This is a genomic window from Luteibacter sp. dw_328, from assembly GCF_018449605.1.
Classification (GTDB): domain Bacteria; phylum Pseudomonadota; class Gammaproteobacteria; order Xanthomonadales; family Rhodanobacteraceae; genus Luteibacter.
The window spans coordinates 115344-345152 of record NZ_JAAVUW010000002.1 but is presented as its reverse complement, the minus strand read 5'-3'; the positions used below and the strand labels follow the sequence as shown (position 1 = coordinate 345152).

Genomic DNA, 229809 nt, shown 5'->3' with positions numbered 1-229809 from the left:
CCAGCTGGCGGTAAAGCACCGCCACGTACCACTGTCTTTCCGCCAACCCGTTTCCACCTGGTACGCCCCGGCGTTGTCCGGTAGCACGCCGGCGCCCGCTGTGAGCGTCACAGTAAACGTCGCGACGATACGCTCGCCACGCGGCTCGATCGTCATCGGACCCATCAAAACGTGGATCGACTGCCCACGTAATGCATAAACACGCACCAGATTGGCGAGCGACCGCTTGTCTAACTGCCCCGTGTTGCCATCGAAGTCGTCCGTGAGGACTTCCGTAGTGTCGCCGGCCTTCCCCGCCTCGGCCCCCGCGACCGTCGCGGCAATGGCCTTGCGCACCTGTTCCTCGTCCGGCGTGTGCCGGCAACCGGCCAGCGCTGCCAGCAGCAGAAATGCCAGTGCTATCCAGGCTTTCGACATCGTGTTATCCCTCATGCAGTCTCGTTGCGTTGCGGCTTGCTGCTATACGCGCGCGTATGCTCCAATGCCGCGATCGTACGACAGGCCGCCGTACGACTGCCCTTTGAAGGAGTTCGTCCGATCCATGAGCATTGAGCGTCCGTGGCTTGACCACTATCCGGCCGGCATTCCCGCCGACATCGACGTCAACGCGTACCGCTCCGTGGCGGCCGTCTTCGAAGAGTCCTTTCAGAAATTTCGTGACCGCCCTGCCTACAAGAACTTCGGCAAGGTACTCACCTATGGGCAGATCGACGAACTGTCGGCGGCCTTTGCCGGCTACCTGTCTGGCGAACTCGGGCTGAAGAAGGGTGATCGCCTCGCGATCATGCTGCCGAACCTGTTGCAGTATCCGATCGTGCTGTTCGGCGCCCTGCGCCTCGGCCTGACGGTAGTCAACACCAATCCGCTTTACACCACGCGCGAATTGCATCACCAACTGGAAGATTCCGGCGCGAAGGTGCTCGTTGTCCTGGACAACTTCGCCGCCACCGCCGAGCAGGCGCTGGACGGCACCCAGGTCAAGAACGTCATCACCACCGGTGTCGGCGACATGATCGGGTTCCCCAAGGGGAACATCATCAACTTCGTCGTGAAGAGTATTCGCAAGGAAGTACCGGCTTATAAACTGCCGATGGCCGTCCGCTTCAAGGACGCCCTCGCCCGCGGTAAGTCGCACCCGATGCCGAAGACCGACGTCGGCCACGACGATATCGCTTTCCTGCAGTACACCGGCGGCACCACCGGCGTCGCCAAGGGCGCGATGCTCACCCATCGCAACATGGTCGCCAACATGCTCCAGGCCGATGCCTGGATCAGTGGCTCGGCCAAGGAAGGTGAGGAGATCATCGTCACGGCGCTGCCGCTGTACCACATCTTCTCATTGACGGCGAACGGACTGGTCTTCACGCGCATGGGCGCGCTCAACCTGCTCATCACCAACCCGCGCGACATGAAAGGCTTCGTCAAGGAGCTCTCGAAGGAGCGTTTCACCGCCATCACCGGCGTCAACACGCTCTTCAACGGCTTGCTCAATACCCCGGGCTTTGCCGACCTCGATTTCTCCGGCCTGCACCTCTCGCTCGGCGGCGGCATGGCCGTGCAGCGGGCCGTGGCGGAGCGCTGGAAGAAGACCACCGGCGTGACGCTCGCCGAAGCCTACGGCCTCACGGAAACCTCGCCGGCCGCCTGCATCAACCCGCTGGACCTGAAGGAATACAACGGCTCGATCGGCCTGCCCATTCCCTCCACCTATGTGCAGATCTGGACCGACGACGGCCAGGTGCTGCCCGTTGGCGAAGTGGGCGAGCTGTGCATCAAGGGTCCGCAGGTGATGAAGGGCTATTGGAATCGCCCCGATGAAACGGCCAAGGTGCTCGACGCGAACGGCTGGCTGCGTACCGGCGACATCGCCCGCATGGATGCCAACGGTTACATCTACATCGTCGACCGCAAGAAGGACATGATCCTGGTCTCGGGTTTCAACGTGTACCCGAACGAGATCGAAGACATCGTCATGGCGCATCCGGGCGTGGCCGAAGTGGCGGCGGTCGGCGTCGACGACGAGCACTCGGGCGAAGTGGTGAAGATCTTCGTGGTTCGCAAGGATCCGTCGCTCACCGAGGAGGCCCTGCGCGAGTACTGCCGCGAGAACCTCACCGGCTACAAGCGTCCGAAGCAGATCGAGTTCCGCGATGCGTTGCCGAAGACGAACGTCGGCAAGATTCTTCGTCGCGAGCTGCGTGATGAGGATCGGGCCAAACGGAAAGCGGCGCAGGCCTGATTCGAATAAAAACGCCGCCTCGAGCGGGGTTTTTCGTAAGAGCATCGCCAGCGATCAGTCGTCCTTCCACTCTTCGAGCGTATCCGCATACCCGCCCAGCAACTCCCACAACGGCGCCTGCTTATCCTCGGGAATAAGCGTATAAGCCATGCCGATCTGCCGCGCCGACACACGCGCAACCATAGCTTCCATATGAATATGCAGGTCGTGACCGAACACCATGTCGAGAATCCAGGTCTGGCCGGGCTCCCCGCGCCAGCCAAGCGGGCGGCGCAACATGGCCCCTGTCGCCGAGATGTCGACCAGGTCGGTCGGGTGCGCTTCGCCGCCGCGGCTCATCAGAACAGCGGTCTGCACCTTCATCCGCGCGTGGCGATAGCGCATGTTCGAACTATCCTTGTCAGACATCTGCGTACTCATCCATTCCGGTTCCTGCTGCACCTTATACGTCGAGTTCGGCATGACCGCACCCCGCACGACTTACCTTGCGTGTCACAAACGGACACATTAGCGCAGTCGTAGCGTTCGCTCGCAACCATGGGCGTTCACTCGCTCCCGCGCGTCTTCAGTACACCCGCGCGAACCAGGGCACCGGCGCCAAAGCGCTCGTTGATCCGGTCCTGCACGCTATCGGAGCGTTTTTCCGAGACCGTGGCGGCAAACATGTCCTGTTGTTCATCGCCGTACCGGGCATCGAACCCCGAAAGCGTCACGCCGAGCAGTCGGAGCCTCGGTCGCGGGTGCTGATTCCACCACAGGTGAAGCAAGCGACGTGCCACAGCATAGATTTCCGGCGTAGCGTTGCCGGGAACGGGCAACTGTGCCTGCCGGCTATGGGTGACGAAGGGCGGCTCACGCAGCTTCACCGACACCGTACGGGCGTCGACACCACGCGATCGCGCCCTTGCCCCCACCCGTTCGCACTGACGTAACAGCCAGGCCTCCGCGATCGGCAACGCTTCCACGTCGATGTCGAAGGTCCATTCGGAACCGATCGACACCTCGGGAGCATCCGTCACCACCGGCCGCCTGTCCTCGCCCAGACACAACTGACGCAACTGGGCCGCATGGCGCTCGCCGACGGCTTTGTTCAGCCGCCAGGCATCGGCGCGGATCAGGTCGCCGATGGTGCGAATGCCGACCTTGTGCAGGGACTCCTCGGCCACCTTGCCGACGGTCCACATGCGCCCGATCGGCAGGGGATCGAGGTAGCCCTGCACTTCCTCGGGATGGATGTGCAGGAACCCATCCGGCTTGGACAGCTCACTGGCCAGCTTGGCCAACAGCTTGTTGTGCGCCATGCCGACCGAGGCGTTCAGGCCCGTGCGCTCACGGATGGCCTGCTTGACCCGACGGCCAATGGCCTCGATCGAGGCGAACAATCGCAGGCTGGCAGTGACGTCGAGGAAAGCCTCGTCCAGCGAGAGGCCCTCGATCATCGGCGTGACCTCACCGAACACCGAGAAGACGATCTCAGAAATTTCGGCGTAACGGGCGTGACGGGGAAAGATATAGATGCCGTCGGGGCAGCGGCGACGCGCTTCGGAGGTGGGCATGGCCGACCGGACCCCATACGTGCGGGCCACGTAGTTACAGGTAGAAACCACCCCGCGACGCCCCAGGCCGGCCACGATCACCGGCTTGCCGACCAGGCTGGGGTCGTCCAGTTCCTCCACGGACGCATAGAAAGCGTCCATGTCGACATGGATGATCGCGCGGGGGGCCTGCTGCATGAGCGATATTGTGCCGGAACCGTGGGGCACCCGGCAGGCAGCCCGCTGGACTTGGGCGGGCGCAGGCGATACCCTGTCGTCAATCGGGTGAACTTATTCGGGCGTCATGCCCTCACCGGTCCGTGGTTCTGGACCGTGAGCGGACCGCTCCCGACGATCTTTCACAGGCGGTGACCCTCCTGGGGTGTCCAGCGGCAATGCCCTTCGCTCGTCAGCGACGATGCGTGGCATGCCGGGCGAGGTGGCGGTATAGCCGCCGGACGGCATCGATTGTTACGTTCCTGGTCGCAGTCGCGACCCTTCTGACGTGTGCCGATGACTAACGAGACAACCGAAGTTCAGGTGGTCGAAAAAACCCAGGGTGCCTTTGCAGGTGTCCCGCAGCAGCAGGAAATGCCCCTCGCGCTCGTGCGCGGGCAGGCAGTGATGCAAATGCCGCAGGACCTGTACATTCCGCCGGACGCGCTCGAGGTCATCCTCGAATCGTTCGAAGGGCCACTCGACCTGCTGCTTTACCTGATCCGCCGGCAGAATCTGGACATCCTCGACATCCCTGTCGCCGAAATCACCCGGCAGTACATGGACTACATCGACATGATGCGCGAGGTGATGCGACTGGAGCTCGCGGCGGAATACCTGCTGATGGCCGCGATCCTTGCGGAGATCAAGTCCAGGTTGCTGCTGCCCCGGCCGCCGGCCGAGGAAGGCCTGGAAGACGACCCGCGAGCGGAGCTGGTTCGCCGCCTGCAGGAATACGAACGCTTCAAGCGGGCTGCGGCCGATATCGAAGAGATGCCGCGCCTGGAACGCGATACCACCGTGGTGCATGCCTTCGTCGGCGAACACAACGTGGTGCGGGTACCACCCCCGCTGGACCTCAAGGAGATGTTGCTCGCGCTCAAGGACGTGCTCGGTCGGGCCGATCTGTTCACGCACCATGCGATCCAGCGCGAACCGCTCAGCGTGCGCCAGCGCATGGGCGACCTGCTCGAGTCGCTGGGTCGCGGCGGGTTCCACCGTTTTGAAACGCTGTTCGACGTGACGGAAGGTCGACTCGGGGTCGTTGTCACCTTCCTCGCCATGCTCGAACTGGCCAAGGAAATGCTCGTCGAGATCGTCCAGGAAGAAGCCCTCGGGCCGATTTACCTGAAGACGAAGGTACTGAGTGATGCCGAGCCCGAAGAGGCGCTCGCCTGAAGGCCCATGAGGGCCACGAACATCGAACCGATCCGCGCCATACGCGCGGTAAACCCGAAGGCCTATGCAACCCGAACAACTGAAACCCATCGTGGAAGCGGCGCTGCTGGCGTCGACCCAGCCGATGACGATCGCGCAGTTGAAGGCGATCTTCGGCGACGAGGACGAAGTGACCACGGACGATATCGTGGTCGCGCTCGCCTCCCTCACGCACGACTGCGACGGTCGCGGCGTCGAGTTGATCGAAGTCGCGTCGGGCTGGCGTTACCAGGTCCGTCGGGATGTTCATGGCTGGGTGTCGCGAATGTGGTCCGAAAAACCCAGTCGCTATTCCCGCGCACTGCTCGAAACGCTGGCCCTGATCGCTTACCGCCAGCCGATTACCCGCCCGGAAATCGAACAGATCCGTGGCGTGGTGGTCTCCTCGAACATCATCAAGACGCTCGAGGAACGCGAATGGATCCGCGTCGTCGGCCATCGCGATGTTCCCGGCAAGCCGGCCCTGTTCGGAACCACCCGGGGATTTCTCGATTACTTCAGCCTGAAGTCGCTGGATGCCCTGCCCCCGCTTTCGGAGATTCGCGACCTCGAAGACATCAACCCGCAATTGCGGTTCGAAGGTGATGGTATTCCCGCGCACGCACGCGTCGGTGCCACCCTGTCGATCGATCCGGACAACGAAAGCCCCACGAATACCGAAGACACCGATGATGTCGTGGCCGAGGCCATGACGATCGAAGAAACACCCGCCATCGAGGCCCCGTCCGCACAGGACGATGAGGTCGAGATCGCGAACCAGCTGCCTGCCGGCGACGACGTCGCCGCGGCTTCCGCCACTGCCGAAGAGGCAGAGAACCCCGAAGGCGACGTCGCCAAAGACGATGCCGAAGAAGATACTGAGGAGTCACGCGCATGAGTGCGCCGCAACGTTCCGTTCTATCCCTTAAGCGCGGCGAAAGCCGTCCCGACGATGGCACCGTGCTCGAAGAGCGCCTGCACAAAGTCCTGGCCAACGCCGGCCTCGGCTCGCGCCGCATGCTCGAACAGCGCATCCAGGCGGGCGAAGTCGAAGTCAACGGCACCGCCGCCACCATCGGCTCGAGCGTCCATGCCGGTGATCGCGTAGTCGTCGACGGCAAGCAGTTCGTCGTCGCCACCGACAGCCGTAACGACGCCGAAGTGATCGTCTATCACAAGCCGGAAGGCGTGGTAACGACTCGCGAAGACACCGAAGGCCGTCCCACCGTGTTCGAACAGCTGCCGCGCCTGAAGGGTGCGCGCTGGGTCGCCGTGGGTCGCCTCGACATAAACACCACCGGCCTGCTCCTGCTCACCACCGACGGCGAACTTGCCAACGCGCTGATGCATCCCAAGAGCGGCCTCGAGCGCGAGTACCTTTGCCGTGTCCATGGCGAGGTGCCCGACGAGACCATCGAACGCCTGAAGGCGGGTGTCGAACTCGAAGACGGCCCCGCCCGCTTCGACGAGATCGCCACGATCAGCCGCGGCGGTAGCCACAGCTGGTTCCGCGTCACCATTCGCGAAGGTCGCAACCGCGAAGTCCGTCGCCTGTGGGATTCGCAGGGTTTCCTGGTAAGCCGCCTCAAGCGCATCCGCTACGGCACCGTGGAGCTTCCGCGCGCCCTCCGTCGCGGCGACAGCGACAATCTCGACGAAGCCGCGATCAAGGAACTGCGCACGCGCGCAGGCCTCGGCGCCCCGGGCGCCGTGCTCACCCTGAGCGCCGTCGTGCATCAGCGTCGCGCCCCGCGTCATGTGACCGAGTACAAGCCGGACGGTCGTCCGGCAGGTGCCTGGAGCTCGGGTCGTCACGACGAAGCCCGTGAGCTCACCGCTTTCGATCGCCTGCGCGATGACAATCCGCGTGGCGGCCGGGGTGGCGCTGGCGGTGGTCGTGGTCGCCCGGGTGGCGGCGGTGGCCAGGGCGGCGCACCGCGCCGCGAAGTAAACGGCAATGTCGCTCGTCCCGAGCGGGGCGGTGGTGCGGCCGGTGGCCAGCGCTCGCGTCGCGTCGCGCCGGGCCAGGAACTGCCGTCGCCTCGCACCTGGTTTGCCGGCGACAGCCGCACCGGTGGCGGAAATGCAGCAGGCGGCGCACCGGGCAACCGTGGTCCGCGTCCGGCCGGCCGTGCTGGCGGCCCGGGTGCAGGCGGCGGCAATCGCGCGCCGGGCCAGGGCGGTCCGGGTCGTGCCGACGGCAATCGTACCGGCGGCGGCGCACGCTTCGACGGCGGTGGCGGCGGTAATCGTGGCCCGCGTACGGGCGGCGCACCGGGCGGTGGCGGCAATCGCGCCCCGGGTGGCGGTGGCGGCTTCGGCGGCAACCGCGCGGCCGGTGGCGGCGGTGGCAATCGCGCCAGCGGCGGCGGCGCCAACGGCAACCGTAGCGGCGGCGGTGGCAATCGTGCCCCGGGCGGCGGCGGTGGCGCACGTCCGGGCGGTCGTCCCGGTGGCGGTGGCCGTCCCGGCGGCGGTGGCGGTGGCGGCAATCGCAGCGGCGGCGGTGGAAACCGCGGCGGCAACCGTTAATCAGGACCTGTAGGAGCCGATTCATCGGCGAAAACCAGGTCGCGATGACCTGGCCCGCTGCCGCGGGATCGCCGATGAATCGGCTCCTACAATTAGCTGCCTGCGTGTCGGGCAGCTAGCTTTTCCGCCACGGCATCGAAACCGATGCCGCGCGCGCGCAACACCACCATCAGATGAAAGACCAGATCGGCGGCCTCGCCGATCAGGGCGTCGTCGCCTTCGGCGACCGCGGCAAGCGCCGTCTCGACACCCTCCTCCCCCACTTTCTGCGCCATGCGGCGAATACCGCCATCGAACAGCGTCGTCGTGTAGCTGCTGTCGGGCCGTTCGGCGTGCCGCGATGCGACCAGCGCGTCGAGTTCGGCGAGAAAGCCGAGCGTCGGCTTCACGTCATCGCCGAAACAACTCGACGTACCGGTGTGACAGGTAGGGCCCGCCGGCAGGGCGCGCACGAGAAACGTGTCGGCGTCGCAGTCCAGGCGGATATCGACCAGGGCCAGCGAGTCGCCCGAGGTCTCGCCCTTCGTCCATAAACGCTGCTTGCTACGACTGAAGAAAGTCACCAATCCGCTCGCGCGCGTCTTCGCCAGTGCGGCTTCATCCATATAGCCGAGCATCAGCACTTCGCCCGACTGCGCGTGCTGGACGATCGCCGGGAGCAGGCCATCGCCCTTGGCGAAATCGGGAGTCACGTCGTTCATAGCCTTACCTCGATACCCTGCGTGCGCAGTTCGCGCTTGAGCGCGGGAATGCCGATGTCACCGGTGTGGAAAACGCTTGCGGCAAGCGCGGCGTCCACGTCGGCTTGCTTGAATACGTCGGCGAAGTGCATGGGCGTACCCGCTCCACCGGAGGCGACAAGCGGCACGTGGCTGATCGCCCGCGCCGCCTTCAGTTGCTCGATGTCGTAACCGCGACGCACGCCATCGGTGCCCATGCAATTCAGGACGATTTCACCAGCGCCGAGCGCCTGCACTTCCTCGATCCATTCGAGCGTACCTTTGCGCAGGGCCCGCGTTCGCGACGGATCCCCCGTGTACTGGCGTACGCGCCATTCGCCGTCCTCGTCGCGCAAGCTGTCGACACCCACGACGACACACTGCACACCGAAGGCATCGGCGATCTCGCTCACAAGCGCCGGGCGCTCCAGGGCGGGTGAATTGATCGAGATCTTGTCGGCACCGGCGTGCAGCACGTCGCGCGCATCGTTCACGGAGCGAATGCCGCCGGCGACACAGAACGGAATGTCGATTTCGCGCGCCACGCGCTCCACCCAGTCGCGGTCCACACGGCGCCCTTCCGGACTGGCCGTGATGTCGTAAAACACGAGTTCGTCGGCACCCTCGTCGCGATAACGCAGGGCCAGTTCGACGATCTCGCCGACGACGACGTGATCGCGGAAGCGCACGCCCTTGACGACCTGTCCGTCGCGAACGTCGAGGCAGGGAACGATACGGCGGCTCAGCATGTCGCGTTTGCCTTTTCTGCCGTCGCGATCGCTTCAGGCAAGGCGAAAGCGCCTTCGAGCAGCGAGCGGCCAAGGATGATGCCGGCCACGCCTTGCAATGCAAGATCGGTGACGTCGGTGAGTGACTTCACGCCACCCGAGGCCTGTACATCGAGGCCCGGCGCCAGCGAGGCAAGATGGCGATAGAGGGCGAGGTTCGGGCCGCTCATGGTGCCGTCGCGGTCGATGTCGGTGCACAGGAGGTGGCGCGCGCCGGCGGCTTCGTACCAGGGCACGAGATCGTCGAGCGTGTGCACCTCGTCCGCGGTCCAGCCAGCGCTGGGCAGCTTCCAAAGGCCATCGCGAAAACGCGTGTCCAGGGCGAGCACGATGCGCTCGGCGCCGTAGCGACCTATCCAGGCGGCCACCGCTTCAGGATCGCGGATGGCGACGCTGCCGACGACGACACGCTCCACGCCCGCATCCAGGAGACGGCGTACGCCCTCCTCGTCACGAATACCACCACCCGCCTGCACCCGGAGGCGACCGCTCGAAGCGACCCCGGCGATCGTGGACAGGTTCTCGAAATGGCCCGAACGCGCGCCATCGAGATCGACGACATGCAGCCACGTCGCCCCTTCGTCGGCATACCGAGCCGCCAGTGCTTCGGGCTCGAAGGCGAAGGTGGTCTGCTGGGCATAGTCACCCTTGAACAGACGAACAACCTTGCCTTCGCGCAGGTCGATGGCTGGAATCGGTAAAGTCATAGGGCGAGGAAGTTCCGCAGGAGCTGGGCACCCACACCGGCCGAACGCTCGGGGTGGAATTGCATACCCATGAAGTTGCCGGAAGCGACCACAGCCGAGAACGGCGTACCGTGCTCGCTTGCGGCCAGTGTGTAGTCGCCTGTCGGGACGGCGAAGCTGTGAACGAAGTACGCGGTATCGCCCTCGCGCAGCCCTGCGGTGAGGCAATGAGGCACGGTCACCTGCAGCGTATTCCAACCCATGTGCGGCACGCGCAGACCAGGTGCTCCGGCGAAACGCGTCACCGTCGCCGGGATCACACCGAGGCATTCCGTGTCACTTTCTTCCGAGCGCTCGCAGAGCAGTTGCATGCCCAGGCAGACGCCGAGCACGGGTTGTTTCAATCCGCGCAATACCTCGACCAGGCCTGCCTCGCGCAGCATGCGCATGCCCGGTGCCGCGGCGCCCACGCCAGGAAGGATCACGTGGCTGGCCGCGCGGATGCGTGCCGCGTCCGAGGTGAGTTCGGCATCGGTACCGAGGCGCTGCAAGGCATAGCGCACGGAGCCGATGTTGGTGCCGCCCGCATCGACGAGAACCACGCTCATCAGAGGCTTCCCTTGGTGCTCGGCAGCTCGGCGCCTTCGCGGCGGATCGCCTGTCGAAGCGTGCGCGCGACGACCTTGAAACAGCCTTCGACCATGTGGTGAGCGTTCTCCCCGTGCACGGTGAGGTGCAGGTTCGCGCCCAGGGTTTCGCAAAGCGAACGGAAGAAGTGAGGCACCAGTTCGGTCGGCACATCACCGACGCGATCGCGCGGGAAATGGCCCTCGAAGACGAAGTACGGCCGCCCCGACAGGTCCAGCTCGGCGCGCGCCGCGCTCTCGTCCATCGGCAGCGCGAAGCCATAGCGACCGATGCCACGCTTGTCGCCTAACGCCTGGCGCAAGGCCTGGCCGAGGGCGAGCGCGGAGTCCTCGATGGTGTGGTGTTCATCGATATGGGTATCCCCGTCGCAGGTCAGGCTCAGGGCGAATCCGCCGTGCTTGCCGATCTGCTCCAGCATGTGGTCGAAGAAACCCAGGCCGGTGCGCACGTTCGGTTCGGCGATACGGTCCAGATCCACATGCACGCGTATCGAGGTTTCCTTGGTCTTGCGAAGCACCTCGGCGGTGCGTGGTGCATCGAGCAGCGCGTGCGCCACCTCGGCCCAGCTCGCGCCCTCAGCGCCCACACGGAAACCGCGTACACCGAGGTTGGCGGCGAAGGCCAGGTCGGTCTCGCGATCGCCGATCATGGCGGACTGCGAGCGGCTCCAGCTATCGTCCGCCAGCCAGTGCCGCGCCAGGCCCGTGCCTGGTTTGCGCGTGTCGCGATGTTCATGCGGCAGACTGCGATCGATCAGCTGCTCGCGGAAAGTGATGCCCTGCGAGGCGAAGATGTTCAACAGCAAGGCGTGCGGCCCATCGAACGACGCTTGCGGAAACGAAGGCGTGCCGAGGCCGTCCTGATTGGTCACCATCACCAGCTCATAGCCCGCGGCCACACAGCGCTGCAAGGCGGCAATCACCCCGGGCATCAGGGCCAGCTTCTCATAGCTGTCGATCTGCTGGTCGGCCGGCTCCTCGATGAGGCAACCGTCGCGATCGACGAAGAGGATCTTGCGGCTCATGCAGGCGCTCCCGCGCGCAACACCGCGAGCACGCGGTCGTTCTCGTTGCCGGTACCAATAGTGATGCGCAGGGCGTCTTCCAGTCCCGCGTATTTCGACACGTCGCGGACGACCACGCCCGCGGCGAGCAGGCGACGATAGGTTCCTGCCGCATCGTCGAAACGCACAGCCAGGAAGTTAGCGTACGAAGGCATCACCTCCCGCACGCCGGGCATCTGACGCAAGGTAACGAGCATGCGAGCGCGCTCGTTGAGAATTTCGTGCAGATGGTGACGCTGCAAGCGACGCCCTTCGTACGACAGCGCACCCATGGCGGCATCCACGCACGGCGACGGCAAGGGATACGGGGGAATGATCCGACGAAGCAGTCCGATCACTTCGGGCCGCGCGATACAGGCACCCACACGAGCGCCAGCCAACGACCAGGCCTTGGACAGCGTGCGCAACACCGCCACGTTGTCGTAAGTGTCGATCAGCGAGGCTGCGCTGGCGAGGCCGCTGTATTCCGCATAGGCCTCGTCGATGACCAGGAGCGCGCGGCCTTCGAGCGCCTTCGCGATGCGTTCCAGATCGCCGCGATCGATGAGGTTGCCGGTGGGGTTGTTCGGCGTGCAGACGAAGACGATACGCGTGGCGGGCGTCACCGCGTCGAGAAGCGCGTCGATGTCGAGCACGCCGTTGCGGCTGAGCGGCGACTCGATCACGGCCGCCCCCTGGATACGCGCGCACACCGCATACATGCCGAACGTCGGCGGCGATATGAGCACGGCGTCTTCGCCTGCGCGACAGAAGGCGCGTACGAGCAGGTCGATCGATTCGTCGCTTCCACGGGTAACGAGCACGCGATCGTCCGTCGTTCCATAGAGGTCGGCGAGCGTCGCCACGAGTCCGCGCGGTTGCGGATCGGGGTAGCGATTGAGCCCTTCCCCGCCGGGAATATTCGGTGGCCGCGAGGATTCGTTCGCGTTGAGCAACACCGTGCCCCCTTGGGCTTCCATCCGGGCACTGGAGTACGGTGCGAGCGCGCGGATATCGGCACGTGCGAGATCGAGAATGCTCATGCGGCGGCGTCCATGGCGGCGAGTCGCAGGGTGACGGCCCGGCGGTGGGCTTCGAGTTGCTCAGCTTCGGCAAGGATCGCCGCGCAGGGACCGATGTTACGCAGGCCTTGGGCGGAGAGTTCCTGCACCGTCACCTGTTTCTGGAAGCTGGCGACCGAAACGCCGCTGTAGCTGCGCGCATAGCCGTACGTTGGCAGCACATGGTTGCTGCCGCTGCAGTAATCGCCGACCGACTCCGGCGTCCATTCACCGAGGAAGACCGAGCCGGCCGATTCCACGCCCTCGAGCAAGGCGCGCGGGTTGACGGTCTGGATGATGAGATGTTCCGGGGCATAGCGGTTGCTGACTTCGATCGCCTCGTCGAGGTCGTCGACGAGGATCAGCCGGCTCTCGCTCAACGCCGTGGCCGCCACGTCGGCGCGCGGAAGTTCGCGGCGCTGTCGTTCGACCTCGATGGCCACGGTATCGAGTTGCACCGTCGACGGGCTGACCAGGAGCACCTGCGAGTCCGGGCCGTGCTCGGCCTGCGAGAGAAGATCGGCAGCGATGAACCGGGGATCTGCATCGGCGTCGGCAATGACGAGAACCTCGGACGGCCCCGCCGGCATGTCGATCGCGGCGCCGGCCGGGTCGCCGGCCACCTGCAGCTTGGCTTCGGTGACCCAGGCGTTACCGGGGCCAAAGATCTTGTCGCAACGAGGCACGGAAGCGGTGCCGTAGGCCATCGCGGCGATCGCCTGCGCGCCGCCGAGCTTGAAAACACGGTGCACGCCGGTAGCTTTCGCTGCGAACAGGACGGCATCGTCACAGCGACCGTTGGCCTGCACCGGCGTGCAGAGCACCACCTCACGGCAGCCGGCGATGGCGGCCGGCACGCCGAGCATGATCGCGGTCGACGGCAACGGCGCACCGCCGGCGGGCACGTAGAGCCCGACCCGGCGAATCGGCCGCAACACGCGCTCCACCGTGACGCCGGGCGCTGTCTCGACGCTCACCGGCGTCGGCGCGGCGGCACGATGAAAGTGCTCGATACGAGCGGCCGCTTCGAGCACCGCCGCTTTCAGCTCATCGGGCAAGCGTGCTTCCGCCGCCGCGAATTCCGCCTCGGTCACGGCCAGTGTGTCGAGCGTGCTGCCGTCGTAGCGTGCCGTCAACTCGATGAGCGCAGTGTCGCCGCGAGTGCGTACGTCCGCGATGATCGACTCGACGCCCTCGCGCAGGCTGCTCGCCCGCGCTTGCATCGGCCGTGCGAGCGCCGCGTTGCGTCCGGCCTCGTCGAGGCCCTTCCAGACGATTCGTTTCATGCCAGCATCTTCTCCACCGGCAGCACGAGCATGTCGCGGGCGCCGGCTCGCTTCATATCTTCCAACTGGCGCCAGCTCACCGAGCCGGCACACAAGGCCTGCAGCACCACCTGGTCGGGCGCGCCATCCACCGGCGTGAGCGTGGGGATGGGCAGGCCCGGCAGGAGGCGCGTGATGGCCGCCAATGCGTCGCGCGGCGCCTGCATCAGGATCAACCGCGAGTCACGTACCTGGATAACGCCATCGAGGCGGCGCAGGAGCAGTTCGGCGATCTCGCCACGCTCGTCCAACGGGAGTTCGCGACGGCCGGCCAGCACCGCTTCGCTCTCCACCACGACGACGGCTTCGCGCAACTGGTTGGCGACCAGGGTCGCGCCGCTGGAGACCAGGTCGCAGATCGCATCGGCCGTGCCGAGGCGCGGCGCGATTTCCACCGAACCGGCGAGCATGACGACCTTCGCGTCGACGCCGTTGCTTCGCAGCCATTCACCCAGGAGGCCCGGGTAGGAGGTGGCGATGCGCTGCCCGTGAAGCTGGGCGGGACCGTCGTAGGCATCCTCCTGGGGCACGGCGATGGACAGGCGGCAGTGCCCGAAGCCGAGCGGCCGCAGCTCGTCCATGCCGATACCCGTCTCCGGGTTGGTCAGCTGGAATTCGCGAAGTACGTTGCGGCCGACGATGCCGAGGTCACAAACACCTTCGGCGATCAGGCCCGGGATATCGTCATCACGAACGAGCAGGAGATCCACCGGCTCGCCCTCGCCGAAGCAGAACAGCTTGTCGCGACTCTGCCGAAACTTCAGGCCGCAGCGCGCGAGCAATTCCTGCGCGGGATCGGTCAACCGGCCGGACTTCTGCATGGCGATGCGCAGGCGATCGCGCGGCTTCATGCGACACCTGCAAGGTTGCGACGCGCGGCGGCGGCCATGTAGCCCCCACTGCCCTGGTTGAGATAGCGCGCCACACGGCCGATGGTCGTGATGCTCACCGACGTGCGCTCGTGAATTTCACGGTACGACCGCCCTTCCAGGAGGAAAGGAACCACCCGCCAGCGGTCGACCATCACCTCGATTTCGGCGGGGGTACAGAGATCGTGGAGGAACGCGCGCATCTCATCCACGCCTGAGAGCCCAAGCAGGGCCTCGCAGAGGCTGGTCTCGGCCGAGTTGGCCGGCATTTCGGGGTTGATCGAGCGTCGCTTCATAGTGTACTAACGCGTTAATACGATAACTCATCGTAACGCGACAACTCCGACGTGGCAAGCGCCGACATGCAATTGCGCTTTTCTTCCATATACCGCGCCAAGGCTGCTCGACAAGATGGCGGCATTTCCACCCTCGCGAGCCCCCGCCATGCAGAGCACCGTGATCATTGCCGACGATCATCCGGTCGTTGTCGCGGGTGTCGAGACCATCCTGAAGTCGCACCGCTACCAGGTGGTTGCGCGCGCCCACGATACCGATGCCCTCTTCGACGCCCTCACCGACCACCCTTGCGACGTCGTCGTCACCGACTTCTCCATGCCCGAGGGCAGCCAGCCCGACGGCATGCCGATGATCCGCCGCATCCGCGCCCTTCGACCGGATACCGGCATCGTCGTGCTCACCATGCTGTCCAATCCCGCCATCCTGCGCACCCTGCTGGACGTGGGCGTGGCTGCCATCTTCGACAAACGGACCAGCCTCCGCGATGTCCCGGTGGCAGTGCACGCGGCGGAGGTCGGACGCTCATACCTGAGCCCGGCCGTTCGGCGCCTGTTCCACGAAGCGGATTGCGCAGACAACGCCGACGACCTCGCCACGCGGCTGTCGCCACGCGAGGTAGAGGTGTTACGCGCCTATGCTCAGGGTTACGGACTGGTGGACATCGCCGCCTCGATGGGACGCAGCCTGAAGACCATCAGTCGACAGAAACGCTCGGCCATGGCCAAGCTGGGCCTCATCAACGACGCCCAGCTCTACCAATACCTGGCCGGCATCCGCGCCGGCATGCTCGAGGACTGGTCGCCGGCGATCGAGGCGGCGGCCAGTCTGCGATTCTTCGCGCTGTAGCGCCTGCTCAGGCGACCAGGCGGCCGGAGGCCACCAGTTCGCACATCAGGCGCACGTCGCCGTCCATCGCGCGGTCGCGCTGCATAAAGGCGATGTGCTCGCGCAGGGTGGACAGGGCGGCACGCACCGCGACGCCACCGTGGAAATCCTCGGCGCGCGCCAGCGCATCCATGAGCGCCCGCACTTCGCTCTCGAAACGTGCGTAGTGCGGCGAATCGCTGCGCGGCGCGCCGTTGATCTTCGCCGCCAGGGCTTCCCAGTCGCCACGATGGGCCAGGGTCCGCGCGGCGTTGAGCATGTCCTGGCGGTATTCCAACGCCTGCGCGGCCGTGTACAACTCCATCGCAAGCACGTGGCCGAGGTCTTCGGTCATTTCGAGAACGTGGCGTGCCTCGTTGGCACCCATGGACACGTGGTCCTCCGCGTTGGCACTGGTCGGCACGGAGTAAACCGAGGCCGGGTGCGCGCGCGTCGCGAGGTCGTTGACCAGGGCCGCCGCGGTGTACTGCACGATCATGAAGCCGGAATCGGTCGCGTCCTCGTTGCCGATGAGGAACGCCGGCAGGCCATCGTTATTGGCCGGGTCGACCAGCTTCGCGGTGCGGCGTTCGGAAATCGAGGCGAGCACGGGAATCGCTGCCTTCACGTAACTCATCGCCAGGGCGAGCGGCATGCCGTGGAAATGGCCGGCCGAGATCACCTGGTCTTCGATCACCTGGGCATTCTCGGCGTCCGGGAAGACCAGCGGGTTGTCGGTGACCGCATTCAGTTCGATGTCGAACACGCGGCAGGCCTGCTCCCAGGCATCGCGAACGGCGCCGTGCACCTGCGGTGCGCAACGCAGGCAGTACGCATCCTGCGGCTGGTGCTTCTTGCCGCCCTTGAACGGAAGGAAGCGCGAGTAGAACGCTTCCTTGCCATGGCGCTGGGTGGCAGGGACCCAGTCCCAGCTGATATCGAAGCGATAGGCCTGGTCGGAAGGCTCGGACCAGGAATCGGCCAGCCACGGCTTGAACCGCGGAACCATGTGATAGGCAATATCCGCCAGGGTGGAGCCTTCGAGCAGGCGGCTGATCTGCTTTGCCGTCTCGACCTGCCCCGGATGCGGACGCAGGGCATGGACCTGTTCAGCGTAGGCACCCGTGCGGCCGGCGAAGGCATCCAGCGTCATCGCGGCAGCCAGGTCGGCCGTGCGGATCAGCATGTCCATGGTGTCCAGCGCGAGCACGCCCGTGGCGAGCATCTGCGTGGTGCCGTTGTTCAGGGCCAGGCCTTCCTTGAACGACAGGCGCACCGGCTCGAGACCAGCCTTGGCCAGCGCCTGGGCGCCGGGCATGCGCACGCCCTCATAGAAGGCTTCGCCGCCGCCGAGCAGCACGATGGCCAGGTGCGAGAGCGGCGCGAGATCGCCGCTGGCGCCGACCGAGCCTTTCTCCGGAATGACCGGGATGACATTGCGGTTGAGAAGCTCGGCCAGAGCGCGCAGGGTTTCCACGCGGATACCCGAATGCCCCTTCATCAGCGTGTTCACGCGAATGGCGAGCATGGCGCGCACGACGTCCTCGCCGAACGGCTTACCCACGCACACGGCGTGGGTAATGATCAGGTTGTGCTGCAGTTCTTCCAGCAACGTGCCTTCGCGCGGCTCCGGGTTGCCGCCCGGCAGCTCATCGCGCACGCGGTGCGCGCCGAGCAGCTTGTCGGCATTGCTGCCGAAGCCCGTGGTCACGCCGTAAATCGGCTCACCACCACCGACTTTCTCGGCGAGGAAGTCCGCAGCGCGCTTCACCTTGACGAGCTGCGCGTCATCCAGACGGATGGTGAAGCCCTTACGAGCAATGGCGGCGACCTGGCCGCGTGTGAGGCTACGCCCGTCGAGAAGAATGCTGCTGATCATGGGGACTTAGGCCGTGCAAAAGGGAGGTGGGGGATGGAGCGGCTCAGCGACCGATGTCGGCCTGGGCCAGTTCGACGCGCAGGGTCTTGACCAGCTCCGTGCGGGCGACTTCAAACTGGTCTTCGCGGCGAAGGTCTTTCACCGTGACGACGCCCTTGGCGATCTCGTCTTCGCCCAGGACGATGACGAAGCGGATACCCGCGCGGTCGGCGTACTTGAACTGCTTGCCCAACTTGCTGCCTTCGAGGACGACCTCGGTGGCAATGCCGGCGTTGCGCAGTTCCGTGGCGAGCGTCAGGTAGGCCGGCAACTGGGCGGCGTCCATCTGGGTGACCAGCACGTCCACCGTGCTCTGCGCGGTCGAAATCAGCCCGGCGTCGCGCAACTGCCAATACAGGCGCGTCAATCCGATCGAGATGCCCACGCCCGGCAGGTGCGACTTGGTGTACTGACCGGCGAGATTCTCATAACGACCGCCCGAACAGATCGAGCCAATGCCCGGGTGATCGTTGAGCGTCGTCTCGTAGACCGTACCGGTGTAGTAATCCAGGCCGCGGGCAATGGAAAGGTTCAGCGCAAAATGCGTTTCCGGAACGTCGAAGTCGCGGATCATCGCCAGGACTTCCTTCAGCTCGGCGCGGCCCTGCTCGAAGGTTTCCGAACCGGTGCCCAAGGCATCGAGCTTGGCGAAGGCATCGTCCACGGACGTCGAACGCACCTGGACGAAAGCGAGGATCTTGTCCGCCACCTCCGCGGACAGGCCAAAGGCCTCGCCGGTGAGCGTCTCGCGCACGTAGTCGGCGCCGCGCTTGTCGAGCTTGTCCACTTCGCGCAGCACCAGCATCTGCTGCTCGGCGTCGCTGACACCGAGGTTCTCGAAATAGCCACGCATGAGCTTGCGGTTATTGAGCTGGATGGTGAACGCGCCGATGTTGAGCTCGCGGAACACGCTGTAGATCACCGCCGGAATTTCAGCGTCGTAACGCACCGACAGCGAATCCTTGCCGATCACATCGATGTCGCACTGATAGAACTCACGGAAGCGACCGCGCTGCGCACGCTCGCCGCGGTAGACGCGCTGCATCTGGTAACGGCGGAACGGGAAGCTGAGATCGTGCTCGTGCTCGGCGACATAACGCGCCAGCGGCACGGTCAGGTCGAAACGCAGGGCCAGTTCGGGCACACCACCCTTCTCCGCCGCGCCGAGGGCGCCCGTCGACTGGACGAAATACACCTGGCGCTCCGTCTCACCGCCGCTCTTGGTCAGCAGCACATCGCTATGCTCGATCACCGGCGTCTCGATCGGCAGGAAGCCGAATCGCTCGTAGTTACGGCGAATCGTGTCCAGCATGCGCTGGAAGGCGATCTGGTCGAGCGGAAGAAGCTCGAGGACACCAGGCATGGTGCGGGCCGGGGTGAGTGCCATGCAATTCCTCTTCGGACAGGCTATACGGAGGCCGCCACGCGGCAGCCGCATAGATTAGCAGATGGCCGCCGGCCGCCCCGCGCTCATGGCGCCCTGTCAGGCATTTGTAAAAAAGATGCGACGACCTGTTGCGAATCGGCAGGGTCATGGCTAATATACGCGGCTCCCGTCGGGGTGTAGCTCAGCCTGGTAGAGCGCTACGTTCGGGACGTAGAAGTCGCAGGTTCGAATCCTGTCTCCCCGACCAATATTCGAAGAAATCAGGCCCTGAAAACCGCGTCAAGCGAGCTTTCAGGGCCTTTTTCTTTGGGCCACTCGCCCATGTGCCGAAAGTACGGAGGCCCACCGGCACGTACGCCGTCCTTACTACCCTCCTACGATGCATTCCGTCATTCATCGGAGGGGGGCGCCATGGTCAGGAACTTCATAGGCATGTTGATGACCTTCGCGCTCTGGCATGCGCAGGCGGCGCACGCGGGCACCTCCATGGCGATGCAGGTCGATGACGTTGTGGCGAAGGACATGGCCGCCCGCCACACGCCTGGCGCCTCCGTCGCCGTGATCAAGGACGGCAAGGTGGTGCTTGAGAAGAGCTACGGCGTTGCCAGCGTCGAACTGAACGTACCCGCCACGAACGCGACCCTGTATCCGCTTGCGTCCACGACCAAGGAGTTCACTGGCGTAGCGATCATGACGCTGGTGGAGCAGGGAAAAATCTCGCTGGACGACTCGGTCAGGAAGTATCTTCCCGAGCTCCCCGCCTCATGGGCTCCCGTAACGATCCGCCATTGCCTTTCCCACACATCGGGCCTTCCGGACAATGTCGCGGACGACACCGTCAACGTACTTCCACTGGCCGGGACCCGTGCTGATCTGATGGCATTGCTTGCGACCAGGCCGGTCAAAGCGCCAGGCGCATCCATGGTCTACAACCAGACGGGATTCATGCTGCTCGGGGAGATCATTGCGCGTGTCAGTGGCATGCCTTATGAGAGCTATATCAACGACCGTCTTCTGAAACCGCTAGGCATCACCGGCCTGCAGTGGGGCGATACGTGGACGCTTATTCCGGGTCGCGCCTCCCTGTACACCGCGCTGCAGCCTACGGCCGACCACTCGAAACTTCAGCTCGATGCGAAGGGCGCACCGGTCATGTCGACCGACGGTATCCATCCCTTCGGCTCGAAGATCGCCACGGAGTGGTTGATGCCCGCAGCAGGGCTGAGCGGCAACATTGAGGCCATGTCCACTTGGGAGAACGCGCTCTGGACCGGAAAGGTGATCAAGCCCGCAAGCCTCGCCCTGATGGCGAAGCCGTACGTGATGAGCGACGGTAAAACGGGCGACTTCGGCCTTGCCCTCATGCACGACAGCCAGCAGGGTCACGTCACGATGCACACCGGTGGGGGCGCCGCCGTCTGGATCACCACGATTCCCGACGAACACCTGACCGTGATCGTGCTGACGAACCTGCAAGCCTCCCAGCCTTATAAGCTGGTTGCCGGCATTCTGGACGTATACCTGGCCACTCCTCTCAAACTTAAGAACGATTCATAAACCCGGTAGTATAGTAATTCCCATGGCAGCCGTGAGGCGCCTGGTCCCAAGCATCACCGGCGGTTCCCCTGCTGCCTTTGCATCGACGGATATTCCCTGAAAAGCCCGCGGATCCCCTCCGTGGGCTTTTTCTTTTGCGGCCATGCCGAACGGCGCGCTACGTTTCTTGCAGGCACAAAAAAGCCCTGTAAAAACAGGGCTTTTTGCAAACTGGCGGAGAGTGAGGGATTCGAACCCTCGATAAGGCTTTTGACCCTATACTCCCTTAGCAGGGGAGCCCCTTCGGCCACTCGGGCAACTCTCCGTGAACGTTCGTCGTTGAGGAACGTGCCTTAACGAGCGGGCAAGGATACTGTTCCTTGCATCAGCCGTAAAGAGCTTTACTGGTCCTGGTCGTCCCCGGTGTGGCCGGCAGGATCGTTCTCGTTCTTGATGCGCTGGTAAATCTCTTCGCGGTGAACCGCGACGTTTTTCGGTGCATTGATACCGATGCGCACCTGGTTACCTTTGACACCCAGAACAGTGACGGTCACCTCGTCGCCGATCATTAGGGTTTCACCGACCCGGCGGGTCAGAATCAGCATGATTGATACTCCATAAAATCAGGTATTGGCTTCCCCACCAACGACAACTCACCCCGAGTGCTTGCCGTCAATGGTTGACGTTTCGACCATCGAAGGCCGAGCTGCCTTCCCCGGCTCTAGTTGTGTGTGTCGCTGACCAGCTGTCCTGCCATTTCGATCCAGCGGATCGATGCCGAAGAATGCATTCGGCATTCGGATCATACTAGCCGAGCCAAACCAGCGGGCGCAACGCACGGAGCCATAAAACGCATGGCGGAGAGCCTTTACGGCACGCCGCCGTTCACGCTGGCCGGTTTCGTTCAGTGCAACCGGGCCTCGATCCAGCCTGGGATGCCCGCAAGGATCTGCGGAAGCGCCGGCGAGTCCACGCCGCCGCCCTGCGCCATGTCCGGACGTCCGCCGCCCTTGCCGTCGATTCGTGAGGCCACTTCGGCCACCAGATCACCCGCCTTTACGCGACCAAGCGCCGCACCGCCTACGCCCGCGACCAGCGAAACGCGACCGTCCAGCGCGCCTGCGAGGATGATGGCGCAATCGCCGAGCTGTTGCTTGAGGACGTCTACGCTGTCGCGCAGCGACTTGGCATCGAGACCTTCAAGACGCGCAGCCACGACTCTGATACCGGCAACATCGACGGCTGAGGTCGCAAGATCCGCCGATGCTGAACTGGCGGCCTTCGCCTTGAACGATTCGATCTCGCGCTCGAGCTTTTTCTGCTTGTCGAACATCTGGCGAAGCTTCTCGACGACATCGTCGCCGGTCGCTGCGAGTAGGCCGGACACTTCGCCCAGGACGCGCTCTTCCTCAGCGACCCGCGCGAGCGCACCCGCACCCGTGACCGCCTCGATACGGCGCACGCCGGCGGCGACGCCGGACTCCGAGACGATCTTGAACAGGCCGATATCACCCGTGCGCGACACATGCGTGCCGCCGCACAGTTCGGTGGAGAAATCACCCATCTTCAGCACGCGAACCTCGGCGCCGTACTTCTCGCCAAAGAGTGCCATCGCACCGAACTCGATCGCTTCGTCGTAGCCCATGCTATGGACTTCGGCCTGGTCGTTATGACGGACCTCGTCGTTGACCATGCGCTCGATCAGTGCGAGCTCTTCCGCCGTGACCGGCTTGAAGTGCGAGAAGTCGAAGCGCAGGCGCTCAGGCGCCACCAGCGAGCCCTTCTGCGACACGTGGTCGCCCAGCACCGTGCGCAGCGCGGCGTGCAGCAGATGCGTCGCGGAGTGATTGAGAACCGTGGCCTGGCGCTGCGATGCATCCACCGATGCACCCACCACATCGCCCTTGGCGAGCGGCGCCGAACCCTGCCAGCTGCCGAAGTGCGCGAAGAATGCACCGCCGACCTTCTGGGTGTCCTGCACCGCGAGGGCGCCCGACGGATTGCGAATCATGCCGGTGTCACCCACCTGGCCACCGGACTCCGCGTAGAACGGCGTGCGGTCGAGCAGGAGGAAGGCCTCCTCGCCATCGGCGAGCCGATCGACAGCCTTGCCATCACGCACGATGGCGACCACCTTCGCGTCGGTCAGTTCGAGCGAGTCGTAACCGGTGAAGAGGGTCGGCGACACGGCGCTTGCGACATCAGCCGGCAACTGGGCCTTGCTGCCGAAGTTGCTGGCTGCACGGGCACGCGCGCGCTGCTCGCTCATGGACTGCTCGAAGCCGTCCATATCCACACTCATGCCGCGTTCGCGGGCGATGTCGGCCGTGAGGTCGACCGGGAAACCATAGGTGTCGTACAGACGGAACGCATCGGCACCCGGAATGATCTGGCCCGACTTCGCCGCGACGTCGTCGAACAGGCGCATGCCGTGCTCGAGCGTCTCGCCGAAACGCTCTTCCTCGGTTTTCAGCGCCTGCTCCACGAAGGCTTGCTTCTTCGCGATTTCCGGATAGGCATCGCCCATCTCGGCGACCAGCGGCGCGACCATCTTCCAGAAGAAGTCGCCGCGCACGCCGAGCATCCAGCCATGGCGCAGCGCGCGACGGATGATGCGACGGAGCACATACCCACGCCCCTCGTTCGACGGCAGCACGCCATCGACGATGAGAAACGAACAGGCACGAATGTGATCGGCGATGACGCGCAGCGACTTGTTCGCCATATCCGCCGTGCCGGTCAGGCGCGAGGCCTCGGCAATGAGGTGGGCGAACAGGTCGATCTCGTAGTTGGAATGCACGTGCTGGAGCACGGCAGCCAGGCGCTCAAGGCCCATGCCGGTGTCGACGCAAGGCGCCGGAAGCGGCGACAGCGTGCCGTCCGGAGCGCGGTCGAACTGCATGAACACCAGGTTCCAGATCTCGATGTAGCGATCACCATCTTCGTCGGGCGAACCCGGCGGACCGCCCGCCACGTCGGGACCATGATCGAAGAAGATCTCCGTGCACGGGCCGCAGGGGCCGGTATCGGCCATCTGCCAGAAGTTGTCGGAAGCGAAGGGCGCGCCCTTGTTGTCGCCGATGCGGACGATACGGTCCGCCGGGACGCCGACCTCCTTGTTCCAGATGTCGAAGGCTTCGTCGTCCGTGTGATACACGGTCACCCACAGGCGCTCGGCCGGCAGTTTGTAAACCCCGGTGAGCAGTTCCCAGGCGTAACGGATGGCATCGCGCTTGAAATAGTCGCCGAACGACCAGTTACCGAGCATCTCGAAGAAGGTGTGATGGCGGGCGGTGTAGCCCACGGCATCCAGGTCGTTGTGCTTGCCGCCCGCGCGCAGGCAGCGCTGGACGTCGGCCGCACGAACGTAACCCGGCTTTTCGCTGCCAAGGAAGACGTTCTTGAAGGGAACCATGCCCGAGTTGGTAAACAACAGGGTGGGATCGTTCGACGGCACCAGCGATGCCGACGGCACGATGGTGTGGTCCTTGGAACGGAAGAAGTCGAGGAAGGTCGAACGGATTTCGGCGGTTTTCATGAGCTATCGTGGCTTGGGAGCTGCGAGACATGTCGCGGAGACGCTCCGTCCAGAATCAAGGCTCGCTGCCTTCAATCGTCGTCGGTGTCTTCCGCATCGGCGTGGGTTAGAACACGTACTGTGGCGGCGGCGAAGCCTCGACGCAAGAGGAATTGCGCCCGTCGTACCCGTTCCGCCGGGTCCGCGGAGGGCCCACCGTAACGACGACGAAGCTGGGTGGAGGCCAGATCCTGCCAATCCACGTCGGCGGACTCGATCAGCTGGCGGATCACGGCGTCGGCAATGCCCTGGCTGCGCAGTTCCGCGCGGATGCGGGCGGGACCGTAACCCTGGCCTATCCGGCTACGCATGAGCGACGCGGCGAAGCGGTCGTCATCCTGGTAGCCCTGGTCGCCGAGCCGGGCAACCGCGTCCGTGGTCTCCTCACGAGCAAAACCGCCGCGATCAAGCTTTTGCTTGAGTTCGCGGCGGGAGTGCTCGCGCCGGGCCAGCAGGCCGAGCGCCTTGTCGTAGGCGGTGCGGGTGGGGCGATCGGCCGTGCCGTCGCCCTGCCCCGTGCCTTTATCAGACTTCCTCAAGCTCGTCGGCCTCGGTCGAGGCTTCGGCCTTCGGACCCGCCTTCACCAGCAGACGCGAACGCAATTCGGCGTCCACCTCGTTGGCCATGGCCGGGTTGTCGCGCAGGAACTGACGGACATTTTCCTTGCCCTGGCCAATGCGCTCGCCCTTGTAGCTGTACCAGGCGCCGGACTTGTCGATCAGATTCTCGCGCACGCCCAGCTCGATGATCTCGCCTTCACGCGAGGTGCCTTCGCCGTAGAGGATCTCGAACTCGGCCTGGCGGAACGGCGGCGCTACCTTGTTCTTCACGACCTTGACGCGGGTCTCGGAACCGATGACTTCGTCACCCTTCTTGACCGCGCCAATACGGCGGATGTCGAGACGGACCGAGGCGTAGAACTTCAGCGCGTTACCACCAGTGGTGGTTTCCGGGCTGCCGAACATCACGCCGATCTTCATGCGGATCTGGTTGATGAAGATGACCAGGCAGTTGGTCTTCTTGATGTTGGCGGTGAGCTTGCGCAGCGCCTGGCTCATCAGACGGGCGTGCAAGCCGACGTGGGAGTCGCCCATTTCGCCTTCGATTTCCGCCTTGGGGGTGAGCGCGGCGACCGAGTCGATCACGACCATGTCAACGGCGCCGGAGCGCACGAGCATGTCGGCGATCTCGAGGGCCTGCTCACCCGTGTCCGGCTGGCTGACCAGCAGGTCGGCCACGTTCACGCCGAGCTTTTCGGCGTAGCTCGGGTCCAGCGCGTGCTCGGCGTCGACGAAGGCCGCCGTGCCGCCGGCGCGCTGGCAGGATGCGATGGCCTGCAGGGTCAGCGTGGTCTTACCCGAGGATTCCGGACCGTAGATTTCGACAACGCGACCGCGCGGCAGGCCGCCGATACCGAGAGCGATATCCAGGCCGAGCGAACCGGTCGAGACCGTGTCGATCGTATCGTCGGCGCGATCGCCAAGACGCATGACCGCACCCTTGCCGAACTGCTTTTCAATCTGGCCGAGGGCACTCGCCAGCGCCTTGCGCTTATTGTCGTCCATCGTCATATCCGGGTCTCGTGTGTAGATAAGTATCTTGCCCGACCGTGGTCTCAGGGACTGCGATCCGCAATCGCCAAGTGTGCCACAGGCGGCCCGGCTCAGCCCCTGAGCTCGGAGGTCATTCCAGCAAGTGCGCGAGCCACCGTCTGTCGGCGGACGGCCTCGCGATCGCCCGAAAAGTGGAAGAGTTCGGCGCGGGCGTACCCGCCCCGGCGCTTCCAGCCAATCCATACCGTGCCTACCGGCTTATCAGGTGTCCCACCGGACGGTCCCGCGATACCGGTGACCGCCACGGCGACGCCCGCGCCGTACCGGGCCAGCGCGCCGGAAACCATCTCCAGCACCGTCTCCTCGCTGACCGCGCCGGTCCGCTCGAGGGTTCGCGGGTTCACCCCGAGCAGGGACTCCTTTGCGCTGTAGCTATACGTGACGACCCCCGCCTCGAACCACGCCGAGCTTCCGGCCAGGTCGGTAAGCGTCTTGGCGATCCAGCCTCCGGTACACGACTCGGCCGTCGCAACCATCACCCGCCGTTCCTGGGCGGCGGTGGCGACGTCCTGGGCCAACGCCATGAGGTCAGCATCGGAGGGGATGGTGGGCGAATCCATGGGCGGGTCCTGTGGGGAAAGGGAGAGGTTCTACTCCCGGGGCTTTGCGATGTCGATCCGACGACAGAGACGGTTGAGGAATTTTTGAGAAAACTTCTATGACTTCCTGCGTTGTTGCGACGGTGTCATGGCGCTACCATGACAACCATAAGGTGACGTTTTTTCGCTTCAATAAGTTGCCATTACCCGCCCAAAGATCGCTCCCTAAGGTTCGCATCGAAAGGACGCGGGCGAGACCGTGCGTCTCAGGGGAAACGCACCTACAGCGCGCGATGGGCGAGAGCCACTCATCGGTCGTGGTTCGTTCAGTCACCATTTGATCGCTCGAGATTTCCCCGCTCGCAGCGACGCTCGACCGCGGCTCGTAACACACTGAAAACATCGACGTGTCGCACGCCTGACACGAAAAAACGACAACTTATGGAAAGCGGATGTCCGGGACAAATGGTTACAACGGCAACATTCACGAGCCTTACACATTTCCGGCAATTCGGTGCGCCAATGCACACTTGTGCAGTGACGCGCGTCGCGCCAGAAGGCGTTTCACGCATGTTACATGCCAGAAATGTGTGACAAAGGCCTCAAAAACACACACATAGGCCACTGGTCAGAAATTTCTTGTTGCGTTATGTTTACGTCGCGGACAGGGATCCGCCAAAAGGGGTGGGGATACACGGTCGGTAAGACGCAACTATAAGTGGGCGATGCTCTTATCGCTCATGAGGCGCGCGACCATTCTTCGCTGGCACGTTATGCAAGGGCGCAAATGCGCTCGTACAGGATGTTGTATGGATGATTTGCATGTCGCTCGGGGCCGGTTGGCCCGCCGTTCCAGTCAGTTCCAGGGGTATCGCTCAAGCCGCGCGTTTCGCGTGGTGGCACGTCGACAGGCCGCAGCCGATCCGTTCCCCCGGCTCAGCGTCCTTGCCCATTTCGTAGCGCCGTAAACGCTATCCGGCTTCGCCTTCGGCGATGAGCCGCGACGTCTGCTGCCTACGTTTTCACTTTGCCTTTCGATGACTTACGAGCCAAGCGTGAATAGAACCCTGAATCCCATCGCCCTCGGCCTTGTTTCCGCACTTGCCATGCTCCTTTCCGCCTGCGGTACGCCCGCGGCGAAGGACTTCGGCGGCCGCTGGAAGCCGGTCAACAAATACGACGACAAAGTGGTCGAGATCCCGCTCGCCCTGCCTTACACGTACTACGCGGCGCCGATGGACGGCACCCTGAAGACGATGCTGACGCGGTGGACGAAAGACACCGGCCTGAAGCTCGCCTATCGCCTCCGTTCCGACTTCAGTCTCACGCGCGCCGCGTCGGGCATTCACACCACGGAGCTGCGTGACGCCGCGGCGCAGCTGAGCACGATCTATGGCGCGCAAGGTGTCGCCGTGACCGTCAGTGGGTCGGAACTGGTCGTCGAGGAAGTGAGCGCCAGCACCACGCCCGTGCCGGTCGCGGCACCTGCCGCGCCGGGCGCCAAGGTCTCCGCCGCCCAGGCTCCCGTTACCAGCGAACCCACACCTGCCGCCGCTCCCGCGAACGACGAACACGTCGCCGCGAATGCGGACGCCAAGTAAGCGACGACAGGACAGGCCGACCCCATGCTCAACAAGAAAAGTTCGCCGAAGATCGACCAGGCCGTCGCTCACAGCGTCAGCTTTGAAGTCACCCTCGCCGATATAGCCAAGCGAAACGAAAAGCGCGCCTGGATCGTCGCGATTTGCGCACTCGCCGTCTCGGTGATGCTCGGTGCGTGCATTTTGTACATGATGCCGCTGAAGGAAAAAGTTCCGTATCTCATCCTCGCCGATGCGTACTCGGGAACGAGTTCCTTGTCCCGCGTCACCGACGATGTCGTGAATCGCCAGATCACCTCGAGCGAGGCCGTCAACCGCAGCAACGTCGCTCACTTCGTGCTCGCTCGCGAAGCCTATGACCTTGCTCTGACAAATCTACGCGACTGGCCGACGGTCCTGACGATGGCTGCGCCCGATGTCGCGCAGGCCTACATGAATCTGCACGCCGCCAACAACGAGCAGAGCCCGTACAAGGTCTACGGTAAGAGCCGGGCGATCCGGGTGAAGATTCTCAGCATCTCGTTGATCGGTGGTGAGAACGGCCAGACACCCAAAGGCGCGACGGTACGTTTCCAGCGCAACGTGTTCGACAAGGTGAATGGGTCGACGTATCCGCTGGACAACAAGATCGCCACGATCTCGTTCACCTACAAACCCAACCTGCGCATGGACGACCAGAACCGGATCGAGAATCCGCTGGGCTTCCAGGTGACCGGTTACCGCGTCGACAACGACTACGGCTCACTCCCGCCTGCAGAATCGACCGATCCGAACGCCCCGGCGAATCCTGCAGGGCAAGCTCCGGGCGCTGTGCCGGGAGCCCCCGCCGCTGGAGCGCCCGCAGCAGTTTCGCCCGACGGTGCACCCGCGCAGCAGATGGCAGTCCCTAGTGCATACGGCCCGCAGGCACCGGCTCCGGTACCTGGCCAGGCCCCGCAGGCCCAGGCTATCCCGCTTCAGCAGGCCGTCGGCATTCCGCCCTCGCCTATTCCGTCAGAGGCGGCTTATGCCACGCAGCCGCAAGCTGCTGGTCCGACCGCTCCGTATCCGCAGGCCGCCGCGCCCGCGGCTCGTCCCGTGACCCGCGCCGCCAATGGAGGGCGCCGTTAAATGAATCGTTCCAGCAAGCTGAGTCTGGCCTGCAGTCTGGGCTTCGCCCTATCGGGTGTCCTGACCGTGGCCGATGCGGAGACCACTCCGACCACCACCCCCGCGCCGTCCTCCACGGGAACCGCGATCGCGGTGCAGCCGTATGAATACCAGCCCGACCGTATCTACACCGTACGGACAGGCCTCGGCATCACCACGCAGATCGAACTGAGCCCCAACGAAAAGATTCTCGACTACAGCACCGGCTTCAGCAGTGGCTGGGACCTGACCCGTCGCGACAACGTCTTCTACATCAAGCCGAAGAACGTCGATGTCGACACCAACATGATGATCCGCACGGCCACGCACTCCTACATCCTGGAGCTGAAGGTCGTCGCCACGGATTGGAAGACGCTCGACCAGGCCCGTCGCGCGGGGGTGCAGTACAAGGTGACCTTCACCTACCCCGCCGACACGAGTTTCATGAGCGAGTCGAAGAAAGTCGAAGAAACACCTGAACTCGACACGGACCTCGTGAAAGGTCGTGACTACAACTTCGATTACGACTTCTCCAAGTCGCGCAAAGTGGCTCCCTGGCTCGTACCGATCAACGTCTATGACGATGGCCGATTCACGTACATCAAGATGCCGGACCTCAAGCAGTTTCCGACGGGAAACTTCCCGACGATCTACATGCGTGAGAAGGAACATGGAGAAGACTCGGTAGTGAACACCACCGTGGAAGGCAACACCATCGTGGTCCACGGCACGTACAACTACCTGGTTATTCGTCACGACGACAATGTCGTGGGCCTGCGAAGGAACACAAAGAAGTGAGCCCGAACAATCCCTATCAGCCGGACGACGAGTCCAACGGCAGCAACCATGTTCCGCCGTCGAGTGAGCATCACGCCGGCGAGCGTGATCCGCTGGCCGGCAATCCGTATTCGAACCAGCAGCGGCAGGCACCACAGCCGGATCTGGATGGTGCAGCGCCGCATCTGACCACGAACGACATGCGACGCATGAATCGCAGCGCGCTCGGCCTGCTCGGCGGCATCGTGCTGCTGCTCGTGGTCGTTGCGTTCTGGTTGTTCCATACCTCCGGATCGAGGGACAAGCCAGCGAATAAACCGCACGAAGAGACAGTTGTGGTGCCGGATGCACCCATCGCACCGGGCGCTTCCTTCGGCAACCAGCCTGCCAAGGAACCGGATTCGGTCGCACTCTCTCCGTTCCTTCCTCCGGTACAAAACACCCCACCGCCGGTGCCGGTGCAAGTCATGCCGGAGGCTCCTCATCAGCCGACGCTGCTTGAACGTCGCATTGCTGCAGCCAACAACGGCGCTGGCTTCCAGGCAGTGGCCGAAGGGGCGGCCGCACCCGCTCCTGACGCTGGCGCAGCAGGGGGCGCGGGCGGCTTCGGCCTCCCAGGCATGCCCGGGGCCGGCGGACCTCCGCGGATGAGCGCCACCAACAACCTTGCCTATACGGCAAAAGACCTGCCGGATGTTTCTAGCGCAACGCCGCTCCAGCATCCCGACACGCTCATGCTACGCGGCACGTTTATCCGGTGCGTCCTCGAAACACGCATCATCACGGATATCCCCGGCTTCACCTCGTGCGTCGTGACCGAACCCGTCTACTCCTTCACCGGCAAGCGCCTGTTGCTGCCGAAGGGCTCGAAGGTCATGGGCAAGTACGAAATGGAACCGAACGGCCCGCGCGTCGCCGTCATCTGGGACCGAATCGTCACGCCTACTGGTATCGACGTGAACATGGCCAGCCCGGGCATCGACACCTTGGGCGGTGCGGGCCACCCCGGCCTTTATAACGCCCACTGGGGCAGTCGTATCGGCTCAGCGTTGCTTATCAGCTTGCTCAGCGACGCTTTCAAGTACGAAGCAGCCGAGCATGGTCCCCGCCAAACGACGATCAGCAACGGCGTCGTCACGCAGAGTCCGTTCGAAAGCAACACGGCCGACACGATCCAGCAGCTTGCCAACTCTGCCGTGCAACGTCAGGCCAACCGCCCCGCCACCGTCACGATCAACCAGGGCACCGTGCTGGCGATCTATGTAGCCAAGGACGTCGACTTCACCGGCGTGGTTACGAGGTACTGAGACGACTATGGACGACGGCGCACTGGCATCCATCGGCAATGACTTCCTCGAGTACCAGTACGAGGTACTGGGAGTGAAGGATTTCCTTGCCTCATCGGATGTCACCGAAATCTGTATCAACCGCCCCGGCGAGCTCTATCTCGAGCGCCGGGGTGGCTGGCAGCGTGTTGAGGTGCCGTCACTGACGTTCGAACGTGCACGCCAGTTCTGCACCGCCGTCGTCAACGAGAGCAATACCGGTCAGCGAATCACGGATACGGACCCCGTGGTGTCGCTGACCTTTCCCACCGGCCAGCGCGCGCAGTTCGTCATCCCGCCTGCCTGCGAGGCCGGGCGTGTATCGATCACCATTCGCCTCCCGTCGAAGGAGACACGCACCCTCGCGCAGTACAACGAGGACGGATTCTTCAACGAGATCCTCGAAGGCGCGAACACGATCAGCCAGGCTGACAAGGAACTTCTCGATCTACGTGCTGAACGTCGCTACGCGGACTTCTTCCGCCATGCGGTGCTCAACAAGAAGAACATCGTCGTCTCGGGTGCCACCGGAAGTGGCAAAACCACCTTCATGAAGTCGCTCGTGCACCATATCCCCGATGACGAGCGACTGGTCACGATCGAGGATGCGCGCGAGCTGTTCATCGATCAGCCGAACGTCGTGCACCTGATCTATTCCAAGGGTGGCCAAAGCGCCGCCAACGTCACGGCGAAGAGCTGCATGGAAGCCTGCCTGCGCATGAAACCGGACAGGATCATCCTGGCCGAGCTGCGCGGCGATGAGTCGTTTTACTTCATCCGAAATTGCGCATCCGGTCACCCAGGGTCAATCACAAGCTGCCATGCAGGCAGCGTCGAGCAGACCTGGGACCAGCTGGCACTGATGGTAAAGGCGTCCACGGAAGGAGCGGGACTGGAATTCGCGACGATCAAACGACTGCTGATGCTGACGATCGACATCGTGGTTCACATCAAGGCACATGCGGGCCGGCGCTATATCACCGGCATCGATTTCAACCCGGCTCGCGCCCTGGGTGCGAACGGGGGGTAACGCTCACACACACATCGGTCATCAAACAGGAGTTTCAAAGGTGGTACCAGGAATGGAAATGATGGGCTGTCAAAACCTTGCCGTACCGGCCGAGGTGATGCAGCACGTCGTCAACGTGGAGTCGAGCCACAACCCCTACGCCATCGGCGTCGTGGGCGGCAAGCTCGTGCGCCAACCACAGAACCTTCCTGAAGCCGTCGCCACCGTTCGCATGCTGGAAAAGAACGGCTACAACTACTCGCTGGGCGTCGCTCAGGTGAATCGCGCGAACCTCGGCAAGTACGGTCTGGATAGCTATGAAAAGGCTTTCGAATATTGCCCCAACCTGAGCGCCGGCTCGCAGATTCTCGCCCAGTGCTATGCCAGCGCGGGCAAGGATTGGGGCAAGGCCTTCAGTTGCTATTACTCAGGCAACTTCACGACCGGGTACCAGGACGGTTACGTCCAGCGCATTTTCAATTCGATGGCGAAGAGCGGAATGGTCGCCGGTGCCCAGGCGATCCCGCTCGAAGCGACCAAGATCCCCGTGCGGGTCGTCAGCGTTGGCAATGGTGTCACCGGCATCACCACCGACGGCCCCGCTTACCGCGTCGCCATGCGCCGCGTCGTCGACGCCGCCGCCGCATCGGTCATCGGACCAACCGTTGCGTCGGCAACCGGCACGGGGGCGCCAGAGACGACGTCGCTAGCGCGGTCCCAGATGCTCGCGCAGGCGCAGAGCGTGCCCGTGCAGACGTTGCCTGCCGGCGTCGTCCCGGTCACGAACCCGGTATTGACGCCCACGCCTGACGCGCCGCTCGGACCGATTCCGACCGACCCGGCCACGGCGGCCGCGCTGTCCCAGGTTGGCGCTCGGTTACCTCAGGTCGACCTGAGCAAACAGCCAGGCCGAATCCGTACCGACCCCACCACGGCCGCCGTCATGTCCCAGATCGGCGTGTCGGCCAATGCGACAGGAAGCGCTCCGGCGCAAGCGCCGCCACAGGCGGGTGATCCCACTATCTTCGTACCCCAGGTCCGCGGCCCACATGACGCCGCGCCCACCCAGGGAACCGTCACACCGGTTGTGCAACCTGGCCCACGCCAGGACCCGGCCGATCTACGCAACGGAGGCAGCGATGGCGCCTTCGTGTTCTGACCTCATGCCACCCCTACACGTGACGGAGTCCCTGCCTCGTCACGTCGGCCTTCGGGCCACCGCAACCCGGGTCCGCGCCGCGGCCCCGTCCTTCGTCCGGCGGCATCTGCCGTCTCTATCTGAACTGTAAAGAGGAACCTCGTGATGGCCCTGCCCTCCCTGTCCAAGGCGTTTGCCACGTCCAAGAAGCCGCTGATGAACGCCATCGGCACGTTCGCCCTTGTGGCCGCCCTGATGATCCCGAGCCTTGCGCTCGCGCAGGTCGGCGAGACCGGCACCAAGGTGTGCGGCTTCTTCCAGGACATCAACTCACTGCTCAACGCTGCATCCATCGTCGTCGTGACGATCGCGGTGATCTTCTCCGGCTATGGCATCGCCTTCGCGCACAAGCGCATCGCTGACGTGGCTCCGGCCCTGATCGGTGGCGTGATGATCGGCGCAGCGGCTCAGGTCGCCAAGATGGTCGTGGGCGGCAACGGCAGTGGCAGTGGTGCCTCGGCATGCACCCAGAGCAGCGGCGGCAGCAGCACTGCCGGCTTGCTGATCGATGCCATGAATGTAGCGATGCACTTCATCCATATCCATGCATAAGAACGCGCTGTTTCGCGGCTGCACCCGACCGCCCATGTTCATGGGCGTGCCTTATATCCCTTTCTTCATGGGTACGGGCACGGGTCTGTTGTTGGCGATGTACTTCAACTTCTGGTTCCTGCTGCTCATTCCCGTATCGGTCTTCGTGATGCGCCAGATGGCGCGTCGCGATGAAATGATCTTCCGGCTGCTCGCGCTACGCCTGAGGTTCAAGACACTGGTACGGAATGTGCCCGAGCACGACGGAATGTGGGTATTCACGCCGAACAACTACCGCGACGCGTCCAAGGAAAAGAAGCGCAAGTAAGGACAGCCGCCCTGGCACACCGTGCCAGGGCCTTCCCGTTCACCCGGTACCGACGACCATGTTCACTCCAGACGCTCCCATCTCGACGCACATCACCCTATCCACCCACGTCTCGCCTTCGGTGGTGAAGACGAGGGGTGGCGACTTCCTGTTGACCTGGCGTCTCGGGGGACTGCCCTTCGTCGGTCGCGAGGAGTGGGAGCTGGAGCACCGTCACAACAGCTTCAATCGCATGCTGCAAACACTGCGCGCACCCGACTACACGAACGTGGCGTTCTGGGTCCACGATATCCGTCGGCGCCGTGGTATCCGTAACAAGTCGAAGTTTGGCGAGGCGTTCAACCAGACGCTGTCGGACGCGTACTACGAGGCGCTGTCCACGCAGAAGCTGATGCAGAACGAGCTCTACCTGACGATGATTTATCGTCCGGTCGTGAGCGGCAAGGCATTTGCGGAGAAGAGCGCCGATGTGAGCCGCCTCGAGTCCGAGCAGGCCCAGGCGATCACCCAAATACTCGAGCTCGCCGGCAATATCGAGGCCGTGCTCAAGGACTATGCACCGACGCGCCTTGGCATGTACGAGGCACCCAACGGCATCGTGTTTTCGGAGGTGCTCGAGCTATTCGGGTTCATCCTTAACCGCATTGACGAGCCCGTGCCGGTGCTCAAGGCGCCTGTCTACGACTACCTTCCCGTCAGCCGCCAGCGCTTCTCGGCGAAGACTGGCGACTTCGTGCTGACGACGCCTAACGGCGCCAATCATTTCGGGGCGATCCTCAACCTGAAGGAATATGTGGATGCCACGTATCCGGGCATCCTCAACGGCCTGAAGTTCCTCGATTTCGAGTACGTCATCACCCACTCGTTCACGCCCATGGGTCGCCAGGACGCGCTCAAGGCGCTCGATCGCACCAAGGGCATGATGGTGTCCTCGGGCGACAAAGCCGTGAGCCAGATCATCGAGCTTGACCACGCCATGGACCAACTGGCGTCCGGCAACTTCGTCCTGGGTGAGTATCATTTCACCATCGCGATCTATGCGCCAAGCCAGGAAGCGCTTTCGCAGCAGATCGCCACGACCCGCGCCGAACTGTCCAACGCAGGCTTCGTGACGGTGAAGGAAGATCTCGCGGTCACATCAGCCTTCTATGCCCAGTTCCCCGGGAACTGGAAGTACCGCACGCGCCTGGCCAACGTCAGCTCGCTCAACTTCCTCGGCCTGTCGCCGCTGCATAACTTCGCGACCGGCAAGAAGGACCAGAATCCCTGGGGCGACTGTGTCACTACGTTGCAGACGACGAACGGCCAGCCGTACTACTTTAACTTCCACGCCACCCACCCCGCCGAGAACTCGCTGGGTGAGAAGGCCATCGCCAACACCATGGTCATCGGTAAGTCCGGTACCGGTAAGACGGCGCTGATCAACTTCCTGCTCAGCCAGGTACAGAAGCTCGACCCGGCACCGACGATCTTCTTCTTCGATAAGGACCGCGGTGCCGAGATCTTCGTGCGCGCGTGCGGCGGCAACTACCTCGCCCTGGAAAACGGCAAGCCCACCGGCTTCAACCCGTTCCAGTGCGAGCGCACTGAAGAGAACGTGCAGTTCCTTGGCAACCTGATCAAGGTATTGGCCGGCAAAAGCATCTACAGCTCGCGCGAGGAAGAAGACATCTTCCGCGCCGTCGAAAGCATGCTCGACACGCCGATGCACCTGCGCAACATGACCAACTTTCAGAAGAGCCTGCCGAATCTTGGCGACGATGGCATCTTTATCCGTATGCGCAAGTGGACCGCGGGCAACGCGCTGGGCTGGGTCTTCGATAATCCTCGTGACACCGTCGATCTCAGCAAAGCCAACATCATCGGCTTCGACTACACGGACATCATCGACAACCCGGAGGTCCGCGCCCCGGTCATCAACTACCTCCTGCACCGCCTGGAAGAGTTGATCGACGGTCGTCGCCTGATCTACGTCATGGACGAATTCTGGAAGATTCTCGACGGCAAGGGTGGCCTGAAGGAATTCGCCAAGAACAAGCAGAAGACCATTCGTAAGCAGAACGGTATGGGCATTTTCGCCACCCAGAGTCCCGAGGACGCGTTGGCCAGCGATATCGCCTCCGCCCTCGTGGAGCAGACCGCGACCATGATCCTCCTGCCCAACCCCAACGCCAGCCGCGAAGACTATGTCGAAGGCCTGAAGCTGACTGATGCCGAGTACAACGTGGTCGTCAGCCTCGACGAACGGTCGCGCTGCTTCCTGGTCAAGCAGGGTCACGGATCCGCCGTCTGCCAGCTCAACCTGCGCGGCATGGACGATGCCCTGGCGGTGATCTCTGCATCGACAGACAACATCGAAATCATGCACGAAGTGCTGCAGGTGCGCGCGGAAGCCGAAGGTGTCTCCACCGACGCGCTGCGCCCCGAACAGTGGCTCGAAACGTTCTACGAAAGCCGCAAGGGAAGCGGCAAGGGACCCTCGCGGCCGTCGCCGGGTTCTTCAAGGCGTGCAGCCTGATCATCCCTGCGAATACATTGAATACGGAATACACACCATGAGCCCGACGACATCCCTGCGCAGATCCCTGGCCCGACGCCTGCCGCAGATCTTGCTTAGCGCTTCCCTCACGCTGGCCGTGGGCGCATACACCCAACAAGCTCATGCGCAGTGGCTCGTCGAGGATGTCACGGCCGTGACGAACGCGGCCACTGAATACGGTCTACAGGCGGGTCGCTGGGCCGATACGGTCAAACAGTATTCCGACACGATTGCGCATTACCAGTCGGAGGTTGCCTACTGGCAGAGCGTCTATTCAAAGCTTTCGACATTCAACCTCCAACTGTTTGCCGCGACCAACCAATTCAAGCGCATCCCCGACGATTACGGGGTAAAGGACGAGTGTCCGGGCGTCAGTGGCGGTCTGGCCGGTGACATCACGAGTGCGCTGTCGTCGTTCCTGCCAGACATGGGCGGTGATGTGATCAAACAGCAGACACAGCTTTGCCAGATGATCGCCATGACCAAGAACCGAAAGTACAACACCTCGGTGGATTACCTGCTTTACGTCGCCTCGCAGAGCCAGAACCTGCTCGATATCCAGAAGCAGCGCATCACAGAGGTGGGGTCATCGCCCGGAAACCTTGCCTCCAACGACGCCGAAGTGAACCGTTACGGAACCAATCTCGCCACGGCTCGCGAGCACTGGGAGTCGGACATGAAGCAGTCCGACTTGCAGATCGAAATGCTGATGAAGATGCAATCCACGCTTTCGCGCCGCGCCATGAACGGCGAGCCGAGCGCGTTGGGAACGTTGGTCAACGTGGCCGCCCTCAAAGCGGCGTTCACACCGAAGTAAGAATGGATCATGGAGTGGCTCCCGACGGGAGCCACGCTTCGCGGCAAGGTCAACCTGCCCGGCACTGGAAATAGGCAAAAATGCCAAATATTGCGGATTACGTTTACTACCGTCTCGTCTACGATTATCTCAACGACCAGATTGCCGAGTTCGGCATGGATCTCATGAAGCGGATGATGACCTGGGCCAGCGCCATAGCGCTGACCTTGGTCACGCTATGGATCATCGTGCAAGGCTTTCGTATCGCCACCGGCCGCTCTCGCGAATCGCTGATGGAAGTGGTGATCAACATGGGTCGCATCGTGGTCGTCGTCGCTGCTGCCACCACCATGGCGCTGGCGGGGCGTGACCTCCACACATTCCTGACGACTGACCTTGATATGGAGATCCACCAGCTCTTTACGGGGAACGCAAACCAGACGACGGCGGATGCGATCGACGAAAACCTGGCGTATACGCAGCTCGCGCTCAGCACGATCAATGCCGTGCAGGTGATACCTGGCGATGTCGAAATGCAGACCGCCAAGGATCGTTCCAACTGGATCGCCACCTTCGGCACTGCCAGCCCGCCGATGACCGCTGGCGCCATGTTGTTGCTCTATCAGTTCGCTATTGCTCTGTTCATCGGCCTCGGGCCACTCTTCATCCTGTGCTTGATCTTCGACCAGACGAAGGACCTGTTCAAACGATGGCTGATGTACGGCATAGGCACGATCTTCTCGATGGCCCTGCTCAGCGTAGTGGCCAGCATGGTGCTCGGGCTCACTGTCCGCGTCAGCGCGGCTCTCTGGGGCGCGAAGATCATCAATTCGATCATGGGTAACAGCACCGAAGGCCTGACCAGCGTCGCCATGCAGCAAGGCGGTATCGGTCTGCTGCTTTCGATCCTGATTGTTTCCGTGCCACCGATGGCGGCGATGTTCTTCCAGGGCACGCTGGGTAGCGCGCTTACTTATTCGGTGTTCCAGGGTGCTGGTAGCAAGCCAGGGCCGCAGGGGCAGCCGGCTGGATCGTGGGCGGACAGGAAAGCGACGCCGTCGATGCAAACGAATAGCAGCCCTGAACTTCGTCACGATGCTGGCGGTTTCGCTACACGCGTCTCCGGCTCCCAGGCACCTCTTCATCACGATACCGTCAAGCAAGCAACTCAAAGACCAGCACCATGACTAAAACAATCATTGCACTAGTTCTTCTTGCCGCATCGATTCTCTTGAATGTAGCGAACGCGGAGGGTGGATGTCCTCCCGGTCAATATCCGCAGCAGGGGCAAGGATGGCAAACATGCGTCCCGATACCCAACGCAAGCAGCAACAACGGCGCAAGCCAGATTACGCATGTGCCGTCAACCTGGCGCGATCAATGGCAAGCTGTCGCAACGGATACGCCGCACGGCGTCCTTGGTAAGTCGATCGACAAGATTTCCGGCCCCGAAGCTGAGGCGGCGGCAATGTCCGACTGCCGGACCAAGGGCGGTGTCGATTGCCGTATAGAGATCTCAATTTCTAACGGCTGCGTCGCGATGGTGGTCGGAAGCAAGTTCATGAACGTAAAAGCTTCCGAAAATCAGAACGAGGCAAAGAAGCTGGCCATGTCACAGTGCCAGTCAGATGACACAAACTGCCGCGTGTACTACTCGGAATGCAGCCTTCCGATCGAGGTCCCCCTGTGAAGAGTGGCGCGTCACGGAAGCGCTCATGACAATAGTTACGACGAGGGATCAAATGGAAGCTAAAGAGTCCATAGAGTGCCGGGTAAAATAAGCCGATGAAAAGAAGGGTCTTCGTACATCTCGTCGTCCTGTTCGTCACTTGCATGATCTTCGACCAGACGAAGGATCTGTTCAAACGATGGCTTATGTACGGCATAGGCACGATCTTCTCGATGGCCCTGCTCAGCGTAGTGGCCAGCATGGTGCTCGGACTCACTATCCGCGTCAGCGCGGCCCTTTGGGGCGCAAAGATCATCAATTCGATCATGGGTAACAGCACCGAAGGTCTGACCAGTGTCGCCATGCAGCAAGGCGGTATCGGTCTGCTGCTTTCGATCCTGATTGTTTCCGTGCCACCGATGGCGGCGATGTTCTTCCAGGGCACGCTGGGTAGCGCGCTTACTTACTCGGTGTTCCAGGGTGCTGGTAGCAAGCCTGGGCCGCAGGGGCAGCCGGCTGGATCTTGGTCACAACGCTCTCTGCCGCCTCCGGAACAGCAGCACACCGGTCAGCAGCCGCACAGCGCCCTGGGTGGCTTTGCCACTCGCGTAGCCGCGCCACAGGGTCCTGCACAACAAGAAGCCGTTAAGCAAGATGCATCTAGGTACACGCCATGAAAAAAAACATCTTGTTCCTCCTCGTTCTACTGATGCTCAGTTGCATGAACGTTGTCCACGCAGAGGGCGGTTGCCCACCCGGACAGTATCCGCAGCAAGGGCAGGGCTGGCAGACCTGCGTGCCAATTCCGAATTCGGAAGCAGCGCCGCGCGGGGCCCAACCCGTCCACGTCCCGTCCAAGTGGCTTGATCAGTGGCAAGCAATCGCGACTGACACGACGAAAGGAATAATGGGCACCTCGGCCGACAAAGTAAGCTGGGAAACCGCTGAAGCCGCGGCTATTTCTGACTGCCGGTCCAAAGGCGGCGACAGTTGCAAGGTGGACATCTCATACGCAAATGGTTGCGTCGCAATGGTATTTGGCAACGCCTATAAGAACGCGAAAGGTGGCCCAAACGAAACGGAGGCCAAGAAACGTGCGATGGCACAGTGCAACACGGACGATACAAACTGCCACGTGTACTACTCGGCGTGCAGCTTGCCAATTGAAGTTCCTCAGTAGTTACGACAATGGGTCAAGTAGCGGCTAAAGAGTCCAGGGATTGCTAATTAAAATGAGCCGGATGAAAAGAAGGGGCTTCGTACATTTCGTCGCCCTGTCCGTCACCTGCATGATCTTTGACCAAACGAAGAACCTGTTCAAACGATGGCTTATGTACGGCATAGGCACGATCTTCTCGATGGCCCTGCTCAGTGTGGTGGCCAGCATGGTGCTCGGACTCACCATCCGCGTCAGCGCGGCCCTTTGGGGCGCAAAGATCATCAATTCGATCATGGGTAACAGCACCGAAGGTCTGACCAGCGTCGCCATGCAGCAAGGCGGTATCGGTCTGCTGCTTTCGATCCTGATTGTCTCCGTGCCACCGATGGCGATGTTCTTCCAGGGCACGCTGGGTAGCGCGCTTACTTACTCGGTGTTCCAGGGTGCTGGTAGCAAGCCTGGGCCGCAGGGGCAGCCGGCTGGGTCTTGGGGCCAACGCCCGAACACTCCGAGCACTCAGCAGTATGTAGGTCAGGAGGGCAACCACTCTTTGGGTTCATTCACGACGAGGGTTTCTTCCGGCACCCAGGCCCCGACGCAACAAGAGACTGTCAAGCAAGGCACATCTAGGCGCACATCATGACGCGAAACTTTGTCGCGACAATTTTCCTTCTCATCTGTTGCGTGGGCTTGGCTCACGCAGAGGGAGGCTGCCCTCCGGGACAGTACCCTCAGCAAGGTCAAGGCTGGCAGACGTGCGTGCCTATACCTAGCGGGAACGCTGAGGATCAGGCCTCGCTACCAATTCATGTGCCTTCGGGCTGGCGTTCACAGTGGCAGGCAATCGCGACCGACACGTCAAAAGGGATAATGGGAACGTCGATAGACATTTCTACTCCCGAAGGATCGGTGAACGCTGCGTTGGCAGATTGCAGGAAAAAGGGAGGCGTCAACTGCCAAACTGAGATCGCCTACGGCAATGGATGCGTGGCACTGGTATTCGGCAACAAGTTGATGAATTCGAAAGGGGACGTCAACCTCAAACAGGCTGAGCGACGTGCCATGGATAAGTGCAACGAGGAAGACACGAATTGCCATGTCTATTACTCGGCCTGCAGCTTGCCTATCGAGGTGCCGCTGTAATTGAAGTGTTGCCAAGTTCCCAGAAAGTGGAGCTCTTCAATCGAAATGCAAAGGACTGTAGACGGTTAACCGACAGCGGTCCTGCGCCAGGTTGCCGATCGCGTTCCTCGGTAGTTAAGACAATGGGTCAAGTAGCAGCTAAAGAGTCTAGGGATTGCTAGTTAAAATGAGCCGATGAAAAGAAGGGTCTTCGTACATCTCGTCGTCCTGTTCGTCACTTGCATGAGCTTCGACCAGACGAAGGATCTGTTCAAACGATGGCTGATTTACGGCATAGGCACGATGTTTTCGATGGCACTGCTGCTTTCGATCCTGATTGTTTCCGTGCCACCGATGGCGGCGATGTTCTTCCAGGGCACGCTGGGTAGCGCGCTTACTTACTCGGTGTTCCAGGGTGCTGGTAGCAAGCCAAGGCCGCAGGGGCAGCCGGATGGGTCTTGGGGCCAGCGCTCGAACACTCCGAGCACTCAGCAGTATGGAGGTCGGTGGAAAGTAGCAATGAAAGCTGAATCGTTCCTCTGCGCAGTCAGCTACCTTGCGTTGTTAGTGGGATGTGCGTGGCTGGGATCGGAAACCAGGCGCTGCCGCCGTGCCCTCGGATGGCAGCAATGAGAAGGCCGCGATTTCGGAAGGACTGGCCAGGTGCGACCGAGATGGGGTTTCCGGTTGCTGGGTGTTTTACTCCGGCTGCAGTCTTCCCATCGAACTTCCGCGGTAATCAGGTTGCTGCCGTCACGCCGAGCACCGCGCTGCTCTACATCGAACAGTGAACTTTCAAGTAAAAACAAGGATGCCAAGATGACAAAGTGGATGTTCCTCGCGATGGCTATGTTCGCAGGCCCTGCCAGCGCTCAGCTACTCACCTATCGCGCGGGCGATCCGTTCGTGTTCTGCACTTACGGTCAGATCAATCCTTTACGCTGCTGGATCCCCATATCAGCGGCCGCCGCAACTGTTTGGACCGATCCGACGTGTGATCCGCCCAATGCACCCTATGGTCGCCCATGGACACCTGACGATTACGCGTCGCTCAAGGAGTGGTACTTAATCTGCCCGGGCGTTGGCCAGGGCGTCTGGAAGGGACCGGGGACGGGACAGGAAGCACCCATGTTCCACTAGGAGTTAGCGCGAACACATCCTCAGCGTAGGGGCGGCGGTCGATGACAAACCCACGAAGTTCCACCCTGTAGGAAGAAACGGCACATCCATGAAGATTCAAAGCACACTTCGATTGCTCCTGCTGACCGGTTTTGGCATCGTCACGACGGTCAGTGCGCAAAGCGCCAATCCATACGCGCGGCCTCAGTCCACTCCGAATGTTTCGACGCCAGCAAAAGGAAACGCTATGAACGACCTGACAGCGTTCGCGACCGGTGGCGCGAAGGTTTTCGAGTCTGTCAGGGGCGATCTAACCGGTGAGGGCCGGTCCGACGTGCTGCTGGTGCTGGATCCGCCACAGACAAGCACGGAGAAGCTAGGCCAAGGCCCCTCTCGCCACGTCGTTCTCCTTTTACGCGATGAGGCAGGTCAGCTTCATAGGGCATCCGCGAACATCCTCATCGTCCCCTGCTCCCTTTGCGGCGGCGTGGCTGGAGATCCCTATGCGTATTCGCGCATAGGTAAAGGTCAGTTCACGATCGTGATCGGTGGCGGTAGCCGCGAACGCTGGACGGATGAGTACACCTTCACATACGTAGGTGCTAAGAAGGACTGGTTTATCTCCTCAGCGGTTCGCAAGGTGTTCGATACGGACACCGACAAGGAAAAGCACGTCGACCTGACCGCGAAGGAGCTCGGCACAGTGTCCTTCGCCGATTTCGATCCCGGCAAGCTCCCGGAAGTAGCACTGCCCTAACGCACAGAATGCAACACCCCGCCCGGATGGCGGGATCGGCCAGCAGGAAGCAAAGCCACCCCGAAAATCAAACAGGAGTTACACATGACGATTGACCGTTCTAACCCGACGCATGCCGGCGACGCGCCCCTGCGCGCATCTCGCCGAATGAGCAAGCTCCTGCTCGCGGGTGCCCTGGCTGCTCAGCTGGCTGTCCTTCCCCTTCTCGCACACGCGTCCGAGGCCTTGCCTCTTGCGACCAAGCTGCCGGCCGCGGCGAAGCTACCGAAGGATTTCACCGCATACGGCTCCGCGCCGATCGAGGGCGGCGAATGTGTTGCCGGAGACGCCACCAAGGAAGGCCTTGACGGTCGCGCCGTCGTCTACTTCAAGGATGCCAAGACACAGCAGCCGCGCTGGATCACGGCCATTCCGCTGCCCTCGGACTGGTATCAGAATCGCGCCACGCACTGTTTCGCGATGGGTGGCTCGCTATTCGTTCTGGTGCAGAGCGATACCAGCCAGCGATCATCGATCTCGCAGACGCTGCTGAACGTGGTTGAGCTTTCCCCCACGACCGGCAAGATCGTCGCGAACCAGGATGCGGACGTTCCCGGCGTGGACGCTGGTTACTCGTCGTGGGTCGACAAGGGTAACGAGGGTTTTCATGAGGAAAAAGGTCAGATCAAGATCTCCGGCCAGTACTTCCTCATGAGCGATCCCAATAAGCGGATTCCGTTCACGGCGACCCTCCCCGCTCATGCGTCGAAGTAACCACAAGGACCGTAGCCATGACGACACCACAACAGCAATTCATTGCCGACATCTACCCTTCCGTACGTAAGGTCGCTGACGAAACCGGCGTCTCGGCGGAACTGCTTCTCGCGCAGGCTGCAGCAGAGACGGGTTGGGGGCAGAAGGTTCTGCACGGCACGAATAATCTCTACAACATCAAGGCTGACCCCAGCTGGCATGGCGAGTCGAAGACATTCGAAGTGCCGGAATTCAGGAACCGGCACAAGGTCATGGAAGACGCGAAATTCCGCGTCTACGACTCGTACGAGGCCTCGATCAAGGATCGGATCAAGTTTGTCCAGGAGAACCCTACGTACGCCAAGCACGGGCTTCTCAATCCCGGCGTGAAGGGTAACCTTGTAAAGGAAGCTCAGGCTCTGCAGGCCGCCGGCTATGCCACCGACCCGGACTACGCCAAGAATCTAATCGACATCGCTAACGGGCCGACCATGCGCAAGGGCATCGCCCTGGCAGAAGGTCGCGCGGAGCCCGAACACGTCCAGGGTCCAGGCAAGGCGCATGGGCCGACTCATGGACAGCCACAGCTGCAGGGCGACCATCTCCGCAAGGGTGGCGAAGGCACCCACGTGACTGAACTCCAGACGTCACTGCAGAAGCTAGGCTACACCAGCCCTGACGGTACGCCCTTGGGCACCGACGGCAAGTTCGGCGGGAACACCGAACTAGCGCTGAGAGCCTTCCAGCGCGACCACCAACTCAAGGACGATGGCGTCGCCGGCCCGAAGACGCTGGACGCCCTGAAGGAAGCCCAACAGAGGCCAACGGCTACCACCCTCGCCGATCCAAAACACCAGGCACACGGCATGTACTCGCAGGCGGAGGCTGGCGTGCACCGTATCGATCGCGAGCACGGCCGTGAGCCGACACTTCAGAGCGGACAGCTGGCGGGATCTTTGACGGCATCCGCCGTGACGGCGCAGATGAACCGCATCGATCACGTGGTGCTCAACGACGACGCCAGCAAACTCTATGCGGTGCAGGGCGATCTGAACTCTCCGTTCAAGTCGTTCGCCGAGGTCGATGTGCTACGTGGATTGAATACCCCGTTGGCGCAGAGCACGCAGGTCGCCGATGAGCAGCTTTCCCGCACCGCTTTACAGGAACAGGCGCCGCAAGTGGCGCAGCCCGCGCAACAGCAGCCACAGCCCCTCGCGCCGCACGTTTCAGGACCAAGCCACTGATCCATCTTTAACGGCTTCCGCCACGGACGGCGGATTTGCCAAGCCAGGGGATGCTTCAAGGCAAGTGAGTCAACCAGGAGCTACACATGGCGATTGATCGTGAAACCCAGGTTTTAACCGACGCTACAGCGGCGGGCATCACCAACCCGAGGGAGCTGGCCAACTTCATGGCCCAGGTCACTCATGAATCCAACGGGCTCAACCGGCTCGAGGAGAGCTTTCGCTATACGCGAAATATCTCGCAGATTCCCGTGCAGTCGGCGTGGCGCGAAGGCCCCGACACGCTGGATGTGGCGCGCAAGCAGGCCCTGATGGGCAAGCCCGAACAGCTGGCTGAGCTGATGTACGGCGGCCGCAACGGCAACGACGAACCGGGTGACGGCTGGAAATACCACGGCCGCGGCTATATTCAACTTACCGGCAAGGATAACTATCGCGCCGCTGGCGAGGCTCTCGACCTCGACCTGGTCAAGCATCCGGAGCTGGCAGCCGACCCGCAGCACGCATCGAAGATCGCCGTCTGGTACTGGGAGAACCGTGTACCGGAAAGCGCCAGGGAGGACGTCCGTGCGGCGACCAAAGCCGTCAACGGCAAGTACAACGGCCTGGAAGATCGCGAGCACCGTTTCGAGGACTGGAAGCAGCGCCTCACACCCGAGGTGATGCATCGCCTCGCCGAGGGCCACGTCGGCCAGCCGCAGCCCGTGCATCCGACACCCGACGCGGACAAGGCCGCCCTGCTCAAGGAGGGCGCTAGCGGTGAAGACGTGCGTCTGCTTCAGGGCAGCCTGGCCCGACTTGGCTATACCGATGCGCATCATGGCGAACTTCACACCCACGGCAAGTTCGGTCCGGGCACGCGTGCCGCGGTCGAAGCGTTCCAGCGCGATCATCACCTGCCAGCCGACGGCGTGGCGGGCCCGCGCACAATGGAAGCCATCGCTCAGGCCAAGCACCAGGACGCCATCCAGCGTGCTGCGCAGTCGGGGCGGCTGGACAGTCCCATGCACCCAGACCACGCGATGTACGAACAGGCGCGTGCCGCTGTGCACGCGCTGGATGCGCAGGTCGGGCGCACACCCGACAAGCAGAGCGACCAGCTCGCCGGGGCCGTCACCGCCGAAGCGAAACGCCAGGGCCTGACGAGGATCGATCACGTCCTGCTGAGTGACGACGGGAGTCGGGCGTACGCCGTGCAAGGCGACCTCACCTCCCCTCTCAAACGCACGGCCGAAGTCGATACGGCGAAGGCCGTCAATACGCCGATCGAACAGAGCGGGGCCGCGATCGCGATAACGCCACCGCCCGCCGCTGCCCCCGCCGAAGAAAGCCGACGACAGACCCAGGATGCCGCTCCGCCACCGCACGCGCCTGACACACCGGCGCAGGGTCGCTAAGCGCATGGACGCCGTGACATCTCGCTATACGCCGCGCCACCTGGCGCTCCTCGATGGAGACACCGTATGAGCCGCGACATCTACACCGAAGCCAACGAACATTTCCTCAAGTCCGGCCGCCAGTATGAGTACGGCCGCCCGGACATGTCGCTGCGCAACCATGGCGGCGATGGCCATACCGATAGCAGCCGTACCGAGCAGGACAACGACCACGACGGCCGTCTCGGGGTCGACTGTTCGTCCTTCGTCTGGCGCGGCATGCATGACGCAGGCTATGGCGTTCCCGCCGCGCCGTTCGGCACGCACGACCTGTTCCAGGGCAACACGCCGACGGATTACGCGCGCAAACACTTCGACGTCATTCCGGGTACCGACGCCCACCAGAAGAACGGGTCGCTGCAACCCGGTGATGTCCTGATGTTCCGCGACAAGCACGGCTCAGGCCAGCATGTCGCCATCTTCAAGGGCTACGACGCCGAGGGCCATATCCATTTCATCGGCTCGCAGGTTGGCTCGGGACCCGCCGAAGTGAACGTCACCCCCGGCGGTTACTGGGATGGCAAGAACATGGAGATCGTCGGCGCCCTGCGTGCGAAGCCGGAGTTTCGTGTGCGCGAACCGCTGCATGGTCAGGGGTCGGATACTCCGACCACCTCGGCCCCTGCCGTGGCGCATTCCGGTGCGACGCACGCGACACCCTCGACACACACGCCCAACCACTCGACGCCGACGCGTGCCGCACCTACCCATGCCACGCCCGCTCACGAAGCCACATTCCGCCAAGGCGACAAGGGTGACGCTGTCCGCAACCTGCAGACCTCGCTGCAGCACCTCGGCTATCAGGACGAAAAGGGCCATAAGATCCAGCCAGACGGTGACTTCGGTGCGCACACCAGGGCAGCAGTCGAGCGCTTCCAGCGCGCCCATGGCTTGCAGCCAGACGGCATCGTAGGCCCTGCGACCAAGGAAGCCTTGCACGCGGCCACGCCTCGGCTCGACGGCACCGGCCATCCACACAACGCGCTCTACCAGCAAAGCCGCGACGCCGTGCATCGCCTGGACGCAGAGCACCAGCGTACCCCGGACCTGCGGAGTGACCAGATCGCCGGCGTCCTCACCACGAAAGCGGTTGGCGAGGGTATGACTCGCGTCGATCACGCTGTGCTGAACGACGACGCCAGCAAGGTCTACGCGGTACAAGGCGAGCTCAACTCGCCTTTCAAGAAGGTCGCGGAAGCCTCCACACAGGAGGCCGCAAACACGTCACTGGAAGAAAGCGGTCGACAATCCCTGCAGGTCGCGGCACCACAGGCACCGCAGCCTGTAGCGACCGCGCCGACGCAGGTACCGCCGTCGCAGGCTGCGAGTCCGACCGTCTGATGCTCTCCCCGAAGCTGAAAGTGGATCAACCGATGACCATCACCAAAAACCGCTCCTTCTGCTGGCCGGCCGCCGTACAAGGCCTGATCGCTGCGCTGCTCGTCGCCTCGGCCCCCGCCCTCGCGGCGACGCCGGATGCCCGCATCTACCAGTCCCTGCTGCAGACCTCGTCACCGGGCTCGAAGGTGACGTGCGGAAAGGACAAGTACGGCAATGTCGCCTGCACCATCGACAACACCGCCGTGGACGTCAACGACGACTGCACCTCGAACATGGCCTTCGGCGGCGTCACCGCTGCCCGGGGTGCAACGCTCGAGGACAATTTCCAGGCGACCTCGGCCAAGCCCGTTGCCCATGTCGGCGAGCACCAGTTGCTCTGCATCCAGGCGACTCAGCGCAAGGAAGGCGTGCTGGTTCGCGCCCTGGTCAAGGCGGTTCCCACGAAAACGGTGAAGGGATGCAAGGCTAACGAAATCTGCAAAGGCGCCGACACGCCCGTCGAGTGGAAGCGCCCTGCCACGGGTGCCGCCTGCACGCTCAAGCCCGATGGCCACTACAGCGGCGACTGCGCCACCGGCTGGGTCGACGGCAAGGAGATCGAGGAATACTCGATGGGCTTGAATCCCGAGGACACCGGCGCCTGACGCGCCTCCGCCTCGATGAACACCAATCGCTTCAAACCTACCGCGCGATTCGTCCCTAGCGCCTCTATTCGGAACGCCGGCTCGGCTGGCATCCGAAAGATCGTGCAGGTCGCCGTCCCCGGCCTGTGTCTCTTACTGACTGCATGTGGTGGAAACATGGAAGACCCAAAGATCGAACTCAATCCGCATCCGAAGATGCGTTATGCGATTACCGTGGCCATGGAGAATGCTCCGGGTCCATTCGACTCTCTGACAGCCCAAGGGCAATTCGAGATAGAGAACAAGGAGTGTGCACCGAAGCAGGCCACTTCCGGTCTTCACGTAACTCCTTTTGGGCGTTTGCCAATACAGCTCACGCGCTCGGCTGATGGTCGCTATCAGGGTGAGTTCTACATGGATGGCCTGAAAGACGAAAACTATTTCGGCCGCGACGTCTGCCACTGGACGTTGGTCGCAATCTCGGTGAGAGCCGTGGAGAAGACGACAACATTTGATGCCCCCCTATACAAGGAGCGCCTGCTCCAGGACGGTTGGGACCGTCGCTTCTTCTCCAATACCACCTATCAAAACACGCCAAAGGGGATGATCGACACAGGCAGCAAGACAAAGGAAGGCCTGCCTGACCCTGGGGCGTCATTCTCCATCTACATCAGCGCGAAGGATCGCAGCCATGACTGAACGAACGCAGGAATACGCAGTCTTGGCGGCCGGCACCTATCAGGATCTCCTGATTGGCGACGCCGTGCAGGGCGAGGCGAACTCGCCGTTCAAGAAGTTCGCCGAGGTCCCCACAGAGGTCGGCATCGCGACATCCCTCGAACAGAGCAGCCGGGATTGGCAGCAGGCCGCAGCGCAGAACACGGCACAGCAGCCTGACGTCAGCCACGCAATAGCCTCTCCGTCGCAGACAGAGGCGTCACCCGCACACTCTCCACATTCCCTGAGCCGCTAGGAGCACATGCGACCCATGATCTCCCTTCGCACCAAGGCCGCTCTCGCGGCGCTCTCCTTCACTGCCTGCTCCGCTTACGGTGCTGCCATGAACAATCCCGAGATCAAGCTCAACCCGAATCCTCGCATGCGGTACGAAGTAACCGTACGTATCGAGGACGCCCCGGGTCCGTTCGACACGGTAAATGGCACCGTCGACTACCGGGTAAGCAACGAGGACTGCGTCCCCATGACGCCGGTCACGGGCGCCACCATCCCGCCGTCGAAACGCGTCCCGCTCAAGCTGGTATCGATCGGAAACGACACCTACCGAGGCGAGCTTTTTGCCGACTTGCTTCAGGACGAAGACTATTTCGGAAAGGGCGTCTGCCATTGGTCCATAGTCGCCGCCGGCGTGGAAGCCCGGGTCAAGAAGATGGATTTCGCCGCATCGTTGCCTAAAGACCAGATCTTCGCCCACAAGCCTGTGACGCAGTATTACTCGAACCGCGCGTATGCAGAGAGCGATACCGAGCTCCTCAACACGGGCAATCTGAACAGGGCCGACTTCAAGGATCCTACGCACACCTTTTCGATCGGCCTGAGCGCTGAAGAGAAGGTCAAATGACGCCGCAGCCCAACAAACACTATGCCGGCGACTGGGCCAGCGGCTGGGTCGACGGGAAAGACATCGAAGAATATTTGATGGCTTGAATCCTGAACACACCGGGGCCTGAGAGATAGGTTCAGTGAAGACGACACACCCGAATGAGTCTCACCATATGAATGTCACAAAAAGAACGCGACTACTGCGAATCCTCGCTCTTACATCCCTGCTTTCCCTGACCTTTTCTGCTTACGGTGCGTCCATGAAGAATCCCGACATCAAGCTCAACCCGAATCCTCGCATGCGGTACGAAATCACAGCTACGGTGAAAGGTGCGCCGGGAGCCTTCGAGGCCATCGGAGGTCACGTCGACTACAAAGTCATGAATCCGGCCTGTGTTCCACTGACGCCTTACAACGGTGCCACCGTCGAACCCAAGAAGGCGCTTCCCGTGGTCTATGAGCGGACCGGCGATGGCGTCTACAAAGGCGTTGTCTACGTCGATCACGTGCAGGACGAAGATTATTTCGGCCTCGGCGTATGTCACTGGTCCATCGTAGGAGCCACAGCTGACTTCCACCACGGCCAGGTGAACTTCAGCCCGGCCATCTACCTCAAGGACATCCTTGCCGGAACAGAGGTCGTCCGGTACTTCTCCCTGCATTCGTACGAGAACGTCAGCCACGACAGTATTGATGTGGGCGCCCCCAGCAAGTCGGCATACAACGAGCCTGAGCGCACCTTTACCATCACGCTGAAAGCCGCGGAGAAGCTCCAATGAGCCCGCGCTCGACCGACTACGCCCTACTGTCTCAGGATGTTTATCACGATACCGCCAAGAACGAGACGGTAACCCTGGACGGCATCACCTACCGGGTATTGGACACCGCGAACAACGCCAACACCGGGTTCCAGGCGCAGGCCTACGTGCGCGAGGACGTGCAGCCCCAGCAGGTCATCATTGCGTATCGGGGTACCGAGTTCGATCGGGAGCCCGTTCACGATGGCGGCGTTGACGCGACGATGGTGATCGCCGGGGTAAACCTCCAAACCGCGGACGCCACCGCATTCACCGAAAAGGTCATCGCCGAGACCAACCAACTCGCCAAAGACCAGGGGCGAGCGCCCCCGGATATCACCGTAACCGGCCATTCCCTCGGCGGAACGCTCGCCGAAATCAACGCTTCGAAGTACGGCCTCAGGGGAGAGACCTTCAACGCTTACGGTGCTGCCGGGCTCCGTGAGGGTGTGCCTGAAGGTGGCTCTCAGGTCATCGATCACGTGCGCGCTGGCGATGTCGTCAGCGCGGCGAGTCCGCACTTTGGTGAAGTTCGCGTCTATGCGGCGCAGAAGGACGTCGACACCCTGACCCATGCGGGCTACCGCGATGACAGCACCATCCTCAGTCCCCGTAACCCAATCAAGGCGATCGACTTCGACTCCCACGCCATCGATAACTTCGTACCAAACAGCAAACTGCTTGGTGAGTCCATCATCAATCCGGAGAACCAGGCGCGGTACAAAGCGCACGAAGGCATGATCGACCGTTATCGCAACGACGTTGCGGACATCCGCATGGGTCTCTCTGCTGCGTGGGAGATTCCCAAAGCGATCGGCGACCTGAAGGATGCCGTCGAACATCGTGCCGCCGAGGCGCTAGGTGCGGGTGTTGTCGCGGTCGAGCACGGCGTGCAGTACGCGGTCCACGAGGCGAAGGAGGGGTTCGACCACCTCAAGGCGGGCGTCCAGCATGTCGGCCACGACATTGCCGACGGGGTCCACGCGGTAGAAGCGAAAGCCCAGGGCGCCTGGAACACCCTGACCCACCCCGGCACCTGGTTCGAACACGACAAGCCCGGCGTATCGCTCGATCACACCGCACACCCCGACCATCCGCTCTTCAAGCAGGCGCGGGAGGCGGTCCATGAGCTGGACCGCGCCCACGGCCGCCACCCCGATGTCGCCAGCGAGAACGTCGCCGGCAGCCTGGTGGTCAAAGCAAGACAGGAGGGTCTCGAACGGATCGACAAGGCCGTGCTCAGCGACGATGCCTCACGTATCTATGCCGTGCAGGGAACAGCCGACTCGCCGTTGAAGCGCATGGCCGAGATGCCGACCGAACAGGCCGCCAGTACGTCGGTCGCCGAAAGCAGCGTGCAGTGGCAGCAAGCCGCCCAACAGGCCCAGCAGCAGGCCCAGGTGGCCAGCCAGCAAATGCCAACCCACCAGGAAAGGACACAGCCCTCGCACGGCTTGTGATTCCCAGAAGCAAAGGAAAGGTAGACAGCGCATGAGTAAGACAAGGGGATATTGGGCGATCGGCCTTTTCGTGGTCGCTCTCGTCGCGGGTGAGTTGCTTTCGGGCTATCTCACCCTGCTGTTCCTCCGCCTCGGACAGATTCCGTTGCGGCTGGCGACGTATTACGAATATGTACGGGCACTCAACCTGCCCCAGGTCCGGCCCTTCGCGTGGAAAATAGAGACGGCCGGCGTGCTTGGTTTCGCCATCCCGCTCATCCTTTGGTTCGTGGTGCTGTACTTCCTCACCAGGAAGAAGAAACAGGCCATTCACGGCGATGCCCGTTTCGCCCATGGCGGCGACCTTCGCAAGCAGAAGATGCTCTCGCCCGCGCCCAACGGCATCCTCGTCGGCAAGTACAAAGGCGACCTCGTTCGCCTGCCCGGCCAGCAGTTCGTCATCCTCGCCGCCCCCACCCGTTCGGGCAAGGGCGTCGGCGTGGTGATCCCCAACCTGCTCGATTATCAGGAATCTATCGTCGTACTCGACATCAAGCAGGAGAACTTCGACCTCACCAGTGGCTGGCGTAAGTCGCAGGGTCAGGAAATTTACCTGTTCAATCCGTTCGCCGAAGATCGCCGGACACACCGCTGGAATCCGTTGAGCTACGTCTCGAGGGATCCTGCCTTCCGCGTCTCCGATCTCATGAGCATCGCCTCGATGCTCTACCCGGATGGTTCGGACGAGCAGAAGTTCTGGGTCAGCCAGGCGCGTAACGCCTTCATGGCCTTTTCGCTTTACCTCTGCGAGAAGTGGGAAGACGACGAGCGAAAGAATCGACCCATGGCCGTCCGCAGCAAGCCGACACTGGGCATGATCTACCGTCTCTCGTCCGGTGACGGCACCGACTTGCGCGAGCTGTACACCGCCCTGTCGAAGGAATCGTTCCTGAGCGCGAACGCGCAGTCCGCCTTCGCCAATATGCTGTCACAGGCCAACGAGACCTTCGCATCGATCCTTGGCACCTTCAAGGAACCGCTGAACGCCTGGATCAACCCGGTGCTGGATGCCGCGACCAGCGAGGACGACTTCCTCCTGACCGATGTGCGCAAGAAGCGCATGACGATCTACATCGGCATCCAGCCGAACAAATTGGCGGAAAGCCGCCTCATCGTGAACCTGTTCTTCAGCCAGCTGATCAACCTCAATACCAAGGAACTGCCGCAGAACAATCCGGAGCTGAAGCACCAGTGCCTGCTGCTCATGGACGAGTTCACGTCCATCGGCAAGGTGGAGATCATCGCTTCGGCGGTGTCGTACATGGCTGGCTACAATATCCGCTTGCTCCCGATCATCCAGAGCATGGCGCAGCTGGATGCCACCTATGGCAGGGACGTATCGCGCACGGTGATCACCAACCACGCGCTGCAGATCGTCTTCGCACCGCGCGAGCAGCAGGACGCCAACGACTACTCCGACATGCTCGGCTACACCACGGTACGCCGCGAGAACATCACCAAGAACAAGAACGGTGACGTATCCAGGAGCCACTCGGAAGAGAAGCGCGCGCTGATGCTCCCGCAGGAACTGAAGTCGATGGGCACGGACAAGGAAGTGTTCCTGTACGAAGGCATTCCACATCCGGTGATGTGCGAGAAGATCCGGTATTACGAAGACAAGTATTTCACTTCACGGTTGATGCCAAAAGCGACCGTGACACCACTTACCATATGAGTTGCAACACGTCGCCCCGATGGACGACATCTTCTTCAGGGAACAAGGAAAGCACGATGTCTGATTCACGTCACCCTGGGCGCGCTCGCGCCGCCCGCCTTCTGGCCGTAAGCCTGACCCTCGCACTGGCGCCCTGCGCTGCCGTGCACGCCGCCGATGCCTGTGAGGCTTCGTTTCAGGCCGGCGGCGACGAGGCCACCGGCCTGGTCTTCGATACCCGCATCAAGATTCCGCAATTGCGCGTTAGCGATGCGCTTATGAAAATGCGAGACATCGCGACGGCGGATGGCTTTGAGGTCGGCAAGGACGTCATCGGCAATGGGAAAGGCATGCTCATGCTGGTGCAAAGGCCCGGCAAGAAGACCCGCCCGTTCGGCATCGAAGTAAATGCAAACGACCAGGGCACCGTCTCGATGACTGCTCACATGCCTCCGGGCATGCAAGCGACGTCCGAAAACATCCGCCCGGCGATGTGCGGCATGCTGGCCCGACTGCAGTCGTCGGGTGGTGAGACGGGTGGTGGCACGTCGCTCGGATCGCTTGCAACACGCAGTGACACGTCCGCGCCGGCCGCGGCTGGTGGGACGATGCCGGCCCCGGTCACGCCTGAAGAGTCTTCGCGCATCTGCACGGCGAACGTCGAGGGTCTGACTGGCGAGGTGGACGACACGCGTCCGGTTTTCGCAACGTGGACGCTCGGCCCCGGTGGCGACGACGCGCGTGCCGCTCTTGAACGCGTGAAGAAGGGCGCCGGCGGCATGTCCGATCTAAGGGTCGGAAACGATAGCTACGCTGGCAAGATCGGCCGCCTCGACGTTGATGTCGTCTTGACGTCGTCGTACGTCGACTCAAGCTCCAGTAGCAAGGACGGTGAAACGCCGCCCTTCCCTGTCCACATCGAATACGACGCTGGCATGGCGGCTATTTCACTCACTGCTCAACCGAGGGCGGGTCGCAAGATGAACGCGGGGCGCATCGGCTATCTCATGTGCACGCTAGCGGCCATGGCCAATCAGGCGGCCAAGCCAGAGAAGCCCAGAGGCTACCTCAGCCGGGCCCTCATTCCTTCATTCAACCGCGATCGGAGGGAAGCCGAGGGCAAGACCTCGCTACAGAGTCAGTCGCATGAAGCGCTCTATAAGCGCGCCATCTATGCTGGCAAGGCTTTCGTGATCACGCCCGCAGTGGACCTGAAAGACAAGTACGGTTCCATGACACAGAGCCAGAAGCGCGAAAAGGCCCTGATCGACTATTGGGTAGATGCGACGGCCGTCACCATGTGGCAGGACCGTGCACATCCGGACAACCAGTTGACAACCGGCTATGGCGCGAACGAGTTCGCCGAAGGCTTCAGGGGCTGGACTGCCGCCATCCCCTGGCACGATAGCTTGTACACCGTCTATTTCGTGGACCCCGGCACGTATGACTTGAAGAAGGCCTCACTCGAGCTGCGGCGCGCCTCCCTCCCGACGACAACCGAGAGCCACGCGACCACTTCACCTAAGATCGGCACGGTGACGCTTGCCGCGACACTGGACACCGAGTATTACCGCACGCAGGAATGGAAGAGTGCCGATTACCGAACGACCATGGTCGACCAGCCCTATTGTGTGACGCAGCCCAATGGCAGTGGTTGCGCATATGTCGCCCACGAGCAGGTGGCGAATACTGAGATGGTCTCCCCCGCCCATTACGAGGACGTCTCTCACAAGCGCGCCGCTGGAGGCCTGGCGGTGAGCGCGACACTGACGCGGCCGTTCGCCAGCTTCACCGTGACACCCGGTGACGTCGCGCTTATCGACGGTTTCTGGGCAGACGCCGATAGTGCCGCTATCGATACGAATGCGTGCAAGAAGGACGACTCGGACACGATTACCTGTGCCATCACGCGGTTCAGTCTCTGGCGCGTACCCGCCATGGCTAACGCGGCTGCCATGGGTCGCCAGGCCACGGCGGACGTCGCGCCCGTAAAGTCAGGCATCTTCGCAGACGCCCATCCCGTGCCAGTACAGGTCACCGCCAAACCGACGGATGCAAATCCGAGCGCCATCGAAGCGCCGGGGGCCAAACGGTACGTGATCGACGCGAAATAGGTCTGACTACTTGTACTCATGTATAGCGGAGGCGGCGCCGACGATGGCCCCGACTATTGCATGCGCCCCGGGAAGGCTGAGGTCATGGACGTCAACAGTTCAAAGATCCTTTACTTTGCGACCGCGAATGCCACCGACATCTCCGACGTACCCGCCTATGGATACACCCAGGCGCAAACGGGCCTCATGGGCGTCTGCAAGATCCGCCTGGGTGGTAAGCAGGGCTGGGCGTTCATCGCCATGGAGCCAGCCATGACGTTCGGCTCCGCCGGCGAATGCGGTTGCCGTGATGCGCCCATTGAGAAGCTCAGTAAAAAAGACGAACGACTTCGGCGAATAAATGCGGACTGAATAAATCAGGTGACCCGAAAACGTCTTCCGACAAAACCGTCGCAACTGGCTGACGAAATGGGAGTTTCTTCGAGCGTCTTCCGACAAAAGCGAACGTGCTGCCTGAAGAAATATCTCAGGCATGAGCACTCGAACTTACGTCGATCAGCGGGGCAAAGACGGCAATATCTGCTACCGATTGCAGCCCCTACAGACAACCCAAACTTGTTTTGCTAGGGTCACATCGTTGCTCGCGTCATCGACAAGAACACGTCGCGGGCAACCATCGCTCGATGCGGTGAGAAGCGCGGGCCAAGGGTGCCTTAGGAACACCCCTGACCCACTAACCAAACCAACTACTATCGGAGTTGATCATGGCTGCCCACCATTCTACGGCACTCGCCCGCCCGCCAGATCCCCAAGGCGGCACCCCCAGCGGAAACCGGGCCGTCTGCATCTAGCGCAGACACGGTTGAAGAACCGCGGCGTTCGTCGTTTGCATCAGAATTTTCTTGGCCGTGGCACCCGGCACGTTGCCGGCTGGCCGAAGAAAACGCGCTAACGCCGCTTACCACTTCATTCAATCAGCCGCCCGGCGTCCGGTCACGGACAGCCGGTGAAACCGCGGGTCCGATGGGCCGCGGCACGTCGCGCTCTTGCCCGGCGTGCCGCGTTTGGAAACGCGCGGCGGACACACAAGGAGCAGGCAATGCTTATGGAAACCGATGCCAACGCGCATGAGCTGTTGAACGAGGCCACCGAGTGGTTGCAGTACTCTCGTGGCGTGACTCAGTTGTTGGCTGAGCTGGTGCACGAATCCGAGGATCTGGATTGCGCACAGATGTCGTTGGCGCTGGATGCGATCGGAGCGATGACGCAGAGGGGACTTTGGTGTTTGGCTGAGGGGCGTGCGGGGTTGCATGTGGCTGCGGCGGTGGGGTGAACCCGGATCGCCGATGAATCGGCTCCTACAAGGGGCGGCGGGCTGTTTGAACAACCACCTTGTCGCGCCTGATCACTTCCCGGAACACGCCACTCGTCGAGGCCCAGTCCACCACATCAACCTTCCACGGGAGGTCGGATTCCGAGAACTGTTCGACCAGTGCCGCATGCAGCTCCAGGGCGAGCGGCTCGGTGGTAATAATGGCGAGGTCAAGATCGGAGAATGGCTTCGCGGTGCGTTTGGCACGCGAGCCAAAGGCCCAGACGTCGTAGTGCGGCACGTATTCCCGCAGGATGTCAGCGACAAGAGCCCACTGTTCGGGGCGAATGTCGATCTCGGGAACAGCCATGCCCTCGCCGCTCATGTGTTGGCGGCGCTCAATCGTTGCCACAGGTCCGCCGCTTCCTCAATGAAATCCGGAATGCCGCCCACGACCTGAAGCGCTACGTCCTCGGAATAGGTGTGACTAGTCCTGGCACGCATGTCCCGATATTTCCGCCATGCCGGCCAATCGCCGCGCAGCAGACCGCGTTCGTTGCCACTACGAATCAGTTCCTGGAATGGCATGGCGTCCACTTCGGCAGGGTTGGCGGATGTCACTTCGAGAAAGCGCTTGAGCATTTTGTGGCTGATTTCATACGTGAATTCGAAGCGCTGAATCAGACCATCGCGAATCTGGGTATCGGTAATGTCCTCCTGATAGCGGACCCAGCCCTCGCGCAGCCGAGCCACCGCGCGCTCCAACGGCGTCAGATCCAACACATGGCTACTCATTCCTGCACTCCTTCGTCCACCGACCGCGCGACGCCATAGTGTCAGGCATCCGTCGAAGGAAGTGGTAGAGGCGGAGAGGTAAGCCCGGATCGCCGATGAATCGGCTCCTACGGGGGAGCGGGGGCCTGCGAGGCCCGGTATCATGGGCGATCTGCGCGCCAGAGTGGCGCGCCCTCGGCATTGAACCTCGGAAAATCATGGCTTTAGCAGAAGACACCTCGATTGGCGCCGGGCATACGCCCTTCATGCGCCAGTACCTGGCGGCCAAGGCCGAGCACCCGGACATCCTGCTGTTTTTCCGGATGGGCGACTTCTACGAGCTCTTCTACGACGACGCCCGCAAGGCGGCCCGTCTGCTCGATATCACCCTGACCCAGCGCGGCCAGTCGGCCGGCGCGCCGATCCCCATGGCGGGCGTGCCCTACCACGCCGTCGAGAACTACCTTGCGCGCCTGGTGAAGCTGGGCGAGTCGGTGGCGCTGTGCGAGCAGATCGGCGATCCCGCGCTGTCGAAGGGCCCGGTCAAGCGCGAGGTCGTGCGCATCGTCACCCCGGGTACGGTGACCGACGCCGCGCTGATGGAAGAGCGCCGCGACAACCTGCTGCTCTCCATCGCCGCCGGCCAGACAGGCTACGGTCTCGCCTGGGTGGACCTTTCGACCGGCCGCTTCCTGCTCACCGAAGTGGGCAGCGCCGAAGGCCTCGCGGCCGAACTCGCACGCCTGCAACCAGCGGAGACCCTCGTCGGCGAAGATGTCGCGTGGCCCAAGCTCGTCTCCACGTTGCCCGGCCTGCGTAAGCGCCAGCCCTGGCATTTCGACGGCGACGCCGCGCGACGCGAGCTGTGCCGTTTCTTCAAGACGCGTGATCTGCTCGGCTTCGGCGTGGACGGCATGCCGTTGGCCGTTGCCGCAGCCGGCTGCCTGCTCGGCTATGTCGAGGAAACCCAGAAGGCCGCCCTGCCCCATCTCACCGGCATGGCCGTGGAAAACGCGGGTGAGACGATCGCGATGGACGCCGCCACGCGGCGCAACCTCGAGATCGATACGCACCAGAGCGGTCGCGTGGAGAACACCCTGCTCGGCGTACTCGACGAAACGGTCACGCCGATGGGCGCGCGGCTGATGCGTCGCTGGCTCAACCGCCCGCTGCGCGACCGTCAGGTGCTGCGTGGTCGGCACCAGGCCATCGGCAGCCTGATTGATGCGCGCCGTCATGCCACGCTGCGCGAACGCCTGCGCGGCATCGGCGATCTCGAACGCATTCTCGCGCGCGTCGCCCTGCGCTCGGCGCGCCCGCGTGACTTGTCCACCCTGCGCGACGGCCTCGCTGCGGCACCGTCGCTGCGCGAGGATATCGCTGGCCTCGATAGCCCGCTGCTGCACAGCCTCGTCGAACGCATCGGCGATCACGCCGACACCGCCGCCCTGCTCGCTCGCGCCGTGATCGCGCAGCCGCCCGCGCTGCTGCGCGATGGTGGTGTACTGGCCGAAGGCTACGATGACGAACTCGATGAACTGCGCCAGCTCTCCACCAACGCCGATCAGTTCCTGGTCGACATGGAAGAGCGTGAAAAGGCGGCCAGCGGTATCTCGTCGCTGAAGGTCGGCTACAACCGCGTGCACGGCTATTACATCGAGATCACCAAGGCGCATTCCGAAAAGGCGCCGCAGCACTACACGCGGCGGCAGACCACGAAGAACGCGGAGCGCTACATCACGGAAGAGCTCAAGCAGTTCGAAGACAAGGTGCTCTCGGCGAAGGAGCGCTCGCTGATGCGCGAGCGCGCGCTCTACGAATTGCTGCTGGACAAGCTCACCGATCGCCTTGCCGAACTGAAGATCGCGGCGACCGCCATGGCCGAACTCGACGTGCTCGCGAATCTCGCCGAGCGCGCCGAAACGCTGGACTGGGCAGCGCCCGCACTTACCGACGAACAAGGCATCCACATCGAGCGCGGCCGCCACCCGGTGGTCGAGAAGGTGCGCGACGAACCGTTCGAGCCGAACGACCTCGTGCTGGACCGGAGCCGTCGCATGCTGGTCATCACCGGCCCGAACATGGGCGGTAAATCCACCTATATGCGGCAGAATGCGCTCATCGTGCTGCTGGCCCATGTCGGCAGCTACGTACCGGCGTCCGCCGCAACCATCGGCCCGATCGATCGCATCTTCACCCGCATCGGTGCGGGCGACGATCTCTCCCGCGGCCAGTCCACCTTTATGGTCGAGATGAGCGAGACAGCGAACATCCTGCACAACGCCACCGAATGCAGCCTCGTACTGATGGACGAGGTCGGTCGCGGTACCAGCACCTACGACGGGCTTTCGCTCGCGCGTGCGGCGGCCGTCCATCTGGCCGCCACGAGCTGCGCGTTCACGCTGTTCGCCACGCACTACTTCGAGCTGACCGAACTGGCACAGGACTTCCGGACCATCGCCAATGTGCATCTGGATGCCGTCGAGTACGGCGACCAGCTGGTCTTCATGCACACCGTGAAGGATGGCCCGGCCAACCGCAGCTTCGGCTTGCAGGTGGCCGCGCTGGCCGGCTTGCCCAAGGCGGTGATCGCCGATGCACGCCGTTATCTGGCGGCGCTCGAGCAAGGTCACGAGGTGACCGTCGCCGTCGCGACGCCGCCTGCCGCGACGCCGCAGATGGGTCTGTTCGCGCCATCCCTGCCGTCGCCGGTCGAGGAGGCGCTTCGCGCCATGGATCCGGACGGACTCTCGCCGCGCGACGCGCTGGACCGCCTCTACAAGCTCAAGAAAATGCTGCAGTGAACCATTGAGACACCCTATCGGGTCGATCTGAACAATCGAATTCCCCTCTGGGTGGCAGCTTCCTATAGTGAACTCGCGGTCTGAGCCATCGGCTCACCCGCAACGGGGCTTACGACTCTCCATCTTCCCGCCCCGTCACGTCCCCCGCCTCATCCCGCGTCAGCAGCCCGGGATGAGTTTCGGGGGGCGGTTCTTTTACTTGCTCTTTAGCGAGTAGCGCGTGCCCCAGCCCGCCTCGAACGTGCCGGGTTTTTCCGGAAGCGCGGAGGTGCCAGATGCCACGGTTATCGCTGCCGGCTTTGCCCTGGCGAACAATGCGGCTAATGACGGAACGCCGATCCGGTCGCCCTGCCACTCTGCGATGTTCTCGGCCTTGATCGGCACCCGAATCAGATTGAACGTCTTCATGCTACAGCTAGCCACATCCTCGCTCGTCTGCTTGCAGGCGTCATGATCGACGGCAACGCTGGCACCGTCGAGGATGAATCCGTCCGCGAAAACGACGTCGCCCTTGCCCACCTTGAACGTCGCAAACGGACGAGAGAGTTCAGTCGTTACGACCAGGCCGCCCACCTGCTTATCGAGCTCCACTTCCTTGTAGCCAGCAGAATCCACTTGTTCCGCGTACTTGCGGGTCGCCACGTCGAAGCCCATGCACCCCCCCGTCGTTGCGCTCATGAGCGCGCAATACGTCTCGGTATAGGTTTTGGTCTGGTATTTGGCGTCCTGCCACACTTGCGTCTTGTAGTACTCAGTATCCTTTGTCGCCTTGAATGAGGCGGTGCCGATAGACGGCCTGTCGGACCACGCCTTTGCGCTCATGTCCGGCATCGGCGCGCGACGGACTTCGGTACTCGTCCCTTTTAGTTCATAGGCGCCAGGATCGACGATAAAGATCGTGTAGTCGGATTTGCCGTTTCTGGATAACGCGTAAACATAGCCATCCAGGCCACGCTCGATCATGCTCCAGGTAGCGCCGACACGAATCATTGCGGCGGGATCATCCGCACGCCGCCACTCAACCATCGCTGTGTGATCCAGCCAGAAATTGACCAGTTGTTCCTCGCGGAGCTGGTCGACGCTCATGTCAGGGTACTTCTTGAGAAATCGCAATACGGGCATGACGACGAACGCCTTGCCCGCGTGCTCCGCGCGCTGGAAGAGTGCGTCCTTGCCCTGACGGCTGCGCTCGCCCTCGTCGCCAAACTGTGGATCCACGTTCTTCTTGAACGGATTGTTGAACATGGGTGTCTTTTTGAGCTGTTCCGGTAGCGCGGGCATCTTGCCTGTCGCGGCGGCAGCGAGCATGGAGCAAGCTGCGTATTTGAGTATGTCCCGCGTGCCTTGTTGCTTTCGCCAAGGGCGGATCACCAGCGATGTCGCGCCCATTTCCCCATCGAACTCGACACGCATCTCAAGTGGAGCGTAACGCGGCACCGTCACTTTCGACGGTTCGGCAAACATGGGGCCAAGCGCGATGATATCCACAATGCCCTTCGAACCGCGGTATTCCTCGTGCGCGATCCTGGTGTCGGGTATCTTGCCAAGGAACGCCTTGAGGCGAGCTATGGCGCCGTGCGTGTCTTCGCCGGACGATGTGAGTGTCCAGGTACCGTATACGGGCAGCGTCCCACCGATGAAATCGGGCACTTCTGTGAAGTTGGCTTCGCAAAGCTGGGTCGATTCTTCGGGGGTGTACGGAACCGGCAGAGCGCCGCCGCCTGCTGGGGCGGTGCTCTCGGGTACCGCCGGTGTGCCCGATGATTCGCCGGCGTATGCGTGAGCGGCCGGCGCCAGGCACAGGAATGCGACTCCCAAGCCAAAGTAGAGCAAGGAGCGCATACGAGCGCTCGCATTACGAGGAGCGTAAAACATCATACTGTCCTTGTTCCCTGATGATTGGATCGCCATGCCGGCGTCCGTCGATTGAACACCACAACCGTCGAGCAGACAAGTAAAGGCCAATTCTCGGTAGGCATACCGTGATGCAGGCCCCACTAGCCGGACCGTCGCCGACGCTCAGGGCGCCGGACCTGGCCTTTTTTGTGTGATGCCATATTGGTGCGCTTCGATCATCGTGCGCATCAGCACAACAAAAAGATCCGCACTGAACAGCGACAGCGTGTGCACGCTCCACAGCGTGTGGCCGTAAGCGTCCAACAGTCGCAACGAACCGTCCGGACCACCTTCGTCGAGCTTCGCGATGTCCGCGATGGAAAAGTGCTGCCCGTCGATATCGACACCCACGCTGCTCAATCGAACGACGGCGTGCGTGACGGCGTGGAACGTCAGCACCTCGCCGGCTTCCAGCGTGCGCAACGCCAGGGGGCCGCGCTCACGCAACTGGCCGCCGATGATTTCGCCGCGCAGATGGAATGCGTCGCCATGGTCGTCGAGCACGTCGACCCACGGATCGTCCGGACCACGGCGAAATGCGAGCGCATCGGCCGGCCCGGACAGTCGCCGACCCGTGCGATAGAGGTGGAGATCGGCCATCGCCATGAACGGCACGAAGACGATTCTTCGCTGCGCGGCACGGCGCACGACGATGCCGTACTGGTGCAGGTCGAGCGCCGTGCCGGATCGCATCGCGAACGACGGAAACAGCCTGCCGATCGCTTGCAGGAGACGATGGCCACGCGTGCGTCCATGACGACTGAGCAGCCGTCCCGGCACGATGTCGGTGGGAACGAGCATGGTCAGAGCGTCTTCTTCAGGTCCTGGATCAAACGGCGTGCGTGCTTGTCCGGCTTACCGTGGGGGCGAAGCAAGGCGCCGCCAGTGAGCCGGCGATCCTCGCGCTGACGCTCGCGTTCGGCGATGCTCTCTTCGGTTTCGGTGTAGAGCTTGCGCGCCTCTGGCGCCGGACCACGCTTTTCGGACAGCGCGGCGACGACCGCCACGAAGCGCTCGTCGCCCCTCGTGATCTTCAGGTGGTCGCCGATCTGCACCGTCTTCGCCGGCTTGCACGCGGCATCGTTGAGCTCGATTTTGCCGCCGACAATCGCTTCCTTGGCCAACGCGCGGGTCTTGAAGAAGCGGGCGGCCCAGAGCCACACATCGGCACGCACGCCAGGGATCGTCGGGGTTTCGGTCATGGGGAAAGTGTGAGGTCGCAGCGGCGCAAAGCCAAGCCTCAGCCCGCAGGCAGCAATAGGTTGCCCAATGGCACCGTGATCAGGCAGAGCAGGATGCCGGCGCCAAGGACGGTGTTCGCCAGACGGGGCTCGAGGTCGTACTGGTCGGCCAGGATCGCCGCGGAGATCATCGGCGCCACGGCAGCCTGCAGGACGCCGACCGTAAGGGTCAGGCCACTGATGCCCGCGGCGATACCGATGCCAAACACCACCAGCGGCGCCAACACCAGCTTCCAACCCAGCCCGGTGACGAGCGCACCCAGCTGATCGCGCTGGAGGTGCAGACGGAACTGAAGGCCGACCGAGAACAGCGCCAGCGGTGTCAATGTCGAGCCGATCTGCAGCATCACTTTCTCGATGCCCGCGGGCCACCCGCCCAGCAGCCCGACGACCACGCCGATCACCAGGCAGACGAAGGCTGGGAAAGTCAGCACACGGCGCACGATGGCAGCCACGCTCGCACCCCGGCCCGAGTACAACGACGCCACCACGATGCCGCCTGCTGCCAGCATCGGAAAGCAACCGAGCTGGTCGGCGATGACCGCTACGGAAAGCCCCGCCTTGCCATGCAGGGCTTCCATCATCGGATAGCCCATGAACGAGGTATTGCCGAGGCCGCAGACCAGGGTCAGGCAGCCGACCCGCGCAGGCGACCACGCGAAAATCCGGCCGAGCGTGGCAAACAGTGCCCATGCCCCGAAGAACGTGACGTACATGCCGACGACCGGGAACCAGAGCCGCGCATCGATCGTGACGTGCGGCACCAGCGCCAGCACGAGCGCCGGCAACGCGATGTTGAGCACCCACCAGTTGATACCGGGGACGATCCCTTCGGGCAACGTGGCGAAGCGCCGGCAGAGGATGCCGAGGGCGAGGCAGGCGAAGAGAATTAGCAAGGCTGACATGGGAGACGACGATAGCAGGCTCTGTGTGGGAGCCGCTTCAGCGGCGATGGTGCAAGCGCAGCCGTTAAAGGTTGACGCGAGCACCCAATCGCCGATGAATCGGCTCCTACATAGAGCATCGCCGCTGAAGCGGCTCCCACATTTAGCCGAGGAGGACGCGGTTCATGCGCTGGACGAAGGCGGCGGGATCGGCGAGCTGTGCGCCGGCGGTGATCTCGGCCTGTTCCAGGAGCAGTCCGGCGATGTCACCGGCCTTGGCATCGTCGGTCTCGGCGGCGAGGCGCTTGACCAGCGGATGCTCGGGGTTCAACTCGAGCACGGCCTTCGACTCTGGCACATCCTGCCCGGCTTCACGCAACAGGCGGGCAAGGTGCGGCGCGAGGTCGAAGTCGGCCAGCGCTAGGCACGACGGCGAATCGGTGAGACGCGCGGAGACGCGAACGTCGCCGACGCGATCGCCGAGCAGGGCCTTCGTGCGCTCGATCAGCGGGGCGGCTTCAGCGGACGCCGCTTCCTGCTTCGCTTTGTCAGCTTCGTCGAGCGGGAACTCGCCCTTGGACACGTTACGCAGGCGCTTGCCTTCGTACTCGGTGAGGTAGCCGAGCATCCATTCGTCGACGCGATCGGACATCAGCAGCACTTCGATGCCCTTGGCCTTCAGCGCTTCCAGCTGCGGGCTGCCGGCAGCGGCGGCGTAGCTGTCCGCGGTGACGTACCAGATGGTGTCCTGGCCTTCGCCCATGCGAGCGATGTAGTCGTCGAACGACACCGTCTTTGCCGCGCCTTCGCCCTTGGTCGAAGCGAAACGCAGCAGCTTGGCGATGCGGTCGCGGTTGGCGGTGTCTTCGACAATGCCTTCCTTCAGCGTATTGCCGAAGCCGGCGAGGAACGTCGCGAACTTCTCCGGCTCATCGCGCGAGACCTTCTCGAGCAGGTCCAGTACGCGCTTGGTGCAGGCGGCCTTGATGCGCTCGAGCTGGCGGTTCTGCTGGAGGATTTCGCGGCTCACGTTGAGCGGCAGGTCGTCGGCGTCGACCACGCCACGCACGAAGCGCAGGTAGTTCGGCAGCAGTTCTTCCGCGGCATCCATGATGAAGACGCGCTTGATGTAGAGCTTGAGGCCCTTGCGCTCTTCACGGCCGCCCATCATCAGGTCGAACGGCGGCTGTTCCGGCACGTAGAGCAGCGTGGTGAAACTCTGGCTGCCTTCGACGCGGTTATGCGTCCAGGCCAGCGCGTCGTTGAAGTCGTGACCGAGCGCCTTGTAGAAGTTCTGGTATTCCTCGTCCGTGATCTCGCTCTTGGGACGACTCCACAGGGCCGACGCCGAGTTGATCGTCTGCCACTCGGTCGGATCGGGCTTGCCATCCTTCTCGGCCGGCATGCGGATCGGGAAAGCCACGTGGTCGGAGTACTTGGTCACGGCCGCGCGCAGCGTCCAGAACTTCAGGAACTCGTCTTCGTCGGCCTTAAGGTGCAGCACGACGGTCGTACCGCGCTCGGTGACATTCATGTCTTCGAGCGTGTATTCGCCCTTGCCATCGCTTTCCCAGCGCACGCCAGCCTCGGTCGGCTCGCCGGCGCGGCGGGTGATGACCGTGACCTTGTCGGCCACGACGAACGCGGAATAGAAGCCGACGCCGAACTGGCCGATCAGGCGCGCGTCGGCCTTCTGCTCGCCGGAAAGGGCTTCGAGGTAACGACGGGTGCCCGAGCTGGCGATCGTGCCGATGTTGGCGACGACTTCGTCCTTACTCATGCCGATGCCGTTGTCGCGCACGCTCACGGTGCGCGCCTCCGGATCCCAGGAAATCTGGATACGGAGTTCCGGGTCGTCGGAGGTCAGGTCGGGGTTGCCGACCGCCTCGAAGCGCAGCTTGTCGCAGGCGTCGGAGGCGTTGGAAATGAGCTCGCGAAGGAAGATTTCCTTGTGCGAGTAGAGGGAATGGGTGACCAGGTGCAGGACCTGGGCGACCTCGGCTTCGAACTTACGTGTTTCCTGGCTCACGGTGCCGTTCCTTCAGGGTGGATAGCCCCCGATTATGGGGGCGGCACGACCCTGAAAAAAGACCGGCGGCTCCCACATTGTTTTACTTGGCGGCCTGCAGGGCGGCGATGCGCTGCTCAATGGGCGGGTGGCTCATGAACAGGCGCTTGAACCCGCTGGCCAGGTGGCCGGAGATGCCGAAGGCCTGGATGGTCTGCGGCAGGCTGGTGTCGCCGTGATTGGCCGACAGGCGCTGCAGGGCCGAGATCATGGAGGCACGGCCAGCCAGGTTGGCGCCGGCCGCATCGGCGCGGAACTCGCGCCAGCGGGAGAACCACGAAACGATGATCGACGCGAACAGGCCGAAGACGATCTGCAGGACCATGACCACGACGAAATAACCGATGCCGCCCTCGCCGTCGCGCTCGCGACCGCCGCTCATCCAGCTGTCGACCACGCGGCCGACCACACGGGCCAGCACGATCACCAGCGTGTTGAGCACGCCCTGGATCAGGGTCAGGGTCACCATGTCGCCGTTGGCGACGTGGCCGATCTCATGGCCGAGGACCGCCGAGACCTGTTCCCGGTCCATCTGCTGGAGCAGGCCGCTGCTGACCGCCACGAGCGCGTTGTTGCGCGTCATGCCAGTGGCGAAGGCGTTCATCTCCGGGGCGTCGTAGACAGCCACCTCGGGCATGCCGATGCCTGCCTTCTCGGCATGGCGGCGCACGGTGTCGACCAGCCAGCGTTCGGTTTCGTTGGCCGGCTGCGTGATCACCTTGGCACCGGTGGTCATCTTCGCCATCCACTTGGAGATGGCCAGTGAGATGAAGGCACCGCCCATGCCGAAGACCGAGGCGAAGACGATCAATCCGGTCAGGCCCATGCCCTTCTGGGCGGCCCACTGATCGATACCCAGCACGCGGCAAACGATGCTGAGAAGAAGGATGACCGCGAGATTGGTCGCGATGAAAAGCCCGATACGTTTGAACATGTCTGTCTCTCTTGGCGGATGGCGTATGGCACCGCCTCAAGCGAAGTTTTCGGGGCGAACGCCGAATGATTCAATCCCCGCAGCCCGCGCCGTTCATGGGATGGCGCCCCAGCGCGGTTCGTCGACTGACGGCATCGCCTACACTGTCGCCCTCGCGTCATGCACGCTGTGAGAAACGTCTCAACTCGTGTTCGGTTACACCCTATGAACTACCGCGGCCGGTTCGCCCCCTCACCCACCGGTGCCCTCCACTTCGGCTCACTGGTCGCCGCGGTCGGCAGCTGGCTGGTCGCACGCCACCACGGCGGTGCCTGGGTGGTTCGCATCGAGGACATCGACCCACCACGTGAGGTGCCCGGATCGGCTGCCGCCATCCTGACCACGCTGGACGCCTTCGGCCTCTCATCCGACGGCCCGGTGATGTATCAGTCCACGCGCGGCGAGGCGTATGAGGCCGCCTTTGCACGACTCAGGGCGGAAGGTTATGTTTTCCCTTGCTGGTGCAGCCGGGCCGATCTGGCGGTCCACGGCGGCATGCACCGTCATGGCCAGTGTGTCGCCGCCCCGGACCCCGACCGGCCGCCGGCGTGGCGCTTGCGCACGCCCGACGACACCATCCACTGGCACGACGACCTTCAAGGCCCCCTGGCCGAGAACCTGCTGGAAGTAGCTGGCGACTTCGTAGTCCGCCGTGTGGAAGGCCTCTGGGCCTACCAGCTCGCCTGCGTCGTCGACGACGGCGAGCAGGGCATCACGCATGTGGTCCGCGGCGCGGACCTGCTCGATTCGACGGCCCGGCAGATCTACCTGCAGCGGCTACTCGGGCTGGCGACGCCCGGCTACCTGCACCTCCCCCTGGTCCTGGACGCTGACGGCAGGAAGCTCTCGAAGTCGGCCGCCGCCTTGCCCGTCGACCCGGCGGATCCCCTGCCCGCCCTGCGGCTCGCGCTCGAACGGCTGGGTGCGAAAGCCCCCGCGGGCCCCGATTCACCCCGTGATCTGCTTCACGCCGCGCTGAACGAGTTCAAGCCTGCGTCGCTCCGCCGCAGTAGTCTTGGGGTCGGTGGAGCGTTATAAGAATCGTTTGCCCGCGCGGCGGGCCTCTATGGGAAACGGGCGAGGATGAAGCAAGGCATTACGCAACGCACGGCACTGGTGACCGGCGGCACAGGCGGCATTGGTACGGCGATCGTGCGCTACCTTGCGCGCCAGGGTCATCGGGTAGCTACCAACTACCGCGACAAGGCCAAGGCCGACGCCTGGCATGAAGACATGATCCGCGACGGTATCGACGTGGTGATGGTCCAGGGCGACGTGGCCGATCCGGTCTCCGCCGCGGCGATGGTTCGCGGCATCGAGGACCTCGCCGGACCGATCGAAATCCTCATCAACAACGCCGGCATCACCCGCGACACCACGTTCCACAAGATGGACTTCCAGCAATGGACGGACGTGGTGAACACCAACCTCAATGCCGTGTTCAATGTCACCCGCCCGGTCATCGAGGGCATGCGCTCGCGCCAGTGGGGCCGTATCGTCCAGATCAGCTCGATCAACGGCCAGAAAGGCCAGTACGGGCAGGCAAACTATGCGGCAGCCAAGGCCGGCATGCACGGCTTCACCATCTCGCTGGCCCAGGAAAACGCGCGCTTCGGCATCACCGTCAACACGGTCTCGCCGGGCTACGTCGGGACCGACCTTGTCATGGCGGTGCCCGAAGACATCCGCTCGAAGATCATCGCGCAGATCCCGGTGGGCCGACTCGGCCGTCCGGACGAGATCGCCCACGCGGTGGCCTTCCTGACCAGCGAGGAATCGAGCTGGATCACCGGCTCGAACCTCGCCATCAACGGCGGCCATTACATGGGTTGGTAAGGCCCACGGGGATCGGGTGACTCAGAGCCGGAGGTCGTCGACCGACGCCGGCTCGTGGATCGCCACCTTGTTGTGATGTGCACGGAACTTCGCCATCACCTTGTACGCCAGCCGGCGCGCGCGCATCACCGAGCCCAACGGCCGATGGGCGACGACACCGTGCCAGGGACTGAAAGCCAGACCGTCGTCGATAGCCGCGCGCCGCGCCTCGTTCCAGGCCGGCTGCGGCGGTACGACGATGCGCGCCACGTCAATATAGGGACTCTTCTCTTCCGGCCACGGCACGGATGCGTCCTCGATCGGCATGGACTCGATATCCGTGCAGAACTGCACGCGCACATCCCACTCGCCACCCTCGGTCGCGAAGTGCTCGATCATCGCGTCGCGCAGGCCGTTCGGTTTACCGTTGACGTTGAGCTCGGCATCCGTGAGCGCGGTGAGGTTGGGTGAGCGCGGCGCGATCGACACCTTGACGACGTATTCGCCGAAGCGCAGCGGCGCCTGGCTGAAGTAGCTATCGCCCAACGGATTCGTCTCGGGCTGTCCGCCGAGTGCGAGCAAGGTGGAGCTCTTGCCACCGAAGGCTTCGACCAGGCGTTCGGTGCCACGGAGCACAGCCGAAAGGGCCTTCTTCGCACCTTCGGCGCGATCGGTGGTCGCCGCGACCAGCTTCAACGTGCCTGCGAACTTTTTCGCTGTCGGTGCGGAAAAGGCCGGGCCATTGACCAGGACGAAATCCTGGGTCACGTCGCCCTCGCTGCCAGGCAGCCTGTCGCCTTCGACGCCGATGACTTTCACCGCCATGCCACGGGGCGTGGAGACGCTGTCGTCGAGAATGTCGCCCGGTACCGTCGACAGCCGCATGACCACGCCATAATGCCCTGCCCTGGCAAAAATCCCCTGGGCGAGTTCGCGCGGCAGATCGTCCGGAACCACTAGCTCACCGGTGAGTAGTGCGTGGCTCTTGGCGTGCACGGAGCGATACGCGTGCTTTTCGTGCTCGAGGGTGGTCTGGTTGATGCCGGTAAGGGTTTCGATCAGCTGTTCGGCCGTCTCGGCCTCATCAGGCTCGACGTGCTCGAGGGAGTCGTCGAAACGAATCGGCGGCGGACTCAGGGAGAGGGGCATGGCGATCTCGAGCGGCGGGGTAGCGTTTTATCCTGCGGCCGCTCTCGTGAAGGCAATGTGGCTCACATCAGCTTGTAACTGAACGTGAGATTCCAGCGCACATCCCGATTCTGTTTCTCCGGCGGCTTGTCGCCTGTCGGCTCCGCCAGCGCGAAATCCACGGTGTAGTGCTTGTTGTCCGACAGCCGCACGCCGATCGCCGCTGAATCGAGCTTGTTGATCAGGGGCCGTCCACCGTTCAGATAGACGCGCGCGGACTGGTACGCCACGTACGGCACGATCGACTTGATCCAGTGCGTTCCCGAGACGAAGGCGCGGTTCACCTCCAGCGACGCTGCCCAGCCGCTGTCGCCCGCGGCGTCACCCGGGTCGTAAGCGTAAGCAAAGCTTGGACCACCGAAGTTGATCTGTTCGGTCGAGGGCAACGCGTCGTTGCTGTACTGTCCGGTGGCGCGAACGACGGTGCCGATCTTGTGCGCCCATTCCTGCGAGAAGGCCAGATTCATCGTGTAGCGCGTGAAGTTGATGTCAGGCATGGCCACGGCAAGCGGTCCGGCCAGGTTGGTCGTTGCACGCGAACTCGCTCCGAAGCCGTCGAAGCCGTGCGCGACCGCAAAGCTGAACTGCTCGGAATGCTTTGCGGCCGTCTTCAGCCATGACAGTTCCGCGTCGAGCACACGTACGCTCGAGCGCAGCGAGATCATCGCGCCCGTATCGGTGTTGCGGTAGCGGTCATCCTGTGTGGACGCATACGCACTCACCGTCAGGTTCAGGCGCTTGCTGTTGGTGAGCACGAGGGGATAGATCGCGGTGAGTGCGAGGCGTTCCTGCGATAGGCGATGATCGAGATACGAGGGCAACTCGTCATCGGTATCCGGGCTGCCCCAGTAGTGACTGCCATCGATGCGGCCTTGCCAACCCTGGGAACCGATCGGTTCGACCCAGGCGGCGGAATAAAGTCGCTGACCGCCACCGTTCGGAAACAAGGTCGATACGCTGAGCTGTTCGCCCAGTGGCGTTGCACCGTTCTCCAGCGCGGTGAAGACACCTTGCGCACCGGGATGGTTGAGATCCATGCCGTAGCTGGCGTCGTAGCGCTGCCGCGTAATAGTCAGGTCGAGCGTGGTCGCTCCATCGGTCGTGGTCGGTGGCGGCACGTTCGCGGCGACCTTGGTGCCCGGCAATTGGCCGAGCAGCTGTGTATAGCGCTCGAACGTATCCTGCCGCAGCGGGCGTTCGTCCACGATGTGCGCCGCCATCGCGCGAATGCGACCTTCGAGATTGCCTGCATCGCCGTGCACGGCCAGGCTCGACACATAGCCTTCGACGACGGTCACCTGGACCACGCCGCCGGAAAACGTCTGGCTGGGCACGAAGGCGAACGAGAGCGCGTAGCCGCGCTTCTTGTACATCGCCGTGACACTGTCGGCAGCCGCGACGAGCTGACGCACGCTCGTGTCCTTGCCGCGCAGGGGCGCGAAGACGGCGGCGACATCGGCGAAGGGAATGGAGCGCACACCGACAACATCGAAACGCGTCGGGGTGAGATGACTGGCGAGAAGCGCTTCCAGTGCCGGGTTAGGCCCCTGCACGTTCACCGTGACCGAAGGCGCCTCCTTGGGCGTTTCCGTTCGCGGCAGGGTCTGGAGTGGATTGGCCGGCGCGCGGACCTGCGCCTGGGTGGAACACACGACGGACATGCCTAGCAGGCAGCCGAGCCATCGATTCATGCAAAGCTCCCTACGAACGATGACCTACACGAGGATCAACGAAGCGCGGGCGGTGTTGACCACCGCCCGCGCCAATCGCCTTACAGGCCGTGATTGCCCTTACCCAGATCCTTCAGCCTTCCAAGGAGGCTGCTCACCGGGTCCGCACCTGCACCGCTGTTGCCAGCGCCCGTGCCGGTGGTCGACGACAGCCCCGTCGCGGAGGCGACGTTGTTGACCACCGTGTTCAGGGTGGTCGTCACCGGCGCGATGGCCGGGCTGCTGACCACGGTACTCACGCCCGTTCCGACGTTGGCGACCGTGGTTGCGACGGGGTTCGTCAGGGGGGCGAGGCCACTCAGGCCACCGGTACCCAGGGCACTGACCGGCGCCGACACGCTGCCGACAAGCGCACCGGCGCCGACGAGCACCGCCGAAGCGGGCGTCGAGCCGGGCGAGCCTGCTGTGCCGGGACCTTGACCGAGCGTGTTGCTCGCCACATGCAGCGTGTCCGCTGCACCGTTCAGCGCGCCACTGAGCGGTTGCGACAGCCCACCCAGGGCACCGGGTGCCTGGATGCCGCCGACGTCGGCCGCAATCGAATGCACGCCGGTGCTCAGGCCACCCGAGATGCCGCTCGCCGCCATGCCCGTCGCCGCGACCAGATTGGTGGACTGCGTCGGCGACGCACTGCTTCCCAGGGACACCGCTACCGGGGTCACGAGGTCACTGACGCCCTGCGTCAGCGCGTTTGCCTGGGATGAGCCGAGCAGGCCGCCGAGTTGCCCACCGATCTGCTCGACACCCGTGCCGGCCTTCGACACCACGTCGCCCACGCCTGAGGTGATTGGCGCAATCGGCGTGTTGGCACCGATACTACTGACGCCGGGGCCGAGGTCATGGACCGCGTCACCCGCGTTCTTGACGACATCTTCCAGGCTACCCGTCGTGACGCCCACCGGGTTGGGAATATTGCCGATCTGGCCGAGGCCACCGGAGGTGCCATTGCCGAGGGCCGTGACGGCTTTACCGAGGTCACCCACGGTGCTGCCCAGCGAAGTGGAAAGCCCGCTGGTGCCGCCGAGCAGAGTGACCGACGGCAGCTGCGCGCCAATTCCGGTCACCGTTCCGCCGAGGGAAGAGACGATGTTTCCAGTGCCAGTGGCGATCGCGCCGACCGCGTTGGAGGGCGCTGCCGCGCCGGTACCGCCGGTGCCGCCGCCGGTACCGCCACCACCCGTGCCACCGCCACCGGTACCACCGCCGCCCGTGCCACCACCGTCGCCGCCACCGGTACCGCCTGTGCCACCGCCCGTACCGCCGGTGCCGCCGCCGGTGCCACCCGTGCCGCCACCTGTGCCGCCCGTACCACCGCCGGTGCCGCCGGTGCCACCGCTATCCCCGCCGCCGCCCGTGCCCGAGCCGCCACCGCCCGCGTCGCCGGAGCCGCCCGCGCCACCCGGATTCACCGTGCCCGAGGAGCCACCGCCCGATCGCGTCGAGCCGTGTCCGCTACACGCTGTAATGGAAACCGATGCGGCCAGGATGCAACTGGCCAGAAGGGTACGCGTCAAAACCTTGCCGAAATTCAGTTCGCTCACGACTCACTCCTCGAACGCATGGCGTTCTGGGTAGTGCCCCCTGCCTGTGGGAGCGATACATCGAATGTGACCCACGTCACAACCGTGGATCCATAAAACGCCTGCGCTCGATGCAGCGCTACGCAAAAGTGGCAACTAGGTAAGAATACGTAGAGCGTTTTCGGCCACCTGTTCAGCCGCGTCGTGAGCCCGTGAAGTTGGATCGAACTAAGTGCGAAATCTGCGTGGAGAGCGCGTATTTGCGCGAGATTGTTCAGTGCGCGGAACCGCGCCAGAACGACCGCAGAACGGTAGGAGCCGATTCATCGGCGATCCCGCGGCAGCGGGCCAGTCAGTAGCAAGGAGTGATGGTCCACGAGCACCCATCGCCGATGAATCGGCTCCCACAACGGCGGCAAAAAAAACGCCCCGGTGTGCCGGGGCGTTTTTTGACACTCGTGACCGGAGTCGCTCAGTGCACGGTGAACAGCTTGTCGAAACCGGCGATCCGCAAGGTGTTACGCAGGTCGGCGCTGGCGTTGACGATGCGGATTTCCGCGCGGTCGCCGCCGGCGTGTTCGCGCAGGAGCATCAGCATGCCCAGCGCAGAGCTGTCCATGCCGATGACCTGCTCCAGGTCCAGCACGTAGCTGCGCGCCGCGGCGACGTCACCCAGGCAGGCATCGTGAAAGGCACGGTGGATGGAGAAATCGAAGCGCTCGCCCAGATGGAGGGTGAGGCAACCGTGCTCGGTGTCGTTGTGGACGTTGATGGCCATGGTGGCTTCCCTTAAAACAGGTCGATGTCGCCAGCAGCCATGGACTGCTGGAGGGCGGGGCCACGCGAACGCAGGCGGGCACGCTCGCGCTGCTCGGCCAGGCGCGAACGGACGCGCTGGGCGCGGGCGCCGAGTTCGGCCGGGTTGGCCGGGGCGCAGGCGAGCTCTTCGATGTCGCGCGTGCAGTCGGCCGTGATCTCCTGCAGTTCGACCAGGCGCGAACGCGTCTGGTGCAGCAGCTGGCTGAGGATGTCTTCGAACTGCAGCGAACGGATGGTGGTCGAGACGTCGTTGCCGAGGCCGCGGTTGATCGAGGCGGCTTCGTCCGCAGCGGCGCTGGTACGGGCGTTGGACTCGGTGATAGTCGACATCATGCGATCGATGTCGCCCTTGGCCGAGAGCGCCACGTTCATGTCCTGCGAGGCCATGTGGCCAACCAGTTCACGCAGCTGCTCCATCGCCGTGCGCGAGCGCTCGACGTGGGTGCCGATTTTTTCGTTGAACTGGTTGCTGTGCTGTGCGAGGTTGCGGATTTCACCGGCGACCACGGCGAAGCCGCGGCCGGATTCACCGGCGCGTGCCGCTTCGATCGCCGCATTCAGGGCCAGCAAGTTGGTTTCTTCGGCAATCGTGTTGACGTTTTTCAGCAGCGCGAAGACCGCGTCCATTTCCTTGGCCATGCCATCGATGCGGTAAACGATACGCAGGCTTTCGCGCGACAGCTGCACGATGAGGCCAACGAAGTGCTCGAGCAGGCCGGCGGTGCGGGAGGCGAAGTCCTGCACCGAGATGCCGTTGCCACCGCTCTCGATGATCTCGCTGAGCAGCTTCTGCTGCTTGCCGGTCTTGTGCGACAGGCCGTTGAAGCCGCCGCCAAGTTCGGCCACGGCATCACGCAGCAGATCCAGCGCCTGGTGCAATTCGCGACTGGCGTGGCCAAGTTCGTCGACGATGGCACTGCGGACATCTTCCATCGCCTCGCGGACCGATGCCTCGTCCGAGGACGGCGAATGCAGCACCACTTCCACGTCCGGCAGCGCGGCCGGGCGCAGGCTGATCGCGATCCAGGTCGCGGTCAGGAGGGCCACGACGACCGGGGCGACCCAGGCGGAATGGAACACCAGCACGAGGACCAGGGCGATGGCACTGGCGGCAAAGCCGATGCTTCGTTCGTTCTTGGGGATAAGCATGATGACGTCTCGCTATCAGGTGCCGACGCGCGAGGCGGCGGCGGAAACAGGTGTATGGGCGAGCGCTAGCAGGCGCGCGGCGATCGCATCGAGCGGAAGCATTTCGTTGGCGGCACCGGCTTTCCAGGCGGCGCCGGGCATACCCCAGACCACCGAGCTGGCTTCGTCCTGGACCAGGGTCGGTGCACCGATTTCCCTCAGCTCACCCAGGCCACGCGCGCCGTCGTCACCCATGCCGGTAAGCAGCACGCCGATCGTGGCGGCGCCGACACTGGCCACCATCGAACGGAACAGCACGTCGACGGCCGGTTTGTGGCGATTGACCGGCGGGCCGTCGTGCAGGCGGCAGACATGCTTCGCACCGTCCCACATCACCAGCAGGTGCTGGCTACCGGGGGCAATGTAGGCATGGCCGGCCTGGATGGGCTGGCCATCACGGGCTTCCATCACGCGCATGGCGGAGCAGGAATCCATCCGCGCTGCAAAGGGACCGCTGAAGGCCGCGGGAATGTGCTGGGTGATGACGATCGGCGGCGCGGTGGGCGGCATCGCCTCGAGCACGACGCGGATCGCTTCGGTGCCGCCGGTGGATGCGCCGATGGCGATGATGCGCGTGCCACCCCGCGTTCCGGCGGTCTGTGCGCGCGGTAGCACGGCGTCGGCGGAGAGGCGCGGGGCAACCTCCAGCTTGCTGACCGAGGCGCGCTCACGCGGCTTGGCGCCGGCGGCGAGGCGCACCTTCGCGCAGATTTCCGGCGCGTGATCCATGAACGTGTTGGCGAGGTCGGCGGGCGGCTTGGTGAAGAAATCCACCGCACCCAGTTCGAGTGCACGCAGGGTCACGTCCGCGCCGCGCTCGGTCAGCGTCGACACCATCACCACCGGCATCGGACGCAGGCGCATCAGGTTGTCGAGGAAGGTCAGGCCGTCCATGCGCGGCATCTCGACATCCAGCGTGAGGACATCGGGATTGAGCAGCTTGATCTTCTCGCGGGCGATCAGCGGATCCGCCGCCGTGCCGACCACCTCGATACCCGGATCGGACTCGAGCATGGTCGTCAGCACCTTTCGGACCAGGGCCGAATCGTCGACGATGAGGACGCGTACTTTCTGCATGGGTGCTTGCGACTCGGGTAGCTGAACGTCCCTGTCGGCGGACCGACGGAGGCTGAAATTGTGAAGCGGTACCGCTGACCGCGATGGTCAGAACAGTTCCACCTCTCCCTTTATCGGATCGTCGGCCAATCGCTTGAGGTATCGTTTCTCGCGATCAGCCAGATTGTTGTCGTGCGTGGCGCGCAACTGGCGCACGCGCACCTTGCCGCTGACCGGGAAGAACTGCACCTGGCGCGGGTAGATATCGCCCACGTCGGCCGCGCAGAGCTTCAGGTTCTCGGTCGCGATGTAGCGCTGCACGAAGGTGATGTTGCGCTGGCCGATGTCGGTCATCGTCGCGAGCACGCGCCCACCTCCGAAAATCTTCACTTCGAGATCGTCGCGACGGCCACCGGCCTTGAGGATCGCGTTGATCAGCTGTTCCATCGCATCGTTGCCATAGCGCGCCGCACGGCCGACCGTCGAGGTCCAGCTGTCGCGGTCGCCGGCCGGCTCCGGCAGCATGAAGTGGTTCATGCCACCGATACGACGACGGGCATCGCGTACGCAGGCGGATACACAGGAGCCCAGCACGGTCGAGATCATCTCTTCCTGCGTGCTCACGTAGTACTCGCCCGGCAGAATCTTTACCGTGACCACTTCCTGGGCGGGATCCCAGAAGCGGCGGACGTGCTCGAACCCGGGCAGCACGCTTTTCGGATCGAAGCCGATAAAGGTTCTCGGCTGCGCGACGAACGTGTCGCTCATGTGCGTTTCCGGTAGACCGTTCGGCCGATCAGATCGAAGTCCTCGGACAATCCGTACATGGACTCCGAGTGCCCCAGGAACAGGTAGCCGTGGCTTTCCAGCATGCCGGCATAACGGGAAAACAGTCGCTGCTTGGTCGGCTTGTCGAAATAGATGACGACGTTGCGGCAGAAGATGGCGTCGAACTTGCCATGCATCGGCCACTCGTGGAGCAGGTTCAATGGCTGGATGGCCACCAGCTCGCGCAGGCGCGGATGCACCTGGACGTAGCCATCGAACGAACCTTCGCCACGCAGGAACCAACGCTTGCGACGCGCGTCGCTCACCCCGCCCAGGCGATCCACCGGGTACACGCCCTTGCGTGCAACTTCCAGCGCCTGCGGCGACAGATCGGTGGCGAGGATCTTCGCGTCGATCTGGATACCCGTGCGCTCGATGGCCTCGGCCAGCACCATCGCGATGGCGTACGGTTCTTCGCCGGTGGAACAGCCTGCCGACCAGATGCGCAGCCGACCGCTGCCCTTCTTCTCCGCCAGCCAGCGAGGAAGGAGCTCGTCGATGAGCATGTCGTAGTGGTGCATCTCGCGGAAGAACGAGGTGACGTTCGTGCTGATGCAGCTGGCCAGTTCGCCGAGTTCCGACTCCGGATCACGGCGCAAAAGGTCGCAGTAGGCCTCGAAGCCGGAGAGGTTCAGCGCGCGCAGCCGGCGAAGCAGACGCCCCTGGACCAGCTGCCGCTTGTGATCGCCCAGCGAGATGCCGCAGTGCTGCAGCACGAACTCACGCAGGAAGCCGAATTCCTTCTCGCCGAGATTCGGTCCTGTCGCGCCCGCCAGCCCGGCGGCGTCGCCGTTGTTGACGAGCGCATTCATCGATCAGAACTCCTTCCACACACCGGCGTCGGCCGCGGACTCGACCGGACGCTGCGCACGCGGAGCCGGCGTACTGCGCACGGCGGCGAACACGGTTTCCATCTCTTCGCGAGCGGCGTCCTTGCGCTGCGCCTTGGCGGCCGGAGCGCTGGACGCCTGGCCGGTGATCTGGAAGAACGACACCTGGCGGCTGAGCTCGTTGGCCTGCTCGTGCATGGCACGGGCGGCAGCGGCCGATTCTTCCACCAGCGCGGCGTTCTGCTGGGTCATCTCGTCCATCTGCAGCACGGCGTGGTTGACCTGGTCGATGCCGGCCGACTGCTCCGAACTGGCGGCAGCGATCTCGGCGACGATGTCGGTCACTTTCTTCACGCTGTCGACGATCTCGGCGAGCGCTTTACCCGACTGGTCGACCAGCTCGGAACCGGCCTTGACCTTGTTCGCGCTGTCGTTGATCAGGCCCTTGATCTCCTTCGCCGCGCCGGCCGAACGCTGGGCCAGGTTGCGCACTTCGGTGGCGACCACGGCGAAGCCGCGACCCTGCTCGCCGGCACGCGCTGCTTCCACCGCCGCGTTGAGCGCGAGCAGGTTGGTCTGGAACGCGATTTCGTCGATGAGGCTGACGATGTCGGAGATCTTTTTGCTGGAGCTGTTGATATCGCGCATGGCGACAACGGTCTGCGCGACGACTTCGCCACCGCGCTCGGCCTGCTCGCGTGCACCGCGGGCCAGCTGGTTGGCGTGGCTCGCGTTCTCGGCGTTCTGCTTCACGGTGGAGGTCATTTCCTCCATCGACGAGGCGGTCTCTTCCAGGCTGGAGGCCTGTTCCTGCGTACGCTGCGAGAGGTCGTCGTTGCCGCGCGAAATCTGCTGAGCCGCCGTGCTGACCGAACCCGAACCATGGCGCACTTCGCCGACGATGGCGCTGAGGCGCTCGTCCATGGCGCGGAAGGCTTCCTGTAGCTGGCCCAGTTCGTCCGAACGCGTGACCTGGATGTCGTGGCCGAGCTTGCCCTCGGCGATCTGGTGCGCGACCGACACGGTGTGCGACAGCGTACGGATGATGGAGCGGACGACGAGGACGCCGATCAGCAGGCAGATGAACAGGCCGACGGCCAGCGAGCCGATGCTGAGCGCGCGGACCATCTGGTACTGCGCAGTCTCCTTCGCATAGATCGCCGCGGCTTCATCGCGCTTGGCTTCGATGAGCTTGCCGAGCTGGGTCTGGCGATCCATCAACAGCGGACGAACCTGCAGTTCGAGCACGTCGCTCGAGCCTTCGTCAGCCTGGTTGAGGGCGTCGACCATGTCCGACTTCGCCTGGTCGTAGTCGGCGGTTGTCGACTGCCACTTGTCGTAAAGCTTCTTGACCTCAGCCGACATCGGGACCTTGAGGAACTCGGCCTTCAGCTTGGTCATCTCGTCTTCGTACTTCTGGAACTCGGCGACCTTCTGCTTCACCTGGTCCTTGTTGCTGACCTTGGCTGCCGCTTCGCCCAACACGACGAAGGAGAGCAGCGAATCCGTATTGAGACGGCTCAGCGTCTCCGAGGGAGCGAGCTCTTCCTCGTAGATCTGGCGCATGCCTTCGTTCTGGAAGTGCATCGCGCCGAGACCGACGGCCGCACCACCAAGAAGCATGAGCGTGAGCAGGCCGAGCACGCCGTAGAGGCGACCGCGAACGGTCAGGGCGGGGACTTTGAACTTCAACTTCTTCATCACGGTTCCAATCGGCAAAGTGCGGCAAGGACTAACCAGGCGTTACGCTCAGGCGACGGCTTTGACATCCGAGGAGGCCAGGGCGGCCTCCAGCATCTGTGCGTCCTGCGGCTGAAGCAGGCGATCGACGTCGAGCAGGAGGACCATGCGCTCGGCGACGGACGTGAGTCCTTTCAGGTATTCGGTATCGACGGTCGTGCCCATGTCGGGCACCGGGCGAACGTCGCCGGGAGCAACCTCGACCACGTCGGAAACGGCATCGACCACGACGCCGAACTGGCGGCCGTTGACCATCACGATGACCGTGACGGTGGTGGCCGTGTATTCCTCGCGGGCCAGGCCGAAGCGCAGGCGGAGGTCCAGCACCGGCACGATGGCGCCGCGCAGGTTCAGCACGCCGAGCACGTAGCCGGGCGCCTGCGGAATGCGGGTGACCGGCGTCCAGCCGCGAATCTCGCGGACGGCGAGGATGTCGACACCGTATTCCTCGTTGCCGAGGTTCACGGTGAGGTACTGCGCGGCCTCTTCAGGCGCGGCGGTGGCGGAATTGGCTTGCTGGTTCATGTCGTTCCCACGGCGGATCGGTTCGGCGGTTCGGGACCCCTTCCCTTGGGGTATCGGCCGTCGCGGTGGGTTCTTGAGGGGCAAATGCGCGCTTTGTAGGAGCCGATTCATCGGCGATGGGTGCTCGCGGCACCCTAGCCCGCTGCCGCGGGATCGCCGATGAATCGGCTCCTACAAGAACTGGGTCGCGCGATCAGGCGGCCTTGCGGCGGGCCTGCATGCGGACCAGGCCGGTCACGTCGGCAATGAGCGCCACGGAGCCGTCAGCCAGGATGGTCGCGCCGGAGATGCCGGTCACGCGCCGGTAGTTAGCCTCGAGCGACTTCACGACCGCCTGCTGCTGGCCGATCAGTTCGTCGACGAACAGGCCGATACGGGTGCCCTCGCCTTCCACGACGATCACGATGCCCTCGTCGACCGCACGACGCTGCCCCGCACAGCCGAACACGTCGAACAGGCGAACGATCGGCATCCAGTTGTCCCGGAAGCGGAACAGCTCGCCACCGCCGGCCACGCTGCGCACGGTATCCGGCTTGACCTGCACCGACTCGATGATCGACACGAGCGGCACGATGTAGATTTCGTCGCCCACCGCGGCGGTGAGGCCGTCGATGATGGCGAGGGTCAGCGGCAGGGTGATGGTGAAGGTCGTGCCACTGCCTTGCACGCTGCGGATGGCGACGGTGCCGCCGAGATCCATGACGTTGCGACGGACCACGTCCATGCCGACGCCACGGCCGGAAAGGTCGGTGGTCGCGGCGGCGGTGGAGAAGCCCGCCTCGAAGATCAGGTCGGACACGGCCTCGTCGGACATGCCCTCGCCCGTGGTGATGATGCCGCGCTGGATGGCCTTGGCCACGATGGCTTCGCGGTTGAGCCCCGCGCCGTTGTCGGCCACTTCGACGACGATGCTGCCGCCACGATGGAAAGCCTCGAGGCGCAGGGTGCCGGTGTCGCCCTTGCCTGCGGCGACGCGCTTATCCGGCATTTCCAGGCCATGGTCGATCGCGTTGCGGACCAGATGGACCAGCGGATCGCCGATCTTCTCGAGCACGGTCTTGTCCAGCTCAGTGGTCTCGCCGCGCATGTCGAGCACGACCTTCTTGTCGAGCTTCTGCGCCAGGTCGCGGACCAGGCGCGGGAAGCGGTTGAACACCGTGCTGATCGGCAGCATGCGGATGCTCATGACGCTTTCCTGCAGTTCGCGCGTATGCCGCCCCAACTGGGCCAGGCCATGGCGCAGCATTTCCAGCTGCGACGCATCGACGCCGTCGTTGAACTGGCTGAGCATCGACTGGGTGATGACCAGTTCGCCGACGAGGTTGATCAGGGTGTCGATCTTTTCGATGCCGACGCGGACGGAACTGGATTCGCTGTTCGCAGCGGGATCGCGCACGGCGCGCGGGGCGGCTGCGGCCACGGGAGCGGCGGCCGCGGCGGCGACCTCGGCGACCGGTGCGGGCGCAGCGATGCGCGGCGTCACGGTCAGGTCGCAGTCGCCATCGACCCAGTCGAACACGCCTTCGACGGCGGCGCGCTTGGCACCGGCGTCGAGGCTGAGCGTCCAGCCAAGGTAGGACGACTCGGCGTCCATGTCGGCCAGCGCGGGAAGCTTGCTGGCATCGCAGGTGACCGCGAGCGGGCCCAGGGCCTCGAGTTCGCGGAACATGCGTGCCGGGTCGTTACCGGATTTGAGCAGATAGTCAAACGGACGGAAGGCGATGTCCCAGCCTTCGATCGCTTCGGCAGCCGCAGCAGCCTTGGCGACAGCCACCACCGGTGCGGCCGCATGACCGGAGACCATCGCCGACAACTCGGCCAGCAAGGCCTGGCTTTCCGCCGTGGCGGCCGGCTGCCCGGCCATCGACAGGGAGAGCATGTCGCGCACGGTATCGCCCGAGCGCAGCAGCAGCTCCACCACGGCCTTGGCCATCGGACGGCGGCCACTGCGGACCTCGTCCATCAGGTTCTCGGCCACGTGGGTGAAGGCGGCGACGTCCGTGAAACCGAACGTGGCCGCACCGCCCTTGATCGAGTGGGCGGCACGGAACACGACGTTGATCAGTTCCGGATCCTCGGCGCCCTCGTCCAGGGCGAGCAGGGCTTGCTCCATGGCGTCGAGGCCATCGAGGCTCTCCTCGTAAAACGCCTTGTGGAATTGCGCCAGATCGACTTTGGACATGGGGAGACCCTGGAATTACCGGAACACTAAAGTGGAAACAGACGCGGCTGGGATCAGCCGAGGACGCGGTTGACCGTAGCCAGCAGCTGGTCCGGATCGAACGGCTTGACCAGCCAGCCGGTCGCGCCGGCTGCCTTGCCTTCCATCTTCTTTTCCGGGTTCGACTCGGTGGTGAGCATGAGGATGGGAATACCGCGGTAATCCGCGCGGGTGCGGATCTCGCGCACCATCGTGATGCCGTCCATCACCGGCATGTTCACGTCGGCCAGGATCAGGTCGAACTTGTGCACCGCTGCCGAATCGAGTGCCGCCTGGCCGTTGTCGGCCTCTTCGACATCGTGGCCAGCGCCGCGAAGGGTGAAGGCCACCATGCTGCGCATGGAAGCCGAGTCGTCTACCGCAAGAATCTTAGCCATCGGAGCACCTTCAGTTCACGCCGGCGCGAGCCGGCAGTTCAATCAAAGAGTTAAGGCCGAGCACGGCCACGCCGCGCTGCAGGCTGTCGCTGGCGCCGGTCCAGGTCACGGAAAGCCCGGCCGCACGCGCATCGCGCGAGAACGCGGCGAGCAGCTGCAGGGCCGCCGTATCCACCTGGGCCACCGTCGTGCCGTCGAGTTCGACGGCTTCGCCGGCGGCGAGCGCCTTGAGCAGGGTATCGCGCAGGGCCGGGGCCGCGGCGATGCGCAGGTCCGCGTCGAGCGCCAGGGGCGCCCGCGTTGCGTCTTTGGAGGATTTCTTCGCCATCGTCCGATACCGGTTCGGCCCTGGGCGCGTGTCGCCCGGGGGTTCGTTCGATGGTCTTATCGGCCTTGGGGGGAAAAGCTTTAGGGGGTGGCCTTCGCCGGAATGATCAACATCGCGTCGCCATACGAGAAGAATCGATACCGCTGCAACACCGCGTAGCGATACGACTCGAGGATCGCCTCCTTGCCGGCGAGCGCCGAGACCAGCATCAGCAGGGTCGACTGCGGCAGGTGGAAGTTGGTGATCAGGGCATCGACGCTGGTGATCTTGTAGCCGGGGAAGATGAAGATCTGGGTCTCGCCGGCAAACGGGCGCAGTACGCCCTCGACGGTCGCACTTTCCAGCGCCCTGACCACGGTCGTGCCCACGGCCACGACACGGCCGCCGGCCGCACGCGTCTCACGAATCTTTTCCACCAGTCCGGCGCCGACGTTCAGCCATTCCCGGTGCATCACATGGTCGCGGACTTCTTCCGCCCGCATCGGCTGGAAGGTGCCTGCGCCGACGTGCAAGGTAACGTAGCCCATCTCGACGCCACGAGCGCGAAGCTTGGCGAGCAGTTCTTCGTCGAAGTGGAGGCCAGCGGTCGGCGCGGCCACCGCGCCGGGCTCACGTGCGAAGACCGTCTGGTAGCGCTCCTTGTCGGCGGCTTCGGCACCGCGCTCGATATACGGCGGCAACGGCATTTCGCCCAGGCGCGAAAGCAGGCGCTCGAGCGGCTCCTGGCTTTCGAAACGCAGCAGGAAGAACTCGCCCTCACGACCCAGCACGGTGATCATGCTGCCGTCGGCCAGCTCGATGCGGCCGCCTTCCTTGGGCTTCTTGCTCACACCCAGCTGGGCGCGGGCCTCGTGCGGGCCGGTGACCCGCTCGATCAGGATTTCGACCGCGCCACCCGATTCCTTGCGGCCATAAAGGCGCGCAGGAAGAACCCGGGTGTCGTTGAAGATGAGCAGGTCGCCGGGCTGGAGCATCTCCGGCAGCTCGTAGAACTTCCGGTCCTTCTTCGTATGCGCACCGACATCGACCACGAGCAGCCGGCTTCCCGAGCGCCGGGCCAGCGGGGCCTGGGCGATCAGGTCGGGGGGCAGATCAAAGTCGAAATCGGATTTCTTCACGAGAGGGGTGTTCAGGAGGCGGGTTGGGCATTATCGCCCATCCCGGCGCATAGGGCTTGGTAGGAGCCGATTCATCGGCGATGGGTGCTGGCGGAAGCGTGGCCCGCTGGCGCGGGATCGCCGATAAATCAGCTCCTACGGGGCGACCGTGCGCCTGCGGCGTCGGCGTATGACGAGGAACACCAGGCCTGCCACGGCCAGCACGAATACCGCGATTTCCACGGCGAGGTACTTGCGCACGAAGTGCTTGACCGCCCTCACCTGCTCCGCGCGCTTGAGCTTGCGGGCACTGGCGAAGTCGGGCTCTTCACAGTTCCAGCCGAAGCTGTCGGCCCATTCCACGTAGGGCCCCTGCTTCACGTAGCGGGCGTAATAGGCCTGGGCGCGGCGCTGCCGTTCATTGATGGGCTTGGAGGCATCACCATCGGCCGCCTCGTTGTAATCCGGTGGCCCCTGCAACATCCAGTTCGTCGCCATGCACAAGGTAGCGGCAAAAGCCTGCGACCGCGGCGGCAGCAGGTCGGCCGCCGAGACGGCCCGGTCCGCGGCGAGATAGCGGTAGTGGAAGCGACGGTCCGGCTGGGCCGCACTGTCGTTGAAACGCTGGTGCTCGCCAGCGGTGACCAGATCGCCCTTCAGCGTATCGGCACTCTGCCCGCTGCCACCCTGATACCCACCGCCGTTGTCACTGTAATCGGGTCCCTGCTCGAAACCGAGCAGCTCCATGCCGTTCTCGCGTGCGATCTTCGCCGCCGCATAGCGCGCTTCCGCCTTGCCGATATCGGTCCATGCGTGGTCACCGTCGTGAAGGTCGCTGGCGTACTCCTTTGCCTTCGCACGCAGATCGACGTCGCCAAAGCGCGGATCCAGACCCGGGGCGAAGTACGCGTACGCGTCCTCGAAGCGACCAGCGCGCATCAACCGACGTGCGAGCAGCCAGCGCAGACGATCCTTGAGCGACAGCGGTTCGGCCGGGTGATCCTTGTCCGGCTTCACAGTCGGCGTGGGCGATGCGGGTACCTGAGCGTCGATGAACGTCTTCAGCTCGTCGACGGCCAGCACGCGCTCGGCGATGTAGTTCATGTCGTTGCCGTAACCGGCGCCTGACTCTTCCAGCTCGCCGTCGTAGACGTTGCCATCGCCGCCCACTGCCGTCGAAGCCTCGTACATGCGCGTCATCGCGTCGACGTATTCGCCGCGGGCGAGCGCCAGCACGCCACGCTCGCCCATCAGGCGGTGCACGCTGTCCGGCTCGAGCGCGGCCTTGGGATCGTCAGCGCGAGGAAAGGCCTTTGCGGCCTCGGCGTAGGCACGGGCAGCGCCCTCGCGGTCGCCCTTGCGCAAGGCAAGCTTCGCACGGACCCAACTGGCCAGCGGGCCATCCGCTTTCGCGACGAGCTTCTCGGCATCGTCGTAGCGGCCGAGTTCATAGGCAAGCGAAGCAAGGCGGTCCGCCGCACTGACTTTATCCGGACCCTTTGCCTGAATCGCATCGACCAGAGCGGTCAGCGCGGGCTGCGGCTTGCCATCCGTCGTCTGTGGCGTGACCGAGCTCAACGCATAAGTGACCAGCAAGCGTTGCGATACCGGGCCGTCGATCAGGGCGTCAACCTGGTCCTGGTTAGCGAGTACCGAACTGGCGATGGACGCGAGAGACTGCACCGCATTGCCTGAGCCATGGCCCGCCTGCGCGGCATAGAGGGCGATGGCGTGCTTCAGGTCGGCCGACGAAAGCGACGACGCACAGTCTTCGCCGTTATAGAGGTTCACCCACACGCAGGGCTTCGCATCCGCATACAGGCTAAGCCGCGCTTCTTCACCAAAGCTCGCCACGGCCAGCCCCTGCGCGTCGGACGCGCCGGCGAGCACGCGGGCGCGGACCTGCTGGAACGATTTCGCCGCAGCGTCACGCTGCGTCGCAAACGCCGGGGTGCCGGCCGCCTTTGCGGCGCGTAAGGCATGCACCTCGCCAAGCATATAAGCCGCCCAGGCGCCGCGATGCGTCGCCTGATCCGGTGGCATGGCAAGCACCTGTTCGAAGCTCGCCTGTGCCTTGTCGAGCGCGTCGGCGTCGAAGACGGCGCACGGCGGCTTGCTCAGGGCTTCACCGTACTGACTGTCGGGTGGTCCCGGGCATTCCTGCGTCGCACGCGTCCAGTCCACCGCACCGGCCACGTACGCACGCACGTCGGCAGGAAGATCGGCGCCACCCTCGAACGCTTGCGCGCCGGTCGCCGAGGCGCGGAGCACTTTCACACGCTCGGCCTGTTCGGGCGTCAGGTCGGGCTTCGCCTTGGGATCCTCACCGTAACGCCCCGACTCCATCGCTTCCAGGCCGTCGCTGGCCGGTAGTAGCTGCTGGGCTTCGAAGGCGAACGTGTTCTGTGGCACGGCCTTCAGGGTGGCGTCGCGATCGTCCAGCATCTGCGTCGGGAAATCCGGGCCACAGGCCCAGGCGACCGCGCCGACGACGGCGACCGCGAAACCGAAACCGAAACCGATCGCGAGCGTCTTCTGCTTCCTCATGAAACGGGCGTTCCTTGTGCGGGTGTCGGTGAAAGAGTAAGCGGCGTGCCCGGCTTGCAGCGGGCCCAGCCGATCGATCGGCGGGTATGCGCGGGAATCTGGCGCGCGCCTTCGGCGATGAGTTCGAACGAAGCACCGGCCCGCTGCAGGCGATAGCCATCGATACCGTCGGCCAGTTCGCATGAGGCCGGCAGCGCGACACGTGGCGGTGGCGCCGCATCGGTCGCGCCACGATTTTCAAGCATGACATCCGACGGAGCGTCGGCCGCCCTGCCCGGCTGCAACGTGATCAGAAGGGGAAGCGTGTCGAGTTGCCCCCTGACGACGCCGCGCCAGGTCGCAAGGCTCCAGGCGCGCGTATCGTCGGCCGTGGGGAGGCGAAACCACACGACCCCGGCGAGACCGCGTGGGCGGTCCTTCGACAGGTGCTCCACGAAAGCCATCAAGGTGTTCGGCGCCGCATACAGTTCGGAAGACGTCGCACCTGCCGCCAGGGCGCTCTGTTCGCTTTCGACAGCGAGCAGGCTACCGTCTTCATTCCAGCTCACGCGCGAACCGTACGTCGGCAACGCCACACGAAACGGCTTGCGCGTATGCGCGGCGAACTCATCGATCCAGCGGTTCGCGACCAGGGGATCGAACAAGCCGGCCTGGGGCGCCTGCACGGCATGCACCTGCAGCACGGACTCGTCGGGCACGACCAGCAACGCGTCGAGATCGCGCGAGCCCAGCCACGTCGGCAAGGCCGTGATCGAGAGGGGCAGTGAACCCAGGCGCGACCGCAATGACGTGAGGAAGGCGGTATACGCCGGCAAGCGCGCGGTCGGGCAGTCGTAGTCGATTTCGATGCCTGCGATAAGGGCGGCAGGCCACGCCGCCCTGAGTGCCGCGATGCGGTCGGCGAGCACGGCCGCATCGAAGGCCGCCAGCCTCCCGTCGATCCGCACCACCAGGACGACAGGCCGACCGCTCCGGGCCAGCGCTTCCCTGTCCGGTGCGAACGTGTGAAAGGCCCCGTTGCGATCGGCCTGGGCAACCAGCACCCGCCAGTCGCGGACGAGGTCCGACGAACTCGCCATTGCGTCGCGCAGAGCGGGCGTCCACTGCCGCTGCCATACATAGGCATCGTGGGCCAGCGGTGCGGACGTGCGATCGCACGCGGCAACGAGCATCGCCGCGATCGTAACGATTGCCAGAGTCCGCAGCATGTACGCCAAATCCGATGGCTCCCCGACGCGCACCGGAAGCGGTGCGCTACCGGTCCATTGTAGCGGTCAGAGCCAGCCCTTCTGGCGTGCGAGTCGATACGCTTCGATGCGGTTGGCGGCGCCGAGTTTGCCGATGGCCTCGGAAAGATAGTTGCGCACCGTGCCATGGGAGAGATTCAGCTGCGTGCCGATGTCACTGGCCGACTGCCCTTCCCCGGCCAGCCGCAAGACCTGCCGCTCACGGTCGTTCAGGGGATCCGCTTCGGACCACGCCTCCAGCGCCAGTTGCGGATCGATGGCGCGCCCGCCGCGGTGGACCATGCGCAGGGCCTCAGCGAGGTTCTCGGCCGGGGCATCCTTGAGCAGGTAGCCGCTGACACCGGCATCCAGCGCGCGACGAAGAAAGCCCGGCCGGGCGAACGTCGTCACGATGATCACCTTCATCGGCAACTCGTGGCGATGGATGCGCTGGGCGATTTCCAGACCGGTCAGGCCGGGCATCTCGATATCGGTCACGAGCACGTCGGGTTTGAGCCGCTGCAGCTCGCGCCATGCGCTCTCCCCATCGGCCGCCGAACCGAGGACCTCGATGTCCGATTCGAGACTGAGCAGGGCCGTCAGGGCACCGCGCACCATGGCCTGATCTTCGGCGAGGAAGACGCGGATCATGCCGGGCTCCCCTGCAGCGCCGGCGGCACCGCCAGGCCGATCTCGAGCACGGTGCCCTGCTTCGCCGGGGAGTCGATAGCCAGCCGGCCGCCGACCTGCCGCACGCGCTCGCGCATGCCGGAAACCCCATTGCCGTGCGCGGCGAGTCCGCCACAACCGTTGTCCGTGATGCGCATGGAAAAATCCTGTCCGTTACGGGTAATGACCACGCGCGCTTCGGTCGCGCGCGAGTGTCGATGAATGTTGGTGATCGCTTCACGTAGAACGAGCGAGAGTGCCGCTTCGGCGGGTTCGGGCAAAGCCAGACGCTCTGGCATGGTCACGTGCAGCGCGATGCCCGAGGCCTCGAGCATCAGGCGTGCCGAAACCAGCTCACTGCCGAGATCGCCGGCACGCATGCCGGTCACGGCACTGCGGACTTCGGTCAACGTGTGACGGGCAACGCGCTCGACTTCTTCCATTTCCTGCTGCGCACGGGCGGGATCGACCAGCGCCAGGCGCTTGGCCAGCTCGGACTTCAGGGTGATAAGCGAGAGCGTGTGGCCGAGCAGATCGTGCAGGTCGCGACCGATGCGTTCGCGCTCGGCCAGTGTGGCCAGCCGACGAACTTCGACCTGCGACAGACGCAGCTCGGCGTCACGACGTGCGCCACGCACGTAGAGAAAGTTGCTGAAGCCGGCTGCCAGGCCCGCACCGAAGACGATCGCTACATGGATAAACGGCACGCCGAAGGCATACACCCAGGCCAGCGTGACCAGCGTTGCCAGCCCTACACCCATGAGCCAGTAACGCGCTTGCGGCGCATACGCCAGGAGGGTGACGCCGATGATCACATAGCCCAGCGATATGGGATTGACCGGCCAGAGGATAAAGCCCATCACGACGATCGTGACGGCGTGGAACGGCAAACGCCGCAGCGGCGCAATGTAGACGCCGATGTAGCAGACCAGGTAGACGAGGATCGAAAGTAGTGTCGGTCCGAACCAGCCCCAGTCGAACGCCTTCAGCGCGAGCGGCCCCTGGATCAACGCGACCAGCCAGAACACCTGCAGCCCGGCCTGCCAGCGCAGGTAGGTCGGCGAGCGCAGCGTGCCGAGCAGGGAATCCGGGTGGACGGTGGGAAGTCGCATCACGACGTCGGCCGCGGCTCGAGACCGAGGTTATCGGGTTCCGTCGTCGGCGCGAGACGCCGATCCGCTGCGGTCAGCGGCACGGCGATCCGCACCCGGGTTCCTTTGCCGCGCTCGGATTCGAAGGCCAGGGTGCCGCCCAGCGCTCGAACACGCTCACGCATGCCGCATATGCCATTGCCCTCTTCGCTCACGCCGCCACTGCCGTTATCGGCGACACACAAAGTAAGGACACCCCCGGTAACGTCGACGCGCGCTTCCGCGAACGAGGCGCGCGCATGGCGGTGAATGTTGGTGACCGCTTCACGCAGAACCAGCGCAAGGCCGGCCTCCAGCCGTTCGGGAAGCTGGGGCAATTCGCTGACGTAGTCGAAGTGCACCATCGAGGCATTGAGCAGCAGGCGAGCGGAAGCGAGCTCGGCGGCAAGACCCGTCGCACGAATGCCGGTAACCGCCGAACGGACTTCGGCGAGCGCATGACGGGCGACTGCCTCGGCTTCTTCCATCTCGCGACGTGCGGCGTCCGTGTCGCGGTCGATCAGGCGCCGCGACAGTTCCAGCTTGAGTGTGATCAAGGACAGTGTGTGGCCCAACAGATCATGCAGGTCGCGCCCGATGCGCTCACGTTCGGCCATCGCGGCGAGGCGCCGAACCTCGTCGTGGGAGAGCTTGAGTTCGGCGTCACGTTGCGCGTTGACCCGGTAGATGATGTTGATCGAACCGACGGAAATCGCAATGAAGCTCAGCGTCGCCAGGATACTCAGCGGCCAGCTGTAGATGTACGTGCCGACCAGTGCGAAACCGCCGATGATGCCGGCCATTCCGAGATAGGAACGTTTGGGCGAGCCCTCGAAGCCCATCATCGCGCATGCGTAGATCACCAGGCACCCGCCGCCGCTGGCGTTGATGCCCATCAAGGCGTACGCGAGCAGGGCGACCGCGACAGCGAACCAGGAGGCCTGACGCAAGGGCCGGATGTAACTGAGCGCATACAGCCCGAGGAAGGCCGGAAAGGCGATGAGCGTGGCCAGCCACCAGTGGGGGTTGAGCTTCTCGGCGAAGACCAGATCGCCGAAGACATAGACGGTCCAGACCAGATGAAACATGCTCGCGGCGCGCAACCGCGGCTTCCCCTGGAAGCGGTTCCACAGCGAATCCGGTGTCGGCTGAAACCACGAGCGGGCCATACGTGCATCCGAGGAAAGTCGTGCGTTCATGCTACTTCAACCGTAGCGGCGCAGGCGGCGCGCGGCGATCAGGAGGAACGCACCCGTGAAGCCGAGCAGGACGAGCACGTGGAGCAGGACGTTGCCCTGGCCGAGCCCGACGACCGACAACGCCAGCTGATCGAGGTGGTACGCAGGCCAGATCGGGGCGATCGACTGAATGAAGGACGGCATGATCGACAACGGAAACCACAGCCCGGACAGGAAGGCCATCGGCAGGTAGACCAGGTTGACCACGCCGGGAGCGCCCTGCCCCTTCACCAGGGTGCCAATCAGCAGGCCAAGCGCACTGAATGGCAGCACGCCGAGCACTTCCAGTACGAAGAATGCTGTCAGTCGCGATGCCGGCAGCGAGACGCCCGCCAGGAACACCGCCATGCACAGCAGGATGATCGACACGACCGCGGCGACGAGCATGGCCATGCACATCTTGCCGAGGAGGTACGCGCCCGGCGGCATCGGCATCGCTCGTTTGAGCGTGAGCAGACCGGTATCGCGCTCCAGCGCCAGCGATACGCCAAAACCGAACAGGCCAGGCGCCATGACACCGAAGGTGCCGTACGACGCCAACAGATAACGCGGTGCGTCCGCGCTATTCGAATGCGCGAGGAAGATCCCGAACATGAGGTAGAAGACGGACGGGAACAGCAGCGTCGGCAGGAGGAAGCCAGGATTGCGCAGGTAGCGCAGACATTCCGACTTCGCTTCCTGTAGATAGGCGTTGATCACCCGCCCCGTGGTCATCACCGGTGTGGCGATGCTGTCGATGGTGTTCATGCGGCCTCCTGGGAACGATCGGTCGTCTCGGATTCGCGGGTGATTTCGGTGAAGGCCTCGGCCAGGCCGGCGCGCTGCACTTCGAGTTCGGTCAGGTTGGCGTCGCTGTCGAGCAGGCGACGGACCACGGTCTCTGCTTCGGCGGTGGCGATGGCCAGACGGTCGTGCACGTGTTCGGCGGAGATCACTTCCGGCCACGCCGCGACCGTAGCGGCAGCGATCGAGGTGATGCAACGAATGCGGCGCACCGCGACATGCGCACGCAACGCATCCACCGTGCCTTCGGAGACGACACGCCCCTTGGCGATCACGCAGACGCGATCGGCCAGGGCTTCGGCTTCTTCGAGGTAGTGCGTGGTGAGCACGACGGCACAACCCTCGGAGACCGCCTTGCGGATTGCCGCCCACAGGGCCTGACGCGCGACGATGTCCATGCCGACCGTGGGTTCGTCGAGAAAGAGAATCTCCGGCCGCCCCGCGAGCGCCATGGCGAACTGCACGCGGCGCTGCTGGCCGCCGGACAGGGCGGCATACCGGCGCCCCAGGAGATCGTCGACACCAGCCAGGGCGGCGCACTCGGCCACCGACCGGGGTGCGGGGTAGTAACTGGCCGTGAGACTGATCAGTTCGCCGACCTTCAGGGTTGGCGGCAAGGCAGCGGACTGCAGCATGACGCCGATGCGCCGACGCGCTTCGATGTCCTGCGGATCGCGCCCGAACAGGCTGACGCTGCCGGTGTCCGCCCTGTGCAAACCGAGCAGCAGGCCGATACTGGTGCTCTTGCCAGCGCCGTTGGGGCCCAACAGGGCAAGCAGCTCACCGCGGTGAATTTCCAGGTTGATACCGTCCAGTGCGACGATGGCGCCGTAGCGCTTGCCGACCCGGTCCAGACGCGCAATGCAGGTGTCGTTGATCATGGTGTCCTCCCTTGCGTCGCAACATATTCGGTCGCAACCCCTTGGCGGCAGTCGCTTGCGTCATTGTGCGGATGTGACAAGCGTCACCCGGGGGTTACGCCGCCAAAATCCGCGTGATATGCTGAGGAAATAATCCCTTTACATATAGACACTTAGCGGCGTCTTAAGGGATCGATTCGAACCAGTGCCGCGTCATTCGAAGTGAGGAGTGGGTTATGGACGTCATCGGTCTTCTGCGCGAGATGCGCAACTTTGGCGGTACGCCGCGTACGCAAGGCCTGGCTGACGCCACGGTGGAGCGCTTCGCAGGCATCGACCCCTCGCTGGTGCAGGCCATCGAAGAAGCCGCCGCTTATCACCAGGCGCTCCGCGCCGAGATGGGCGACTTCCTGCGCATGGACGAGGCCGCGCAGATCGACCACCTGCAGTGCGGCCTGGTGAACTTCTACCCGGACGACGGCGTGAACCCGTACGTTCCGGCCGCCGCGCGCGGTCCGTGGGTCGTCACGCTGAAGGGCGCCGTGATCCACGACAACGGCGGCTACGGCATGCTCGGTTTCGGTCACAACCCCCAGCACATCATCGATGCGATGGCGCGCCCGCAGGTCATGGCGAACGTCATGACAGCGAACGTCTCGCAGCTACGCCTGTGCGACGCGCTGAACAAGGAGCTCGGTCGCAACCGTGGCGGTAGCCCCTACTCGCACTTCCTTTGCCTGAATTCGGGCTCGGAATCGGTGACGCTTGCCGGCCGCATTGCGGACGTCAACGCGCGTGTGATGACCGACCCGGGTGCGCGGCATGCTGGCCGTACCATCAAGCGCCTTGCGGTGAAGGGTGCGTTCCATGGCCGCACCGAACGTCCGGCGATCTACTCCGATTCGTCGCGTCGCAATTATCAGCAGCACCTGGCCAGCTTCCGCAACGAAGACACGCTGATCACCGTCGAGCCTTACAACGTGGCCTCGCTGAAGGCCGCGTTCGCCGAGGCCGACCGCCAGGGCTGGTTCATCGAGGCGATGTTCCTCGAGCCGGTCATGGGCGAAGGCGATCCGGGCCGTGCGCTCACGCCGGAGTTCTACGCCGCCGCGCGCGAACTGACGCGCGAGCACGGCACCCTGCTCCTGGTCGATTCGATCCAGGCCGGCCTGCGTGCGCACGGCGTGCTGTCCATCATCGACTACCCGGGCTTCGAATCCCTGGAAGCGCCGGACATGGAGACCTTCTCCAAGGCGCTCAACGCCGGCCAGTACCCGCTCTCCGTGCTTGCGGTGACCGACCGCGTCGCCGGCCTGTATCGCAAGGGCATCTACGGCAACACGATGACCGCGAACCCGCGCGCCCTCGATGTCGCCGTCGCGACGCTTGCGGAGCTGACCGACGAGGTCCGCGCGAACATCCGCGACCGCGGCCAGGAATTCCTGCAGAAGCTGGAAGGCCTCAAGAGCGAGCTCGGCGGCATGATCACCAAGGTCCAGGGCACCGGCCTGCTGTTCTCCTGCGAGCTGGCGGCGGACTACAAGTGCTACGGCGAAGGCTCGACCGAGGAATACATGCGTGAGCGCGGCGTCGGCGTGATCCATGGTGGTGCCAACTCGCTGCGCTTCACGCCGCACTTCCGGGTGACCAGTGCCGAGGTGGACCTCATCGTCGAGGAAATTCGTCATGCGCTGAAGGAAGGCCCGCGTCGGTCGGCGTCGTCGACCAAGGCGGCCTGAGGCCGACGCACTGCTCTATCTGGATCGCTCCATGTGGGAGCCGCTTCAGCGGCGAAGGGTGCTCGCGAAAGCATCGCCGATGAATCGGCTCCCACAAAGAGCCTGCCCCACCCGCCAGGCCTGCTGAATCCCCTTTTGTAAGGGATGACCGTGAGGGGTAAGCTCAGGCACGCCGGATTCGCCCGGCGTCACGTAGGGGTTTGCCATGTGTATGCAGCTTCGTGTCCTTGCCGTTGCTTCCCTGCTCGCCTTTTCCGCCGGTGCGATGGCCGCCCCACAGGCAGCCGCCAAGAAAGAACTGACGCCGCAGCAACAACGCATGTCGACATGCAACACACAGGCGACAGGCAAGAAGGGCGATGACCGCAAGACCTTCATGAGCAGCTGCCTGAAGGGCGACGCCCCGGCACCGGCCAAGATGACCCAGCAGCAGAAGATGACGTCCTGCAACAAGGACGCTTCGGCCAAGAGCCTGAAGGGCGACGAGCGCAAGACCTTCATGAGCACCTGCCTGAAGGGCTAAAAAATCTGTAGGAGCCGATTCATCGGCGATGGGGACTCGCGTCAACCTTGCCGCCGCAACCTTGCCCGCTGCCGCGGGATCGCCGATGAATCGGCTCCTACAAGTGTCCCTGCCCTGACCCCAGGGGTTCCGGCCATCTGGCTGGAAGGCTCTCGCATGCGACAATCGCGGCATCCTTGCCATCGACCGCATGCCCATGAAAATCGTCGAAGTCCGCCACCCCCTCATCCAGCACAAACTCGGCCTGATGCGCCGTGCCGGCATCAGCACGAAGGAGTTCCGCGAACTCGCTTCGGAAGTCGCAGCGCTGCTCACGTACGAGGCGACGGCCGACATGGAAACCGAGTGCAAGATGATCGAGGGCTGGGCGGGCCCGGTCGAAGTCACGCACATCAAGGGCAAGAAGGTCACCATCGTGCCGATTCTGCGTGCCGGTCTGGGCATGCTCAGCGGCGTGCTGGAAATGATTCCCGCCGCCAAGGTGAGCGTCGTCGGCCTGCAGCGTGACGAAGAGACGCTCGAGCCGGTCGCCTATTACGAGAAGCTCAGTGGCGGCATGGACGAGCGCACGGCGATCATCGTCGATCCCATGCTGGCCACCGCGGGTACCCTGGTCGCCACCGTCGACATGCTCAAGGCGGCCGGCGCGAAGAAGATCAAGGGCCTTTTCCTGGTGGCCGCGCCCGAGGGTCTGAAGCGCATCGAAGCCGCCCACCCGGATATCGAGATCTACGTCGCCTGTATCGACGATCATCTCAACGAGCTCGGCTACATCCTCCCCGGCCTGGGCGACGCCGGCGACAAGATCTTCGGGACCAAGCAGAAACCTTCCTGAGTCGTCGGGTGCGTCACATCCCCCTGTCATAAATTCGCGGCACACTTCGCCGGCGGATCCGCAGGGGGAACGCCACGCAGGGGTTGCGGGGTGCTTCGGGTCGCGTACATCTCAACGACTCGAGGGGATATTCGAATGCGTTTGACCACGACACGGCGCGCCACATGGGCGGCGCTGGCAGGCCTTATGGCCGTTCTTCCGCTGCAAGCCGCGGACCTTACGATCACCCAGTTCCGCGTTCGCGGACCCGCCGGGGGCAACGACGAGTTCGTCGAGGTGCAGAACACCGGCACCGCGGCACTGGACGTTTCCGGCTACAAACTCAACGCGTCCAACTCGGCCGGGACGACCGGCACACGCTTCACGTTCCCGGCGGGCACGTCGGTCGCCCCGGGCTGTTTCCTGCTGCTCGCGAACACGGCAGCTTCCGGTTACTCCGGCAGCGTCACGCCCGACCTGAAGTATTCGACAGGCGTCACGGACGATGGCGGCCTCGCCCTGCTCAATGGCTCGGGCACGGTGATCGACCAGGTGGGCCTGAGCTCCGGGTCGGCCTACAAGCTGGGCACGCCGCTTGCCACGCTCGGCAGCAGCAATACGGACCAGGGTTATGGCCGCAAGACGAACCCTGCCGGCTTCCCGCAGTCCAGTGGCGACAACTCGGCGGACTGGGTCAAGGTCGCACCGACGGCGCCGCGCGCCAGCACGTCGCCCTGCGTCGCTCAGGGGCCGAGCCTTTCCGTCGCCGATGCCACGGTGAGCCTGCGCAATGGCGACGACGTCACGCTGCCGTTCGCCGTGACGCTCAGCCAGCCGGTGACCACCGACGTGAGCGTGCACGCTGCAACGGCGGACGACACCGCTACGGTAGCCGCCGGTGACTACGACGCCGTCGATACCACACTGACGATTCCGACCGGCAGCAACAGCGCCACACTCAACGTCACGGTGCACGGCGCAAAGGCCGCCGGTCCCGACAAGGCGTTCCGCGTCAACCTGAGCGACGCGACAGGCGATGTCACCATTGCGAAAAGCGCAGCGGTGGGCGCGATCCTCAATGAAATCCCTGTCGCCGCGGAAATCTGGCAGGTCACCGGCACGGGCCAGGTCTCGCCGCTGGTCGGCAAACGTGTCGCCACGCACGCGAACATCGTCACGGCGGTCGGCCCCGCCGGCTTCACCATCCAGACGCCGGACAATCGCGCCGATGCCGACCCGCTCACCTCGAATGGCATCTACGTGTTCACCAGCACGGCGCCGACAGTGAAGTCGGGCGACGTGGTCGATGTCGAAGCCACGGTGGACAACTACTTCAACCTGCCCGAGCTGAAAAACGCCACGATCACCACGAGCATGCACGGCGCGCACCTGCCGAGGGCTGTGGCGTTCGGTAACAGCATTCCGTCGACGGATCCGAATGCGCTTTCCTGCGGCACGACGAACTACCAGTGCTACGTCGGCATGCGCGTCGTGATCGACAATGGCATGATCACGACCGGTAACCTGCGTTTCAGCAACGAGCCCTTTGCCGAGGTGTACATCACCGCGAACGGCACACGCTCGCTGCGCAAGCCGGGCGTGCGTTACACCGTGCCGGTGCCTGCGGGTGTGAACCTGCCCAACTGGTCGGGTAACCCCGAAGTGTTCAAGATGAACACGGCCGACTTCGGTGCAGTGGCGGCAAACACCCCGTTCAACGCAGGCACGACCTTCAAGGCCGAAGGCGTGATGTCCTACGCCTTCGGCATGTACACCTTCATCCCAACGAAGATCACGATCAAGAAGGCCGCTACGCTGCCGCGCGCGGTCGATTCGCGTCCCTTCTATGCAACACGCGTGGGTGCGTTCAACATGGAGCGCTTCTGCGACTCGGACTTCAATACGACCTTCACCTGCAGCGGCGGCGACACCGAGCCGACGCCGGCCCAGGTCGCGTTGAAGACGCAGCGACTCTCGGCGTACATCGGTAGCGTACTCAAGCTGCCGGACATCCTCTCGGTCGAGGAAGTGAAGAGCCTGGCCGTCCTGCAGGGTCTGGCAAAGCAGCTGGGTGACGACTACCCGGCGCAGTACGAAGCCATCCTCCAGCCGGGCCACGATCCGAGTGGCATCAACGTCGGCTTCCTCGTCCGTACGGACCGGGTGCGTGTGCTCGACGTGCGTCAGCTGGGTGCGGACGAAACCTGGGACGACGAAGGTTCCGTCTCGTTCCTGCACGACCATCCGCCGCTGCTGCTGACCGCCGAGGTGCCGTCGATCATCGGCCGCATGCGTGTCAACGTGATCGCCGTCCATCCGAAGGCTCGCCAGAACGTGGACAAGACCGGCGACGCCGCCGATCGCGACCGCGAGAAGCGCTTCCTACAGGCCAAATCCCTCGCCACCCAGGTGCAGGCGATCCAGACGGACCGGAAGAACCTGCTTGCACCGCTGCTGGTGGTGGGCGACTTCAACTCCTACCAGTTCAGTGACGGCTTCACCGACGTGGTTGGCCTGATTGCGGGCCGTTACGACGACAGCCAGAACCTGCTGAAGCTGGGCAAGAACCTGGTGAAACCGACGCTGTGGAATGCCGTGGATTCGGTGCCGGAACAGGATCGCTACTCGTTCCTGTTCACCGAGAACTTCGGCAACATCCAGGGCCAGGCTCCGCGCCAGGTACCGACCCACCAGGTACTCGACAACGCGCTGCTGAATACCGTGGCGCGCGGCCTGTTCCTGAAGATGCAGTACGGCCGCGGCAACCTCGACGCACCGGTGCAGACGCTGGACGATTCGGCCACGGCTACCGATGCAAAGAAGGCGATGGGTTCGTCCGACCACGATGGTTTCGTGGTGGATATGCTGACGCTGCCGCTGGGGTTGTTCTGAGGTGAGAGGGGTTGCCCGGCTTGCGCCGGGCAACCGTCGCCGCTGAAGCGGCTCCCACACCAAGCCGGCCGTAGCCACGAAGCGGCTGCCTGTGGGAACCGCTTCAGCGGCGATGCTTTACCGCGTAAACCGATCCGTCGCCTGCACCAACTCCCGCACGATCCCCGGCTCGAACGCCGAATGCCCCGCGTCCTGCACGATCCTCAGATCGGCCTCCGGGAACGCGCGATGCAAGTCCCATGCGCTACGTACGGGGCACACCACGTCATATCGCCCCTGCACGATCACCGTGGGAATGTGGCGAATCTTGCCGACGTCGCGGAGGAGCTGTCCGTCGACTTCGAAGAAACCCGCGTTGACGAAGTAGTGGCACTCGATGCGCGCGAACGCCAGCGCAAACTCGTCTTCGCCGCTGGAAGCGATGTGGCCTTCGTCCTGGTAGAGGTAACTGGTCGCACCTTCCCACACCGACCACGCACGTGCGGCGGCCACACGAACGGCGGGATCGCTGCTGGTAAGCCGGCGATGGTAGGCGCTGATCAGGTCACCGTGTTCGGCCTGCGGAATCGCCGAAAGAAAGGTTTCCCACGCGTCCGGGTAGAGCATGTCGCAGCCGCCCTGGTAGAACCACTCCAGCTCCGAACGCCGCAGCATGAAGATGCCGCGCAGCACGAGCTCGCTCACATGCGCCGGATGCGTTTCCGCATACGCGAGCGCCAGCGTCGAACCCCATGAACCACCGAATACCTGCCACGTGTTGATGCCCAGGTGCTCACGCAGGGTCTCGATGTCCGCGACCAGGTCCCAGGTCGTGTTGTCGGTCAGTTCGGCGTGCGGCGTGGATTTGCCGCAGCCGCGCTGATCGAACAGCACGATGCGGTACTCCTTGGGGTCGAAGAAACGGCGGCAGCGCGGGTTGGTGCCGCCGCCCGGGCCACCATGCAGGAACACCACCGGCTTACCGTGCGGGTTGCCGCTTTCCTCGAAGTAGAGCGTGTGCAGCGGGGAGACCTTGAGCGTGCCGCTGTTGTAGGGCTCGATCGGGGGGTAGAGGTCGGGGGAGTCCTGGGCCATGGGGGCGGTCTTTTGATGTCGGGGAGATGACAAGGCTAATGGGGCGCCCCGCCAGACGCCACACCCTGTAGGAGCCGATTTATCGGCGATCCCGCGGCAGCGGGCCAGTCTGAGGCAAGCACCCATCGCCGATGAATCGGCTCCTACAAGGCAACGCGCGCCCCCCGCTCGGTAGGAGCCGCTTCAGCGGCGATCCCGCGGCAGCGGACCGGTTACAGCAGCTTCCCGGGATTCATGACACCGTTCGGATCCCAAACCGCCTTGATGCCCCGCATCAGCGCGATCTCCGCCTCACTGCGTACGCTGCCCAGCCATGCTTTTTTCACCAGCCCGATGCCGTGCTCGGCGGAGATGCTGCCGCCATGCCGTTGAAGCGTGTCGACGAGCAATGAGGTGACGTGCTCGCACTGTTCGACAAACGCCGCGTTGTCCAGGTCGGCCGGCTTAAGCACGTTGATGTGCAGGTTGCCATCGCCGATGTGGCCGAACCAGACCACCTCGAAGTGCGGGTACTCCGCCGCGAGCAGGGCCTGCATGTCGGCCATGAAGGCCGGTACGGCAGAAATCCGCACGGAGACGTCGTTCTTGTAGGGCTTATGGGGCGCGAGGCTCTCCGTAATACCCTCACGCAGACGCCACAGGGCGGCGGCTTGCGCCTCGCTCGAACTGATCGCGCCGTCTACCACCCAGCCTTCGTCGAGGCAGAACTCGAAAAAGGCCAGCGCCGCCGCCTCGACCTTCTCATCCGCCGCGTCGAACTCGGTGACGACGTAGAACGGATACGTTTCCTCGAAGGGTCGCTGCGCACCGTGGGCCAGCACATGATGCAAGGCGCGATCGGTGAAGAACTCGAAGGCACCCAGCGTCAGGCGGTGCTGCGCCTCGGCGAACACCTTCATCAACGCGTCCATCGCCGGCACCGCCAGGAGCATCACCTGGGAAGGCGGCGGCGGGGAGGTAAGGCTCAGCGTGGCCTCGACGACGAGTCCGAGCGTGCCTTCGGAACCGATCACCAGGTGGCGCAGGTCGTAGCCGGACGCGTTCTTGACCAGGCCACGGTTGAGATCGAGGAGTTCACCGGTGCCCGTCACGACCTTGAGCCCGGCGATCCACTGGCGCGTATTGCCATAACGGATGACCCGGATGCCGCCTGCGTTGGTCGCGATGTTGCCACCGATCTGACAGGACCCGCGGGCGGCGAAATCCACGGGATAGAGCAGACCGCGCTCCCGGGCCGCGTTGTGCACCGCCTCGAGGGCGATGCCCGGCTGGACGGTCAGCGTCCGGTCGATCGGGTCGAAGTCGAGTACCCGGTTCATCCGGTCCAGGCTGACCACGATCTCACCGTGCGCCGCGACGGCACCGCCCGACAAGCCCGTCCGGCCGCCCGAGGGGACCACGCCCACGCCCGCGTCGTTGGCCCAACGGACGATGCCCTGTACTTCCTCGATCGAGGCGGGATAGGCGATTGCCAAAGGAGCGGGCGCCCAGCGCCGCGTCCAGTCGCGACCGTGGTGTTCAAGGTCGCCGGGGTCGGTGGACAACTTGAGCTCGGGCAGCAGGCGGGCAAGCTCGGACAGGCGCGGATCGGTCATGGGGCTCTCGCTCGGGGTTCCCCGGCAGGGTGCCAGCGCGACGGCCATGCGTCCACTGCGCTGCAACATGAACGGCACTCTCTGGCATAGTGAGTCTCTCGTCCACGGATCTGAAGCCCGGCCATGAAGCGCACGTCGTACCCGAAAGAAGACATCAAGGTCCTGCTGCTCGAAGGCGTCAGCCGCAGCGCGCTGGATACCTTCCGTCAGGCCGGCTACTCGCAGATCGAGTTCCACGAGAAGTCGCTCTCCGAGGACGACCTCAAGGAGCGCATTGCCGACGCGCACATCGTGGGCATCCGCTCGCGCACCCACCTTACGGCCGAGGTCCTGGCCGAAGCGCGACGCCTCATTGCCGTCGGCTGCTTCTGCATCGGCACCAACCAGGTGGATACCGCGGAAGCCGAGCGCCTGGGCGTGCCGGTGTTCAACGCGCCCTACTCCAACACCCGCAGCGTGGCCGAGCTGGTCATCGCCGAGACGATCATGCTGGTACGCCGCATTCCCGAAAAGAATGCCGAGTGCCACCGTGGCGGCTGGTCGAAATCGGCGGCCGGCAGCTTTGAGGTTCGCGACAAGGTCCTCGGCATCGTCGGCTACGGCCACATCGGCACCCAGGTTGGCGTGCTCGCCGAATCGCTGGGCATGCGGGTGATCTTCCACGACGTGGAAGCCAAGCTTTCGCTCGGCAACGCCCGGCCGGCCTCGAGCCTCGAAGACCTCCTCGAGCGTGCCGACGTGGTGACCCTGCACGTGCCGGAAACGGCACAGACGAAAAACATGATCGGTGCCGCCGAGATCGCCCGCATGCGCCCCGGCTCGATGCTGGTGAACGCGTCGCGCGGTACCGTCGTCGACATCGATGCGCTCGCTGCCGCGCTGCGCTCGAAGCACCTGGCCGGCGCGGCCATCGATGTCTTCCCCGTGGAGCCGAAGGGCAATACCGACCCCTTTATCTCGCCACTGGTGGGCATGGACAACGTCATCCTCACCCCGCACGTCGGCGGCAGCACCGCCGAGGCTCAGGAGAACATCGGCATCGAGGTGGCGTCGAAGCTGGTGCGTTACAGCGACAACGGCAGCACACTCTCCGCGGTGAATTTCCCCGAGGTATCCCTGCCCGGTCACCCGACCAGCCGACGCCTGCTGCACATCCACCGGAACATTCCCGGCGTGCTGTCGCGGGTAAACGACGTGTTCTCGCGCGCCGCGGTGAACATCGACGGCCAGTACCTGCAAACGTCCGGCCAGGTGGGCTACGTGGTGATCGACGTGACCACCACAGAAGAACACGCCGCCTCGTTGCGTAACGAACTGGCGGCGATCGAAGGCACCCTCAAGGCACGCGCGCTCTACTGAGGCCGACGGGACTCGATCATCTTCCATCCGTTGCCCGAGGGATCACGGAAGTTGGCGTCGACATTGCCGTAGCGTTCTTCGGGCGCCTGTGTGAATTCCACACCACGGGCGCGCATGCGTTCGTAGGCGCCACGGCAGTCGTCGACGTTCAGTACCAGCGGCGGCATGGCGCCTTTCGCCACCACCTCGCTCATCGTTTGCGCGGTCGCCTCGTCGAGCACCGGTGCCTGCGGCTTGAACAGACCCAACTGCAGCGAGGGTTGCTCCGGGTGCTGCACGGTCAGCCAGCGGAAGTCGCCGTTTTGCGCGTCGGTGTGGACACGAAATCCGAGCTTTTCGACATAGAACTCGAGGGCTTCGTCCTGGTCGCGAACGTACAGCCCTACTACTCCGATACCCTGGCTCATGAGAACTCCGGTTTGTTGGGAGCCCCTTTTTTACCAGCCTGCACGATCCGTCGCTTCTCCGAAACTGCGGTCGTGATGTCGGGCCTGTAGGCGGCGCTGACGAAACAGTGCGGCACCTCGGCCAGTTTATGCCGGGCAGCCTGCTCAAAAGCGCGCCACGCGCTGGGACTCTTTCCATTCACATCGTGAAACACGCGGCCGAACGTACCCAGGCTGTTCCAGCCTGTCTGCAGTGCGATGTCGAGGATAGGCAACGCTGTGTCCCGCAGTAAGGCCTTTGCCCGCTCGAGGCGGCGAGTGAGCAGGTAGCGGTGCGGAGGAAGACCAAAGGCCTGCTTGAACGAGCGCGCGAAATGCGCTTCGGAAACGTGGCTTACGCGCGCGAGACGGTGCACCGGCCAGGCCTCGTTCGAGGCGGCATCCATCCGGTCCTTTGCGCGTAGCAGGCGGCGCAGTATCTCCGGGTCCACCGTCTCACCCTCGATGTGGGAGCCGCTTCAGCGGCGATTTCTGACCGTGGCGCAAGTACCCATCGCCGATGAATCGGCTCCTTTCGAGCCGGTAGTCATCGATGTAGTCGCCTGCATGGAGCGACCTGGTTAGTCGCCGCCTTCGGCGACGACGCGGGCGCGTCCGCGCTGCTTGGCCAGGTAGAGACGACGGTCTGCCACGGCAATCGCCGGCAGGATCTCGTCGCCTTCCTTGGGCACCAGGGTATGCACACCCGCACTAAGGGTAAGCCGCTTGCCTGCGCCCAGACCCCCATGCGGAATCATGGCCTTTTCCACCAGGTCGAGGCAGCGCCAGGCCAGCGCGAGGGCGGTTGCCTCGTCGGTATTCTGCATCAGGAGCACGAATTCCTCGCCACCGAAGCGGCAAAGCAGGTCGTCGGGGTTCCGCACGATGTTCGACAGTGCCGACGCGACGCGCTTGAGGCACTCGTCGCCTTCCAGATGGCCGTAGTGATCGTTGTACTGCTTGAAGAAGTCGATATCGAGGACGACCAGCGACAAGGTCTGGCGGCTCTGCCGCGCGTCCCGCCAGGCCATTTCCATGACCATGTCGAAGCGACGACGGTTGGCGACGCCAGTGAGCCCGTCCTTGAAGGACAACTCCTCCAGTTCGCGTTGCATGTCGAGCAACTTCTCTTCGGTGCGCTTGCGCTCGCTGATGTCAAACATGAAGCCGATGAGTGCATTCGGCGAGCCGTCCGGATTGCGCACGACGTGGACCACATCGCGAATCCAGACGTATTCACCGGTCTTGGTCAGCGCCCGATAATCGGCTTCATGGTCGACGCCGGCCATGGACTGCGAGACGCAGAAGTCGAAGACCCAGGCGCGATCTTCCGGATGCATGCGATCCGCCCAGTCCTGCACCGTCGCCCAGGATTGCGGCGCCCAGCCCAACAGCTCTTCGATCTGCGGGCCGATGTAGGCGAAGCTCAGCGTCGCCCATTCGATTTTCCAGGGAATGGCACGCGTGGATTCGAGCAGGGTCTTGTAAACCCCGACGTCTTCTTCGCGGATGATGTCTTCGATGCTCATGACCTGCCTTGTCCCCCACCGACGGCCCCGACAGTGTACCGGCGGAAACGGCAAAAACTTAGTCCCACGGCCCCGGAGACTACGCCGGCTCCCCGGAGGAGATGGACACGAGCTGTGCCAGGGCCGCCAGCGCGCGGGCGTACAGGGCCATGACCTGCTCCGGCTCGTCGTAATCGATACGCAGGCCGCGACGGAGTTCCCGGCGCATCAGACGAATCATCATGGTGATCACCTCGTCCGCATAGTCCTCCGGCGGCTTGCCACTCACCTCGGCAAGCCGGCCACGCACCGCTTCCACGTCGCTCACCACCGGGCAGATGCGATACCGATACTCGCCGCCGATGCGGTCCGGCGGCAGGTCCATGAAGCGATCGGGGCGCTGGCGGAACGCACCCAGCGACAGCCGATAGGCGTTGTGTCCAAAGATGGGCAGGTCGTCAGGCACCGGGCCGGCCTCGTCGAGCACCTGCAGATCCGTGGACAACGGCAGGAGTTCGTCCATGCGGTAGGTGTTCGTGACCTTGCTGTTGCCCGTCCTGACGAGGTTGGCCAGCAACTCGCCGAGGGAAGCGTGGCCGATGACCGCCGCACGCTTCGGCAAGCCGCCCCAGGCACCGTCGGCACCATTGAGCAAAGCCTCGATCATGGAGGCATTCTCGAAGCCCGCGCCAGAGTGGATGTGCATCAACAGCTTCATCGACGGCGGCAGGATCGCTCGCGCGGCGGCGACATAGGCGCCGACCTGGAAGGGCATGTAGGTGCCACGGTCGTCCTCCATCGTGACGCCCTCGATCGGCAACCCTGCAAGCAGCTCCATGATCTCGAACGTCGCGTCGCTTGCCTCGGCGAACGCATCGCAACCGTCGACGATGTTGATAAAGATGCGCGGTGCCCCGCCATCCTCGCCGACGATATTCTCCCTGAGCCACTGGACGCTCGCTGGCAGGCTCCGCTTGAGCGTGGGAAGGTCGTACATGCCTTCCATGCCGAACGAACTGAGGTAGATCTCGCTCACCGTATTCGGCACGCGATAGTCACGAAGTTTCAGCTGCGACGGATCGGGCGTAAACGTGCCGTCGGGCGATGCGATACCCATCGCGGTGAAGGCGAAGCAACCAGTCATGTCCGTACCGGTATCACGCAGGCGGATCATGAAGTCATCGTCGACTTCCAGTTCGTCGGGAATCGCGTAATCCAGCGTGCCCAACGAAATATTGCGAAAACCAAACGTGCGTAGCTGAGGCAGGATCGCGAGCTTTTCGTCCAGGGTCTGGCCGACGCGCGAACCCACGGGGTTCTCGCGCAGGGAGAGGTCGATCATGAAAGGGTCGATATCGGCGAGGCGGGCGGCCTTGGCCCGAGCGTCGTTCAAGGCAGCGCTTGCGCGCTCGCGAGCTTCCAGCGTCATCGTCATCCCCTTTGATCGCCGTGACCGGCGGACACGATGGCTTTCGGCGGACCGCGGGAAATCTTGAGCCGGGTCAACGTAACTTTCTGGCTCACGTTGGACAGTCCATAACCCCAAGCCTGGACCCTATCGATGCACCGTTCCCACCCTGCCCTGCGTGGCCTGACGATCGCCTGCATCGTCGCTCTCGCTGGCTGCGCCAGTAACGGCATCCGGTTGGCCGCCTCTCCCGACCATCCGCACTCCTTCGACGGCCACTGGGTGGTCGACGTATCCCACAGCGAGGACCCCGACGCCGCGCCTGCGGCCGGCGGGTCCGGTCACGGCGGCGGCATGGGTGGCGGCCACGGTCACGGAGGTGGCGGTGGCATGGGAGGTGGTGGCATGGGCGGTGGCAGCCGGCACGGCGGCGGTGCGGGTGGTGGCGCAGGTGCAGGCGGTGGCGCCGGCAACGCCGTCAGCGGAAGCGGCGACATGCTTCGTCGCGCCCTGCTGCTTCCCGACACACTGGACATCGCGATACGGCCGGGCAACCTCGTGATCTCGTCCAACGGCCGTGCGAGCAACGTGCCGATGGTGACGGGCAAGGACAACGCGGGTGACGTCACGCGGGCGGGCTGGGACGGCGACGATCTGGTGATAGTCATCCACATCGACGACAAGCGCGGGGACATCGTGCAGCACTATGCGGTTGCGGCTAATCATTCGAGGCTGGTGGTCACGACGGAGTTCAAGAGGAAGTCGAAGACCGCGTCGGTGGTGCGGGAATTCACGGCGGCCGGGCCGGCGGTTGCGACCCCGGCGACGATGGCACCCTCTACCTGACCTTGTCGCTATCGCCGGCGAAGCCGGCTCCCGCGCAGGGCTTTCGCATCATCGCTTCGTTGGTTTTTCGCCGATGAATCGGCTCCCACATGGTTCAAAAAAAAACGGCGCCCCGCGAGGGACGCCGCTTTTTTGAATAATGGTCGGGGTGGCGAGATTCGAACTCGCGACCACTACACCCCCAGCGTAGTGCGCTACCAGGCTGCGCTACACCCCGACGAGCAAACGATTGTAGCAGCAACGCCGTGACCTGCGGAAGCGGGTCAGCGACGAAGGAGGGTCAGTACTTCTTCCAGTTCGAGACGCACCTGACGGACGATCTGGTGCGACATGCTCGCTTCCATACGAGCCTGCGGGCCTTCCAGGCGAGCGCGGGCGCCCGTGATGGTGAAGCCCTCGTCGTAAAGCAACGAGCGGATCTGGCGAATCATGAGCACGTCGTGGCGCTGGTAGTAGCGGCGATTGCCGCGGCGCTTGACGGGCTTGAGGGCCGGGAACTCCTGCTCCCAGTAGCGAAGGACGTGCGGCTTGACGCCGCAAAGCTCACTGACTTCACCAATGGTGAAGTAGCGCTTCGCCGGGATCGCCGGAAGTTCGGTGTTATTCCCTGGATCCAGCATAACCCTCGACTCTTACCTTGAGTTTCTGACCAGGACGGAAGGTGACAACCCGCCGGGCCGAGATGGGAATTTCTTCGCCGGTCTTGGGATTGCGACCGGGCCGCTGATTCTTCTGCCGCAGGTCGAAATTGCCGAAGCCGGACAACTTGACCTGCTCACCTCGTTCCAGTGCCTCGCGTACGACCTCGAAATACGCGTCCACGAATTCCTTGGCCTCACGCTTGTTGAGACCCACGTCGAGGAAAAGCCGCTCGGCCATTTCCGCCTTGGTCAGCGCCATCTTATCCTCGCAGTCTTGCCTTGCATGTCTTCTCCAATGCCCCCACCGCTTCTGCCACGCGAGCGTCGGCATCTTCGTCGGTAAGGGTGCGTGAAGCGTCCTGTAAAATCAAGCCCATAGCGAGACTCTTTCGTCCTTCGTCGATCCCCTTCCCGGCGTACCGATCGAACAGGCGGATCTCCCTGAGAACCTCGCCGATGGCCCCGCGGACGGCTGCCTCGACGGCCGACCAGGACACCTCTTCCGGCAATTCCACGGCGATATCGCGGCGAACGGCAGGGAAACGGGCCACGGGTCCCGCGCTGGGGAGACGACGGGTGAGGATCCACTCAAGGGCCAGTTCCATCACGTGGACGTCCGGACCCAGGTCCAGCGCCTTGGCCAGCGCCGGATGCAGTGCACCCAGGAAGCCGGCGGACTGGCCGTCGCGAAGGACACGTGCACCGCGGCCGGGATGCAGCCAGGACGGAAGATCCTGGGTGTCGACCGACCAGCGCTGCGGCTCGCCGGTGTGGGCGATCAACGCATCGAGATCGCCCTTGAGATCGAAGAAATCGACCGGACGGGTCGGCTCGCCCCACTGCTCGGCGCGCGCGGCGCCACTGGCGACCACCGCGACACGGCCGACTTCGTCGGGTGCGCCACCCGTGGCATGAAAGCTACGGGCCACTTCGAACAGGCGCACACGCTCTTGCTGACGTGCGCGGTTATGACGCAGTGCTTCGATCAGGCCCGGCAGCAACGAGGTGCGCATGACGGCCAGATCTGCCGAAAGCGGGTTGGCCAAGGGCACCCAGTCCTTATCGACACCCCAGGTGGTAAGCAGGTCGGCATTGACGAAGGACAGCGTCACTGCTTCGAAGTAACCGCGCGCGGCAATCTGGTCGCGCAAGGCCATCTCGCTCAGGCGCGCTTCCGGCTCGGACTGCAAGGCAATCTGCCCGGCCGGGATGTGCGTCGGAATGCGGTCGTAGCCATGAATGCGCGCGACCTCCTCGATGAGGTCCTCCTCGCGTTCGATATCGAAACGGCTGCTCGGCGGCGTGACTTCCCAGCCGTCCGCGAGTTCGACCACATGCATGCCGAGGGCGGTAAAGATGCGGGTGACCTCACTGCCTGCCACGTCGATGCCAAGCAGGCGGCGGAGACGGGCATGGCGCAGCATCACCGGCGGATGGCTGGGCAGGTCTTCGAGGCGCTCGGCCACGGTGACCGGGCCCGCGCTGCCGCCGGCGATCTGCAGCAGCAGTTCGGTCGCGCGCTCGATCGCACGCCTGGGCAGCGCTGGATCGACGCCACGCTCGTAGCGATGCGAGGCATCCGTATGCATGCCGAGCTTGCGCGCGCGACCCATGATCGCCGCCGGCGCGAAGTGCGCGGCCTCGAGAAAGACGGTGCGCGTGGTGTCGGTCACGCGAGAGTCGAAGCCGCCCATGATGCCGCCGAGGGCCAGTGCGTTCGCCTCGTCCGCGATGACCACGAAGGAGGGATCGAGCTTCACGTCGCGCCCATCGAGCAACTTGAGGCTTTCACCCTGCCCCGCATGGCGCACGATGATGGCGCCGGAGAGCTTATCGTTGTCGAACGCGTGCAACGGATGGCCAAGCTCCAGCATCACGTACTGCGTGATGTCGACGATGGCGCTGATCGGACGGATACCGGCGCGACGCAGGCGCTCAGCCATCCACAGCGGGGACGACACGCTGGCGTCGACACCTTCGATGATGCGACCGAGGTAACGTGGCGCATCGGCTCCCGCTTCCAGGCGGACGTCGCGAGCGGCACTGGCGGTGACGGGCGCCGCGGCGCTGCCAATGGTCTTGACGCGGCTACCGAACAGCGCGGCGACGTCGTGCGCCAGGCCGTTGAGGCCGAGCACGTCCGGGCGGTTCGGTGTGATCTTCAGTTCGATGCTGGCATCGGGCAGACCAAGGTACTCGGCGAGCGGCTGACCGATCACGGCGTCCGCCGGCAGTTCCAGCAGGCCCGATGCATCGGCGTCGATGAGGAGCTCCTTCGCCGAACAGAGCATGCCGAAGGAATCGACACCGCGCAGTTTCGCTGCCTTGATGTCGATGTTGCCCGGAAGCTTTGCGCCCACTTTCGCCAGCGGCACGCGGATGCCCACGCGCGCATTCGGCGCACCGCAGACGATCTGCAGGAACTCGCCCTGCCCCGCGTCCACCTTGCACACCTGCAGGCGATCGGCTTCGGGATGCTTCACCGCCTCGACGATCTCGGCGACGACGACGCCGTCGAGGTGCTCACCCAGCGGGGTGACCTCTTCGACTTCAAGGCCAGCCATCGTCAGTGCGTGGACCAGCGTCGCGCGATCCGCGTCGATGGCAACCAGTTCACGCAGCCAGTTTTCAGAGAATTTCATGGGAGCGACTCGTTAACGTGGGGTCGACGGCTATCAGGCGAACTGGCGCAGGAAGCGCAGGTCGTTCTCGAAGAAGGCGCGCAGGTCGCCGACACCGTAACGCAGCATGGCGAAGCGCTCTACGCCGAGGCCGAAAGCGAAGCCCGTATAACGTTCCGGATCGATGCCGCAATTCTTCAGCACAGTCGGATGGACCATGCCGCAGCCGAGCACTTCGAGCCAGCGCTCGCTACCGTCTTCGGCATCCCAGCGGATGTCCACTTCGGCCGAGGGCTCGGTGAAGGGGAAGTAGCTCGGACGGAAACGCATCTCGAAATCGCGCTCGAAGAACGCGCGGATGAATTCGGCCAGCGTGCCCTTCAGGTCGGCGAAACTCGAAGTCTCGTCGACCAGCAGGCCTTCGATCTGGTGGAACATCGGCGAATGCGTCTGATCCGAATCGCTGCGATAGACCTTGCCCGGCGCGATGATGCGGATCGGCGGCTGCCGGCCCTGCATGCTGCGGATCTGCACCGGCGAGGTGTGGGTACGCAGAAGGCGCCCGTCACCGAAATAGAAGGTGTCGTGCATCGCGCGCGCAGGGTGATGCGGCGGGAAGTTGAGCGCCTCGAAGTTGTGCCAGTCGTCCTCGATCTCGGGACCGTCGGCACGCTGGTAGCCGAGGCGGCCGAAAATATCGGCGATGCGCTCGAGGGCGCGGGTAATCGGGTGGATGCCGCCGTACTCACCGTCGCGGCCCGGCAGGGTCACGTCGATGCGCTCGGAGGCGAGGCGACGATCCAGCTCGGCCTGCTCCAGGGACTGCTTGCGAGCGGCAATGGCGTCGGTCAGGCGTTCCTTGACCCGGTTCACCTCCGCGCCGCGCGCCTTGCGCTCGTCGCCGGACAGCTGGCCCAGCGCCTTCAGCGCCGCGGTGACCGCACCATTCTTGCCCAGCAGGCCGACGCGAACGGCGTCGAGTGCCTCGAGCGAGGATGCGGCTTCGATGTCGCGCAGGGACGCGTCGATATGCTCGATCGATTCCATCGGTGTTCCTGACGGGGAAAAAAAATGGGGAGAAGGCCAGGCCTTCTCCCCACGTTATCCATCATCGCGCCGTATCGCTACGACGCGTGGTAAAGCGGATTACGCAGCCAGATGGGCCTTGGCCTTCTCTGCGATCACGCCAAATGCCTTGATGTCGTGCACGGCGAGGTCAGCGAGGACCTTGCGGTCGACGGCGATCTCAGCCTTGGCCAGGCCATTGATCAGGCGGCTGTACGACAGGCCGAACTGACGAGCGGCGGCATTGATACGGACGATCCACAGAGCGCGGAACTGACGCTTGCGCTGCTTACGGCCGATGTAGGCGTACTGACCAGCCTTGATGACGGCCTGGTTGGCTACGCGGAAGACCTTGCGACGGGCGTTGTAATAGCCCTTTGCACGACCGATGACTTTCTTATGACGACGACGGGCGGTAACGCCACGCTTAACACGAGCCATGGTTCAACCCTCCCTTAAAGATACGGCAGCATGCGAGCCACACTCTTGGTGTCGCAGGCTTTCACGTGGTTGGGAGCGCGCAGGCCGCGCTTACGCTTGGTCGACTTCTTCGTCAGGATATGCGACTTGAAGGCGTGACCAGCCTTGAACTTGCCAGATGCGGTCTTGCGAAAACGCTTCGCTGCCGCCCGGTTGGTCTTGATCTTGGGCATCGGAATGCTCCGTATTCGGGTTGCTGACTGTTCCGGCGGCGTGCCCAGGGGCAACGCACTTTCCTTCCTGCCGGGTACGGTGGTTCGGCCTATCCATACGGGCCGAGCCGGCGATGATACCGAAACGTGAAGGGCTGCGCCAGTGGTGCCTATGGCCCCTATCGCGCCTGAATAGGCCCGATGGCTCTTTGTGGGAGCCGATTCATCGGCGAATGGGTGCTCGCCGTGGTTGTGGCCCGCTGCCGCGGGATCGCCGCTGAAGCGGCTCCCACAAGGGGCGCCGCTTCCGGGGGGGGGGATCAGATCTTCTTCTTCGGGCCGATCATCATGACCATCTGGCGGCCTTCGAGACGGGGGAAGGACTCCACCACGCCGTCTTCGCCGATATCGCCCTGGACCCGACGGGCCAGGTTCTGGCCGAGGTCCTGATGGGACATTTCGCGGCCGCGGAAGCGGATCGTGACCTTGACCTTGTCGCCTTCTACAAGGAACTCACGCATCTTGCGCAGCTTGATCAGGTAGTCGCCTTCGTCGGTGACGGGGCGGAACTTCACTTCCTTGATCTCGACCTGCTTCTGCTTTTTCTTGGCAGCCGAGGCCTTCTTCTGGGCTTCGAACTTGAACTTGCCGTAATCCATGATCTTGCAGACCGGCGGATCGCCGTTCGGCTGGATTTCGACCAGGTCCATGCCCAGCTCTTCAGCGGCCTTGATGGCGTCATCCGTCCGCATGATTCCGAGCTGCTCGCCTTCCGCGCCAAGCACGCGGACCTGCGGGACACGGATGTCTTTGTTCTTGCGATTACCCTTGTTATCGGTCGTAGCGATACCGCTATCCTCCAGAAGATTGAACCAGGTGCCGGACGCGAGCGATCAGCGCTGCGTCTCGGCCTTCAGCTTTTCGACGAACTGGGCCACCGGCATGCTGCCGAGGTCCTCTCCGCCACGGGTACGTACGGAAATGGTGCCCGTTTCCTTCTCGCGGTCGCCGACCACGATGAGATAAGGGACCTTCTGCAACGTATGCTCCCTGATTTTATATCCGACTTTCTCGTTGCGCAAATCGGCCTCAACCCTGAAGCCTTGTCCGACAAGGGTTTGGGTGACTTCGCGCACATAGTCGGCCTGTGCATCGGTGATGCTGAACACTACTGCCTGAATGGGGGCAAGCCAGGGCGGAAGCAAGCCCGCGTGGTGTTCGATCAGGATACCAATGAAACGCTCCATCGAACCGACGATGGCCCGGTGCAGCATGACAGGATGCTGGCGCTGTGAGTTCTCGTCCACGTATTCGGCGCCAAGGCGCTCGGGCATCATGAAATCGACCTGCATGGTGCCGACCTGCCAGGCGCGGCCGATCGAGTCCTTCATGTGGTACTCGATCTTCGGGCCGTAGAAGGCGCCCTCACCCGGCAGCTCCTCCCATGCCACGCCGGCTGCCGAGAGGGCGGCACGCAGGGCGTGCTCGGCCTTGTCCCAGACCTCGTCCGCACCGATGCGCTTTTCCGGACGCAGGGCGATCTTCATGGCGATGTCGTCAAATCCGAAGTCGGCATAGACCTTCATCGCCTGGGCGTGGAACGCCGCGACCTCGTCTTCGATCTGGGCCGGGGTGCAGAAGATGTGGCCGTCGTCCTGGGTGAACGCGCGCACCCGCATGATGCCGTGAAGCGCGCCCGAAGGCTCGTTACGGTGGCAGCCGCCGAACTCGCCGTAGCGGATCGGCAGGTCGCGGTAGCTGTGCAGGTGGGTGTTGAATATCTGGATGTGGCCCGGGCAGTTCATCGGCTTGAGCGCATAAGTGCGCTTCTCCGACTCGGTGAAGAACATGTTCTCCTGGTAGTTGTCCCAGTGACCTGACTTCTTCCACAGGCTGACGTCCATGATCTGCGGACCACGGACCTCCTTATAGCCGCTGCTGCGGTAAACACCGCGCACGTACTGCTCCACAGCCTGCCAGATGGCCCAGCCCTTCGGGTGCCAGAACACCATGCCCGGCGCTTCTTCCTGCATGTGGAACAGGTCGAGTTGCTTGCCGATGCGGCGGTGATCACGCTTTTCGGCTTCTTCCAGCTGAAGCAGATGGGCCTTGAGGTCCTTGTCGTTCAGCCACGAGGTGCCGTAGATGCGGGTCAGCATCTCGTTGTTGGAATCGCCGCGCCAGTAGGCGCCGGCGACCTTCATCAGCTTGAACGCGCGCAGCTTGCCCGTGTTGGACACGTGCGGGCCACGGCAGAGATCCGTGAACTCACCCTGGGTGTAGAGGGAGAGCTCCTCGTTCGCCGGGATACCTTCGATGATCTGTGCCTTGTACTCCTCGCCAAGCCCACGAAAGAACGTGATGGCGTCGTCGCGGCTCTTCACCGAACGGGTGACCGGGATCTGCTCCTTGACGATCTTCTCCATCTCGGCCTCGATGACGACGAGGTCGTCCGGCGTAAACGGCCGTTCGTAGGCGAAGTCGTAGAAGAAGCCGTTATCGATCACCGGACCGATGGTCACCTGCGCGCCCGGGAAAAGGCGCTGCACGGCCTGACCAAGCAGATGGGCCGTGGAATGGCGGAGGATATCCAGCGCCTCGGGGCTCTTCTCGGTGACGATCTCGAGGGCGGCGTCGTGGTCGATCGTGTAGCTGGCGTCGACCAGCTTGCCGTCGACCTTGCCGGCCAGGGTGGCTTTGGCGAGGCCGGCGCCGATCGAGGCGGCAACGTCCTGCACGGAAACGGGATGCTCGAACGGGCGCTGGCTGCCGTCGGGTAGCGTGATCTGGATCATGGTTGCAAATTCCGGACAAACAAAAAGGGCGCCATACGCCCTTCGGTGACGACGAAGACGTGGCGTGGGATCAGGTTGGGAGGCGCGTAGTCCGCATGTCGCACTCTCGGCCAGCGTTACCGCAGGCCACCTTGGTCGCGTGGTTATCGGGCAAAAGCTAGATCAGCCGTGCTGCCGTGTCAAATCGGCCGTCCGTTAGACTAGGTGGATCGCTCCCTGGCAGGTCCTTCCATGCGCATCCTGGTTACCGGCAGCGCCGGCTTCGTCGGCTCCCACCTCACCGAGCGGCTGCTCGCCCGCGGCGACACCGTACTGGGCTTCGACAACCACAACGACTACTACGACCCGGCATTGAAAGAGGCTCGCGTGGCCCGCTTCATGCACCACCCCCACTACACGCACGTGCGGGCCGACCTTGCCGAACAGGCCGCCGTCGACCGCGCTTTCGCCGACTTCCAGCCCGAGCGCGTCGCCCACCTCGCCGCCCAGGCCGGCGTGCGTTATTCGCTCACCCATCCGCATGCTTACGTGCAGAGCAACCTGGTGGGCTTCGTGAATATCCTCGAGGCCTGCCGCCGACATGCCGTGGGGCACCTGGTCTACGCCTCGTCGAGCTCGGTCTACGGGGCCAACCGCAAGATGCCGTTCGCCGTGGAGGACGCCGTGGACCACCCGGTGAGCCTGTACGCCGCGACGAAGAAGTCCAACGAGCTGATGGCCCACACATACAGCCACCTGTTCGGCCTGCCGACCACGGGGCTGCGCTTTTTTACGGTTTATGGCCCCTGGGGCCGCCCGGACATGTCGCCGATCCTCTTCGCCAGCCGCATCGTCAAGGGCGAGCCTATCGACGTGTACAACCATGGCGACCACAGCCGTGACTTCACCTACGTCGACGACGTGGTCGAAGGGGTGATTCGCACGCTCGATCGTCCGGCCACGCCGGATCCCTCGTACGATCCGGTCGCGCCAAACCCCGGCAGCTCGGCAGCGCCGTACCGCGTCTACAACATTGGCAACGATGAGCCGGTGCTGCTGCTGGATTTCATCGGCCTGCTGGAGAAGCACCTCGGCCGTACGGTGGAGAAGCGGCTGCTGCCGATGCAGCCGGGCGATGTGCCGGATACATGGGCGGATGTGTCGGCGCTGCGGCGTGATGTGGGGTATGCGCCTTCGACGTCGATCGATGTGGGGCTGGGGAAGTTTGCTGCCTGGTTCAAGGACTATTACGGGGTCGATTGAATGGGTGGTGGCGTCAAATCAACCGACGAAGCAACCCCGAGGCCCGCAGCGTCTTTCGCGAGACCGCATAGCCGAGGATGTCCGGCGCGGCCAGTAGCGTGAAGTGAGTCCGCGCGCGCGTCACTCCTGTATAGACCAGCTCGCGCGTCAGCACCGGTGACGGTTCTGGCGGCAACGCCAGGGCCGTGTGCTCGAACTCCGACCCCTGTGACTTATGCACGGTCATGGCATAGACCGTATCGACGGCGGACAACCGACTGGGCACGACGAAGCGCATGCGCTCGCCACCCTGGTCGTCCATCACGGCGAAGGCGACCCGCAATGCCATGCCGCCCTGCCCGTCCGGTACCCATAGCGTCACGCCGACGTCGCCGTTCATCAGGCCCAGCGCGTAGTCGTTGCGCGTGACCATGACCGGGCGCCCTTCGTACCACCCTGCCACCGCGTCGATCAGCCCACGGTCGAGCAGACCCTGCGCGATGAGCTCGTTCTGCCGGTCCACACCGGCATCGCCGTGTCGCGTGGCGCAAAGGAGCTGGAACCGGGCGTAGGCCGTGAGCGCTCCCGCACCCCATCGCTGGAATGCCTCGAAGGAAGCGTCGATGGCGGGACGCTCCCGTTCGATCCAGTCCAGATAATGGCGATGACCGGGCGCCCCCGCACGGCCGTCGACGGCCAGCGCGGCAATCGATGTGGCCGACGGCGCGACGAAAGCGATGTCGCCGCGCGTGCTGGCGAAGGCGCGCGTCACCGCCATGGCGTCGCCGGCGTTGATGGCCTGCGCCAGCGCGCCGATGCCGCTGTCTTCACCGAAGCGCCTGCTTCGACGCAACATGACGACACGCTGGTCGAGCGACTGCGCATCGCCAGGATCCGTCCATTCGCTCACGTCGACGCCGCAGACCGCCGTAAGCCAGTCGCGCGTGGCGACATCGTAGTGACCGGCATCCGCGCGCGCGCAAAGGTCGCCGAGTACCGCACCGGCTTCGACCGACGACAGCTGATCCTTATCGCCGAGCAGGATCAATCGCGCATCGCGCGGCAGCGCATCGAGCGTGGCGGCCATCATCTCCAGATCGATCATCGACGCTTCGTCGATGACGAGTACATCCAGATGCAACGGGTTGTCGCGGTCGTGCCTGAAGGAACGCGTATCCGGGCGACTGCCCAGCAGACGATGCAGGGTAGTCACTTCGGCGGGAATCGCCTGTTTCACCGCGACATCCACATCCAGCCGCTCGATCTGCCCGGCGATCGAAGCGTTCAGCCGGGCCGCGGCCTTACCAGTCGGTGCCGCGAGCCGGATACGCAGGCGCGGTTCGTTGCGGCGGTGCGCGAGCGTTTGCAGCAGGCCGAGCAAACGCACCACCGTGGTGGTCTTGCCTGTGCCCGGACCGCCCGTGACGACGGCGAACGACCCGCGTGCCGCCACGGCGCAAGCCACCTTCTGCCAGTTGAGCGCACCGGCTTCGGCGGGGAAGAGACGATCCAGTTCCTGCGCAAGATCGGCGGGTACGTCGGACGGTGCGAGCCGCGACAGGATGGCATCGGCGACCCGCGCCTCGTCGCGCCAGAAGCGGCGCAGGTAGAGCAGGCCACCGTCGAGCACGAGCGGCGTGTTCGGCTGGCCCTCCGACGAACCAACCAGGGGCGATACCGACAGCCATGCCGCCGCATCGGCCAGCACCGGCTCGACGACGGCAAGTGCCTCGATATCGACACAGATATGGCCTTCCCCCAGTTCACGGCTGGCCAGCGCCGCCGCCATCAGGACGCGCCCGTCGCCATGCTCGTCCAGGGTCGACAGAAATCTGGCGAACGCACGATCCACCGAGCGAAGTTTCGCCTCCTGCACGCCGCGATCGAGCCATGCCATCAGCTGCGCATTCATGCGGACGCTCCTTCGAAGAGTGCGTCAAGCGCATCGATCATGGCGCGCGCGGGGCGTTCCACATGTACGCCATGACCGTTTCCGTCAGCGCCCCGCAGGTAGATGTAGATGGCCCCGCCCACGTGCGTGTCGTAGTCGTACGCACTGCCCAGCCGCGAGCGCAACAGTCGATGCAGGGCAAGCAGGTACAGGGCGTACTGAAGTTCGTAACGGGAATCGAGGATCGAGTGCCGCATGGCTGCTGGCGTATACGCCAGCTCGTCCACGCCGAGCCAGTTCGATTTGTAATCGGCCACGTACCAGCGACCGTCGTGCTCGACGATGAGATCGATGAAACCCTTGAGCATGCCGTTGACGCGATCGGCCGTGAGCGACGGACGCGGCGCCCCGTCGAGCGTGTGCTCGCGAACGATACGGTCGAGCGCCAGCGTGTCCACCCGGCGCGCTTCGAACAGAAATTCCAGCTCGGCGCGATAGCGCGAAGGGTCACCCAGCGAGCCCAGGGAGAACGAACCGCCCTCGGGAACCGGCAGCGGCGTGCGTAGCAGCACCAGCAGCCAGTCGGTGAGCAGGTCGATGGAAGCCTCCCAGCCGCGACGTTCGCAACGCCGGGCTACGGTGTCGCGGAGGCGCTCCGGATCCGACGCGATCTGGGCGAAGCCTTCCTCGGCCATCCATTCCAGCAGGTCGTGGAGGAAGGTGCCCGCCTCCGCGCCCCGCTCGAAAGCGTGGATCGTCGCCGCCTCGACGGAGGCGGCCGCCACTTCGCCTGCGTACTCGACAATGACGTCATCGGTCGCCGTCTCGGGTGCGACGGCTTCGCTATCCGCATAACGCAGGGCGCTGTAGCTCGCGATCCACCACGGCTCCGCTTTCGCCAGCCGGGCCGTGCGCGCGGGCAGCGGCCGTTCGTCGCGTACCGGCGCCTCGTAGCTGCGCTCGTCCGGCGCCGGCATGTAGTCGATGCTGATCGCGGGTTCGTCCCGGGCCATGGCGCGCAGAAGGCCCTCGATGGCGCCGTTGTCGATGTCCTGGCCGCCGCTGAGCAGGTGACCGAAAGCCGACCGATGCACCTGGGGCTTCTTTGCGGCGTTGTAGCAGACCGGCGCCACGCCCAGCCAGCTGGCGTGGCGCGCACGTGTCATCGCCACGTAGAGCAGGCGCAGATCCTCCTGCAGGGCGGCACGCTCGGCGGCGTCCTTCGCCTGCCGCACCGACTCGCCTGCCGCTTCGTGCCCTGACGAAAGCAGCTCGAGCTGCGAACCGGTGCCGTCATGGTATCGATAGCCCTGCCCCGGCCGCGTACCGCCGCTGGCGCAGACGAAAGGAAGGAACACCAGCGGGTATTCCAGGCCCTTGGATTTGTGGATGGTCACGACCTTGACCAGATCGTCGTCGCTTTCCAGGCGAACGACCTGGTCTTCGCCGGTATGGCTGGCCGTGTCCTCGATACGCTCGGCAAGATGACGAATCAACGCCTGCTCGCCCTCGATCGTCGAGGCGGCCTGCTGGAGAAGTTCGGCAAGATGCAGGAGGTTGGTCAGCGCGCGCTCGCCGCCGGCCTGACCGAGCAGACGCGCCGGCAGGTCGAAAACATGCAGAAAACGATGCAGCATCGCCAGCACACCGGCACGGCGCCAGGTCTCGCGCAACTCGAAGAGCTGCTGGCCGCGACGCTCCCAGTGGCGTTCGTCGACATTCAGTTGCTCGAGCTCGCCGTAACCCAGGAACAGGGTGCGCGTGGCAAGCGCCGCTCGCATGGCGGTGTCCGACGATGGCTCGGCGACGGCACGCAACCAGAGCAGCGTGTCGTGCGCCTCGATACTCTCCAGCACGGAGTCGCGATCGGACAGGAAAACGCTGCGCACGCGGCGCGCGGAAAGCGCGGATCGAATCTCCGACGCCTCGTTGTGGCTGCGCACGAGCACGGCGATATCCGCGGGCTTCAGCGGCGTGACAGACCCCTCGCGAGCGAAGCCCGTGCCACCCTGCTTTGTCCCTTCCAGCAGGCGAACGATCTCGGTCGCACACGCTTCGGCCATCTGCTCGCGGTACATCCGCACACCGACCGGCACCTCGTCGTCGAGCAGCCAGACGTGCAGGGCTGGCTGGTCCGTTCCATCGACGACGAAGCGTTCGGCCCGTCCACGCGCCTGCACCCGGTTGAATGGCAATCCGCGGTTAGCGAAGTGGAAGGCACCGGTCGGGTGATCTTCCGCCCGGGCGAACAGCGCGTTGACGGCGGCGACCATACCCTCGCTCGACCGATGATTGGTGTCGAGGCTGTAGTGCGGCGCCTCAGCTTCGCTTCGCGCGGAAAGATACGTGTGGATATCGGCGCCGCGGAAGGCATAGATCGCCTGCTTCGGATCACCGATGAGCAACAGGCCCACGTCCGGGTTGAGCGCGTACACCGCCCGAAAGATACGGTACTGCAGTGGATCGGTGTCCTGAAACTCGTCGATCAGCGCGATCGGGTACTGCCGACGGATCGTCTCGGCGAGTTCGGCACCCGAGGCCGACGCCAGCGCGCGATCGAGCCGCGCAAGCAGGTCGTCGAAGCCGATCTGGGCACGCCGGCGCTTCTGCTCGGCGAAGCGCTCGCGAACACGCTCCACGGCATCGGCCAGGATTGCAAAACGAATCGCAGGCTTGCCCGTTTGCCACTCGCTCCAGTGCTCGACGGCACCAAAAGCGGGATGCTCCGGCCGGACGTTGCCCTTGCTGACGGCACCGTCCAGCCGGGACGATCCGTAGCGGGCGACATCGACCGCGCCAGCCTCACCGGTCTCGAGCCAATGGCGCACGCCGGCCAGGTTGCGTTCGAGTGAGGCGGGCTGGTGGATATTGTTTTTCAGTACCTTGGTCCGCACGGCATCGCGCAGCAAGGCCTCGATGCGCTCGACATCGCCCATCCACGCGTCGCGAGCGACGGCGAGCCGGCGGGCGTCCTCGTCTTCCCATGCGCGCAGCGCCGCAAACAAAGCGGCGACATCCGTCGCATCCAGAGCCTCACCGTTGACCCGCAACGTGGTCTCACCGCCGAAGAGGAGGGGCCGTAACGTCTGGATCAGCGCATCGGGCGTCTTCCATTCCGCCAGCACCGCAGCCACCTGCCGCGTGTCCAGTGGATAGAAGGCCTGGCGCCAGTAGTCGCGCACGCAATCGGCCAGGAGCTCGCTCTCGTCAGGCTCGAGTGTCTGCACGAAGGCGTGACCGCTTCCGAACGCGTGCTGGGTCAGCATGCGCTGGCTCCAGCCGTGGATAGTGAAGATGGCGGCTTCGTCCATCCATTGCGCGGCCAGCTCGACACGGCGCGCACACGCCGCATGCGCGGTCGACGGGTAGGCGGCGAGCAAGTCGGCGAGGAACGCGTCGTCCGACTCACCAGCGCGAAACGCACGAGCCGCATCGACCAGACGTGCGCGAATCCGCTCACGCAGCTCCTGCGTTGCCGCCTCGGTAAAGGTCACCACGAGGATGTTCGGCGGCAGCAAGGGCTGGGCGATGCCATGACCGAGCACCGCGCGTACATACAGTGCGGCGATGGTCCAGGTCTTGCCCGTGCCGGCGCTCGCTTCGATCAGGCGAATGCCCGACAACGGCATGACCAGTGGCCGCAGCGGTTCCATCGCGACGCTCATGACACCTCCACGCGCAAGGTGCCGAGGAAGTCGCGATAAGGGTCAAGGCAATCGGCAAAGCCAGCCTGCATCAACGAAGCAAAATCAGGGTAGGCACGAAGCAGGTACGGATCGCCGTCGAGTTCGCCGTACGTCCGTTCGTGAGTGGCTTCATACGTGGCGCGCGCAGCCTGCGGCGCCTCCTCCGGTGAGCGCGCGTTGAGCCACGCCAGCGCCGTCTTCACCGCGACCGGCCGAGGCCTGGCCATGCCCTCGCGCCAGGCGCGCACCAGCGTGACCAACATCGCCATGGCGTCGTCAGCCGCAAGCGGTTCGAGAACGATCGTGGCATCCGGCCCGATGTAGCGCGTGACGACGGCAAGACCGGCGGCCTGCGCCACGAGATGATCGACCCAGGGCATGACGAGGCGATGAGCGCGGGGCCCACCGTCGGCATCCAGCACGTTGGACGGCGACAGCAGAAAGGCCGCCAGTTGGCCCTGGTCGTTGCCGCGAAGGTCTGCCAGCCAGTCTTCGATGGCCGTGCCATCGACCTCGATTCTGATCTCGCGCTTGCCCGCCTCGTGCGGCCACGCACGCCGCTCCACCACGAAGCGTCCGTAAACCGCGCCTGCGATCGCTTCGAGATCGGCGCGCACCGGTGCCGCGAATCCACCCATCGGCAGGGCGCCGCTGCGTTGCAGCTTCGCCGCCGCGTCGTCGATCGCTGCGACGGCGCTGCCTTCACTACGCAGGGCAGCTCGAAGGAGTGTATCCGCCATGGCGAACCGGCCCAGGCTGTCCACCGCGAAGGGCTCGCGCTCGTCGCCGCCGGTGTCGGCCGTTTCGAAGCGGACACCCAGGCGCGCCTGGAAGAATTCGCGCACCGGATGACGCAGGAAACGGCGCAGCACGCCCAGCCCGATCGGGCGATCCACGAGGACGGGGGCCAGGTCCGCATCGACAGCACGTTGAATGTCGTCGTGGGCCTGGCGCCACTCGCTCGCATAGGTGAACAGCCGGGCGTCGTCCGCGCGAAAATAGGCCCTGCTAAAGGGTTGCAGGGGATGCTCGACCGTGACCGCGTGCAGGAGGTCGGCGCCGCCCTGCCCTTGCCAGGCAGCGCCCAGATAGTCGCGCAACTGACCCACCAGCACCGACGGCGCACGCTCGGCGTTGTCGCGCGCACTGCGCCCGACCCAGCCTATGTGCAGCGCGTCGCGCGCCGAAAGCAGCGCTTCGAGAAACAGGTAGCGATCGTCTTCGCGACGGGAGCGATCGCCCGGACGCCATGCGCCCTGCCTCGACATCAGGTCGAAATCCATCGGTGGGCGCGCGCGTGGGTAATCCCCGTCATTCATGCCGAGCAGACAGACCAGGCGGAACGGAATCGCGCGCATCGGCATCAGCGTGCCGAAGCTCACCGCACCAGCGAGGAACCGCTTGGAGAGCCCACCCTGGTCGAACTGGCCGAGCCACGCCTCCCGCACCACCTGGATCGGGAGGGCATCATCGAACGCGGCCTCCACGCACGCACGTTCCCAGGCGTCGAGCGCGTCCAGCAGGCGCTCGATGCGCATGCCGTCGTCGGGCTCCGCTGGCTCGAAGAAGTCACGCAACAGGCGGCGCAGCCGCACGCCCCACTCCGTGGCGGGAGCCGGCTCGCGCAGCGCCAGCCAGTGATCGCCGAGGCGCTCCAGCACGTCGGCCAACGGCCCGACCAGACGGGCGTCCAGTCCACCCACCTCCGGGTAAGGCTCGATCTCGCCCCAGGCCTCGCCCGCCCCGACGGCGTAGCCGAGAAGCATGCGGCGCAGCCCGAAGGCCCAGGTGTTCTGTTCGAGGGCCGGCAGATCGAGCGAGGCACGCTGTGCGGCGTCGAGACCCCAGCGAATGCCCGCCCCTTCCACCCATCGATGCAGCAAAGGCAGATCGTCTTCGGCGAGCCCGAAACGCTCGCGCACCGCCGGGACATCCAGCAGGTCGGCCATCTCGCCCGCGCCGAAACGCGACTCCGTCATGCCGAGCAGGACATCGAGTGCCATGACGACAGGCACCGTGCCGCGAGCCGCGCGGTCGGCCACGCTGTAAGGAATGAATCGTGGATCGTCACGCGGCACGCGACCGAAAACGGCGTCGATATGCGGGCCATAGGTTTCGATGTCCGGCACCATCACGATGACATCGCGCGGCAGGATGGGATCGCCCGCCTGCGCGGACGCCTCAAATCGGGAAAGTAACTGATCGTGCAGGATCTCGACTTCTCGCTGCGGCCCATGCGCTACATGGAAGGCGATCGACGTATCGCCGTCATCGATCGGCCTGGGCGTGGCGGGTAACGGCTCGAGATCGAGAATGGCCGACTGGACCTGTCCGAGCAGGTGGGTCGATGCAGGCTCGGCAAACAGGTCGATGCGTTGATCCCACGCGTTGAATCGCTCGCGATAGCTCTCGGGATGGTCGAACTCGTCGAGAAGCCGGATGTAGTCGCGCCCCTGTTTACCCCAGGCGGCGAGCAGCGGATTGGCGTGCAGATGCATGTCGTCGTCCGACAGCTCCACGGGCATGCCCGGCTTCGCCGCCTGTCGGCGACGCTCCGCGCGCAGCAGCTCGCGATCGTCGACGATATCCGCCCAGTAGTGCCGGCAAGGATTCATCACGACCAGCAGCACCTGGGACCATCGCGCCAGCGCGGACAGTGCCTCAAGCGTCTGCCTGGGCAGCGACGACATGCCGAAGACCACGATGCGGCGTGGCAACGCTTTCGGACGCTCGGTGGCCTCCGTCACCGCGCGCAGGAAGCGCGCGTGCACGGCAGCGCGGTGGCCGTCCGCTTCATCGGCACCGACGTCGTCCAGCAGTCGCCGCCATAACGCCGCCTGCCAACGATCGGGCGCAGCCATGGCGGGAGCCCCGCCGCGGGCGTCGCGCAGCACGTCGCGGCCGTCGGCCCAGTCATCGAGCCAGTCCGCGCGGTACACCTGGTACTGGTCGTAGAGATCCGCGAGGCGCTCCGCCAACTGATGGCATTTACGGGCGTCGCCGTCCGTACCGAGGAAAGCAGCCAGCGGCTCGAAAGCCGGCTCGCGCGCCACCGAAGGCAGGAGGCGCATCAGGCGCCACACCAGGCGGGATTTATCGAAAGGCGATTCGGGAGGCACGGCATCGCGACCGAGGACCGCGCGATAGGCCACCCACAGGAAGCGGCCCGGCAACTCGACGTTGACGGCAGCGGCTATGCCCAGCCCACCGTCCTCGACGGCGCGCGCCAGGGCCAGCCGGAACCACTGCGCAATGCCGTTGGACTGGACCAGAACCCATTCGTCCTCGAGCGGCTTCAGCGGGGCCCGGCGCAACCAGGCGACGAGGACATCGCGCAGCTCCTCCAGCCGGTTGCCGTGCAGCACCATGAGGCCTGGCGCGATGTCGTTCCCGTCGCTCAACCGGCGATTCCTGCATTTGTTGGGTCAGCGCCGATCATGACCGATCCGGGTCGCACCGGGCGAGACCTCAGAATGGCTTGGCGACGACGAGGTAAACGATGGCCAGCAGCACCAGCACGGGTAACTCGTTGCCGATACGCAGCGCCTTCGACGAAGGCAGTGCGCCGCCCGCCATGCTGCGCTTGAGCGCCCTTCCCGACCAGATGAAATAGGCGAGCATGACCGCGACCAGGGCCAGCTTCGCGTGCAACCAGCCGCCACTGATGTGAAAGACGAACCAGAGGATCAGCCCGAGCACGAGGGCCACACCGAACATGCTGTGGCCGAACTTGTATAGCCGACGGCCCATCAGCTCGAGCCGTGCCTTCACCGCCGGCTCGTTGCCCGCTTCAGCGATATTCACCAGGATGCGCGGCAGATAGAACACCGTCGCCATCCAGGCGATAACGAACACGATGTGCAGGGATTTGATCAGTAGATAGGCCACGCACGCCACTCCGTCGGGGATTGGCGTGAGTGTAGCCCGTCGAGCGACACGGGGCGTGCGGCCAGATGCCTCGGCGGCGGCCCGCTCAGGGCGACTTGAGTTCCAGCATCTTGATGATGTTGATGGCGAAGGCCAGCATCGCGGCGACGGCGCCGCAGGTGATGATGACGCCAAAGACGCGTTCCTTCCACACGGTCAGAACATGCACATCTGCCCTGATTTCCTTTAGGGAAAGGTCGATGCCATCGAGCCGACCTTCGATCCGGACGAAGCGTTCGTCGATCCGGACGAAGCGCTCGTCCATCCTGTCGAAACGCTCGTCGATCCGAACGAAGCGCTCGTCCATCCGGTCGAAACGCTCGTCCATCCTGTCGAACCGCTCATCCACCCGGTTAAGCCGACCGTCGATGCGCGTCAGCTGAACCTGCATGCCGATCAGGGTCGTCGCGATGGCGTCCCCCACCGCCTGGCTTGCGACGGTCCCTGGCGACTGGACCGCTCGGCGTGGACGATAAGGAGGAATACCGCTGCGTTTGCTCATTGCCTGCTCCATGAAGTCGATTCCTGCCGGATGTAAGAAACGCCGGCGGGATGACAGCCAGCGTGCAGCACATCGACCTAGGGAGTCATGAGAATCCTGACCAGTTTCGGCGACGCATACAGACAGCTTGCCGACGCGCGCGAATACCCGGCATCCGCCCAGGGAGTCTCTTCAGGTAAGCACAGTCCGAGTATCGAAAAATCCGACGTAGGCCGTCCACGACCCCTACGATCCCACTGAACCGATAGACTGATTTACCATTGAAGGAAGCCGACTATGGCGCTTCAGGGTACGGGGAGACAGGGATCGTGCACTCGCTTGCGCAAAGCCGCCACCTTTTCCTATTCGGGATGTCTCTGGCGCTGCTCGGCGGCGCATCCCCTGGCTACGCTTCCCCGACCGAAGCAGCCTTCGAACACGCCGTAGACGCACAGCGCGCCGCCATCGCCAAAGAAAATTCGGCGACTCCGGGAACTCCGTGGGCTGGCGACTATTATTCCGGCGATGGCCTTGGCGCAAACGTATCCGTATCTCTCGCGCCCCGTTCTGGCGTTGCTGCCACATGGCAGGGATGCCTTGGTACCTACGCAGCGAACAAGGGAAGGGTGGTTCCCCAAGCGGACGGCAGTCTGCTTCTGAAATACGAGCAACCCAACGATCCGAGTGGTATCGGCTTTGCCGACCATGTCATGCCTGTCGTCTGGGGCGAGCGCATGTACATGGTTTCCGAGAAGGAACTCCCGGCATTCGCCAGCGCGATAAACCTCGGCGATGAGCCGCGGGAAGGCGCATACGGCTCGTTTCTCATGCGCAACGGAGACGAACATCGCAAGGTATACGGGCTGCCTGCCCTGCCATCTGCACAGCGGTCGCTGATTCGCGAAGCGCCGCTGGACGTCGGCGTGGTCTCAGCGAGTCGGCTGCACGATAACCGTGCCGATCAGTTCGAATGCCGGTATCGGCTGGTACTGGATCACGGTGCTAACGACAGGCTGGCGGTAGGGATGGACCTTCGAGCGACCGGGGTCTATGCAGGAAATCGCATCACCCTGGAACAAACGACATCAACCCGCGCCGTTGGCACATTGAGCTTATACGGCGATGAATGCACCAAGCCAGATCAGCAGCCCTCGACCAGGACTCGTTTTACAACCGGCGCTTATCGCGGGATGGCGTCAAACGAGAAACCCTGAGTGAATACACGGACGGGTTGCGTGCCTAGCTGCTTGAGCGCAAGGCAAGAAAAAAGGAGCCGTGAGAGGCTCCCTTTATCGTTGTCTTCAAGCCACTTCTCGCTTTATGGAAAAGTGGTGGGCGGTACAAGGATCGAACTTGTGACCCCTACCATGTCAAGGTAGTGCTCTACCGCTGAGCTAACCGCCCGAAGAGCTGCGCAGTTTACCGGCGCCCGGCGGGGTCCGCAAGAGGTCGCGGCAGATTTTTTTCAGTCACGGCCCGCCATGGGGCTGGCCAGGGACGCTCTTGTCACATGGCTGACCGGTTCCCGGCAACCTCTCGTAGTAATATACGGCCCGCTCAGGTCGCCGCCGTTAGCACGCGCGATACCAGGAGCTCACAGGGACTGCAGGAGCATCGGTTTGGCCAACGCTTTCGACTTGAACCGGACAACGGTTGGATCCCCTCTGCCTGTCTGCGTCGATCTGGACGGGACGTTGATCCATTCGGATCTGCTCATCGAGTCGGCGCTGAGCCTGATCGCCAGCAAGCCGTGGATGGTCTTCGCCATGCTCGCCTGGCTTCTGCGTGGCAAGGCGCATCTGAAGCATGAGATCGCCCGGCGGGTCACCCTGGACGCCTCGTCCCTCCCCTATAACGAACCATTGATCGCATGGCTGCGGGAACAGGGCGCCGACCGGAAGATCATCCTGTGCACGGCATCGGACCGCGTCCTTGCCGAGCGAGTGGCGGAGCATGTCGGCGTCTTCGACGAGGTGCTCGCGAGTGACGGCGAGCGAAATCTGGCAGGAACGCGAAAGGGCGCCGTCCTCGTGGAGCGCTTTGGCGAGCGCGGTTTCGATTACGTGGGTAACGCCACCGTCGATCTTCAGGTGTGGAAACACGCCCACGCAGCCATCGTCGTGGAGAGCGGCACGACCCTATCCAGACGGGCGGCGGCTCACACGAACGTCGAGCGCCGCTTCGTAACCGCTCGGGCCGGTCTGCGCACCTGGATGAAGGCGCTTCGCATTCACCAGTGGATCAAGAACATCCTCGTCTTCCTGCCCGTGCTGGTGGCGCACCGGATTTTCGAAGTCGATGCTGTCGTCCGGTCACTGCTGGCGTTCCTGTGTTTCGGCCTCTGCGCCTCCAGCGTCTACCTGACCAACGACCTCCTCGACCTTCCGGCCGATCGCCACCACCATCGAAAACGCCACCGGCCGTTCGCCTCCGGCACGCTTCCGCTGCTGGCAGGTCCGGTCGTGGCAGCGATAACGCTGATGGCCGGTCTCGCACTGGCCTGGTTAGTCTCGCCGACGTTCATGGCGGTGATGGTCGGCTACTACGTCCTGACCACCGCATATTCCATCCGGCTCAAGCGGGTCATGATGCTGGATGTAGTCGTGCTTGCGACGCTGTACACAACGCGAATCATCGCCGGCGCCGCCGCCATCCAGAGCAAGCCATCATTCTGGCTGCTCGCCTTCTCCATGTTCATCTTTCTGAGCCTGGCCATGGTGAAGCGATACACCGAACTGCTGACCATGCAGCGCATCGGGAAGGTGAAGGCGAACGGACGGGGCTACGATGTCGAAGACATTCCGCTTATCCAGTCACTGGGTGGATCGAGTGGTTACCTCGCGGTCCTCGTGCTTGCGCTTTATGTCGACAGCACGGCCAGCCAGTCGCTCTATCACCACCCGCACCGCTTGTGGCTGCTGTGCCCTCCCCTGCTCTACTGGATCAGCCGCACCTGGGCGCTGGCCCATCGCGGGGTGATGCATGACGACCCGGTCGTGTTCGCAGTGATGGACAAGGTGAGCCGCTTCATTCTCCTCGCGGCAGGCGGCATCGTGGCATCGGCGATCTGATGGACAGCCCCGCCGACTCCTGGGGGCGGTATCCGCGTACCACGGCGCGCGTGGTGCGGGTCACCGACCGCCACCAACCGCTCCCGCCGGGCGACGCATCCTACCTGCCTTATGGCAACGGCCGCAGTTACGGCGATAGCTGCCTCAATGACGGCGGCGTGCTGTTGCATACACGCGGGCTCGATCGCTTTATTGCGTTCGATCCGGCAACCGGCGAACTCACCTGTGAAGCAGGCACCCTGCTTGCGGACATCCTCGACCTCGCCGTGCCGCAGGGCTGGTTCCTGCCGGTGACCCCGGGGACGCGATTTGTCACCGTGGGCGGTGCCATCGCCAACGACGTGCACGGCAAGAATCACCACCGCTCGGGAACCTTCGGCCACCATGTCCGGGCATTCGAGCTCCTCCGCAGCGACGGCAGCCGGATGCGCTGCACTGCGGACGAGAACGCGGACTGGTTTGCCGCCACCATCGGCGGCCTCGGCCTGACGGGCCTCGTTACGCACGCCACCCTCCAGCTTCGCCGGATCGCGGGCCCGTGGATGGTTACCGAGAGCCATCGCTTTGGCGAGCTTTCCGAGTTTTTCGCGCTCTCTGCGGGATCCGAAGCAGACTACGAATACACGGTGGCCTGGATCGATTGTGCGGCCACCGGCGCGTCGCTGGGACGTGGCCTGTTCAGCCGTGCGAATCACGCGCCATCGCGCCCTTCAGCGCGACCCACTCCCGCCACGCGGCGATTGAGCGTCCCCCTCACGCCGCCCGTGTCGATGATCGGCCCGCTTACCCTGCGCGCATTCAACCAGTTCTACTACCACCGCCAACACGGCAAAGTCGCCCACGCAGTCACCCACTACGAGCCGTTCTTCTACCCACTGGATGCCATCGGGGGATGGAACCGACTGTACGGGCCGCGCGGCTTCCTGCAGTACCAGTGTGTCGTCCCTCCCGGCGCGGCCATGGACGCCATGGCGACCCTGGTACGGATCATTGCAGCCGCGGGCGGCGGATCGTTTCTGGCCGTGCTCAAACAGTTCGGCGAGCAGCTGTCCCCAGGCATGCTTTCGTTTCCCCGCCCCGGCACCACGCTGGCGCTCGATTTCCCCTTCCGGGGCCCCACCACACTCGATCTGCTGAATCGACTGGACGACGTTGTCGCGGAGGCCGGCGGCGCCGTCTATCCCGCAAAGGATGCCCGGATGTCCGGCACTCGCTTTCGCCAGTACTTCCCCCAGTGGGAAGCATTCAGCCGATACATCGACCCACGCTTTTCGTCCAGCTTCTGGCGACGAGTGGAGAGCTGACCATGCAAAAAATCCTCATTGCCGGCGCAACCTCGGCGATCGCCGAGGCGACCGCACGGCTGTACGCCGCAAGCGGTTCGCGTCTGCACCTGCTCGGCCGGAACGTGGCAAGGCTGAAGGACATCGCCGATGACCTGCGCGTGCGCGGCGCGGCCGATGTCACCACTGGCGTTCTCGACATGAACGATGTCGACGCGCACGCCAGCGCTATCGAGCAGGCCATCACCGCGCTTGGCGAGATCGACATTGTCCTGGTGGCACACGGGACGCTTCCCGACCAACCGGCGTGCGAAGCCTCGGTCCAGGTGACCCTACGCGAGTTCGCCACCAACGGCACCTCGACGATCGCCTTCGTAACGGCCGTCGTGCCCCACCTGTTGTCGCGTCGTGCGGGAACCATCGCCGTCATCTCGTCCGTTGCCGGCGACCGTGGCAGGCAGAGCAACTACGTCTACGGCGCAGCGAAAGCGGCCGTGACGACGTTCCTCAGCGGGCTCCGCCAACGCCTGGGACGGGATGGCGTCAATGTGCTCACGATCAAGCCGGGCTTCGTCGATACCCCCATGACGGCCGCCTTCAAGAAAGGTGCGCTGTGGGCGACGCCGGACGCCATCGCCGCAGGCATCGAGCGGGCGATCGACCGGCGCGCGGGCGAGGCATACCTGCCCCGCTTCTGGTGGGCGATCATGTTCGTGATCCGCCACATCCCGGAATTCATCTTTCGCCGGCTGAAGCTGTGACCACGTTGCCAGCCAAACACCCCATCGCGAAGGATGCCCGCATCGTCATCACCGGCGCCGCGGGCCTGGTCGGGCAGAACCTGATTGTCGAACTGAAGAGCCAGGGCTATTCGAACCTGGTCGCCATCGACAAGCACCCCTACAACCTCGGCATCCTGCGCGAGCTTCACCCGGACGTGACCGCCATCGAGGCGGACCTCGCTGTATCCGGCGACTGGACCGGCGCATTTGCAGGCGCCCAGTGCGTTGTTCAGCTCCACGCTCAGATCACCAGCAAGTTTCGCGACGAATTCGTCCGGAATAACGTGGAAGCCACGCGACTGGTACTGGCGGCGATCCGGGCAAACGAGGTGCCTTATCTCGTGCACGTCAGCTCCTCGGTCGTGGTCTCGGTGGCGAACGACGACTACACCAACACCAAGAAGGACCAGGAGGCGCTTGTCGTCGCCGGCGACACGCCTCACTGCGTGCTGCGGCCGACCCTGATGTTCGGCTGGTTCGATCCCAAGCACTTCGGCTGGCTCTCGCGGTTCATGGCGAAAACCCCGGTTTTTCCGATCCCGGGCGACGGCAAGTACATGCGCCAGCCGCTCTACGAGCGTGACTTCTGCCGATGCATCGTTCGTTGCATCGAAAACCAGCCACAAGGGACGATCTACGACGTGGTCGGCGATACGCGTATCGACTATATCGACATCATCCGGACGATCAAACGCGCCAAGGGACTGCACACGCTGATCCTGCGCATTCCCTACGGGCTGTTTCATGCATTGCTGCGCCTGTACGGGGCATTCAGTGGCAAGCCACCGTTCACCGCCGCCCAGCTCGCCGCCCTGACGGCGGGTGACGATTTCAAGGGTATCGACACCTTTGAAACGTTCGGTGTCCGCCAGACGCCGTTCGAGGAAGCCGTTCGTGAAAGCTATTGCGACCCGCGCTACAGCCACATTGTTCTTAAACGTTGATTGTTGGAGTTGGTGATGTCTTCCAAGCGTTACGCCGTCCTCGGTGCCGGCCCGATGGGTCTTATGGCCGCCATGGAGCTCCTCAAGCGCGGCCATGAGGTCGACATTTACGAGCGCGACGATCGCATCGGCGGCATGTCGGCTGCGTTCGACTTCGACGGGCTCGCCATCGAGCGCTACTACCATTTCATCTGCAAGACGGACTTTCCGTTGTTCGCGCTCCTGGACGAGCTGAAGCTGTCGCACACGCTCCGCTGGACCGACACGAAAATGGGCTTCTACTACAACGGCCGCCTGTACAAGTGGGGCACGCCGTTCGCCTTGCTTGCATTCGATGGATTGGGCATCGTCAGCAAGGCACGCTACGCGCTCCACGTCATGGTCACCAAGGGAATCAAGGACTGGCGCCCGCTGGACAAGGTCAGCGCGACCACCTGGATTCGTAAATGGGTGGGCAAGCGTGCCTACGATGTCCTCTGGAAAAGCCTCTTCGAGCTAAAGTTCTTCGAGTACACCGAACAGCTCTCCGCCGCATGGATCGGCACGCGCATCAAACGCGTCGGGCTGTCGCGCAAGAGCCTCATGCAGGAAACCATGGGCTACCTCGAAGGCGGTTCGGAGACCGTACTCCGCGCGATGGAGAAGGTCATTCTCGATCGTGGCGGCAGGATCCACCTGAGTTCGGGCATCGACCGGGTCGTCACCGAGAACGGCCGCGTAAAGGGTATCGTTGTTGACGGGGCGGAGCTGCCTGCCGACGTGGTCGTCTCGACTGCGCCCATTCAGTATGTCCCCCGTCTTGTACCCGACCTGCCGAAAGCATTCGCCGAACGCATCGACGCGATCACGAACATTCCGGTGGCCTGCGTCATCGTCAAGATGAGCCAGCCGCTCACCGAAAACTTCTGGATGAACATCAACGATCCAGGCATCGCGATCCCTGGTGTCATCGAGTACTCCAACCTCAACGACACGGGCGCATCCATCCTTTATGCACCGTTCTACATGCCCAAGACGCACCCCAAGTGGAAGCTGGGCAACGATGAGCTGATCGAGGAAGTGCTCGGCTACCTTTCACGGCTCAACCCCGCCTTCACCCGCGACCGCGTCCTGGCCACCCATTGCCATCGGTACGAGTTCGCCCAGACGGTGTGCCCTCCCGGGTTCTACGACATGCTGCCTTCGATGGCGACGCCGATCGCCGGTTTCTTCATGGCCGACACGTCGTACTACTACCCCGAGGATCGGTCGATCAACGAGAGCATCGTGGTCGGCACGCGCCTTGCCGCGCTGGCTTCGGAGAGTGCAGCGTGACGTTGCCGGTAAATACCGCGGCGACGGGGAACGGCCCGACATGGCTTTTTCGTGCCACCCGGATCATCGTGCTGGTCGCGCTCGCGATCAGCGTGCTGGTTTGTGTGCTTCACGAGAAACCCGCCAGGGCCTTGATCGCAGCGAACGGCTGGGAGACCACGACCGGCTTCTTCCAGAACGTGCGTCCACAGGCCGACGAGCTGCGCGAAAGCGTCCTCCAGTCGAAGGACGTGACCTACTGGCGGTCCTGGACCTCTGAAAACCTCGCCGCGCCGGGAGAAATTCGTTCGGCCGCGTTCAAGGCGCCCCGGTTTCTCCTGGTGCCCCATAGCGGTTTTGCCGGCGATTCCGGTATATCGCTGAACCTGGAGTGCGTCGCTTCCCGTCGACAGTTGGCCGTTGCCACCGCCCGCGTCGGCAATCAGTGGAGCGAAGCGCTTCTCTACGTACCCAAACGCTGGTGCAAGGGTCCGGTGCAGCTGGTCGGCACCTCCACGAGCCACACCCAATTCCTCTCGGTGGGAACGCCTTTCTCCGTCTCCGCCACGTCGTACCTGAAGGCGGGCATCCTGGGGCTGCTCGCTCCCTTCGCGCTGGCGTTCGCGATCGTCGCGGGCGTCATGCTGGCAGGCGGTGCACTCCTGCGCCGGATCAGCCCCACGAGCGATCCGGTCGCGGGTGGCTTCCTCGGCTTCGGCATCCTGGGAATGGGATTGTTCTTCCTGTTCTTCTTTTCCGCTCCCTACGGCGCGCTGGTATCCGGCGTCGTCAGCATCGCCGCCTTGCTCAGCCTGCGTCATGTACATCGCCGCGCGCGCCATGAGGGTCGGGCGCCGGGAGCGCTGGTACAGAGTTGGGATGCGTGGAAACTCCCCCTGGCTCTGTGGTTGCTGGCGGCAACCTTCCTGCTGTTCCTCGCCGCTACGGTGCAAAACGGCGCCGGACCATGGGCCATGAATGCGCGTTTCACACCGGTACGCTGGTCCACGGATAACCAGCTTCCGATGATCGTCGCTGAGTACCTGTTCAATGGAAAGGACCTGAATCCTTCACCATTCGGCGCGTGGAAGGTATCGGACCGCCCGCCCTTGAGCTACGGCCTCCTGGCCATGCTGCGTACGTCGGCGCAGATCTTCTTCTTCCGCGAAGATGGCCTGTACATGACGGCTGCGCTCCAGCAGATGTTCGGGATGATCCTCAACACCGTCTGGATCCCCGCCGTGGTCGTCGCAGGCCGCAAACTTCGGCTGACGACCAAACAGATCGTCACGCTGGTGGCGCTCGTGACGCTCACGTCGTTCGCGATCTTCAACTCGCTCTACACCTGGCCCAAGCTTCTCGGTGGGGCCTTCGGCCTGCTGGCCCTGCTCACGGTGATGCAAACCGACGCGCAGCTTTCGCTCGTGCGCAGCCGACCCTCGGCGGCGGCCATCGCCATCTGCGCGGCGCTGTCGGCCTTTGCCCTGCTTTCGCATGGAGGCACCGCCTTCGGCGTCATCGCCATGCTGCTCTGGCTGGTCTGCGTGCGTGGCATCCCGCGCATTCCTGGCCTCATCGCGGGTGCTGTCGTCGGCATCGGCATCCTGGCGCCCTGGAGTCTCTGGCAGCAGATGGTCCAGCCCCCCGGCAATGCGCTGGTGAAGTTCGCCTTTGCCGGAACCTTCGGTTTTGGTGAGGACGACATCGGCCTGCTCGACACCATCATGCGCACCTACTCGAAGCTCGACCTGGCCAGCTGGTGGCACATCAAGTGGGTCGGATTCGAGACGCTGATGTTCGGACGGATGAGCATGTGTGGGTTCGGCGAAATGGCCACGCCCGTGCTGTCGGGATACGGAGCGTTGCGGATCACCGATTTCCTGTACCTGCTCCCGTCGTTTCGTTTCGCTCTCGCGGGCGCGCTGCCGTTACTCGGGGCGGTCTTCGTACCGAGGCTGCTTGGAGCGGCGGACAGGGCGATCCGCCAGTGGCGGGTGGCAGCCGGGCTATTCGCCATCGGCGCGATGGCCGTCGCGATCGACCTGGCGCTGACGCTGGACTGCTTCATCATCCATCACCAGGCCTATCAATCCATCCTGGAAATGTACATCGGCCTGTTCACGGCCCTGTTGCTGTGGCGCCACTGGCTGGCGAAGGTCGCCTTGGTCGGTTCGGCGGTCTACGGCTGCGTCGTCTGGATCATCGAACCCGTCGTCCGGGCGACGCACGTGAGCACCCTGGCCCTGGCTGGATTGTTCGTCATGGCCGCGCTCTGCTGGAGCCTGCGTACTCGCCTCGATGCGATGGACGAGCCCCCGCCGGTTGGCGGCACACGATGATCAGCGCCCGCTTCGCGAAGTTCGTCATCGCCGGCGGTATCGCGGCGGCAGCCAACGTGGGCTCTCGCCTGGTTTTCAGTCACTGGCTACCGTACGTCGCTGCGATCGTATTCGCCTACTGCGTCGGCATGGCGACGGCGTTTGCGCTCAATCGCCTGTTCGTCTTCGAGCCGGGCGTGCTCACCTGGCGCGTGCAGGCGTTCCGCTTCCTGCTCGTCAACCTGGCGGCCGTCGTCCAGACGGTCGCGGTAAGCCTGGTCTTCGCCCGTTTCGTCTTGCCCGGCCTGGGCATTCGCGAGCACGACGAACTGATAGCGCATGGCATCGGTGTCGTCGTGCCGATCTTCACGAGCTATCTCGGGCATCGGCACTTCACCTTCAGGTAGCCAGGTGCGCGCCCTAGCGCAGGGCGCGCTCCCGGAGCCGGTGAATCTCGTCGCGGATCTTGCCCGCCTCTTCGAATTCGAGGTTCTGAGCATGCTTGTACATGCGCGTTTCGAGTTTCTTGATGGCCGAGCCGGCCTGCTCCGCCGTGAGTGAGCCGTAGTCGGCGGCTTCTTCAGCCACCTTTTTCGCCTCTTTCCCGCGCTTGCCCTTGCCACGCGAACCGAAGTCGGAACGCGCGCCTTCCATGATGTCGGCGATGCGCCGCACCACGGTCGTCGGCGTGATGCCATGGGCCGCGTTGTACTCGATCTGTTTTTCGCGGCGACGGGCCGTCTCCTCCATCGCGATCTTCATCGATCCGGTGATCTCGTCGGCGTAGAGAATGGCCTTGCCACGCACGTTACGCGCGGCGCGGCCAATGGTCTGGATCAACGAGCGGTGCGAACGCAGGAAGCCTTCCTTGTCGGCATCCAGGATCGCGACGAGCGAGACCTCCGGCATATCCAGACCTTCGCGCAGCAGGTTGATACCCACGAGCACATCGAATTCGCCCAGGCGAAGATCGCGAATGATCTCGGTGCGCTCGACCGTATCGATGTCCGAATGAAGATAGCGCACCTTCACATCGTGCTCGGAAAGGTAGTCCGTGAGGTTCTCCGACATGCGTTTTGTCAGCGTCGTCACGAGTACGCGATCGCCCATCCCCACGCGCAGGCGAATCTCGCCAAGCAGATCATCCACTTGGGTGCGGACGGGGCGCACTTCGACTTCCGGATCGATCAGGCCGGTGGGTCGCACGACCAGCTCCACCGGGTTGTCGTCCGCGCGCTCGAGTTCGTACTTGGCAGGTGTGGCCGACACGTAAATCGCACGCGGTGCACGGCGCTCCCATTCTTCGAAACGCAGCGGCCGGTTATCCATCGCCGAGGGCAGACGGAAACCGAACTCCACCAGCGTCTCCTTGCGCGAGCGATCGCCTTTGTACATCGCGCCAAGCTGCGGCACGGTCACGTGTGATTCGTCCACCACCATCAAGGCATCGGGTGGCAGGTAGTCGAACAAGGTCGGCGGCGGCTCGCCGGGACCGCGTCGCGTCATATGCCGCGAGTAGTTCTCGATACCCTGGCAGAAACCCACCTCGGCCATCATCTCGAGATCGAAGCGCGTGCGTTGCTCGAGGCGCTGCGCCTCCACGAGCTTGTTGTCCCGATACAGCTGCTCGAGTCGTTCGGAGAGCTCGACCTTGATCGTCTCCATCGCATTAAGCACGCTTTGACGCGTGCTGGCGTAGTGCGTCTTCGGGTACACCGTATAGCGAGGTACCTTGCGCAGGACCTCGCCGGTGAGCGGATCGAAGATGGAAAGGTTTTCCACATCACCGTCGAAGAGCTCGATGCGCAACGCCTCGGCTTCCGACTCCGCCGGGAACACATCCACGATCTCGCCGCGCACGCGGTAGGTACCACGGCGCAACTCCATCTCATTGCGCACGTATTGCAGTTCGGTGAGCTGCTTGATCAGGGCGCGCTGCTCGATGTGCTCGCCGCGCGAGAGGATCAGGCGGAGGCTCATATAGTCTTCCGGATCACCCAGGCCGTAGATCGCCGAGACCGTCGCCACGATGAGCGAATCGCGCCGCGACAACAGGGCCTTGGTCGCGGCCAGGCGCATCTGTTCGATGTGATCGTTGATGCTCGAATCCTTCTCGATGAAGGTGTCCGAGGCAACCACGTAGGCTTCCGGCTGGTAGTAGTCGTAGTAGCTGACGAAATACTCCACCGCGTTGTTCGGGAAGAATTCCTTGAACTCGCCGTAGAGCTGCGCGGCCAGCGTCTTGTTCGGTGCCAGCACGATGGTCGGCTTCTGGATCTTCTCGATCACGTTGGCGATCGTGAAGGTCTTACCGGAACCGGTCACGCCAAGCAGGGTCTGCGCCGCCAGACCGGACTCAAAACCCTCGGTAAGGCGACGGATGGCCTCGGGCTGGTCGCCTGAGGGCTGGAACGGAGAGACGAGCTGGAAGCGATCTGTCATGGCTGACGATATGCTGGTTCGGACCCCGAGTTTAAAGCGCCAATGCCTACACGGTGTGAGGCCATGACCGACAGACGGCTGTCCGCGGCCGAAGGCACGATTCGGGCCTCCCCTTTCACGGCACCGCCATGCCCCGCCCGCCTTGCCGCGGTTTCACGTGGCTCGAACTCCTCATGGTCCTGACCATCGCAGCCGTCATGGCGGCCGTCGCCGCACCGCCGCTTTCCGAGGCGATCGCGCGCCATCGGCTCCGGGCGGCCATGAACGCCCTGATGGACACCCTTCAACACACCCGTACGGCGGCGCTGTATCGAGAGAGGGGCACGCTGGTCTGCCCCAGCGAAAACGGGCGGACATGCAGCGGACGCACCGACTGGGGGGTGGGCTGGATCAGTCGGGACCGGGCAACGGGCGATGTCCTCGCCGTCGAAGACGCGCTGGACTCACGATTGACCGCCATCTCCATCGGCCTCCGCACCGACATCGCGTTCCTGCGGCCAGGCAAGGAGGCTCCTCCCGGCAACCAGACGCTGGCGCTGTGCCTGCGCGGCAAGGCCTCCACGACGTTGACCGTCGTTATCGCCAAAGACGGCCATAGCCACGCCGAACCAGCCTCAGCCGATGTCGCACGCGCCTGCGGCGCACGTCATTCACGAAATCGCTGAGACCCGCTTGACAGCCCCACCTCACATAAAGACAATACGCAGCTCCCCGCCCGAATAGCTCAGCCGGTTAGAGCACTTGACTGTTAATCAGGGGGTCGTTGGTTCGAGTCCAACTTCGGGCGCCAGGTTTTGAAAGGGTCTGCAGCGATGCAGGCCCTTTTTCTTTGTGTACCATGATCGTCTCGATCATCATGGAAAGCGGGCAAATGACGGAACGAAGCGCCTATTTTCGTAATGCCGACGGCATACGCGGCCTGGCCTGCCTCGTTGTACTGCTGGTTCACTCCGTCAATGGCATTTTTATTGGTGCTCGTCCTTATCTTCCGGGAACGGGAAAAGTCGGCGTCTGGCTGTTTTTCGTCCTGAGTGCCTTCCTGCTCACCAATCATCTGTTCCTGCGGGGCACGACCATGAGGTCGCTCGCTGACTACGTACTGGCCCGCTGCCTGCGTATCGTCCCGCTGTTCGTCATCGCGGTCGTCTTCTATTTCTTCTTCGGCACGACGACCATTACGACTTGGGCGGACGTCACGAATGCCTTGACGCTTACCAAGGGGTACGCCCATCTCTGGACCGTTCCCGTCGAGCTGAAGTTCTACGTCCTGCTCTTCCCCCTGGCCGTCCCTACGATCGCGATTTACAACCGGTTCGGACCGATGTGGTCGGCGACGTTCGTGCTTGCATGCGGGGTCGTGTCGTCCGTCCTGTTTCCCTTCACGGGAACGACGGAAAACTCGCCGGAACTGCGTTGGTACATTCCCTGTTTCCTGATCGGCATGCTGTGTGCGGTTATCTATCCTTCGATCAAGGCGCGTGCCGTCCGCATGCCCTCCGTCGCCATCAGCGTTCTGGTCATCGCCGCTATCGTCGCGATGACCGACTACTTCCGGGCGATGTACTACCCCGACGCACCGCACTATTGGCTGGGCAACAAATTCGTTCCACTGGGCGCGCTCTGGGCTGTTTTCATGCTCGTGAACCTGGATGACACGGGGCCGATGGGCCGCCTGCTGGCGTCACGCGCGATGACGAACGTCGGACGCTGGAGCTATCCGATCTATCTGTTCCACTGGTATTTCGTGACCAGGGCAGCCGAGCTCCGCCCCAATAGCCTTGTCAGCGTCCTGGTGGCGATCATTCTCGCGATAACGATCGGTGCCGTGGCCCACCGGTACGTCGAGCGCCCCATCATGAGTGCCCGTGGGATGCTGGGACGGTCGATCCTTCGGCGGCCTGCCGCTGCCTGACTCAGAACGGCACGAGCACCCAGCCACCAGATACGCGCTCGCGCAGCACCTCGACAGCGCGACCCTTGCCCTTCATGGCCGACGCGCGCGTCAGTGCGAACTCCACCGCCGTGCCCTCGGTCTGGAACACGTGCTTCGTCGCGCCAGGCAACAGCACCGTCCACGTATGAAGATTCATCGACGGATAGAAAACAAACACGCGCAACGGGCGAACGACACCGTCCATCAGCGACGACGTCGCAGTTCGGCGCGCACGTCGGACGACTGGCCACCCACGCGAAGCACGGCATTGCGCAGGGAGGTCTCGGATACGCCAAGCACGCGCGTCCAGTAGTTCATATCGGTTCGCAGCTCAAGGTCGATCTTGGTGGCGTCGGCCGGGCCGACGACCTGTTTCTGTGTTTCCATGACGTGCCCTCGCTGTCAGACCACGTTTGCCACGTGGTGGGTTACGTCGGTGTTACGGCTGTCGCACTGCCGGGCCCACCACGTTACACCCAACTAACAACTGAAAGCGCATGTTGGATGACCCGGGCTTCGTTTGGCCGGATTCACCCCCGGCTTTCGCAGCCGGGCTCGTCCTGCCCAACTCAGACGATGGTCATGCCACCCAAGAAACCAGTCACCCAGTCCGTGGACACGCCGCCGCCGGATCGTTCATCCGCCGCGTTCATCTCCTACGTGTACTCGCACAAGCGCACCGCGCCTCTCCCGGAGACGCCGCGCAGCACGCCCTTGAAGGGCCCCAAGAAAACCGCGGGCTGATGCCCCACGGGTGGTGATCCCGGCTCGGGATCACCACTCGACGATAGCGCTCAGCTGTCGATCTGCGTGATCGAGCGAACACGTCCGTTGACTATCTCGACCTGGACCGATTTGCCCTTCTGGAAGTACTCCAGGCGATAACCCTGCAGGCCACCGCCCCGGGCTTCGATCGGCGTCTCGCGATCGGGCTTGCCGGCAACCTCGCGAAGACGCCCCTCGCTATCTCCCGTGCTGACCACCTGCGAACCCACGCGGAAGGTATCCGCGGCGGCGGCGCCGCAGGACAAGGCGGTGGCAAAAATGGCGGCAACGATGCGCTTCATGAGGAACTCCCTGTCGATGTATCCATGCAGGCTAGCTCCCGCCATTAGCGAAGCCAAGGGCCGGACAGCACTATCTTGCGGACTCATTCAGGGTCTGGAGACGTGGGGATTCCCTGCCACCAGCCAGCGCCAGAGCAGGTCCGTTCCCTGCCGAATGCCGATCCGGGCCGAGCCGGGTATGTTCTCCGGAGACGGCGTCCCGTCATCGACGATGGTGTAACACTCCCGCGCGCGCACCAGGTCGATGCCGTTCTGCTCCCCGGTGATGCCCATGGCCTGGGCCAGCCGTGCGGGACCGCTGCCTAGTTCGCGATCGCGCTTCACCTTCGGTCGCGCTTGGCGCATCCGCTCGATGCCGGCCACCGGTTCCAGCGCCCTGATCAACACACCCGAGCCCTCGCCCACGTCGCCGCAGACGGTATTTGCGCACCAGTGCATCCCATAGGTGAAGTAGACATACATGTGCCCGGCCGGGCCGAACATCACGGCGTTGCGCGGCGTCTTCCCGCGGAAGGTGTGCGCCGCAGGGTCGATGGCACCGATATACGCCTCGACTTCGACGATGCGCCCTGCCCGCCCGTCCGCACAGGCCAGGACTTTGTTGAGCAGTGCCTGGGCGACGACACGCGCGTCTCGCTGATAGAAGGAGCGCGGCAGGATGTCTCCCGGCCAGCGCGGGCGACGGTGCGCCATCACGTGTCCAGGGGCTCACCGTCGGTGTCCGGATCGGGACCGGGGCGCTCGACCGGCTCATGGTCGAAGGGCGGCGGCGAGGTTCCGGGAGGCGTCTTGTCCGTGTCAGGCACGGGACGATGGGGTCGAGCCATGACTTCCTCCAGCGGGCGTCGGGACGTGGCCGCCCCGACGCCGGGGATCAGAAGACGCCGAGCAGCCAGCAGACCAGGATGATCGCGAGGATAACGCCGATGCCGCCGCTCGGACCATAGCCCCAGGACCGCGAATAACCCCACGTGGGGAGGCCGCCGACAAGGGCAAGAATGAGGATGACGAGCAGGATGGTGACGAGCATGGGTAACTCCGGCAGTGGACTCGGAGTGCATCGTCGCGCAGAGGGTCGTCTAGGACATGTGATGCACGGGGCGCCCTTTCGGCGTCCCGTTCAGGAACTCGAAGAACGGCGCCGCGCGAGGGCGACGCCGTTACGTAGTTTTACGTACGTACCACGTAGCAAGGCTCGTAGGCCGTACCACCGGGAAGCTTCATGCGGTGCTGTTCGACGAACGCCTTCAGCAGGTCGTCCAGCGCGCGCATGATTTCCGGCTCGCCGTCGATGACGAACGGACCGAACTGCTCGATGGCGCGCACGCCCTCTTCCTTGACGTTGCCGGCCACGATGCCCGAGAACGCACGGCGCAGGTCGGCCGCGAGCTCGTGACGCGGACGGTCGCGATGCAGGGCCAGGCCAGCCATCGCCTCGTGGTTGGGACGGAACGGCTGCTGGAACGGCAGCGGGATATCCAGCGCCCAGTTGAAGAAGAAGGCGTCCTTGTTGTCCAGGCGGTGATTACGCACCTTGTCGATACCCGTGACCATGGCGTGGGCGACGGCCGCCGGATCGTCGATGATGATCTTGTAGTGCGTCGCGATCTCGTCACCGAGCGCCAGCCGCAGGAAGCGGTCGATCTGCTCGAAGTACGACGCCGAGTTCTTCGGACCGGTGAAGATCAACGGGAACGGAATGCCCTTGTTCTTCGGCAGCAGGAGAATGCCGAGCATGTAGAGGATTTCTTCCGCCGTGCCGACGCCACCGGGGAACACGATGATGCCGTGGCCGAGACGGACGAAGGCCTCGAGGCGTTTCTCGATGTCCGGCATGATCACCAGGTTGTTGACGATCGGATTCGGCGACTCGGCGGCAATGATGCCCGGCTCGGTCACACCGATGTACCGGTTGCCCTTGCGACGCTGCTTGGCATGCGCGATGGTCGCTCCCTTCATCGGGCCCTTCATCGCACCCGGGCCGCAGCCTGTGCAGATATCCATGGCGCGCAGGCCGAGCTGGTAGCCGACCCGCTTGGTGTACTCGTATTCGTCGCGCGAGATCGAGTGACCGCCCCAGCAGACGACAAGATTCGGATCGATCTGCGGACGCAGGATGCGCGAATTGCGCAGGATCTCGAACACGGCATGCGTGATACCCACGCTGTCATCCAGGTCGAAGGCGCCCGCTTCCAGCTGCGTCGACACGTAGACGATGTCGCGCACGACGGCGACCAGCAGCTCGTTGATGCCTCGGATGATGCGGCCATCGACGAAGGCCTGTTCCGGCGCATTCTTCAGCTCGATCTTGATGCCGCGGTCTTCCTGCAGCACCTGGATATCGAAGTCCGGATACTTTCCGAACATCGTGCCCGGATCGTCCGAAAGGTTGCCCGACGTCAGTACCGCCAGTGCGCAGCCGCGCAGCAGCTGGTGCAACCCGGACCCGCTGGCGTCGCGCAGGCGCGCGACCTCGTTGCGGGAAAGGATATCGAGGCCGCCGGCCGGCGAAACGCGGGCACTGACCGTCTTGCCGGATACCGGCTCCCCGAACTGATTGGCATTCATGGTGTGACTCGTCCTTCTGACCGCGAATTAGCGGCGAACCCCGCTCCGGATCGGGAGCGGACCGCCTAGGATCACGCGTGGCGGGCGTAGGGGTCAAGACCGCGACCGCCACCAATGAGAAAGGCCGACCCCCTTCCGGGGACCGGCCTTGTTTTTCCCGCGAAACCGGGCGCTTGCTTAGAACGTGTAGCGAACCGTCAGCATCGCCGACCAACGCGAGACCGGATTGACCTTGGTCGCGCTGTTGTCCGTCGGGGCGTCGTAGTAGCCCTTCAGGCCCGGCTGGTAGTTGCCGTTCGCATCGGTGGGCAGCTGGTAGATGTACTTGCCCGTGGTCGGATCCACGCCACCGAAGGCGGCGAAGTTGCGCGTGTACGGGAAGCCCACGTAGTACTGCTCACCCCACGACTTCTTCAGGACATTCAGGAAGTTGTAGACGTCCAGGCGAATCTCACCCTTGTTGCCCTTGAAGATGCCCGGGATTTCCTGGCTCAGGCTCAGGTCGATCTGGTTGACCCAGGCCGACTGCGCGCCATTGCGCTTGGCGATCTTGCCCTGGTTCTTACGCAGGTAGTCGTCGCTCTGGATGAAGTCGTAGAACTGGTCCTGCAGCGCCTGCGATGCGACACCGCCGGTGGCATTGCGAAGGATCACGTCGCCCTTGTTCGGGATGAACGCGAGGTCCTTCGAGTAGCTGTCGCCATTGGCGTCGTTCGAGAAGATCCAGCTGTACGGGACGCCGTCATGGCCGTCATAGAACGCGCTGACGGTCGTGGCGTAGTCGCCGAAGAAGTTGTGCTGCCACGTCAGCGACGCGTTGAGGCGCTTGCCGATATTGGTGTTGGACGTGGATGCCTTGTCTTCGTTCGGGTTGGTCCAGGCGCTGTTCGAGAAGTTCGACGTCGCCTGGCTCGAGGTGCCCGGATTGACTTCGGTCGAGTGACCGCCGGTCGCCGCGATGCTCCACGACCAGCCGTTCGCCATGGGCTTGCTGAACGACAGCGTCACCGAATCGGCACCGCCCTTGCTGGTGTTGGTCAGGTACGTCACGCCCTGGGCGAAGCGGCCGTCAGCACGAGCACGCGTGTTCGCCGTCGCGTTGTTGTTACCGGTCGGATTGGCGCCACAGGCGAAGCCCGTCGAGCCACCCAGCGGCGTGGCACCGCCAATGCAACCCGAGTAGGTATAGCGGCCGTCGGGCAGGAGACCGGTGGGAGCACCGATGTTCAGGTTCTGGTAGAGGATGCCGTCACGCACATCGAGATGCTGGTACTCGATGCTGGCGACGATGCCGTCCCACGGCAGCTCGCGGTCGAACGCGATGGAGGACTTCCAGACGCTCGGCAGCTGGAAGTTCTTGTCGACCGTGTCGACCGCCATCTGCGGCACGGTGCCCGGGCCGCTGGTGTTCTGAGCGAGGGGGTTCGGGCTGAAGGCGGGGCACGGAATGCCCTTCTGGCCGCCCAGGTTGCAAAGGTTGCCGGTGGCGGTCGTGCGATCGTAGGAATACGTGACCGTGTTGATACCGTTGTTCTGGTACGGGTTGGTCATCCACACGGTCGGCGGATCGGACTGGAACAGGCCAACGCCGCCGCGCAGCTGGGTCTTGTACTCGCTGTCGAAGGTGTAGTTGAACGACATGCGCGGCTCGACCAGCTGGCTGCCGTTGATCGTGTTGGCATTGCTGAAACCGAACTTCTGCTGGAACGTCGCGTTGTACAGCGGCTTGTCGTCGGTCAGGTACTTGTTCACGCGGAAACCGGCCTGCACCGACAGGTTGTCCGAGACCTGCCAGGTATCCTGCAGGAAGAAGGTTTGACGACGCAGCTCCCACTGGGCAGCGATATCGTTGAGGCTGTAGCCCGGCGCCGGCTGGTACAACGCGTAGTTCGTGTACAGGCCCTTCTGGAAGTTGTCGATACCGTTGAAGGTATACGCACCGAATTCCGTACGACCGAACAGGTTGTAGATGCGGTTACGCTCCCACTCGACACCGCCCTTGATGGTGTGGTCGCCGAGGTACAGCGTGCCGACCCAAAGCGCGTTGAGCGACTTCACCGAGGCCGAGTTGTAATGGCTGAACTGGTCTTCGCCGAGGTTGATCACCGGGCCGGTGGTCACCAGGCCGTTGTTCACGCGCAGGGTGACCTGCGGCTGCTGGTTCGACACCGAACGGTCGAGCTGGTAGTCGCTGTAGCCGACCTTGGTTTCCGACGAGAACACGTCGCTCCAGTCATCGAAGCCCTGCAGCGTGTAGTTCTTGATGTTGGTGTTGACGTTGTACCAGTAGCTGGACAAGCCGATCGACGACGTGCCGTTACCCTGCGGGTTCGGCTTGCCTTCCTTGGTCTGCGAGTAGGCGAAGTTGGCGCGGTGACCGTCGGTGATGTTCCAGTCGATCTTGCCGATGTAACGCTTGTCTTCCAGCGTGCCGGCGTTGGCACCCGTCGTACCCGGCACAAGGCCGAGACCGTTCGCGGCGGCAATCGCGCGATTCAGGTCGTTGGCCGACACCTTGTTCGTTGTCGAGTTGACCAGCGAGGCGTCGAGGCCGTTGACGGCACCGGAGCTGAGGCCCGTGACGTCTTCTTTTTCGTAACCGACGAAGAAGAACAGCTTGTCCTTGATGATCGGGCCACCGAAGGTCGCGCCGGCCGTCCAGTTGCGATCGAACTCGGTGTAGTCGCGGTCCTGGTTGAGCCAGCCCGCCTTGCCGACCATGTCGTTCGCGTTCTTGTACGCGTAGTAGACCGAGCCGTGGAAATCGTTCGTGCCCGACTTGGTGACCGCGTTGATTTCCGCACCGATGGTGTCGGAGGTGACGTCGTAGTTAGCGGTCGAGATGCTGAACTGGTCGATCGTGTCGAGCGAGACCGGCGAGCCGACCGTCGGCATGCCCGTCGAGTTCAGGCCGAACGGGTCGCCCACGCCCAGGCCGTCGACCTTGATGCTGTTCGCGCGGGTGTTCTGGCCGTTGGCCGAGATCGCACCGGTGCCGTGGTCGACATTCACGCGCGGATCGCGGCGCGCGATGTCACCGATATTGCGGCTCGGCGTCGGAACGGTCTTCAGCTCACGCTGCGAAATGTTGGTGGCGAGACCCTTGTTCTCGGAGTTGAACTGGCCGGCGACGGCGGACACGGTGACGCCGGTCAGCGCGGTCGCGTCGGCGACGTTAGCGCCACCCACGGTCAGGTTGACGGCAGTATCGGCGCCGAGGGAGAGATAAACGTTGTCCTGCTTGGCCGACGGCGTGCCGTCCTTGCTCGCGGTCACGTCGAACGGACCGCCGACGCGCAGACCCTGCGCCGAGTAACGGCCGCTGGCATCGGTCGTAGCGACCTTCGTCGTGCCTGAAGGCTCATGCACGATCTGCACGGTGGCATTGGCCACCGGCTGGCCGGCGGCGTCGAGAACGCGGCCGCTGATCGTGGAGGACGTTTCCTGCGCAAAGGCAGGTGCCGCGAGCAGCGATGCGATCGCGAACGGCAGAAGTTTGGCGCGGATACGGCTATTCATCTAATGGTCTGCCCTGTGACTTACAACGAAAATTTGGCCGCACGAAAGGGTCCCTGGCCGCGAGGCCGGGGTGACACAGTCGTAGAGCTATCCCCAATTTTTGAAAGACTCGGCCGGTGTGATCCCGGTCACGCAACTGATCCGGGCGGCGACTCTTGTTAAACGAACTTTAACGCGATTCTATGACACATTCGTAACATTTTCACGCCAACTAGATAAATACCACTTTTTCTTAGAGGTGCGCCAGAAAGGCACACCTCTTTGAAATTTAAGCAGATTTACCGAGATAGCGGGATCGCTTCGCAGGTTTCAACGAAGCCAGATCCAACATGACGAGGCCATCGACGCATCCTGAGAAGTCAGGATCTTCGCCAAACGCAAGAAATTGGACGCCCGAGGGCTCAACCAGATCGACGTATTGGCGGTACAGCACCGGCAGGGAGACGCCAAGGGCGTCGAGGCGGTGTTTGAGCTTGCCCAGGCCGGCGGCCGGGTCGAGGCCTTCCAGCTCGGCGCGGATCGCGACGTTGGTGGCGTCGGGGACGACAAAGGGCTGGCGAGCGGCAGCAAGTCCTTCAACACCAAAGAAATGCTGATGCGCCACCGTGATCCACTCTCGGGCTTCACGGGGCATGCTGACCGACATGCTCACCGGCCCGAACACGTAGCGAAGGTCACGGTGGCGCTGCAGGTAGAGGCCGATACCCTGCCACAGATGGTCGAGCGCCCGCGAACGCCAGTAAGCCGGGGCGACGAAGCTGCGCCCGGCCTCAAGACCTTGCGCCAGGCGCGATTCGAGTGCGGGCGAGTAATCGAAAAGACTTGAGGTATAGAGCGCCGAAATACCGCGTTCCGCGATGAGCCGGCCGCCATGGCCGAAGCGATACGAACCGACGATGCGCAGCGCCTTCGGATCCCACAGCACCAGGTGCTCGTAGTACGGATCGTAGGCGTCGAGATCGCGGCGCTTGCCCGTGCCCTCGCCGACGCGACGGAACGTGAGTTCGCGCAGGCGACCGATCTCGCGCAGCGCGGCACTATCCTGCGAACCCTGCAGGAGCAGGATGCGCTTGCCATCGGGAAGGTCCGCAAGAAACTCCGCCTTCTCCAGTTCGGCAACCACTCGCTCGATCGGTTCCGGGTGCGCCAGCGGCGTCTGTCCGCCGAACACCAGGTCGCGGCCGCGGCCCACGCGATACACGTGGCGACGCATGAGCTTGGCGGCCTGCTCAGGCGAACCGCCGCTGAGTTTCTTGATCTCCTCGGCGTCGATCAACTTCCCGATGCGGAAGCCGACGCGCTGCTTGCCCGAGGTCGCTTCGCGAGGAAGCATCGCGGTGCTCAGCGGCTTGGCCAGCATGGAAAGGCCGTAGAACATGGCCGAGTTGCGCGCAGCGATGTGCACGGGCAACACGGGCACGCCGGTGCGCATGGCGATGCGCGCGAAACCGTCCGACCATTTGCCGTCGCGCACGCCGCTGGCGCCCATGCGGGATACTTCGCCCGCCGGGAAGATCACCAGCACTTCGCCGGCTTCGATGCTGCGGAAGATGCCGCGCATCTTCGAGGCGCCGCCCTTGCCGAACACGTCCACGGGCAGCAGCAAGGGGCCGAGTTGCGGCACGGCCGCGAGCACGTCGTTACCCAGGATGCGCACGTCGCGACGCACGGTGCCGATCATCTGCAGCAAGGCGATCGCGTCGACCATACCCAGTGGATGATTGGCGACGACGAGCAGCGGCCCCTCGACGGGAATGTTCTCGCGCTCACGCTCGGTGATGCGGCAGCTGACCCCGAGGTACTCGAGCGTGCGTTCGCAGAAGTCGAAGCCCAGCGCCGTACCGGCGTGGTCGAGTGTCTGGTTGAAGCGGCTCTCGTGGGCAAGCTTTTCCAGCATGCCAACAAGGGGCTTACGAATGAGAGGGTGCTGGGCCAGCCAGGGCAGACGCTCGGCCAGGGTCTGATCGATGCTCAGCATGACTTGGGCTCCCTATGACGTCGGACGGGGCAAACCGTGCGGGACTGGAGCGGAGTCGTGATTTTCATACCTTCGAACGTCCTCAGTGCCCCTTGGGGGGGCTGCGACCCATGCCCGGAGGTAGACGGCGCCTACCCCCGGACATGCTCGCGGGGAATTATGACAGCAACCCTACTGCCTCGTAGGTTCATACGGCAATGTGCAGGTAGGCCGACAACCCGGTCAGGAACATCTGCACCGACAGCGCGATCAGCAGCATGCCCATCAGGCGCTCAAGCGCGGTGAGAACGCTCTCACCCAGCCATTTGAACAGGAAGGTGGAGCTCAGCAGGATGATCGCGGTGGCCAGCCAGGCCAGGAACAGGGCGATACCCCACTCCGCCGTGCGGCCGGGCTGGGAATTGGTCAGCAGCAGCAGTGCCGCCATGGCCGACGGGCCTGCCACGCCGGGGATGGCCATGGGCACGATGAAGGGCTCGCCCTCTCCCTGCTTGCCGAACACACCGCCCTCAACGGGCGGGAACACCATGCGGATGCCGATCAGGAACAGCACGATGCCGCCGCCGATGCTGACCGACTCCTGGCGCAGCTGGAGCACCTTGAGGATGTACTGCCCACCGAGCAGGAAGCCGATGAGCACGGCGAGGGCGATCAGCAGCTCGCGCACCATCACCTTGCGGCGGCGCTGCGGGGGCACGTCCTTGAGCAGGGCGAGGAACAACGGGATGTTGCCCAGCGGGTCCATGATCAGGAACAGCAGGATGCCCGCGGACAACGTCGTCATCTGCGCTTCCATTTAAAACTCCTTTACGGCTGCCCCTTAGGGACGGGCAGCGCGGTACGTCAGTGTGTGTTGCGAATATCGAGAACGGCACCGCGCGCATCCGCGCCGGCACCCGAGAGCAGATAAACGATCGCTTCGGCTGAGGCCGTCGGCAGCGGTCGTTCGAGGGTGTTTTCACCGTAATACGCAGCGCGACGCAGGGCCGTGCGCATCGGTGCGGGGAGCAAGGCATGCACGCGCATGCTGCCCTTGCCGTTTTCAGCGTGGAGCACGGCGGCCATGCGTTCCACGGCCGCCTTGGACACGCCGTAACCACCCCAGTGCGCGCGCGACACGAGTTCGGCGTCGTCGAAAACGAAGACGACGGCGCTGTCGTCAGCCTGCGTAAGCAGCGGCATGCACGCCTGGGTAAGCGCAAAAGGCGCGGAGACATTCACCTGCATCGCGCGCAGCCAGTCGTCCGGCTTGTGCATGGCGATGGGCGTGAGTTCGTTGAAATGCGCGGCGGCGTGGACCACGCCATCAAGCCGGCCGAATTCCTTTTCGAGGCCTTCCGCGAGCGCCGCGTAGTCACTCGGCGTTGCGCTTTCGAGGTCCAGCGGATGAATGACCGGTTCGGCACCGCCGAGCGCGACCAGCTCGTCGTAGAGCTTCTCCAGTGCACGCACCTTGCGTCCCGTGATCACCACGGTCGCACCGGCGCGGACAACGGCCTTCGCAGTTTCGCTACCGAGTCCACCCGTGGCGCCGGTGACGACGATGACGCGGCCAGCGAGCGAGCCTCCGGCCGGCGCCCAGTCATCGGGCAGCCCCACGGACGACCATGCGCTCACGATTCGGCCCCGGCGACTTCCACCGCCATGCGCTTGAGTTCACCCGCGGCGTGGAGATCCTCGACGATGTCGCATCCGCCGATGAATTCACCTAACAGGAACAATTGGGGAAACGTCGGCCAGTTCGAATAATGCGGCAGGCCCGCGCGCACGCGCGGATCCGCCAGGACGTTGACCGAGAAGAAGTTCGCCCCAGCGGCTTCCAGCGCCTTGACGGCGCGATCGGAGAACCCACAGGTAGGGAACTCCGGCGTGCCTTTCATGAAAAGCACGATGGGGTGCGCCGCTACGGTGGCCTTGATCTCGTCTACGACGTCCATAGGTCGGGTTTCATCATTAGAATGCTGATAGTTGCGTAGTGTAGCAGTGCCGCGCCTGGCGCCCTGCTTCGTCTTTCTTTCCCCCAGCCAACGCTAAGGAGTCCCGCACATGGCGATCGAACTTCCCCCGCTTCCCTACGAGAAGAACGCCCTGGAGCCGCACATCTCCGCTGAAACCCTCGAGTTTCATTACGGTAAGCACCACCAGACCTACGTCACGAATCTCAATAACCTGATCAAGGGTACGGAGTTCGAGGGCAAGGATCTGGTCGAGATCGTGAAGTCCTCCTCGGGCGGCATCTTCAACAACGCCGCCCAGGTCTGGAACCACACCTTCTACTGGAACTCGATGCGCGCCCCCGGCGGCGCCGAGCCGCCGGCCAAGCTTGCCGACGCCCTGACCAAGGCCTTTGGCGGCGTGGACAAGTTCAAGGAAGAGTTTGCCAAGAGCGCCGCCGGCAACTTCGGCTCGGGCTGGACCTGGCTGGTGCAGCGTCCGGACGGCTCCCTGGCCATCGTCAACACCTCCAACGCCGCCACGCCGATCACCGGCAGCGATAAGCCGCTGTTCACGGCGGACGTGTGGGAGCACGCCTACTACATCGACTACCGCAACGCCCGTCCGAAGTACCTGGAAGCGTTCTGGAACCTGGTCAACTGGGACTTCGCGGCGAAGAATCTCGCCTGATTTTCCCGCTGTAGAACGCAAAAAGGCCGGGTCGCGAGACCCGGCCTTTTTATTGGTTCTTCGTCGATTCCCCCGTGGAGCCATTGCACCGCCATTTGCGTGGAGGGATGCGGCGCAGAGCCTTCGGTGCCCACCCTCGCTGCTCAGACACGTCCTCCGCGTTTCGTACCGGAAAGGCCGCTGCGCGGCCGTGTACTTATTTGGCCTACGGCCGCTCCACTTGTGCGGAACTCGCCTCGAGGGTGGGCACCGAAGGCTCTTCCCATCCTTGAGGTTCGTGCGGGCCGAGCCGACGAAGCAACGCCGCTTCGGCTGCCGGCTCGTCGCCATCGTCAAGCGGCAACCCCCACGCGCCGGTCGCGATCGTCCGCGCGAGGCGGAGCAGCCGCGAGGAAGGCGCTCGGCGAGCCGGAATGGCCGTACCAGCACGACGGCCGTAACGGTCCGCTTGGGCGGCCACACCCACGCCAACGGCTCTCCTTCTGAGCCGCGAGAGTGGGCACCAAGGTCTCCCCGCGAGACGCCCAAGTGTAGAGAGCGACGGCAAAGCCGAGCCCGCGAAGCCGAAGGCGAGCCATACGCGAGGTGCGAGGTGCTTAGCCGAGGAGGTCGACGGCCGGGGCGACCTGTTCTTCGCGGCCCAGCGCGACGCCGACCTCGGCCAGCTTCGCCCGCAGGCTGCCGGCATCCGGAGCGCAGAGCGTGGCGTGACCGACCTTGCGGCCCGGTCTCGCTTCCTTGCCGTAGTCATGCCAGTGGCCATCAGCGACCGAGAGGATCGGCGTCGGGTCGGGCATGTCGCCGATCCAGTTGAGCATGGCGCTGGCACCACGCACGCCGGTGTCGCCCAGCGGCAGGCCGAGGACGGCGCGCACGTGGTTCTCGAACTGGCTGGTATGGGCGCCCTCGATGGTCCAATGCCCCGAGTTGTGGACGCGAGGCGCCATTTCGTTACCCAGCAGCTCGCCACCGCAGACGAACAGCTCCAGGGCGAAGACACCCACGTAGTCCAGCGTCTCGGCGATCGTGCGGGCATGGCCGATGGCGGCCTGTTCCAGCGCATCCGAGGTGCCGGGAGCCGGCGCCAGGCTGAGCGACAGGACACCGTCGACATGCCAGTTGCGGGTCAGCGGCCAGGTGCGGAACCCCCCGTCGCGACCACGAACCGCCACGACCGACAGCTCGCGGTCGAAGGGCACGAAGGCTTCGAGGATCAAGCCCACCGAGGCGGCAGCCTCACCCAGGGCAGCCCAGGCGGCATCGATGTCATCCGGTGTCTTCAGGCGAAACTGGCCCTTGCCGTCGTAACCCAGGCGGCGGGTCTTGAGAATGGCGGGTGCGCCGATCCGAGCCACGGCGCGAACCAGGTCGTCGCGACTGTCCACGGGGTCGAAATCCGGGGTGTTCAGCCCCGAGGCCCGGAACAAGGTCTTCTCGGCGAGGCGATCCTGGGCGACGGACAGCGCACCCGGATTGGGAAACACATGGGTGAGGCCCGCCAGGCGCTCGGCCGTGGCGGCGGGCACGTTCTCGAAATCGAAGGTGACCACGTCCACGCGGGCGGCGAACGCTTCCAGCGCCTCGTCGTCGTTCCAGTCGGCTACGACCAGTTCGGTGACCTGGCCGGCGCAGGCCTCGGCCGAGCCGTCGACCACGAGGGTGCGCACGCCCAGCGGCGCGGCGGCGAGGGAAAGCATGCGGGCAAGCTGGCCGCCACCCAGGATGCCGACCGTAGGAAGCTTACGGGTCACGTGCGCGGATCCGGATGATCGAGGACGTTGCGGGTCTGTTCGGCGCGGAAGGCGTCCAGCGCGGCGGCGACGGCGGTGTCGTGCAGGGCCAGCACCGAGGCGGCGAGCAGGGCCGCATTGGTCGCGCCGGCACGGCCGATGGCCAGGGTGCCCACGGGAATGCCGGCCGGCATCTGTGCAATCGAGAGCAGCGAGTCCATGCCATTGAGGGCCTTGGACTGCACCGGCACGCCGAAGACCGGCAGCGCGGTCTTCGCGGCGATCATGCCCGGGAGGTGGGCAGCGCCACCGGCGCCCGCGATGATGACCTGGATGCCACGGCCACGGGCCGCATCGGCGTAGTCGAACAGGAGGTCCGGCGTACGGTGAGCGGAGACCACGCGGACCTCGTGCACAATGCCCATGCGGGTCAGCGTGGTCGAGGCGTGCTCCATCGTTTCCCAGTCCGAACGCGAGCCCATCACCACGCCAACGCGCGGTGCGTTCGCCTCGTTCACCTCGTTGGAAGTCATGGCCGGAGCACCCAAAAGTCGCTATTGTAAGGGCATTCCCGATCTACATACAGGTTGGCCCTTCGCGGCCGCTCCCATGGACAAGCGTCTTATCGACATCCTCTGCTGCCCCGTCAGCAAGCGACCGCTGCGCCCGCTCACCGCGACCGAGCGCGACAACCTCAATGGCGCCATCCGCGCCGGCAGCCTCGACACCGTCGCCGGTGAGAAGGTGACCGACGCGATCACCGAAGGGCTCATCACCACGGACGGCAAGCTGGTCTATCGGGTGGAAGACGGTATCCCCGTCATGCTGCCCGAAGCGGGTATCGGCACGACCCAGTTGCAAGGCTTTACGGCAGAATCCGGCCTCGCGCAAAATCCGTGATGCGAGTCACACTTTAAAGCATCCGTTCCCGCACAATGGCCCCTCGGGCGGGGGCCAGTAAGAATCCAGAGAAGCGTGATGACCAACGCGAGTGAGCCGTCCAACGTCGTTGACCTGAGCCAGCGCCTCGACCCGCGCAGCGAGCGTGTGGGCGCCCTTCTGGTCACCGTGCGGGGGCTCGCGACCAAGCGCCTCCATGCGCTTGCGACCAACATGTTCGAGAACATCGACGACGCCCTGTTCGACCTCGCCGAAAAGGCCGAGAACAACGCGGCACAGACCCAGTTCTTCGACGGCATGCGCGAAGTCCGCAAGAAGCGCGCGATCGTCGAGCGGACCTTCCTCGGCCAGGTCGCCCGCGACCTGGCCGATTTTTCAGCCGGCCGCACCCGTGCGCCGAATGCCGACGGCGCCGCCCGTCCGCTCGCCAACATCGAGCTGAGCCTGGTCGGCGAGAACGAGCTGGAAGAGTCGCTCGCCATCACCAGCATGATCGGCAAGAACGAGCAGCGCCTCGCGCGCGCCCTGTTCGCCGTCAACCAGCGCCTCTCCGTGATCTGCGGTGGCACCAAGATGGACGACGCGTCCAACCCGGTCGGCCCCGCCGCCCTGGCTGCCGCGTTCCGCCAGGCCATGCGCGAGCTGATGGTCGAGGTCCGCGTCAAGCTCATCATCTACAAGTTGTTCGACCGCTACGTGCTCGCGGGCATCGACGAGCTGTACGACGACATCAACAACGAACTGGCCGCGGCGGGCGTGCTTCCGCAGTTGCGCCACGAAATCTCCACCCGTCGCAGCGATGCGCCGGCGCCCGTCGGCCCCGCGACCACAGCTGTCGCTCCGCCCCAGGCGGCCGGCAGCGCGCCGGTAACGGATGTCGCCGCTGCCGAGTTCATGCAGTCGCTGCACGCCCTCTTTTCGGCACGGCGCGACAGCGCCTCCGTCGTCATGGGCGCGGCTACCTCGCCGCCCATGCAGACCGGCCCGCTGCCCAGCGCCGCCGAATTGCTCGGCGCGTTGACCCTGCTGCAAAGCCAGATCGCCAGCCTGCCCTCGCAGGCGACGCCGCTTGCCACCCAGGCCGACGTCACGCGCGACGTCGCTCACCTGAAGGAGCAGCTGCTCGCACAGATCGGCCAGCTCCGTGGCCAGCAGACCTCGCACGTGTCCGGCGTGGATGAAGACACCATCGACCTGGTCGGCATGCTCTTCGAGTTCATCCTCGAAGATCACAACCTTCCGGCCGAAATGCAGGTGCTGCTTGCACGCCTGCAGATTCCGTACCTCAAGGTGGCCCTGCTCGACCGCCGCATGTTCGCGCACAAGTCGCACCCTGCGCGCCAGCTGCTCGACGCCCTCGCCGACGCTGCCAAGGGCTGGTCAGCCGATGCCGATCGCGATGGCCGTCTGTTCGAGAAGGTCAAGTCGATCGTGGAGCGCCTGCTCCATGACTTCGACGACGACGTGGTGATCTTCACGCGCCTGGCTAGCGAACTGCAGGAATTCCTCGACGTCAGCCGCAAGCGCGCCGAGCTGGCCGAACAGCGCGTCGCCGAGTCCACCCGCGGCCGCGAGAAGCTGGAACAGGCGCGTCGCCGCGCGGCGTCGGAAATCGTCACCCGTATCGGCGGGGCCGCGTTGCCGCCACTCATCTACGGTGTGCTCACGCGCGCCTGGGCGAACTACATCGTGCTCACCCTGCTTCGCCAGGGTGACGAGTCCCCCGAGTTCCGCGAGTCGCTGCGTTTCATCGACGACTTCATCGCCAGCGCGCGGCCGGTGTACGACCTCAACGGTCGTCGCGACCTGCGCTCGCTGTTACCCGGTATCGAACGTTCGCTGCGTCGCGGCCTTGCCTCGGTGGCGTTCCAGGAAGGCGACACCGAACAGCTGCTCGGCCAGTTGCATGCCTTCTATCGTCAGCAGCTCGGCGAGTCCACGCCGGAAACGGAGTCGGGCACCCTGGTCTCCAGCGTCATGCCGCTGCCGGAATCCATCCAGGCTATCGAGGAGCCGATGCTCGAGCCGGAGCCGGACGACGAAAACGAAGCCCTGATGGACGAAGCCTTCGACGAGCGAAACCTCGCCCAGGCACGCGACCTCAAGGTGGGCCAGTGGCTCGAGTTCACGGCTGAAGACGGCACGACGGATCGCGCCAAGCTGTCCTGGGTCAGTCCGATCAGCGGGCGCTTCCTGTTCGTCAATCGTCGCGGCCTCAAGGTTGCCGACCACAGTCTTGCCGGTCTCGCCCAGGCCTTCGCCAACGGCACGGCGCGCCTGCTCGACTCCTCGCTCCTGTTCGACCGCGCCATGGATGCCATCGTCGAGCGCCTGCGTCAGCCCGAGGCGACCACACCGGCGGCGTGATCTCCCCAGCGAAGGAAGGCCGCGCTAAGGTAGCGGCCTTCCTCCACGGACAGCACGACACGATGAGCTCTCCCGACCCGAAACACCTGGCCGACGCCCTGCCGCCAGCCAGCGAGATCCTTGCGGACGTGCAGCGCGCCTTCGCCGAAGACATCGGCCCTGGTGACGCCACTGCCGATCTGCTCGACGCCAGCGCCACTGCGACCGCCGTGCTCACCTGCCGCGAAGAAGCCGTGCTCTGCGGCGCCGCCTGGTTCGAGGCCTGCTTTCGCCAGCTCGACCCGGACGTGCGCATCGAATGGCTGGTGCACGACGGCGACCGCGTTCCCGCCGGTTCGATCATCTGCCGACTTGCCGGCAAGGCGCGCGCACTGGTGACAGCCGAGCGCTCGGCGCTCAACTTCCTGCAATTACTCTCGGCCACGGCGACGGTGACCTCGCGCTATGCCGATGCCATCGCGGGTACGCGCACGCGCGTACTGGATACGCGCAAGACCCTGCCCGGCCTGCGTCGCGCGCAGAAGTACGCCGTGCTCTGCGGCGGCGGCACCAATCACCGCATCGGCCTGTTCGACGCGATGATGCTGAAGGAAAACCACATCATCGCCGCGGGTGGCATTCCGGCCGCGGTCGAGGCCGCCCGCCGCATCCACCCGGCACTGCCGCTCATCGTCGAAGTGGAAACGCTGGACGAACTGGCCCAGGCGCTCGATGCCGGCGCCGATCGCGCCCTGCTCGATAACTTCACCCCGGCGATGCTTACCGAGGCCGTGACGTTCACCGCGGGACGTATGCCGCTCGAGGTTTCGGGCAACGTCGAGATCGATACGATCCGGGCGATTGCGGAGACCGGGGTGGATTTCATCTCGAGCGGGGCGTTGACCAAGAACGTGAGGGCGATTGATCTGTCCCTTCGGTTGGATGTGAAGCACGGGGGTTTGTAGGAATCGCCGCTGAAGCGGGTCCCACATTCCGGCTTCTTGTGGGAGCCGATTCATCGGCGATGCCCTTATAGGGGCTTGTGGTCGCGCCGCAGCGGCCACACACTGACACCATGGCTTCCTTCACCGATCTGTTCTGGCTCATGGCCCTGGCGGCTGGCATTGCCAGCTGGTACCGGCTCACTCGCGCCCGCGAGGTCGCCGTGCGCGCCGCGGCCTCGCTGTGCAAGCGCCATGGCCTCCAGCTGCTGGATCAGAGTGTCGGGCTTCGCTCGATCCGCCTGCAGGGCGTCGACGGTGTACGCCGCCTGGAGCGCTGCTACGTGTTCGAAGTCAGCGAAGACGGCCAGTCACGCGAAATGGCGCGCTTGTGGATGGCCGGACACGACGTGGTGAGCTTTTCGCTGCCGATGAGCGGATCGCCGGCCCTGGAGACTGTCGTGGCGACGGATTCGATCGTGCATGGAGCGAATGTGATTTCGCTGGCCGACCGGCGGCGGCTTCATTAGAAAACTGGCGACAACAGGAAACTGGCGACAACCGCTTGGTAGGAGCCGATTTATCGGCGATGGGGTTTACGACACGTTAGGATCGCCGATGAATCGGCTCCTACAAAAGCCAGAACGCCAGAACGCCAAAACGCCAAAACGCCAAACAGCCATAACGAAAAATCCGCCTTTCGGCGGGTTTCGTTTATTTGACGACGCGAAGGTGCGGAGCGCCCCGCTTGGGCCGGTCGTCATCGCCACCAGCGGACGGTGCCGGTGCCTCGGCCTCGTCGGCGGCTTCGATGCCGTCGGTAGGCAGGGTTTCGTTTTCGTCGGCCGGGAACATCATGCCCTGCCCGTTCTCCTGCGCGTAAAGCGCCAGCACGGCCTGCATCGGGATGACGATGGACTGGCTCACGCCCGAGAAGCGCGCCTGGAAGGCGATGCGGTCGTTACCGAGGTCGAGGTGCGCGACGGCACGCATGGCGAGATTGAGAACGACCTGGCCGTTCTTCACGACGTGCGCCGGCACCTTCACGCCCGGCTGCGCCGCGTCCACGAGTACGTACGGGGTCAAGCCGTTGTCGCTGATCCAGTCGTAGATGGCGCGCAGCAGATAGGGCCGATTGGAGGTCATGCCCGAGGTTTCGTTCGTATCCATGTGCACAGTTTACGGGATACGCGGTAACGAGGCTAACCGGGCGCGAAATTGAAGTCCGGACGCATGTTGCGCTCTTCCGGCGTGAGACTGCGGGCAAAGCCCTGGCTGTGGAACAGGCGCTCGCCGTAGTCGACGATCGGCTTGCCCTCCTTGCCCAGGTCCACGCCCAGATGCGGCAGGCGCCAGACAACCGGGGCGACCAGACAGTCGATCAGGCTCATTTCCGGGTTCAGGAAGAATCGCGAGGCCCGGAACAGCGGCACCGACAGGAGCAGGTGCTCGCGCAACCGGCGGCGACCGCCTTCGGCAGCCTTGCCACCCTCGCCGATCGTCTCGATCTCGGGCAGCCAGTCGTTCTCGATACGCCAGGTCGCCAGGCGCAGGCGGGCCCGGGACAGCGGGTCGATCGGCATGAGGGGAGGATGCGGATATCGCTCGTCAAGATACTCGACGACGATCATCGGGTCGTAGACGGTCAGGTCACGGTCGACCAGGGTCGGCAGAGTGCCGTAGGGATTCAGCTCCAGCAGGTCGGGGGTAGGCTCGTCGGCCTTCAGGATGATCCGGTCGTATGCCACGCCCTTGGCCGCCAGCACCAGCCGGGTACGGTGGCAGTGGATATCGTCGGCGCTGGTGTACAGCGTCAAAGCCGTTCGCGAACGAGCATTCTGGACCATGCGTGCGAGCCCTCTCCCTGCCGCAAATAAAACGGGGCGACCGGTCAGGCCGCCCCGAGGGACATCATTCAGTGGTTCTCGTGAACGTCCTTCCAGTACTCATGCTTCACCAGGTACAGCAGGAAGGTGAGCAAGGCGAGGAACAGGACCACCCACACGCCGACCGACTGGCGTTGGAGGACGGCCGGTTCGGCCGTGTACTCGAGGAAGGTAGCGAGATCGCGCGTCGCGCCCTTGAACTCCTCCGGTGTCATGCGGCCCGGCTGGGAGAGTTCGAGCTTCTCCACCACCGAATCGTGACCTGGCGTGGCTTCGGAATGGACGGCCACCTGCAAGCCCTGCAGTTCCCACAACGGGTTCGGCATGGAGGCGTTCGGGAAGACCGTGTTGTTCCAGCCGACCGGACGGCTCGGGTCGAGGTAGAACGAGTTCAGGTAATTGAAGATGAAGTCCACGCCCTTGGCGCGCGCTTCGAGCGAGAGATCCGGCGGCTCCTTGCCGAACCAGGTCTTCGCCGAATCGGCCGGCATGTGCGAGATCACCGGTTCACCGAACTTCGCGCCGGTGAAGTTGAGGTTGGACATCACCTCGTCTTCGCTCAGGCCGAGGTCGCTGGCCACGCGCGAGTAACGCACGTACTTCAGCGAGTGGCAGCCGACGCAGTAGTTGAAGAACAGTTTGGCGCCACGCTGCAGCGACGCACGGTCGTTCACGTTCGTCCCGGCCGAGGGCAGACCCTCACCGCCTTCCTGTGCGAAGGCGGGAACGGTGACGACGAAGAGGCCCAGCGCCAGGGCCATGGCGGATAGATAGCGCTTAATCATGCGTCGTCACCCGTTCCGGAACCGGCTTGGTCTTCTCGAGGCCAAAGTGCGTGTACACCCAGATGAAGATGAAGAACCCGAAGTAGGCCACCGTCATGACGCGGCCGAAGGCGTTCTCCAACGTGGTCGCGTCAGCGCCCGGGAACCACTCGGGAATCAGCTCGGCAGTGACGCCGGCGCCGACCGCACCCAGGGACAGGAACGAAATCACCAGCACGGCGAGCGCGATGCGGTAACCCATGCCACGGAAGCGTACCGAGCGGACTTCGCCACGATCCAGCCATGGCAGCAAGGCCAGCATCAGGATCGAGCCGAACATGCCGATCACGCCCCAGATGGCCGTGCCGAAGAACGACGGGATCATGCGCAGGATCGCGTAGAACGGCGTGAAGTACCACGACGGCTTGATGTGCGTCGGCGTCACCAGGTTGTTGGCCGGGGTGAAGTTGTCGTGCTCGAGGAACCAGCCGCCGAACGTGGGCGCGAAGAAGATGATGAACGCCGCGATCAGCAGGAAGAAGCCCACGCCGACCAGATCCTTCACCGTGTAGTACGGGTGGAACGGAATGGCGTCGATGGGCTTGCTGGCATCCCAGCGATTGCCCTTCGGACCATGCTTCACGTCCACGCCGTCCGGGTTGTTCGAACCCACTTCATGCAGCGCGGCCAGATGCAGCACCACCAGCAGCAGGAGAACCAGCGGCAGCGCGATCACGTGCAGCGCGAAGAAGCGGTTGAGCGTGGCGTCGGCGGGCAGGAAGTCGCCCATGATCCACTCCACCAGGCCGGGGCCGATGTAGGGAATGGTGCCGAACAGCGAAATGATGACCTTCGCGCCCCAGAAGGACATGTTGCCCCACGGCAACACGTAGCCCATGAAGGCTTCGGCCATGAGGACCAGGAAGATCAGCATGCCGAGGATCCACACCAGCTCGCGCGGACGCTTGAACGAGCCGTACATGATCCCGCGGAACATGTGCAGGAACACGACCACGAAGAACAGCGAGGCACCCGTGGAGTGCATGTAGCGGATCAGCCAGCCCCACTCCACGTCACGCATGATGTACTCGACCGAGTTGAACGCTTCCAGCGCACTCGTCTTGTAGTTCATGGTGAGGAAGATGCCGGTCACGATCTGGTTGACCAGCACCAGGATCGCCAGCGAGCCGAAGTAGTACCAAAGATTGAAGTTCTTCGGCGCGTAGTACTCGGTCATGTGCTTGCGGAACGTGGGCGCCAGGTTCGGCGCACGTTCGTTGACCCAGTCAAATAGGTTAGCCATCAGCCGGCCTCCTTCGGATCGACACCGATCTGGATGTGCGTGTCGTCCACGAAGTGGTACGGCGGCACGGGGAGGTTCTTCGGTGCGGGCACGCCACTGAACACGCGGCCTGAGAGGTCGTAGCGCGACTTATGGCAGGGGCAGTAGAAGCCGCCCTTCCAGTTCGCGTCGAACGGCTCGGGCTTGATGTCCGGGACGAAATCGGGAACGCAGCCCAGATGGGTGCACAGGCCAATGACGACCAGCCACTCAGGCTTGATGGAACGGGTTTCGTTCGTCGCGTACTTGGGCTGCTGTTCCGTGTTGGACGACTGGGGATCCAGCAAGCGAGGCTCGAGGCCCTTCAGCTGGGCCAGCTGGTCCTTGGTGCGGTTGACCACGAAAACGGGAAGGCTACGCCATGCGAAAGTGACCTTCTGGCCCGCATCGATGGCGCTGATATCGACCGTGACAGGCGCACCTGCCGCCTTAGCCCTTGCACTTGGTTCCCACGACTTAATGAAGGGCACGACCGCCGCGACCACTCCCACACCACCTACGACTGCTGTCGTAACGGTAAGGAAGCGACGGCGCCCGTGATCGACGACTTCGTTCGCCATCAGGCTCTCCGGAACTTTGCCATTGAGGTTGCGGACCCCTATCGCCGGTTCGTTCGGAAATCGGCTTCCGCAAATCGCGTCAGTGTAACGTCAGCACTAGCGACGTACAATAAACTGGACGCCACCCTATCCCATAAGGGGCAAGGGGTGCCATGGGCACGGCGATGCGACGACGACAGGATCCCTCAGTTCTTAGATGAAACACGCCGCCCGCACGCTCGCCTTCATTGCCCGCTTCGTCGTGCTCGGCCTTGCCGTGGCCTTCATCATCGGCCTGTTCTGGCCCGGTAGCGGCGCCTTTCTCCGCCAGCGCTTCACCGCTCCCACCGGCATCACGGCGACGACCACAGGCGATTCACCCGCCTCCGGGCCGGCCTCGTATGCGGACGCCGTGGCCAAGGCAGCGCCCTCCGTGGTCAACATCTACGCCAACAAGATGGTCACCGAGCAGCCGCGCCAGCTTTACTCCGACCCCGTGCTGCAGCGCATTTTCAGCGTGCCCACGGGGCCGGCGCGTACACGGCGCCAGCAGAACCTGGGCTCGGGGGTGATCGTCAGCGACGATGGTTACGTATTGACCAACAACCACGTCATTGCCAACGCCGACGACATCCAGCTGTTGCTCTACGACGGGCGCGTGGCCAAGGCCCGCGTGGTCGGCTCCGACGACGAGACCGACCTCGCCGTGCTCAAGGTGGACGCCGGCAACCTGCCCGCCATCCACATGACCGATCCGGATCGCCGTCCGCGCGTGGGTGATGTGGTGCTCGCCATCGGCAATCCCTTCGGCATTGGTCAAACCGTGACCATGGGCATCGTCAGCGCCATCGGGCGCCAGCTCAACCTGTCCAGCCTGGAGAACTTCATCCAGACGGACGCGGCGATCAATTTCGGCAACTCCGGCGGCGCCCTGGTCAACGCCCATGGCGACCTGGTGGGCATCAACACCTCGCTGATCGGCCAGGCCGTGGGCGCCGAAGGCATCGGCTTCGCCATTCCCGTGTCCAGTGCGCGTGAGGTCCTCGACCAGATCGTGCAGACCGGCCATGTCGTGCGCGGCTGGATCGGCGCGGACTACGGCGCCGTCCCGATCTCTGCCGACAGCGGCCTGCCCTCCGCGGCTCGCGGCGTCGTGGTGAATGATGTCTCTCCCGGCGGCCCCGCGGCCATGGCGGGCATCCAGCAGCGCGATGTGATCCTGAAGATCGGCGGCGAAGACATCCTCGACGCCTCCGACCTGCGCCGCCATGAAGCCGCGTTCAAGCCCGGCGTGGCGATCGCGATTTCCGGTCTTCGCAACGGCGCACCGTTCGCCAGCACGATCACCCCCACCCAGCGGCCGCCCACGGCACCCATGCAGGCCCTGCAAGGCGCCGCCCGGTAAGACCGATTCATCGGCGATCCCCCTGCCTGGCGATACATCCTGCCTGGCGACACCCACGCTTGGTAGGAGCCGATTCATCGGCGATGGCAGGTCGCGACTACGTCAGGAATCGCCGATGAATCGGCTCCTACCGAGCGGGGGTATGGGGCCGTCAGGTGCGGCGGGAAGCCAACGGGACGTTGGTGCTGGGGCGCTGCTTTAGCGACTCGCCATAGCGCTTGCGAAGCACCCCGACGCGCTCGACATACACCTGCGTTTCGTCATACGGCGGCACGCCGTTGTACTTCTGCACGGCACCGGGGCCCGCGTTATACGCGGCCGCCGCGAGGCGTTCGTTGCCGTTGAAGTTCCGCAGCAGCAGCGCGAGATACCGCGCGCCACCACGAATATTCTGGTTCGCATCGAAAGCGTCCAGCACGCCCATGTCGCGCGCCGTGGAGGGAATCAGCTGCATCAGGCCCTGCGCGCCCGCGACTGACAACGCACGCGGGTTGAACGCGCTTTCCGCGTGGATGATCGCTCGCAACAGCGCTTCGTCCACACCGAACTCGTGACTGGCCGACGAGATGGCATCGCCATACGCAACGATGTTGAGCCCCACGCTGTTCCAGTCGATCTTCGAATGCACGTCGCAGGCGGCGCAGGTGGCGATATAGGTGAAGAGCATCTTGATGCTCTGCCCCTTCGCACCACCGCCCCCCTGGGGAATATTGGTGTACTCGACGCCGCCGTCCGCGCGGGTGATCCGGTAGACAGCACCACGGAGCACGCGCGAACCCCTGGGCTGCTCCGGGGCGGGCATCGACGCCAGGTCGGTCGAGGCGGACTCGTGGTAATCCCACGTCCCCTTCGGCGCCTTGATCGCGGGTGATGCCGCGACCGCGGCGAGGCCAGCGGATACGCGGTCGTCATTCCGCCCCGGGGCCAGGACGACGCTGCCGATCACGCCCTTCAACGAGGGCGCGGCCTCGACGGCCTGAAAGACGGCACTCGTGGGAGCAGGCGGAGCGACCGGCCGGGCTGGACGTGCCGGGGCCATATTGGCCAGCCGCTTGCAGTCCTTGTAGCCGGAGGTGCTACCCGAGAACACGGTCTCGCCCGTGCTGCCGACACATCTATATAGGGCAGCCGCCGACGCCGGCCCCGCCAGCAGGCCCAGAAGCAGCACGCAGGCGCCCGCGGCCCTTCGCAGGGCCATTCGGGGGAGCAGAAAACGGCGGGCGGGATGGCCGGCGCTTTCCCCTCGCGTCGCGTCGTGAACCATGGGCGCGAGTGTGCCCGAGCACCTATGCCCTGCCAAGGGCCAATAACGTGATCTTCCTCACGCAAGTCATTGATCCGCCGAACCCTGTGGCAACGTGGGTGGTGGCGGCGTAAACTGCGCGGTTCGGTAACCCCCCACGAATCACGGTATCCCGGCCCATGAGCGGCAAGCTTTTCATCAAGACCCACGGCTGCCAGATGAACGAGTACGACTCGGCCAAGATGGCCGACGTCCTGTTCGCATCGCACGGTCTCGAGCTGACCCAGGACGAAGCGGAAGCTGACGTCATCCTGGTCAACACCTGTTCGATCCGCGAAAAGGCCCAGGAAAAAGTCTTCAGCCAGCTCGGCCGCTGGAAGGCCCACAAGGCGGGCGGCAAGCCGGTGCTCATCGGTGTGGGTGGTTGCGTCGCCTCGCAGGAAGGCGATGCCATCCTCAAGCGCGCACCCTATGTGGACCTCGTCTTCGGCCCGCAGACCCTGCACCGCCTGCCGGAAATGATCGAAGCCCAGCGCGCCAGCGGCAAGTCGCAGGTGGACATCAGCTTCCCGGAGATCGAGAAGTTCGACAGCCTGCCCGAGCCGCGCGCCGAAGGCCCCACCGCCTTCGTCTCGATCATGGAAGGATGCTCGAAGTACTGCTCCTACTGCGTGGTGCCTTACACGCGCGGCGAGGAAATCAGCCGTCCGTTCGACGACGTCATCGTCGAGGTGGCCCAGCTCGCCGAGCAAGGCGTGCGCGAGGTCAACCTGCTCGGCCAGAACGTCAACGCCTACCGTGGCCCCATGCACGATGGCGACATGGCCGATCTCTCCGTGCTGATCCACGCTATCGCGCAGATCGAAGGCATCGGCCGCATCCGCTTCACCACCTCGCATCCGCTGGAGTTTTCCGACTCGCTGATCGAGGCCTACGCCAACGTGCCGCAGCTGGCCAACTACCTGCACCTGCCCGTGCAGGCGGGGTCGGACCGCATTCTCTCGGCCATGAAGCGTGGCTACACGGCGATCGAGTTCAAGCAGAAAATCCGCAAGCTGCGCGCCGTGCGTCCGGACATCTGCGTGTCCTCGGACTTCATCGTCGGCTTCCCCGGCGAGACGGACGACGACTTCGAAAAGACCATGAAGCTGATCGACGACATCGGCTTCGACCAGAGCTTTTCCTTCATCTTCTCGTCCCGCCCCGGCACGCCGGCGGCGAACCTTCCGGACGAGACACCGAGCGTGGTGAAGCAAGCGCGACTGTCGCGCCTGCAGGCCGCGATCAACGAGAACGCCCGCAAGATCAACGAAGCCATGGTCGGCAGCGTGCAGCGCGTGCTGGTCGAAAAGCCCAGCCGCAGGGACCCTAACGAACTGTCGGGTCGCACCGAGAACATGCGCTTCGTGAACTTCCCGGGCCACGCCCGGATGATCGGCCAGTTCGTCGACGTGGTGATCACCGAGGCGATGTCCAACTCCCTCCGCGGTCGCATCCGCCTTGACGAAGAGGTCGCGCTCGCCTCGTGAATGCCATGAGCCAGCTTATCCAGCGCGACTTCTCGCTCGAACCCGAAGACAACGTCCGGCTAGCCAATCTGTGTGGACCGCTCGACGAGCACATCCGCCAGATCGAGCTGCGCCTGGGCGTGGAAATCGACCATCGCGGCGCCACCTTCCGTGTCATTGGCGACGAGCTCACCGCCCGCGCCGGCGAGAAGGTGCTGCGTGCGTTGTACGCGGCGGCCGAGCACGAAACGCTCAACGGCGCGGTCATCAACCTGCACCTGGCCGAGTCCGGTATCGACGCGCTTGCCGACCAGGCCGCCGAATCGGCGCAGGAAGTGGTGATCAAGGTGAAGCGCGGCGTGATCAAGGGCCGCGGTCCCAACCAGGCCCGTTACCTGCACGCCATCACCAGCCACGACATCAACTTCGGCGTCGGCCCGGCCGGTACCGGCAAGACCTACCTCGCCGTGGCCAGCGCCATCGAGGCGCTCGAGAACAACCGCGTGCAGCGCGTGCTGCTGGTGCGTCCGGCGGTGGAAGCCGGCGAGAAACTCGGCTTCCTGCCCGGCGACCTCAGCCAGAAGATCGACCCCTACCTGCGCCCGCTGTACGACGCGCTGTACGAGATGGTCGGCTTCGAGAAGGTGGCCAAGCTGATCGAGCGCAACGTGATCGAGATCGCGCCGCTCGCCTACATGCGCGGCCGCACCCTCAACGATTCGTACGTGATCCTCGACGAAGCGCAGAACACCACGGTCGAGCAGATGAAGATGTTCCTGACCCGCATCGGCTTCGGCTCGGTCGCGGTCATCACGGGCGACGTCTCCCAGGTGGATCTGCCGCGCAACATCCGCTCCGGCCTGCGCCATGCGATCGAAGTGCTGCGTGGTGTCGACGGCATCAGCTTCACCTTCTTCACCTCGCGCGACGTGGTGCGCCATCCGCTCGTGGCCAAGATCGTCCGTGCCTACGAGGCCTTCGAACAGAAGGACGAAGCGCGTTGAGCAAGCTCGATGTCGCCGTGGGCTATGCCGCGCCGCGCAAGGGCGTGCCGGCCTCGGCCAGCTTCCGTCGCTGGATCGAAGCCGCTTTGAAGGGAGCGCGCCGCCGCAAGGCCAGCGAGGTGTCGATCCGCATCGTGGATATCGAGGAAGGCCAGGCGCTGAACCTGCAGTACCGCGGCCGTGACTACGCCACCAACGTGCTCTCCTTCCCGGTGGAGCTCCCGCCGGGCGTGGATCTGCCGCTCATCGGCGACCTGGTCATCTGCGCGCCCGTCGTGGCCCGCGAGGCCGCGGAACAGGGCAAGAAGCCCGCCGACCACTGGGCCCACCTGACCATCCACGGCACGCTGCACCTGCTGGGCTACGACCACATCGACGAGGCCGAAGCCGAGGCGATGGAGGCTTTGGAGACCAGGATTCTGGCTGGTTTGGGCATCGCAGATCCGTATATCGAAGCCTCCCCCGCGCCCTCCCCCGCTCGGTAGGAGCCGATTCATCGGCGAACGGGTGCTGGCCGAAACCTGGCCCGCTGGCGCGGGATCGCCGATGAATCGGCTCCTACCAAGCCGCCTTCCCCTGAACCGTCACGGAAATTCCGTTAGACTCCTCATTCCGCCCATTCGGGCCGAATATCAAAGAGTAATGAACGAGGACCCTGGCAGTACCAACGGCCCAACTCACCGATCCTGGTGGGACCGTCTGGGCCACATGTTTTCCGGCGAGCCCCGCAACCGCGACGAACTGATCGCAGAACTGCGTACCGCCCAGGCCAATGGCCTGCTATCCAACGACACCCTGACCATGGTCGAGGGTGCGATCAAAGTCACCGAACTCAGCGTCGACGATGTCATGGTCCCCCGGGCCCAGATCGTCAGCCTGCCCGTCGATGCGCCGCTGCCGGACATCCTGGCCGCCGTCGTCGAATCCGGTCACTCCCGCTTCCCCGTGCACGGCGAAGACAAGGACGAAGTCCTTGGCATCCTGCTGGCCAAAGACCTGCTGAAGTACTTCGGCCAGAGCGAGTGTGGCGATGTACGCGCCCTGCTCCGCCCCGCGGTGCTCATCCCCGAATCCATGCGGCTCAACGTGCTGCTGGCGGAATTCCGCCTCACGCGTAACCACATGGCCCTGGTGGTGGACGAATACGGCGGCGTCGCTGGCCTCATCACCATCGAGGACGTGCTCGAGCAGATCGTCGGCGAGATCGACGACGAGCACGATGACGAAGAAGATCCGATCCTCGCCACCCAGCTCGACGACGGCGTGTTCGCGGTAAGCGCGCTCACCCCCATCGCCGACTTCAACGAGGTGGCCGGTGCGCACTTCTCCGACGAAGAGTTCGACACCATCGGCGGCATGATCACCTCCGAGTTCGGCCACCTGCCGAGCGTGGGCGAGGAAATCACCATGGGCGACTTCGTTTTCCGCGTCACCGAAGCCGACGATCGCCGCGTGCTGCACTTTCACGTTACCCGTGTCAGCGGTAACGGCAACGGAAATAACGGGGCCTGATGCGTTACGTCCTTTGGCTGTTGGCAGCCCTGTGTTTCGTTCCGGCCGCCCACGCGGGCATCGTGGACGCCCCGGCTGCCAACCTCGAAATCTCGTTGATGACCTACGGGCCCGGCGATATCTACTGGGAACGCTTCGGCCACGATGCGCTGGAAGTGCGTGACACCGTGAGCGGCGAAGCCATCGCCTTCAACTACGGCGTGTTCGACTTCGACCAGAAGGGATTCATCCTCAACTTCGCGCGCGGCATCATGGCGTACCGCATGGATGCGGAGACCACGCAGTCCGACGTCGAGTTCTATGCGGGCGAAGGTCGCTACGTGCGTCGCCAGCGCCTCGCGCTGGACGACGAGCAGAAAGACAGCCTGCGCCGCTTCATGCTGTGGAACGTGCAGCCGGCCAACGCCGGCTACAACTACGACTATTACGCCGACAACTGCACCACGCGCGTACGTGATGCGCTGGACGGCGCACTCGGTGGTGCACTCCACCGCCAGCTGCGCGAGCAGCCGGGTGGCATGACGTTCCGCGAGCAGACGGCACGCCTCATGAGCAACCAGGCCTGGCTGATGCTGGGCATGGACCTCGGCCTCGGCCCCTATGCCGACCAGCCGATGACCGCGTGGAAGGAAGCCTTCCTGCCGATGGTGCTCGAAGAGGAACTGCGCCACGTGCACGTCGGCGAGGGTGCCGACGCGCGACCGCTGGTCGCCCAGGAAGACACGCTCGCGCAGAACAAACTAGATCCCCCGCCGGAGCAGGCGCCCGACCTGCGCTGGCCACTGCTGATCGCCGGCCTGCTATGGGCCATTCCGCTGGCCCTGCCCGCCTTTACCCGGCATCGCGTGGCCCGCGGCATCTTCGTTGCCGCGGGCACGCTTTTCACCGTGTTTGCCGGCGTGGCAGGCCTGTTCATGCTCGGCCTGTGGACGCTGACCCTGCATCGTTCCGCCTGGGGCAACTTCAACCTGCTGGCCTTCCAGCCGTTTGCGTTGCTGCTGCTCCCGGGCATCTGGCGCCTGCGCGTGGCCGGTCGACAGATCGGCCGCCTCGCATCGCGGGTCACCGCGCTGTCGTTCGCGGCCTGCGTCATCGCCCTGCTGCTGCACCTGTGGCCCGAGTTTCCGCAGCGGAACATGCCGTGGTTACTGCTCGCCCTGCCGTGCTGGGCCGCGTTGTTCGCCACGTTCTGCCGTCGCCACGACTGAGCTTGCCGGTGCCTCGCTATTTTCGAGGTACCAGTTTCTTCAACGCGGTCCACAGCCGGGTGCGCAGTTTTTCGTTTGCCGGCACCGCTGCCGACTTGACCAGTTCGGCGATGACCGCGTCCCCGCTTTCGAAGACGTAACCCACGTCGCGCAGGTAGCCCGCGCCCCAGGTTTTCAGCTGGTCGATATAAGCCACGCCGGCGTCGAACTTCGCCTGCGTGATCAGCTCGCCTTCGAGACCGAACATCCGAAGCAGGTGGGCCTTGTCGCCGCAGAGACCGCTATTGAGGGTGAGCACCGGGATCACCGGCACGCGCATGGCGACATTCCGGTACCAGAGGTTGAACTCGTACGGCCGCCGATGCAGGGCGTCGGGACGGTTGCGGTCCGCCCAGTGCGCCTTCGCCTCATGGAAGAATTGACGCATGTAGTAAAAGTCGTGCGCCCGCCGAACGAACGAGGCCAACGCATCGATGGCCGAGAACACGATGCGACCGATGGCGCTCGAAGCGCCCGCCGTCACGCCCTCCGCCACCAGTTGAGCTCCGCCCTTCAGGGACGCATAGACATTGCCGGCCAGCGTGAGGTCCATGGCGCGCTTGATGCCGTCGATGGTGGTGGTCGGCGTGCCGGGAAGGACGTTCACCTGCTTGCCACGCGCGTGGACGAGATAACGCTGGCACCCCGTTTCCAGAGCATCGATCACACCCGACGCCGTGGTCAGGCCGCTGAGTACGAAGGGCTGGGCCTGCGCAGCCGCGGCTTCGGCGATGGTCCGGGTCACCTCTTTCATCAGCGCCGGGCGTGACGCCCAGATACCCGCGGCGGCAGCGGCGAGCGGCACCGCGGCACCCGTGCCACCGGCGAGCTGCTCCTGGGTGGCCCCGGCGATGAGGGTAGCCATGCGTTCCAGCTCGGTAGCAAGCTCATCGCGCAACGCGCCCTCTTCCGGCGCCACGTTGGCAGTCTCGGAGCGCGATGACAAACGCGCGGCGTCGATGTCGCGGACGGCTTCATTGGCGCGGATGGCACGGTCGAGTGTCTCGGCCAACCTGGCGGGGTCGTTCTTTCCAGGCGGCACGACGGGTTTCACCGGCGTGCTGCCGAGCAGGTCGAGGACACCGTCGGTGCTGAAGGTGAAACGGTCTTCGTCGCAGGTGACGTTGGCGAAGAGATAGACGATGCCGAGGCGGGCATGGACCATTTCCTCGGTCATGAACGCCGGGATGTCGTTGGCCTCATCGGTGTCATGCGGTGGTTTCTGGGGGGTCAAAGTCACGATACGCTCCTTGTGATCATGGGTTTTCCTGGGTACGGAGCTGCCAGGGAGAATCGCAAGATGTGGCGATCCGGCCGCTTCGACTCCGCCCCACTACCCTAGGGACCCGGCTCGGCTAGCGAAATCCGGCCGCGACTGAATACCCATCCGGCCCCGCCCGATCTGCCTTTGCGATTTTTCTGAATCCGCGATTGCCCCGTCACACAGGGGGCGGCATCATGCCCGCCATGGCCTCCGTCTCGATTCTCCCCGAACCCGTCGCTCCGCCCGTTTCCAACGGCGGCATGGTCGTCAATTGCGTCGCCTACCGTAACGATGGCCGTCGCATTGGCGACATCACCATCGACGCGATCAGCGAGGTGCTGAAGGAGCCCGACACCTTCGTCTGGGTCGGTCTCCACGAGCCCGACGAAGCGCTGCTGCTGAAGCTGCAGGACGAATTCAACCTGCACGACCTCGCCATCGAGGACGCCCAGCTCGCGCACCAGCGCACCAAGATCGAAACCTACGGCGATTCCCTCTTCATCGTCGCGCAGACCGCCCAGCTCGTCGGCGGCAACATCGCCTTCGGCGAAACGCAGATCTTCGTCGGTCAGCGCTACTTCGTCACCGTGCGCCACGGCGCGTCGCTGTCGTATGCACCGGCACGCCGTAACTGTGAGCAATCGCCCGAACTACTCGGCATGGGACCGAGCTACGCGCTCTACGCCGTGCTCGACTTCATCGTCGACAACTTCCTGCCGATCGTCCGCGACTTCCGGGAAGAGCTGCACGAGCTCGAGAACGACATCTTCGCCGAGACGTACAACCGGCAGACCATCAAGCGGCTGTACGACATGCAGCGCGAGCTGATGACGCTGCGCCTGGCGGTCGTGCCGTTGCAGGACATCGTGGCGCAGCTGACGCGCTTGCATCCGCACCTGATTCACGATGAACTGCGGGCGTATTTTCGCGATATTTACGATCACGTGTTTCGTGTGAACGAGTCGATTTCCGCGATGCGCGAGATGCTCGGAGCGGCGATCAGTGTGAACCTTGCTCTCGTTACCTTTGGACAGAACGAGGTGATGAAGAAGCTTGCCGGCTGGGCGGCTATGTTGGCGGCGCCTACCTTGATCACGAGCTGGTACGGCATGAACTTCGCGCACATGCCCGAGCTGCAACAACCTTGGGCCTACCCCGCCATCACCTGCCTGGTCGCCTGCGTCGTCGGCATCATCTTCATAGCCCTAAAACGCAACAAGTGGTTCTAGCCAAAGCGCGCTTTTGTAGGAGCCGATTCATCGGCGAATGGGTACTAGCGACCACCCCCCACCTTACCCTTCAAAACCTCAGTCGCCTCCCCAAGCGAATCCACAGAGATCGAAATCGTTCTCCTGGCCGTCTTGATGATCAGGTGGGGCCCACCCTTCCCCCCACGAATCAGCCTGAAGGAAACGATGTCCTTGTAGTCGAGCCTCGCCGTCCTGAAAGCACCGTAGGTCAAATGGTCGTCGAAATACTTCAGGGCGAACCGGTCTGTCCACACGCAGCCGGCAAATCCAAGACCCGCCGCGCCTCCAGCGAACAGCAAGCTTGATGCCGTTACCGGGAAGCACCCATCACCCGACATCACCGCCGTAAGGCCTACGAGGGCGGCGGACGTGAATATCCATATGAAAGTCCGGCTGCTCGTGGAAAAACGGAACTCGGAATGTTCCTTGCGACGAGGCTCTCTCAGCCGCGCGGACACGAGACAGAAAGCTGCCGACACGAGCGCAGTCAAGATCGAAAGAAGGATGGTTCTTAGCATTGCGAGGCTCGATGACTTACGGCTAATAAGATGGGCTCCCGTCCCGCTCGACATATTATCCCGCACTGATCACGATCGCTTGTTCTGAGACGCGGCACCGCTAAAATGTGCCACCTGCGCCCGTCTGCAGATGCACAGGGGGCTACTAGCAAAAAGGAAGCTACGTATGAGCTCACTGGACGCCGAGCACTACCTGCTCGACGTAAAACTCCGCCGGGACCGGGTGCCCTCGTTCGACGTGTATCCGTTCTGCCTGCCCGCCGTTAAAAACCTCGGCACCCTGAAGCTCCACCCAAAGGTGACCTTCATCGTCGGCGAAAACGGCAGCGGGAAATCCACACTCCTCGAAGCTATCGCCACGTCCTGGGGATTCAATCCCGAGGGCGGCACTAAGAACTTTAACTTCGGAACGCGCCGTTCGCACTCGGAGTTGCATGAGGCTTTGACGCTGGTCAAAGGGATCAAGCGCGCCAAGGATGGATTCTTCCTTCGGGCCGAAAGCTTCTTCAACGTGGCGACGGAGATCGAGAACCTCGGCGTCGGCGACTCATACGGCGGCCGATCGCTGCACGAGCAGTCGCATGGCGAATCGTTCTTCGCGGTCATGACGAACCGGTTTGGCGGCAACGGGCTTTACATCCTGGACGAGCCCGAGGCTGCGCTCTCGCCTTCGCGGCAGCTGGCGATGCTGGTGCGTATGCATGAGCTGATCGCAAAGAACTCGCAGTTCATCATTGCGACGCATTCGCCAATCTTGATGGCTTATCCGGATGCGGATATTTATCAGATTGGCGAGTCGGGGTTGGTGAGGACGGCTTATGAGGAGACGGAGCACTTCCTGGTGACGAAGGCGTTTCTCGGAAACCCAAAGCGGCAGCTCGCCTTGTTACTGGAGTGACCCAGACGACGCGTCGGACACGCGAACCGACGTATGCAGAGAAGGGAGCGGAGACTGATGAAGTCACCCTGCACCCAGCGGCCAGATCATTTTTTAACTGCGTCCGCCGGAAGGTTCTCATGGATGAACTTCGCCGTCGCCTGAAGAACATAAAAACACCCCAGGTACACTTGAACCTTAAGGCTCTTCGCAAACATCGTATATGCAAGATTCTTATATGAACCGTCTCGATAGATGCCCTCAAGCCTCACCTTTGACAAGAAATGCCCCTTGGAGAAGAGGACGATCTGCTCGATACCACCGACGTCCCCCCGCCATCAGTAGCGGTCCGTTCTTGAGTTCAGGATTAATGTAACTGTTTCGCGTAGGCAGCGGGAGTCAGTCCGCCGAGTGCCTTCTTCGGTCGCTCCTCGTTATATTCCCGTCGCCAGTTTTCGATCTCGGTTCGGGCATGCAGAAGGCTGGGAAACCAGTGTTCGTTGAGGCACTCATCGCGAAGCCTTCCGTTGAACGATTCGATGTACGCGTTCTGATTCGGCTTGCCTGGCTCGATCAGGCGCAGCTGTACGCCGCGTTCGTGTGCCCATGCGACCATGGCCTTGCCGCAAAACTCCCTTCCGTTATCGCTGCGAATGATCTTCGGCAGACCCCGGGTGACGGCCAGGCGGTCCATGACGCGCGTTACGCCGACACCTGAGATCGCCCGCTCGATCTCGATGGCGACTGCCTCGTGCGTGGCGTCATCGACGATCGTCAGGCACTTCAGGACGCGCCCTTCGGCGGTCCGGTCGAAGACGAAATCGATGGACCAGACCTCGTTCGCAGCTGCGGGCCGGAGCAGCGGCTGCCTTTCGGCCGGAGGCACCTTTTTCCTTTTGCGCCGGCGTACCTGCAGATTCGCCTCCTGGTACAGGCGCTCAACTCGCTTGTAATTGACCATCTGTCCGGCCTGGCGGAGCTTGAGGTAGATCATGCCGACGCCGTAGCGTTTATGGCGATTCGCCAGCGCGCAGATCATCTCGCGCAGCTCGACATTGGGGTCGGGCCGCGGCTCGTATCGGTAAGCGCTTGCGCTCATGCCGGCGATCGCCAGCGACCGGCGCTCACTCAGTTCTTGGCCGATCAGATAGCGCACCAGCTCGCGCCGGTCCGGTGCGCTCACCATTTTTTTCGCAGGGCTTCCTTGATGACCTCATTTTCCAGAAGCTGCTCGGCCAGCAGCTTTTTCAGGCGACCGTTCTCCGACTCCAGGTCCTTCAGTCGCTTAGCCTCGGGCACGCTCATGCCGCCGAACTTGCTTCGCCACAAATAGTAGGAGGCTTCGCTGAAGCCGTGCTTGCGGCACAGGTCCTTGACCGGCATACCCGCCTCAACCTCACGTAGGAAGCCAATGATCTGCTCTTCGGAAAAACGCTTCTTCACGTCCAATCTCCTTCTTGTGGGGGATTGAACTCGAAACCGGGCCGCTACTCAAATCTGGGGGGACGTCGCCACCATCGTAGAACCGAGTGGAGGTGACACGAAGCATAGATGGAATCCGACAGGGGTTCCTTTGGATCTCGAAAGGCTACAGCTTAACGATGATCGCGTCCCGCACGAGAACAATTATCCTACGTGCTGCGCTTATTCTCGACCCAACCGTTGCTCTCTCTGCTTCAGGAATCCCGCAGGAAGTCCAAAGGCGAATAAACCGTAGAACAGCGCGTCATATATAAGCCACTCTCGCTCCGTCCCGTAAACCCACGCGCCGTGAATGTTCCTAGGAATGATGTTGCCCGAACTTTCAATCGGGCGGCGAGGAAGTGACCTTTGGAGATAGGCTGACCCGCCAACAAAACAGAAGCCAGACAGGAACATCAGGAGGATGAGAAGACGAATAAGATATTTCACTTTCACCAAAGACGTGTCCTATCGGCATCACCGTCGTAACGGACAGTGACGAACCACGCGAGCGCTCCCGATTTCCAGACGGACGTCGACTAGAGGAGACGTCGACACTCACTCACTTCCTAACAACGTCCTCAGGAAGGCTCGCATGAATGAACTTGGCCGTTGCCTGGTAGTCGTAAAAGCAACTGAGGGACACGTGAATCTTCACACCTTTTCCAAACATCGTATACGCGAGATTCCGAAATGAAACCGTCTCGACAGATATCCAGTCAAGCCTCACTTTCGAAAAGAAAATTCCGCTAGAAGCAATCACGAACTGCTCTACACCTCCATCGTAAAACCTTGTAGAAGCGGCCCGCACTAGGCCTGGAATCAGTGCCAACCCCCCGAAGAGCAGACCCGCGGCAGTCACCGACATCAAGTAACGCCCCTCTTCATTTTGATTAGACATAACGCAGAGCAGCCATATCGCGACGGCGACTGGGATGACCGTCACGGTGGCAGTTAGACATTTTCCGAAGGCCGTTATTCTTGGAACACTGTCCATTGGCACGGTCTCCAGGCTCATTTGGAACACTCGCAGACAGAACCCGGCCCACCCGAGGGGCCGGGCACACTCGATGCGGCGCCACCACCAAAACCTCTAGCCAAAGAGCCGGCACCGGCGTTGGCGCGACTTGTTGCCGCGGCATTACGAAATTTTGCAACAGCGCCTATCTTCGGAACACTACCCACGGCTTTCGTCTCCACGCCTATTTGAAACACCCGACGGTGGACCACCTGCTCGACGTAACGATTCTACTGAAGCTATCACCAGTCCGCCTCCGCCAACGCGGCGGTGACGGAACGCCCTCTGGTCTCAAACGCCAAATTGAATCTAAAGCGACTTTGCAACCTTAACTTGCCCGTTCGACACGATCTCGATGCGTATGTCGTGCTTGCTCATAAAGGCATTCATCGCACGCAAGAGGCCTGTCAAATCCGTAGTTTGACTACTGAAATAGATCTTGCGCTTTCGCTCCAACGCCCCGCTTGATGTCAACGGAACGACGTTGTAACCCGTAATACTACGGCGTGCACCGGAAGGGCTCAGGGTAAACACAGTTACGAGACCAATGTCGCACCAAGCGATAAAATTGATTCGTCGTCCAAGAAAGACTCGAGAAATACCGCTCTCTTCAACGACGATGTCTGAGCTACCCTTTACGTACGCCCACCCCAGCGCAGACATGACTGCCGCGCAACCTAAACAAAAAAGAGCCCCGCGTACTCCGCCGCCTTCGCTCGTTAGTACGAGAATAGCTAAGGTGATAAAAAACACGTCCAGAAACGCCAGCGAAGCAAGAACAGCTTTGAAGCCTTTGAATTTAAAAGTCTGAGGAAGCGTAGTGTTCGTCACTCATTGCCGCCTTCGCACCAGCAGACACCAACATCACCTGAAGGTCCAAGCCCGTGTTCTGCCGCCGAACCAATACCAGTTCCCAGCACGCCACTCCCCCGTAATCCAGCGCCCTCGAATGCTGGCGACCCTACTCCAGGATTCACTTGGGACGCAAGGCGCCGCGGAAGCAGGGTCGTGCCTCAGATCAGATCGTCGAGTTCCGGGTGGTCCACATACAGCGGATCCATGAGTTCGGTCTGTATCGTGCCGATGGTTAGTCCAACGCCTCTCTTGATCTTCTGAAAATCCTCGTCCGAACAGGATGCCTGCACCGTGCGAAGAAGGGTAGATAGCCCGACAATCGCACTCAGCGAAGCCGCGTGAACTTGTGCCGCCGTCTCTCTGGTCATTGTGAGCACCCCTTTGGCGCCATTCTAGTTGCATTCGCCAAGCTATCCATCCCGTCCATGATCTACCTGCGTAAAGTGCAATCACAGGTTCTGAGACCCGTCACCGCCAAGATTGGGTAGTCTGCCCTATGTGGGAGCCGATTCATCGGCGAAGGGTGCTAGCAACAAGGAAGCTATCGCATGAGTTCACTCACCGCCGAACACTACCTCCTCGACATAAAGCTCCGCCGAGAGAGGGTCCCATCCTTCGACACCTACCCCTTCTCGCTCCCCGCCGTGAAGGAACTCGGCACGCTGAAGCTCCACCCCAAAGTCACCTTCGTCATTGGCGAGAACGGCAGCGGCAAGTCAACGTTGCTGGAGGCAATCGCTACTGCATGGGGATTTAATCCCGAGGGCGGAACGAAGAACTTCAACTTCGGGACGCGCCGGTCGCATTCGGAGTTGCACGCCTTTCTTACACTTGGGAAGAGCGTGAAGCGGGCGAAGGATGGCTTTTTCCTTCGGGCCGAGAGCTTCTTTAACGTCGCCACGGAGATCGAGAAGCTCGACGCAGAGCCGGCCAACGCGCCGCCCATCATCGCTTCTTATGGCATGCGATCGCTCCACGAGCAATCGCACGGCGAGTCGTTCTTCGCGTTGATCATGAAGCGATTCGGCGGGAACGGCCTTTATATCCTCGACGAGCCTGAGGCAGCACTTTCGCCTTCGCGGCAGCTGGCGATGCTCGCGCGGATCCATCAGCTCGTGGGGATGAAGTCGCAGTTCATCATCGCGACGCACTCGCCGATTCTGATGGCTTATCCAGAGGCGGATCTTTACCAGATCGGCGAGTCGGGGTTGGTGAGGACGTCGTATGAGGAGACGGAGCACTTCCTGGTGACGAAGGCATTTCTGGGCAATCCCGCGCGACAGTTGGCGTTGCTCTTCGAGTGGGATGTGCGCTGACACCTACTGACACATACCCCAGTCAACAGCGGCGTCTAGACACCACACCGACGCCTCATCGCTCCACGCAAAACCGCGGCGGCCGCTCTAGCATCCTCATCCGATCGCATACCGATCTGTGCAGGGGGACAGGAAAACAAAGTTCTAGCGTACCAACAGCCGAAGGTGCCGGCCTTATCACTTATTGAGCGTATAGTCGGTGCTAGTCATCAGTGTCCAATAGTCTTCTATAGGGTGCAGTGACCAATTTCAGGCGAGCGTCGAATTCCCGAGCAAGCGCGTAGTTGGCATCGAGCCCGGGACAGCCGTGGCCGTAGCAGTCTGCCAATTTTGATAAAGCGCTCTCCCATCCCTGCCCGGCTGCTGATTGCAGATACTTCAGGCCGGCATGAACTTGCACCGGATGTTGGCTGTCCAAGAGTGCCGTTCCCAGCCTAGTCATACTTTCAGGTTCGCCGGCGTCTGCTGCCGCTTGAAGAAGTATTGCAGCGCGCGGCAGATCTCCTGGAAAGCGATCGCCATGTGAGAGCCAGAACGAAAGTTTATACAGCGCCTTCGGATACCCGAGTGCCACAGCTCGTTCCAATGGTTCGAGCGCTTGTTCGGCGCTGATCAAACCGCGCTCAAGGTCATCGAAAGCAAAGCCGAAGGAGAGCAGTAGCGCAGGGGGGAAGTCCTGCGCTGCGGACTCCGACGCAAGGTCCCTTGCCTCATCCGCATGGCGCGGTTGAATGGCTCCGAGACCAATGCAAATGGCTAACGCGTGCTGTGCTTGAGCGACGCCACTCTCTACCATGGTCCGGAGCCACTCCTCCGTGATTCCGATGTCGTCCCAAAGATCGATGCCATAGGACATGCCGAAGCTTTCGGCAACAGCGACGCCGCTGTTGCCGGTTAGCGTCATCACCGCTGCAATATCCCGCAGTGAACTCATCGTTGAGGACCGAACAGATTCATAAGAGGAACCATATTCCCTGGGCATCGGATATTGTGATCGGTGGCGCTAACGGCGTTAACGGAGAGCCGGACACCGACGGACGACGCGCCCGGTCCGCTCAGCGCAGCAGGGAACGGAAGGCGACGCAGGCCGTTGATGAACACGCTGCCGGCCAGACAACAAGAAATATCCAGCTAACGAGGGCAGAGCCGACCGCTATGACCACACTCAATCCCGCAAAGAACCCGACGCGCCCCAGAGGTGTAGCTGGCAGGCGGCTCCTGTCGAAATCGCGTTCGGCACGCAAGAATCCCAGCACGAATGTGAATATGAAGACGAACGCAACAGCCAGATAAAGCCGATGCGCGTGAATCTGTGGAGCGAGGAACGCCAGGAATGCGATCAGGACGGCGACGGTGTTGAACCACTCTCCTTCGCGAGGGATTCGGGGCATTTGTTGGGTCCTGTAAAGCGTGAATAGATGCGCCGGGAAGTCGGAGGGAAGGAGCAGCACAGCCCGCTGACCGCTCACTCAATGAGTTTAGTCTGTCCGAGACTTTCGTCGGAAGGCAGCTTGAACACGCCCTGCCTTCTCCAGGAGTAAGCGCCTTTCCTATCCTCGGCCACACGACGCCGTCGCGCCACCTACGTCGGGCATCCCGCAAGAGCAGCTCCGTTCGGTATCAGGCCTGGAACACTACTGGCATCTACGCCAAGCTTGCTCATTTTCTGAAAGAGCTCCGCCGCGCGAACTTTTTGCGCCGCCGTCAGACTCTCGCATTGCATTTGCAACCCCATAGCGTCAGTGACGATCCTGGCGCGCAATTGGCTAGATATCTTGTCGTAGTCGCCCTGCTGAAGTGCGCTGTACATCACCTCCGTCGAGTATCGAAGATTCAGGCCTGCGTCCATGAACCCCGTAAAAAAGCGGTACATCAGCGCTGCCGACAAAAGCGCTCCAAGACACGCAGCGGCCACTACGCTTAGCACATATCGAATTGACATTGGCCAGCACCTCACCAGATTTGTCCTTCTTTGAGAAATTGTAGGGTCAGTGTGAACCTGGCTCTCGTTACCTTCGGACCTATGCCCTCAATTTTTGCCACCGTCCTTGGGCGGAAGCGGAATCCGATCAATCGTGACGAGTCGGTTGCCCCTCCAACCTTTAATAGGAATGCCGCGCTTCGTGACTTCATCATCGAGGAGCGAGAGCAACTCCTGCGCGCCGTCGATGGTTGGCAAGATCATGATGAACGAAAATGGCCATAGGCGTCTGCTCGCCTGGAACGAGCAGGCTGGGACTTTACCGGTCGGCGAGTCCACGACACCGCACCGAACGGCGACGATATTCTCCCAACGTAGAGTTCGGCCCCGGAATCCAAAGAACGATCTCGCAATGCCGGCGTCACTCACCACGACGTCACGAAAAACGAGGCTCGCGAAGAGCATCATGAAGAGAGCGGCGACGATGACACTACCGACGTATATCCCATCACCAGGCCGGTATCGCACGATTACCATTCGAAGGACATATGCTACGGCCATCGCGAAGACGATCGATAGAATAAGTCCCAGGCTCTGCTTGTTACCGTACCGAAATCTCCGTTCCATTAGATGCTTATCACCACGCCATGGTTGGCCACGGGAAATGTTGATCCTCCGGCGGCTGCGACTTCGCGCAGTCACCAAGCGGGTCAATGGCGCCGCCGAGCGCATTCATGCCACCAGACATTAAGCCACCGTAAGCGTCACCCATAACCGCGAGGCCTATCTCGCCATCGCCTGCCACCAACGCTTCGCCTGAGATAAGGGGCACAATTGCACCTACGCCGGCCGCGTATCGAGCGCGTTCGTTCCCGACGACAATTGCCCGCAGTCCGCGTAGCTGTGTCGCATAGTGGTAGCGTCGTTCATCACACATTTTGTATTAGTTGGACCACCGCAGGATGCTAACGTAAGGACATACACGCATTCGCAAAGCTGACTACAATCACCCTCATACCGTTTGTTGCATTGCTCGAGTGCGCGCTCGGTCACCTCATCCTTGATCTTGCCTCTGGCCTTGTCGCGAAGCCATCCCGGCCACTTTGAGCCACCACACATGCAGCCACCAGGGGCCAATCCAAGGCGGCGTGGAAAATGTCGGCACTGACTTCCATCAACTTGGGGTAGCCGAGCACTGCGGACCGTCGTCGCGTCGCGGGAGCGCATCCGACTCAATATCCTCGAGGATACTTTTGGCGGTATCCCTCCATCCAGCATCACGCATAGCAGAGATTCGCCCTCTCAAAGCGCCCAAGAAGTGCGAATCTGCGCGGACATCGTAAGTGCCCATCGCCTGGATCGCTAATACAAGCTGCGCTATGTCTCGAGTATCCAGGTCCGACCCCGGAACCCTCAATCTTGATCGAAGCACTTCGACGGCGTCTCGCCCCCCAAGTGCGAAGCAATCCGCAAGATAAAGGGCCGGCGGGTGAATCACCTGGCTCCCGTAGAAAAATATATCCACCTGTTCATCAAGAGGATAGTTTCGAAAAGTACGCATGCGATTGCTCGCTGAGTGATCTAAGAAGAACGCTTTCGCATCTCCCGCCGATGTTGTGAACCCAGATGCGCTGAAGGTCATGCAGAAAACCACAAGAAAGTTGAAAGTGAGCGCTCGCATCAACTATCTCCCTCGGCGCATATACATGGATGCTCGCGATTTCAATTCGGTAACCGCGTAGATTTTCAGCTCATCCGCAGCGATCCGCTCGATCCGCTCGATCCGCTCGATTCGGATCATGTTGCACATGACGTCGTAGACGTAACGGGCACTCTCCCCGGCATCGTTGGTGACCGTGACCAGACCCCCGTTGGCGCCATAGACGTAGGTGGTGGCGTCGACGGCGGCGGAAGCGAAGAGAAGACAGGCGGCAAAGGCCAGCCACGAAGAGAGCATCCTGCACGCGCGGCGAGCACGCGTCCGTTGCAAAGTCATGCGCAGGTCCCCTGAGGCCGACGCCTGCCGGCCTGCTGTTCCAGTCGTCGATAGCCCCCTGAAGCCCGGCCCCTCTGCGGAAGGTACTGTAGGAGACGGTGACTTCGCAAGTTGATACGCATGTCACGAAATCCCGCGTCAGAAGCCCGTCAGATCACGAGACCTTGTTCTCTCAGCCTGTGACGACGTACAAAGCAATCTGAAGATCTCGCGCAGATGACTAGCAGGGCCTCTAACGCCTCTAAGGCGCCTTACCAGACAGAATCGTTACCAAAAGTTTCGCCGACTCTTCGGAGTCCGCACCAATATCAAGGGATGTTCCTTGGAACGGGCCCGAAATATACGAGCTGACAACGATCTTTCCATCGAGAAGAACGAGGTTCTGCCGGGACTGGCCCTTAGGCACACTTCTCAACGCATCGTTGAAGAGCTTTTCTATAGAACTGCCATCTGCGGCATTTATTTCTAGGGCGACGAAACTCGATTCGGCGAACTTGTCGAACTCAACGATAGCGTTGAGTGGGACGATCGCGACGCTCGCACTACTATCCGTGCATCGCTCGTCGACGCGCCCCGCCGAGAATCGCGGATCCCAACCGTGCGACGTCTTGTGCGACTGCGGGGTTGTCGCATCGCAAACAAGAGCGATCTCTAGCCTTTGCGACCGCTCATGTGCAGGCTGAGGGGAAGATGTGCCCGCCTGCAACGCTGATGCAAAAGCCACGGCCGCCATCATTGCCACACCCACAAGCCCAAAATCTCTAATCTTTGATGTCACGTTGATATGTCTCCTGAATTTGGCGCTGCACGCGCCTGGCGTTTATGGCTTGAGTGGCAGCGTCCATAGCATCGAACTGATCTGCTGATGCAACATCGCTTGGGGCACCGGGATCAATATCCCGAGAGGGGCGACATGCGTGGCCATATCGTAAGCGCGACATCGTCATCAGCTAGGCTGCCGAAGTAGCTCCTTGACGACTTTGTGGCCTACCTCGCTGCTGTATAGCTGCAATGTCTTCGCCAGAATCTGACCCGCACCCCGGGCCACGACTCTGCGCTTTTTATACATATGTCCACGAACGCGTTTCGACACTTCGTCAAACTCGATAATGTCAATATCGGATCGCGAAACACGCGACAACGAAATCTTCCATGGCCCCAATCTGGACGTCACCAGGAGTTCCTCCGCGTCGGCGATGATTTCTTGGCGTACCAGGAACACCCAAACGTTGTAGCCCAAGAGTGCGCACATAGGCAGCAACCACATTTCAACTGCTGCCGCATCAGCCTTTCGGTCCAGCGTGTCGAAAGACAACAGACGGAACAAATGCCACAGCCACACCGACGCGAAGGCAACCAGCGCCAACGTTGGCAGAAGTCGCTCATTCCCAGGGCGGACCACGATCCGTACGGAACCGTCATCCCAGACAAATGAAACGTGTGATCTCGAAACGGACACAGTCAGAATCTCTGCCCGAAGCCGAACCCGATCGCTCCGTGCTCTCCGATAAGGCTGCCGCCCCCGTGAATGTTGAAGCCAACCTCATCGCACGATTTAAACGAACCACCGCCAAATTCGAGCCCACCCATATAGGGAATCTCCGGCCCTAGGCTTGCCTCAACCGCGCTAGTCGGCTTGAAGTGCGGGTCGCTGCTCAAGATCTCCGTGCCATAGATATACCTAGCGTTGTTCGACGCGCCGCCGACGCTGCCCATTAAGACGCCCATCGTCCCGGAATAGACGCCGTCCGAGGGGTTATACCCGAGAAGACCGACCGCCTCGGCGCCTCCATGGGCCACGGGAGACGCGCTTCCGTCGCAGGCCAGACCGATAACCACGAAACGGCGCCCTCGTGCCGCATCCGGCCTAGTGGGCGCTCGGCCGTCACGCGCGGCCACCGGTAACACAAGGATAACCAGGAGCAGCGCGGCGGGGGCACGCGCAGGCCGAGCGATGGTAGAACCCGAGTCACGAGCACGCTTCCGATGCGAAGTCATGTAAAACCCCTGTGGCCGATCCCTACCGGCGCCCCTGAATGCTGGCGACCCTACTCCATGGCTCACTTGGGACGCAAGGCTGCAGAGGTAGGCGCGCCTCAGATCAGGTCGTCGAGTTCCGGGTGGTCCTCATACAGCGGATCCATGAGTTCGGTCTGTATCGCGCCGATGGCTAGTCCAACGCCTCTCTCGATTTCCTGAAAATCCTCGTCCGAACAGGATGCCTGCACTGTGCGAAGGAGAGTAGATAGCCCGATAATCGCACTCAGCGAAGCCGCGTGAACTCGTGCTGCCGTTTCTCTGGCCATTTTGAGCACCCCCTTCGCGGCATTTCTAGTTGCATGCGCAGAGCCATCTGCCCCGTCCAAGACCTACCGGCGTAAAGTGCAATCACAGGTTCTGAGATCCGTTGCCGCCAAGATTGAGCAATCTGCCCTATGTAGGAACCGATTCATCGGCGAAGGGTGCTAGCAACAAGGAAGCTATCGCATGAGTTCACTCTCCGCAGAACACTACCTCCTCGACATAAAGCTCCGCCGAGACCGGGTCCCATCCTTCGACACCTACCCCTTCTCGCTCCCCGCCGTAAAGGAACTCGGCACGCTGAAGCTCCACCCCAAAGTCACCTTCATCGTTGGCGAGAACGGCAGCGGCAAGTCAACGTTGCTGGAGGGAATCGCTACCGCCTGGGGATTCAATCCCGAGGGCGGAACGAAGAACTTCAACTTCGGGACGCGCCGGTCGCATTCGGAGTTGCACGCGCTTCTTACACTTGGGAGGAGCGTGAAGCGGGCGAAGGATGGCTTTTTCCTTCGGGCCGAGAGCTTCTTTAACGTCGCCACAGAGATTGAGGAGCTTGATAAAGGCCCAGGCGGTCCACCGATCATCAACTCCTATGGATTTAAATCCCTCCACGAACAGTCACATGGCGAGTCGTTTTTCGCCTTGATCATGAAGCGATTCGGCGGGAACGGCCTTTATATCCTCGACGAGCCTGAGGCAGCGCTTTCGCCTTCGCGGCAGCTGGCCATGCTCGCGCGAATCCATCAGCTCGTGGGGATGAAGTCGCAGTTCATCATTGCAACGCATTCGCCAATATTGATGGCGTATCCGGATGCGGACCTCTACCAGATCGATGATTCGGGTTTGATCCAGACGGCCTATGAGGAGACTGAGCACTTCCTGGTGACGAAGGACTTTCTAGGGAATCCGGCGCGGCATTTGGCGCTGCTACTAGAATGAGTCGACACCGGACACGGCTATTCGCCGCGTCCGATAAGCAACGAGAATACAGCGGCCATAACCGAAAAAAAGCCAACGAGCACCGCCATCGCTGCGAAGAACCAGAACACCACCACCAGGAAATGCCATTCGGCGCCCAAGGAGATGAAAAGCAAAAGCCCGGAAATGACTCCGAAGAAGAAGGCATAAAGCGCGGTACGCGCCAGTCGTTTACGCGAGATCATTTCCACTCCATCCAGTTGCTCGCCACATCAGAAAGACCCACCTTCCGACGTGCGCCTCCTGAGAAGCTCCACGTAAGCGTCGTTCTGCGAGTCGCTATAACCGAGTAGGCTCCCCTGCATCCGTTCCATCTCCTCCGACCAGCCGTCCCGATGAAGGGCTTCCATTAACAGGAGGTATGCTTCTATCCGCCACGCCTCGGAAGGAAGTGAATACAATACGTCGCGACATGCGTGACCAGATCGTAAGGACGCACTCTCCCGCTTTACCAAACGACCCGAAGATACGTAAGGGGCGAAGATTTCTTCCGGAACGACGCCGTTATCCGGCACATCCGGCATGTCATCGACGAATGCTGCCAGCGGCTTCACGCCAGCGAGCATGAGTCGTAGCTCCCTACGGGTATGAACCGTATAAGGCAACTGGTCCAGATACGACCAGGGTCTGAGCCAGCCATCGAGAAGTATCTTGGGGGCACTCAGATCGAATCGAGCGACGATGCTCTCGATGTCGCCAGAAGACAGCGGAATCGGATCACCCGCGAACAACCGGTCGCCAACCACCATCGCAAGTAGCTCATCGCTTCTTTCGGCTTCAACGAACAGAATTTCGGCGATCTCTCCGGTGGTTCCGTCCGTGAGCTCGATTACGTACTTCGCCACTGCGTTCTCCGTCCCAGTCACGGCCTTACCTTCAAAGCAGCAGCGACTCGGCATCAAGACATTCGACAAATTCTCGTTCCGGTCTTCCGATTGGGAACAGAGTAAGCAAAACGTCAACCGGCCTCAGCGAGAGACGAGAGACCTTCCTTGCTCCGTGGAGTGGCCCTCGAGCCGCGACACATCGTCGCTGCAACCTTATTGATCGTTAACTGATGTCCCTGCCCCCGACCCCGCTTCAGTGAGTTCCGAGATCGTCAGATTCGCGACCGACGCTTCCAGGGTTCCCGAGGGCGAGAATGCGATCTTCAGCATTTTCTTTTGCGCTACGGTCGACAGACTGGCTTCATACACTTTGAGCGTGTCATCCGCCTTTTGGATGTCGAGAGCGAAGTCGTCGATACCCGACATCTCAATGATGCATGGAACGAGACCGGCGTACTCCGGCAGCCCAAGGAAGTTGGCATTCACGTCTGTAATTCTGATTTCGACGTGCCTCCGCATGGGTTTCCACACCAGGGAATCGATCATGCAGTCATGAAGGTCGCCTTTCCGATCAAGGTACGTGACCAGATCATCATCTTGTGTCAACTCCAGACCGAACTGTGCCCATTCGCGGACTTCGCTATTGGGATCTGAAAGGAGTTTGTCGAGCGTTTCGACGACTTCCGGTAAAGGACCCAGGTGACCCAGCGAAAAGGCGGCCATAGCTCGAACGTCAGCCTCCGAATCATTGGCTGACTCAAGAAGAACCTGCATGCTCTCCTCAGCGTGCAGGTGCCCCAGGCTCGCAATGGCAGTGGCGCGAACTTCGAACGAGGGATCATGGACGGCTAAGTCCACGAGCTTTGGTATGGATTCCAAGCGAAATGGATACGTAGGCGTTCCGAACTGCCCCAGCGTAAACGCAGCGATTTCACGAACGAACTCGCGCAAGTCGTCGCACCTGAGAAGAACGTGGTCAAACGCCTTTCGCTCTCCTCGCACGTGTAACTCACGCGCGACGGCCGTTCTCACGACAGTGTCCTCGTCTTCGAGCATGAGCAGCAATGCGTCGGACGGGTACGACCGCAGAGCTTCGAACACCAGCAATCTCACCGTCGAGCTCGAAACATCATCATCGATCATCTGGATCCTCCATCATCGCCCGAATGCTGGTCTCCGTACGTCGTCACGGCGCTGGAACCGAGTGGCCGGACACGTGATAACTCCTTGATACACACATCTTCATCCTTAAAAGCGCCACTGACGGCGAACCGCCGGCGCGTGATCATGACAGTCGCTCAACCACAGCTGTCCGTCCCTTCGAATCCCTTGGGGTTCGCCATCCAACCCTCTAGACCCCGCGCATTCCTTACCCGGACCCACCAAACAAACGTCGGTCGCGACTCAACCTTAAGGAAGCCGGTAAACGATGCGTTGCCGAAACTGTCCTCCGGCATATCAATCTCATCGTCGTAAAACTTTCCGTGGTACCAGAAGCGGTCGTAGGCCTCGCCCATGGGATACAGGGTGAGCAGGGCGTCGCCCGGCTTTAGCGACAACTCCGGTTCCGTACCTCCATCGCGATAGCCCAGTGTGACGGCCTGGATGACCCTCGTCACGCCGGGCTTAATGGTGATGACAATGCCGCGCTGCGCTTGGACCGTGTCACCGGGCTTCACCGAAAAGACGACCTTCGCCCCAGGAGTGGTCGATGCCACGGCCGCTGTAGCTCGGGTGGCCCGCCATGGTCCATAGTGACAGCACTCAAAGGTGCATGCGTTCTGAGCTACATAGGGCATCGGGAGAGAATCGGGCGCGCTTACGTGCGGCACCGGAGAGGGGCCTGCGGATTGCGTCGACGTTGCCAAAAGCATATGAAGCAGGACAATCATTTCCCTTGATCCCCGGAGGCGGCTGTCTGCCGCGCCACATCGTCCCTAGAAGCTCCGCCATCGTCAACCGGCCGTCCCAAGGGCCGGCCATCGGCATCAGCAGAGAGTCCAACGCGAGTCGATTTGATTCCCTGTCGGCCGCCGGCGAATCCCGAGCTGTCGGCTCAAGCCGAATCGTCTTTATCGAGGTCATAAAGTTCGCGACGTAACGAAGGTATCAGCAGGAAAACTGACTCCCCGAACCACTGCGCGGCGTGCTCCTTGCCCTTACCGAGCAAGGAATCCATGCGCAATCGAATCGGCACATCCGCCCTGATGCCGTTGTGTACGGTGTAAACGCAGAGGTGTCTTCGACCTTCGTCATACTCGACAAAGAAGCTATTGGTCAGAATATCATTCTCATTCAATATGTTGGCCTTAGATCTTAGTAACGACGCCGGTGGTGGGGGATGAACTTTTAGGTCGGAGCATATTCGGCCGAATCGACCATTCCGACAGCTGTAGCCGCCCCATCGCTGCCATCTACGATGTCGAGAAGGTGGGCCGTCGATCCCTGCGAACAATTCATCGACAGCTCTCTCCGCGCTTTGCCTCCACATTCAGGGAACAACGTAGAAGCCCTGTGGCATCCAGTCACCTCACCGAAGGCGTTCACCCTACCGGAGCCCCCAAATCTTGCATGCGACCAAACCGACCACAAACGCTCCGACCAGAATTAGTGGGTTGAAAGCAGCGTCGACGAGCCGCGGCCACTCCGCAATGAGACCGATGGTAAAAAGAAGGCCGCCTATTACGACTGTAAATTTTGCAGCGGCCCACATCAAACGTACGTTCGTCGCTTGCCCTCACACCTATTTCAACTGGAAGAAGAAATACGGAGTCCTTGGCTACGTCAGCCGCGGCGCCTCCGTCAAGATGAACTATGGGTGCGTGAGGCCACTACCGCTCGATAGCCTGACTCAGAAGATCAACAGTATCGAAAGCTCTTGCCAGGACTAAATCATCGTCCCAGGCGCCATCTGTCGAAGCCATAAAGATCAGCCATGCTTTGATCGCTTCATACTCCTCACTAGTCATACCAACCCAAAGAAGCTTGAACCGATCGCTCCAATACGTTTCGTCAGGACCGGCGTCCAACATCTGGAATATCGGCGAGACAAATAAGGGAGTGACACGACTCCTGTGCATGGCAAGAACCATAAACTGAGGTATGTAGTACCGGAACGACCCTGGTGTCATCGCGTACAGCGCGTCCGCATGCTCCTGGAGAAACGCCCAGTCAAGATCCTGCCGCAAACGGCGACCGACTTGTTCAGCATCCTGCCTGTCGCTAATCAGCGGACGAGAAACGTCGCAGATCACACTCGGTCGATTTCTGCATTTGAAGGCTGCGTAGATCTGATCGACGATGCTCATCATTGATCCAATTCAGGTCATCGAGTTACAGGCGATCCACACGCGGCGACGATCATTTCCCTTGATCCCTTGGAAGCGGCACTCCGCCGCGACAGATCGTCGCCGCAAGCCTCGCCATCGTCAACTCAGGTGCTTTTCGTTCTTTGGACCGACTGCCAGCTGAGCCAAACAACGAACACGACGACTTCAGTATTCACGCATTGGCGTGCTAGGACCGAATAACCGCCGCAACCCGATGACTCCGAGTCCCGTAGCACAACCGCCCATGGCGAAGGGAAGCCAGCCGAGCATCAGAAGGTCGGCTAACCGCCTGCCGATCGGCACGCCCAGTACTTCTTCTCCGTCCATAGACCAAAGCATGCTGAGGCCTATGGCAAGCATGAGGAGGCTACCGAGCCCGAACTTGAGTTCGAAGCTGGCAGTGCGCCCCACCCGGAATATGTTGTTGGGAGTCCACAAGCGAGTAGCGAATGCGGCGACTGACGCTGGAAATACTGGACAAACCCAGAAGAAGTAGATCGCCGTGAGATCGGGGAAATCGGAGCCTAGAGCCCAATGGCGCGCAGGAATGATGGAGACGTCGTCCACGACTGCGTTCAGGCTCTCCCATGCCGAGTCGTTGCACGAGGCGAGATACGTTGCCATCGCTGCAACAACGCTGGTAAGAATGATCACGCCGACGAGCAGGCGATACACCACACGTTCTCTATCCGTCATAGTAGCCACTCAATCGTATGATCCCCTGGAGACGGCACTCGGCCGCGGCACAGCGTCGTCGCAACACTCGCCATCGTCAACTCAGGCGCTGTCCGTTCTTTGGACCTCCTCCCAACTGAGTCCTGCATGCGCCTCAGCCGTGCTGTGGGCTGGGGCACATCGTCACCGTAGCCAGAGCTTCCGAATCCATACTCATCGGCGAACCTCCGCCTCGTTACCACATGCTACGGGGATCATCACCGGGCAGCGGAACATGGTCGGCAGGGATGACCCACCCCATCTTGCGTACGAGAACAGGAATGGCACGCTTGGCGACCTCTACCCTCACGACCGCAATGATGTCCTCCACGTCGTCGTAGTCGCTGCGGAAGGTCAGCCTGGGCAACTTGTCGCCTTCACCCGTAAACAGCTTGTAGTGGCGGACGACCGCGCCTTTGTAGTCGACGTCCTTGCAACGCACGCTTGTGATCTCGTCCCACCTAACCCGGCCAGAGCGGAAGCCAAACAACGATCGCGCCATACCGTCCGGCGTGAGGACGATATCCTGAGTGATGGCAAGCGCGGGTAAAACGAGGACGGACACAAGTCCCAGTGCCACCGAAAACTTCCCAAGGACGTGCAACCAGTCGTCGGTCCGCCTGACCTCGCCCCTTGCCATAGCCAAAGCGAGAATCAGCGCCACGAAGACTATGCCTCGAATCATGACCTTGCATTCGCACTCGAAAACGCGCTCCTGTGTCGTCATGCAGATGCAATCGTCCTGAAGGTGACTTCGCGGCGCGTAATCGTCACCCCTGACATATCAGCGCAGAGGGCAATCAGCGCGTCGAACTTACTCAAGTATCCGGGAAGGCTACTCGTTCCTCGCGGAACTGCGGGAACGCATATCCACTCTATGTCCGAATAGTTCACCGGGCCCGAACCGAAGCCCGGATCTCGCAGCCCATAATCCGTGAACGCATCGGGTCGATTTGGCGTCCATTGCTCATAGACTGACCTGTCGTTCCGGTATTTGACACAGACATCAAGGCGCACACCCGGCGCATCGTCCGCATCCATGAGTGCCTGCAAGAACGACTGGATGGCCTCGACGTTAGGTGTAAACACGTCTGGGCTCTCGCCCCTTTCCGGGTCCGACCTGGATATTTCGAACACCACGTCGAGCCCGAGGTCTTCGAGATCATTCAGTAGCGCGGAGGGAACCGTGCCAGCGACGCTCGCCCCGATCGGATGGCAAATGTGAAGCTCTGCGGTGCCGCCCGCCCCTCTCACCCGGGCGAACACGTCCCGCAAATAGCCCAGGCCCGTCGCGCACGCTTCCAGAGCATCCTCCAACGCGAGGCCCCTGCCCTCGAACAAGTCAAACTGCGAGTGCGAGTTCGACTGAAATCTACCCAGGTGCCGTCCTTCCAGACTGAAGGCGTGGTCGCCCTTTCCCCAATGAAAGTCAGCGCGCGGCCCGACTGCGCGCTCGAAGTCGTCGACCTTCAGGAGTGTGCTCGTCAAATGCAGGCTGCTTGTCACTGTCATTCATGTATCCCAGCAGGACGATCTCATCGCCGCAAAACTTTCCGTGGTACCAAAAGCGGTCGTAGGCCTCTCCCATGGGGAACTCACTTCTAGCTACTCGCGGCCTAGACGACGCTCTCTAACCTGCAAGAGGGCACCTACAAGCCCAACGACCATTCCACCACCGAAGAGACCCCCTGACGTCCGCATCTCACCATCGGTGTAGTAAACGACTACACCGTGATTATTCCTGGGATTGACATGCCCACTCTTCTCATCAGGCTTTCGAGGAAGCGTTTGCTGAAATTCATACTCGGCCACCATAAAGCCCGCGCCACCGAGAAAGGCGCAGATGAAACACAGACGAATGACGTACTTCATGGCGGTCCTAAGCGTTACGCAGGATGGAGGCTGCACGGGTTTCGCGATCAGTTACTGTGGATCCCGCCATTAGTTCGAACCACCCGTACGACCATGAGAAGACGCCGAAGAATCGCCAAGCACGCGAACATCCGTCGGTCTAAGCGCAATGTGATGCTCATGCTCAAAGTCTAGATTGGTAATGATTTCCCCAGATACGCCGACATCGCCAGGACCCTTATCCGAGGTCACGCGGAGCATCTTGTTCAACGAAGCCAGGTCGATAGCGGCAGCGCCGACAAAAATGCTCCCGCTGACATGAGCAATCCACGAAGGTTGGTTATCACATCGATATCCCAGCCGTTCGGGATAGTCCGCATGTTCGAAACGTAAGACGACGTAGCCGTCATGTCGAACCCGACAATGCGTTCGCCCACCGGAAGCCTGACGCCGCTGAAGTCCAGAGAGTACTCGGCCACCGAGAAGTCGGTTGCCTCGCCGAGCGGAGTCCATCCGTCATTTCGCGACAGGTATTTTTCGCGTGGACCGCCCGCTACGCCGATCCAGAAGCGATACGTATGGTTTGGACCTCCCTCGTCCACCTCCTCGATAACTCGGGCGCGATCCTCGTCAGTCTCCTCTTCCTCCGAAACGCGGAAGTAATTGCTCAAGATGACGGGAACGCCGAGATCCTTCAGTTGTTCGACCAGATCGTGTGGCATATAGATCGTCGATGACGGTGCTCGATGAAAGCAACCGATCCACCAGTACACCTGGTCGGACTCGACGTAGCTTCCGAGACGTTCCCGGGCAGGTAACATGCGCTCCACGGTGAAGCGGAGCGCGTCCTCCAGTGACGACCACGTCCGGCAGCTCCCGTCCTCAGGTTCCGGAAACTCCCAGCGTTGCAGGTCGACCGCCGGCCTCCAACGGGTCGCACGCCAGGTCATGTGTCTACGTTCGCCGCGCACGCCCAATGCTGAGTCAATGGCATCGAAGTCGAGCACACTGCCGTCAATACGTAGCACGCATGAATAATCGGCATCCGCGACCACCACGCGTCCTCCGTCGGGTAGACCCGACGGCGAGGGCGATTCACCCGAACTCATTCGCCCCCCGGAATAACTTCGGTCTGCGACGACATAGCCAAACTGGCGTAAAACAGGACAATCATTTCCCTTGATCCCGGAAGCGGCCGTGGACCGCGAGATATCCTCGCCGCAAGGCTATCCATCGTCAACTGCTCAGCCCTCCCCCTCCTGGGCCTCCTCCCAGCAAAGCCGCGCATGTGCCTCTGTGGCGCACCTTACGCCTGCCTGGGTAAGTGCTCCGATTGCCTCAAGCCCCAATGCCATTCGAAGGCAGTTTACCGACTCGGCTTGATGAAGCAGATCAGCGAGCAACTCCGTGATGCCGCGCGAGGATTGCAACCACTCGGTGGCATCGTTCAACAGGTCGTGCACTGAGGCATCGGCATCGATCGAGTAGCTGGGACGATGACCTGCCGACCTATCAGTCGATACAGACATCGGATCCTCATTGAGTAAGGCACGCCACTCCCGGGTTGCGGCATGCCGTGCAAGCACGACATGCCGCGAATCATCCTGACTCACAGGTTCATCGACCGCCCGTTAGACGAAACGCGCTGAGGCGTTCCCTTAGCGTGGCCAGAGCTTCAGAATCCACATTCCCCGACGCGCCCTCGCCTCGTCACCACGTGCTACGAGGATAGCGCCATGTCACGATGACTGAATTCTGTCTACTCGACTACCGGCTCAGGAAGGCGCCGAAGATACCGTACGCGGAGATCGAGGAATGGCGCCTCGATAGCGGCATACGTCAGTCGCGATAGCAGGATAGTGACAGGGAGAATAACGACTAGGCCGATCGTCAAAGCCAACAGATGCGGATCGTTTCCTACCGCCATCCGGCTACCGACGAAGGCCACGACGATGGACACGATAATGAAGTGCACCAGATACATTGAAAAGCTGATGGTTCCAAGAGCGGAAAGCAGTCGCGAAACCGGCGCCGGCATGTACCGACACACGGACAAATAGATCGCGATAAAGGCGGCCCACATGAGTCCCTCGACGGTTGGCCAGATCAGCTTCCATGGCGCGTTAGATACGTAGCCATGCCCTTGATTGTATGCAAAGAGAACACCTACGCACACGGCCAGCATGGGGATCATCAGCCAGGGCGACAGCGACCGTCGGGATGCCACGAAGTGCGCGGCCAGGATGCCAAGCAGGAACTCATCGATTCGACCGATGATTGTGAAGTACGGAACATAACGCATGTCACCGCCCGACCCGAAAACGAGTGCCCGAAGCGCGATGGCCGCGAGAATGATAAGCCACAACTGACGGGGTCCTCGGCGAGCGAGGAACACCATCAGGAAAGGAAAAAGAAGGTAGAACTGAAACTCGACCGAAACCGCCCAAAGCGAGTTCGCGAACGGACCGAGGTTGGCCATGGCATGCACCGACCCGAGTGGAATCAGTGTCATGAGCAATGCATCCAGCGAAACGGTACCGCCCGTCAACGCCACGCCCGCGAAAACGATCGCGATGAACATCGGATAGATGCGCAGCAAACGATTCTTGATGAACTTCCAGTAGTCCACCTCCGAGCCAATCGCGGCGCGCGCGAGAACGAAGCCACTCAACACCATAAAGAGGCCGACAGCGGTATGCCCCTCGGTGATCAACGCGGAAAGCGGATTCGGGCTGATCACCCAGTCCTGGTAGGGGTCGAACGGAGCATCATGGATCAGCTTCGCGGATATCAACTGAAACGCGTGATACACAACGATCCACGATGCCGCAAAGGCACGGATATGGTCGAGCCCTGGCTCGTACCTTTGATTCTTGCTTTCCAAGACAGCCCCTAAGTATTCGATACGTACCGCAAGAAAAAAGACGGCACCCTATGGGCGCCGTCTTCACGCAGCCTTACTTGGCCTGAGGAGCCGTCCACTCCTTCAACCACGCATTCACCGTCTCATGCCACTGCACGCTGTTCTGCGGCTTGAGTACCCAATGGTTCTCATCCGGGAAGTGCAACAGCTTGCTCGGGATGCCACGACGCTGCAGCGCGGTGAACGCGCCCAAACCCTGCGTTTCCGGAATGCGGAAGTCCTTGCCGCTGTGGATGACGAGCATCGGTACGCGCCAGTCCTTCACGTGGTTTATCGGATTGAAGCGCTCGTAGTTTTCCGGATGGTCGTACTGCGTACCACCGTTTTCTTTCTCTTCGAACCAGAGCTCTTCCGTGTCGTAGTACATGGCGCGTGCGTCGAAGACACCATCGTGGTCGACGAGGCACTTCCACGGCTGGTTCCATACACCGGCGATCCAATAAACCATGTAGCCGCCGTAGCTTGCACCAAGGGCGCACGCGCGATCGCCATCGAGGAAGTTGTACTTGGAAAGCGCAGCACTCCAGCCGAGCTTGAGGTCTTCAAGCGGCTTGCCGCCCCAGTCACCCGAGATGGCGTCGGTGAACTTCTGACCATAACCGGTGGAACCGTGGAAGTTCACCGTGACCACAGCGAAGCCCTGCCCTGCGTACGTCTGGGCGTTCCAGCGATAGCTCCAGCTGTTGGTCATCGCACCTTGCGGACCACCGTGGATGACGAAGGCGACCGGATAGGTCTTACCCTTCTTGTAGCCCACCGGTTTGACCACATAGCCCTGCACGGTGTCGCCGTTCGCACCCTTGAACGTGTAGAACTCGAAGTCGCCGGTCTGTGCGCTCTTGATGCGCTTGGCGTTGAAATGGGAGACCTGCTTCAGGCTCTTGCCGTTCGTACCGGCCGTATACAGATCGGCCGGGTGCTTCAGGTCGTCGCGCGTCAGAAGCATCTTGTTGCCGCTGATCGAGTACCCGCTGACCGAGCCGTCGGTTACCAGCGTGGTCGCCTTGCCCGTCGCCACGTCGATGGCGAACAGCGGATGCTGGCCGTTGTCGTCCGTGGTCGTGTAGAGGGTCTTGCCATCTGCCGACACCGTGAGGGTTCCGGCGGAGCGGTCCCACGAAGGATCGATTTCGTGCTTCGAGCCCGAGGCGATGTCCAGCGCCCAGATGCCGAAACGGTCAGCTTCCGAGCCGGGATCTTTCATGGCCGTATAGAAGAGGGTCTTGCCGTCCGGCGACACCACGGGGTTCGCATCCCATGCCAGGTTGTCGGCCGTGAGATTCGTCGGAGCCGAGGACCCATCGGCAGGCACGCTATAGACATCGAAGTTGGTCGACCACGGTTCGGTCTTGCCGGCAATGCGTGCATCGAAGTACACGGTCTTGCCGTCCGGCGAGAAGGTGAACTCGTCTTCCCCGCCGAAAGGCTTGCTCGGCACGTCGCCGTCGATACCCTTGCTCAGCAGCACCGGCTGCGAGGCGTTATTGGCGTCAGCAATGTAGAGCTGGTTACGACGGCCGTCGGCCCAGGTATCCCAGTGGCGGGCGAAGAGCTTGTCGTAGACGGTGCCTGTCGACTTGTCCTTCTCGCGACCGTCGAGGCGCTCCTTGGTGCAGGCCAGGTCGGCGCAGTCGGTAAAGACCTCGTAGCTCAGGAGCAGCTTCGAGCCGTCCGGCGAAAGCTTGAACGAGCCGACATCGAGCGGGGCCGTGGTTACGGCATCGCCCGTACGGACGGTCAGGGCCAGGCCCTTGGCGTTATCGGCGTCGAAAGCGCGATGCCAGACCTGGGCCACCCCATCCTTCGGCGCCGAATAGAAGATGGACTTACCATCCGGCGCCCAGCGCGGCGACGAACCCTTTTCAACTACCTTGACCGGCTGGGGCGGCTTATTGAGGTCCATCACATAGATGGAGGTCACGCCCTTGTTGGCGGCGTAATCCGTGGCGCGCACGGTAAAGAGCGCATAGCGCCCATCCGGCGACAGCTGCGGATCCCCGACGCGGTCCATCATGACCAGGTCGCGGATGGAGAAAGGATGCGGGGCGGCGCTATCGGCGTCGGCGGCCAGGACGGGGCCGGACGCCAGCGCGAGGGCCAGCGCGGCGAGAAGTGGTTTCATGGGGGCTCCCTTGGGGTTGTGCTGGGGGAGGACGGTACGGGGGTGTAAGCCGGGGTGCAAGCGAATGTCTTTTTAAAGACGTGCGTCACGCTTTCTACGTGCACCCGCACGCCGGAATTCACATTGGTACGAAACGTGCTGAACGTCGCCGGTCACAGGGGAACCTTTATATGTCCAACAGCCGCGTCTCAGCAGGCTTCACCTTGATCGAACTCATGATCGTCGTGGCGATCATCGCGATCCTGTCTGCCATTGCCATCCCGGCGTATCGGGATTACATCGTGCGCACGCAGGCCTCGGAGGGCTTCATCGTTGCCTCTGGCGCTAAGGCGGCGATCTGGGACTTTCTCACCGACAAGGGACAGTACCCGTCTTCGAATGAGTCGGCCGGACTTCCTACTGCCGCATCGATGACTGGCAAGTACGTGTCGTCGGTCAAGATCGAAGACACCGGCATCATCACGGTGAAGTACGCGATGGCCGAGACCAACGAAAACCTTCGTACATCCACGCTGCAACTTTCTCCGATCAACACCGGCGGGACTATTTCCTGGGCATGTAACGGGACGATCGACCCACGATTCTTACCCACCGCCTGCCGAAAAAGCTGACCTTAAATGTCACGATGTGACCCTCTGCGTCACCCCAAGAGTCACTTCCAACCCACTGAATCAGCGAAATTTTCCTGTTGATCTGCAAGCGTGACAGGATGCACAATCCCAGCACCGGCAAATATGAGGCAATACGCCGGTCGCGGGAGCCATGGCATATTCAGTGCAGGCTTTGCGGCGAGCTTCCTGGTCGTTCCTGACCAAAGGCAAGTGAGGGAGCGTCTGACCCCGGTTACGGGTGAGGTGCTAGGGCTCAGGGGGCGTCACTTTTTTTTCGGTTAGTCAACACCAACGAGGAAACTCCATGAAGAACGTCCAGAAGGGCTTCACGCTCATCGAACTGATGATCGTGGTCGCCATCATCGCGATCCTGGCTGCTATCGCCATCCCGCAGTACCAGAACTACATCATCCGCACCCAGGTGTCGGAAGGTATGAACCTCGCTGACGGTGCCAAGACGGCCGTTGCTGAGTACTACAACAACAAGGGCACGTGGCCGACGCAGAACGGCTCCGCCGGCCTGGCCACCGACATTTCGATCCTGGGCAAGTACGTTTCGAAGGTCAATGCGGCTGGCGGCATCATCGTTGCCACATTCAGCAATACGGCCCCGCAGGAAGCCAACCTCAAGATCAACGGGAGCGTCATTGTCCTGTCGCCCTATGACAACGGCGGCACCATTGCCTGGAACTGCAAGGCGGCTAGCACCGGCGCGGGCAGTAAGGGCACGTACGTTGCCGACCAGTTCCTGCCGACCGCTTGCCGCAAGTAAGGCAAGCTGCGGGACTGAAAAAAGGGGCCGGCTTCCGGCCCCTTTTTCATGGTCGCGCCCTAATGTCCGGAGTCCGAGCCACACTTTTCCTGGTGGCTGCGATCATCGTCGCGACGGTGCTCGCTTACCTGCCGGGCCTCAATGGCCCCTTCCTGTTCGACGATTGGGCCAGTCTTCCCGCGTTGGGTGCGAGTGGGCCGATCAGCGACATAGGCAGCTTTATTCGCTACGTCACCTCGGGGACGGCCGACCCCACGGGACGTCCGCTAGCCCTGGTCAGTTTTGCCCTGAACGCGCGCGACTGGCCCGCTGCCCCCCTTCCTTTCAAGCTCACCAATCTCGCGATCCACCTCGCCAACGCGTTATTGCTGGGCTGCCTCCTCACACTCCTCGGGAAACGCTACGGACTACCTGGCTCCCGCTCGCGTGCGGCCGCCTGGTTCGCAGCGGCCTTGTGGGCCCTGCATCCATTTCTCGTGTCGACGGTGTTGTACGTCGTTCAACGCGAAGCGATGCTCGCGAGTACCTTCGCCTTCCTCGCGCTGATCGCCTGGCTCGTAGCGCGTGATGCGTTCGCCCGAGAGTCTCCACGCGCCGCAGCATGGCTCTATCTGGGCGCAGGCGGCGCCACCGTGCTCGCCATCCTGTGCAAGGCAAACGGCGTCGTTATCCCTTTGCTCATCCTGGCGATCGAAGTGACGCTGCCGCCGCTTGAGCAGCGGACCGCCGAACGCTACGCCCGACATGTGCGCCTGGCTCTCGTGCTGCCGAGCGCGTTGCTATTGACCGTGCTTGCGTGGTTGGCGGTATCCAACATCGGCGCGCCACCACTACCCGCCCGCGGTTGGACCATCGGTCAGCGCCTGATTTCTGAGCCTGCCATCCTCTTCGACTACCTCGCGAGGCTGTGGTTACTGCGGCCGGCTGGCGGTGCGTTCTTCCACGACCAGCTCGCTCCGGCAAACTCCCTCATCGATCCCTGGTATGCCTGGCTGCCTCCACTGGCATGGATTGTTCTCTTCGGGACAGCAATCGCCGTTCGTCGTCGCTATCCCTCGGTTGCAGTCGCGGCCCTCTTCTTCCTCGCCGGCCATGTACTGGAATCGACATCGGTCCCGCTGGAACTCTATTTCGAACACCGAAACTATCTTCCCGCTGCGCTGATGTTCTGGCCCTTGTCCGTGGCTATCGTCTCGTCGCGCTATGCGTGGCTACGACGCGGTCTACCCTTAATCCTCCTGGCCGGCCTCTTTCTCCTGACCCGGTCGCAGGCCGCACTTTGGGGAGACCAACTGTCGCAAGCGACCGTATGGGCGGATCTGCAGCCCGAATCGCCTCGCGCCCAGGCCAATGCAGCCCGCACCGAATACTCGCGCGGACTCTTACGAGCCGCTCGAAAGCGGATTGACAAAGCCAGCATTCAGTTCGCGGCTGAGCCGCAGGTCGCTATCAACCTTATCGACATCCATTGCGCGACGGGTGGCGTCGCCACGCCTGATCTGCGCTACGCCGCTCGTGCCTTCGCGATAGCACCGCGCGATCCGGGGGGCCTTCTTACCGGGTGGTTCCAATGGCGCATCGACAGCCTTTCCAGTTCACCGTGCCCGGGACTGAACGAGGTTGCCCTGCGCGACCTTGTCGATGCCACGGCGAGCAACCCTCGCGTCGCAGCCTTGCCCGGCCGCCGGCAGGACATTGCGCACCTGCGTGGCAGCATGGCGCTACGCGCAGGCGAGCCCGCCCAGGCGCAGACGTTGTTTGCACAAGCGCTCGCCGAGGAGCCGACCGCCAAAGTCGCCTTGAATGAAGCGGCCCTCCTGGGTAGCGCCGGGTACCCAGACCGGGGATTACGGCATCTCGCGCTGTTCGAAACGCTTCCTGCCAAGCCGGCCGCTTCACCCATGGACGGCATGGCATGGATCCACGCACTAATCCTGCGACAAGAACGGTATTGGCCCAATGAGATCGAACACCTTCGAGGTGCTTTGACGGAACAGGCACGGAAGCAGGATGAGAAGGGTTCCGTGCCACAGTTGACCACCCCGCATGAGTAGCGCTGTTGTCGCCGCGAATTGCCGGTTAAAGTGGCGCGCATGAACGACATTCCCCTCGAAACTGCCGATTCCCGACAAGTCATCGTCAGCGGCGCCACGGGCTTCGTTGGTCGCCATCTGGTGCCGCTTCTCGTCGCGAACGGCTGTGACGTCATCGCCATGGGTCGCGACAAGGACAAGGCGCGCGACCTCGACGGATTCGACGGCGTCCGGTTCGTGCCGATGGAACTGAGACAAGGCGCAGGCGATTTTCGGCCTCGCCCTGGCGCCCTCTTGATCCATCTGGCGTGGCCCGGTTTGCCCAACTACCGATCGCTGTTCCACCTGGAGGAGAACCTTCCATGGAGCTACGCTTTCATCAAGCAGATGGTTGGGCTTGGCGTGAACCAGGTCCTTGTGGCGGGAACCTGTTTCGAATACGGCATGCAGAGCGGCCGGCTTGCCGCCACGACTGAGCCGCGCCCCTCCAATCCGTATGGCATGGCCAAGGATATGCTGCGACGTCAGCTTGGCTTTCTTCGCGACGAGCTGCCTTTCACCCTGCAGTGGGCACGCCTGTTCTACATGCACGGCAAGGGACAGGACACCCGCTCGATTCTGGCGCAGCTGGACGCGGCTATCGACCGCGGCGACGCGACGTTCAACATGAGCGGCGGCGAGCAGCTGCGCGACTACCTTGCCGTTGAAGATGTCGCCCGGCAACTTCAAACCATCGTCCACACCAGGGACGATGGCGTGTTCAATATCTGTAGCGGCCAACCTGTTTCGATCCGGCGGCTGGTTGAGCAACATATCGCGGCGCGCCATGCATCGATCACGATGAATCTCGGCCACTACCCTTATCCCGACTATGAGCCGCTCGCATTCTGGGGCGAGCCCTCCCTGTCGTAGTCTCAAGGTTGCTCATGACATTCCGCTTCGTAGCTGGCCTCAGGTCACGCCCATGGTTCTGGCTGCTGGCCGCATTACTCGGGACTGCGGCGGCATATGCGCCGGGCATATCGGGAAGCTTCCTCTTCGACGACTTTCCCAACATCGTCGACAACGAGGGGGTTCATGTAACAACCTGGTCGGTTCCTGCGCTTCTAAACGCCGCATTGTCGTCACCGTCGAGCGAATTCAAGCGTCCCCTCGCCTCGCTCAGTTTCGCGATGAACTACCTTATCAGCGGCGCGGATCCGGCGGCCATGAAGGCGACGAACATCGTCATCCACCTGCTGAACGGGATAGCGGCCTTCGCATTGCTACGCCTGTTGTCCGCCGGAGCGACGAGAGAGCCCCGTCGCCGGGACGAAGCGCTAGCCGCCATGGCGGCAGCCCTGTGGCTCGTGATGCCGATCAATGTCACGGCCGTGCTCTACGTGGTCCAGCGCATGGAGAGTCTCGCCAACCTCTTCGTCCTTCTGGCATTGCTCGGTTACGTCGCCGGTCGACGCGACATGCTGCTGCGAGGGCGCAGCATCGCCGTTGCGGCGACCAGCATCGTACTGGGATCGGCGTTTGGCCTTCTCTGCAAAGAGACAGCCATCCTCACGCCGTTGTACGCCGCGATCATCGAAGTGATTGTCTTCCGAGGGCAAGGTCATGCTCGCCAGGACGGTTCGGTGCGCACCAGTCGCTCCGTCATCACCTTCTTCTTGCTTGTGCTGGTGCTGCCCTTCATCGCCGGCTCGATCATGGTCGTTCCGTCGCTGTTTACCCATGCGACATGGGCACCGCGCAGCTTCACCATGCCGGAGCGACTCCTCAGCGAATGCCGCATTGTCGTCGACTACATTGCGTGGACGCTGCTTCCGACGCCGCCAAACCTCTCCTTCTATCACGACGATTTCATCGTCTCCACGGGGTGGTTGCAGCCGTGGACCACGCTGGTCTCCGCGCTCGCGCTCGCCGCGCTGGCAATGACTGCGTGGCTGCTTCGAAAGCGGAAGCCGCTCGTGGCGCTCGGCATCGCCTTGTTCTTTGCTTGTCATACCTTGACGGCCACCATCATTCCGCTCGAACTGATTTACGAACACCGTAATTATTTCTCGAGTCTTGGACTGGCGCTGGCACTCGTTACCCTCGCACGCGCCGACGACGCGACCGGCATTCAGTCGCCCAGGCGCCGGGCGACCATCCTGGGGCTCGCCGTCCTCGGCGCTTACTATCTCGGCATGACGGCTTTTACGGCGACGCGCTGGGCCAATCCCTTGTCGCTCGCTCAGGAACTCGCCATTCGAGCACCGGACTCGCCGCGTGCGCAATACGAGCTCGGTCGCACCTATGTCATCGCGTCCGGCTACCGGCCAACGTCCCCGTTCGTGCAGCCGGCGTACGCTGCCCTGGAGAAAGCCGCGGCGCTGCCCCGATCGTCCACGCTGGCGGAGCAGGCCCTGATCTTCTTCGCGGCGAAACTGCATCAGCCCATCAAGGACGCGTGGTGGGCGAGCATGGAAGCCAAGCTGCGGACTGGCCCGGTAAGCATCGAGGACGAGAGCGCCATCATGTCGCTGGCAACCTGCGCACTTCAGCAAGGTTGCGATTTGCCATTCAATAAACTACTCGACGTGTACCAGGCGGCGCTGTCCCACCCCGCGCCGCATTCTCGACTGCTGGCGGCGTACGCCGACTTCGCATGGAGTGGCCTCGACGACCACACGCTCGGCTACGCAATGATCAGGCTCGCCACTGAGAAAGAACCCGCCGAACCTGCTTACCACGTCACGACGCTCAGGTTCGCCCTGGCGATGGGCGATCGCAAGGTAGCGGACGACCAGATGGCGCGCCTTCGGTCGCTCAACGTCGGTGGCCGCCTGGATGCGACGATCGCACCCCTGCAAAAACAGATCGAGGCGGCGCGCGCCGCAAGCGCGGCCTCATCGCCCGCTTCCACCCGGTGATCAGCCCATGAACGTGTTCATGACAAGCACCTCGTATCCTGCAGACGGCGGGGACTGGCGAGGCGTCTTCATTCGCCACCTGGCGGGCGCGATCGGTCGCCGCGAAAACGTTTCGTTGCGTCTGTGGGCGCCACCGGGCGAACTGCCACCGCATGTTACCTATGCTGCCACGCCCGACGAAAAGGCATGGCTGCATGAACTGATGAAAGCCGGCGGCATATCACACCTCATGCGACAACAAGGCTGGCGTGCGCCATCCACGCCACTGAAGCTGCTGCACATGTTGTACCGCTGCTACCGGCGCGAGCCGGCGACTAATCTGTATCACGTCAACTGGCTTCAGTCGGCGCTTCCGTTGCCGGCTGACGGTAAGCCGGTCGTCATTTCAGTGCTCGGCAACGACCTGAACCTGCTGAGGCTTCCGCTGATGCGCACCCTGCTCCGGCGGATCATGCGAGGGCGTCAGGTCGCGCTCTGCCCGAACGCCGAATGGATGGTGCCTGTCCTCGAACGTGCCTTTGGCGACCTCGCGCGAGTCGTACCTGTGTCGTTCGGTATCGACGACCGCTGGTACGCGATCGAACGCGCACCGGCCGTTCCAGCCCGCTGGATGGCGGTCACCCGCCTCACCGCGAATAAGCTCGGGCCATTGTTCGACTGGTCCGAGCCAGTATTTCGTGGCAAGGCGCGCGAACTTCATCTTTTCGGCCCCATGCAAGAACAGATCGTGGTACCCGACTGGGTGCACTACCACGGCGCAGCCACCCCCGATGCACTCGCCTCGACGTGGTTCCCGCAAGCCCAGGGCCTGATCACGCTGAGCACCCACGCCGAAGGTCGGCCCCAGACGATGCTGGAGGCCATGGCCTCGGGCTTGCCGATCGTCGCTTCGGACATGCCCGCACACGCGAGCATCGTCGAACATGGTGTGACCGGCATGCTGTGCGACAACCGCGAGGGCTATGCTGAGGCCGTCGAACGGCTTGAAGCGACAGCGACGCAGGCCTCCATGTCGGGTCGTGCCCGCGACTGGGCTAAGCAGCGCTTCGGCAACTGGAACGATGCAGGCTCCCGCTACGCCTCCGTGTATGAGTCACTACTCGGGACATCGTCATGAATCAGTCGATCCTCGTCGTCGGCGCAGGCGGCTTTATCGGCCGGCATCTTGTACAGCGGCTCGCGGAAGACGGAAGTCAGGTCACCGCCATCACCCGGCGAGCTCTCGGCGTGTCCCACCCATCCATCCACTGGAGCGCCGAAGAGACACCGTCCGTGGATGCCTGGCGTTCGCTGCTGGAGTCCGTCGACACCGTGATCTACCTTGCCAGTGTATCCACGCCGGCAGGGTCCGCCGGGAGGCCCGTTGCAGAGGCTGTTAGCCTGATGCACTTGCTCACCTTGCTGGAAGCGATGCAGTCGCAACCACAAACGCAGCTCATTTACTTCTCGTCGGCGGGGTCGCTGTATGTCCCGGCGGGCAAGGCATCGACCGAAACCGACGTCACCGGTCCGCGTTCTTACCACGGTGCTAGCAAGACCGCGGCGGAAGCCTTCGTGGGTGCATGGTGTGCACAATTCGGTGGATCCGCGAGGGTGCTACGCCCGTCGAATGTCTACGGGCCAGGGCAGGTGACGAGTCGTGGTTTCGGCGTCATTCCAAACGTGTTCTGGCATATGCGACACGCGCACGCCATGGACGTCTGGGGCGATGGATCGCAGACCCGCGACTACATCCATGTCGACGACCTTGTCGAGCTGTGCGTCGCAGCCACCAAGGCGTCCTCCGTGCCTGGCATGGACGTCTTCAACGCGGCCAGTGGATGCAGCACCAGTCTCAACGAGCTATTCGCGATCATGGAAGACGTGGCCGGGCTCCCACTGTCGAGGGTCTACCACGAACCTCGCGCCGTGGATGCCATCCATGTCGCGGTCGACGTGAGTAAGGCGCAGGCGCGCTTCGGATGGTCGGCGCGGAAAAGCCTGCGCGAAGGTATCGAGGGGGCCTGGCGATGGTATCGCTCCACCGAGCCATAGATGGTCCGGCCGATCCAGCCTGCACGGTCTGCATCGCCAACTACAACGGCCGCGACCTGCTCGGCGATTGCATCGACTCGTTGCTCTCACAGACATTTGGCGGCGGCATTGAGATCGTCGTGCATGACGATGCATCGACCGATGACTCCGTCGCCTTCCTGCGCGAACGCTATCCCCAGGTAGCTGTGCTCGCGAGTGAGTCCAACGTGGGCTTTTGCATCGGCAACAACCGCATGGCGGAGGTTGCAAATGCTCCCTTCCTTTTGCTGCTGAACAACGACGCCGCCCTGCTGCCCGATGCCATCGAGGTATTGCTTGAAGCATCGACCATCCATGGCAAGGGCAGCGTCCTGACACTCCCGCAGTACGACTGGCAGGATGGCACGCTCATCGACCGGGGGTGCGCGCTCGACCCGTTCTACAACCCGATACCCAACGTGCGCGAGGGAACACGGGACGTCGCCATGACGATCGGCGCCTGCCTCTGGATCGCGCACGATACGTGGCACGAACTCGGGGGATTTCCGGAGTGGATGGAATCCATCGGTGAAGATCTGTACCTGTGTTGCCTTGCACGCCTGCACGGCGGCCATGTCATCGCCCTCGCGCAGAGCGGCTACCGGCACTGGCAGGGCAAGACCTTCGGCGGCAATCGCGTAACAGGCAACGCGCTCATCACGACGCTCAAGCGGCGCCGACTCAGCGAACGAAACAAAACGTTCGCCATGATCACGTGCACGCCCGGAATCATGGTCTGGCCCCTGCTGGCCCTGCACCTCGCACTACTCATGACCGAAGGTGTGCTGCTCGCCCTGCTTCGCCGTGACTGGCGGATCTTCGACGAGATCTATCTCAATGTCCCTCGACAGTTACGCGCGGAGTGGCGCCCCTTGATGTCGCATCGCGCTCGCAACATGAGCCTGAAGAAAGTCGGCCTCGGCCGCTACCTGTCAACGTTTGCTCCGTTGCCGCGAAAGCTGTCGATGCTGCTGCGCTACGGCGTGCCGCGCGTGCGCCACTGACCTAACCGCTGCCTCACCGCCGGGCTCGCGATACTGGCAGCCGCCAGCATGACGCAGCCTTCGAACGTCAGCATTGCCCAGCCGCCGACGCCCGCCGGGACCGGCAGGGACATCCAGCGCCAGCCTGCACCGACGACCGTGGCCGCCAACACCGGTGGCAAGACATCGTTGAGGTACCAGTGGCCAAGTTCACCGCGCAACAGGCGACGGTGCATCAGGGGAACTGCGACCAGCACATATCCCGCATTGAGACAAAGCCAGATCCACGCTGCCGCCATGCCCCCGTACACAGGAACCAGCAACGCCAGCGCGGGAACCACCAGGCATACCGCGACGAGGTTGACGCGGATGGTGAGCCGGGTCCAGCCCGCTGCCAACTGCAGAAAATACGGCAAAGTCATGATGCCGTTGAGCATGCTTCCTGTAGCCAGCACGGCCACGAGGCCGACCACACGATCCACGGTCACAGGGTCGTGCAACCACAGTTGCAATACAGGCCGCCCGAGCAGGACAAGAAAGGCGGTTGCCGTTCCGATCAGGACCGAGACCCCCTGGCTCGCTGTGTGATAGAGCACAGCCAGGCGCTCGTCATGGGACGCATGAAGCTGGATGAAGCGAGGGTAGAACGCTTGTGCGACGGGCGTGATCAACCCCAAGGGCGCCTGTGCAACCACCACGGCCAGTGCGTAATACCCGAACGCATCGAGAGGCAAGAGACGCGTGAGCAGGATCTTGTCGAGGTTGCCCAACACGATCGAGAGGCTGGCCACGACCATCGTGCCAGCGGCAAACCGCCAGGTTGCCCGCAGGGGCGCAAAGGAGAATCGCTGAGGACGCACGTTCTCGCTCAGCCCGAGATAGACCGCCACGCCGAACGCGACGACCGTGGCGGCCCCCGTAGCCAGTTGCCACAGGAAAAACGCGCGAACATCCGGTGCGATCCAGGCGACGACGACGAAGGCGCCACCATTACGCAGGGTGCCCGATACCGCAAGGATCGCATTGAGGACGACCTGACGCTGAAGACCGATGAGCGCACTGCGGTAGACGTTCTCGAGAATCCGCAGCCCGACAAGCAGCCCCATGACACGGAGCGCGAACGTGACATCGTCTTGCCGCAGACCGCGGGTGTCGAGCCAGTGCGATGCGAGCCACGGACTTGCCACGACGATGACGATCGCCACGACAATGCCCAGGACCGTCGCGACCAGCTCGGCCCCGCGCAGCAACATACGCGCCGCGGCGCCCTTCGGCTCCAATGCCCCCAACCTGGCAAGCTCGCGACTGACAGTCGGCGCCATGCCCAGGTCGAGCAACGCCATAAGGCCGAGCAACAACGTGAAAACACCGATCAGGCCGTAGCCCGCGGGACCGAGATGGTGGATGTACGCCGAAACGAAGGCGACATTCATCAGCGCGTTCCAGCCAGCGCCGACGTAATTCGCAACGATGTTCCGGCGCAGCCCCATGGATGCTACCCGCCTCGGGCGTCGAACACCGTAAGTGTGGGAATGGCGGTAACGAAGCGCCCGCCCCATTCATGGACGTAGTCGAGCTGCTGAACGAGTTCGCTACGCAGGTTCCAGGGCAACAGTACGATGTAATCCGGCTGTTCTTCGCGCAATGCATCCTCACCACGGATGGGAATGCGACTGCCCGGCATGTACTTATCCTGCTTGCTCGGATTGCGATCGACCACGAAGGCGATCAGATCCGGACGGACACCGGCGAAGTTCAGTAGCGTATTGCCCTTGGCTGCCGCGCCATAGGCAGCGACGCGCTTACCTTCGCGGCGAGCTTCGATCAGAAAGGCAAGAAAATCGTCCTTGACCGTTTCTGCCTGCCGCTGGAAGCGCTGGTAGAAACCAACCTGGTCCATACCGGCCTCGCGCTCCTTGTTCAGAGTGAGCGCCACACCTGGTCCTTCCGGACGGACGCCACTGTCGGCGCGCTGCGCGTAAACCCGCAGGCTGCCGCCATGAGTAGGGAGCGTCTCCACATCGAAGACTGCCAGGCCGTTGGCGGCAAAAATGCGAGCAACGGCCAGCAATGAAAGATAAGAATAGTGCTCGTGATAGATGGTATCGAACTGCCGCTCGCGTACGAGGTTGAGCAGGTGCGGGAACTCGAACGTCGCGACGCCATCGTCCGCAAGCAGCACAGCGAATCCACCGACGAAGTCGTTGATGTCGGGGACATGGGCCAGCACGTTGTTCGCCGCGGTGAGCGCGGCACGATGTCCACGTTGCACGAGGTCGCGAGCGAGGCCGACGCCGAAGAATGCCTCGACGATGTCCAACCCACGAGCGCGCGCACTCGCTGCGGTGCTCGCCGTCGGCTCGACGCCGAGGCTGGGAATGCCGCGATCGTGAAAGCAACCTAACAAGGACCCATCGTTCGCTGCGACTTCCACGACGAGGGATTCGCCACCCAACCCGAAGCGCTCGACCATGGCCGCGGCATAGGTTTCGCAGTGTGCGAGCCAGCTTGTCGAGAAGCCGCTGAAATAGGCGTACTCCGCATCAAACAATTCGTCTGCCTGGGCAAAGTCCTCGGTCTGCACGAGCCAGCAGTGCGTGCAGACGAGCACGTTCAGCGGGTACCACTTCTCGGGTGCAGCCAGGCCCTGACGGGTGAGGTATGCGTTGGACGGAGGAGCGCTACCCAGATCGATCAGCTGCTCGGTGAGTGCTTGCCCGCAATGCCTGCATTTCATACAGCCACCCCCTGGAAATCTGCATCGAGAAGACGGTGATTCGTGTCACGCTCCGAAATCAACGCGATCTCAAGCGGCCAATCGATGGCGAGCCACGGGTCCAATGGCCCCACGCCATCCTCTGCCCCCGCGCGATAAGACTGGCTGTGCACGTAGATCAGTTCGCTGTTCGCCTCAAGGCTCTGGAAGCCATGCGCGAAACCTTCCGGGATACGCATCGCGCGCCAGTTCCGTTCACTGAGTACCTCGGCATGCCAGTGCAGGAAAGTCGGCGAACCTTCGCGAAGATCCACCGCGACATCAAACACGCTGCCGTGAGTGCAATGCACGAGCTTTACCTCAGCGAACGGCGGTCGCTGGAAATGCATGCCACGGACCGTACCCGCCTGTGCAGTCAGCGTACGGTTGACCTGAGCCACCCGGGCGAACGGCAGGAGGTCTCCTTCGCCGTCCGCGTCGTAGATACGCTCGAGGAAGCCCCGGGCGTCGCCCATTCGCACCCTCTCGAAGACGTGCAGGCCTGGGAGCGGTTCGTGGACGTGGATGAAACGGTCGCTCATGACGCTGTCGATTCCAGATAGGCCGCGATCTGTTCGCGGCTGAATGTTTGCATGTCTCCGCCGGCCAGCCAGTGCTTCTGCCAGGAGACCGTTTCGCCGAGCGCGCGCTGGAGAGGCCATCGTGGCCGCCATGCCAGTTCGCGCACCGCGCGCGTGCTGTCGAGCGCGAGAAGCCCGGCCTCGTGGGGATGTGCGGTCACATTGTCAACGAGTACCTTCGCATCGGCGCCCCACAGCCGCGCCACCCGTTCTGCCACGTCACCGACCGCCGCCTGGTCGCTCTCGGGGGGCCCGAAGTTCCAGGCATGCGCGACTCCCTCGCCAGCGATCAGTGCCTGTGCGAGCATCAGGTAACCTGTAAGCGGTTCCAGCACGTGCTGCCAGGGCCTGGTGGCCATCGGGTAACGCAGGTGGACGGGAGCCCCCTCGGCAAATGCACGCATGCAGTCCGGTACGAGTCTGGCCGGCGCCCAGTCCCCCCCTCCGATGACGTTGCCCGCGCGCGCCGTGGCAACGCGAGCGGCCCCAGGATCACGGAAAAAGCTGTGACGATAGCTCGCAGTCACGATCTCCGCCGCAGCCTTACTGGCGCTGTAGGGATCGTCGCCGCCGAGCCGGTCGCCTTCCGCGAACGGCGTGCCGCGGCCATCGTTTTCATAGACCTTGTCGGTGGTGACAACGACGACGGCTCTCACCGAGGATATCGACCGAACCGACTCCAGCACGTGTGCCGTGCCCATAACGTTCGTCGCGAAGGTGCCGACCGGCTGTTTGTAGCTTTCCCGGACCAAGGGCTGGGCCGCCAGGTGCAATACCAGGTCGGGCACCGCGGCCTTCATGGCCGCGGCGACGCGGTCGCGATCGGCCAGATCGGCACGGGTGTCCGACGCCATCAACGCCTCGATGCCTGCGACGCCGAACATCGACGTCCCCGCATCGGGATCGAGCGCATAGCCGTGCACACGGGCACCGAGCCCCTCCAGCATGAGCACCAGCCAGCTGCCTTTGAACCCCGTATGCCCGGTGAGGAAGACTGACCGCCCTTCCCAGTCGCTTCGGTGCAGCGGGCTCACCACACTTTCCACGGCGCCTGCCCCGACGACCAGAGTTGCTCGAGCAAAGTGCGCTCGCGCAAGGTGTCCATCGCCTGCCAGAACCCGACGTGCTCGTAGGCGACCAGTTCGCCTGTTTTCGCCAGCGTGGATAGCGGCGCCGCTTCCCAGGTTGTGGTGTCATCGGCGATCAGATCCACGCACTTGGGTGACAGTACGAAAAACCCTCCGTTGATCCAGCTGCCGTCGCCGTCTGGCTTCTCGATGAAGCCTTCGACCCGATGGGCATCCAGACGGAGCGCACCGTAACGTCCGGGCGGGCGTACCGCCGTTATCGTAGCTAGCTTGCCCTGCTCGCGATGGAAGGCGATGGAAGCCCCGATATCGAGATCAGATACACCGTCACCGTAGGTGAAACAGAAAGCATCTTCACCCTCGAGATAGGGAGCAACGCGCTTAAGGCGTCCACCCGTCATGGTCGAGTCGCCGGTGTCGACGAGAGTGACGCGCCAGGGCTCCGCATGGCGCTCATGCACTTCCATCGTATTTCTTGCTATGTCGAACGTCACGTCAGACGAGTGCAGGAAGTAGTTGGCGAAGTATTCTTTGATCAAGTAGCCCTTGTACCCGCAGCAGATTACGAAGTCGTTGACTCCATGTGCCGAGTACATCTTCATGATGTGCCAGAGGATCGGCTTTCCGCCGATCTCGATCATGGGTTTCGGCCGCAGGTGGGTCTCTTCCGAGATCCGCGTCCCCAGGCCGCCTGCAAGAATGACCGCTTTCATGTACGTCCGAATCTCCGCTATTGATGTGACGATGGACGCGTAGCCCGGTCGCCCGCGCGCCGAACGCGCGACTTCGAATGCTTGCGCCACAGCGAAAGCAGCCACGGGAAGAACCGGATCACATGGGTCGCTGCGGCCGCTGACAGCGCGGCACGAAATATCGATCCAAAAGCTCGATCGATAGATGTATCGGCGCGAAGCGCCTTGAAACCGCCGCGATCGGCGGCGACCAATACACTCAGGCCGCGCTTGAACCATGCAACAACGAGGCAACGCCTGGTAAAGCGACCCTCCGCGAACAGGCGTCTGTAAAGCGCGTATTCGGCGATCGCGATTCGCGTGATGAGCTTCGCGTCAAATCCCTGCAGCGACGACGCGTTGTCCCCATCGTTGTTCCAGCTGCCCGACACGTAGCGGGAAATACCCACCGGATGGTTCGCGCACATCTCGGTGAGTATGAAGCCGTCGCCCGTGTTCCCCAATTCGGGATGGAAGTGGAACTCATCGCGGATGCCGGCCCTGAACAGGCAGTTGGTGATAATGGGATAATGCCCCAGGAGGCATTTCAATGTTCCCGCCCCTGCCGCGTATCTGCCCTCTGGCCAGTAGTCGAGCTGGCTACCCTGGACGACCCCATACCGTTTGGTGGGGGCGTCGCAGGCGACGAAACCCAGGTCAGGGTACGTCTCAAACCATCCCAGCGCCGTGGCAAGGAATCCAGGCTCATACGTATCGTCATCCGTGAGCATGCAAAAGTAGTCGCCCTCGACCAGCGCGGGAATCGCATTGAAGTTGGCGAGCATGCCAATGTTTTCCGCATGCCGGACATGCTTTACCCGCACGTCGCTCGCGATGAGTCGCTGCATCACCTCTGGCGTGTGATCGCTGGAATGGTTGTCCAGCACGATCACATCAAGCCCTGGCCAGCTCTGGCCGAGCACGCTCTTTACCGCCTTTTCCAGGCGGTCCGCGCGATTGTAGGTCGGGATGAAGACCTGCACGCGCGGCGAAGGCGTGGCATGGGTGACTCGCTCAGTCACGCTGCTTCACGTACATCAACGAGGTGATCTGCTCGGACACCAGGCCAATGAGAAACACGATGACCGAGGCGCTCCACATCAGCGTCGACATATTGGTCAGGCGTCCCTCGGTAAGGAACGTGTAGAGATAGTTCGCCAGGCCGAGCGCGAAGAAGACGAAACTGGCGGGCACGAACAGTTTCAACGGCGAATAGAGTGTCGCGATCTTGAAGATGATCAGCAGGAAACGGATGCCATCCTTCAAAGGCTTGATGTGACTCTTGCCAACGCGCTGGGCCGCCTTGATGGGTTCATAAGCTACGGCGTAGGCGCTGCGAAAGAACGCCATGGTGCTCGTGGTCGGATACGAAAAACCGTTAGGCAGCAGATGGATGAACTCGCGGAATCGCTCGGCGCGGGCAACACGGAAGCCCGACGTCAGGTCGGCGACAACGTGCCCCGTCATGCGGGTGGCCAGCCAGTTATAAAGCGTGTTGGCGAGGCCGCGGCCCACGCCAGCCTGGCTGTCCCAGTCGCGTGCCCCGACGACCATGTCATAGCCCTGATCGAGGCGACCGACGAGCCTGGAGATATCCTGCGGGTCGTGCTGGCCATCGCCATCCATGAAAACGAGGATGTCCCCCGTCGCTGCCCTCGCGCCGCGCTTGATCGCAGCACCGTTGCCCATCGAATACGGCGCTGACACGCAGGTCACCCCTGCGCCTGCGCAAGCCTCGCGCGTATCGTCGGTCGAGCCGTCATCCATGACGAGGATCTCGGCGTCGGGATGCAACGCGCGGACCCGCGGTAGCAGGTCGCGCAGGGCGGCCCCCTCGTTCTTCGCGGGGATGATAATACTTAGACGCTTCAACGATGACTCCCGATCAGGACACACACGAGACGATTCAAGTTCCTTTACTTACCCAGCCCCGCGCCTGCAGCGCCTTCGCCAACGCCAGTGTGAACCGGCGCTTGTCGCGAACGTCGAGGTGCGAGCCGTCCGGACAGGTGAAATCCCGGAGCGAGGGCTCGTCCGCGTAGTAGAGGCCTTTGCCTCCGGCCAGCGGCACGATACGGTCCCAGAATACCGCGCGCGGATAGATCACGTCGTCTGCCGCGCGCACTAGCCCTGACCGGGGGAACATGACAAAGATGACTTTTCCGCCACGCCCCTCGATCCGCTGCACCATCTGGGCGAGAAGTCCAGCATTCTCGGCGAGTTTCGCGGTAGACGCCTGGGGCAAACCGTGAATGCGGTCCTCCAGCGCCCGATCCACGGCGGCGTAGTCCGGCAGGGCGGGCAATCCCTCGATTCCAGCATTTCTCATGACCCGCTGGTAATAGAAGGCGGGCATGGGTACCCGTGAATAGTCAGCGTCCCGCGAACGGCCGGGCAAGGTCACGAGATATTGCGGCGTCGCTCTCGGGGCGAGCACCCGCGATACCAAGGCTGCGAAAGGCCCCGCCCCGTCGGCGTAGCTACGCAGGGCAGCTTGGCGCCAGGCTGCCAGTGCGGCCTCCATGCGTTGAAAATCGTACGTGGTGTCCGCGTGCTCGCGATGCCGCCAATACTCGACGTAGCGCATCGATGCATCCTGAAAGTCGGGATTGGGCACCCCTCCCTGGTAGTCCACGATGACCGTACCGGACACCCGATCGTCGGCTGCGAGATCCGCAAGTACGGATACATACGAGCTGCCATCGATGGCAAGTTGCACCGGCTGCTTTCCGGTCGCATCGGCAAGGGCCCCCAGGTCGATATCGAGTTGCGCGCGCGACGCACCCACCAATATGAGCGCATGGCTTCCGGCCTCGCTAGCGCGCTGGCGCTCCCGAGCCCACAGCGCCGGCGAGTCGACCACGGTCGCCCTGAAGCCGCGCGCGGCGAGCGCCCCCTCCAGCATTCCGACGACTAGCAGAAGGAGCGCGAGTCCCGTGCAAAAGGGCACGAGCCAGCGCCCTGCCGGAATCGTCCGCCGAAGCAGATGGATGTCAGAATTGGAAGTAGATGAACGCACGACTGTCGCCCCCCGAAGTCATGAACAGGCCGACCAGGCATGCCGCAGCGACCATGCCCCGCATGCCCTCTGACCAACGGGCAGCAGCTTCTTCTAACGATTGATCGCGTATACGCCACTGCCATGCGACCGCGAGCGCCATGACGAGAAGAGCCATCGCTTCGTCGAGCGAGGGCAACCCGGGCCGAAAGACAGACGTAAGCACGGCTACACCGGTAGCCATATCCGGCGCGCGGAAGGGAATCCATGCCAGGCAAACGAGCAGGAAGGTGACGACGGTGAGCACCGGTGCGGCGCCGGTGTCGTCGAACCATCCAGGCTTCATGCGGCGCAGGACGCGTTCCGCAACCAGAAAACTGCCATGCAGAGCCCCCCAGAGGACGAACATCCACGACGCGCCATGCCAAAGTCCGCCTAGGAGCATCGTCAGCATGAGGTTGCGGCAAGTGCGCCATTCGCCACCGCGATTGCCTCCCAGCGGTATGTAGAGGTAATCCCTGAGCCAGGTCGAAAGCGAAATATGCCACCGGCGCCAAAAATCCGAAAAGCCGCGCGCGGCATAGGGAAACCGAAAGTTATCGGGAAACGCAAAGCCGAAGCACATCGCCAGGCCAATCGCGCAAAGCGAGTAGCCACCGAAATCGAAGTAGATCTGCCCGGCAAAAGCGAAAACGCCAGCCAGCGCACCCGCGCCAGGGTGGGCACCCGGAGCCGCATAGACGATATCCGCCACAGGTGCGAGCAACGTGTCCGCAAGCACGCTCTTGCAGAAGAGTCCCATGGCGACAAGCATGAGGCCCCAGCCAATCTGTTCTCGCGTGGAATCGGTGGGTCGGGCAATCTGCGGAAGCAGCGCGCGGGCCCGAACGATCGGCCCTGCCACCAAATGCGGGAAAAACGCCACGAACAGCGCGTAGTCACGCAAAGGCGTGTCCGCCGCGATTTCCTTCCGGTAGACATCGATCGTGTAGGACAGCGATGCAAACGTATAGAAGGAAATGCCAACGGGCAGCACGACATCCCAAAGTGGCGGGTGGTATGCGACACCAGCCGCCGCCATGAGGACCTCAGCATTGGACAGCACGAAGCCGCCGTACTTGAAGAAAGCAAGGAGCGACAGGTTCGCGACAAGGCTGACGATCAGCAGCAGGCGCCGGCGGGAGGGGCGATCTTCACGCCAGATCAGACGCGCCAGCCACCAGTCGAGACAGGTCGAGGCTATCAGGATGAGAACGTAGGGCGGGTTCCATGCGGTATAGAACATGTAGCTCGCCACGAGAAGCAGCCACTTGCGGGCTTCCCAGCTACGAAGAAGTTTGAAAAGCAGAAAGACGGTGGCAAAAAACACCAGGAAAGTCAGAGAATTGAAGAGCACGCACGCGTCCTCGAATACAAACGTGCCGCCCAGTGGCTGGCCCCCGAAGTGCCCGGCAAACCTGCCCGGGCCGGCGCATCGTACCGGATTTCACGCAAGGTGCCGCCTTCTCGGGCAGCCTCACATCTTCCGGCGTGACCAAACCCACAATCTAGAGTAGATTCAGGCGCGTATCTCGGGGAAACGGGACCCAAAATGGCTTCACAAATGCAGTCGCCCATGCTGGCGGGTCTGACGGGTATGGCACGTCGGCTGGTGACCGAGGGCGTCCTGCCCGAGGCGGACGTGCGCAAGGCGGTCCAGGACTCGGCAGAGAAGCGCGTTTCTCTTTCCGCCTGGCTCGTGGATCACAACCTGGTCGACAGCCCCAGGCTGTCGCAGGTGGCGTCGGCCGAGTTCGGCATGCCGCTGATGGATATCGCGAACATGGTCGTGGTCAACATGCCACTGGACCTTGTGACCGAAGCCCTGATCACGAAGCACCAGGCACTGCCGCTCTTCAAGCGCGGCAAGCGGCTGTTTGTCGGCATCGCCGACCCCATGCAATCGCATGCCCTGGACGAGATCAAGTTCCACTCGAACCACATGGTCGAGCCGGTGCTGGTCGAGCGTGGCCAACTCAAGCGCGTCATCGACAGCGCCCTCGCCTCCATGGGCTCGCAAGTCGCGGGTTACGAGGACGGCGCCCTCGACGAACTGTCCCTTGAAGGCGGCGACGGCGATGATGAGCCGACCACGGGCATCGACGCGAATGCGGGTGACGACGCCCCCGTCGTCAAGTTCGTCAACAAGATCCTGGTCGACGCCATCAAGCGTGGCGCCTCAGATATTCACTTCGAACCGTTCGAGACCGTGTACCGCGTGCGCCTGCGCATGGACGGTATCCTGCGTATCGTCGCCACGGCGCCCATCAAGCTCGGCAACCGCTTCGCCTCGCGACTGAAGGTCATGAGCGGCTTGGACATCGCTGAGCGCCGCGTGCCGCAGGATGGCCGCATCAAGCTCAACCTGACCAAGACACGCGCCATCGACTTCCGCGTCAGCACCCTGCCGACCCTGTTCGGCGAGAAGATCGTGCTGCGTATCCTTGATGGCTCCTCGGCCAAGCTGGGCATCGACAAGCTCGGTTACGAGGAGGTCCAGAAGAACCTCTACCTCGACGCCATCGAAAAACCCTACGGCATGGTCCTGGTCACCGGCCCCACCGGTTCGGGTAAGACGGTGTCGCTCTACACGGCCCTCAACATCCTCAACACCGAGGGGCGCAACATCTCCACGGTGGAAGACCCGGTCGAAATCCGCGTCGAGGGCATCAACCAGGTCCAGCAGAACGTCAAGCGCGGCATGACCTTCGCCGCCGCCCTGCGATCGTTCCTGCGCCAGGATCCTGACGTGATCATGGTCGGCGAAATCCGCGACCTCGAAACCGCCGAGATCGCGGTCAAGGCGGCGCAGACGGGCCACATGGTCCTGTCCACCCTGCATACCAACGACGCGCCGCAGACCATCGCCCGCCTGATGAACATGGGCATCGCACCCTACAACATCATTTCGTCGGTCACCCTGATCATCGCCCAGCGTCTGGCCCGTCGCCTGCATGAATGCAAACGTGAGATCGTCCTGCCGGCGACCGCCCTGCTGGCCGAGGGTTATACCCAGGAAGAAATCGATACGGGCTTCAAGATTTACGAGGCGGTCGGCTGCGACAGCTGTAACGAGGGCTACAAGGGCCGCGTGGGTATTTACCAGGTCATGCCCTTGGTCGAGGACATCCAGAAAATCATCCTGGAGGGTGGCAATGCCATGCAGATTGGCGAGGTTGCGCGCCGGAACGGTATCAACGACCTGCGGGCCTCCGCTCTGCTCAAGGTACGGAACGGCATGACCAGTCTGGCCGAGATCAACCGCGTCACCAAGGACTGACAACGATTTGAGCCCTCCGGCCCGCCCAAGATGTGCGCCAGATGGCAGATTCGCCGACGACTAAAGCTTCACACTAGAATAAGAACAGGGGCCGACCGATAGGGGGCGGTCCCCTGAAGCATCAATCCGGGGGAACACCGCGTCATGGCCACTGCCACCGCCACTAAAAACGCGCGCGCCATAGGTGCCGCACGTGCCGAAATTAGCAAGCTTGTCCAGTACGACTGGACCGCCCTCGACAAGCGCGGCAAGCGCATGAAGGGCGAGATGCCGGCCAAGAACGCGGCGATGGTCAAGGCGGAGCTCCGCCGTCAGGGGATGAATCCTCAGACGGTCCGCGAGAAGTCGAAGCCACTCTTCGGCGCATCCGGCAAGAAGGTCAAGCCGCGTGACGTAGCCGTGTTCAGCCGACAGATCGCCGCCATGATGGCAGCCGGCGTGCCCATGGTGCAGGCCTTCGAGATCATCGCGAACGGCCAGAAGAACGCGCGATTCAAGAACATGCTGGTGGAAATCCGCCAGAGCATCGAAGGCGGTTCCTCGCTGCACGAGGCGTTAGGCCTTTACCCCGTTGAATTCGATGAACTCTATCGCAACCTGGTGCACGCCGGCGAGTCGGCCGGTGTGCTCGACACCGTGCTGGACACCGTGGCGACGTACAAGGAGCGCATGGAGAGCATCAAATCCAAGATTAAGAAAGCCCTGTTTTATCCCATCATGGTGATGGTCGTCGCCTTTCTGGTGACCATGATTCTGCTGCTCTTTGTTGTCCCCGTATTCCAACAAACCTTCGCCGAAGCCAAGGTTGAATTGCCGGCGCCTACACAGATTATCGTCAGCGCCTCGGCCTTCATGCAGTCGTACTGGTGGGTGGTTATCGGGTCCATTGTAGGCTCGATTGTCGCCGTCATCTTCTTCAAGAAACGCTCGCTGAAGTTCGCGCACTTCCTGGATCGTTTGTCGCTGAAGATCCCAGTCCTCGGCGACATCCTGAACAAGTCGGCCATCGCTCGCTTCGCCCGCACGCTCGGCGTCACCTTCCATGCTGGCGTACCGCTGGTGGAAGCACTCGATGCCGTCTCGGGCGCAACCGGTAGCATCGTCTACGGTGATGCCGTGAGACAGATGCGCGACGACATCGCTGTCGGTCACCAGCTGCAGCTGGCCATGCGCCAGACCAACCTATTCCCGAACATGGTGGTGCAGATGACCGCCATCGGCGAAGAGGCCGGCTCACTCGACCACATGCTCTTCAAGGTGGCCGAGTTCTACGAAGAAGAAGTCGAAACCGCGGTGGACACACTGGCCAGCCTGCTCGAACCGCTCATGATGGTGGTCCTCGGCGTCCTGGTCGGCGGCATGGTCATCGCCCTCTACCTCCCGATCTTCAAGCTGGCCGGCACGATCTGACCTCTCCACGCCCGCGCCATGCACAATAGGAACCCTTCGCCCTTACAGGCGGAGGGTTTTTTCTTGGATCACGGATTGCCCATGCTCGATATACCTCTTGCCCTCTGGATCGGCATCGCCGGCGTGTTCGGCCTGCTGTTCGGCAGCTTCCTCAACGTGGTGATCCTGCGTGTGCCCGAGCGCATGCAGGCGGACTGGCGCAAGCAGGCGCGCGAGGTGCTCGAGATTGAGGCGCCCGAGGAGCCGCGGCCGCCAGGCATCGTGGTCGAGGGCTCGCATTGCCCGAAGTGCAAGCATGCCCTCGCCGTGCGCGACAACATTCCCCTGTTCGGCTGGCTGATGCTGCGCGGCCGTTGCCGCTACTGCCGTGAGCCCATTTCGGCGCAGTACCCGCTGGTGGAGTTGCTTGCCGGTCTCGCCAGCGCGGCGGTGGTGTGGCGTTTCGGGCCGACCATGGGCGCCCTGGCGGGTCTGGCGATGACGTATTTCCTCATCGCCCTCTCCGGCATCGATGCGCGCACCCAGTTCCTCCCGGACGAGCTCAACTACCCCCTGCTCTGGATCGGCCTTGCTCTCGCCCTGATCCCCGGCTGGCAGGTACTTCCGGTGTCGCCCTCTTCCGCCATTCTCGGTGCACTGATCGGCTACCTCAGCCTGTGGAGCGTCTACTGGCTGTTCAAGCTGCTCACCGGCAAAGAAGGCATGGGCCACGGCGACTTCAAGCTGCTCGCTGCGCTGGGCGCATGGCTGGGGCCGATCGCCCTGTTGCCGATCATCATGCTGTCCTCGCTGATCGGTGCCCTGGTCGGCGGCGCGCTGATGCTGTTCCGCAAGCACCAGCGTGACGTGCCGATTCCCTTCGGCCCGTATATCGCCGCCGCCGGCTGGGTCTGGCTGATGTTTGGCGACACCCTGCTCGGAGGCTACATGCACCTGACGGGGATGCGATGAGCGCCTTCGTCGTCGCACTGACAGGCGGGGTTGCGTCGGGCAAGAGCTCGGTGGAGCGCTGCTTCGAGGCTCTGGGCGTGCATGCGTACGACGCGGATGTCGCGGCGCGCGCGGTGGTCGAGCCGGGCTCGGAGGCGCTTGCGGAGATTGCCCGGGCGTTCGGTACCGATGCGCTCGACAGTGAGGGCCGGCTGGATCGCCCGGCCATGCGCAAGCGCGTGTTCGACAACCTGCTGGCGCGTACGACGCTGGAGGGGATTCTGCATCCGCGCATTCGTACGTGGCTGCACGAGGCTGTGGCTGCCGATGAGGGTGCTTACTGCATCCTCTCGATTCCATTGCTGGTCGAGAATCGCGCCAACTATGAGTGGGTCGACCGGGTGCTGGTGGTCGACGTGCCGGAGGCGGTGCAGATTGAGCGGCTGACTCGGCGGGACGGGGTGGATGAGGCGCTGGCGCGGAAGATGATTGCGGCGCAGGCGTCGCGCGAGCGACGGTTGGGGATGGCTGACGATGTGATCGTCAATGAGGGAAGTGAGGCGGAGTTGGCGGCTAAGGTGGCTGAGTTGCACCAGCGCTATCTCGAGCTATCCGCTCGGTAGGAGCCGATTTATCGGCGATTCCTGACGGTGTCGCGGCCTGGGATCGCCGATGAATCGGCTCCTACCGAGCATGAAGCCGTGCATCGAACTGGGCGTCGATTACACCGTCGAGGCGGCGGCTAGTCGCTCGGCGACGAATTCGTCGGCCAGCATGGGCCGGCCTACGTGATAGCCCTGCACGAGGTCGCAGTCCATTTCGACCAGACGACGCAGGGTCTCTTCGTTTTCCACGCCTTCGGCCACGGCTTCCAGACCCAGGCGATGGGCGACGTCGACCATGGCCTGGACCAGCAGCTCGGTGCGGCGGTCGCCGATCATGGCGTCGACGAAGCTGCGGTCGATCTTCAGCTCGGTGGCCGGGAAGTGACGCAGGTAAGCGAACGAGGCGTAGCCCGTGCCGAAGTCGTCGATGGCTACGCGCACGCCGTGGTCGCGCAGGCGGCGCAGCACGCGCACGCTCATGTCGAGGTCGGTGAGCAGCGCGGTTTCGGTGATCTCGATGATCGCGGATTCCGGCGGCACGCCCCAGATTTCCAAGGCGCCGAGCATCTGTTCGGCAAAGCCCTGCTCCACGAAAACGCGCGGCGACAGATTGATCGCCACATCGAGCGGGCAGCCACCGCGATGCAGGGCCGCCGTATGGCGTAGCGAGGCGTTGAGGCTCCAGCGAGTGAGCTGCACGATGAGGTCGCTGCGCTCGGCAAACGGAACGAAGTCGGCCGGGGCCACTTCCACGCCGGAGCGTGTGTTCCAGCGCGCCAGCGATTCCACGCGCACCACCTCGCCCGTGCGCAGGTCGCACAGCGGCTGGAAGGCGACGTGCAAGCGGTTGGCTTCGATGTCCTCGCGCAGTTCGCCGTAGAGGATTTCGATCGGCGTGACGTCTTGCTGATAAACCGCGAAAGGCTCGCCGACGCGAAGCGCCTCGTCGTGCGCGAGCTCGGCACGCCGGTAGAGCAATTCGGCCGTGGTGCCGTGCTCGGTATAGAGCGTCACGCCGATGACCGCTCGCCCATGCCAGGGGCGCTCGCCACGCAGCAGCGGGCTGTCGAAGGCACCGACGATGCGCGTGGCGGCAAGCAGGGCGTGCGTGCGATTGCGAATGGCCGGCAAGACGGCGACGAAGGTGTCGTCACCGGCGACGAAAATCGTGTCGATGTGACGCACGGCGTCAACGATGCGCTCGCGGGCGGCGAGCATGATCTCGTTGCCGAAATCGAAGCCGAAGCGCAGTTGCGCCTCGCGCATGCCCTGCAGGCGGATGACCAGTACCCCGCTCAGGCCTTCGCCATTGGCGGCACGATCGAGGATGGCCTGGATCGCCGGCAGGATGAGCGACCGCTCACTGGTCATGACAGGAAATACTCCCTGGGGTCGATGCCGAAACTCCCGGCAGCCAGTGTGCGGAGGATCTCGCGTCGTACGCCGTCGGTCTGTCGCATGAGGTCCACGATCACGAACTCGTCCAGGTGTGTCTTGTCGGTGCGCGTGAGCAGGGCCACGCGCGGCTGAAGTCGGCGCGCCTGGTTCTGCACCATGACGATGGCCACTTCGCCGGTATTGAGCTCAACCAGCGAGCCGGTAGGGTACACGCCCAGGCAGGCCTGGAACTGCTCCACCAGCTCGCCCTGGAATTCCCGGTCACGACCGGAGTAGATCTGTCGGATCGCAAGGTGTTGCGAAACCGCCGGGCGATAAGGTCGCGGCGTGGACATCGCGTGGTAGGTGTCGATGATCGCCGCCATGCGCCCGGCCAGCGGAATGGCGGTGCCGGCCAGGCCCTGGGGATAGCCGCTCCCATCGAAACGCTCATGGTGGGTCAGGACCATGTCGCGGACTTCCGCATCCACGACCCCCGAATGGTCGAGGATCGCCACGCCTTCGTTTACGTGCTGGCGGGCGAGCTCCCACTCGGCGTCGTTGAGCGGACCACCCCGCTCGAGCATCTCCTCGGGCAGCTGCGACTTGCCCACGTCCATCAGCAGGCCGCCGGCGGCGAGGCTGACGATAGCGTCGTCGGCGAAGCCCATGTGCCGGCCGAAGGCTGCCGCGAGCGTGCTGCAGCCGACGGCGTGCTGGTAGGTGTAGCTGTCGCGCTGGCGCAGGCTCTGCATCCAGAAGAAGGCGTCGCCGCTGCGCAGCACGCTCTCCACCATGGGCCGCACGGCGTTTTCCAGGGCGTTCGGATCCAGCGGACGGCCGGCCTGAATATCCTCGACGATGCGCTCGGCGAAGCTCGCCACGGTATCGAACGCCTCGCGGGCGCGCGGCATCTCGTCATCGAAGGAGGCGGTATCGGAGTAGCTGTGCCGGGTGACCAAGCGGGTATTCAGGGCCGGGCGTGGCATCGCCGCGCGCACGGGCGCGGCCGCCGACACGCGCGCTGGCGTGACGCGGCGGTGCAGGTCGACGAAGACGTACTTGCAGAAACGCCGCAGCGCTTCGATGTCCTCTCGAGAGGCGATCGGCACCCCTTGCAACGGAAAGGGCGTGTCCGACCAATCACAATCGAGACGGCTGACATACATGCCGATCTCCAGATCGGTCACGAATACGCGTCTCTCTACCAGGTCGTACGCCACGTTTCCCCTGCCTCCATCGATACCGAGAGCGCGCCATTTTGCCGAATCCGCGCCCGCCCAGCCAACCCACGGTCGTCGGTCCTATATCGGCCGGGACGCCGCTAACTGTAGCCGGGAACCCTGTCAGATTCCTGACGTTCCCCCGGTCTCATCCAGCAGGCCCCCTCCATCGGAGATCCGCATGAACCGCCGTTCCCTGCTCGCCCCGCTCCTGATCGCGCTTACGGCCTGCTCCGCGGCCTCTGCCCGCGACGAAGGCGTTCGCCTGCCCGCCCCCACCGTCGACGCCGCTGCGGCGCCCGGCGAGGCCACTGCCGTGTTCGCCGGCGGCTGCTTCTGGGGGGTCGAAGGCGTATTCCAGCACGTCCGTGGCGTGAAGAGCGTCCGCAACGGTTACTCCGGAGGCGACGCAGCCCACGCGAACTACGACGACGTGAGCGACGGCGACACCGGCCACGCCGAGTCGGTCCGCGTGGTGTACGACCCGGCCCAGGTCACCTATGGCCAGCTGTTGCAGGTGTTTTTCTCGGTCGCCCAGGACCCCACCCTGCTGAATCGCCAGGGCCCGGACTCCGGCACGCAGTACCGTTCGGCGGTGTTCTACGCCACGCCGGAGCAGAAGAAGGTGGCTGAAGCTTATGTGGCCCAGCTGACGGCGGCCCATGCGTTTTCCGCGCCGATCGTGACGCAGGTGACGCCGTTGAAGGCGTTCTACCCGGCTGAGGATTACCACCAGGACTATATGCGGCTGAATCCGGACGCGGCTTATATCGCGATCAATGACCGGCCGAAGGTGTTGGGGCTGGAGCGGATTTATCCGGAGCGGTATACGGCGGCCTGGGCCAACGGGCGCTGAGGCCAGCGCCCGATCGGCGCTGAGGCGAGCACCCATTCGCCGATAAATCGGCTCCTACCGAGCAGGCTGCGACACCCTGCTTGGTAGGAGCCGATTCATCGGCGATGCTCTTCCCCGGCGCGGCGATGCTCTTCCCCGACGCGGCGATGCCCTTACCCGATCATAGGCAGGTTCAACCCCTGCTCCTTCGCACAAGCAATCGCATCCTCATACCCCGCGTCCGCATGGCGCATGACGCCCGTACCGGGGTCGTTCCACAACACACGGGCCAGACGCTTGTCCGCCGCCTCGGTGCCGTCGGCGACGATCACCACGCCGCTGTGCTGGCTGTAACCCATGCCGACGCCACCACCGTGGTGCAGGCTGACCCACGTCGCGCCGCCGGCGACGTTGAGCATGGCGTTGAGCAGCGGCCAGTCGCTGACTGCATCGCTGCCGTCGCGCATGGATTCGGTTTCGCGATTGGGGCTGGCGACCGAGCCGGAATCCAGATGATCGCGACCGATCACGATGGGCGCCTTGAGCTCGCCATTGCGGACCATTTCATTGAACGCGAGCGCCAGACGATGGCGCTGGCCGAGACCAACCCAGCAGATACGCGCCGGCAGGCCCTGGAAGCTGATGCGCTCACGGGCCATGTCGAGCCAGCGGTGCAGGTGCGGGTCGTCGGGGATCAGCTCCTTCACCTTGGCGTCGGTCTTGTAGATGTCTTCCGGATCGCCGGACAGCGCGACCCAGCGGAACGGACCCACGCCGCGGCAGAACAGCGGACGCACGAAGGCCGGCACGAAGCCGGGGAAAGCAAAAGCTTCGACGAGGCCCTCGTCCTTGGCCATCTGACGGATGTTGTTGCCGTAGTCGAAGGTCGGCACGCCCATGGCATGGAAGGCGAGCATCGCCTCGACATGCTTGCGCATGGACAACTTGGCCGCGTGTGAGGTGCCGGTCGGATCGGACTTGCGGCGCTCGAACCACTCCTCCACCGTCCAGCCCGACGGCAGGTAGCCGTTGACCGGATCGTGCGCGCTGGTCTGGTCGGTGACGGCGTCCGGACGGACCCCGCGACGAACCAGCGCCGGCAGCACGTCGGCGGCGTTGCCGAGCAGGGCCACGGAGACGGCACGACCTTCCTTCGCGTAACGGTCCAGGCGCGCCAGCGCGTCGTCGAGATCGGTGGCCTGTTCATCCACGTAGCGCGTCTTCAGGCGGAAATCGATGCGGCTCTGCTGGCATTCGATGGTCAGCGACGAAGCACCGGCCAGGCTCGCGGCCAACGGCTGCGCGCCACCCATGCCGCCCAGACCGGCGGTGAGAATCCAGCGGCCGGCGAGGCTGCCGCCGTAATGCTGGCGACCCATCTCGACGAAGGTTTCGTAGGTGCCCTGCACGATGCCCTGCGAACCGATGTAGATCCACGAGCCGGCCGTCATCTGGCCGTACATCATCAGGCCCTTGCGATCGAGCTCGTTGAAGTGCTCCCAGTTCGCCCAGGCCGGCACGAGGTTGGAATTGGCCAGCAGCACGCGCGGTGCGTCCGGGTGCGACGGGAACACGCCGACCGGCTTGCCGGACTGGATGAGCAGCGTTTCGTCGTCGCGCAGTCCGCGCAGGGCGCGGAGAATGGCGTCGAAGCATTCCCAGTTGCGCGCGGCACGGCCGATGCCGCCGTACACCACGAGTTCGGCCGGGTTTTCGGCCACCTCGGGGTCGAGGTTGTTCTGCAGCATGCGGAACGGCGCTTCCGTGAGCCAGCTACGGCAGCTGAGTTCCGTGCCGCGCGGTGCGCGGACGGTGCGGGTCGTGTCGATGCGCGTAAAGGCCGTCATCGGGGGAGGCTCCGTCGATCCAGGGGAATCGACGATTATGGGCTTGCCCGATGGCGGCTCGCCAGCCGCGTCGCAACAAACAACGCGTTAACAGACTGCCTTAGTGGCCTGCCGAGCCGGAGCTGGCCGGCGCGGTCCGTTGCGTCGCGTCACGCACCCGGGGATTGGTCGGGTCACGGCGTACGGTCGCGTCCTGCTGCGACTGATAGGTCTGCTGCTGGGCGCGATCGGCGTTATCCAGCTGGTTACGCAATCCCGGATCGGTCGCCGTGTTGCGTTGCTGGTTCATGTTGTTCTGGCGCAGCTGCTGCTGAACCGCGTTCTGGTTCTGCTGGTTGATCACCTGCTGGCGATTCACCTGCTGCTGGAACTGGGCGTTGTGCGACGGCGTGGTCACGACGGGCCGGGCTGCGGGCGCGGCTCGTGCCGGTGCGGCCGCCTTGACGGCTGGGGTCGCTGTCTGCGCGATCGCCGCTAGCGGCATCGACATCGCAAGAAGAAACGGCAGGATCTTGTGAGATGAATTGGTCATGGGACTCGTCCATCATAGGCGGATTGCCTTGATGATCAGAGCCTACGTCGTCCCTCATGAATGCCACGTCGTCCACGCTTCAGCGCGTCGTCACCGCGCTTTTCGCCGTGGTCCTGGCCGGTTGCGCCACGCGCCCCGCCAAGCCCACCTCCCTGCCCGTCACGCCCGTGCTGCTGGTCTCGATCGACGCCTTCCGGCCCGACTACCTCGACCGCGGCCTGACGCCAAATCTGGTCGCCCTGGCCGCCGACGGCGCCCGCGCCCCGTACATGCTGCCCTCGTTTCCCTCGCTGACCTTTCCCAACCACTACACGCTGGTCACCGGTCGCGTGCCTGACCACAACGGTATCGTGAACAACACCATGCAGGATCCGGTGCTGGGCAAGTTCAGCCTGTCCAACCACGCCGCGACCAGCGACGGCCGCTGGTGGGCGGATGCCGAGCCGATCTGGGTGACCGCGCAGAAGCACGGCCTGCATACGGCGACGATGTTCTGGCCCGGCACCGAGGCCGAGATTCGTGGCGTTCGCCCGGATCACTGGATTCCCTTCGACGACTCGCTCACGTCGCGGCAGCGCGTGGACAAGCTGCTTTCGTGGCTCGACGAAGCCGGCCCGCAGCCGGCCTTCGACACACTGTATTTCGACACCGTGGACCACGCCGGGCACGAGCACGGGCCGGATTCGGCCGAGCTCAATACCGCGCTGGGCGACGTCGACGACGCCGTCGGCTACCTCGTCGCCCAGCTGCGCACGCGTGGTCTCTACGAGCACATGAACCTGGTGATCGTGTCCGACCACGGCATGGCCTACGTGCCCAAGGGCAACATCGTTTGCGCCGACGACGCCACTGACCTGAATGCGCTCGATGCCGTGTCCTATGGTGTCATGGCCACCTTCAATCCGAAGCCGGGCGTGGACGCGCGCACGGCCGTGGCGCGCCTGCTCGGCCCGCACCAGCACATGCAGTGCTACCGCAAGCAGGACCTGCCCAAGCGCCTCGATTACGGCACCCACGCCCGCGTGCCCGCCATCGAATGCCTGGCCGAGACGGGCTGGTCGATCATCAGCCGCGAGGCGCTGGCCAAACGCAAGGACCCAATGTCGCTGGGCGAGC

At 63.2% G+C, this 229809-nt stretch carries 215 protein-coding genes, 5 tRNA genes and 2 pseudogenes (2 of these 222 running past the window's edge); 90 read left to right on the top strand and 132 right to left on the bottom strand.

Features of this window, described 5'->3' with window-relative positions; all coding sequences use genetic code 11:
* Window positions 1-417: the 5' portion of a hypothetical protein gene (locus HB634_RS06175; protein ID WP_213947946.1), read on the bottom strand. The gene continues 15 nt to the left of window position 1, outside the view; only the first 417 of its 432 coding nucleotides appear in the window; it begins with the start codon at window positions 415-417; its stop codon lies off the left edge, out of view.
* A 124-nt stretch (window positions 418-541) separates the two neighbouring features.
* On the opposite strand from HB634_RS06175, the gene HB634_RS06170 reads away from it, so the two are divergent.
* Entirely contained in the window at window positions 542-2239 is a 1698-nt protein-coding gene (locus tag HB634_RS06170) for an AMP-binding protein (RefSeq protein ID WP_063572184.1), read from the top strand.
* Window positions 2240-2293: 54 nt separating this feature from the next.
* Here HB634_RS06170 and HB634_RS06165 read toward each other — a convergent pair whose 3' ends face one another.
* Together HB634_RS06165 and dinB are read right to left on the bottom strand one after the other, a co-directional pair.
* On the bottom strand, window positions 2294-2647 hold the full coding sequence (locus tag HB634_RS06165; protein WP_255548405.1) for a PilZ domain-containing protein: 354 nt from the start codon (window positions 2645-2647) through the stop codon (window positions 2294-2296).
* A 137-nt stretch (window positions 2648-2784) separates the two neighbouring features.
* Window positions 2785-3972, bottom strand: a complete 1188-nt coding sequence (gene dinB / locus HB634_RS06160) for a DNA polymerase IV (RefSeq protein WP_213947945.1) — start codon at window positions 3970-3972, stop codon at window positions 2785-2787.
* 393 nt (window positions 3973-4365) lie between these two features.
* On the opposite strand from dinB, the gene HB634_RS06155 reads away from it, so the two are divergent.
* The 3 genes from HB634_RS06155 (at window position 4366) to HB634_RS06145 (ending at window position 7719) form a co-directional block, all read left to right on the top strand.
* The gene (locus HB634_RS06155; protein ID WP_213948173.1) at window positions 4366-5169 is read left to right on the top strand and encodes a ScpA family protein; all 804 of its coding nucleotides are present in this window, start codon (window positions 4366-4368) and stop codon (window positions 5167-5169) included.
* A gap of 64 nt (window positions 5170-5233) precedes the next feature.
* Window positions 5234-6085 (top strand): SMC-Scp complex subunit ScpB, encoded by an 852-nt coding sequence (gene scpB, locus HB634_RS06150; RefSeq protein ID WP_063572181.1) that lies wholly within the window; start codon window positions 5234-5236, stop codon window positions 6083-6085.
* On the top strand, window positions 6082-7719 hold the full coding sequence (locus HB634_RS06145; RefSeq protein ID WP_213947944.1) for a pseudouridine synthase: 1638 nt from the start codon (window positions 6082-6084) through the stop codon (window positions 7717-7719). The genes scpB and HB634_RS06145 overlap by 4 nt, the downstream gene beginning before the upstream one ends.
* Window positions 7720-7811: 92 nt before the next feature.
* Here the strand turns inward: HB634_RS06145 and hisIE are convergent, their stop codons facing one another.
* From hisIE to HB634_RS06100, 9 genes are read right to left on the bottom strand one after another with little or no spacing between them, the layout of a single operon-like run.
* A complete protein-coding gene (gene hisIE / locus HB634_RS06140; protein ID WP_213947943.1) occupies window positions 7812-8420 on the bottom strand; it encodes a bifunctional phosphoribosyl-AMP cyclohydrolase/phosphoribosyl-ATP diphosphatase HisIE in 609 nt (202 codons plus the stop codon).
* Complete coding sequence (hisF, locus tag HB634_RS06135) at window positions 8417-9187, bottom strand: imidazole glycerol phosphate synthase subunit HisF (RefSeq protein WP_063574124.1); 771 nt, start codon at window positions 9185-9187, stop codon at window positions 8417-8419. Before hisF ends, hisIE begins: the two co-directional genes overlap by 4 nt.
* Window positions 9181-9933, bottom strand: coding sequence for a 1-(5-phosphoribosyl)-5-[(5-phosphoribosylamino)methylideneamino]imidazole-4-carboxamide isomerase (hisA, locus tag HB634_RS06130; protein WP_213947942.1), 753 nt, complete (start codon window positions 9931-9933; stop codon window positions 9181-9183). Before hisA ends, hisF begins: the two co-directional genes overlap by 7 nt.
* Window positions 9930-10520 (bottom strand): imidazole glycerol phosphate synthase subunit HisH, encoded by a 591-nt coding sequence (hisH, locus tag HB634_RS06125; protein ID WP_213947941.1) that lies wholly within the window; start codon window positions 10518-10520, stop codon window positions 9930-9932. The genes hisA and hisH overlap by 4 nt, the downstream gene beginning before the upstream one ends.
* The gene (gene hisB, locus HB634_RS06120; RefSeq protein ID WP_213947940.1) at window positions 10520-11584 is read right to left on the bottom strand and encodes a bifunctional histidinol-phosphatase/imidazoleglycerol-phosphate dehydratase HisB; all 1065 of its coding nucleotides are present in this window, start codon (window positions 11582-11584) and stop codon (window positions 10520-10522) included. Before hisB ends, hisH begins: the two co-directional genes overlap by 1 nt.
* Window positions 11581-12645 carry a histidinol-phosphate transaminase gene (gene hisC / locus HB634_RS06115; RefSeq protein WP_213947939.1) on the bottom strand — a complete coding sequence of 355 codons (1065 nt, stop codon included), beginning with the start codon at window positions 12643-12645 and terminating at the stop codon, window positions 11581-11583. Before hisC ends, hisB begins: the two co-directional genes overlap by 4 nt.
* Window positions 12642-13949: a histidinol dehydrogenase gene (gene hisD / locus HB634_RS06110; RefSeq protein ID WP_213947938.1), complete on the bottom strand. Its 1308-nt coding sequence runs from the start codon at window positions 13947-13949 to the stop codon at window positions 12642-12644. The genes hisC and hisD overlap by 4 nt, the downstream gene beginning before the upstream one ends.
* Window positions 13946-14839, bottom strand: a complete 894-nt coding sequence (gene hisG, locus HB634_RS06105; RefSeq protein WP_063570717.1) for an ATP phosphoribosyltransferase — start codon at window positions 14837-14839, stop codon at window positions 13946-13948. Before hisG ends, hisD begins: the two co-directional genes overlap by 4 nt.
* Window positions 14836-15153: a YerC/YecD family TrpR-related protein gene (locus tag HB634_RS06100; protein WP_213947937.1), complete on the bottom strand. Its 318-nt coding sequence runs from the start codon at window positions 15151-15153 to the stop codon at window positions 14836-14838. The genes hisG and HB634_RS06100 overlap by 4 nt, the downstream gene beginning before the upstream one ends.
* Before the next feature lie 148 nt (window positions 15154-15301).
* On the opposite strand from HB634_RS06100, the gene HB634_RS06095 reads away from it, so the two are divergent.
* Window positions 15302-16000, top strand: coding sequence for a response regulator (locus tag HB634_RS06095; RefSeq protein ID WP_063570715.1), 699 nt, complete (start codon window positions 15302-15304; stop codon window positions 15998-16000).
* Between the two features lie 7 nt (window positions 16001-16007).
* Here HB634_RS06095 and HB634_RS06090 read toward each other — a convergent pair whose 3' ends face one another.
* Together HB634_RS06090 and hisS are read right to left on the bottom strand one after the other, a co-directional pair.
* On the bottom strand, window positions 16008-17897 hold the full coding sequence (locus HB634_RS06090; protein WP_213947936.1) for an aromatic amino acid lyase: 1890 nt from the start codon (window positions 17895-17897) through the stop codon (window positions 16008-16010).
* A gap of 43 nt (window positions 17898-17940) precedes the next feature.
* Window positions 17941-19323 carry a histidine--tRNA ligase gene (gene hisS, locus HB634_RS06085; RefSeq protein WP_063570713.1) on the bottom strand — a complete coding sequence of 461 codons (1383 nt, stop codon included), beginning with the start codon at window positions 19321-19323 and terminating at the stop codon, window positions 17941-17943.
* Between the two features lie 170 nt (window positions 19324-19493).
* On the opposite strand from hisS, the gene HB634_RS06080 reads away from it, so the two are divergent.
* Both HB634_RS06080 and HB634_RS06075 read left to right on the top strand, forming a co-directional pair.
* Window positions 19494-19570: transfer RNA gene (locus HB634_RS06080), tRNA-Pro, on the top strand.
* Window positions 19571-19755: 185 nt separating this feature from the next.
* Window positions 19756-20880 (top strand): serine hydrolase domain-containing protein, encoded by a 1125-nt coding sequence (locus HB634_RS06075; protein ID WP_213947935.1) that lies wholly within the window; start codon window positions 19756-19758, stop codon window positions 20878-20880.
* 211 nt (window positions 20881-21091) lie between these two features.
* Here HB634_RS06075 and HB634_RS06070 read toward each other — a convergent pair.
* From HB634_RS06070 to HB634_RS06045, 6 genes are all read right to left on the bottom strand, one after another.
* A tRNA-Ser gene (locus tag HB634_RS06070) sits at window positions 21092-21184 on the bottom strand.
* A 76-nt stretch (window positions 21185-21260) separates the two neighbouring features.
* Window positions 21261-21464 (bottom strand): carbon storage regulator CsrA, encoded by a 204-nt coding sequence (csrA, locus tag HB634_RS06065; protein WP_046966111.1) that lies wholly within the window; start codon window positions 21462-21464, stop codon window positions 21261-21263.
* Between the two features lie 299 nt (window positions 21465-21763).
* Window positions 21764-24397: an alanine--tRNA ligase gene (gene alaS / locus HB634_RS06060; protein WP_213947934.1), complete on the bottom strand. Its 2634-nt coding sequence runs from the start codon at window positions 24395-24397 to the stop codon at window positions 21764-21766.
* 71 nt (window positions 24398-24468) lie between these two features.
* Window positions 24469-24975, bottom strand: a complete 507-nt coding sequence (locus tag HB634_RS06055) for a regulatory protein RecX (RefSeq protein WP_063570710.1) — start codon at window positions 24973-24975, stop codon at window positions 24469-24471.
* Window positions 24962-26002, bottom strand: coding sequence for a recombinase RecA (recA, locus tag HB634_RS06050; protein ID WP_063570725.1), 1041 nt, complete (start codon window positions 26000-26002; stop codon window positions 24962-24964). Before recA ends, HB634_RS06055 begins: the two co-directional genes overlap by 14 nt.
* Window positions 26003-26100: 98 nt before the next feature.
* Complete coding sequence (locus HB634_RS06045) at window positions 26101-26610, bottom strand: CinA family protein (RefSeq protein WP_213947933.1); 510 nt, start codon at window positions 26608-26610, stop codon at window positions 26101-26103.
* Between the two features lie 1085 nt (window positions 26611-27695).
* On the opposite strand from HB634_RS06045, the pseudogene HB634_RS06040 reads away from it, so the two are divergent.
* From HB634_RS06040 to HB634_RS05885, 32 genes and pseudogenes are all read left to right on the top strand, one after another.
* Window positions 27696-28097: pseudogene (locus tag HB634_RS06040) on the top strand (hypothetical protein); the annotation flags it as partial.
* Window positions 28098-28214: 117 nt separating this feature from the next.
* Complete coding sequence (locus HB634_RS06035) at window positions 28215-29300, top strand: type IV secretion system protein (RefSeq protein ID WP_213947932.1); 1086 nt, start codon at window positions 28215-28217, stop codon at window positions 29298-29300.
* Window positions 29301-30116 (top strand): TrbG/VirB9 family P-type conjugative transfer protein, encoded by an 816-nt coding sequence (locus HB634_RS06030; RefSeq protein ID WP_213947931.1) that lies wholly within the window; start codon window positions 29301-29303, stop codon window positions 30114-30116.
* Window positions 30113-31402: a TrbI/VirB10 family protein gene (locus HB634_RS06025; protein ID WP_063570706.1), complete on the top strand. Its 1290-nt coding sequence runs from the start codon at window positions 30113-30115 to the stop codon at window positions 31400-31402. Before HB634_RS06030 ends, HB634_RS06025 begins: the two co-directional genes overlap by 4 nt.
* A 7-nt stretch (window positions 31403-31409) precedes the next feature.
* Window positions 31410-32450 (top strand): P-type DNA transfer ATPase VirB11, encoded by a 1041-nt coding sequence (gene virB11, locus HB634_RS06020; protein WP_213947930.1) that lies wholly within the window; start codon window positions 31410-31412, stop codon window positions 32448-32450.
* 40 nt (window positions 32451-32490) lie between these two features.
* Window positions 32491-32922 (top strand): annotated as a pseudogene (locus tag HB634_RS23050) (lytic transglycosylase domain-containing protein); the annotation flags it as partial.
* 810 nt (window positions 32923-33732) lie between these two features.
* A complete protein-coding gene (locus HB634_RS06010) occupies window positions 33733-34179 on the top strand; it encodes a TrbC/VirB2 family protein (protein ID WP_063570703.1) in 447 nt (148 codons plus the stop codon).
* Window positions 34172-34486, top strand: a complete 315-nt coding sequence (locus tag HB634_RS06005; RefSeq protein WP_046966117.1) for a VirB3 family type IV secretion system protein — start codon at window positions 34172-34174, stop codon at window positions 34484-34486. Before HB634_RS06010 ends, HB634_RS06005 begins: the two co-directional genes overlap by 8 nt.
* Before the next feature lie 58 nt (window positions 34487-34544).
* Window positions 34545-37004: a VirB4 family type IV secretion/conjugal transfer ATPase gene (locus HB634_RS06000; RefSeq protein ID WP_213947928.1), complete on the top strand. Its 2460-nt coding sequence runs from the start codon at window positions 34545-34547 to the stop codon at window positions 37002-37004.
* A gap of 37 nt (window positions 37005-37041) precedes the next feature.
* The gene (locus HB634_RS05995) at window positions 37042-37842 is read left to right on the top strand and encodes a hypothetical protein (RefSeq protein ID WP_213947927.1); all 801 of its coding nucleotides are present in this window, start codon (window positions 37042-37044) and stop codon (window positions 37840-37842) included.
* An 80-nt stretch (window positions 37843-37922) separates the two neighbouring features.
* Entirely contained in the window at window positions 37923-39008 is a 1086-nt protein-coding gene (locus tag HB634_RS05990; RefSeq protein WP_213947926.1) for a type IV secretion system protein, read from the top strand.
* Window positions 39005-39511, top strand: a complete 507-nt coding sequence (locus HB634_RS05985; protein ID WP_213947925.1) for a DUF4189 domain-containing protein — start codon at window positions 39005-39007, stop codon at window positions 39509-39511. Before HB634_RS05990 ends, HB634_RS05985 begins: the two co-directional genes overlap by 4 nt.
* Window positions 39512-39606: 95 nt before the next feature.
* Window positions 39607-40167: a type IV secretion system protein gene (locus HB634_RS05980; RefSeq protein WP_213947924.1), complete on the top strand. Its 561-nt coding sequence runs from the start codon at window positions 39607-39609 to the stop codon at window positions 40165-40167.
* Window positions 40164-40670, top strand: coding sequence for a DUF4189 domain-containing protein (locus HB634_RS05975; protein WP_213947923.1), 507 nt, complete (start codon window positions 40164-40166; stop codon window positions 40668-40670). The genes HB634_RS05980 and HB634_RS05975 overlap by 4 nt, the downstream gene beginning before the upstream one ends.
* A 52-nt stretch (window positions 40671-40722) precedes the next feature.
* Window positions 40723-41292: a type IV secretion system protein gene (locus tag HB634_RS05970; RefSeq protein ID WP_213947922.1), complete on the top strand. Its 570-nt coding sequence runs from the start codon at window positions 40723-40725 to the stop codon at window positions 41290-41292.
* A complete protein-coding gene (locus HB634_RS05965) occupies window positions 41289-41792 on the top strand; it encodes a DUF4189 domain-containing protein (protein WP_213947921.1) in 504 nt (167 codons plus the stop codon). Before HB634_RS05970 ends, HB634_RS05965 begins: the two co-directional genes overlap by 4 nt.
* A 222-nt stretch (window positions 41793-42014) precedes the next feature.
* Window positions 42015-42404 (top strand): hypothetical protein, encoded by a 390-nt coding sequence (locus tag HB634_RS05960; protein WP_213947920.1) that lies wholly within the window; start codon window positions 42015-42017, stop codon window positions 42402-42404.
* Between the two features lie 595 nt (window positions 42405-42999).
* The gene (locus tag HB634_RS05955) at window positions 43000-43647 is read left to right on the top strand and encodes a hypothetical protein (protein WP_255548402.1); all 648 of its coding nucleotides are present in this window, start codon (window positions 43000-43002) and stop codon (window positions 43645-43647) included.
* An 84-nt stretch (window positions 43648-43731) separates the two neighbouring features.
* Complete coding sequence (locus HB634_RS05950) at window positions 43732-44400, top strand: hypothetical protein (RefSeq protein WP_213947919.1); 669 nt, start codon at window positions 43732-43734, stop codon at window positions 44398-44400.
* Window positions 44401-44417: 17 nt separating this feature from the next.
* Window positions 44418-45623: an XVIPCD domain-containing protein gene (locus HB634_RS05945; protein ID WP_213947918.1), complete on the top strand. Its 1206-nt coding sequence runs from the start codon at window positions 44418-44420 to the stop codon at window positions 45621-45623.
* 86 nt (window positions 45624-45709) lie between these two features.
* Window positions 45710-47020 carry an XVIPCD domain-containing protein gene (locus HB634_RS05940; RefSeq protein WP_213947917.1) on the top strand — a complete coding sequence of 437 codons (1311 nt, stop codon included), beginning with the start codon at window positions 45710-45712 and terminating at the stop codon, window positions 47018-47020.
* A 66-nt stretch (window positions 47021-47086) separates the two neighbouring features.
* Window positions 47087-48400, top strand: coding sequence for an XVIPCD domain-containing protein (locus HB634_RS05935; protein WP_213947916.1), 1314 nt, complete (start codon window positions 47087-47089; stop codon window positions 48398-48400).
* 32 nt (window positions 48401-48432) lie between these two features.
* Complete coding sequence (locus HB634_RS05930; protein WP_213947915.1) at window positions 48433-49044, top strand: hypothetical protein; 612 nt, start codon at window positions 48433-48435, stop codon at window positions 49042-49044.
* Window positions 49045-49059: 15 nt separating this feature from the next.
* Window positions 49060-49722: a hypothetical protein gene (locus tag HB634_RS05925; RefSeq protein WP_213947914.1), complete on the top strand. Its 663-nt coding sequence runs from the start codon at window positions 49060-49062 to the stop codon at window positions 49720-49722.
* Window positions 49715-49996: a hypothetical protein gene (locus HB634_RS05920; RefSeq protein WP_213947913.1), complete on the top strand. Its 282-nt coding sequence runs from the start codon at window positions 49715-49717 to the stop codon at window positions 49994-49996. Before HB634_RS05925 ends, HB634_RS05920 begins: the two co-directional genes overlap by 8 nt.
* A gap of 87 nt (window positions 49997-50083) precedes the next feature.
* Window positions 50084-50602, top strand: a complete 519-nt coding sequence (locus tag HB634_RS05915) for a hypothetical protein (protein ID WP_213947912.1) — start codon at window positions 50084-50086, stop codon at window positions 50600-50602.
* Between the two features lie 241 nt (window positions 50603-50843).
* Complete coding sequence (locus HB634_RS05910) at window positions 50844-51362, top strand: hypothetical protein (RefSeq protein ID WP_213947911.1); 519 nt, start codon at window positions 50844-50846, stop codon at window positions 51360-51362.
* On the top strand, window positions 51359-52840 hold the full coding sequence (locus HB634_RS05905) for an XVIPCD domain-containing protein (RefSeq protein ID WP_213947910.1): 1482 nt from the start codon (window positions 51359-51361) through the stop codon (window positions 52838-52840). The genes HB634_RS05910 and HB634_RS05905 overlap by 4 nt, the downstream gene beginning before the upstream one ends.
* Before the next feature lie 31 nt (window positions 52841-52871).
* Window positions 52872-54554: a type IV secretory system conjugative DNA transfer family protein gene (locus HB634_RS05900; RefSeq protein WP_213947909.1), complete on the top strand. Its 1683-nt coding sequence runs from the start codon at window positions 52872-52874 to the stop codon at window positions 54552-54554.
* A 56-nt stretch (window positions 54555-54610) separates the two neighbouring features.
* Window positions 54611-56647: a hypothetical protein gene (locus tag HB634_RS05895; RefSeq protein WP_213947908.1), complete on the top strand. Its 2037-nt coding sequence runs from the start codon at window positions 54611-54613 to the stop codon at window positions 56645-56647.
* Between the two features lie 84 nt (window positions 56648-56731).
* A complete protein-coding gene (locus tag HB634_RS05890; protein ID WP_213947907.1) occupies window positions 56732-56998 on the top strand; it encodes a hypothetical protein in 267 nt (88 codons plus the stop codon).
* A gap of 694 nt (window positions 56999-57692) precedes the next feature.
* Complete coding sequence (locus HB634_RS05885) at window positions 57693-57920, top strand: hypothetical protein (RefSeq protein WP_213947906.1); 228 nt, start codon at window positions 57693-57695, stop codon at window positions 57918-57920.
* Between the two features lie 25 nt (window positions 57921-57945).
* Here HB634_RS05885 and HB634_RS05880 read toward each other — a convergent pair whose 3' ends face one another.
* The gene (locus tag HB634_RS05880) at window positions 57946-58269 is read right to left on the bottom strand and encodes a nucleotidyltransferase domain-containing protein (protein ID WP_213947905.1); all 324 of its coding nucleotides are present in this window, start codon (window positions 58267-58269) and stop codon (window positions 57946-57948) included.
* A gap of 11 nt (window positions 58270-58280) precedes the next feature.
* On the bottom strand, window positions 58281-58694 hold the full coding sequence (locus tag HB634_RS05875; protein ID WP_213947904.1) for a nucleotidyltransferase substrate binding protein: 414 nt from the start codon (window positions 58692-58694) through the stop codon (window positions 58281-58283).
* A 197-nt stretch (window positions 58695-58891) separates the two neighbouring features.
* On the opposite strand from HB634_RS05875, the gene mutS reads away from it, so the two are divergent.
* Window positions 58892-61477: a DNA mismatch repair protein MutS gene (gene mutS, locus HB634_RS05870; protein ID WP_255548401.1), complete on the top strand. Its 2586-nt coding sequence runs from the start codon at window positions 58892-58894 to the stop codon at window positions 61475-61477.
* A gap of 195 nt (window positions 61478-61672) precedes the next feature.
* On the opposite strand, the gene HB634_RS05865 is transcribed toward mutS, so the two are convergent.
* The 6 genes from HB634_RS05865 to htpX form a co-directional block, all read right to left on the bottom strand.
* A complete protein-coding gene (locus tag HB634_RS05865) occupies window positions 61673-63388 on the bottom strand; it encodes a hypothetical protein (RefSeq protein WP_213947903.1) in 1716 nt (571 codons plus the stop codon).
* Window positions 63389-63496: 108 nt separating this feature from the next.
* The gene (locus HB634_RS05860; RefSeq protein ID WP_063571357.1) at window positions 63497-64174 is read right to left on the bottom strand and encodes a hypothetical protein; all 678 of its coding nucleotides are present in this window, start codon (window positions 64172-64174) and stop codon (window positions 63497-63499) included.
* Between the two features lie 2 nt (window positions 64175-64176).
* Window positions 64177-64575, bottom strand: a complete 399-nt coding sequence (locus HB634_RS05855; protein WP_063571358.1) for a S4 domain-containing protein — start codon at window positions 64573-64575, stop codon at window positions 64177-64179.
* Window positions 64576-64613: 38 nt separating this feature from the next.
* Window positions 64614-65519 (bottom strand): AEC family transporter, encoded by a 906-nt coding sequence (locus HB634_RS05850; protein WP_213947902.1) that lies wholly within the window; start codon window positions 65517-65519, stop codon window positions 64614-64616.
* 142 nt (window positions 65520-65661) lie between these two features.
* Window positions 65662-67527: a molecular chaperone HtpG gene (gene htpG, locus HB634_RS05845; protein WP_213947901.1), complete on the bottom strand. Its 1866-nt coding sequence runs from the start codon at window positions 67525-67527 to the stop codon at window positions 65662-65664.
* Window positions 67528-67609: 82 nt separating this feature from the next.
* Entirely contained in the window at window positions 67610-68500 is an 891-nt protein-coding gene (htpX, locus tag HB634_RS05840) for a protease HtpX (protein WP_213947900.1), read from the bottom strand.
* 204 nt (window positions 68501-68704) lie between these two features.
* Here htpX and gluQRS point away from each other — a divergent pair, with 204 nt between their 5' ends.
* Window positions 68705-69577, top strand: coding sequence for a tRNA glutamyl-Q(34) synthetase GluQRS (gluQRS, locus tag HB634_RS05835; protein ID WP_213947899.1), 873 nt, complete (start codon window positions 68705-68707; stop codon window positions 69575-69577).
* Between the two features lie 57 nt (window positions 69578-69634).
* A complete protein-coding gene (phbB, locus tag HB634_RS05830; protein ID WP_063573618.1) occupies window positions 69635-70375 on the top strand; it encodes an acetoacetyl-CoA reductase in 741 nt (246 codons plus the stop codon).
* 21 nt (window positions 70376-70396) lie between these two features.
* Here the strand turns inward: phbB and HB634_RS05825 are convergent, their stop codons facing one another.
* The 21 genes from HB634_RS05825 to HB634_RS05725 all read right to left on the bottom strand — a co-directional run bounded on the left by HB634_RS05825 (window position 70397) and on the right by HB634_RS05725 (window position 94275).
* On the bottom strand, window positions 70397-71503 hold the full coding sequence (locus tag HB634_RS05825; RefSeq protein WP_213947898.1) for a catalase family protein: 1107 nt from the start codon (window positions 71501-71503) through the stop codon (window positions 70397-70399).
* A 62-nt stretch (window positions 71504-71565) separates the two neighbouring features.
* Window positions 71566-73233 (bottom strand): POTRA domain-containing protein, encoded by a 1668-nt coding sequence (locus tag HB634_RS05820; protein WP_213947897.1) that lies wholly within the window; start codon window positions 73231-73233, stop codon window positions 71566-71568.
* 80 nt (window positions 73234-73313) lie between these two features.
* Window positions 73314-74813 carry a collagen-like triple helix repeat-containing protein gene (locus HB634_RS05815; protein ID WP_213947896.1) on the bottom strand — a complete coding sequence of 500 codons (1500 nt, stop codon included), beginning with the start codon at window positions 74811-74813 and terminating at the stop codon, window positions 73314-73316.
* A 451-nt stretch (window positions 74814-75264) separates the two neighbouring features.
* The gene (locus HB634_RS05810) at window positions 75265-75570 is read right to left on the bottom strand and encodes an STAS domain-containing protein (protein ID WP_218625411.1); all 306 of its coding nucleotides are present in this window, start codon (window positions 75568-75570) and stop codon (window positions 75265-75267) included.
* An 11-nt stretch (window positions 75571-75581) separates the two neighbouring features.
* Complete coding sequence (locus HB634_RS05805) at window positions 75582-76760, bottom strand: methyl-accepting chemotaxis protein (RefSeq protein ID WP_063573297.1); 1179 nt, start codon at window positions 76758-76760, stop codon at window positions 75582-75584.
* Between the two features lie 15 nt (window positions 76761-76775).
* Window positions 76776-77876, bottom strand: a complete 1101-nt coding sequence (locus HB634_RS05800; RefSeq protein WP_063573296.1) for a chemotaxis response regulator protein-glutamate methylesterase — start codon at window positions 77874-77876, stop codon at window positions 76776-76778.
* Between the two features lie 87 nt (window positions 77877-77963).
* Entirely contained in the window at window positions 77964-78623 is a 660-nt protein-coding gene (cheD, locus tag HB634_RS05795) for a chemoreceptor glutamine deamidase CheD (RefSeq protein ID WP_063573295.1), read from the bottom strand.
* Window positions 78620-79495: a protein-glutamate O-methyltransferase CheR gene (locus HB634_RS05790; RefSeq protein WP_213947895.1), complete on the bottom strand. Its 876-nt coding sequence runs from the start codon at window positions 79493-79495 to the stop codon at window positions 78620-78622. The genes cheD and HB634_RS05790 overlap by 4 nt, the downstream gene beginning before the upstream one ends.
* 3 nt (window positions 79496-79498) lie before the next feature.
* Window positions 79499-81214 carry a methyl-accepting chemotaxis protein gene (locus HB634_RS05785; RefSeq protein WP_213947894.1) on the bottom strand — a complete coding sequence of 572 codons (1716 nt, stop codon included), beginning with the start codon at window positions 81212-81214 and terminating at the stop codon, window positions 79499-79501.
* Window positions 81215-81262: 48 nt separating this feature from the next.
* A complete protein-coding gene (locus tag HB634_RS05780) occupies window positions 81263-81778 on the bottom strand; it encodes a chemotaxis protein CheW (RefSeq protein ID WP_213947893.1) in 516 nt (171 codons plus the stop codon).
* Between the two features lie 193 nt (window positions 81779-81971).
* Window positions 81972-83960 carry a chemotaxis protein CheA gene (locus HB634_RS05775; protein ID WP_213947892.1) on the bottom strand — a complete coding sequence of 663 codons (1989 nt, stop codon included), beginning with the start codon at window positions 83958-83960 and terminating at the stop codon, window positions 81972-81974.
* Window positions 83961-84013: 53 nt separating this feature from the next.
* Complete coding sequence (locus tag HB634_RS05770; RefSeq protein ID WP_046968490.1) at window positions 84014-84376, bottom strand: response regulator; 363 nt, start codon at window positions 84374-84376, stop codon at window positions 84014-84016.
* Between the two features lie 10 nt (window positions 84377-84386).
* Entirely contained in the window at window positions 84387-84704 is a 318-nt protein-coding gene (locus HB634_RS05765) for an STAS domain-containing protein (RefSeq protein ID WP_063572481.1), read from the bottom strand.
* An 80-nt stretch (window positions 84705-84784) separates the two neighbouring features.
* Window positions 84785-85822, bottom strand: a complete 1038-nt coding sequence (gene queA / locus HB634_RS05760; protein WP_213947891.1) for a tRNA preQ1(34) S-adenosylmethionine ribosyltransferase-isomerase QueA — start codon at window positions 85820-85822, stop codon at window positions 84785-84787.
* Between the two features lie 135 nt (window positions 85823-85957).
* A complete protein-coding gene (locus HB634_RS05755) occupies window positions 85958-88348 on the bottom strand; it encodes a hypothetical protein (protein WP_213947890.1) in 2391 nt (796 codons plus the stop codon).
* Window positions 88345-89556, bottom strand: coding sequence for a DUF3142 domain-containing protein (locus HB634_RS05750; RefSeq protein WP_213947889.1), 1212 nt, complete (start codon window positions 89554-89556; stop codon window positions 88345-88347). The genes HB634_RS05755 and HB634_RS05750 overlap by 4 nt, the downstream gene beginning before the upstream one ends.
* Before the next feature lie 66 nt (window positions 89557-89622).
* On the bottom strand, window positions 89623-90225 hold the full coding sequence (locus HB634_RS05745) for a response regulator transcription factor (protein ID WP_213947888.1): 603 nt from the start codon (window positions 90223-90225) through the stop codon (window positions 89623-89625).
* Complete coding sequence (locus tag HB634_RS05740; RefSeq protein WP_213947887.1) at window positions 90222-91355, bottom strand: sensor histidine kinase; 1134 nt, start codon at window positions 91353-91355, stop codon at window positions 90222-90224. Before HB634_RS05740 ends, HB634_RS05745 begins: the two co-directional genes overlap by 4 nt.
* Window positions 91355-92572 (bottom strand): sensor histidine kinase, encoded by a 1218-nt coding sequence (locus HB634_RS05735; RefSeq protein ID WP_213947886.1) that lies wholly within the window; start codon window positions 92570-92572, stop codon window positions 91355-91357. Before HB634_RS05735 ends, HB634_RS05740 begins: the two co-directional genes overlap by 1 nt.
* Window positions 92573-92578: 6 nt before the next feature.
* Window positions 92579-93358, bottom strand: coding sequence for an ABC transporter permease (locus tag HB634_RS05730; RefSeq protein WP_213947885.1), 780 nt, complete (start codon window positions 93356-93358; stop codon window positions 92579-92581).
* A complete protein-coding gene (locus tag HB634_RS05725) occupies window positions 93355-94275 on the bottom strand; it encodes an ABC transporter ATP-binding protein (RefSeq protein ID WP_063573165.1) in 921 nt (306 codons plus the stop codon). Before HB634_RS05725 ends, HB634_RS05730 begins: the two co-directional genes overlap by 4 nt.
* Window positions 94276-94490: 215 nt before the next feature.
* On the opposite strand from HB634_RS05725, the gene HB634_RS05720 reads away from it, so the two are divergent.
* The 4 genes from HB634_RS05720 (at window position 94491) to HB634_RS05705 (ending at window position 100222) form a co-directional block, all read left to right on the top strand.
* The gene (locus HB634_RS05720) at window positions 94491-95993 is read left to right on the top strand and encodes an aminotransferase class III-fold pyridoxal phosphate-dependent enzyme (RefSeq protein ID WP_213947884.1); all 1503 of its coding nucleotides are present in this window, start codon (window positions 94491-94493) and stop codon (window positions 95991-95993) included.
* A 265-nt stretch (window positions 95994-96258) separates the two neighbouring features.
* Complete coding sequence (locus HB634_RS05715; RefSeq protein ID WP_231873842.1) at window positions 96259-96516, top strand: PsiF family protein; 258 nt, start codon at window positions 96259-96261, stop codon at window positions 96514-96516.
* Between the two features lie 196 nt (window positions 96517-96712).
* Window positions 96713-97351, top strand: a complete 639-nt coding sequence (gene upp / locus HB634_RS05710) for a uracil phosphoribosyltransferase (RefSeq protein ID WP_063570728.1) — start codon at window positions 96713-96715, stop codon at window positions 97349-97351.
* Window positions 97352-97486: 135 nt separating this feature from the next.
* Window positions 97487-100222 carry a lamin tail domain-containing protein gene (locus tag HB634_RS05705; RefSeq protein ID WP_213947883.1) on the top strand — a complete coding sequence of 912 codons (2736 nt, stop codon included), beginning with the start codon at window positions 97487-97489 and terminating at the stop codon, window positions 100220-100222.
* A gap of 117 nt (window positions 100223-100339) precedes the next feature.
* Here HB634_RS05705 and pip read toward each other — a convergent pair whose 3' ends face one another.
* Together pip and HB634_RS05695 are read right to left on the bottom strand one after the other, a co-directional pair.
* Complete coding sequence (pip, locus tag HB634_RS05700; RefSeq protein ID WP_213947882.1) at window positions 100340-101296, bottom strand: prolyl aminopeptidase; 957 nt, start codon at window positions 101294-101296, stop codon at window positions 100340-100342.
* A 212-nt stretch (window positions 101297-101508) separates the two neighbouring features.
* Complete coding sequence (locus tag HB634_RS05695) at window positions 101509-102891, bottom strand: FAD-binding oxidoreductase (protein WP_213947881.1); 1383 nt, start codon at window positions 102889-102891, stop codon at window positions 101509-101511.
* 123 nt (window positions 102892-103014) lie between these two features.
* Between HB634_RS05695 and serA the strand changes: the two genes are divergently transcribed.
* Complete coding sequence (serA, locus tag HB634_RS05690) at window positions 103015-104250, top strand: phosphoglycerate dehydrogenase (RefSeq protein ID WP_213947880.1); 1236 nt, start codon at window positions 103015-103017, stop codon at window positions 104248-104250.
* On the opposite strand, the gene HB634_RS05685 is transcribed toward serA, so the two are convergent.
* From HB634_RS05685 to HB634_RS05670, 4 genes are all read right to left on the bottom strand, one after another.
* Window positions 104244-104657 (bottom strand): VOC family protein, encoded by a 414-nt coding sequence (locus HB634_RS05685; protein WP_213947879.1) that lies wholly within the window; start codon window positions 104655-104657, stop codon window positions 104244-104246. The genes serA and HB634_RS05685 overlap by 7 nt on opposite strands.
* Window positions 104654-105082 carry a helix-turn-helix transcriptional regulator gene (locus tag HB634_RS05680; RefSeq protein WP_213948169.1) on the bottom strand — a complete coding sequence of 143 codons (429 nt, stop codon included), beginning with the start codon at window positions 105080-105082 and terminating at the stop codon, window positions 104654-104656. Before HB634_RS05680 ends, HB634_RS05685 begins: the two co-directional genes overlap by 4 nt.
* A gap of 174 nt (window positions 105083-105256) precedes the next feature.
* Entirely contained in the window at window positions 105257-106204 is a 948-nt protein-coding gene (locus tag HB634_RS05675; protein WP_213947878.1) for a sensor domain-containing diguanylate cyclase, read from the bottom strand.
* Window positions 106205-106283: 79 nt separating this feature from the next.
* A complete protein-coding gene (locus tag HB634_RS05670; protein WP_255548400.1) occupies window positions 106284-107612 on the bottom strand; it encodes a homocitrate synthase in 1329 nt (442 codons plus the stop codon).
* 132 nt (window positions 107613-107744) lie between these two features.
* Here HB634_RS05670 and HB634_RS05665 point away from each other — a divergent pair, with 132 nt between their 5' ends.
* Complete coding sequence (locus tag HB634_RS05665) at window positions 107745-108437, top strand: hypothetical protein (RefSeq protein WP_213947876.1); 693 nt, start codon at window positions 107745-107747, stop codon at window positions 108435-108437.
* A 140-nt stretch (window positions 108438-108577) separates the two neighbouring features.
* On the opposite strand, the gene HB634_RS05660 is transcribed toward HB634_RS05665, so the two are convergent.
* From HB634_RS05660 to thrS, 9 genes are all read right to left on the bottom strand, one after another.
* Window positions 108578-108654: transfer RNA gene (locus tag HB634_RS05660), tRNA-Pro, on the bottom strand.
* Between the two features lie 46 nt (window positions 108655-108700).
* Window positions 108701-109057, bottom strand: a complete 357-nt coding sequence (locus HB634_RS05655; RefSeq protein WP_036114913.1) for a MerR family transcriptional regulator — start codon at window positions 109055-109057, stop codon at window positions 108701-108703.
* Window positions 109038-109337: an integration host factor subunit alpha gene (gene ihfA / locus HB634_RS05650; protein ID WP_036114917.1), complete on the bottom strand. Its 300-nt coding sequence runs from the start codon at window positions 109335-109337 to the stop codon at window positions 109038-109040. The genes HB634_RS05655 and ihfA overlap by 20 nt, the downstream gene beginning before the upstream one ends.
* A gap of 1 nt (window position 109338) precedes the next feature.
* Window positions 109339-111720, bottom strand: coding sequence for a phenylalanine--tRNA ligase subunit beta (gene pheT / locus HB634_RS05645; RefSeq protein ID WP_213947875.1), 2382 nt, complete (start codon window positions 111718-111720; stop codon window positions 109339-109341).
* A gap of 33 nt (window positions 111721-111753) precedes the next feature.
* The gene (gene pheS / locus HB634_RS05640; protein ID WP_063571987.1) at window positions 111754-112746 is read right to left on the bottom strand and encodes a phenylalanine--tRNA ligase subunit alpha; all 993 of its coding nucleotides are present in this window, start codon (window positions 112744-112746) and stop codon (window positions 111754-111756) included.
* 99 nt (window positions 112747-112845) lie between these two features.
* Entirely contained in the window at window positions 112846-113205 is a 360-nt protein-coding gene (gene rplT, locus HB634_RS05635; RefSeq protein ID WP_063571988.1) for a 50S ribosomal protein L20, read from the bottom strand.
* Between the two features lie 14 nt (window positions 113206-113219).
* Window positions 113220-113417: a 50S ribosomal protein L35 gene (rpmI, locus tag HB634_RS05630; RefSeq protein WP_046966439.1), complete on the bottom strand. Its 198-nt coding sequence runs from the start codon at window positions 113415-113417 to the stop codon at window positions 113220-113222.
* A 299-nt stretch (window positions 113418-113716) separates the two neighbouring features.
* On the bottom strand, window positions 113717-114259 hold the full coding sequence (gene infC, locus HB634_RS05625) for a translation initiation factor IF-3 (RefSeq protein ID WP_082879064.1): 543 nt from the start codon (window positions 114257-114259) through the stop codon (window positions 113717-113719).
* A 30-nt stretch (window positions 114260-114289) separates the two neighbouring features.
* Window positions 114290-116191, bottom strand: a complete 1902-nt coding sequence (thrS, locus tag HB634_RS05620) for a threonine--tRNA ligase (RefSeq protein WP_213947874.1) — start codon at window positions 116189-116191, stop codon at window positions 114290-114292.
* A gap of 231 nt (window positions 116192-116422) precedes the next feature.
* Here thrS and HB634_RS05615 point away from each other — a divergent pair, with 231 nt between their 5' ends.
* Window positions 116423-117433 (top strand): NAD-dependent epimerase, encoded by a 1011-nt coding sequence (locus HB634_RS05615; RefSeq protein WP_213947873.1) that lies wholly within the window; start codon window positions 116423-116425, stop codon window positions 117431-117433.
* A gap of 13 nt (window positions 117434-117446) precedes the next feature.
* On the opposite strand, the gene recD is transcribed toward HB634_RS05615, so the two are convergent.
* From recD to HB634_RS05590, 5 genes are all read right to left on the bottom strand, one after another.
* Window positions 117447-119324, bottom strand: coding sequence for an exodeoxyribonuclease V subunit alpha (recD, locus tag HB634_RS05610; protein ID WP_213947872.1), 1878 nt, complete (start codon window positions 119322-119324; stop codon window positions 117447-117449).
* Window positions 119321-122968 (bottom strand): exodeoxyribonuclease V subunit beta, encoded by a 3648-nt coding sequence (gene recB / locus HB634_RS05605; protein WP_213947871.1) that lies wholly within the window; start codon window positions 122966-122968, stop codon window positions 119321-119323. The genes recD and recB overlap by 4 nt, the downstream gene beginning before the upstream one ends.
* Window positions 122965-126390: an exodeoxyribonuclease V subunit gamma gene (recC, locus tag HB634_RS05600; RefSeq protein WP_213947870.1), complete on the bottom strand. Its 3426-nt coding sequence runs from the start codon at window positions 126388-126390 to the stop codon at window positions 122965-122967. The genes recB and recC overlap by 4 nt, the downstream gene beginning before the upstream one ends.
* A 67-nt stretch (window positions 126391-126457) precedes the next feature.
* The gene (locus HB634_RS05595) at window positions 126458-126877 is read right to left on the bottom strand and encodes a CopD family protein (RefSeq protein WP_213947869.1); all 420 of its coding nucleotides are present in this window, start codon (window positions 126875-126877) and stop codon (window positions 126458-126460) included.
* 85 nt (window positions 126878-126962) lie between these two features.
* Window positions 126963-127418 (bottom strand): hypothetical protein, encoded by a 456-nt coding sequence (locus HB634_RS05590; protein ID WP_213947868.1) that lies wholly within the window; start codon window positions 127416-127418, stop codon window positions 126963-126965.
* Between the two features lie 260 nt (window positions 127419-127678).
* On the opposite strand from HB634_RS05590, the gene HB634_RS05585 reads away from it, so the two are divergent.
* Window positions 127679-128611 (top strand): hypothetical protein, encoded by a 933-nt coding sequence (locus HB634_RS05585; RefSeq protein WP_213947867.1) that lies wholly within the window; start codon window positions 127679-127681, stop codon window positions 128609-128611.
* A gap of 115 nt (window positions 128612-128726) precedes the next feature.
* On the opposite strand, the gene HB634_RS05580 is transcribed toward HB634_RS05585, so the two are convergent.
* A tRNA-Val gene (locus HB634_RS05580) sits at window positions 128727-128801 on the bottom strand.
* Between the two features lie 260 nt (window positions 128802-129061).
* On the opposite strand from HB634_RS05580, the gene HB634_RS05575 reads away from it, so the two are divergent.
* Genes HB634_RS05575 through HB634_RS05545 form a run of 7 tightly spaced genes read left to right on the top strand, consistent with a single transcriptional unit; the run spans window position 129062 to window position 137495 of the window.
* Window positions 129062-130468 (top strand): UbiA family prenyltransferase, encoded by a 1407-nt coding sequence (locus HB634_RS05575; protein ID WP_063571880.1) that lies wholly within the window; start codon window positions 129062-129064, stop codon window positions 130466-130468.
* Complete coding sequence (locus tag HB634_RS05570) at window positions 130468-131772, top strand: FAD-binding oxidoreductase (protein WP_213947866.1); 1305 nt, start codon at window positions 130468-130470, stop codon at window positions 131770-131772. Before HB634_RS05575 ends, HB634_RS05570 begins: the two co-directional genes overlap by 1 nt.
* Window positions 131773-131774: 2 nt before the next feature.
* Window positions 131775-132512, top strand: coding sequence for an SDR family oxidoreductase (locus tag HB634_RS05565; protein WP_213947865.1), 738 nt, complete (start codon window positions 131775-131777; stop codon window positions 132510-132512).
* A gap of 23 nt (window positions 132513-132535) precedes the next feature.
* Complete coding sequence (locus HB634_RS05560) at window positions 132536-133477, top strand: NAD-dependent epimerase/dehydratase family protein (protein ID WP_063571879.1); 942 nt, start codon at window positions 132536-132538, stop codon at window positions 133475-133477.
* A 15-nt stretch (window positions 133478-133492) separates the two neighbouring features.
* Window positions 133493-134791: an NAD(P)/FAD-dependent oxidoreductase gene (locus tag HB634_RS05555; RefSeq protein ID WP_197478276.1), complete on the top strand. Its 1299-nt coding sequence runs from the start codon at window positions 133493-133495 to the stop codon at window positions 134789-134791.
* The gene (locus HB634_RS05550; RefSeq protein WP_213947864.1) at window positions 134788-137109 is read left to right on the top strand and encodes a hypothetical protein; all 2322 of its coding nucleotides are present in this window, start codon (window positions 134788-134790) and stop codon (window positions 137107-137109) included. The genes HB634_RS05555 and HB634_RS05550 overlap by 4 nt, the downstream gene beginning before the upstream one ends.
* Window positions 137106-137495 (top strand): GtrA family protein, encoded by a 390-nt coding sequence (locus HB634_RS05545; protein WP_213947863.1) that lies wholly within the window; start codon window positions 137106-137108, stop codon window positions 137493-137495. Before HB634_RS05550 ends, HB634_RS05545 begins: the two co-directional genes overlap by 4 nt.
* A 13-nt stretch (window positions 137496-137508) precedes the next feature.
* On the opposite strand, the gene uvrB is transcribed toward HB634_RS05545, so the two are convergent.
* Complete coding sequence (gene uvrB, locus HB634_RS05540) at window positions 137509-139530, bottom strand: excinuclease ABC subunit UvrB (protein ID WP_213947862.1); 2022 nt, start codon at window positions 139528-139530, stop codon at window positions 137509-137511.
* Between the two features lie 128 nt (window positions 139531-139658).
* On the opposite strand from uvrB, the gene HB634_RS05535 reads away from it, so the two are divergent.
* The 3 genes from HB634_RS05535 (at window position 139659) to HB634_RS05525 (ending at window position 141442) form a co-directional block, all read left to right on the top strand.
* Window positions 139659-140195: a GspH/FimT family pseudopilin gene (locus tag HB634_RS05535; protein WP_255548399.1), complete on the top strand. Its 537-nt coding sequence runs from the start codon at window positions 139659-139661 to the stop codon at window positions 140193-140195.
* A 48-nt stretch (window positions 140196-140243) separates the two neighbouring features.
* Window positions 140244-140320, top strand: a tRNA-Asn gene (locus tag HB634_RS05530).
* An 81-nt stretch (window positions 140321-140401) separates the two neighbouring features.
* Entirely contained in the window at window positions 140402-141442 is a 1041-nt protein-coding gene (locus tag HB634_RS05525) for an acyltransferase (protein ID WP_213947860.1), read from the top strand.
* A 1-nt stretch (window position 141443) separates the two neighbouring features.
* On the opposite strand, the gene HB634_RS05520 is transcribed toward HB634_RS05525, so the two are convergent.
* Window positions 141444-141668: a hypothetical protein gene (locus tag HB634_RS05520; RefSeq protein ID WP_107913409.1), complete on the bottom strand. Its 225-nt coding sequence runs from the start codon at window positions 141666-141668 to the stop codon at window positions 141444-141446.
* Entirely contained in the window at window positions 141668-141850 is a 183-nt protein-coding gene (locus tag HB634_RS05515) for a DUF3606 domain-containing protein (protein WP_063571491.1), read from the bottom strand. The genes HB634_RS05520 and HB634_RS05515 overlap by 1 nt, the downstream gene beginning before the upstream one ends.
* Window positions 141851-142045: 195 nt before the next feature.
* On the opposite strand from HB634_RS05515, the gene HB634_RS05510 reads away from it, so the two are divergent.
* Complete coding sequence (locus HB634_RS05510) at window positions 142046-142207, top strand: hypothetical protein (protein WP_157503966.1); 162 nt, start codon at window positions 142046-142048, stop codon at window positions 142205-142207.
* A 50-nt stretch (window positions 142208-142257) separates the two neighbouring features.
* Here HB634_RS05510 and HB634_RS05505 read toward each other — a convergent pair whose 3' ends face one another.
* The 10 genes from HB634_RS05505 to grxD all read right to left on the bottom strand — a co-directional run bounded on the left by HB634_RS05505 (window position 142258) and on the right by grxD (window position 152532).
* Window positions 142258-142530 (bottom strand): hypothetical protein, encoded by a 273-nt coding sequence (locus tag HB634_RS05505; RefSeq protein WP_063571490.1) that lies wholly within the window; start codon window positions 142528-142530, stop codon window positions 142258-142260.
* Window positions 142531-142617: 87 nt separating this feature from the next.
* Window positions 142618-143223, bottom strand: a complete 606-nt coding sequence (locus tag HB634_RS05500; protein WP_213947859.1) for a DNA-3-methyladenine glycosylase — start codon at window positions 143221-143223, stop codon at window positions 142618-142620.
* The gene (locus tag HB634_RS22820) at window positions 143223-143357 is read right to left on the bottom strand and encodes a hypothetical protein (RefSeq protein ID WP_255548398.1); all 135 of its coding nucleotides are present in this window, start codon (window positions 143355-143357) and stop codon (window positions 143223-143225) included. Before HB634_RS22820 ends, HB634_RS05500 begins: the two co-directional genes overlap by 1 nt.
* Before the next feature lie 47 nt (window positions 143358-143404).
* The gene (locus HB634_RS05495) at window positions 143405-143560 is read right to left on the bottom strand and encodes a DUF3309 family protein (protein ID WP_082878993.1); all 156 of its coding nucleotides are present in this window, start codon (window positions 143558-143560) and stop codon (window positions 143405-143407) included.
* Between the two features lie 140 nt (window positions 143561-143700).
* Window positions 143701-145098 carry a nucleotide 5'-monophosphate nucleosidase PpnN gene (gene ppnN, locus HB634_RS05490; RefSeq protein ID WP_063571488.1) on the bottom strand — a complete coding sequence of 466 codons (1398 nt, stop codon included), beginning with the start codon at window positions 145096-145098 and terminating at the stop codon, window positions 143701-143703.
* A gap of 177 nt (window positions 145099-145275) precedes the next feature.
* Window positions 145276-148617, bottom strand: a complete 3342-nt coding sequence (locus tag HB634_RS05485) for a carboxypeptidase regulatory-like domain-containing protein (RefSeq protein ID WP_213947858.1) — start codon at window positions 148615-148617, stop codon at window positions 145276-145278.
* Window positions 148618-148885: 268 nt separating this feature from the next.
* The gene (locus tag HB634_RS05480; RefSeq protein WP_063571486.1) at window positions 148886-150595 is read right to left on the bottom strand and encodes a lysophospholipid acyltransferase family protein; all 1710 of its coding nucleotides are present in this window, start codon (window positions 150593-150595) and stop codon (window positions 148886-148888) included.
* Window positions 150596-150782: 187 nt separating this feature from the next.
* Window positions 150783-151379 carry a YhgN family NAAT transporter gene (locus HB634_RS05475; protein ID WP_063571492.1) on the bottom strand — a complete coding sequence of 199 codons (597 nt, stop codon included), beginning with the start codon at window positions 151377-151379 and terminating at the stop codon, window positions 150783-150785.
* A gap of 59 nt (window positions 151380-151438) precedes the next feature.
* The gene (locus tag HB634_RS05470; protein WP_213947857.1) at window positions 151439-152212 is read right to left on the bottom strand and encodes an SDR family NAD(P)-dependent oxidoreductase; all 774 of its coding nucleotides are present in this window, start codon (window positions 152210-152212) and stop codon (window positions 151439-151441) included.
* A complete protein-coding gene (gene grxD, locus HB634_RS05465) occupies window positions 152209-152532 on the bottom strand; it encodes a Grx4 family monothiol glutaredoxin (protein WP_213947856.1) in 324 nt (107 codons plus the stop codon). The genes HB634_RS05470 and grxD overlap by 4 nt, the downstream gene beginning before the upstream one ends.
* A gap of 109 nt (window positions 152533-152641) precedes the next feature.
* Here grxD and HB634_RS05460 point away from each other — a divergent pair, with 109 nt between their 5' ends.
* Window positions 152642-153220, top strand: a complete 579-nt coding sequence (locus tag HB634_RS05460; protein ID WP_213947855.1) for a Fe-Mn family superoxide dismutase — start codon at window positions 152642-152644, stop codon at window positions 153218-153220.
* Window positions 153221-153816: 596 nt separating this feature from the next.
* On the opposite strand, the gene HB634_RS05455 is transcribed toward HB634_RS05460, so the two are convergent.
* Entirely contained in the window at window positions 153817-154971 is a 1155-nt protein-coding gene (locus tag HB634_RS05455) for a 5-(carboxyamino)imidazole ribonucleotide synthase (protein ID WP_345777469.1), read from the bottom strand.
* Window positions 154968-155483 (bottom strand): 5-(carboxyamino)imidazole ribonucleotide mutase, encoded by a 516-nt coding sequence (purE, locus tag HB634_RS05450; protein ID WP_213947854.1) that lies wholly within the window; start codon window positions 155481-155483, stop codon window positions 154968-154970. Before purE ends, HB634_RS05455 begins: the two co-directional genes overlap by 4 nt.
* 76 nt (window positions 155484-155559) lie before the next feature.
* Between purE and HB634_RS05445 the strand changes: the two genes are divergently transcribed.
* From HB634_RS05445 to HB634_RS05430, 4 genes are all read left to right on the top strand, one after another.
* On the top strand, window positions 155560-155850 hold the full coding sequence (locus tag HB634_RS05445) for a Trm112 family protein (protein WP_063572379.1): 291 nt from the start codon (window positions 155560-155562) through the stop codon (window positions 155848-155850).
* 78 nt (window positions 155851-155928) lie between these two features.
* Window positions 155929-158217 carry a DUF1631 domain-containing protein gene (locus HB634_RS05440; protein ID WP_063572380.1) on the top strand — a complete coding sequence of 763 codons (2289 nt, stop codon included), beginning with the start codon at window positions 155929-155931 and terminating at the stop codon, window positions 158215-158217.
* Window positions 158218-158279: 62 nt separating this feature from the next.
* The gene (nadC, locus tag HB634_RS05435) at window positions 158280-159161 is read left to right on the top strand and encodes a carboxylating nicotinate-nucleotide diphosphorylase (protein ID WP_213947853.1); all 882 of its coding nucleotides are present in this window, start codon (window positions 158280-158282) and stop codon (window positions 159159-159161) included.
* 110 nt (window positions 159162-159271) lie between these two features.
* Window positions 159272-159667, top strand: a complete 396-nt coding sequence (locus tag HB634_RS05430) for a DUF3301 domain-containing protein (protein ID WP_213947852.1) — start codon at window positions 159272-159274, stop codon at window positions 159665-159667.
* Window positions 159668-159851: 184 nt separating this feature from the next.
* On the opposite strand, the gene HB634_RS05425 is transcribed toward HB634_RS05430, so the two are convergent.
* From HB634_RS05425 to petA, 5 genes are all read right to left on the bottom strand, one after another.
* A complete protein-coding gene (locus HB634_RS05425; RefSeq protein ID WP_082879116.1) occupies window positions 159852-160283 on the bottom strand; it encodes a ClpXP protease specificity-enhancing factor in 432 nt (143 codons plus the stop codon).
* A gap of 56 nt (window positions 160284-160339) precedes the next feature.
* Complete coding sequence (locus HB634_RS05420; RefSeq protein ID WP_213947851.1) at window positions 160340-160984, bottom strand: glutathione S-transferase N-terminal domain-containing protein; 645 nt, start codon at window positions 160982-160984, stop codon at window positions 160340-160342.
* Between the two features lie 68 nt (window positions 160985-161052).
* Complete coding sequence (locus HB634_RS05415) at window positions 161053-161808, bottom strand: cytochrome c1 (RefSeq protein WP_213947850.1); 756 nt, start codon at window positions 161806-161808, stop codon at window positions 161053-161055.
* Window positions 161801-163090, bottom strand: coding sequence for a cytochrome bc complex cytochrome b subunit (locus HB634_RS05410; protein WP_213947849.1), 1290 nt, complete (start codon window positions 163088-163090; stop codon window positions 161801-161803). The genes HB634_RS05415 and HB634_RS05410 overlap by 8 nt, the downstream gene beginning before the upstream one ends.
* Window positions 163090-163689, bottom strand: a complete 600-nt coding sequence (petA, locus tag HB634_RS05405; protein ID WP_063573455.1) for a ubiquinol-cytochrome c reductase iron-sulfur subunit — start codon at window positions 163687-163689, stop codon at window positions 163090-163092. The genes HB634_RS05410 and petA overlap by 1 nt, the downstream gene beginning before the upstream one ends.
* A 196-nt stretch (window positions 163690-163885) precedes the next feature.
* On the opposite strand from petA, the gene HB634_RS05400 reads away from it, so the two are divergent.
* Window positions 163886-165073, top strand: a complete 1188-nt coding sequence (locus HB634_RS05400) for a trypsin-like peptidase domain-containing protein (protein ID WP_213947848.1) — start codon at window positions 163886-163888, stop codon at window positions 165071-165073.
* A gap of 151 nt (window positions 165074-165224) precedes the next feature.
* Here HB634_RS05400 and HB634_RS05395 read toward each other — a convergent pair whose 3' ends face one another.
* A complete protein-coding gene (locus HB634_RS05395) occupies window positions 165225-166241 on the bottom strand; it encodes a lytic transglycosylase domain-containing protein (protein ID WP_345777468.1) in 1017 nt (338 codons plus the stop codon).
* 254 nt (window positions 166242-166495) lie between these two features.
* On the opposite strand from HB634_RS05395, the gene miaB reads away from it, so the two are divergent.
* The 5 genes from miaB (at window position 166496) to HB634_RS05370 (ending at window position 171548) form a co-directional block, all read left to right on the top strand.
* Complete coding sequence (miaB, locus tag HB634_RS05390) at window positions 166496-167845, top strand: tRNA (N6-isopentenyl adenosine(37)-C2)-methylthiotransferase MiaB (protein WP_213947846.1); 1350 nt, start codon at window positions 166496-166498, stop codon at window positions 167843-167845.
* A 5-nt stretch (window positions 167846-167850) separates the two neighbouring features.
* Window positions 167851-168828 carry a PhoH family protein gene (locus HB634_RS05385; protein WP_213947845.1) on the top strand — a complete coding sequence of 326 codons (978 nt, stop codon included), beginning with the start codon at window positions 167851-167853 and terminating at the stop codon, window positions 168826-168828.
* Window positions 168825-169313, top strand: coding sequence for an rRNA maturation RNase YbeY (gene ybeY / locus HB634_RS05380; RefSeq protein WP_213947844.1), 489 nt, complete (start codon window positions 168825-168827; stop codon window positions 169311-169313). Before HB634_RS05385 ends, ybeY begins: the two co-directional genes overlap by 4 nt.
* Before the next feature lie 157 nt (window positions 169314-169470).
* Complete coding sequence (locus HB634_RS05375) at window positions 169471-170340, top strand: transporter associated domain-containing protein (protein WP_213947843.1); 870 nt, start codon at window positions 169471-169473, stop codon at window positions 170338-170340.
* Complete coding sequence (locus HB634_RS05370; protein ID WP_213947842.1) at window positions 170340-171548, top strand: DUF4105 domain-containing protein; 1209 nt, start codon at window positions 170340-170342, stop codon at window positions 171546-171548. The genes HB634_RS05375 and HB634_RS05370 overlap by 1 nt, the downstream gene beginning before the upstream one ends.
* A 16-nt stretch (window positions 171549-171564) precedes the next feature.
* Here the strand turns inward: HB634_RS05370 and HB634_RS05365 are convergent, their stop codons facing one another.
* A complete protein-coding gene (locus HB634_RS05365) occupies window positions 171565-172827 on the bottom strand; it encodes a hypothetical protein (protein ID WP_213947841.1) in 1263 nt (420 codons plus the stop codon).
* Between the two features lie 227 nt (window positions 172828-173054).
* Here HB634_RS05365 and HB634_RS05360 point away from each other — a divergent pair, with 227 nt between their 5' ends.
* Window positions 173055-174080: a magnesium and cobalt transport protein CorA gene (locus HB634_RS05360; protein ID WP_063572860.1), complete on the top strand. Its 1026-nt coding sequence runs from the start codon at window positions 173055-173057 to the stop codon at window positions 174078-174080.
* A gap of 44 nt (window positions 174081-174124) precedes the next feature.
* On the opposite strand, the gene HB634_RS05355 is transcribed toward HB634_RS05360, so the two are convergent.
* Window positions 174125-174619: a hypothetical protein gene (locus HB634_RS05355; protein WP_213947840.1), complete on the bottom strand. Its 495-nt coding sequence runs from the start codon at window positions 174617-174619 to the stop codon at window positions 174125-174127.
* A 166-nt stretch (window positions 174620-174785) separates the two neighbouring features.
* On the opposite strand from HB634_RS05355, the gene HB634_RS05350 reads away from it, so the two are divergent.
* Entirely contained in the window at window positions 174786-175517 is a 732-nt protein-coding gene (locus HB634_RS05350; RefSeq protein WP_063572857.1) for an AAA family ATPase, read from the top strand.
* Window positions 175518-175863: 346 nt separating this feature from the next.
* Here the strand turns inward: HB634_RS05350 and HB634_RS05345 are convergent.
* The 4 genes from HB634_RS05345 to HB634_RS05330 form a co-directional block, all read right to left on the bottom strand.
* Window positions 175864-176879 (bottom strand): IS3 family transposase gene (locus tag HB634_RS05345; RefSeq protein ID WP_255548426.1). Its coding sequence is split into 2 segments (ribosomal slippage): window positions 175864-176684 and window positions 176684-176879, totalling 1017 coding nucleotides; the frame shifts between segments, so codons are not numbered across the junction.
* 640 nt (window positions 176880-177519) lie between these two features.
* The gene (locus HB634_RS05340) at window positions 177520-177975 is read right to left on the bottom strand and encodes a hypothetical protein (RefSeq protein ID WP_213947839.1); all 456 of its coding nucleotides are present in this window, start codon (window positions 177973-177975) and stop codon (window positions 177520-177522) included.
* Between the two features lie 309 nt (window positions 177976-178284).
* Window positions 178285-178806, bottom strand: coding sequence for a hypothetical protein (locus tag HB634_RS05335; protein WP_213947838.1), 522 nt, complete (start codon window positions 178804-178806; stop codon window positions 178285-178287).
* A gap of 182 nt (window positions 178807-178988) precedes the next feature.
* Window positions 178989-179198 carry a hypothetical protein gene (locus tag HB634_RS05330; RefSeq protein ID WP_213947837.1) on the bottom strand — a complete coding sequence of 70 codons (210 nt, stop codon included), beginning with the start codon at window positions 179196-179198 and terminating at the stop codon, window positions 178989-178991.
* A gap of 180 nt (window positions 179199-179378) precedes the next feature.
* Between HB634_RS05330 and HB634_RS05325 the strand changes: the two genes are divergently transcribed.
* A complete protein-coding gene (locus tag HB634_RS05325; protein WP_213947836.1) occupies window positions 179379-180146 on the top strand; it encodes an AAA family ATPase in 768 nt (255 codons plus the stop codon).
* A 202-nt stretch (window positions 180147-180348) separates the two neighbouring features.
* Here the strand turns inward: HB634_RS05325 and HB634_RS05320 are convergent, their stop codons facing one another.
* The 9 genes from HB634_RS05320 to HB634_RS05280 all read right to left on the bottom strand — a co-directional run bounded on the left by HB634_RS05320 (window position 180349) and on the right by HB634_RS05280 (window position 186369).
* Complete coding sequence (locus tag HB634_RS05320; protein WP_213947835.1) at window positions 180349-181080, bottom strand: hypothetical protein; 732 nt, start codon at window positions 181078-181080, stop codon at window positions 180349-180351.
* A gap of 121 nt (window positions 181081-181201) precedes the next feature.
* Entirely contained in the window at window positions 181202-181537 is a 336-nt protein-coding gene (locus tag HB634_RS05315; protein ID WP_063572646.1) for a hypothetical protein, read from the bottom strand.
* Between the two features lie 191 nt (window positions 181538-181728).
* Window positions 181729-182019 (bottom strand): hypothetical protein, encoded by a 291-nt coding sequence (locus tag HB634_RS05310; protein ID WP_213947834.1) that lies wholly within the window; start codon window positions 182017-182019, stop codon window positions 181729-181731.
* A 156-nt stretch (window positions 182020-182175) separates the two neighbouring features.
* Window positions 182176-182406: a hypothetical protein gene (locus HB634_RS05305; RefSeq protein ID WP_213947833.1), complete on the bottom strand. Its 231-nt coding sequence runs from the start codon at window positions 182404-182406 to the stop codon at window positions 182176-182178.
* Between the two features lie 1345 nt (window positions 182407-183751).
* Complete coding sequence (locus tag HB634_RS05300; protein WP_063572641.1) at window positions 183752-184063, bottom strand: hypothetical protein; 312 nt, start codon at window positions 184061-184063, stop codon at window positions 183752-183754.
* Window positions 184064-184304: 241 nt separating this feature from the next.
* Window positions 184305-184841 (bottom strand): hypothetical protein, encoded by a 537-nt coding sequence (locus HB634_RS05295; RefSeq protein ID WP_063572640.1) that lies wholly within the window; start codon window positions 184839-184841, stop codon window positions 184305-184307.
* A 168-nt stretch (window positions 184842-185009) separates the two neighbouring features.
* Window positions 185010-185429: a hypothetical protein gene (locus HB634_RS05290; protein WP_063572639.1), complete on the bottom strand. Its 420-nt coding sequence runs from the start codon at window positions 185427-185429 to the stop codon at window positions 185010-185012.
* 95 nt (window positions 185430-185524) lie between these two features.
* Window positions 185525-185902 (bottom strand): hypothetical protein, encoded by a 378-nt coding sequence (locus HB634_RS05285; protein ID WP_157504112.1) that lies wholly within the window; start codon window positions 185900-185902, stop codon window positions 185525-185527.
* 257 nt (window positions 185903-186159) lie between these two features.
* Window positions 186160-186369 carry a hypothetical protein gene (locus HB634_RS05280; protein WP_213947832.1) on the bottom strand — a complete coding sequence of 70 codons (210 nt, stop codon included), beginning with the start codon at window positions 186367-186369 and terminating at the stop codon, window positions 186160-186162.
* 181 nt (window positions 186370-186550) lie between these two features.
* Between HB634_RS05280 and HB634_RS05275 the strand changes: the two genes are divergently transcribed.
* Window positions 186551-187303, top strand: a complete 753-nt coding sequence (locus HB634_RS05275; protein WP_213947831.1) for an AAA family ATPase — start codon at window positions 186551-186553, stop codon at window positions 187301-187303.
* Window positions 187304-187320: 17 nt separating this feature from the next.
* On the opposite strand, the gene HB634_RS05270 is transcribed toward HB634_RS05275, so the two are convergent.
* The 13 genes from HB634_RS05270 to HB634_RS05210 all read right to left on the bottom strand — a co-directional run bounded on the left by HB634_RS05270 (window position 187321) and on the right by HB634_RS05210 (window position 199108).
* Entirely contained in the window at window positions 187321-187527 is a 207-nt protein-coding gene (locus HB634_RS05270) for a hypothetical protein (RefSeq protein ID WP_063571549.1), read from the bottom strand.
* Window positions 187528-187554: 27 nt separating this feature from the next.
* Window positions 187555-188187 carry a hypothetical protein gene (locus HB634_RS05265; protein WP_082879003.1) on the bottom strand — a complete coding sequence of 211 codons (633 nt, stop codon included), beginning with the start codon at window positions 188185-188187 and terminating at the stop codon, window positions 187555-187557.
* A gap of 195 nt (window positions 188188-188382) precedes the next feature.
* Window positions 188383-189312 (bottom strand): HEAT repeat domain-containing protein, encoded by a 930-nt coding sequence (locus HB634_RS05260; protein WP_063571550.1) that lies wholly within the window; start codon window positions 189310-189312, stop codon window positions 188383-188385.
* Between the two features lie 155 nt (window positions 189313-189467).
* Window positions 189468-189887, bottom strand: coding sequence for a hypothetical protein (locus HB634_RS05255; RefSeq protein ID WP_063571551.1), 420 nt, complete (start codon window positions 189885-189887; stop codon window positions 189468-189470).
* Between the two features lie 338 nt (window positions 189888-190225).
* Complete coding sequence (locus HB634_RS05250; protein ID WP_063571552.1) at window positions 190226-190468, bottom strand: hypothetical protein; 243 nt, start codon at window positions 190466-190468, stop codon at window positions 190226-190228.
* A gap of 532 nt (window positions 190469-191000) precedes the next feature.
* On the bottom strand, window positions 191001-191477 hold the full coding sequence (locus HB634_RS05245) for a DUF6714 family protein (protein ID WP_213947830.1): 477 nt from the start codon (window positions 191475-191477) through the stop codon (window positions 191001-191003).
* Window positions 191478-191663: 186 nt separating this feature from the next.
* Window positions 191664-192176 (bottom strand): hypothetical protein, encoded by a 513-nt coding sequence (locus HB634_RS05240; RefSeq protein ID WP_213947829.1) that lies wholly within the window; start codon window positions 192174-192176, stop codon window positions 191664-191666.
* Window positions 192177-192408: 232 nt separating this feature from the next.
* Window positions 192409-192939, bottom strand: a complete 531-nt coding sequence (locus HB634_RS05235; protein ID WP_213947828.1) for a hypothetical protein — start codon at window positions 192937-192939, stop codon at window positions 192409-192411.
* Window positions 192936-193724 carry a hypothetical protein gene (locus tag HB634_RS05230; RefSeq protein ID WP_213947827.1) on the bottom strand — a complete coding sequence of 263 codons (789 nt, stop codon included), beginning with the start codon at window positions 193722-193724 and terminating at the stop codon, window positions 192936-192938. The genes HB634_RS05235 and HB634_RS05230 overlap by 4 nt, the downstream gene beginning before the upstream one ends.
* Window positions 193725-193817: 93 nt before the next feature.
* Window positions 193818-194084 (bottom strand): hypothetical protein, encoded by a 267-nt coding sequence (locus tag HB634_RS05225; protein ID WP_157503977.1) that lies wholly within the window; start codon window positions 194082-194084, stop codon window positions 193818-193820.
* Between the two features lie 245 nt (window positions 194085-194329).
* Complete coding sequence (locus tag HB634_RS05220; protein WP_213947826.1) at window positions 194330-195121, bottom strand: hypothetical protein; 792 nt, start codon at window positions 195119-195121, stop codon at window positions 194330-194332.
* A 701-nt stretch (window positions 195122-195822) separates the two neighbouring features.
* Window positions 195823-196947 carry an acyltransferase gene (locus tag HB634_RS05215; RefSeq protein ID WP_063571558.1) on the bottom strand — a complete coding sequence of 375 codons (1125 nt, stop codon included), beginning with the start codon at window positions 196945-196947 and terminating at the stop codon, window positions 195823-195825.
* Window positions 196948-197020: 73 nt separating this feature from the next.
* A complete protein-coding gene (locus HB634_RS05210) occupies window positions 197021-199108 on the bottom strand; it encodes a S9 family peptidase (protein WP_213947825.1) in 2088 nt (695 codons plus the stop codon).
* A 170-nt stretch (window positions 199109-199278) separates the two neighbouring features.
* On the opposite strand from HB634_RS05210, the gene HB634_RS05205 reads away from it, so the two are divergent.
* The 8 genes from HB634_RS05205 (at window position 199279) to HB634_RS05170 (ending at window position 208483) form a co-directional block, all read left to right on the top strand.
* Entirely contained in the window at window positions 199279-199719 is a 441-nt protein-coding gene (locus HB634_RS05205) for a pilin (RefSeq protein ID WP_063574377.1), read from the top strand.
* Window positions 199720-200023: 304 nt separating this feature from the next.
* On the top strand, window positions 200024-200491 hold the full coding sequence (locus tag HB634_RS05200) for a pilin (RefSeq protein WP_063572586.1): 468 nt from the start codon (window positions 200024-200026) through the stop codon (window positions 200489-200491).
* A gap of 62 nt (window positions 200492-200553) precedes the next feature.
* Window positions 200554-202545: a tetratricopeptide repeat protein gene (locus tag HB634_RS05195; protein WP_213947824.1), complete on the top strand. Its 1992-nt coding sequence runs from the start codon at window positions 200554-200556 to the stop codon at window positions 202543-202545.
* A 39-nt stretch (window positions 202546-202584) separates the two neighbouring features.
* On the top strand, window positions 202585-203436 hold the full coding sequence (locus tag HB634_RS05190) for an NAD(P)-dependent oxidoreductase (RefSeq protein WP_063572587.1): 852 nt from the start codon (window positions 202585-202587) through the stop codon (window positions 203434-203436).
* A gap of 14 nt (window positions 203437-203450) precedes the next feature.
* Complete coding sequence (locus tag HB634_RS05185) at window positions 203451-205427, top strand: hypothetical protein (RefSeq protein WP_255548397.1); 1977 nt, start codon at window positions 203451-203453, stop codon at window positions 205425-205427.
* Between the two features lie 19 nt (window positions 205428-205446).
* Window positions 205447-206544 (top strand): glycosyltransferase family 4 protein, encoded by a 1098-nt coding sequence (locus HB634_RS05180; protein WP_255548396.1) that lies wholly within the window; start codon window positions 205447-205449, stop codon window positions 206542-206544.
* Complete coding sequence (locus HB634_RS05175; RefSeq protein WP_213947822.1) at window positions 206541-207461, top strand: NAD-dependent epimerase/dehydratase family protein; 921 nt, start codon at window positions 206541-206543, stop codon at window positions 207459-207461. The genes HB634_RS05180 and HB634_RS05175 overlap by 4 nt, the downstream gene beginning before the upstream one ends.
* A complete protein-coding gene (locus tag HB634_RS05170; protein ID WP_255548395.1) occupies window positions 207437-208483 on the top strand; it encodes a glycosyltransferase in 1047 nt (348 codons plus the stop codon). The genes HB634_RS05175 and HB634_RS05170 overlap by 25 nt, the downstream gene beginning before the upstream one ends.
* On the opposite strand, the gene HB634_RS05165 is transcribed toward HB634_RS05170, so the two are convergent.
* The 9 genes from HB634_RS05165 to HB634_RS05125 form a co-directional block, all read right to left on the bottom strand.
* Window positions 208456-209952, bottom strand: a complete 1497-nt coding sequence (locus HB634_RS05165; protein WP_213947821.1) for an oligosaccharide flippase family protein — start codon at window positions 209950-209952, stop codon at window positions 208456-208458. The two genes, HB634_RS05170 and HB634_RS05165, sit on opposite strands and share 28 nt — an antisense overlap.
* A gap of 5 nt (window positions 209953-209957) precedes the next feature.
* Entirely contained in the window at window positions 209958-211199 is a 1242-nt protein-coding gene (locus tag HB634_RS05160; RefSeq protein WP_213947820.1) for a class I SAM-dependent methyltransferase, read from the bottom strand.
* A complete protein-coding gene (locus tag HB634_RS05155; RefSeq protein ID WP_255548394.1) occupies window positions 211196-211759 on the bottom strand; it encodes a dTDP-4-dehydrorhamnose 3,5-epimerase family protein in 564 nt (187 codons plus the stop codon). The genes HB634_RS05160 and HB634_RS05155 overlap by 4 nt, the downstream gene beginning before the upstream one ends.
* A complete protein-coding gene (gene rfbG / locus HB634_RS05150) occupies window positions 211756-212832 on the bottom strand; it encodes a CDP-glucose 4,6-dehydratase (RefSeq protein WP_197478312.1) in 1077 nt (358 codons plus the stop codon). The genes HB634_RS05155 and rfbG overlap by 4 nt, the downstream gene beginning before the upstream one ends.
* Window positions 212829-213599 carry a glucose-1-phosphate cytidylyltransferase gene (gene rfbF, locus HB634_RS05145; RefSeq protein ID WP_213947818.1) on the bottom strand — a complete coding sequence of 257 codons (771 nt, stop codon included), beginning with the start codon at window positions 213597-213599 and terminating at the stop codon, window positions 212829-212831. The genes rfbG and rfbF overlap by 4 nt, the downstream gene beginning before the upstream one ends.
* A 17-nt stretch (window positions 213600-213616) precedes the next feature.
* A complete protein-coding gene (locus HB634_RS05140; protein ID WP_082879091.1) occupies window positions 213617-214639 on the bottom strand; it encodes a glycosyltransferase family 2 protein in 1023 nt (340 codons plus the stop codon).
* Window positions 214632-215489, bottom strand: a complete 858-nt coding sequence (locus tag HB634_RS05135) for a glycosyltransferase family 2 protein (protein ID WP_063572200.1) — start codon at window positions 215487-215489, stop codon at window positions 214632-214634. The genes HB634_RS05140 and HB634_RS05135 overlap by 8 nt, the downstream gene beginning before the upstream one ends.
* A 34-nt stretch (window positions 215490-215523) precedes the next feature.
* A complete protein-coding gene (locus tag HB634_RS05130) occupies window positions 215524-216522 on the bottom strand; it encodes a hypothetical protein (RefSeq protein ID WP_213947817.1) in 999 nt (332 codons plus the stop codon).
* A gap of 88 nt (window positions 216523-216610) precedes the next feature.
* A complete protein-coding gene (locus HB634_RS05125) occupies window positions 216611-218011 on the bottom strand; it encodes an MBOAT family O-acyltransferase (RefSeq protein ID WP_213947816.1) in 1401 nt (466 codons plus the stop codon).
* A 195-nt stretch (window positions 218012-218206) separates the two neighbouring features.
* On the opposite strand from HB634_RS05125, the gene pilB reads away from it, so the two are divergent.
* The 4 genes from pilB (at window position 218207) to coaE (ending at window position 222897) form a co-directional block, all read left to right on the top strand.
* Window positions 218207-219934, top strand: coding sequence for a type IV-A pilus assembly ATPase PilB (gene pilB, locus HB634_RS05120; RefSeq protein WP_063573305.1), 1728 nt, complete (start codon window positions 218207-218209; stop codon window positions 219932-219934).
* Between the two features lie 144 nt (window positions 219935-220078).
* Window positions 220079-221344: a type II secretion system F family protein gene (locus HB634_RS05115; RefSeq protein WP_213947815.1), complete on the top strand. Its 1266-nt coding sequence runs from the start codon at window positions 220079-220081 to the stop codon at window positions 221342-221344.
* An 81-nt stretch (window positions 221345-221425) separates the two neighbouring features.
* A complete protein-coding gene (locus HB634_RS05110; protein ID WP_213947814.1) occupies window positions 221426-222295 on the top strand; it encodes an A24 family peptidase in 870 nt (289 codons plus the stop codon).
* On the top strand, window positions 222292-222897 hold the full coding sequence (coaE, locus tag HB634_RS05105; protein WP_063573432.1) for a dephospho-CoA kinase: 606 nt from the start codon (window positions 222292-222294) through the stop codon (window positions 222895-222897). Before HB634_RS05110 ends, coaE begins: the two co-directional genes overlap by 4 nt.
* Before the next feature lie 99 nt (window positions 222898-222996).
* On the opposite strand, the gene HB634_RS05100 is transcribed toward coaE, so the two are convergent.
* Both HB634_RS05100 and HB634_RS05095 read right to left on the bottom strand, forming a co-directional pair.
* Complete coding sequence (locus HB634_RS05100; protein WP_213947813.1) at window positions 222997-224250, bottom strand: GGDEF domain-containing phosphodiesterase; 1254 nt, start codon at window positions 224248-224250, stop codon at window positions 222997-222999.
* Complete coding sequence (locus HB634_RS05095; protein ID WP_213947812.1) at window positions 224247-225479, bottom strand: HD domain-containing phosphohydrolase; 1233 nt, start codon at window positions 225477-225479, stop codon at window positions 224247-224249. The genes HB634_RS05100 and HB634_RS05095 overlap by 4 nt, the downstream gene beginning before the upstream one ends.
* 181 nt (window positions 225480-225660) lie before the next feature.
* On the opposite strand from HB634_RS05095, the gene msrA reads away from it, so the two are divergent.
* The gene (gene msrA, locus HB634_RS05090) at window positions 225661-226335 is read left to right on the top strand and encodes a peptide-methionine (S)-S-oxide reductase MsrA (protein ID WP_213947811.1); all 675 of its coding nucleotides are present in this window, start codon (window positions 225661-225663) and stop codon (window positions 226333-226335) included.
* A 152-nt stretch (window positions 226336-226487) separates the two neighbouring features.
* On the opposite strand, the gene hutU is transcribed toward msrA, so the two are convergent.
* Both hutU and HB634_RS05080 read right to left on the bottom strand, forming a co-directional pair.
* Window positions 226488-228161: a urocanate hydratase gene (gene hutU, locus HB634_RS05085; protein WP_213947810.1), complete on the bottom strand. Its 1674-nt coding sequence runs from the start codon at window positions 228159-228161 to the stop codon at window positions 226488-226490.
* Between the two features lie 100 nt (window positions 228162-228261).
* Window positions 228262-228693, bottom strand: coding sequence for a hypothetical protein (locus HB634_RS05080; protein WP_213947809.1), 432 nt, complete (start codon window positions 228691-228693; stop codon window positions 228262-228264).
* 56 nt (window positions 228694-228749) lie between these two features.
* Here HB634_RS05080 and HB634_RS05075 point away from each other — a divergent pair, with 56 nt between their 5' ends.
* On the top strand, window positions 228750-229809 hold the 5' portion of the coding sequence (locus HB634_RS05075) for an ectonucleotide pyrophosphatase/phosphodiesterase (RefSeq protein WP_213947808.1). Its footprint extends 203 nt past the window's final position; 1060 of the gene's 1263 nt are visible here — the first part of the coding sequence; it begins with the start codon at window positions 228750-228752; its stop codon lies beyond the right edge, outside the window.

Excerpts from the sequence above, each read along its gene's own strand:
- HB634_RS06170 (WP_063572184.1), top strand. The coding sequence starts at position 542 with ATGAGCATTGAGCGTCCGTGGCTTGACCACTATCCGGCCGGCATTCCC.
- HB634_RS06165 (WP_255548405.1), bottom strand. The coding sequence starts at position 2,647 with ATGTCTGACAAGGATAGTTCGAACATGCGCTATCGCCACGCGCGGATG.
- dinB (WP_213947945.1), bottom strand. The coding sequence starts at position 3,972 with ATGCAGCAGGCCCCCCGCGCGATCATCCATGTCGACATGGACGCTTTC.
- HB634_RS06155 (WP_213948173.1), top strand. The coding sequence starts at position 4,366 with ATGCCCCTCGCGCTCGTGCGCGGGCAGGCAGTGATGCAAATGCCGCAG.
- scpB (WP_063572181.1), top strand. The coding sequence starts at position 5,234 with ATGCAACCCGAACAACTGAAACCCATCGTGGAAGCGGCGCTGCTGGCG.
- HB634_RS06145 (WP_213947944.1), top strand. The coding sequence starts at position 6,082 with ATGAGTGCGCCGCAACGTTCCGTTCTATCCCTTAAGCGCGGCGAAAGC.
- hisIE (WP_213947943.1), bottom strand. The coding sequence starts at position 8,420 with ATGAACGACGTGACTCCCGATTTCGCCAAGGGCGATGGCCTGCTCCCG.
- hisF (WP_063574124.1), bottom strand. The coding sequence starts at position 9,187 with ATGCTGAGCCGCCGTATCGTTCCCTGCCTCGACGTTCGCGACGGACAG.
- hisA (WP_213947942.1), bottom strand. The coding sequence starts at position 9,933 with ATGACTTTACCGATTCCAGCCATCGACCTGCGCGAAGGCAAGGTTGTT.
- hisH (WP_213947941.1), bottom strand. The coding sequence starts at position 10,520 with ATGAGCGTGGTTCTCGTCGATGCGGGCGGCACCAACATCGGCTCCGTG.
- hisB (WP_213947940.1), bottom strand. The coding sequence starts at position 11,584 with ATGAGCCGCAAGATCCTCTTCGTCGATCGCGACGGTTGCCTCATCGAG.
- hisC (WP_213947939.1), bottom strand. The coding sequence starts at position 12,645 with ATGAGCATTCTCGATCTCGCACGTGCCGATATCCGCGCGCTCGCACCG.
- hisD (WP_213947938.1), bottom strand. The coding sequence starts at position 13,949 with ATGAAACGAATCGTCTGGAAGGGCCTCGACGAGGCCGGACGCAACGCG.
- hisG (WP_063570717.1), bottom strand. The coding sequence starts at position 14,839 with ATGAAGCCGCGCGATCGCCTGCGCATCGCCATGCAGAAGTCCGGCCGG.
- HB634_RS06100 (WP_213947937.1), bottom strand. The coding sequence starts at position 15,153 with ATGAAGCGACGCTCGATCAACCCCGAAATGCCGGCCAACTCGGCCGAG.
- HB634_RS06095 (WP_063570715.1), top strand. The coding sequence starts at position 15,302 with ATGCAGAGCACCGTGATCATTGCCGACGATCATCCGGTCGTTGTCGCG.
- HB634_RS06090 (WP_213947936.1), bottom strand. The coding sequence starts at position 17,897 with ATGATCAGCAGCATTCTTCTCGACGGGCGTAGCCTCACACGCGGCCAG.
- hisS (WP_063570713.1), bottom strand. The coding sequence starts at position 19,323 with ATGGCACTCACCCCGGCCCGCACCATGCCTGGTGTCCTCGAGCTTCTT.
- HB634_RS06075 (WP_213947935.1), top strand. The coding sequence starts at position 19,756 with ATGTTGATGACCTTCGCGCTCTGGCATGCGCAGGCGGCGCACGCGGGC.
- csrA (WP_046966111.1), bottom strand. The coding sequence starts at position 21,464 with ATGCTGATTCTGACCCGCCGGGTCGGTGAAACCCTAATGATCGGCGAC.
- alaS (WP_213947934.1), bottom strand. The coding sequence starts at position 24,397 with ATGAAAACCGCCGAAATCCGTTCGACCTTCCTCGACTTCTTCCGTTCC.
- recA (WP_063570725.1), bottom strand. The coding sequence starts at position 26,002 with ATGGACGACAATAAGCGCAAGGCGCTGGCGAGTGCCCTCGGCCAGATT.
- HB634_RS06045 (WP_213947933.1), bottom strand. The coding sequence starts at position 26,610 with ATGGATTCGCCCACCATCCCCTCCGATGCTGACCTCATGGCGTTGGCC.
- HB634_RS06035 (WP_213947932.1), top strand. The coding sequence starts at position 28,215 with ATGCTCAACAAGAAAAGTTCGCCGAAGATCGACCAGGCCGTCGCTCAC.
- HB634_RS06030 (WP_213947931.1), top strand. The coding sequence starts at position 29,301 with ATGAATCGTTCCAGCAAGCTGAGTCTGGCCTGCAGTCTGGGCTTCGCC.
- virB11 (WP_213947930.1), top strand. The coding sequence starts at position 31,410 with ATGGACGACGGCGCACTGGCATCCATCGGCAATGACTTCCTCGAGTAC.
- HB634_RS06010 (WP_063570703.1), top strand. The coding sequence starts at position 33,733 with ATGGCCCTGCCCTCCCTGTCCAAGGCGTTTGCCACGTCCAAGAAGCCG.
- HB634_RS06005 (WP_046966117.1), top strand. The coding sequence starts at position 34,172 with ATGCATAAGAACGCGCTGTTTCGCGGCTGCACCCGACCGCCCATGTTC.
- HB634_RS06000 (WP_213947928.1), top strand. The coding sequence starts at position 34,545 with ATGTTCACTCCAGACGCTCCCATCTCGACGCACATCACCCTATCCACC.
- HB634_RS05995 (WP_213947927.1), top strand. The coding sequence starts at position 37,042 with ATGAGCCCGACGACATCCCTGCGCAGATCCCTGGCCCGACGCCTGCCG.
- HB634_RS05990 (WP_213947926.1), top strand. The coding sequence starts at position 37,923 with ATGCCAAATATTGCGGATTACGTTTACTACCGTCTCGTCTACGATTAT.
- HB634_RS05985 (WP_213947925.1), top strand. The coding sequence starts at position 39,005 with ATGACTAAAACAATCATTGCACTAGTTCTTCTTGCCGCATCGATTCTC.
- HB634_RS05980 (WP_213947924.1), top strand. The coding sequence starts at position 39,607 with ATGAAAAGAAGGGTCTTCGTACATCTCGTCGTCCTGTTCGTCACTTGC.
- HB634_RS05975 (WP_213947923.1), top strand. The coding sequence starts at position 40,164 with ATGAAAAAAAACATCTTGTTCCTCCTCGTTCTACTGATGCTCAGTTGC.
- HB634_RS05970 (WP_213947922.1), top strand. The coding sequence starts at position 40,723 with ATGAGCCGGATGAAAAGAAGGGGCTTCGTACATTTCGTCGCCCTGTCC.
- HB634_RS05965 (WP_213947921.1), top strand. The coding sequence starts at position 41,289 with ATGACGCGAAACTTTGTCGCGACAATTTTCCTTCTCATCTGTTGCGTG.
- HB634_RS05960 (WP_213947920.1), top strand. The coding sequence starts at position 42,015 with ATGAGCTTCGACCAGACGAAGGATCTGTTCAAACGATGGCTGATTTAC.
- HB634_RS05955 (WP_255548402.1), top strand. The coding sequence starts at position 43,000 with ATGAAGATTCAAAGCACACTTCGATTGCTCCTGCTGACCGGTTTTGGC.
- HB634_RS05950 (WP_213947919.1), top strand. The coding sequence starts at position 43,732 with ATGACGATTGACCGTTCTAACCCGACGCATGCCGGCGACGCGCCCCTG.
- HB634_RS05945 (WP_213947918.1), top strand. The coding sequence starts at position 44,418 with ATGACGACACCACAACAGCAATTCATTGCCGACATCTACCCTTCCGTA.
- HB634_RS05940 (WP_213947917.1), top strand. The coding sequence starts at position 45,710 with ATGGCGATTGATCGTGAAACCCAGGTTTTAACCGACGCTACAGCGGCG.
- HB634_RS05935 (WP_213947916.1), top strand. The coding sequence starts at position 47,087 with ATGAGCCGCGACATCTACACCGAAGCCAACGAACATTTCCTCAAGTCC.
- HB634_RS05930 (WP_213947915.1), top strand. The coding sequence starts at position 48,433 with ATGACCATCACCAAAAACCGCTCCTTCTGCTGGCCGGCCGCCGTACAA.
- HB634_RS05925 (WP_213947914.1), top strand. The coding sequence starts at position 49,060 with ATGAACACCAATCGCTTCAAACCTACCGCGCGATTCGTCCCTAGCGCC.
- HB634_RS05920 (WP_213947913.1), top strand. The coding sequence starts at position 49,715 with ATGACTGAACGAACGCAGGAATACGCAGTCTTGGCGGCCGGCACCTAT.
- HB634_RS05915 (WP_213947912.1), top strand. The coding sequence starts at position 50,084 with ATGAACAATCCCGAGATCAAGCTCAACCCGAATCCTCGCATGCGGTAC.
- HB634_RS05910 (WP_213947911.1), top strand. The coding sequence starts at position 50,844 with ATGAAGAATCCCGACATCAAGCTCAACCCGAATCCTCGCATGCGGTAC.
- HB634_RS05905 (WP_213947910.1), top strand. The coding sequence starts at position 51,359 with ATGAGCCCGCGCTCGACCGACTACGCCCTACTGTCTCAGGATGTTTAT.
- HB634_RS05900 (WP_213947909.1), top strand. The coding sequence starts at position 52,872 with ATGAGTAAGACAAGGGGATATTGGGCGATCGGCCTTTTCGTGGTCGCT.
- HB634_RS05895 (WP_213947908.1), top strand. The coding sequence starts at position 54,611 with ATGTCTGATTCACGTCACCCTGGGCGCGCTCGCGCCGCCCGCCTTCTG.
- HB634_RS05890 (WP_213947907.1), top strand. The coding sequence starts at position 56,732 with ATGGACGTCAACAGTTCAAAGATCCTTTACTTTGCGACCGCGAATGCC.
- HB634_RS05885 (WP_213947906.1), top strand. The coding sequence starts at position 57,693 with ATGGAAACCGATGCCAACGCGCATGAGCTGTTGAACGAGGCCACCGAG.
- HB634_RS05880 (WP_213947905.1), bottom strand. The coding sequence starts at position 58,269 with ATGGCTGTTCCCGAGATCGACATTCGCCCCGAACAGTGGGCTCTTGTC.
- HB634_RS05875 (WP_213947904.1), bottom strand. The coding sequence starts at position 58,694 with ATGAGTAGCCATGTGTTGGATCTGACGCCGTTGGAGCGCGCGGTGGCT.
- mutS (WP_255548401.1), top strand. The coding sequence starts at position 58,892 with ATGGCTTTAGCAGAAGACACCTCGATTGGCGCCGGGCATACGCCCTTC.
- HB634_RS05865 (WP_213947903.1), bottom strand. The coding sequence starts at position 63,388 with ATGGCGATCCAATCATCAGGGAACAAGGACAGTATGATGTTTTACGCT.
- HB634_RS05860 (WP_063571357.1), bottom strand. The coding sequence starts at position 64,174 with ATGCTCGTTCCCACCGACATCGTGCCGGGACGGCTGCTCAGTCGTCAT.
- HB634_RS05855 (WP_063571358.1), bottom strand. The coding sequence starts at position 64,575 with ATGACCGAAACCCCGACGATCCCTGGCGTGCGTGCCGATGTGTGGCTC.
- HB634_RS05850 (WP_213947902.1), bottom strand. The coding sequence starts at position 65,519 with ATGTCAGCCTTGCTAATTCTCTTCGCCTGCCTCGCCCTCGGCATCCTC.
- htpX (WP_213947900.1), bottom strand. The coding sequence starts at position 68,500 with ATGTTCAAACGTATCGGGCTTTTCATCGCGACCAATCTCGCGGTCATC.
- gluQRS (WP_213947899.1), top strand. The coding sequence starts at position 68,705 with ATGAACTACCGCGGCCGGTTCGCCCCCTCACCCACCGGTGCCCTCCAC.
- HB634_RS05825 (WP_213947898.1), bottom strand. The coding sequence starts at position 71,503 with ATGCCCCTCTCCCTGAGTCCGCCGCCGATTCGTTTCGACGACTCCCTC.
- HB634_RS05820 (WP_213947897.1), bottom strand. The coding sequence starts at position 73,233 with ATGAATCGATGGCTCGGCTGCCTGCTAGGCATGTCCGTCGTGTGTTCC.
- HB634_RS05810 (WP_218625411.1), bottom strand. The coding sequence starts at position 75,570 with ATGGCCATCAACGTCCACAACGACACCGAGCACGGTTGCCTCACCCTC.
- HB634_RS05805 (WP_063573297.1), bottom strand. The coding sequence starts at position 76,760 with ATGCTTATCCCCAAGAACGAACGAAGCATCGGCTTTGCCGCCAGTGCC.
- HB634_RS05800 (WP_063573296.1), bottom strand. The coding sequence starts at position 77,876 with ATGCAGAAAGTACGCGTCCTCATCGTCGACGATTCGGCCCTGGTCCGA.
- cheD (WP_063573295.1), bottom strand. The coding sequence starts at position 78,623 with ATGAGCGACACGTTCGTCGCGCAGCCGAGAACCTTTATCGGCTTCGAT.
- HB634_RS05790 (WP_213947895.1), bottom strand. The coding sequence starts at position 79,495 with ATGAATGCGCTCGTCAACAACGGCGACGCCGCCGGGCTGGCGGGCGCG.
- HB634_RS05785 (WP_213947894.1), bottom strand. The coding sequence starts at position 81,214 with ATGAAGAAGTTGAAGTTCAAAGTCCCCGCCCTGACCGTTCGCGGTCGC.
- HB634_RS05780 (WP_213947893.1), bottom strand. The coding sequence starts at position 81,778 with ATGAACCAGCAAGCCAATTCCGCCACCGCCGCGCCTGAAGAGGCCGCG.
- HB634_RS05775 (WP_213947892.1), bottom strand. The coding sequence starts at position 83,960 with ATGTCCAAAGTCGATCTGGCGCAATTCCACAAGGCGTTTTACGAGGAG.
- HB634_RS05770 (WP_046968490.1), bottom strand. The coding sequence starts at position 84,376 with ATGGCTAAGATTCTTGCGGTAGACGACTCGGCTTCCATGCGCAGCATG.
- HB634_RS05765 (WP_063572481.1), bottom strand. The coding sequence starts at position 84,704 with ATGGCGAAGAAATCCTCCAAAGACGCAACGCGGGCGCCCCTGGCGCTC.
- HB634_RS05755 (WP_213947890.1), bottom strand. The coding sequence starts at position 88,348 with ATGAGGAAGCAGAAGACGCTCGCGATCGGTTTCGGTTTCGGTTTCGCG.
- HB634_RS05750 (WP_213947889.1), bottom strand. The coding sequence starts at position 89,556 with ATGCTGCGGACTCTGGCAATCGTTACGATCGCGGCGATGCTCGTTGCC.
- HB634_RS05745 (WP_213947888.1), bottom strand. The coding sequence starts at position 90,225 with ATGATCCGCGTCTTCCTCGCCGAAGATCAGGCCATGGTGCGCGGTGCC.
- HB634_RS05740 (WP_213947887.1), bottom strand. The coding sequence starts at position 91,355 with ATGCGACTTCCCACCGTCCACCCGGATTCCCTGCTCGGCACGCTGCGC.
- HB634_RS05735 (WP_213947886.1), bottom strand. The coding sequence starts at position 92,572 with ATGAACGCACGACTTTCCTCGGATGCACGTATGGCCCGCTCGTGGTTT.
- HB634_RS05730 (WP_213947885.1), bottom strand. The coding sequence starts at position 93,358 with ATGAACACCATCGACAGCATCGCCACACCGGTGATGACCACGGGGCGG.
- HB634_RS05725 (WP_063573165.1), bottom strand. The coding sequence starts at position 94,275 with ATGATCAACGACACCTGCATTGCGCGTCTGGACCGGGTCGGCAAGCGC.
- HB634_RS05720 (WP_213947884.1), top strand. The coding sequence starts at position 94,491 with ATGGACGTCATCGGTCTTCTGCGCGAGATGCGCAACTTTGGCGGTACG.
- HB634_RS05715 (WP_231873842.1), top strand. The coding sequence starts at position 96,259 with ATGGCCGCCCCACAGGCAGCCGCCAAGAAAGAACTGACGCCGCAGCAA.
- upp (WP_063570728.1), top strand. The coding sequence starts at position 96,713 with ATGAAAATCGTCGAAGTCCGCCACCCCCTCATCCAGCACAAACTCGGC.
- HB634_RS05705 (WP_213947883.1), top strand. The coding sequence starts at position 97,487 with ATGCGTTTGACCACGACACGGCGCGCCACATGGGCGGCGCTGGCAGGC.
- pip (WP_213947882.1), bottom strand. The coding sequence starts at position 101,296 with ATGGCCCAGGACTCCCCCGACCTCTACCCCCCGATCGAGCCCTACAAC.
- HB634_RS05695 (WP_213947881.1), bottom strand. The coding sequence starts at position 102,891 with ATGACCGATCCGCGCCTGTCCGAGCTTGCCCGCCTGCTGCCCGAGCTC.
- serA (WP_213947880.1), top strand. The coding sequence starts at position 103,015 with ATGAAGCGCACGTCGTACCCGAAAGAAGACATCAAGGTCCTGCTGCTC.
- HB634_RS05685 (WP_213947879.1), bottom strand. The coding sequence starts at position 104,657 with ATGAGCCAGGGTATCGGAGTAGTAGGGCTGTACGTTCGCGACCAGGAC.
- HB634_RS05680 (WP_213948169.1), bottom strand. The coding sequence starts at position 105,082 with ATGGATGCCGCCTCGAACGAGGCCTGGCCGGTGCACCGTCTCGCGCGC.
- HB634_RS05675 (WP_213947878.1), bottom strand. The coding sequence starts at position 106,204 with ATGAGCATCGAAGACATCATCCGCGAAGAAGACGTCGGGGTTTACAAG.
- HB634_RS05670 (WP_255548400.1), bottom strand. The coding sequence starts at position 107,612 with ATGACGCTGGAAGCTCGCGAGCGCGCAAGCGCTGCCTTGAACGACGCT.
- HB634_RS05665 (WP_213947876.1), top strand. The coding sequence starts at position 107,745 with ATGCACCGTTCCCACCCTGCCCTGCGTGGCCTGACGATCGCCTGCATC.
- HB634_RS05655 (WP_036114913.1), bottom strand. The coding sequence starts at position 109,057 with ATGCTGGATCCAGGGAATAACACCGAACTTCCGGCGATCCCGGCGAAG.
- ihfA (WP_036114917.1), bottom strand. The coding sequence starts at position 109,337 with ATGGCGCTGACCAAGGCGGAAATGGCCGAGCGGCTTTTCCTCGACGTG.
- pheT (WP_213947875.1), bottom strand. The coding sequence starts at position 111,720 with ATGAAATTCTCTGAAAACTGGCTGCGTGAACTGGTTGCCATCGACGCG.
- pheS (WP_063571987.1), bottom strand. The coding sequence starts at position 112,746 with ATGGAATCGATCGAGCATATCGACGCGTCCCTGCGCGACATCGAAGCC.
- rplT (WP_063571988.1), bottom strand. The coding sequence starts at position 113,205 with ATGGCTCGTGTTAAGCGTGGCGTTACCGCCCGTCGTCGTCATAAGAAA.
- rpmI (WP_046966439.1), bottom strand. The coding sequence starts at position 113,417 with ATGCCCAAGATCAAGACCAACCGGGCGGCAGCGAAGCGTTTTCGCAAG.
- thrS (WP_213947874.1), bottom strand. The coding sequence starts at position 116,191 with ATGATCCAGATCACGCTACCCGACGGCAGCCAGCGCCCGTTCGAGCAT.
- HB634_RS05615 (WP_213947873.1), top strand. The coding sequence starts at position 116,423 with ATGCGCATCCTGGTTACCGGCAGCGCCGGCTTCGTCGGCTCCCACCTC.
- recD (WP_213947872.1), bottom strand. The coding sequence starts at position 119,324 with ATGAATGCGCAGCTGATGGCATGGCTCGATCGCGGCGTGCAGGAGGCG.
- recB (WP_213947871.1), bottom strand. The coding sequence starts at position 122,968 with ATGAGCGTCGCGATGGAACCGCTGCGGCCACTGGTCATGCCGTTGTCG.
- HB634_RS05590 (WP_213947868.1), bottom strand. The coding sequence starts at position 127,418 with ATGAGCAAACGCAGCGGTATTCCTCCTTATCGTCCACGCCGAGCGGTC.
- HB634_RS05570 (WP_213947866.1), top strand. The coding sequence starts at position 130,468 with ATGGACAGCCCCGCCGACTCCTGGGGGCGGTATCCGCGTACCACGGCG.
- HB634_RS05565 (WP_213947865.1), top strand. The coding sequence starts at position 131,775 with ATGCAAAAAATCCTCATTGCCGGCGCAACCTCGGCGATCGCCGAGGCG.
- HB634_RS05555 (WP_197478276.1), top strand. The coding sequence starts at position 133,493 with ATGTCTTCCAAGCGTTACGCCGTCCTCGGTGCCGGCCCGATGGGTCTT.
- HB634_RS05545 (WP_213947863.1), top strand. The coding sequence starts at position 137,106 with ATGATCAGCGCCCGCTTCGCGAAGTTCGTCATCGCCGGCGGTATCGCG.
- uvrB (WP_213947862.1), bottom strand. The coding sequence starts at position 139,530 with ATGACAGATCGCTTCCAGCTCGTCTCTCCGTTCCAGCCCTCAGGCGAC.
- HB634_RS05535 (WP_255548399.1), top strand. The coding sequence starts at position 139,659 with ATGCCCCGCCCGCCTTGCCGCGGTTTCACGTGGCTCGAACTCCTCATG.
- HB634_RS05525 (WP_213947860.1), top strand. The coding sequence starts at position 140,402 with ATGACGGAACGAAGCGCCTATTTTCGTAATGCCGACGGCATACGCGGC.
- HB634_RS05520 (WP_107913409.1), bottom strand. The coding sequence starts at position 141,668 with ATGGACGGTGTCGTTCGCCCGTTGCGCGTGTTTGTTTTCTATCCGTCG.
- HB634_RS05515 (WP_063571491.1), bottom strand. The coding sequence starts at position 141,850 with ATGGAAACACAGAAACAGGTCGTCGGCCCGGCCGACGCCACCAAGATC.
- HB634_RS05510 (WP_157503966.1), top strand. The coding sequence starts at position 142,046 with ATGCCACCCAAGAAACCAGTCACCCAGTCCGTGGACACGCCGCCGCCG.
- HB634_RS05505 (WP_063571490.1), bottom strand. The coding sequence starts at position 142,530 with ATGAAGCGCATCGTTGCCGCCATTTTTGCCACCGCCTTGTCCTGCGGC.
- HB634_RS05500 (WP_213947859.1), bottom strand. The coding sequence starts at position 143,223 with ATGGCGCACCGTCGCCCGCGCTGGCCGGGAGACATCCTGCCGCGCTCC.
- HB634_RS22820 (WP_255548398.1), bottom strand. The coding sequence starts at position 143,357 with ATGGCTCGACCCCATCGTCCCGTGCCTGACACGGACAAGACGCCTCCC.
- HB634_RS05495 (WP_082878993.1), bottom strand. The coding sequence starts at position 143,560 with ATGCTCGTCACCATCCTGCTCGTCATCCTCATTCTTGCCCTTGTCGGC.
- ppnN (WP_063571488.1), bottom strand. The coding sequence starts at position 145,098 with ATGAATGCCAATCAGTTCGGGGAGCCGGTATCCGGCAAGACGGTCAGT.
- HB634_RS05485 (WP_213947858.1), bottom strand. The coding sequence starts at position 148,617 with ATGAATAGCCGTATCCGCGCCAAACTTCTGCCGTTCGCGATCGCATCG.
- HB634_RS05480 (WP_063571486.1), bottom strand. The coding sequence starts at position 150,595 with ATGCTGAGCATCGATCAGACCCTGGCCGAGCGTCTGCCCTGGCTGGCC.
- HB634_RS05475 (WP_063571492.1), bottom strand. The coding sequence starts at position 151,379 with ATGACGACGTTGTCCGCGGGCATCCTGCTGTTCCTGATCATGGACCCG.
- grxD (WP_213947856.1), bottom strand. The coding sequence starts at position 152,532 with ATGGACGTCGTAGACGAGATCAAGGCCACCGTAGCGGCGCACCCCATC.
- HB634_RS05460 (WP_213947855.1), top strand. The coding sequence starts at position 152,642 with ATGGCGATCGAACTTCCCCCGCTTCCCTACGAGAAGAACGCCCTGGAG.
- purE (WP_213947854.1), bottom strand. The coding sequence starts at position 155,483 with ATGACTTCCAACGAGGTGAACGAGGCGAACGCACCGCGCGTTGGCGTG.
- HB634_RS05445 (WP_063572379.1), top strand. The coding sequence starts at position 155,560 with ATGGACAAGCGTCTTATCGACATCCTCTGCTGCCCCGTCAGCAAGCGA.
- HB634_RS05440 (WP_063572380.1), top strand. The coding sequence starts at position 155,929 with ATGACCAACGCGAGTGAGCCGTCCAACGTCGTTGACCTGAGCCAGCGC.
- nadC (WP_213947853.1), top strand. The coding sequence starts at position 158,280 with ATGAGCTCTCCCGACCCGAAACACCTGGCCGACGCCCTGCCGCCAGCC.
- HB634_RS05430 (WP_213947852.1), top strand. The coding sequence starts at position 159,272 with ATGGCTTCCTTCACCGATCTGTTCTGGCTCATGGCCCTGGCGGCTGGC.
- HB634_RS05425 (WP_082879116.1), bottom strand. The coding sequence starts at position 160,283 with ATGACCTCCAATCGGCCCTATCTGCTGCGCGCCATCTACGACTGGATC.
- HB634_RS05420 (WP_213947851.1), bottom strand. The coding sequence starts at position 160,984 with ATGGTCCAGAATGCTCGTTCGCGAACGGCTTTGACGCTGTACACCAGC.
- HB634_RS05415 (WP_213947850.1), bottom strand. The coding sequence starts at position 161,808 with ATGATTAAGCGCTATCTATCCGCCATGGCCCTGGCGCTGGGCCTCTTC.
- HB634_RS05410 (WP_213947849.1), bottom strand. The coding sequence starts at position 163,090 with ATGGCTAACCTATTTGACTGGGTCAACGAACGTGCGCCGAACCTGGCG.
- petA (WP_063573455.1), bottom strand. The coding sequence starts at position 163,689 with ATGGCGAACGAAGTCGTCGATCACGGGCGCCGTCGCTTCCTTACCGTT.
- HB634_RS05400 (WP_213947848.1), top strand. The coding sequence starts at position 163,886 with ATGAAACACGCCGCCCGCACGCTCGCCTTCATTGCCCGCTTCGTCGTG.
- miaB (WP_213947846.1), top strand. The coding sequence starts at position 166,496 with ATGAGCGGCAAGCTTTTCATCAAGACCCACGGCTGCCAGATGAACGAG.
- HB634_RS05385 (WP_213947845.1), top strand. The coding sequence starts at position 167,851 with ATGAGCCAGCTTATCCAGCGCGACTTCTCGCTCGAACCCGAAGACAAC.
- HB634_RS05375 (WP_213947843.1), top strand. The coding sequence starts at position 169,471 with ATGAACGAGGACCCTGGCAGTACCAACGGCCCAACTCACCGATCCTGG.
- HB634_RS05370 (WP_213947842.1), top strand. The coding sequence starts at position 170,340 with ATGCGTTACGTCCTTTGGCTGTTGGCAGCCCTGTGTTTCGTTCCGGCC.
- HB634_RS05360 (WP_063572860.1), top strand. The coding sequence starts at position 173,055 with ATGGCCTCCGTCTCGATTCTCCCCGAACCCGTCGCTCCGCCCGTTTCC.
- HB634_RS05355 (WP_213947840.1), bottom strand. The coding sequence starts at position 174,619 with ATGCTAAGAACCATCCTTCTTTCGATCTTGACTGCGCTCGTGTCGGCA.
- HB634_RS05350 (WP_063572857.1), top strand. The coding sequence starts at position 174,786 with ATGAGCTCACTGGACGCCGAGCACTACCTGCTCGACGTAAAACTCCGC.
- HB634_RS05340 (WP_213947839.1), bottom strand. The coding sequence starts at position 177,975 with ATGAGCCTGGAGACCGTGCCAATGGACAGTGTTCCAAGAATAACGGCC.
- HB634_RS05330 (WP_213947837.1), bottom strand. The coding sequence starts at position 179,198 with ATGACCAGAGAGACGGCGGCACAAGTTCACGCGGCTTCGCTGAGTGCG.
- HB634_RS05325 (WP_213947836.1), top strand. The coding sequence starts at position 179,379 with ATGAGTTCACTCACCGCCGAACACTACCTCCTCGACATAAAGCTCCGC.
- HB634_RS05320 (WP_213947835.1), bottom strand. The coding sequence starts at position 181,080 with ATGAGTTCACTGCGGGATATTGCAGCGGTGATGACGCTAACCGGCAAC.
- HB634_RS05315 (WP_063572646.1), bottom strand. The coding sequence starts at position 181,537 with ATGCCCCGAATCCCTCGCGAAGGAGAGTGGTTCAACACCGTCGCCGTC.
- HB634_RS05310 (WP_213947834.1), bottom strand. The coding sequence starts at position 182,019 with ATGTACCGCTTTTTTACGGGGTTCATGGACGCAGGCCTGAATCTTCGA.
- HB634_RS05300 (WP_063572641.1), bottom strand. The coding sequence starts at position 184,063 with ATGACTTTGCAACGGACGCGTGCTCGCCGCGCGTGCAGGATGCTCTCT.
- HB634_RS05280 (WP_213947832.1), bottom strand. The coding sequence starts at position 186,369 with ATGGCCAGAGAAACGGCAGCACGAGTTCACGCGGCTTCGCTGAGTGCG.
- HB634_RS05275 (WP_213947831.1), top strand. The coding sequence starts at position 186,551 with ATGAGTTCACTCTCCGCAGAACACTACCTCCTCGACATAAAGCTCCGC.
- HB634_RS05270 (WP_063571549.1), bottom strand. The coding sequence starts at position 187,527 with ATGATCTCGCGTAAACGACTGGCGCGTACCGCGCTTTATGCCTTCTTC.
- HB634_RS05260 (WP_063571550.1), bottom strand. The coding sequence starts at position 189,312 with ATGATCGATGATGATGTTTCGAGCTCGACGGTGAGATTGCTGGTGTTC.
- HB634_RS05245 (WP_213947830.1), bottom strand. The coding sequence starts at position 191,477 with ATGAGCATCGTCGATCAGATCTACGCAGCCTTCAAATGCAGAAATCGA.
- HB634_RS05235 (WP_213947828.1), bottom strand. The coding sequence starts at position 192,939 with ATGACGACACAGGAGCGCGTTTTCGAGTGCGAATGCAAGGTCATGATT.
- HB634_RS05230 (WP_213947827.1), bottom strand. The coding sequence starts at position 193,724 with ATGACAGTGACAAGCAGCCTGCATTTGACGAGCACACTCCTGAAGGTC.
- HB634_RS05225 (WP_157503977.1), bottom strand. The coding sequence starts at position 194,084 with ATGAAGTACGTCATTCGTCTGTGTTTCATCTGCGCCTTTCTCGGTGGC.
- HB634_RS05210 (WP_213947825.1), bottom strand. The coding sequence starts at position 199,108 with ATGAAACCACTTCTCGCCGCGCTGGCCCTCGCGCTGGCGTCCGGCCCC.
- HB634_RS05205 (WP_063574377.1), top strand. The coding sequence starts at position 199,279 with ATGTCCAACAGCCGCGTCTCAGCAGGCTTCACCTTGATCGAACTCATG.
- HB634_RS05200 (WP_063572586.1), top strand. The coding sequence starts at position 200,024 with ATGAAGAACGTCCAGAAGGGCTTCACGCTCATCGAACTGATGATCGTG.
- HB634_RS05195 (WP_213947824.1), top strand. The coding sequence starts at position 200,554 with ATGTCCGGAGTCCGAGCCACACTTTTCCTGGTGGCTGCGATCATCGTC.
- HB634_RS05190 (WP_063572587.1), top strand. The coding sequence starts at position 202,585 with ATGAACGACATTCCCCTCGAAACTGCCGATTCCCGACAAGTCATCGTC.
- HB634_RS05185 (WP_255548397.1), top strand. The coding sequence starts at position 203,451 with ATGACATTCCGCTTCGTAGCTGGCCTCAGGTCACGCCCATGGTTCTGG.
- HB634_RS05180 (WP_255548396.1), top strand. The coding sequence starts at position 205,447 with ATGACAAGCACCTCGTATCCTGCAGACGGCGGGGACTGGCGAGGCGTC.
- HB634_RS05175 (WP_213947822.1), top strand. The coding sequence starts at position 206,541 with ATGAATCAGTCGATCCTCGTCGTCGGCGCAGGCGGCTTTATCGGCCGG.
- HB634_RS05170 (WP_255548395.1), top strand. The coding sequence starts at position 207,437 with ATGGTATCGCTCCACCGAGCCATAGATGGTCCGGCCGATCCAGCCTGC.
- HB634_RS05165 (WP_213947821.1), bottom strand. The coding sequence starts at position 209,952 with ATGGGGCTGCGCCGGAACATCGTTGCGAATTACGTCGGCGCTGGCTGG.
- HB634_RS05160 (WP_213947820.1), bottom strand. The coding sequence starts at position 211,199 with ATGAAATGCAGGCATTGCGGGCAAGCACTCACCGAGCAGCTGATCGAT.
- HB634_RS05155 (WP_255548394.1), bottom strand. The coding sequence starts at position 211,759 with ATGAGCGACCGTTTCATCCACGTCCACGAACCGCTCCCAGGCCTGCAC.
- rfbF (WP_213947818.1), bottom strand. The coding sequence starts at position 213,599 with ATGAAAGCGGTCATTCTTGCAGGCGGCCTGGGGACGCGGATCTCGGAA.
- HB634_RS05130 (WP_213947817.1), bottom strand. The coding sequence starts at position 216,522 with ATGCTGGAGGGGGCGCTCGCCGCGCGCGGCTTCAGGGCGACCGTGGTC.
- pilB (WP_063573305.1), top strand. The coding sequence starts at position 218,207 with ATGGCTTCACAAATGCAGTCGCCCATGCTGGCGGGTCTGACGGGTATG.
- HB634_RS05115 (WP_213947815.1), top strand. The coding sequence starts at position 220,079 with ATGGCCACTGCCACCGCCACTAAAAACGCGCGCGCCATAGGTGCCGCA.
- HB634_RS05110 (WP_213947814.1), top strand. The coding sequence starts at position 221,426 with ATGCTCGATATACCTCTTGCCCTCTGGATCGGCATCGCCGGCGTGTTC.
- coaE (WP_063573432.1), top strand. The coding sequence starts at position 222,292 with ATGAGCGCCTTCGTCGTCGCACTGACAGGCGGGGTTGCGTCGGGCAAG.
- HB634_RS05100 (WP_213947813.1), bottom strand. The coding sequence starts at position 224,250 with ATGACCAGTGAGCGGTCGCTCATCCTGCCGGCGATCCAGGCCATCCTC.
- msrA (WP_213947811.1), top strand. The coding sequence starts at position 225,661 with ATGAACCGCCGTTCCCTGCTCGCCCCGCTCCTGATCGCGCTTACGGCC.
- hutU (WP_213947810.1), bottom strand. The coding sequence starts at position 228,161 with ATGACGGCCTTTACGCGCATCGACACGACCCGCACCGTCCGCGCACCG.
- HB634_RS05080 (WP_213947809.1), bottom strand. The coding sequence starts at position 228,693 with ATGACCAATTCATCTCACAAGATCCTGCCGTTTCTTCTTGCGATGTCG.